The 230,686-nt window shown below is 67.4% G+C and carries 153 protein-coding genes, 4 tRNA genes and 5 pseudogenes (2 of these 162 only partly in view); 104 read left to right on the top strand and 58 right to left on the bottom strand.

Going from position 1 to position 230,686, the window contains the following annotated elements:
* From OG225_RS30965 to OG225_RS30945, 5 genes are all read right to left on the bottom strand, one after another.
* A protein-coding gene (locus OG225_RS30965) for a hypothetical protein (RefSeq protein ID WP_405178430.1) crosses the window boundary here: on the bottom strand, positions 1 to 598 show its 5' portion. The gene continues 101 nt to the left of window position 1, outside the view; 598 of the gene's 699 nt are visible here — the first part of the coding sequence; its start codon is at positions 596 to 598; its stop codon lies off the left edge, out of view.
* The gene (locus OG225_RS30960) at positions 595 to 1,620 is read right to left on the bottom strand and encodes a hypothetical protein (protein WP_405178429.1); all 1,026 of its coding nucleotides are present in this window, start codon (positions 1,618 to 1,620) and stop codon (positions 595 to 597) included. Before OG225_RS30960 ends, OG225_RS30965 begins: the two co-directional genes overlap by 4 nt.
* 183 nt (positions 1,621 to 1,803) lie before the next feature.
* Entirely contained in the window at positions 1,804 to 2,226 is a 423-nt protein-coding gene (locus OG225_RS30955) for a helix-turn-helix domain-containing protein (RefSeq protein ID WP_405178428.1), read from the bottom strand.
* Complete coding sequence (locus tag OG225_RS30950; RefSeq protein ID WP_405178427.1) at positions 2,223 to 2,711, bottom strand: hypothetical protein; 489 nt, start codon at positions 2,709 to 2,711, stop codon at positions 2,223 to 2,225. Before OG225_RS30950 ends, OG225_RS30955 begins: the two co-directional genes overlap by 4 nt.
* Complete coding sequence (locus tag OG225_RS30945) at positions 2,708 to 3,142, bottom strand: hypothetical protein (protein ID WP_405178426.1); 435 nt, start codon at positions 3,140 to 3,142, stop codon at positions 2,708 to 2,710. The genes OG225_RS30950 and OG225_RS30945 overlap by 4 nt, the downstream gene beginning before the upstream one ends.
* Before the next feature lie 378 nt (positions 3,143 to 3,520).
* Between OG225_RS30945 and OG225_RS30940 the strand changes: the two genes are divergently transcribed.
* The 7 genes from OG225_RS30940 to OG225_RS30910 all read left to right on the top strand — a co-directional run bounded on the left by OG225_RS30940 (position 3,521) and on the right by OG225_RS30910 (position 10,256).
* A complete protein-coding gene (locus tag OG225_RS30940) occupies positions 3,521 to 4,204 on the top strand; it encodes a sigma-70 family RNA polymerase sigma factor (protein ID WP_405178425.1) in 684 nt (227 codons plus the stop codon).
* A 3-nt stretch (positions 4,205 to 4,207) separates the two neighbouring features.
* Positions 4,208 to 5,032, top strand: a complete 825-nt coding sequence (locus OG225_RS30935; protein WP_405178424.1) for a hypothetical protein — start codon at positions 4,208 to 4,210, stop codon at positions 5,030 to 5,032.
* Between the two features lie 871 nt (positions 5,033 to 5,903).
* A complete protein-coding gene (locus OG225_RS30930; protein WP_405178423.1) occupies positions 5,904 to 6,770 on the top strand; it encodes a hypothetical protein in 867 nt (288 codons plus the stop codon).
* A 665-nt stretch (positions 6,771 to 7,435) separates the two neighbouring features.
* Positions 7,436 to 8,386: a hypothetical protein gene (locus OG225_RS30925; RefSeq protein ID WP_405178422.1), complete on the top strand. Its 951-nt coding sequence runs from the start codon at positions 7,436 to 7,438 to the stop codon at positions 8,384 to 8,386.
* Positions 8,387 to 8,570: 184 nt separating this feature from the next.
* Complete coding sequence (locus OG225_RS30920) at positions 8,571 to 9,122, top strand: hypothetical protein (RefSeq protein ID WP_405178421.1); 552 nt, start codon at positions 8,571 to 8,573, stop codon at positions 9,120 to 9,122.
* 435 nt (positions 9,123 to 9,557) lie between these two features.
* Positions 9,558 to 9,806 (top strand): hypothetical protein, encoded by a 249-nt coding sequence (locus tag OG225_RS30915; protein WP_405178420.1) that lies wholly within the window; start codon positions 9,558 to 9,560, stop codon positions 9,804 to 9,806.
* A gap of 129 nt (positions 9,807 to 9,935) precedes the next feature.
* Positions 9,936 to 10,256 carry a DUF5713 family protein gene (locus OG225_RS30910; RefSeq protein WP_405178419.1) on the top strand — a complete coding sequence of 107 codons (321 nt, stop codon included), beginning with the start codon at positions 9,936 to 9,938 and terminating at the stop codon, positions 10,254 to 10,256.
* Positions 10,257 to 10,305: 49 nt separating this feature from the next.
* Here the strand turns inward: OG225_RS30910 and OG225_RS30905 are convergent, their stop codons facing one another.
* The gene (locus OG225_RS30905) at positions 10,306 to 10,827 is read right to left on the bottom strand and encodes a hypothetical protein (RefSeq protein WP_216916926.1); all 522 of its coding nucleotides are present in this window, start codon (positions 10,825 to 10,827) and stop codon (positions 10,306 to 10,308) included.
* Between the two features lie 458 nt (positions 10,828 to 11,285).
* Between OG225_RS30905 and OG225_RS30900 the strand changes: the two are divergent.
* Together OG225_RS30900 and OG225_RS30895 are read left to right on the top strand one after the other, a co-directional pair.
* Positions 11,286 to 12,055, top strand: a pseudogene (locus OG225_RS30900) (SDR family NAD(P)-dependent oxidoreductase).
* Between the two features lie 320 nt (positions 12,056 to 12,375).
* The gene (locus OG225_RS30895) at positions 12,376 to 13,086 is read left to right on the top strand and encodes a hypothetical protein (protein ID WP_405178418.1); all 711 of its coding nucleotides are present in this window, start codon (positions 12,376 to 12,378) and stop codon (positions 13,084 to 13,086) included.
* A gap of 12 nt (positions 13,087 to 13,098) precedes the next feature.
* Here the strand turns inward: OG225_RS30895 and OG225_RS30890 are convergent, their stop codons facing one another.
* Both OG225_RS30890 and OG225_RS30885 read right to left on the bottom strand, forming a co-directional pair.
* Positions 13,099 to 13,299, bottom strand: a complete 201-nt coding sequence (locus OG225_RS30890; protein ID WP_405178417.1) for a hypothetical protein — start codon at positions 13,297 to 13,299, stop codon at positions 13,099 to 13,101.
* A 118-nt stretch (positions 13,300 to 13,417) separates the two neighbouring features.
* Positions 13,418 to 13,627: a BldC family transcriptional regulator gene (locus tag OG225_RS30885; protein WP_062983746.1), complete on the bottom strand. Its 210-nt coding sequence runs from the start codon at positions 13,625 to 13,627 to the stop codon at positions 13,418 to 13,420.
* A gap of 184 nt (positions 13,628 to 13,811) precedes the next feature.
* On the opposite strand from OG225_RS30885, the gene OG225_RS30880 reads away from it, so the two are divergent.
* The 5 genes from OG225_RS30880 (at position 13,812) to OG225_RS30860 (ending at position 16,602) form a co-directional block, all read left to right on the top strand.
* Positions 13,812 to 14,156, top strand: a complete 345-nt coding sequence (locus OG225_RS30880) for a DUF4229 domain-containing protein (RefSeq protein ID WP_405178416.1) — start codon at positions 13,812 to 13,814, stop codon at positions 14,154 to 14,156.
* Positions 14,153 to 15,238 carry a PLP-dependent cysteine synthase family protein gene (locus OG225_RS30875; protein ID WP_405178415.1) on the top strand — a complete coding sequence of 362 codons (1,086 nt, stop codon included), beginning with the start codon at positions 14,153 to 14,155 and terminating at the stop codon, positions 15,236 to 15,238. Before OG225_RS30880 ends, OG225_RS30875 begins: the two co-directional genes overlap by 4 nt.
* A gap of 91 nt (positions 15,239 to 15,329) precedes the next feature.
* On the top strand, positions 15,330 to 15,551 hold the full coding sequence (locus OG225_RS30870; RefSeq protein ID WP_109528859.1) for a helix-turn-helix domain-containing protein: 222 nt from the start codon (positions 15,330 to 15,332) through the stop codon (positions 15,549 to 15,551).
* A complete protein-coding gene (locus OG225_RS30865) occupies positions 15,551 to 16,147 on the top strand; it encodes a Clp protease N-terminal domain-containing protein (protein ID WP_405178414.1) in 597 nt (198 codons plus the stop codon). The genes OG225_RS30870 and OG225_RS30865 overlap by 1 nt, the downstream gene beginning before the upstream one ends.
* 71 nt (positions 16,148 to 16,218) lie before the next feature.
* The gene (locus OG225_RS30860; protein WP_405178413.1) at positions 16,219 to 16,602 is read left to right on the top strand and encodes a phage holin family protein; all 384 of its coding nucleotides are present in this window, start codon (positions 16,219 to 16,221) and stop codon (positions 16,600 to 16,602) included.
* A 23-nt stretch (positions 16,603 to 16,625) separates the two neighbouring features.
* Here the strand turns inward: OG225_RS30860 and OG225_RS30855 are convergent, their stop codons facing one another.
* Both OG225_RS30855 and OG225_RS30850 read right to left on the bottom strand, forming a co-directional pair.
* Positions 16,626 to 17,495: a 1,4-dihydroxy-2-naphthoate polyprenyltransferase gene (locus OG225_RS30855; protein ID WP_216917564.1), complete on the bottom strand. Its 870-nt coding sequence runs from the start codon at positions 17,493 to 17,495 to the stop codon at positions 16,626 to 16,628.
* A gap of 54 nt (positions 17,496 to 17,549) precedes the next feature.
* Positions 17,550 to 18,005: an SRPBCC family protein gene (locus OG225_RS30850; RefSeq protein WP_405178412.1), complete on the bottom strand. Its 456-nt coding sequence runs from the start codon at positions 18,003 to 18,005 to the stop codon at positions 17,550 to 17,552.
* Between the two features lie 88 nt (positions 18,006 to 18,093).
* On the opposite strand from OG225_RS30850, the gene OG225_RS30845 reads away from it, so the two are divergent.
* On the top strand, positions 18,094 to 21,651 hold the full coding sequence (locus tag OG225_RS30845) for an AfsR/SARP family transcriptional regulator (RefSeq protein WP_405178411.1): 3,558 nt from the start codon (positions 18,094 to 18,096) through the stop codon (positions 21,649 to 21,651).
* Positions 21,652 to 21,703: 52 nt separating this feature from the next.
* Here OG225_RS30845 and OG225_RS30840 read toward each other — a convergent pair whose 3' ends face one another.
* The 5 genes from OG225_RS30840 to OG225_RS30820 form a co-directional block, all read right to left on the bottom strand.
* Positions 21,704 to 22,531: an ABC transporter permease gene (locus OG225_RS30840; RefSeq protein ID WP_405178410.1), complete on the bottom strand. Its 828-nt coding sequence runs from the start codon at positions 22,529 to 22,531 to the stop codon at positions 21,704 to 21,706.
* The gene (locus tag OG225_RS30835; protein ID WP_405178409.1) at positions 22,528 to 23,517 is read right to left on the bottom strand and encodes an ATP-binding cassette domain-containing protein; all 990 of its coding nucleotides are present in this window, start codon (positions 23,515 to 23,517) and stop codon (positions 22,528 to 22,530) included. Before OG225_RS30835 ends, OG225_RS30840 begins: the two co-directional genes overlap by 4 nt.
* A 101-nt stretch (positions 23,518 to 23,618) precedes the next feature.
* Positions 23,619 to 24,773, bottom strand: a complete 1,155-nt coding sequence (gene menE, locus OG225_RS30830) for an o-succinylbenzoate--CoA ligase (RefSeq protein ID WP_405178408.1) — start codon at positions 24,771 to 24,773, stop codon at positions 23,619 to 23,621.
* 334 nt (positions 24,774 to 25,107) lie between these two features.
* Positions 25,108 to 25,500, bottom strand: a complete 393-nt coding sequence (locus OG225_RS30825; protein ID WP_405178407.1) for a VOC family protein — start codon at positions 25,498 to 25,500, stop codon at positions 25,108 to 25,110.
* A 25-nt stretch (positions 25,501 to 25,525) separates the two neighbouring features.
* Positions 25,526 to 26,419: a 1,4-dihydroxy-2-naphthoyl-CoA synthase gene (locus OG225_RS30820; protein WP_405178406.1), complete on the bottom strand. Its 894-nt coding sequence runs from the start codon at positions 26,417 to 26,419 to the stop codon at positions 25,526 to 25,528.
* Positions 26,420 to 26,618: 199 nt separating this feature from the next.
* Between OG225_RS30820 and OG225_RS30815 the strand changes: the two genes are divergently transcribed.
* The 3 genes from OG225_RS30815 to menD all read left to right on the top strand — a co-directional run bounded on the left by OG225_RS30815 (position 26,619) and on the right by menD (position 29,839).
* Complete coding sequence (locus tag OG225_RS30815) at positions 26,619 to 27,299, top strand: PaaI family thioesterase (RefSeq protein WP_405178405.1); 681 nt, start codon at positions 26,619 to 26,621, stop codon at positions 27,297 to 27,299.
* Between the two features lie 142 nt (positions 27,300 to 27,441).
* Positions 27,442 to 27,888 carry a DUF6918 family protein gene (locus OG225_RS30810; RefSeq protein WP_216917573.1) on the top strand — a complete coding sequence of 149 codons (447 nt, stop codon included), beginning with the start codon at positions 27,442 to 27,444 and terminating at the stop codon, positions 27,886 to 27,888.
* A gap of 289 nt (positions 27,889 to 28,177) precedes the next feature.
* Positions 28,178 to 29,839, top strand: a complete 1,662-nt coding sequence (menD, locus tag OG225_RS30805; protein WP_405178404.1) for a 2-succinyl-5-enolpyruvyl-6-hydroxy-3-cyclohexene-1-carboxylic-acid synthase — start codon at positions 28,178 to 28,180, stop codon at positions 29,837 to 29,839.
* A gap of 82 nt (positions 29,840 to 29,921) precedes the next feature.
* Here menD and OG225_RS30800 read toward each other — a convergent pair whose 3' ends face one another.
* The 3 genes from OG225_RS30800 to OG225_RS30790 all read right to left on the bottom strand — a co-directional run bounded on the left by OG225_RS30800 (position 29,922) and on the right by OG225_RS30790 (position 31,195).
* Positions 29,922 to 30,149 carry a hypothetical protein gene (locus OG225_RS30800; RefSeq protein ID WP_405178403.1) on the bottom strand — a complete coding sequence of 76 codons (228 nt, stop codon included), beginning with the start codon at positions 30,147 to 30,149 and terminating at the stop codon, positions 29,922 to 29,924.
* 141 nt (positions 30,150 to 30,290) lie between these two features.
* The gene (locus tag OG225_RS30795; protein WP_405178402.1) at positions 30,291 to 30,434 is read right to left on the bottom strand and encodes a hypothetical protein; all 144 of its coding nucleotides are present in this window, start codon (positions 30,432 to 30,434) and stop codon (positions 30,291 to 30,293) included.
* A 134-nt stretch (positions 30,435 to 30,568) separates the two neighbouring features.
* Positions 30,569 to 31,195: a TetR/AcrR family transcriptional regulator gene (locus tag OG225_RS30790; protein ID WP_405178401.1), complete on the bottom strand. Its 627-nt coding sequence runs from the start codon at positions 31,193 to 31,195 to the stop codon at positions 30,569 to 30,571.
* Positions 31,196 to 31,277: 82 nt separating this feature from the next.
* Here OG225_RS30790 and OG225_RS30785 point away from each other — a divergent pair, with 82 nt between their 5' ends.
* Complete coding sequence (locus OG225_RS30785; protein ID WP_405178400.1) at positions 31,278 to 32,312, top strand: aldo/keto reductase; 1,035 nt, start codon at positions 31,278 to 31,280, stop codon at positions 32,310 to 32,312.
* 34 nt (positions 32,313 to 32,346) lie between these two features.
* Here the strand turns inward: OG225_RS30785 and OG225_RS30780 are convergent, their stop codons facing one another.
* The 4 genes from OG225_RS30780 to OG225_RS30765 form a co-directional block, all read right to left on the bottom strand.
* The gene (locus OG225_RS30780) at positions 32,347 to 36,579 is read right to left on the bottom strand and encodes a molybdopterin-dependent oxidoreductase (RefSeq protein ID WP_405178399.1); all 4,233 of its coding nucleotides are present in this window, start codon (positions 36,577 to 36,579) and stop codon (positions 32,347 to 32,349) included.
* Positions 36,580 to 36,840: 261 nt separating this feature from the next.
* On the bottom strand, positions 36,841 to 37,551 hold the full coding sequence (locus OG225_RS30775) for a demethylmenaquinone methyltransferase (RefSeq protein ID WP_405178398.1): 711 nt from the start codon (positions 37,549 to 37,551) through the stop codon (positions 36,841 to 36,843).
* Between the two features lie 124 nt (positions 37,552 to 37,675).
* Positions 37,676 to 38,818: a glycosyltransferase family 4 protein gene (locus OG225_RS30770; protein ID WP_405178397.1), complete on the bottom strand. Its 1,143-nt coding sequence runs from the start codon at positions 38,816 to 38,818 to the stop codon at positions 37,676 to 37,678.
* Positions 38,819 to 38,930: 112 nt separating this feature from the next.
* Positions 38,931 to 39,395, bottom strand: a complete 465-nt coding sequence (locus OG225_RS30765) for a DUF3592 domain-containing protein (RefSeq protein WP_405178396.1) — start codon at positions 39,393 to 39,395, stop codon at positions 38,931 to 38,933.
* A 40-nt stretch (positions 39,396 to 39,435) separates the two neighbouring features.
* Between OG225_RS30765 and OG225_RS30760 the strand changes: the two genes are divergently transcribed.
* Entirely contained in the window at positions 39,436 to 39,942 is a 507-nt protein-coding gene (locus OG225_RS30760; RefSeq protein WP_405178395.1) for a DUF2505 domain-containing protein, read from the top strand.
* 82 nt (positions 39,943 to 40,024) lie between these two features.
* On the opposite strand, the gene OG225_RS30755 is transcribed toward OG225_RS30760, so the two are convergent.
* The 3 genes from OG225_RS30755 to OG225_RS30745 all read right to left on the bottom strand — a co-directional run bounded on the left by OG225_RS30755 (position 40,025) and on the right by OG225_RS30745 (position 42,244).
* Positions 40,025 to 40,465 (bottom strand): VOC family protein, encoded by a 441-nt coding sequence (locus tag OG225_RS30755; protein ID WP_216914909.1) that lies wholly within the window; start codon positions 40,463 to 40,465, stop codon positions 40,025 to 40,027.
* A gap of 62 nt (positions 40,466 to 40,527) precedes the next feature.
* The gene (locus OG225_RS30750; protein ID WP_216914911.1) at positions 40,528 to 40,953 is read right to left on the bottom strand and encodes a helix-turn-helix domain-containing protein; all 426 of its coding nucleotides are present in this window, start codon (positions 40,951 to 40,953) and stop codon (positions 40,528 to 40,530) included.
* A gap of 19 nt (positions 40,954 to 40,972) precedes the next feature.
* Complete coding sequence (locus OG225_RS30745) at positions 40,973 to 42,244, bottom strand: geranylgeranyl reductase family protein (RefSeq protein ID WP_405178394.1); 1,272 nt, start codon at positions 42,242 to 42,244, stop codon at positions 40,973 to 40,975.
* Positions 42,245 to 42,451: 207 nt separating this feature from the next.
* On the opposite strand from OG225_RS30745, the gene OG225_RS30740 reads away from it, so the two are divergent.
* Complete coding sequence (locus OG225_RS30740) at positions 42,452 to 43,474, top strand: polyprenyl synthetase family protein (RefSeq protein ID WP_405178393.1); 1,023 nt, start codon at positions 42,452 to 42,454, stop codon at positions 43,472 to 43,474.
* Between the two features lie 220 nt (positions 43,475 to 43,694).
* Positions 43,695 to 44,570, top strand: a complete 876-nt coding sequence (gene htpX, locus OG225_RS30735; RefSeq protein ID WP_405178392.1) for a zinc metalloprotease HtpX — start codon at positions 43,695 to 43,697, stop codon at positions 44,568 to 44,570.
* Positions 44,571 to 44,658: 88 nt separating this feature from the next.
* Here htpX and OG225_RS30730 read toward each other — a convergent pair.
* Positions 44,659 to 44,741, bottom strand: a tRNA-Tyr gene (locus OG225_RS30730).
* 184 nt (positions 44,742 to 44,925) lie between these two features.
* Here OG225_RS30730 and OG225_RS30725 point away from each other — a divergent pair.
* The 26 genes from OG225_RS30725 (at position 44,926) to OG225_RS30600 (ending at position 72,391) form a co-directional block, all read left to right on the top strand.
* Positions 44,926 to 45,417 (top strand): YajQ family cyclic di-GMP-binding protein, encoded by a 492-nt coding sequence (locus tag OG225_RS30725; RefSeq protein ID WP_109528836.1) that lies wholly within the window; start codon positions 44,926 to 44,928, stop codon positions 45,415 to 45,417.
* A gap of 145 nt (positions 45,418 to 45,562) precedes the next feature.
* A tRNA-Thr gene (locus OG225_RS30720) sits at positions 45,563 to 45,635 on the top strand.
* 91 nt (positions 45,636 to 45,726) lie between these two features.
* Positions 45,727 to 45,802, top strand: a tRNA-Met gene (locus tag OG225_RS30715).
* A 43-nt stretch (positions 45,803 to 45,845) separates the two neighbouring features.
* Positions 45,846 to 46,016 carry a 50S ribosomal protein L33 gene (gene rpmG / locus OG225_RS30710; RefSeq protein ID WP_011211653.1) on the top strand — a complete coding sequence of 57 codons (171 nt, stop codon included), beginning with the start codon at positions 45,846 to 45,848 and terminating at the stop codon, positions 46,014 to 46,016.
* A gap of 258 nt (positions 46,017 to 46,274) precedes the next feature.
* On the top strand, positions 46,275 to 47,345 hold the full coding sequence (locus tag OG225_RS30705; RefSeq protein ID WP_405183423.1) for a fused (3R)-hydroxyacyl-ACP dehydratase subunits HadA/HadB: 1,071 nt from the start codon (positions 46,275 to 46,277) through the stop codon (positions 47,343 to 47,345).
* A 277-nt stretch (positions 47,346 to 47,622) separates the two neighbouring features.
* Positions 47,623 to 47,695 (top strand) — tRNA-Trp (locus tag OG225_RS30700).
* A gap of 31 nt (positions 47,696 to 47,726) precedes the next feature.
* Positions 47,727 to 48,095, top strand: coding sequence for a preprotein translocase subunit SecE (secE, locus tag OG225_RS30695; protein WP_109528834.1), 369 nt, complete (start codon positions 47,727 to 47,729; stop codon positions 48,093 to 48,095).
* 113 nt (positions 48,096 to 48,208) lie between these two features.
* Positions 48,209 to 49,012 (top strand): transcription termination/antitermination protein NusG, encoded by an 804-nt coding sequence (gene nusG, locus OG225_RS30690; RefSeq protein ID WP_405183422.1) that lies wholly within the window; start codon positions 48,209 to 48,211, stop codon positions 49,010 to 49,012.
* A 191-nt stretch (positions 49,013 to 49,203) separates the two neighbouring features.
* A complete protein-coding gene (gene rplK / locus OG225_RS30685) occupies positions 49,204 to 49,638 on the top strand; it encodes a 50S ribosomal protein L11 (protein WP_109528833.1) in 435 nt (144 codons plus the stop codon).
* Positions 49,639 to 49,727: 89 nt separating this feature from the next.
* Positions 49,728 to 50,441 carry a 50S ribosomal protein L1 gene (rplA, locus tag OG225_RS30680; protein WP_216914921.1) on the top strand — a complete coding sequence of 238 codons (714 nt, stop codon included), beginning with the start codon at positions 49,728 to 49,730 and terminating at the stop codon, positions 50,439 to 50,441.
* 540 nt (positions 50,442 to 50,981) lie between these two features.
* The gene (rplJ, locus tag OG225_RS30675; protein ID WP_216914923.1) at positions 50,982 to 51,524 is read left to right on the top strand and encodes a 50S ribosomal protein L10; all 543 of its coding nucleotides are present in this window, start codon (positions 50,982 to 50,984) and stop codon (positions 51,522 to 51,524) included.
* Positions 51,525 to 51,590: 66 nt separating this feature from the next.
* Entirely contained in the window at positions 51,591 to 51,965 is a 375-nt protein-coding gene (gene rplL, locus OG225_RS30670; protein ID WP_109528830.1) for a 50S ribosomal protein L7/L12, read from the top strand.
* A 243-nt stretch (positions 51,966 to 52,208) separates the two neighbouring features.
* Positions 52,209 to 53,285 carry an ABC transporter ATP-binding protein gene (locus tag OG225_RS30665; protein ID WP_405178391.1) on the top strand — a complete coding sequence of 359 codons (1,077 nt, stop codon included), beginning with the start codon at positions 52,209 to 52,211 and terminating at the stop codon, positions 53,283 to 53,285.
* Between the two features lie 43 nt (positions 53,286 to 53,328).
* On the top strand, positions 53,329 to 54,090 hold the full coding sequence (locus OG225_RS30660; RefSeq protein ID WP_109528828.1) for an ABC transporter permease: 762 nt from the start codon (positions 53,329 to 53,331) through the stop codon (positions 54,088 to 54,090).
* A 3-nt stretch (positions 54,091 to 54,093) separates the two neighbouring features.
* A complete protein-coding gene (locus tag OG225_RS30655) occupies positions 54,094 to 54,960 on the top strand; it encodes an ABC transporter permease (protein ID WP_216914927.1) in 867 nt (288 codons plus the stop codon).
* Positions 54,957 to 56,306, top strand: a complete 1,350-nt coding sequence (locus OG225_RS30650; protein ID WP_405178390.1) for an MCE family protein — start codon at positions 54,957 to 54,959, stop codon at positions 56,304 to 56,306. The genes OG225_RS30655 and OG225_RS30650 overlap by 4 nt, the downstream gene beginning before the upstream one ends.
* Positions 56,307 to 56,314: 8 nt before the next feature.
* On the top strand, positions 56,315 to 57,379 hold the full coding sequence (locus tag OG225_RS30645; RefSeq protein WP_405183421.1) for an MCE family protein: 1,065 nt from the start codon (positions 56,315 to 56,317) through the stop codon (positions 57,377 to 57,379).
* A complete protein-coding gene (locus OG225_RS30640) occupies positions 57,379 to 58,389 on the top strand; it encodes an MCE family protein (protein WP_216914931.1) in 1,011 nt (336 codons plus the stop codon). The genes OG225_RS30645 and OG225_RS30640 overlap by 1 nt, the downstream gene beginning before the upstream one ends.
* Before the next feature lie 40 nt (positions 58,390 to 58,429).
* A complete protein-coding gene (locus OG225_RS30635; protein WP_405183420.1) occupies positions 58,430 to 59,653 on the top strand; it encodes an MCE family protein in 1,224 nt (407 codons plus the stop codon).
* Positions 59,650 to 60,894: an MCE family protein gene (locus OG225_RS30630; RefSeq protein ID WP_405178389.1), complete on the top strand. Its 1,245-nt coding sequence runs from the start codon at positions 59,650 to 59,652 to the stop codon at positions 60,892 to 60,894. The genes OG225_RS30635 and OG225_RS30630 overlap by 4 nt, the downstream gene beginning before the upstream one ends.
* On the top strand, positions 60,891 to 62,132 hold the full coding sequence (locus OG225_RS30625; protein WP_405178388.1) for an MCE family protein: 1,242 nt from the start codon (positions 60,891 to 60,893) through the stop codon (positions 62,130 to 62,132). Before OG225_RS30630 ends, OG225_RS30625 begins: the two co-directional genes overlap by 4 nt.
* 29 nt (positions 62,133 to 62,161) lie before the next feature.
* Positions 62,162 to 62,980, top strand: a complete 819-nt coding sequence (locus tag OG225_RS30620; RefSeq protein ID WP_405178387.1) for a hypothetical protein — start codon at positions 62,162 to 62,164, stop codon at positions 62,978 to 62,980.
* Positions 62,981 to 62,991: 11 nt separating this feature from the next.
* The gene (locus OG225_RS30615; RefSeq protein ID WP_405178386.1) at positions 62,992 to 63,693 is read left to right on the top strand and encodes a hypothetical protein; all 702 of its coding nucleotides are present in this window, start codon (positions 62,992 to 62,994) and stop codon (positions 63,691 to 63,693) included.
* Between the two features lie 447 nt (positions 63,694 to 64,140).
* On the top strand, positions 64,141 to 67,647 hold the full coding sequence (locus OG225_RS30610; protein WP_405178385.1) for a DNA-directed RNA polymerase subunit beta: 3,507 nt from the start codon (positions 64,141 to 64,143) through the stop codon (positions 67,645 to 67,647).
* 106 nt (positions 67,648 to 67,753) lie between these two features.
* Positions 67,754 to 71,707, top strand: a complete 3,954-nt coding sequence (locus OG225_RS30605; protein WP_405178384.1) for a DNA-directed RNA polymerase subunit beta' — start codon at positions 67,754 to 67,756, stop codon at positions 71,705 to 71,707.
* Positions 71,708 to 71,923: 216 nt separating this feature from the next.
* Positions 71,924 to 72,391 (top strand): PaaI family thioesterase, encoded by a 468-nt coding sequence (locus OG225_RS30600; RefSeq protein WP_405178383.1) that lies wholly within the window; start codon positions 71,924 to 71,926, stop codon positions 72,389 to 72,391.
* A gap of 63 nt (positions 72,392 to 72,454) precedes the next feature.
* Here the strand turns inward: OG225_RS30600 and OG225_RS30595 are convergent, their stop codons facing one another.
* Positions 72,455 to 73,468, bottom strand: a complete 1,014-nt coding sequence (locus OG225_RS30595; RefSeq protein ID WP_405178382.1) for an aldo/keto reductase — start codon at positions 73,466 to 73,468, stop codon at positions 72,455 to 72,457.
* Between the two features lie 100 nt (positions 73,469 to 73,568).
* Between OG225_RS30595 and OG225_RS30590 the strand changes: the two genes are divergently transcribed.
* Positions 73,569 to 74,420, top strand: coding sequence for a helix-turn-helix transcriptional regulator (locus tag OG225_RS30590; RefSeq protein WP_405178381.1), 852 nt, complete (start codon positions 73,569 to 73,571; stop codon positions 74,418 to 74,420).
* Positions 74,421 to 74,429: 9 nt separating this feature from the next.
* On the opposite strand, the gene OG225_RS30585 is transcribed toward OG225_RS30590, so the two are convergent.
* Positions 74,430 to 74,888 (bottom strand): MarR family winged helix-turn-helix transcriptional regulator, encoded by a 459-nt coding sequence (locus OG225_RS30585; RefSeq protein WP_216918095.1) that lies wholly within the window; start codon positions 74,886 to 74,888, stop codon positions 74,430 to 74,432.
* Between the two features lie 76 nt (positions 74,889 to 74,964).
* Between OG225_RS30585 and OG225_RS30580 the strand changes: the two genes are divergently transcribed.
* From OG225_RS30580 to OG225_RS30570, 3 genes are all read left to right on the top strand, one after another.
* Positions 74,965 to 75,336, top strand: coding sequence for a VOC family protein (locus OG225_RS30580; RefSeq protein WP_405178380.1), 372 nt, complete (start codon positions 74,965 to 74,967; stop codon positions 75,334 to 75,336).
* A 68-nt stretch (positions 75,337 to 75,404) separates the two neighbouring features.
* Positions 75,405 to 75,737 carry an ArsR/SmtB family transcription factor gene (locus OG225_RS30575; protein WP_405178379.1) on the top strand — a complete coding sequence of 111 codons (333 nt, stop codon included), beginning with the start codon at positions 75,405 to 75,407 and terminating at the stop codon, positions 75,735 to 75,737.
* Entirely contained in the window at positions 75,734 to 76,213 is a 480-nt protein-coding gene (locus OG225_RS30570) for an SRPBCC family protein (RefSeq protein ID WP_405178378.1), read from the top strand. The genes OG225_RS30575 and OG225_RS30570 overlap by 4 nt, the downstream gene beginning before the upstream one ends.
* Positions 76,214 to 76,264: 51 nt before the next feature.
* Here the strand turns inward: OG225_RS30570 and OG225_RS30565 are convergent, their stop codons facing one another.
* The 3 genes and pseudogenes from OG225_RS30565 to OG225_RS30555 all read right to left on the bottom strand — a co-directional run.
* The gene (locus tag OG225_RS30565; protein WP_405178377.1) at positions 76,265 to 77,254 is read right to left on the bottom strand and encodes a pirin family protein; all 990 of its coding nucleotides are present in this window, start codon (positions 77,252 to 77,254) and stop codon (positions 76,265 to 76,267) included.
* A 22-nt stretch (positions 77,255 to 77,276) separates the two neighbouring features.
* Positions 77,277 to 77,525, bottom strand: a pseudogene (locus tag OG225_RS30560) (GNAT family N-acetyltransferase); the annotation flags it as partial.
* Between the two features lie 78 nt (positions 77,526 to 77,603).
* Positions 77,604 to 78,059, bottom strand: a pseudogene (locus OG225_RS30555) (carboxymuconolactone decarboxylase family protein); the annotation flags it as partial.
* A gap of 117 nt (positions 78,060 to 78,176) precedes the next feature.
* Here OG225_RS30555 and OG225_RS30550 point away from each other — a divergent pair.
* Entirely contained in the window at positions 78,177 to 78,548 is a 372-nt protein-coding gene (locus OG225_RS30550; RefSeq protein ID WP_405178376.1) for a hypothetical protein, read from the top strand.
* Positions 78,549 to 78,679: 131 nt separating this feature from the next.
* On the opposite strand, the gene OG225_RS30545 is transcribed toward OG225_RS30550, so the two are convergent.
* The 3 genes from OG225_RS30545 to OG225_RS30535 all read right to left on the bottom strand — a co-directional run bounded on the left by OG225_RS30545 (position 78,680) and on the right by OG225_RS30535 (position 80,629).
* Positions 78,680 to 79,699 carry an aldo/keto reductase gene (locus tag OG225_RS30545; RefSeq protein ID WP_405178375.1) on the bottom strand — a complete coding sequence of 340 codons (1,020 nt, stop codon included), beginning with the start codon at positions 79,697 to 79,699 and terminating at the stop codon, positions 78,680 to 78,682.
* Entirely contained in the window at positions 79,696 to 80,142 is a 447-nt protein-coding gene (locus OG225_RS30540; RefSeq protein ID WP_405178374.1) for a MerR family transcriptional regulator, read from the bottom strand. Before OG225_RS30540 ends, OG225_RS30545 begins: the two co-directional genes overlap by 4 nt.
* 118 nt (positions 80,143 to 80,260) lie before the next feature.
* Positions 80,261 to 80,629, bottom strand: coding sequence for a VOC family protein (locus tag OG225_RS30535; protein WP_405178373.1), 369 nt, complete (start codon positions 80,627 to 80,629; stop codon positions 80,261 to 80,263).
* 99 nt (positions 80,630 to 80,728) lie between these two features.
* On the opposite strand from OG225_RS30535, the gene OG225_RS30530 reads away from it, so the two are divergent.
* Positions 80,729 to 80,932 carry a hypothetical protein gene (locus OG225_RS30530; protein ID WP_216918103.1) on the top strand — a complete coding sequence of 68 codons (204 nt, stop codon included), beginning with the start codon at positions 80,729 to 80,731 and terminating at the stop codon, positions 80,930 to 80,932.
* Between the two features lie 29 nt (positions 80,933 to 80,961).
* Here the strand turns inward: OG225_RS30530 and OG225_RS30525 are convergent, their stop codons facing one another.
* The gene (locus tag OG225_RS30525; RefSeq protein ID WP_405178372.1) at positions 80,962 to 81,453 is read right to left on the bottom strand and encodes a SixA phosphatase family protein; all 492 of its coding nucleotides are present in this window, start codon (positions 81,451 to 81,453) and stop codon (positions 80,962 to 80,964) included.
* Positions 81,454 to 81,670: 217 nt separating this feature from the next.
* Between OG225_RS30525 and OG225_RS30520 the strand changes: the two genes are divergently transcribed.
* Positions 81,671 to 83,341 carry an FAD-dependent oxidoreductase gene (locus OG225_RS30520; RefSeq protein WP_405178371.1) on the top strand — a complete coding sequence of 557 codons (1,671 nt, stop codon included), beginning with the start codon at positions 81,671 to 81,673 and terminating at the stop codon, positions 83,339 to 83,341.
* A 63-nt stretch (positions 83,342 to 83,404) separates the two neighbouring features.
* Here OG225_RS30520 and OG225_RS30515 read toward each other — a convergent pair whose 3' ends face one another.
* The gene (locus OG225_RS30515) at positions 83,405 to 84,175 is read right to left on the bottom strand and encodes an acyl-[acyl-carrier-protein] thioesterase (protein ID WP_405178370.1); all 771 of its coding nucleotides are present in this window, start codon (positions 84,173 to 84,175) and stop codon (positions 83,405 to 83,407) included.
* A gap of 226 nt (positions 84,176 to 84,401) precedes the next feature.
* Between OG225_RS30515 and OG225_RS30510 the strand changes: the two genes are divergently transcribed.
* From OG225_RS30510 to OG225_RS30500, 3 genes are all read left to right on the top strand, one after another.
* Positions 84,402 to 85,973 carry a serine/threonine-protein kinase gene (locus tag OG225_RS30510; protein WP_405178369.1) on the top strand — a complete coding sequence of 524 codons (1,572 nt, stop codon included), beginning with the start codon at positions 84,402 to 84,404 and terminating at the stop codon, positions 85,971 to 85,973.
* A gap of 101 nt (positions 85,974 to 86,074) precedes the next feature.
* Entirely contained in the window at positions 86,075 to 87,049 is a 975-nt protein-coding gene (locus tag OG225_RS30505; RefSeq protein WP_405178368.1) for an NADPH:quinone oxidoreductase family protein, read from the top strand.
* Between the two features lie 75 nt (positions 87,050 to 87,124).
* A complete protein-coding gene (locus OG225_RS30500) occupies positions 87,125 to 88,237 on the top strand; it encodes a winged helix DNA-binding domain-containing protein (protein ID WP_405178367.1) in 1,113 nt (370 codons plus the stop codon).
* Positions 88,238 to 88,311: 74 nt separating this feature from the next.
* Here the strand turns inward: OG225_RS30500 and OG225_RS30495 are convergent, their stop codons facing one another.
* The gene (locus OG225_RS30495) at positions 88,312 to 88,830 is read right to left on the bottom strand and encodes an Lrp/AsnC family transcriptional regulator (protein ID WP_405178366.1); all 519 of its coding nucleotides are present in this window, start codon (positions 88,828 to 88,830) and stop codon (positions 88,312 to 88,314) included.
* A gap of 166 nt (positions 88,831 to 88,996) precedes the next feature.
* Here OG225_RS30495 and hppD point away from each other — a divergent pair, with 166 nt between their 5' ends.
* From hppD to OG225_RS30440, 11 genes and pseudogenes are all read left to right on the top strand, one after another.
* A complete protein-coding gene (hppD, locus tag OG225_RS30490) occupies positions 88,997 to 90,175 on the top strand; it encodes a 4-hydroxyphenylpyruvate dioxygenase (RefSeq protein WP_405178365.1) in 1,179 nt (392 codons plus the stop codon).
* A gap of 66 nt (positions 90,176 to 90,241) precedes the next feature.
* Positions 90,242 to 91,033, top strand: a complete 792-nt coding sequence (locus OG225_RS30485; RefSeq protein WP_405178364.1) for an HAD family hydrolase — start codon at positions 90,242 to 90,244, stop codon at positions 91,031 to 91,033.
* 60 nt (positions 91,034 to 91,093) lie between these two features.
* Positions 91,094 to 91,618 (top strand): DUF3558 domain-containing protein, encoded by a 525-nt coding sequence (locus tag OG225_RS30480; protein ID WP_216908225.1) that lies wholly within the window; start codon positions 91,094 to 91,096, stop codon positions 91,616 to 91,618.
* A gap of 11 nt (positions 91,619 to 91,629) precedes the next feature.
* A complete protein-coding gene (locus tag OG225_RS30475) occupies positions 91,630 to 92,172 on the top strand; it encodes a DUF3558 domain-containing protein (protein ID WP_405178363.1) in 543 nt (180 codons plus the stop codon).
* Between the two features lie 329 nt (positions 92,173 to 92,501).
* Positions 92,502 to 92,876, top strand: a complete 375-nt coding sequence (gene rpsL, locus OG225_RS30470) for a 30S ribosomal protein S12 (RefSeq protein WP_109528798.1) — start codon at positions 92,502 to 92,504, stop codon at positions 92,874 to 92,876.
* A gap of 1 nt (position 92,877) precedes the next feature.
* The gene (gene rpsG / locus OG225_RS30465) at positions 92,878 to 93,348 is read left to right on the top strand and encodes a 30S ribosomal protein S7 (protein WP_040739280.1); all 471 of its coding nucleotides are present in this window, start codon (positions 92,878 to 92,880) and stop codon (positions 93,346 to 93,348) included.
* Between the two features lie 245 nt (positions 93,349 to 93,593).
* Positions 93,594 to 95,696, top strand: a complete 2,103-nt coding sequence (fusA, locus tag OG225_RS30460) for an elongation factor G (protein ID WP_109528797.1) — start codon at positions 93,594 to 93,596, stop codon at positions 95,694 to 95,696.
* A 143-nt stretch (positions 95,697 to 95,839) separates the two neighbouring features.
* On the top strand, positions 95,840 to 97,030 hold the full coding sequence (gene tuf, locus OG225_RS30455; protein WP_109528796.1) for an elongation factor Tu: 1,191 nt from the start codon (positions 95,840 to 95,842) through the stop codon (positions 97,028 to 97,030).
* 136 nt (positions 97,031 to 97,166) lie between these two features.
* Complete coding sequence (locus OG225_RS30450) at positions 97,167 to 97,484, top strand: antitoxin VbhA family protein (protein ID WP_405178362.1); 318 nt, start codon at positions 97,167 to 97,169, stop codon at positions 97,482 to 97,484.
* Positions 97,481 to 98,056, top strand: a complete 576-nt coding sequence (locus OG225_RS30445; protein ID WP_405178361.1) for a Fic/DOC family protein — start codon at positions 97,481 to 97,483, stop codon at positions 98,054 to 98,056. The genes OG225_RS30450 and OG225_RS30445 overlap by 4 nt, the downstream gene beginning before the upstream one ends.
* A gap of 18 nt (positions 98,057 to 98,074) precedes the next feature.
* Positions 98,075 to 98,329 (top strand): annotated as a pseudogene (locus OG225_RS30440) (elongation factor Tu); the annotation flags it as partial.
* Between the two features lie 95 nt (positions 98,330 to 98,424).
* Here OG225_RS30440 and OG225_RS30435 read toward each other — a convergent pair.
* Complete coding sequence (locus OG225_RS30435) at positions 98,425 to 98,724, bottom strand: hypothetical protein (RefSeq protein ID WP_405178360.1); 300 nt, start codon at positions 98,722 to 98,724, stop codon at positions 98,425 to 98,427.
* 276 nt (positions 98,725 to 99,000) lie between these two features.
* Here OG225_RS30435 and fusA (OG225_RS30430) point away from each other — a divergent pair, with 276 nt between their 5' ends.
* Both fusA (OG225_RS30430) and OG225_RS30425 read left to right on the top strand, forming a co-directional pair.
* Complete coding sequence (fusA, locus tag OG225_RS30430; RefSeq protein ID WP_405178359.1) at positions 99,001 to 101,100, top strand: elongation factor G; 2,100 nt, start codon at positions 99,001 to 99,003, stop codon at positions 101,098 to 101,100.
* A gap of 107 nt (positions 101,101 to 101,207) precedes the next feature.
* Positions 101,208 to 102,014 carry an alpha/beta fold hydrolase gene (locus OG225_RS30425; protein WP_405178358.1) on the top strand — a complete coding sequence of 269 codons (807 nt, stop codon included), beginning with the start codon at positions 101,208 to 101,210 and terminating at the stop codon, positions 102,012 to 102,014.
* 4 nt (positions 102,015 to 102,018) lie between these two features.
* Here OG225_RS30425 and OG225_RS30420 read toward each other — a convergent pair whose 3' ends face one another.
* The 3 genes from OG225_RS30420 to OG225_RS30410 all read right to left on the bottom strand — a co-directional run bounded on the left by OG225_RS30420 (position 102,019) and on the right by OG225_RS30410 (position 104,329).
* Positions 102,019 to 103,197, bottom strand: a complete 1,179-nt coding sequence (locus tag OG225_RS30420) for a lipase family protein (protein WP_405183419.1) — start codon at positions 103,195 to 103,197, stop codon at positions 102,019 to 102,021.
* 105 nt (positions 103,198 to 103,302) lie between these two features.
* Positions 103,303 to 103,935 (bottom strand): TetR/AcrR family transcriptional regulator, encoded by a 633-nt coding sequence (locus OG225_RS30415; RefSeq protein ID WP_405178357.1) that lies wholly within the window; start codon positions 103,933 to 103,935, stop codon positions 103,303 to 103,305.
* Between the two features lie 37 nt (positions 103,936 to 103,972).
* Positions 103,973 to 104,329: an SPW repeat protein gene (locus OG225_RS30410; protein WP_405178356.1), complete on the bottom strand. Its 357-nt coding sequence runs from the start codon at positions 104,327 to 104,329 to the stop codon at positions 103,973 to 103,975.
* 188 nt (positions 104,330 to 104,517) lie between these two features.
* On the opposite strand from OG225_RS30410, the gene OG225_RS30405 reads away from it, so the two are divergent.
* From OG225_RS30405 to OG225_RS30395, 3 genes are all read left to right on the top strand, one after another.
* Positions 104,518 to 105,717, top strand: coding sequence for an NAD(P)/FAD-dependent oxidoreductase (locus OG225_RS30405; protein ID WP_405178355.1), 1,200 nt, complete (start codon positions 104,518 to 104,520; stop codon positions 105,715 to 105,717).
* A gap of 96 nt (positions 105,718 to 105,813) precedes the next feature.
* Complete coding sequence (locus tag OG225_RS30400; RefSeq protein ID WP_405178354.1) at positions 105,814 to 106,575, top strand: glutamate racemase; 762 nt, start codon at positions 105,814 to 105,816, stop codon at positions 106,573 to 106,575.
* Between the two features lie 21 nt (positions 106,576 to 106,596).
* Positions 106,597 to 107,352 (top strand): DNA alkylation repair protein, encoded by a 756-nt coding sequence (locus tag OG225_RS30395; protein ID WP_405178353.1) that lies wholly within the window; start codon positions 106,597 to 106,599, stop codon positions 107,350 to 107,352.
* Positions 107,353 to 107,356: 4 nt separating this feature from the next.
* Here OG225_RS30395 and OG225_RS30390 read toward each other — a convergent pair whose 3' ends face one another.
* Positions 107,357 to 108,412 carry a 2Fe-2S iron-sulfur cluster-binding protein gene (locus OG225_RS30390; protein ID WP_405178352.1) on the bottom strand — a complete coding sequence of 352 codons (1,056 nt, stop codon included), beginning with the start codon at positions 108,410 to 108,412 and terminating at the stop codon, positions 107,357 to 107,359.
* A 99-nt stretch (positions 108,413 to 108,511) separates the two neighbouring features.
* Positions 108,512 to 109,135, bottom strand: a complete 624-nt coding sequence (gene mftR2 / locus OG225_RS30385) for a mycofactocin system transcriptional regulator MftR2 (RefSeq protein WP_216908244.1) — start codon at positions 109,133 to 109,135, stop codon at positions 108,512 to 108,514.
* 813 nt (positions 109,136 to 109,948) lie between these two features.
* Between mftR2 and mftF the strand changes: the two genes are divergently transcribed.
* The 5 genes from mftF to OG225_RS30360 all read left to right on the top strand — a co-directional run bounded on the left by mftF (position 109,949) and on the right by OG225_RS30360 (position 158,192).
* Positions 109,949 to 111,352, top strand: a complete 1,404-nt coding sequence (gene mftF, locus OG225_RS30380) for a mycofactocin biosynthesis glycosyltransferase MftF (RefSeq protein ID WP_216908246.1) — start codon at positions 109,949 to 109,951, stop codon at positions 111,350 to 111,352.
* Between the two features lie 72 nt (positions 111,353 to 111,424).
* On the top strand, positions 111,425 to 112,912 hold the full coding sequence (gene mftG / locus OG225_RS30375) for a mycofactocin system GMC family oxidoreductase MftG (protein WP_405178351.1): 1,488 nt from the start codon (positions 111,425 to 111,427) through the stop codon (positions 112,910 to 112,912).
* A 182-nt stretch (positions 112,913 to 113,094) separates the two neighbouring features.
* Entirely contained in the window at positions 113,095 to 114,420 is a 1,326-nt protein-coding gene (locus tag OG225_RS30370) for a transcriptional regulator (protein ID WP_405178350.1), read from the top strand.
* Between the two features lie 492 nt (positions 114,421 to 114,912).
* On the top strand, positions 114,913 to 132,864 hold the full coding sequence (locus OG225_RS30365; RefSeq protein ID WP_405178349.1) for a non-ribosomal peptide synthase/polyketide synthase: 17,952 nt from the start codon (positions 114,913 to 114,915) through the stop codon (positions 132,862 to 132,864).
* Positions 132,864 to 158,192 (top strand): non-ribosomal peptide synthase/polyketide synthase, encoded by a 25,329-nt coding sequence (locus OG225_RS30360; protein ID WP_405178348.1) that lies wholly within the window; start codon positions 132,864 to 132,866, stop codon positions 158,190 to 158,192. The genes OG225_RS30365 and OG225_RS30360 overlap by 1 nt, the downstream gene beginning before the upstream one ends.
* Positions 158,193 to 158,312: 120 nt before the next feature.
* On the opposite strand, the gene OG225_RS30355 is transcribed toward OG225_RS30360, so the two are convergent.
* Positions 158,313 to 159,695 carry a helix-turn-helix domain-containing protein gene (locus OG225_RS30355; RefSeq protein ID WP_405178347.1) on the bottom strand — a complete coding sequence of 461 codons (1,383 nt, stop codon included), beginning with the start codon at positions 159,693 to 159,695 and terminating at the stop codon, positions 158,313 to 158,315.
* A 451-nt stretch (positions 159,696 to 160,146) separates the two neighbouring features.
* On the opposite strand from OG225_RS30355, the gene OG225_RS30350 reads away from it, so the two are divergent.
* Positions 160,147 to 160,413, top strand: coding sequence for a hypothetical protein (locus OG225_RS30350; RefSeq protein ID WP_216908258.1), 267 nt, complete (start codon positions 160,147 to 160,149; stop codon positions 160,411 to 160,413).
* 155 nt (positions 160,414 to 160,568) lie between these two features.
* Here the strand turns inward: OG225_RS30350 and OG225_RS30345 are convergent, their stop codons facing one another.
* Entirely contained in the window at positions 160,569 to 161,024 is a 456-nt protein-coding gene (locus OG225_RS30345) for a hypothetical protein (RefSeq protein WP_405178346.1), read from the bottom strand.
* Between the two features lie 816 nt (positions 161,025 to 161,840).
* Complete coding sequence (locus OG225_RS30340) at positions 161,841 to 162,533, bottom strand: type 1 glutamine amidotransferase domain-containing protein (protein ID WP_405178345.1); 693 nt, start codon at positions 162,531 to 162,533, stop codon at positions 161,841 to 161,843.
* A 180-nt stretch (positions 162,534 to 162,713) separates the two neighbouring features.
* Between OG225_RS30340 and OG225_RS30335 the strand changes: the two genes are divergently transcribed.
* A complete protein-coding gene (locus OG225_RS30335) occupies positions 162,714 to 163,463 on the top strand; it encodes an SDR family oxidoreductase (RefSeq protein WP_405178344.1) in 750 nt (249 codons plus the stop codon).
* Positions 163,464 to 163,637: 174 nt separating this feature from the next.
* Positions 163,638 to 164,435: a hypothetical protein gene (locus tag OG225_RS30330; RefSeq protein WP_405178343.1), complete on the top strand. Its 798-nt coding sequence runs from the start codon at positions 163,638 to 163,640 to the stop codon at positions 164,433 to 164,435.
* A 66-nt stretch (positions 164,436 to 164,501) separates the two neighbouring features.
* On the opposite strand, the gene OG225_RS30325 is transcribed toward OG225_RS30330, so the two are convergent.
* Complete coding sequence (locus OG225_RS30325; protein ID WP_405178342.1) at positions 164,502 to 165,410, bottom strand: oxygenase MpaB family protein; 909 nt, start codon at positions 165,408 to 165,410, stop codon at positions 164,502 to 164,504.
* On the bottom strand, positions 165,407 to 165,676 hold the full coding sequence (locus tag OG225_RS30320; protein ID WP_405178341.1) for a hypothetical protein: 270 nt from the start codon (positions 165,674 to 165,676) through the stop codon (positions 165,407 to 165,409). The genes OG225_RS30325 and OG225_RS30320 overlap by 4 nt, the downstream gene beginning before the upstream one ends.
* A 582-nt stretch (positions 165,677 to 166,258) precedes the next feature.
* Here OG225_RS30320 and OG225_RS30315 point away from each other — a divergent pair.
* From OG225_RS30315 to OG225_RS30265, 11 genes are all read left to right on the top strand, one after another.
* Positions 166,259 to 166,483 carry a hypothetical protein gene (locus OG225_RS30315; protein ID WP_405178340.1) on the top strand — a complete coding sequence of 75 codons (225 nt, stop codon included), beginning with the start codon at positions 166,259 to 166,261 and terminating at the stop codon, positions 166,481 to 166,483.
* Positions 166,483 to 166,671, top strand: coding sequence for a hypothetical protein (locus tag OG225_RS30310; RefSeq protein WP_405178339.1), 189 nt, complete (start codon positions 166,483 to 166,485; stop codon positions 166,669 to 166,671). The genes OG225_RS30315 and OG225_RS30310 overlap by 1 nt, the downstream gene beginning before the upstream one ends.
* 292 nt (positions 166,672 to 166,963) lie before the next feature.
* On the top strand, positions 166,964 to 167,818 hold the full coding sequence (locus OG225_RS30305) for an MlaE family ABC transporter permease (protein WP_405178338.1): 855 nt from the start codon (positions 166,964 to 166,966) through the stop codon (positions 167,816 to 167,818).
* Between the two features lies 1 nt (position 167,819).
* Positions 167,820 to 168,683, top strand: a complete 864-nt coding sequence (locus OG225_RS30300) for an ABC transporter permease (protein ID WP_405178337.1) — start codon at positions 167,820 to 167,822, stop codon at positions 168,681 to 168,683.
* A 10-nt stretch (positions 168,684 to 168,693) separates the two neighbouring features.
* The gene (locus OG225_RS30295) at positions 168,694 to 170,124 is read left to right on the top strand and encodes an MCE family protein (RefSeq protein ID WP_405178336.1); all 1,431 of its coding nucleotides are present in this window, start codon (positions 168,694 to 168,696) and stop codon (positions 170,122 to 170,124) included.
* Positions 170,125 to 170,126: 2 nt separating this feature from the next.
* Positions 170,127 to 171,149: an MCE family protein gene (locus OG225_RS30290; protein WP_405178335.1), complete on the top strand. Its 1,023-nt coding sequence runs from the start codon at positions 170,127 to 170,129 to the stop codon at positions 171,147 to 171,149.
* The gene (locus OG225_RS30285) at positions 171,140 to 172,156 is read left to right on the top strand and encodes an MCE family protein (RefSeq protein ID WP_405178334.1); all 1,017 of its coding nucleotides are present in this window, start codon (positions 171,140 to 171,142) and stop codon (positions 172,154 to 172,156) included. Before OG225_RS30290 ends, OG225_RS30285 begins: the two co-directional genes overlap by 10 nt.
* On the top strand, positions 172,147 to 173,256 hold the full coding sequence (locus OG225_RS30280) for an MCE family protein (RefSeq protein ID WP_405178333.1): 1,110 nt from the start codon (positions 172,147 to 172,149) through the stop codon (positions 173,254 to 173,256). Before OG225_RS30285 ends, OG225_RS30280 begins: the two co-directional genes overlap by 10 nt.
* Positions 173,253 to 174,368 (top strand): MlaD family protein, encoded by a 1,116-nt coding sequence (locus OG225_RS30275; RefSeq protein WP_405178332.1) that lies wholly within the window; start codon positions 173,253 to 173,255, stop codon positions 174,366 to 174,368. The genes OG225_RS30280 and OG225_RS30275 overlap by 4 nt, the downstream gene beginning before the upstream one ends.
* On the top strand, positions 174,365 to 175,543 hold the full coding sequence (locus OG225_RS30270; protein ID WP_405178331.1) for an MCE family protein: 1,179 nt from the start codon (positions 174,365 to 174,367) through the stop codon (positions 175,541 to 175,543). Before OG225_RS30275 ends, OG225_RS30270 begins: the two co-directional genes overlap by 4 nt.
* Before the next feature lie 7 nt (positions 175,544 to 175,550).
* Complete coding sequence (locus OG225_RS30265; protein ID WP_405178330.1) at positions 175,551 to 176,375, top strand: hypothetical protein; 825 nt, start codon at positions 175,551 to 175,553, stop codon at positions 176,373 to 176,375.
* Between the two features lie 15 nt (positions 176,376 to 176,390).
* Here OG225_RS30265 and OG225_RS30260 read toward each other — a convergent pair whose 3' ends face one another.
* Both OG225_RS30260 and OG225_RS30255 read right to left on the bottom strand, forming a co-directional pair.
* Positions 176,391 to 177,644: a TetR/AcrR family transcriptional regulator gene (locus OG225_RS30260; protein ID WP_405178329.1), complete on the bottom strand. Its 1,254-nt coding sequence runs from the start codon at positions 177,642 to 177,644 to the stop codon at positions 176,391 to 176,393.
* Positions 177,645 to 177,810: 166 nt separating this feature from the next.
* Entirely contained in the window at positions 177,811 to 179,058 is a 1,248-nt protein-coding gene (locus tag OG225_RS30255) for a TetR/AcrR family transcriptional regulator (protein ID WP_405178328.1), read from the bottom strand.
* A gap of 267 nt (positions 179,059 to 179,325) precedes the next feature.
* Between OG225_RS30255 and OG225_RS30250 the strand changes: the two are divergent.
* The 3 genes and pseudogenes from OG225_RS30250 to OG225_RS30240 form a co-directional block, all read left to right on the top strand.
* Positions 179,326 to 179,508, top strand: a pseudogene (locus OG225_RS30250) (hypothetical protein); the annotation flags it as partial.
* A gap of 195 nt (positions 179,509 to 179,703) precedes the next feature.
* Positions 179,704 to 179,949, top strand: coding sequence for a type II toxin-antitoxin system prevent-host-death family antitoxin (locus OG225_RS30245; protein WP_405178327.1), 246 nt, complete (start codon positions 179,704 to 179,706; stop codon positions 179,947 to 179,949).
* Complete coding sequence (locus tag OG225_RS30240) at positions 179,946 to 180,377, top strand: type II toxin-antitoxin system VapC family toxin (protein ID WP_405178326.1); 432 nt, start codon at positions 179,946 to 179,948, stop codon at positions 180,375 to 180,377. The genes OG225_RS30245 and OG225_RS30240 overlap by 4 nt, the downstream gene beginning before the upstream one ends.
* Positions 180,378 to 180,440: 63 nt before the next feature.
* Here OG225_RS30240 and OG225_RS30235 read toward each other — a convergent pair whose 3' ends face one another.
* The 5 genes from OG225_RS30235 to OG225_RS30215 are packed head-to-tail and all read right to left on the bottom strand — an operon-like array spanning position 180,441 to position 186,571.
* On the bottom strand, positions 180,441 to 181,256 hold the full coding sequence (locus OG225_RS30235; RefSeq protein ID WP_405178325.1) for an HpcH/HpaI aldolase/citrate lyase family protein: 816 nt from the start codon (positions 181,254 to 181,256) through the stop codon (positions 180,441 to 180,443).
* The gene (locus OG225_RS30230) at positions 181,253 to 181,729 is read right to left on the bottom strand and encodes a MaoC family dehydratase (protein WP_109528762.1); all 477 of its coding nucleotides are present in this window, start codon (positions 181,727 to 181,729) and stop codon (positions 181,253 to 181,255) included. The genes OG225_RS30235 and OG225_RS30230 overlap by 4 nt, the downstream gene beginning before the upstream one ends.
* Entirely contained in the window at positions 181,726 to 182,886 is a 1,161-nt protein-coding gene (locus OG225_RS30225) for an acyl-CoA dehydrogenase family protein (RefSeq protein ID WP_405178324.1), read from the bottom strand. Before OG225_RS30225 ends, OG225_RS30230 begins: the two co-directional genes overlap by 4 nt.
* Positions 182,883 to 184,982 (bottom strand): acetyl/propionyl/methylcrotonyl-CoA carboxylase subunit alpha, encoded by a 2,100-nt coding sequence (locus OG225_RS30220; RefSeq protein WP_405178323.1) that lies wholly within the window; start codon positions 184,980 to 184,982, stop codon positions 182,883 to 182,885. The genes OG225_RS30225 and OG225_RS30220 overlap by 4 nt, the downstream gene beginning before the upstream one ends.
* 5 nt (positions 184,983 to 184,987) lie before the next feature.
* A complete protein-coding gene (locus OG225_RS30215; protein ID WP_405178322.1) occupies positions 184,988 to 186,571 on the bottom strand; it encodes a carboxyl transferase domain-containing protein in 1,584 nt (527 codons plus the stop codon).
* A gap of 93 nt (positions 186,572 to 186,664) precedes the next feature.
* Here OG225_RS30215 and OG225_RS30210 point away from each other — a divergent pair, with 93 nt between their 5' ends.
* From OG225_RS30210 to OG225_RS30180, 7 genes are all read left to right on the top strand, one after another.
* Positions 186,665 to 187,258, top strand: a complete 594-nt coding sequence (locus OG225_RS30210; RefSeq protein ID WP_405178321.1) for a TetR/AcrR family transcriptional regulator — start codon at positions 186,665 to 186,667, stop codon at positions 187,256 to 187,258.
* 133 nt (positions 187,259 to 187,391) lie between these two features.
* Entirely contained in the window at positions 187,392 to 187,817 is a 426-nt protein-coding gene (locus tag OG225_RS30205; protein ID WP_405178320.1) for a PPOX class F420-dependent oxidoreductase, read from the top strand.
* A gap of 82 nt (positions 187,818 to 187,899) precedes the next feature.
* On the top strand, positions 187,900 to 188,664 hold the full coding sequence (cobM, locus tag OG225_RS30200) for a precorrin-4 C(11)-methyltransferase (protein WP_405178319.1): 765 nt from the start codon (positions 187,900 to 187,902) through the stop codon (positions 188,662 to 188,664).
* A gap of 31 nt (positions 188,665 to 188,695) precedes the next feature.
* Positions 188,696 to 189,145 carry a hypothetical protein gene (locus OG225_RS30195; protein ID WP_405178318.1) on the top strand — a complete coding sequence of 150 codons (450 nt, stop codon included), beginning with the start codon at positions 188,696 to 188,698 and terminating at the stop codon, positions 189,143 to 189,145.
* A gap of 178 nt (positions 189,146 to 189,323) precedes the next feature.
* A complete protein-coding gene (locus OG225_RS30190) occupies positions 189,324 to 189,635 on the top strand; it encodes a type II toxin-antitoxin system RelE/ParE family toxin (RefSeq protein ID WP_405178317.1) in 312 nt (103 codons plus the stop codon).
* Positions 189,632 to 189,961: a helix-turn-helix domain-containing protein gene (locus OG225_RS30185; protein WP_405178316.1), complete on the top strand. Its 330-nt coding sequence runs from the start codon at positions 189,632 to 189,634 to the stop codon at positions 189,959 to 189,961. Before OG225_RS30190 ends, OG225_RS30185 begins: the two co-directional genes overlap by 4 nt.
* A 667-nt stretch (positions 189,962 to 190,628) precedes the next feature.
* Complete coding sequence (locus OG225_RS30180; protein ID WP_405178315.1) at positions 190,629 to 227,798, top strand: non-ribosomal peptide synthase/polyketide synthase; 37,170 nt, start codon at positions 190,629 to 190,631, stop codon at positions 227,796 to 227,798.
* A gap of 202 nt (positions 227,799 to 228,000) precedes the next feature.
* Here OG225_RS30180 and OG225_RS30175 read toward each other — a convergent pair whose 3' ends face one another.
* On the bottom strand, positions 228,001 to 228,321 hold the full coding sequence (locus OG225_RS30175) for a hypothetical protein (RefSeq protein ID WP_405178314.1): 321 nt from the start codon (positions 228,319 to 228,321) through the stop codon (positions 228,001 to 228,003).
* 20 nt (positions 228,322 to 228,341) lie between these two features.
* Here OG225_RS30175 and OG225_RS30170 point away from each other — a divergent pair, with 20 nt between their 5' ends.
* Positions 228,342 to 228,620 carry a hypothetical protein gene (locus OG225_RS30170; protein WP_216908316.1) on the top strand — a complete coding sequence of 93 codons (279 nt, stop codon included), beginning with the start codon at positions 228,342 to 228,344 and terminating at the stop codon, positions 228,618 to 228,620.
* A gap of 126 nt (positions 228,621 to 228,746) precedes the next feature.
* Here OG225_RS30170 and OG225_RS30165 read toward each other — a convergent pair whose 3' ends face one another.
* Positions 228,747 to 229,712 (bottom strand): Rpn family recombination-promoting nuclease/putative transposase, encoded by a 966-nt coding sequence (locus OG225_RS30165; RefSeq protein WP_405178313.1) that lies wholly within the window; start codon positions 229,710 to 229,712, stop codon positions 228,747 to 228,749.
* 218 nt (positions 229,713 to 229,930) lie between these two features.
* On the bottom strand, positions 229,931 to 230,686 hold the 3' portion of the coding sequence (locus tag OG225_RS30160; protein ID WP_405178312.1) for a 2OG-Fe(II) oxygenase. Its footprint extends 606 nt past the window's final position; the window shows 756 of its 1,362 coding nt (coding positions 607–1,362); the start codon falls outside the window, past its right edge; it ends in the stop codon at positions 229,931 to 229,933.

Raw genomic sequence — 230,686 nt, 5'->3', positions numbered from 1 at the left:
TGGTGGCGGGTGTGTGCAAGCCTGTGCACACGTAGAGAAGGCGTGTGCACCCGTCGAGTTCGGCGCGCTGCGCGGCGCGCGTCAGCGAGGTGAGGACGTCGGTCGGGCTGGCGTTGGCGTCGAGGGTGTCGATCTTGACCGCCCACCGTCCGCGCCCGCCGGTACGAACCAAACGGCCGTCGTAGGGGTATCGGCGGAGGGGACCGTGGCCGTCGTCGCCGCGGCGGTAGAGCACGCGCAGGTCGCGTTCGGAGTTCCAGTCGTCGAAATCGGTTGCACCGAGCGCGATGCGGATCTGGGTGGCGATGCGTCCGTGGGCGCACCCGGCCCGCGACGGTGTCCAGTCCGGCAACCGACGCCCGTAGATCTCGGCGACGCCTTTCGGGGTCGGTACCGTCCACTTCAGTCCGGAGGACACCGTTTTCGCGGGCAGAACCAGGTCGGCGCGACGCAGCCGGGTCAGGGTCGCCGACGCGTGAGTGCGGGTCGTACCGAGTAGTGCGGTGAGCAGGTCGGCTTGGATGGCACGCTGCTGCACGATCGCGGCCAGGGCACGCATATCGCGGGGAGTCAACGCGAGCGGTTCGGTGTGGGTCATGGCAGATCCTTCCGGGAAGTCGTGGGAGTGAGCGGCCCGCTGTCCGCGCTGCGACTGGTGCGGATGGCGTGGCGGTGGGTGGTGAAACTGGCCCAATCACGGTCGAAGTCACGCAGGACCAGCTGCATGTCCAGTTCGGCCAATTGCGGTGGGAGGCGGTCGACGGCCGCGAGGACGTTGTCGGCGACTTCGCTGGTGCTGAACAGGTAGAGCAGGCCGATCAGTCGGGCGTCGCGGGCGGTCCAGATCGCGCCCCGTAACGCTTTGTCCATGTTGGAAGGGCTTTTACTGGAAAGTTCGACCTCGACCGCCCACCACCCGTAGGTGCCGTCCACGACACCATGGAACCGGCCGTCGTGGATATGACCGATCGACCCTGTCCGGCGCCCGCGACGATCACGGGCCTCGATCTCGGCTTCATGGCGGAGACGGCGTTCGGAGATCCACGCGTCGAGGTCGGTACCGGCCAACATCACCCGGGCCTGCGCGACGGCGCGGTAGTGACCGGCGTCCTTCGGCGGTGGCGACCACGTCGTGGCCGGCACCCAGCCGAGATGAGTCGCCGCGGTCGAGCTGGTCGGCACCAGCCACTTCGGGCCGGGGGGCTGATCGAACAACGCCCGCACCACACCGGCCTTACGCAGCTGCTTGGCCAGTTCGTAGACATGGGGCAGATCCATGTTCAGGAACAAGGCCAGGACATCGAGCTGGAGCCCATACATATCCACTGCCAGCCCGGCCGCGAGATTCATCCGCGCGGTCGGACGAAGCTGCGCGGTCGAGGCGAACATGCGCTGAACCGTGCTGCGCGGCAACCCGATACGACGCGCGATCTCGCTTTGTGAATGACCATCCGAAGCCAGCGTCGCCGCTTCGCCGAGAACGCTGTCGATCTCGCGCGCGGTGAGCCCGAGCGTCGCGCGGATCTGCTGATAGGTCGCGCCGAGTTCGCGGAGTTCCCGGATGCGTTGGTCACGTTCGGCCGGACGATCTGCCCGGGAAATCCCCTTCTTGTGGTTCATCAGGAGTCGACCTCCTTTCTGCTGGAGGAGCGTGGAAAACGTTGCACTGCAATGAGACCGAGAACAGTGGGGACGGCATCAGTCCTGAGCGGTACTTGTCTGGACGTCTGCGGACATCTGAGATGTCCGCAGACGGGGCGGGGCGGTCGTGGCGGTAACGAAACCGGGCTACGGCCGCGCGGTTCATCGGGTGCGGTCGAGTCCGTCGCCACGGCCTCGGCGCTGATATACCGGCGGCGGGAGTGGCGCGGGTTCGCGTCCGCGGTCGACCTGCCGATCGGTGCCGCGGTTGGTGTGGATGTCGGCCTCTTTGAGCGGAGAGTGCGCGTCGACCCACGACATCAGTTCCCGCACGTGATCACTGGCCCGCCAGTCGTGTTTGCGGCGTTGGGCCACCGCGTCGGGCCACAGCTCCGACTCGCGAACACCGAGCGCTACAGCGGTTTTGAGCATGTTCGCCGGGTAGGGAGTGCGGCCGAGCTGGACCCAGCGTTCGACCGTCTTGGGGTCGACATCGAGCCGATCGGCCAACCGCTCGACGGTCAGTCCGGCCTCGACCATGGCATTGCGCAAACGGTGATTCGGTGTGCGCCGCTGCTGGTTCATCGGCCACGCTCCACACCACGACCGCGGCTGTAGGTCCGGTAGTGCTCGGGGTGGATATCGGCTTCTTTGAGTGGGGAGTTCGCGTCGACCCAGGACATCAAGGCCCGCATCCGCGCGGCCTTCGCTTCTGGTCCGCCGTCCTCGGCCGGGCGAGGTTTCGAGGGCGGCTTGGTCAGCGTGTTGATGCGGTTCGCACTGGGTTGCCGTCTGGCGGTGCGTCGTGGGCCGGTCGCGAAGAGTTCTTCGACCTTGACCGCGGGGAACATCGCTTCCAGCACCCGGCAATGTCCCGGGTAAGGAAGGTCTTTCAAGTCCCCGGACAGCCACCGGTAGAACTGGGCCTTCTTCGGTGCCCGCCCGACCATGTCGGGTTCGTGCTCGGCCGCGACCTTCTCGTACTCGCGGGTGAACACACTGTGGGTCTGCATATGCCGTGCCCGCAGCATCGCTTTCAACACGGTGCCGTCACCGAGATGCCGAGTCATCGCGACCGCTCCACACCACGACCACGGCTGTAGGAGCGTTTCCGGTCGGGTTCGTGGTGCGGGTGGATGTCGCGTTCCTTGATCGGGGAGTTCGCGTCGACCCAGGACATCAACTCGCGCATCCGTTCTTGCTGGGCGCGTCCCATCTCCGAGGCTTTCTGGCGTTCCTGCTCGCTCTCGCGATCTCGCCGTGCCTGGAGTTCGTCGAGATCCTGACTCGCCGCGAGGTGCAGCGCGTCGGCGTTACGGCGAGCCTCGACGCGTTCGTCGGGGTCGGGGTGGGCGGCGTTCCAGGCACGCGCGCTGGCATCGACCGCGTCCTGTGACCTGGAGCGGGCGGGTGCCGACCACCAAGCGGACTTCTCGAACGCGGTATTCGCTCCGAGCCCGTACCAGCGAGGAGCCTGGTCGGATCGTTCTACACTGGACATGCTTCAGCGACCTCTCATCCTGAAGTAAGAGACCGATTGGGTTGCACCCCACTTCGGTCTATGTAGCTCCCCGGTGACTGGTATCGCCGGGGAGTTCGCCGTTCTGGTTTACCTCCCCTAAACACGTTGACCAATGTTGGTGAGCGATGATTTAGAGGGGGTAAACAGACGGTACGCCGCTATCCCGAAGCGAGTCAATACCCCCTAAACTCTTCTTGTATGACTGACCGCGACGAGTTCGACGCCGTACGGAGCGACCCGGATCCGCTCCGCCGGGGTCGTCGCGCGGCCGAGCTCATGACGCTCTACCAGCAGCGCGGCGCGGAGCTCGCGCGACTGCGGCGAGCCGCCATCGATGAAGCCCACCACAAGCTGGGGATGAGCTACACCGACATCGCGGCGCAGCTGGGAATCACCAAGGGCCGCGTGACCCAGATCCGGTCAACTGCGCCGCCTCCCGAACGAGCCTTTTTCGGCATCGGGCCGGTATCAGTCGGGATTCCGCGTAGGTACGGCGTCGAAGAAGGGCGTGAACGACCGTTCTTCGACGCGGTCGACATGGCTTCCCAGACGGCCGTGGAAGAAATGCTGACCAAGCTCGCGATGGCATCGACTCGACTTGCCGTAGAGCCGAGCACAGAGAGCCCGCCGCCGAGCGACGCCGTAATCGTCTGCGGCCCGAAATCCGCACCGGTAGCGCGGACGCTCCTGGCCGCAGATCCCTTCCTGGACTTCGAACAGGATGGCCACGGTCGATGGTGGATCGCGGGCAAGACTTCCGCGACTCCCGTTCGGATCGACTCGCCGTTCCGCCGTAGTCAGCCGAGTCGATCGGATGTCGGATATTTCGCCAGGCACGTCACTGCCTCGCGAGTGATCGTTCACATCGCGGGAATCACAAGCGTCGGATCACTCGGAGTGATCGACTGGTTGAATGAGAATTTGTCAGCCCTCTATCTGGGCAACGAGGACAATTCGGTGAGCGGAGTGGTCCAATGCGACTTCGACAACGAGTTCGCCATCGAGGCGAGCCGTCTCGTAGCTGGACCATATTCATGGTGACCCATGGCCTCTGACTGGCGCATCCACACCGCGCAAGTCGCTGCACAGTCCGACGAGGATCATATTTTCGTCGCCGGGCACACCGTCGTCATCCTTGATGGTGCGACTTCGCACCGAAGCATTGCCGGGCCGACAGGTGGCGAATATGCCGCCACGCTCGGCGCCGTCCTCTCTGCGAAGATCGCCGGTGCGAGCGAAGGTTCACTAGTCGATATCCTCGAATCTTCCATAGCGCAAACGATCTCAAATCTTCAGCTGCCGTTGAGAGCGTTGGACGCGCCATCCTGCACCGTCGCCGTAGTGCGCGAAAATCGACGTCACCAGATCGAATCGTTGGTTCTCGGTGACACCACCGTCGTCGTCGGTCGCGGAGATCGCACGATTGCCGTACAGACCGACACACGACTCGAGGATCTCGGACTCTCGCAGTCCGAGTCGTACAAGTCGCGCTTGCGCAGTGGGAGCGGATACGACAACGCTCATCGGCAACTCCTGTCGGAGTTGCAGCTCGCGCAGAGAGACCGCCGGAACCGGCCCGGCGGGTACTGGATTGCGTCGACAGATCCGGCCGCGGCACACCATTCTCTGACTGCCACATATGAAGCCGATGAAGTCGGGTGGGTCATCATGGCGACGGATGGGGCTATCGACGGACTTGAGGCGCTCGGGATCTCGTGGGGTGAGAGCGCAGCTGCTGACTCAGTCGAACTGGAGAACCTGCTACGCCGCGCGAGTGCATGGGAAGCAACGACCGACCCCGCTGGCTCCATACGCCCGCGGGCAAAGCAACACGACGACAAGACGATCGCGGCCATTTGGTTGACATGACATACACGACGATAGGGCCTCTGATCGATGCCTGAGCTGCTCGTAGTCTGCTCGTACTCTGCCCGTAGTAGCGACCCCCCGTCTTGTGCCCAATTCTGTCCCGTTCCAAAGCGTTTGACCTGCGCCTTCGGCGCAGCGCCTCCCCCTGTCCCCGCCCCGATTCTCTAGCGCTTCGCTGTTTCTAGAGAATCGGGGCGGGGACAGGGGGAGGCGAGTGGTGGTTACGTGAGCAGGAAGGAAGGGAAGGGAGAGACCGGAAAGGAAGGGAGGACCATAAGAGGAAGGGGTGGGGGCGGGGGCGCGTCGGGTGTGAGAGTTGCGCGTAGGGAACGCGAGTCGGCGGATTGGTCAGTGCGTTAAGGCGTGTGCGGGCTGGGGGCGGAGCGGGAAGGGATGACCATAAGAGGAAGGTCGGGTAGGGACCACGGACGCAAGTTCACCTCTTAAGAGGGGAGACCCGGGTTCCCATCTCAAGAGGTGTAGTTGAGGCGTAGGCATCGAGTCGGCTCGTGTGGTTCCAGTCTGGAAGTTACCGCGTAAGAGGTAAGAACTCGCGTCTAGGCATCATCGCGATGCATCCAGTGGCCCAGACATCGAGGTGGGGTGTGAACCACAAGAAATGAGCAAGCCAGCCAGGAGACTACTTACCGCTTAAGAGGTAACCGATGGCCTCCCACTCCGAGCGTTGTCCGTCCCCCTATGATCGTCTGATGCCTACCGCGATTCGCATGTTGCCTCACTCCGAGACCTACGCCACGAATCGTTCGCTACTAAAACTAAGTTTGCGGTCACCGTTTCTAATTGACATCTAATTATGCAAATCATCGCGGTATTCTGTCGCGTTATGACTTTGACGGCGAAAGTGTGAGAGATGGAAAATCCGCTTCAGCTGATAGCGTTACTGGTTACAGTTCTCGGCATTTGCGCAACGTTCTATTACTTCCGGTACAATAACAGGCCGAAACGGCTGGCCTTCGGAGTTGTGGTTTCCAAGCTTATTCAGGACGACGATGTGTCGGCACCGCAGCATCAGATTGTCGTAGTTCATGATGAAAAGAGCGTCACTGACCCCCATCTTGTGGCGATACTGCTGACAAATATCGGCAACAAAGACATTGGTACCGATGATTTCGACGGCAAGAAGCCGCTCTGCGTAGATATCGGAGCAAATGTGGTGGCGATTTTGAAGCCGGGCAGTCAAACCGTGGATGCGAAAGTAGAAAATCAGAAGCTTCTAATTGAGCCGACCATGCTTCCGCGAAACAAAGAGTTTGCGGTCAAATTGCTGGTGGACGGCAGTCCGGAAGTGGCATTAGAAGAGCATCGGCTGCTTGATACCGATATTTGGGACCAACGCCAGCGAACAGAAAAGGCGAAAAATGTAAGGCAGCGTCTCAGGGGAGTTATGAGGGTTTGTGTGGTGGTAATGCTCACCGCCTTTGCAATTTTTATGTGGGGGGCTTCAGTGCAATCCGATCTGAGCACAAATGAGCGTAATATGCGCGAGTCGGCCATTCTTTCAGGCCTTGGCAACCCCTCGGCCGTGGAGACTGACGCTAGACTTCGTGATGCGGCAGAATGGGTCGCTCATCCCTATCAACCTGGATTTTTCAACCCCTGGTGGATGGGCATAACCGCCATAGTAACGCTTGGGGTAGCAATCATCGCTCTTGCGGCTACTCTTTACGATCTGGTCATGCTGAGAATAATTCGACGTACATCAAAGAGTGCGAAATAGAATTCCAATTCTCCGTAGCACCCTACATAAGCGAGATTGTCGTCCAAGTCTTTCGACGCAAAGGTCGGCCGCGGGATCGCGCTGACTGCCAGGGCGATTGACCTCCAGCACCGCAGCAGCGGAGGATTAACGAGTACGCAGGGCGTACGAAGCAGAGGCAACAGCTGCCATCTGTCCCAACCATGTCACGAACAAGAGACGCAGGTCGGTAGCTCGACCACGTACCTCCATCGACATTGACCTGCGATTTTCTCTCAGTTTCGGGGGACGCCGGTTTCGGTGCTCGGGCCGACGGTACGCAGTGAGTTGCGCAGTGCCGTCGTGTCGGCCGCTGAGTACGCTGCCGACAGGTGCTACCGCGTAAGAGGGAATTTGAGGCAGAGAGCTGAGTCAGTAGGTGATGCCTACGCCTCAACTTGATGCGTAGGCATCAAGTATGCTGGCACGTAGCAATCAATCTAATATTGATGCCTACGCATCAGATTGTGTCCTGTGCATCAATCAAATGCCGAGAAAACTGCTCCGTGTGGGATCGAGGTGCCGTCGGAGTTACCGCATAAGTGGGAGCTTCTCGGTCAGAGGCCTTTGCCCTTCATGTGGACGGCATATCGAAGCCTGAATGCCAAAATTACTGCACCTTGGCAAAGTGTGAGTATTATCGACTGGTGACGTTGATTCTTAGCGCTGTCACTCGGGGATTTGTATTCCATGCGAGTGATAGATTGTTTACGATCCAGCGGAAGAAGGGGCATGTTGAAGAATGGGATCCCAGGGCAAATAAGACGATCGTGGTAGTGGGCTCCGATTGCTGGCTCGTACTGGGTTATACCGGGCTAGCCTATCTGGACGGCAAGCCAACGGACCAATTCCTAGCCGAGGCTATATCGGGTGTCTCGGACCTCGATGGCGGAATGGTTATGGGCACCCGCAACCTAGGACTTCATTACGCGGAAATCATTCGAAGAATTGTCGAGGCCGTGTCCGCGCAGTACGATAAACTTTCGTGTGCGGTGCGGAAATATCCACTGATAGTCGCTGGAACGGGAATTCAAATGACTCGCCCGCGAAGGAGAGAGTTGATATTTCGACTTGGATTTTCCGAAGATGGATATGACGGTGGGGATGGGCATACAGAACGATATCCGTCTCTGTGGAGATACGGTTGCATTCCGGCGGGCGATGTCAATAACGAGGTCCATGAGCAGATGAGGAAAAGACTGCGGAGCGATGAGACGCATGACTCACCGGACTCATTTCGCAAAATTATGGTCGATGGCGTGCGGGCAACCGCCGCGCTCTCCGAATTTGTCGGCGAGGACGTAATATCCGTGATCCTGGATCCCGAGGAGCGAGAGATAAGTGTTCACTTCGATCCGATCGACCCGTCGCGGCCGATAACCCCGGGGAAGGGAGCGCCTCACGAGGGAGAACTGAAACACAAGCTGGAGGTGTACACCCCATACGCAATACTTCCGAACATAATCTACTGCCCCTCGGTTGCCAGTGTTGGCGGGTGGCGCGGCTTCGACGGGATTCGCTACAGGTTCATCGGACCGGAGCCCGTAGTCGGCGGCGGATTCTACGGCACGTACGCCAGAAAACCTCAGCCTCGGTGAGTCGAACGACCGTCCGCGACGAACCTGGACTTTGCACGGGCTATACCGCCGTCCTGCATGGCGACAGCGCGAACTGCAGATGATCTGGACAGCTGTCCGGCCGAAGCTGCGGCCAAAATGCCCACTCGCCGTAGAGGCTGGTCACCCGGAAAGGGCGGGGAGATAGTGGAATTCATGGGGGCGTATGGCGGTATCGTTGTTCGCCGTGCCGACTTATTTCCATGTTGACCGCTGTGGCTCCTTGCAGGCGGGGACGATTGAGCCTTCCCGCTATCCCGCGCCCGGCAAACTGTTCGATGGCGGTGTTTCTCGCCACGGCACGCGGTATCTTCATCACAACCAGCGCCTCACGGATGTAAGTACAGCCCTTGAGCTGGTATGGGAGCTTGTCCGAACCCGCTGCTACCCCGAGAAGCCGTCGCGCTACACCGCGTTCTATGCCTGCCGCACTCTGGATGACGCTATCGCCTTCCGGAGTGCGTACGGCCAACCATCGGACTCGATTTGGGAGATCGAGTCACAGCAGCCGGGGCACATCGGTGACATGTCACTGGTGCGTGCAGGCTCCATCCAGGCACCACCCGAAGAAAACGACCGGCTCGGCGACGCTCTAGGGTTCGTGCACGCGTACTGGGAGGGCCACGATCACGAGGGAAATCCGGCGTTCGGTCCCCAGCTGTGGGAGGTTCTGCTCACCCCGCCGATAACGGTGGTACGCAAGGTCGATGAACTCTGACCGACGGACTTGGCGTAGGTCCGGGATCGTACGCAGTGCGTACGCAGCTCTGCCAACCGGTGTCAATCGCCGTCAACGGTCGCAATGCAACTACCTGGTGTTTACTCATCCGGCCAAATCGACCATGGCCAGCAAGCAGCGGGATAGGTCTTCATCATCAACATCGTGATCAGCGGATTGCACAGCTACGCGGGATTGAACTGACGAATTCTCGCGTTCGATCGTGCTGAGATTCGGCTGCCGATGTCATTCGGCCCATCGGTACGCGGTGAGTATTCCGTCGCGTTGATCGTCGAGCTCGCCGCGACTCTTGGATTTCCGTCCGCTGTGTGTAATAGCTGTATTTGCGCGGGAGTGTCCGGCCGTGCAGAATCCCTTGAGCCAGTTTCGGTTTCGCTGCCGCGTCGTCGGCAGTTCGGGAGGATTTTCGTGGGTATGAAGAATTTTGTCGTGCGCGGGGTGTTCGGTGCGTCGATCGCGGTGGTCGCGCTCTCGCCTGCCGTGGGGGTTGCGGCGGCGGATGTTCCACAGCAGGCGAGTCCGGTGTATTGCCAGTGGGGTGGTGACGGCCTGTTCGCCGAGCGCGACTGTGACAAGAACGGACCGAATTCCGGGAGTGCGAGTGGTTCCGGTACCGCGGTCGGGCAATTCCTCGGGAAGTTGCTCTTCGGCGGCGGTCGGTAGTTCGCTGTCGCGGCGGACGGTGGCAGCGTGCGTCACCGTCCGTGGTTCCGGAATTTCGGATCGCGCGTGAAATGATCGGGCGGCCACATCGAAGACAGGCGGACCGTCATGGGGATCAGTAATCAGCAGGTGCTCGCGCACCGCTTTCTCCGCCTCCTCTACGAGGACGATTACTATCCCGATCAGGTGGTTCGTCGGGGTGAAGCGATCCTGGTGAGTCTCTGTGAACGCATCGAAGCCGAGCAGCCCGCCGATCTGTCCGCGCTGTACCTCCTCACTCACGCCGCCACCGAGGAATTCAATGCGCTGGAGGCCGAGTTCGACGCGGCGGGCAGTGAAATCGAGACCGTGGCGCGTGACGAAATCGGTCAGGATTTCTGGTTTCTGGCCAATGCCTACGGTTTTCACGACGCGGATATCGAAGAACTGATCGCTCCTCGGGAGTGGTGAACAGGCCGCTAGGTCTGAACGGCTGATGCCCTGTCCGCGGCCGACTGCCTCATCTCGATCGAGGGGTGGATTCGGCGAGCCCGGCCGATTCGAACAGCGCGATGAGCGCACTTCGAGCCCGCTCGAGGACATCGGGATCATGATCGGTGATCGCCCACAGTGAAGGCGTCGGTTGGTGAGCACCGGCGTTGGCGAGTTGCCCGACTCGCTGGAAGGTTGTTCCGACCAGTTGGGCAATCTCTCGCATCGGGACATTCTCGGCGGCCAGTTCGGTAGTCAACGCCAGGGTTTCGCGTTGTACATCGTCCTCGAGTTGCTCGATGAGCTTTCGCGCCGCTCGAATCCATACGGAGCGTTCCTGAACATCCTTGGCTTGCCCGATGTCATCGATGATCACCTCGACCTCGACGGTGGAAGGCGCTACATCCTCGGAGACCGCGATGTAGTCACGGGCTTCGCTTTCGACCTCCGAGAGGCGACGCGCCTGAGTTACGGCGTCCTCGCCGAGGGCAGGAATCTCCACCGCCCACCAGCGGCCTTCACGCCCGGTGACATGTGCCTCGAATTTCATTCCGCCTCCTTGCAATCACACTCCGCGATCGCCTTCTGCATCTTGCGGACGATCCCGGGACGGATCGAATCATGCCCGGCAGGCAAAGAGAAGTCGTGCTTGCCGGTGCGGCATTGCCACACTTCGTGACTACCCTTCGCGTCTCGTTTATAGGCTCAACCAGCGTTGCGGAGGGTCTTGATCACGATCCGAGTGGGTTGTTCACTGATCATAGTTTAAGTCTAACTACTAGACGTTTTCAAGTCCAATCGCTAGACAAATTCGCGCGGTCTCTCGCATGTGAGAGGCGAGGGCGTTCTGGCGAGGTCATGTGGGGCGGCCTCGAGGCCGAGGGGGCGGCCAGTTCGCGCACTTGTGGTGAGAAGCGCTCGACGCGATAATGTGATTCTGAATTGAGAGAATGGCATTCTGTATCGGCTCGGCGCATCCTCCCGCCGGTCCCGTGGAGAGGACGAGCTGTGGGTCTACCTGGGTCGAGCGGGAAGGTTGTCGTTGTCGCGGGCGGGGGGAGTGGGATCGGGGCGGCGACGGCGCTGCGGCTCGGGGCGCGAGGGTGGCGGGTGCTCGTGGGGGATCTGGCGGAGTCTGCGGCGGCGGGGACGGCGAAGTTGATCGCGGAGGGTGGGGGACCGCGGTGGGGGTGGGGTTCGATCTGGGGGAGCCGGATTCGGTGCGGGGGTTGTTCGATGCGGCGGTCGCGGAGTTCGGGGGTGTGGACGCGCTGTTCAATGTGGGGGCGGATATGGGGGCGGTGCGCAACGACAGCGATGTCGTCGATATCGATCTGGAGATCTGGGATCGGACGATGACGGTGAATCTTCGGGGGTATGTGCTGACGATGAAGTACGGGATTCCGCTGATGCTGGCTCGCGGGGGTGGCGTGATCGTCAATACCTCGTCGGCGGCGGCGTTTCAGGGAGAACCGGCGCGGCCCGCCTATGCCGCGGCCAAGGCGGGGATCGGCGCGTTGACGCGGCATGTGGCGTCGCGGTGGGGGCGGGAGGGGATTCGCTGCAATGCGGTCGCGCCCGGGTTCACGGCGACCGAGAATATTCGGTCCGCGCCGCATTGGCCGGATCTGCAATCGGGGGCACTGAAGCGGATGCGCAGTACTCGGGTCGGGGAGACCGGTGATACCGCGGCGATGGTGGCTTTCCTGATGTCGGAGGACGCCGAATGGGTCAACGGTCAGGTTCTCAATGTCGACGGCGGCACCATCATGCGTTGATCCCGGTAGGGGGCAATGGATTCGCTGTCGGTGATCGGACTACGTGGTCTCGTGGTCGAACCCTGTCGGCGGCTGGGGCCTGTGCCGAAGCGGTGGCTCGGTGTCACTCGTGTCGAAGCCATCGGTCGGGGCGGTTTGCTGGACGGCTTCCGACGATCGGGGGTTGCCGGTGCGATCGGGCCGTTCCGCCGCGTTCGCCCTGATGAATCCGCGTTGCCGACAGGCGATTTCCTCGTATTCGGCGTGGTTGCGAGAGGTGAGTTCGTTCCGGGGGCGATTCGCGGAATACCGCACCCCCTCGATATGGGACGATCTGCGGCGTGGCAGCACAGAGGGCCGGGTTCTCGGCGTGGCCGGAGCAGTGGCGGTGGGACGACGACCGGGTCCAGTCCTACCGCGCGCGGGGGATGAGCGGGGTCGTGGTCGAGGAGATCACGGTGGGGGGTGTGCGGGAATCGGGTGTGCTCCTGCCGATGCGGCAGCCGCCGAAGTGGCAGGGCGTCGTGTTCCTGCTGATGGGGCTGGTTTTCCTGTCGGTCGCCGTGCTGCTGTTGATCGAGGCGATCCTGATCGACGAGTGGCTGGTGCTCGTCGGTGTCCCGGTATCCGTCGCGATCGCGGGGGTGGCGCTTTTTGCCGCGTATCGCGGGTTGATCGTGCACCGGCTGGTGGTTCCCGGGTTGGTGATCACGCCGACGCGGGTCGTCCGGCGCGGCGGTAGCGGGGATCTCATGGTGGTCGCGTGGGCCGATATCGCCGGGGTTCGGCCCTATGTGCGAGAGACCGGCCCGGCGAAATGGCACAACATGTTCGGCGTGGACGTGCGTGATCCCGACGTGTTCTGGCAGGCGGCGGGGCGTCGACGCGGTGGCCGTGTGGCTCGCGCGCTGGCCGGGGCCGAGGTCGTCATGGTGTCGGACGCGGTCATGCTGATGAATCCGCTGGTGGCCTACCACCTGATCCTGCACTACCTCGAGAATCCCGATCTGCGGCCGCATGTGTGCCGGTCGGTGCGACGCGATCCGTCCTGACGGGGGCGCGCTTCAGCGGTCGGTGGTGCCGTCGCCGTCGCGATGTTGCTGTCTGGATATCTTCCACAGGAAATCGGGGTCGTCGTCGGGGCCTTTGATCGGGGCGCGCCGGGGTCGACCCGGGGGCGGCGGGGCCGAACTCTGGGGGCCGAACGCCTTCCAGCACAGCACCGCGACCGCCACGACCGCGATGAGCGCCAATAGGTAGATCACGTCGCTCACCTCCTGCTGACGAGGGTAGCCGCGTATCGGGCCCGCGCGCATCGGGGACTCCGAAACGGCGGGTACGCGGACCGGGCGCGGGCAGTGGGGACCGCCCGCGCGCACCGGGTCAGCGTGCTGTCGCCTCGGTGGTGAGGGACTTCAGCAGTTGGAGCACCTCGGATTCCCGGAACCGGCGGTGACCGCCCGGCGTACGCAGAGATCCGAGTCGACCGGCATGAGCCCAGCGGGTCACGGTCTTGGGATCGACGTGGAACATGGCAGCCACTTGCCCCGGGGTCAGTAAGGTGTCCTGGCCGCCGACGGTGATCGCAGTCATAGCAAACCTCTCCGTTCTCGACAGTTCCCTCATCAGATGGCGCAATCGTTGCACCCCGACCCCTAGGTACGCGAACCACCTACAGTTGGTAAAGGCGAAGTAATGGACAAAACGGATAGCTCTCGGACGTCGGCGGCGGGTGGGTGAACGAAGGGCCGACCGGGCTTCGCCTACTCTGGGGGACGTGAGCGACGCAACTCGACCGGACGGCGCATCCGCCCAGCAAACCTCCGACGCGGGCAAACGGCTGGCCAAGAACCTGGCGCTGTACACGGTGGCGCGGTTGGCTCTGGTCGTGGTTCTCACCGCGGCGATCATTCTGGTCGCGCGGTTGGTGCGGGTCGAGGTGCCGGTGATCGTCGCCGCGCTGTTCGCGCTGATCATCGCCATGCCGCTGTCGCTGACGCTGTTCAAGAAATTGCGCGTGAAGGTGAACGAGGACATCGCGGTGGTCGACGAGAAGCGTCGCAAGGACAAGGCCCGTCTGCGCGCCAGGCTGCGTGGCGAGGACGGCGGCGCGTCGGCGTGAGGCAGTGCGATCGCAGCACTCCGCGCGACTGGGTCGACAACGCGGTGCGGTTGATCGACGCCGATACCCAACGCAGCGCCGACACCCATCTGCTGCGTTATCCGCTGCCCGCCGAATGGGGCATCCATCTGTATCTGAAGGATGAATCCACCCATATCACCGGCAGTTTGAAACATCGGCTGGCGCGATCGCTGTTCCTGTACGCGATCTGCAACGGGTGGGTCACCGAGGGGACGACGGTGGTCGAGGCATCCTCGGGATCGACGGCGGTGAGCGAGGCGTACTTCGCGAAGATGCTCGGGCTGGATTTCGTCGCCGTCATGCCCGCGAGCACGTCGCCGCAGAAGATCGCGCTGATCGAAGCGCAAGGCGGCCGATGTCATTTCGTGGCGCGGCCGCCCGATATGTATACCGAGGCCGCGCGGTTGGCAGCCGAATGTGGCGGGCATTTCATGGATCAGTTCACCAATGCCGAACGCGCCACCGACTGGCGTGGGAACAACAACATCGCCGAATCCATCTTCGAGCAGATGGAACTGGAAGCGCATCCGGTGCCGACGTGGGTCGTGGTCGGCGCGGGTACCGGGGGGACGAGCGCGACCATCGGCCGGTATGTCCGATACCGCCGTCACGCCACGAAATTGGCCGTCGTCGATCCGGAGAATTCGGCGTTCTTCGGCGGGTACGAGACCGGTGACGCCGGCTATCTGACCGGCAGGTCGTCGCGGATCGAGGGGATCGGGCGTCCGAGGGTGGAACCGTCGTTCGTCGGCCAGGTGGTCGACCGGATGATCCTGGTTCCCGATGTGGCCTCCATCGCCGCGGCCAGGCGGGCGAGCCGGGTCATCGGAAGGCGGGTCGGCGGTTCGACGGGCACCAATCTGTGGGGGGCCTACGCGCTGATCGCCGAGATGCTGGCCGCCGGGCGGACCGGCAGTGTGGTGACGCTGCTCTGCGACGGCGGGGACCGTTACGCGGGAACGTATTTCGATGATGCCTGGGTGGCGGCGCAGGGGATGATCCTGGCCGAGTCGACGGTGGTCATCGATGAATTCCACGCCACCGGAAGATGGACCGGATAGCGGTCGCTCCCCGGAGTGAACGCGGTCCTCGCGCGCTCATTGTTGTCAATTTTTGTTGACATCGCCGGCATCGTCAATCAAAATTGACGACATGACGGAAGCAACCACCCTGGCGGCCGCCGCGGGTAGTCCCGACCCGACGGTCGGGCTGCGCGCCGTGCTCGCGCTGCGTCGGCTGCTCGAGCGACTCGAAGCGATCCAGGTCCAGAACGCGAGAGCGCAGGGCTGGTCGTGGCAGGCCATCGCGGACGCGCTCGGGGTCAGCAAGCAGGCGGTTCACCAGAAACACAGTTCGAGAGACAGGAAGCGCTGATGTTCGAACGATTCAGCAGGTCGGCCAGGACGGCTGTCGTGTTCGCCCAGGAGGACGCGCGGGAATTGCGGTCGTCGACCATCGAGATGGAACACGTCCTGCTCGGGCTGCTCGCGCAGGCCGAACCCGAACTGAAGGAACTGCTCGCCGAGGTGGGCGTCACCCACGACGGGGTCAAGCAGGCGCTGGCACAGCGCGGCGCGGGCGACCCGCTCGGCCCGGAGGACGCCGAAGCGTTGCGGTCCATCGGCATCGACCTCGACGCCGTGCGCGAGAGCCTGGAGGCGAATTTCGGGCAGGACGCGCTCGATCGGCCGGTTTCCGAGGACCGCGTTCTCGAGGATCGCGGCGGATTCTTCGGCCGTGGCCGTGGCGGGCGTTTCGGGCATATCCCGTTCACCAGGGACGCGAAGAAGGTGCTGGAACTGTCGCTGCGGGAAGCGTTGGCGCGCAAGGACAAGAGCATCGAATCCGGGCATCTGCTGCTCGGCATCCTGCGCAGCCCGAATCAGACCACGGTGTCCCTGTTCGGCGGTTCCGGGCCGATCCGTGATCTGCGTCCGAAGGTGCACGCACTGCTCGACGGTGCCGTCTGAGGGCGCGGGTCCGTCGTCGTGGCATCCGGCGAATCCCACGGGAATTCGCGAAAGCGACCTAGCATTGGCCCATGCAGCTAGTTATTCGGTTGATCATCAACGCGGTGGCCATTTGGCTGGCCGCCGCATGGGTCGACAAAATCAACATCATCAGCCCCGAGGACGAGACCGCGAGCAAGGTCATCGTCGTGTTGGCCGTCGCGGCGGTGTTCACCCTGGTGAACGCGCTGGTCAAACCGCTGGTGAAATTGTTGTCGCTGCCCCTGGTCGTGCTGACCCTCGGGCTGTTCCTGCTGGTGGTCAACGCGCTGATGCTGATGCTCACCGCGTGGCTCACCGACGCGTTCTCCGACTACGGGCTCGCGGTCGACGGCTTTTGGGCGGCGGTACTCGGCGGCATCATCATCTCGCTCGTCAACTGGGTGCTCGGGATCCTGGTTCCGGACAACGACTGAATCACCCGCTCGGCCTCGAAGTACTAGGCGAAGCCGAGCGCGAGCGCGGTGAGCGCGGACCACACCAGCAGGGCGAGCCCGGAGTCGCGCAGCGCCGGAATGAGTTCCATCCCGTTCTTGCCTGTGCGCACCGGCGCGTTGGCGCGGATCGCCAGTGGCACCGCCAGCACGCCGACCAGTGCGAACGGGGTCCTGGCCACCAGCGCGGCGGTGGCGACGAACGGGATCGCGAGCAGCACCAGGTGCAGTGTCCTGGTGCGGGGATCACCGAGTTTCACCGCGAGTGTGGTCTTTCCGGATTCGGTGTCGGTGGGGATATCGCGCAGATTGTTGGCGACCAGCACCGCGCTGGAGAACGCGCCGACCGCGACCGCGAGTACGGCGCCGACCCAGTCGATCCGCTCGGCCTGCACGAACTGGGTGCCGAGTACACCGATCAGGCCGAAGAAGACGAACACGGCGAGTTCGCCGAAACCGCTGTAGCCGTACGGGTTCTTGCCGCCGGTGTAGTACCAGGCGCCCGCGAGGCAACCCGCGCCGACGAGCAGCAGCCACCACGCCGTGCTGAAAACCAGCACCAGCCCGATAACCGCGCCGACGGTGAGACTGAGAATCGCGGCATTCTTGACCGCGGCGGGCGCGGCGACCCCGGAACCGACCAGGCGCAGCGGCCCGACCCGGTCGTCGTCGGTGCCGCGCACGCCGTCGGAATAGTCGTTGGCGTAGTTGACGCCGATGATGAGAGCGAGCGAAACCAGCAGCGCGAGTGCGGCCTTCCACCAGACGAGTCCGTCGATGGACGCGGCGGCCCCGGTGCCTGCCAGCACCGGAGCGATCGCGTTCGGCAGGGTTCGGGGGCGGGCCCCCTCGATCCATTGCGCTGCAGTAGCCATGCGCCGAGCCTATCGGGAGCCGAACTCGCGCGCCCCGGCCCGGCCCGGCGCGGTCTAGGCCTCGGCCACCGACTTCAGCCTGGCCAGACCCTTCTCGAAATCCTTGCCGACCATCTTGTCCATCGGCATGACCTTCGAGATCAGGCCCATCAGGCCGGCCTGGCGGCCGGTCATCTTCCAGACCACCTCGGTGCCGTCCCGCACCGGGGTGAGCGTGAAGGTGACCTGGTTGACGGCCTTCCACGGTTTCTCGAATTCCAGCCTGACACCGATTTCCCGGTCGGCGCTCGACACGATCTCCATCCGCCCCGCACCCGCCTTGCGGTTACCCGACCAGGAGTACTTGGCGCCGACACCGGACTCCGGACCGGCGTAGGAGCGTTGGAGTTGCGGATCGAGATCCTCCCACGGCGACCACTTGGTCCACTCGTGGAAATCGTTGATGTACGCGTGAACGCGCGACGGCGCAGCCGAGACAACGGCCTGCCGGACCACTTCGAACTCAGCCATGGGCCCAGCGTAGGTGACCCGATGCCCGAGACAGCGGGAGAAAACCATGACGCACCGAGCGCGGTCCCTCGCATACGATTATCTCGGTATGTTTCCTGACGAGGGCGGTCCGCACCGCCGCAGTCGAGTCGCGACGCCGCCCGCAGCGCAATCGGTCGTGGTCGCCCTGTTGGGCGAGGTCGCGTTGCGCCGCGAGGGCGCGCTCACCGCCGTGCCCGGAACCCGGTCACGGCTGCTGCTCGCCTCGTTGGCGCTGCGTCGGGGTCGCAGTCGCAGCGCGCAGGCACTCATCGATGACGTGTGGGCCGATCAACCGCCGCGCGCCCCCATGAACGCGCTGCACACCCAGGTGTCGCGGCTGCGCTCCGCGCTCCCCGACGGCGCGCTGGAGATCGGTCCCGCCGGGTATCGGCTGACGCTCTCCGTCGAACAGGTCGATCTGGCGCTGGCGGGGGATCTACTGCTGCCCGCGCGGCGGGACCGCGAACGCGGCGACGGCGCGGGCTGCCTGGACGCGGTCGCGCGGGCCAGAGCGCTGTGGCGCGGGGAGCCGGGCGCGGATCTGCCCTCGGGCGAGGTCGCCGACGCGCTGCGGGACCGCGCCGCGGAGATCCTCACCCACCTCGACCTGCTGGAATTGGCCGCCAGGCAGGATATGGGCGATATCGACGGCGCGCTGGGGCTGGCACGGCGGCGGGCGGCGAGCGATCCGCTGGACGAACCCGCCGAAGCGACGCTCATGCGACTGCTCGCCACGGCGGGCCGGGCGAACGAGGCATTGGAATCCTTCGCCGCGTTCCGCACCCGCTTGGCCGATCAGCTGGGCGCTGATCCTGGGCGGGCACTGGTCGAGTTGAATACCGCGATCCTGCGCGGGGAGCCGATCGACCGTGCGGAATCCGGTGTCGCCGGCACCCGGCCGACCGGTTCGATCTCGCCGGTACTCACGGTCGTGACGGGTGTGGCCGATTCCCTCGGAGACGAGGCGAAGGCCGCGTCGCGGGCCGTGCGTCCGGCCGACGGCACCGCGACCGCTGACGGCCGGGGGGAGTCGAACAATGCGGCGGCCGCGCGAACGGCATTCGACGGATCCGCGTCGGCGAGGTCGTCCGGCGCGGGTTTCGATATCTCGGCTCGGCACCCGGGTTCGGAGTACGCGGTTCCCGCGGCGATCGGATTGCGTGCCGCGCCGAACGCGCTGCTCGGACGCGACGGCGACCTCGACGCCATCGTGGGGTTGCTCGACACCTCGAGGGTCACCACGGTGCTCGGCCCGGGCGGTACCGGCAAGACGCGGGTCGCGAACGAGGTCGGCGCGCGGGTCGCCCGTTCGCGTCAGGTGCTGATGGTCGAGTTGGCCTCGGTACGCGCCGATGCCGCCGACGCGCGGGTGGAGGTGGAGGCGGCGATCAGCGCGGCGCTCGGCCTGAGCGAGATCGCGTTCGATTCGGCGAGTTTGCGGACCGGGTACACCGCCGATCCGAGGCGGCGGCTGCGCGATGCCCTCGCGGCCCGATCCATGCTGCTGATCCTGGACAACTGCGAACATCTCATCGACGCGGTGGCGATGGTCGTCGCCGATCTGATCGGTCTGGCCCCCTGGCTGACGGTACTCACCACCAGTCGCGCGCCCCTGATGATCACCGCCGAGACCGTCTACCCACTGCCCGCGCTGACGATCGACGCGGCCGGTTCGCCCGCTACCGAACTGTTCGAGGCCAGGGCCCGCGCCGTGCGGCCGACGGTGCGGCTCGACGCCGAGGTCGTCGCCCAGTTGTGCCGCACGCTGGACGGGCTGCCGCTCGCCATCGAACTGGCAGCGGCGCGGGTTCGGGTGATGAGCGTCGAGGAGATCAATTCCCGGCTCGCGGATCGTTTCGCGCTGCTGCGCAACGGTGATCGCAGTTCGCCGGAACGCCACCGCACCCTGCACGCGGTCATCGACTGGAGCTGGAATCTGCTGGACGAACCGCAGCGGGTGACCTTGCGCAGGCTGTGCCGGTTCCCCGGGGGTTTCGGGCCCGAGGCCGCCGAGACGGTCGCGGGCGGACCAGAAGTCGGTGACGTGATGACCGCGCTGGACGGGCTGGTCAACCAGTCGCTGCTCACCGTATCCGACGAGGACGTGCTCGGCACCCGCTACCGAATGCTGGAGACGGTCAGGGAATACGGGCAGGAAAGGCTCGCCGCGTCGCCGGGGGAGTCGGAGTCGGTCATCGAACGGATGACCCGCTGGTCGTGCGATTTCGCGGAAGCCGCGGCAAACAGATATCTCGACGGCGACCAGCTGGAACTCGCGCTCGCGGTGACCACCGAGCTGGACAATCTGCTCGCCGCGCTGCGCTATGCCATCGAACGGCGTGACGCGAGGGCCGCGTACACGATATTCCCGGTGGTCGGCACGCTGTGGGTGATCCGCGGTTCGCATATGGAGGTGGTGGCCTGGGCGGCCAGGGTGGTCGAACTGGACGAATCCTTCACCGAAGGCGCGGCTCCACGTTCGGATCTGGTGCTGACCACCTTCGAAATGACTTTCCTGCACCTGTTCTACACCACGAAGGACATACGCCACCTGGCTCGGTTGCGGCTTCGCGTGCGTCGATTGCTACGCACCCGAACCGATCTCGACGAGACCTCCCGTTTCATCGGCGAGATCATGCTCAGCCGGTCGGACGGTTTCGGCGCGGCAAGGCGGATCGCCGAGGCGGTCGTGCACGGCGACTCCCAGACCAAAGCCACCGCACTGCTGTTGCGCGCCAACGTCAAGGAAAACCAGGGCGATGTGCGCGGTTCCACCCGCGACGCGGTCCGCGCGCTGGAGGAGTTCGGCCATAATCAGGTCTGGAGCGTGGCCATGGTGTGCAACCACCTGGGGCAGGTGTTCGGCCAGACCGCCGAATATCGGGAATCGGTGGACTATTACCGGCGCAGCCTCGACATGCTGTTGCATCTCGGCGTCCACGAGGACACCGTCGAGACCCGGAGCATGCTCGCGGCCTCGTTGATCGGCGCGGGCGAGTTGGCGCAGGCGCGGTGTGAACTCGAGGTCGCCATGGGGACGGCCGATTTCGGGGTCACCGATATTCCGCCGGGAATGAGATTGCACGGGCTGGCCTTACTCGTGCAGGGCACTGCGGAATTGGCCATCGCCGAAGGTGATATCGCAGAAGGGTTGCGACGCTACGACCGGGCGCTGCGGCTGATCGGCTGGCCGCGCTCCGAGATCGGGCCGGGTCCCGGCGGTGAGCTCATGGTCGCGGCCGCGGTGCTCGACGCCAGGGTGCTGTACGGCGCGCCCGAATCCTCCGAGAATCTGGTGCGGCAACTACTCGATCAGGGTTGGGCGATGCTGTCGGAATACCCGGATCTGCCCCAGATCGGCGGTCTCGCGTGTGCGGTCGGCTCGTATCTGATCGCGACCGGCCTCGATTCCGAGCGCGGACTGCTGTTGCTCGCGCTCGCGCTCGCGGTCAACGCGCGCCAGGATTTCTCGTCGATGCGATTGGATCTGCACCGCTCGGCCGCCGCCGCGAAACTCGGCGCGCGACGAGTGACCGAAGTGACCGAACGACACCGTGGGACCAGCCGCAAGGTCGCCTCGAACGAGATCATCCGCGTCATCGGCGAATTGCGCGCCGCGCGCTGACGACGAACGACCGCCGTCCCGGTGGTGCGGGGACGGCGGTCGGTCATCGGTTTCACGCCTTGCGCATGTACGCCCGCACGGTGATCGGGGCGAGAACCGTGACGAGCACGGCGGCGCCGACCAGCGTCCAGACGAAATGACTGCCGATATGGCCGTCGTTCATCAGATCCCGGCACGCGTAGATCAGGTGGGACACCGGGTTGACGTTGACGAAGCCCTGCATCCAGCCGGGCATGGTCTCCGGTTGCACGAAGGCGGGGGAGCAGAAGGTCAGCGGGAACATGATCAGCATCGAATAGCCCTGCACCGCGGAGGCCTTGTTCGCGATCACGCCGAAGAACGCCCAGATCCAGCTGGTGGCGAAGGAAGCGACGATCACCAGCAGCGCCGCGCCGACGACGCCGACCACGCCGCCGTGCGGGCGGTAGCCCATGATCAGACCCATCACGACGGTCAGTGTCGTGGCGATGAAGTAGCGCACCATATCCGCGGTGAGCGCCCCCGAGAGCGCCGAGATGCGGGCGATGGGAAGGGATTTGAAGCGGTCGAAGACGCCCTTCTCCATGTCCTCGCGCAACTGCACACCGGTGGTGACCGAGGTGAGGACGACGGTCTGCACCATGATGCCGGGGATGATCAGCGGCAGATAACTTTTCACGTCGCCGGAGATCGCGCCGCCGAAGATGTAGGTGAACATCAACGTGAAGATGATCGGCTGGATGACGACGTCGAAGAGCTGTTCGGGATTGTGCTTGATCTTGAGCAGGCCGCGATAGGCCATCGTCATCGTGTTGGCGAAGGTCTGACGCAGGTCGATCGGGGGCGCCGGGATCGGCAGCGGCCGTGGCTTTGTGGCCGGTTCGGTGATGGTGGCGGTCATGCCGCGCTCCGTTCGGTGTCGTCCGCGCTTTCGGTGGCGGGGTGGCCGGTGATGGTGAGGAAGACCTCGTCGAGGCTCGGCTTGGAGACATTGATCTCCTCCACCGCGATCTCCCACTCGCGCAACCGGATCAGCAGATCGGTGGTCATGTCGGCGCTGCGCAGCGGCGCGGTGAGCCTGCCCGCCTCGGGGGTGATCTGGGCCTCGGTGCCGAGGAAATCGCTGACGATGCGCTTGGCCTCGTCCAGTTGCGACCTGTCGGCCAGGGTCAGGTGCAGCGACGAGCCGCCGATGGAACTCTTGAGCTCGTCGGCGGTGCCGTCGGCGATCACCCGTCCCCGGTCGATGACGGCGATCCGGTCGGCGAGCTGATCGGCCTCGTCGAGGTACTGCGTGGTCAGGACCACCGTCGCGCCCTCGCGGACCAGACGGCGGATGGTCTCCCACATCTGGGCGCGGGTGCGCGGGTCGAGACCGGTGGTCGGTTCGTCGAGGAACAGCAGCGGCGGTGCCGAGATCAGGCTCGCGGCCAGATCCAGCCTGCGCCGCATACCGCCGGAGAAATTCTTCAACGGTTTGTTCGACGCTTCGACCAGATCGAATTCCTCCAGGAGTTCGACGGTCCTGCGACGTGAATCGGTCCGGCTCAGGCCGAGCAGGCGGGAGAAGATCATCAGGTTCTCGGTCGCGGTGAGATCCTCGTCGACCGAGGCGTACTGCCCGGTGACGCCGATCAGCGAGCGCACGGCCGCGGGTTCGGAGGCGACGTCGTGGCCGAAGATGCGGGCACTACCGCCGTCGGGCCGCAGCAGGGTCGCCAGCATGCGGATGGTCGTGGTCTTGCCCGCGCCGTTGGGTCCGAGTACGCCGTACACCGCGCCCTGCGGCACCGCCAGGCTGACGCCGTCGACGGCCCGCTGCTCCCCGAACACCTTGACCAGGTCGCTCGCCTCGACGGCGAGCGCTGAAGTGGGTGTGTAAGTCATGGGGACAACTGTGCGGGCGTCGTCTTGCACGGCCCTTGCACGACGATGGCGGGACCGCTTGCGCGGTCGCGGCCACCGCCGCTGTCAGGATGTCGCCGCTGTCAGTACGTCGCACTGGAGAGCAGTTCGCGCAGCTTCGCGCGATTGGGTTTGCCTGGGCCGTGCAGCGGCAGTTCATCGAGCAGTGCCAGTTCGCGCGGTGCGGCGATGGCGTCGAGTTCGCGTTCGACGTACTCGCGTAACTCCTCCAGCGTCGGGCTCGCGCCCTCGGTGGGAACCACCGCGACCGCCACCCGCTGCCCGAGACGTTCGTCGGGCAGGCCGAGGACGACGCATTCGCTGATCGCCGGATGCGAGACCAGCACGGCCTCGACGACCTGCGGGATCACCACGAGCCCGCCGGTGAGGATGGCCTCGTCCAGGCGACCGCTGATCCGCAGGACGCCGTTGTCGAATGTGCCCGCGTCCTCGGTGCGGAACCAGCCCGGTTCGGCGAAAGCGGGATGGTCGGGGTGGCCCCGGTAGCCGGTGGCGATCATCGTGCCGCCGAGCAGCACCCGGCCGTCCTCGATCCGCACCTTCGCGCCGTCCAGCGGCACGCCGTCGTAGACGCAGCCGCCGCAGGTCTCGCTCATGCCGTAGGTGCGAACGACATTGATGCCCTCCGCCTTCGCGCGTTCGTACACCGGTTTCGGGGTGGCCGCGCCGCCGACGAGCACCGCGTCCAGATCGGCGAGCGCCGCCCTGGCCGCGGGATCGTTCAACGCCTTGATCAACTGCGTCGGCACCAGCGAGGTGTAGCGGCGTGGCCCGCGCATCCCGGAGATGGCCCCGGCCAGGGCCTCGGGCAGGAATCCGCCCGACACGTCGAGCACGGCCGGTTCGGTGCCCGCCTCGATACTGCGCAAGAGCACCTGGATACCCGCGATGTGGTGGGTGGGCAGGGCGAGCAGCCACGTGCCCGGCCCGCCGAGGCGATCGTGGGTGGCGGCGCAACTGGCCCGCAACGCGGCCGCGCTGAGCATGGCGCCCTTGGGCGCGCCCGTGGTGCCGGAGGTGGTCACCACCAGTGCCACCTCGTCGTCGATCGGCTCGCCGGGGGCGAGCGCGCCGCTGAGCCGATGGGCTTCGCGGCGGTCGCTGCTCGGGATCGGCAGCCACGCCGGGCCGCTGCCCTCCAGTGCCGCGCGTAGGTGAGGGATCACATCACCCAGCGCGGAGCCGCTGGGCATGGGCAGCGTCCGCAGTGTGCTCACGACGCGGCCCCGTTCGACTGTCTTCCCACACCCACGGGCGGAGTACCGTCGGTTCGCTCGCTGGGCTCCCTCACGTCAGGGATCGTGTCATGTCCGCGCCGCCGCGCACGGACAGGGTCGGTGTGCTGGGGCGACGCAGACGAACTGCGGCCATTCCCCGGTAACAGGGTTCAACTACGCCAGGCATCGGAGACTGCGATTCACTCGTCGGAAACTCGGAATCGGCGGCCGCCCGGACATCGGCGGCAGGGCGTCCACCCGAGCGTTATGGTCCTCGTCGTAACCCGCCTTGGCAACTCGACCTGCGGCGTGACGGACCGGCTCGGGCTTCATCCTAGTCGCCTGACCAGCGTGAATCGCGCCGGATCGGATGCTCGGGGGGAATCTCGACCAGGACGATCGGCACTCCGTCCGGGTCGCGGATCCACATCTCGATCAGGCCCCACGGCTCCCGTTCCGGCGCGCGATCGATCCGTATCCCGGCCAGTGCCAACTCCGCCGCCGCGTCGGAGAGATCGCGCACCTGCAACCAGATCGCGCCCGCGAACGTCGTCGAGTCGCCCGATCCGCCGTGGGCCGCGATCTCCACCAGCGACTGCCCGGCGAAGAAGACGGTGCCGCCCGGATATTCGCGCGCGATCGCCAGACCGAGGCCGTCGCGGTAGAAAGCGAGTGTCTCCCGATAGTTCGCGGGCCGCAGGATGACGCGGCTGCTCAAGATCTCCACAGTGCCGATCCGTCCCTCGGGTGTGTCAGAAGTACCAGGGGTACGGGGTCCAGTCGGGTTCGCGCTTCTCCAGGAACGAGTCGCGCCCCTCGACCGCTTCGTCGGTCATGTACGCCATGCGCGTCGCCTCGCCCGCGAACAGCTGCTGACCGACCAGACCGTCGTCGAGCAGGTTGAACGCGTATTTGAGCATGCGCTGGGCCTGGGGGGATTTGCCGTTGATATCGGCGGTCCATTCCAGCGCCACATTCTCGAGTTCCGCGTGATCGACGACCTTGTTCACCGCGCCCATGTGATGCATTTCCTCCGCGGTGTACGCGCGACCGAGGAAGAACACCTCGCGGGCGAATTTCTGCCCGACCATTTTCGCCAGATAGGCGCTGCCGTAACCGCCGTCGAAGCTGCCGACATCGGCGTCGGTCTGCTTGAAACGGCCGTGTTCGCGACTGGCGAGGGTCAGGTCGCACACCACGTGCAGGCTGTGCCCGCCGCCCGCGGCCCAGCCGTTGACGAGCGCGATGACGACTTTCGGCATGAACCTGATGAGGCGCTGCACCTCGAGGATGTGTAATCGGCCCGCGCGCGCCTGGTCGACGGTGTCCGCGGTGTCACCGCTGGCGTACTGGTAGCCGTTGCGCCCGCGGATGCGCTGGTCGCCGCCCGAGCAGAAGGCCCAGCCGCCGTCCTTGGGGCTCGGGCCGTTGCCGGTGATCAGCACGGCGCCGACATCCGAGGTCATCCTGGCGTGGTCGAGCGCGCGGTAGAGCTCGTCGACGGTGTGCGGGCGGAACGCGTTGCGGACTTCTGGTCGATCGAACGCCACTCGCACCGTGCCCTGCTCGATATGTCGGTGGTAGGTGATGTCGGTCAGGTTCTCGAATCCCGGAACGGGGCGCCACAGCTTCGGCTCGAAAGTCACACCGGTGATTATCACGTGCGGCCGATTGTGTCGTGGAAGTGACGCCCGTGTGATTCCCCCGTTGATAGTTCCATTCGGTGGGGCCTGCCGATTCGACGGCGTATAAGGGCGCGATACGGTGCAGGTGAGGAGCGGGCGGACCGGTGCGACCCGGAATCGCGCCGCGGTGCCGGAGGCGAGTGTGAACGAGGCGGAGAATATGAGTGAGCAAGGCAGACCCGTGGGTGTCGAGGCGGCGCCTCGGATCGACCGCAGCGCGGTGGACGCGGCGGACCGGTACGAGCGCCACGGCGGCTTTCCCAAATACTCGCAGGCGCAACCGGGCCCGGAGTACGGCGAGTTCATCGAGACGATGCGCACCCTCCAGGACCTCACCGTCTGCGTCGACGCGCCGGACGAGGTTTTCGCCGACGCGCTGGGCAAGGCCCGCGAACTGGCCGAACTCCTCGAGCCGTATCGCGCCGTGGAAGGCGAGGGCCCCGCGGGCCGGGTCATGCACCTGCCGGGTCGTGGCAGTCTGCTGATGCTGCCGTGGACGGTGCGCGAGGCCGGGCCGGACGGCATCACCATGTCCGGCGTCTTCCGCCGGTATCACCTCGGCGGCAACGGCGCCGCGCACGGCGGCGTGCTCCCGCTGCTCTTCGACGACCTGTTCGGAATGATCGTGCATTACGCGGGCAGGCCGATCAGCCGCACCGCCTATCTCCACGTGAACTACCGCAAGGTGACACTGCTCGATACGCCGCTGACGGTGCGTGGCCGCGTCGACCGGATCGAGGGCCGCAAAACCTTCGTTACCGCCGAATTGCTCGATGAGCAGGGCGAATTGCTCGCCGACTGCGAGGGATTGATGGTGCAATTGCTGCCGTGGCAGCCCTGAGCGCGCTGTCCGGATGCGCCGAGAGCGTCGTCGTGCGAAGGTGAAGCGGGCCCGTTGCCGGGTGAGTGACGTGTGACGCTCGGCACCGGTGCGTATAGTGGCGTGCGCTCGTTCATCGACACCGATCCGGAGGAACCTGAAAGTGGTTGCAGCACTGTCTGAATCCCTGCTCATCGACGCCAAGCGCGCGGCTTTTCTCGCCGACGCCAAAGCTGTTCTGGACGCCGAGGTGTCGGACAAGGGTGGTGCGTCCGGCCTGGCCGTGAAGGGTGGATACGCGGCGGTCAAGAAGATCAGCCCGTCCATCGTTCCCGACGCGCTGGAGTCGTTGGCGCCCAAGCTCGTCGCGCAGCTCGACCCGTTCTGGCAGGAATACACCGCGTCGGGTGAGGGTCGTTTCGCCGACCTGCTCGTCGCCAAGTCCGACGTGGTCGCCGAGGCGTTGCTCTCGGTCACCGACGCCCGCGCCGAGTCCTCGACCCGCCCCGCGCTGCAGAAGGTGTACTCCTCCATGCGCTCCTCGGCGAAGAAGAATGTCATCGAGGCGCTGCCGCGTCTGGGTGATCTCGTGCAGAAGCACGCCGTGTAATTGCGGCCGTCGCCACGTCGCGCGTCGAACGGCCCCGCTGGATGAGGGCAGTTCGACGTGCGACGGGCACTGCTCGACCGACTCCGTGCGGCACGGGCGGTCGCACCGGCGCTGAGGTGCGGCGCCTCGATCGTCATGATCTCTGCCGCATGTCATCTCGGCCACACCGATCTCGCTCCCGTCGCCCGGTCGCGGCGGCTCCGCCCTTCGCGCGGTTCGGGCACGATGGATCCGGCACTGTGAGCAGGCTGACGAAGACGTCGGGTGACCTGTCTGGGAGGCTGGTGTCGTGAACCCGTCAACAGCGCAGGCGCAGGTGGTCGTCGACGAATTCGTGCGCGGCGGGGTGCGGGACGTCGTGCTGTGTCCCGGTTCACGCAACGCGCCGTTGGCCTTCGCGCTCCAGGCCGCCGATGTGGCCGGCAGATTGCGGTTGCACATGCGCATCGATGAGCGCACGGCGGGTTTTCTCGCCATCGGCCTCGCCGCCGCGGCGCAACGTCCGGTGCCGGTGGTGATGACGTCGGGGACCGCCGTCGCCAATCTCGGCCCCGCTGTGCTCGAGGCGAATTACGCCAGGATGCCGCTGATCGTCGTCAGCGCGAATCGGCCCTACGACATGCTCGGCACCGGCGCCAACCAGACCGTCGAACAACTCGGCCTCTTCGGCAGCCAGGTCCGCGCCACCATCAGCCTCGGCCTCGCGGAATTCGACGCCGCGGGCGCGACGGCGGGCACCGAACAGGGCGGCACCGTTTACGCCCAGCAGAACAGCGTCTGGCGTTCGGCCGTGTGCCGGGTGCTCGCCGCCGCGCGCGGTACCCGTTCGGGCAACGCGGGCCCGGTACATTTCGACATCCCGTTGCGCGAACCGCTCGTCCCCGATCTCGCGCCGGGCGAGACCGCCCCCGCGGGCCGCGACGGCGACCGCGCGTGGACCTCGACCGAATACGCGACACTCGACGTTCCCCTCGCCATCGACCTGACGCCCGATACCGTCGTCATCTCCGGCCATGGCGCCGGGCTCCGTCCCGAGTTGGCCGATCTGCCGACCGTCGCCGAACCGACCGCGCCCATGCACGGTCCGGCACTGCACCCGCTGACGTTGCCGCTGCTGCGACCGAAACAGGCGATCATCACCGGCAGGCCGACCCTGCACCGCCAGGTGTCCAAGGTGCTGGCCGATCCGTCGGTCACGGTGTTCGCGCTGACGACCGGCCCGCGCTGGCCCGATGTCTCCGGCAATGTCGTCGGCACCGGCACGCGCGCGGTCACCTCCGGCGCGCCGCGCGCGGAATGGCTGGCGCGCTGCCGCGAACTCGACGCGACGGCGAATCAGGTGGTGCGCGAGGAATTGGCCGCGCACCCGAAGCCGACGGGGCTGCACGTCGCGGCCGTGGTGATGGACGCGTTGCGCGTCGGTGACCAGTTGCTGCTCGGCGCGTCCAATCCGGTACGCGACGCGGCGCTCGTCTCGTCGCCGCGTCCCGGTGTGCGGGTGCTGTCCAATCGCGGTGTCGCCGGAATCGACGGCACCGTCTCGGCGGCGGTCGGCGCCGCCCTCGCGCACGACGGTCGCACCGTCGCGCTGATGGGCGATCTCACCTTCCTGCACGACGCGTCCGGACTGCTGATCGGTCGTGGCGAACCGCGGCCGGAGGATCTCACCATCGTGGTCGCCAACGATGACGGCGGCGGCATCTTCGAACTGCTCGAACAGGGCGATCCGCAGTACGCGGGTGTTTTCGAACGCGTCTTCGGCACACCGCACGGTATGGACCTGGCCGCCCTGTGCGCGGCCTACCGCATCCCGCATCGGCAGGTCGATCCCGAACAGCTCGGCATCGAATTGGCCGCGCCCGCGCACGGTGTACGGGTGCTGGAAGTGGCCACCGAGCGCTCGAGCCTGCGGGAACTGCACGCCGCCGTGCGGGCGAAGATCGCTTCCTGAGCCCTGAGCCCTGAGCCCTGAGCCCTGAGCCCTGAGCCTTCGCGTAACCGGGCCGCCGAACGGTCGGCGGCCGGGCGGTGATCTATTCGCTGAGCTCGAAGGACTCGTCGTCGGGTGGCACTTCGATCGCCTGCTCGACGATATCGGCGACATCCGCGTGCCAGGTATCCCCGTCGACGGCCTCGGCGAGTACCTGTTCGTCCTGTTCGGAATCGTCCGGTGACACCGGCGTGGATTGTTCGGCCAGATCGGCGTCGGATACCTCGCCGATGCCTGGCACCGCGTTCGAAGATGTGCTGCGATCGGTCATCGTGTGCTCCTGTCCTCGTCGCTCTCGTCCGGGTACCCGGTCCCGCGAGGTGAAACAGTCCAGCAGCATCGAGGATGCGCCTCTCGGGCCGATCCGGCAGCCGAACGGGCGGATCGACCGTGTGTCGCGGCGTCGCGCCGCTCACTCCCCGTCGTGCGCCCCGCTCCCGTTCGCCGGATGTTCCACCAGTGCCACCAGCCGATTGGCCATGAATCTCGCGGTGCGCACCGGGGTACCGGTACGGGCCACCTCGCTGACCTCGACCACGCCGCGCGCTATCCGCACATCGACTCGTCTGCCCGCTCGCGTCGCCGCTATCTCGTAATTGCTCGACCTGTCGCCGATATCGACTGCCGAGATCTGCTGCCGATCTCCACTCGATCACCCTTCATCTCCCAATTATCCTGCGTCTTTCGCTGTCACGACTTGGCGGCGGTCCGCACCAGGGTGCCCGCGCGGACCGCGTCGAACGCCGCGCGCGCCGCGGTGTCGGCCACGGTCTCGTCGATCGGGTCGCCGCTGGCGAGCAGGCGGTAGTACAGCGGCGCGGAGACGGCCGAGAGGACGTCGCGCGGATCGGTGCCGTCGGGCGCTTCGCCCCTGGCGACGGCGGCGCTCACACACGGCGACCATTCGGTGAGCCGCGCGTCGTAGAAGCGGTGCAGGGCGGCGGCGGCCGCCTCGTCGCAGGTGGCCGCGGCGATGACGGCTCGGAACAGTCGTCCCTGGCGCGGATCGGCGAGCGTGCGCGCGACCAGTCGCGCGTTGGCGGTGAGATCGCCGAGCAGCGAGCCGGTGTCGGCGTGTGCGACGGACTGTTCGGCCATGTCGACCAGCAGATCGGCCACCAGGCCGGTCGCGCTGCCCCAGCGTCGGTAGACGGTGGTCTTGCCGACATCGGCGCGGGCCGCGACCTCGGCCAGATCCATTTCCGCGAAACCCCTTTCGGCCAGCAGATCGCCCGCGGCCCGCAGTACCGCTTCGCGGACCCGGGCGGTGCGCCCACCCGGTCGGACCGATCCGGGAGCGGTCTCTTCGGAAGTCATAACGGTGCTCCAGTTTCATTTATGTGCCGACGGGTGTAGCGTTCGAGTTGTTAACGGAACTGTAGGCCCTTTAGGAGTTCCCATGGAATACCGACGGCTCGGCGCGTCCGGTCTGCTCGTGCCCGCCCTGAGTTTCGGCGCGGGCACCTTCGGCGGACGCGGAGCGCTGTTCAGCGCCTGGGGCGACACCGACGCCGCGCAGGCGCGCAGACTCGTCGACATCAGCGTGGAGGCGGGTGTCACGATGTTCGATACCGCCGACGTCTATTCCGACGGCGCGTCCGAGGAAGTCCTCGGTGCGGCCATCGCGGGCAGACGCGATCAGGTATTGATCTCGACGAAGGCGGGCCTGCCGACCGGGCCGGGGGCGCACGAAGCCGGTTCCGGACGGGCGCGGCTGATCGGCGCGGTCGAGAATTCGCTGCGCCGACTGGGCATCGAGCACATCGATCTGTTCCAGTTGCACGCCTTCGACGCACGCACCCCGATCGAGGAGACACTGGCCGCGCTCGACGATCTGGTTCGCGCGGGCAAGATCCGCTACCTCGGCGCCTCCAACTTCGCGGGCTGGGAGCTGATGAAATCACTTGCCGCCGCGGACCGTAACGGGCTCACCAGGTATGTCGCGCATCAGGTCTTCTACTCGCTGGTCGGGCGCGATTACGAATGGGAGCTGATGTCGCTCGGACAGGATCAGGGCGTCGGCGCGGTCGTGTGGAGCCCGCTGGGCTGGGGAAGACTCACCGGCAAGATCCGGCGCGGGCAACCGCTTCCCGCCGGCAGCCGCCTGCACCAGACCGCGGAAGCGGGGCCACCGGTGGACGACGAACTGCTCTACGACGTCGTCGACGTGCTCGATGACATCGCCGCCGAAACCGGAAGAACGGTCCCGCAGATCGCCCTCAACTGGCTGTTGAGTCGCCCGACCGTCGCCACGGTCATCGTCGGGGCCCGCGACGAGAACCAACTGCGTCAGAACCTCGGCGCTGTCGGCTGGCAGCTCGATCCGGAACATCTGGCCCGCCTCGACAAGGCGAGCGCGACGACCCCGCCCTACCCCTACTACCCCTATCGCCGCCTGCCCGACTTCGCCAGGCTCAACCCGTCCCTCGTCTGACACCGTTGACGGACAGGGCCGGGAATCGGTCGGATCAGTAGACGTCGCGCACGTAGCGTTTGTCGGCGATCAGCTGTTTCTTGAACGCGAGCGCGGCGGGTTCGTCGAGTTTGCCGTGGATCTGGGCGATGCGGAGCAGGGTGTCGTCCACATCCTTCGCCATGCGCGCGGCATCGCCGCAGACGTAGAAATGGGCACCGTCACGCAGCCACGACCACAGTTCCGCACCGTGTTCGATCATCCGGTTCTGCACGTAGATCCGTTCGCGCTGATCCCGGGAGAAGGCCAGATCCAGGCGGGTGAGGAAACCCGAGCGGAACATGTCCTCGAGTTCGGCGCGGTAGTAGAAGTTCTGCGCCGCGTGCTGTTCGCCGAAGAACAGCCAGTTTCTTCCGGTCGCGCCGAGTGCCCTGCGCTCCTGGAGGAAACCGCGGAACGGGGCGATTCCGGTGCCGGGGCCGACCATGATCATCGGCGCGTTCGGGTCGAGTGGTGGTCGGAAATGCGGTGCGCGCTGGAGGAAGATGGGGACTTCGGCGTGCACGCCGTCGACGCGGTCGGCGAGATAGGTCGAGCACACGCCGCCGCGCCTGGCCGCCGATCCGGCCATGGCAGGATCGCCGTAGCGCACCACGCCGACCGTCAACTGCACCTCGTCGGGGCTGACCAGCGGACTCGACGAAATCGAATACTGGCGCGGCTGCAACTTCTTCATCGTCGTGAGCCAATCGACCAGATCGGCGCGCACCGGGAAATCCCGCAGCACGTCGACGGCCTGGCGATCCCACAGGTAGTTGTCGAGTTCGTTGCGGTTGTCGCGGCGCAGCAGTTTGGCGAGTTGCTGACTCGGATTGTGGTCGGCCACGAAGGTCAGCAGGTCGTGACTGATCTTGGTGATGTCGTAGTGGGTGCGCAGCGCCTGCGACAGCGGCACTTCCCCGCCGTCGACCTCGATACCGCGTCGCCCGTCCAGGCCGGTGGCGTCGAGCCATTCGGTCACCAGGGATTCGCAGTTGGCGGGCCATACGCCCAGCGAATCGCCGACCTCGTAGGCGGCGTTCAGCCCGCGCAGGTCGAATCCGAACTGGCGCACCTCTTTCGGGGACCCCGGTCGCGACAGTTGTTCGTTGCGCACCAGTGACGTCGTCAGCGGCGTGCGCCGGGTGAACGGCGCGGAATTGTCGCGCCGGGTACGTGCGGGCGCGGGCGCCGAACGGGTCAGCGTCATGGTCGCGCCGCCCGTGGCGATCTGCGCCGCCGCTCTCGGCGCGGATCCGCCGACCGACACCGTCCCCGGTACCGGGTCGGCGGGACCGGGTTCGGCTCCGCCTCCGGAACCGCCGAGCGCGGCCAGCACGTCATCGAGCCACCGCTCGGCGGATTCGCGGTAGTCCGGTTCGCTGTCGGTGCGCGCCAGCAGCCGGGTGGCTCCGCGTTCGGCCAGTTTCGTGTCCAGTTTGCGGCCGTGCCCGCAGAAGTCGTCGTAGGACGAATCACCGAGGGCGAAAACCGCGTAGCGCATACCGGTGAACCGGAGCACGCTGTCGTCGAGCCGATCCCAGAAATCCGCGCCGTTGTCCGGCGGGCCGCCGTCGCCGAAGGTACTGCTGATCAACAGCACATCGCCGGTCAGCACCCCGAGTTCGCACGAATCCATGTCGAACAGTCTCGGCGCGTAACCGGATTCGGCGAGTCGCTCGGCCACCTCGGCGGCGAATTCCTCCGCGTTGCCGGTCTGGGACGCCCACAGCACCGTGACGGGCGACGCCGGGGTTTCCTCGCTCGCGAAGTCGGCGCTGTCGATGCCCGCGCCGCGCGAGTACATACCGGCGAGCATGCCGTCGATCCACATCCGGCTGCGCGCGGACAGCGGCGCGGATTCGGGTAGCACCGGCTGGCCGACAACGGGAAGCGATTGCAGCGCCGCCAGATATCCGCCCAGGTAGATCTGCTCGACATCGCTCAGTGTCGGAGCGATACCGCTGTCGAGGCCGAGCATGACGGCCAGCGGATGCGCCTGCGCCGCACCGTTTCCGGCCTCGGTGCCGACCGCCGCCGGGGTGTCGCGTTCGGGTTCCGGCACCGGCGCGACCCGCCGCAGTGATACCGCGCACGCCTTGAACTCCGGCTGCAACGACGCGGCGTCCACCGCGTCGTTGGTGACGGCGTTGATGGTCAGGTACTCGCCCTGTTCGTCGTTCCAGTGGAAGGGCGCGAAACAATCACCGGGCCGCACGCGGTCGCTGATCTGGACCGGAAGTACCGCACGGCCACGCCGCGAGGCGATTTCGAGCTGGTCGCCCGGCCGCAGATCGAGCCGTTCGGCGTCCTCGGGATGCACCTCGATGAACGGCTTGCCGTTGAGTTTGTTGAGTTTGGTGATCTTGCCGGTTTTGGTCATCGTGTGCCATTGGTGCTGCAACCTGCCGGTATTCAGCACGAACGGGTAGTCGTCGTCGGGCATCTCGTCCTGCGCCATATGCGGGCGCGGCCAGAAGACGGCCCTGCGGCTCGGCGTGGCGAAAGCCAGACGCGGCCGGTGTCCGGATTCATCCACGAACAGGGTCTGGCTGACACCGTCGTTGAGGTAGCGCACCGGATTGCGGCGCGCGCCCGGTTCGGCGCACGGCCACTGCATCGACGATTCGCGCAGCGCGTCGTAACTCATGCCGCGCAGGTCGTAGCCGGTCGCCGGATTGGCGAAACGCTGGATCTCGGCGAAGACCTCGGCGCTGGAGTCGAATTCGAAACCGGGGAAACCCATCGCGGTGGCGATCTGGGCGATCAGCAGCCAATCGGGACGTGCCTGTCCCGCCGGTTCCACCGACTGCTGCAACAGTGTGACATTGCGTTCCGAGTTCACCATCACCGCGTCGGCCTCGGCCCACAGCGTGGCGGGCAGCAGCAGATCGGCATAGGAATTGGTGGCGGTCTCGGTATAGGTGTCCTGCGCGATGACCAGATCGGCGGCCTCCAGACCGGCGATCACGGTTTTGCGATTGGCGACCGAGGCGACCGGATTGGAGCAGATGATCCAGGCGGCCTTGATCGAACCGTCCGCCATCGCGCGGAACATCTCGATGGTGCCTGGCCCGGCTTCGGTGCGCAGGGTGCCCGGCGCGAGATCCCAGGCGGTCTCGACGAAGGCGCGGTCGGCGGCTGCCAGCAGACTGCGCTGGCCCGGCAGACCGGGGCCCATGTAGCCCATCTCGCGTCCGCCCATCGCGTTGGGCTGACCGGTGAGTGAGAACGGCCCGCTGCCGGGACGGCTGATGGCGCCGGTGGCCAGGTGCAGATTGCACAGGGCGTTGGTGTTCCAGGTGCCGTGGGTGGACTGGTTCAGGCCCATCGTCCACAGCGACATCCATTCGCCCGCCTCGGCGATCATCGCGGCGGCGGTCCTGATGTCGGCCTCGGCGAGTCCGGTGATCCCGGCGACCACGTCCGGGGTGTACTCGGCGAGGAATTCGGGCATCGCGGCCCAGCCCTCGGTGTGCTCGGCGATGAATTCCTCGTCGATATCGCCGTTGGTCACCAGCAGATGCAGGATGCCGTTGAGTAGTGCCAGATCGGTGCCGGGTTTCAACTGGAGGAACAGGTCGGCGCGCGCGGTGGTGTCGGTGCGTCGCGGATCGACGACGATGAGTTTCGCGCCCGCTTTGAGGCGGTCGACCATGCGCAGGTAGAGGATGGGGTGGCAGTCGGCAATATTCGCGCCGATCACGAAGAACAGGTCGGCGTGCTCGAAATCGTCGTAGGAGCCGGGCGGCCCGTCGGAGCCGAGCGACTGCTTGTAGCCGGTGCCCGCACTCGCCATGCACAGGCGCGAGTTCGCCTCGATGTGGACGGTGCGCAGGTAGCCCTTGGCCAGTTTGGTCGCCAGGTACTGCGCCTCCATCGACATCTGACCGGAGACATACAGCGCGATCGCGTCGGGCCCGTGTTCTTCGAGGATGGCGCGCAACCGGTCGGCGGCTTCGGTGACCGCGGCGTCGACCGAGACCGGCACCGGGGCCTGGCCGCGCTCGGGCCGCCGGTAGGCGGTCTCCATCCGGCCCGGCGTCTTCATCAGTTCGAGGTGGGTCGCGCCCTTGGTGCAGAGCCTTCCCGCGTTGGACGGATGGGATTTGTCGCCGCTGACCTTGGTGATCATCGGTTTACCGGTGGCGTCGGGGGCGGTCTGCACGGTGATTCCGCAGCCGACGCCACAGTAGGAGCACGCCGTGTTGGCGGTGCCTCCCGTGCGAGCCGTTACTGCATCCGACATGCCTCCGATAATGGCCATCGGCCGTTGCGTCGCATTTACCCAGCGTTATCGTCAGATGACAATTAACCTCACGGCGTGAATCCACGGCGGTGAGATCGCCGGAGGAGCTGGTGTCCGTCGGCCCGAACAGCCCTGCTGACCTGCGTCGATGATGACCGGTTCGCGCGGTCGTCGGTGGCGCGAACCGAAACCTGTGTCATGTTGTCGCCGTCGACCCGGCTGACGTGAGTGTCGTCACTGTGATTGCCTGAAGGCGATCGGCTAGAACTTGTAGGCCCGGTGCAGCGCGACGATGCCGCCGGTCAGATTACGCCATTTCACCGAGGACCAGCCCGCGTCGGCGATCCGCATCGCGAGCTGTCGCTGGTTGGGCCAGGCCCTGATGGATTCGGCCAGATAGACGTAGGCGTCGGGGTTACTGCTGACCGCGCGCGCTACTCGGGGCAGCGCCTTCATCAGGTATTCCATGTAGACGGTAGTGAACACCGGGACCACGGGTGTGGAGAATTCACACACCACCAGCCTGCCGCCGGGTTTGGTGACGCGCAGCATCTCGCGCAGCGCGCGCGGGGAGTCCGAGATATTGCGTAGGCCGTAGGAGATGGTCACCGCGTCGAAGGAGTCGTCGGCGAAAGGCAGCGCGGTGGCGTCGGCCGCGACCATCGGCACATCGCGGAACTGACCGGCGGCGAGCATGCCCTTGGAGAAATCGGCGGCCAGGCACCACGCGCCCGACCTGGCGAGATCGAGCGTGGAGATGCCGGTGCCCGCCGCGAGGTCGAGGACGCGCTCACCGGGGCGCGGTGCCACCGCTTTGCGGACCGCCCACCGCCAGTACCTGTCCTGGCCCGCCGAGATGACGGTATTGGTGATGTCGTACCGCTTCGCGACCCCGTCGAACATCGACGCGACCTCGTGCGGCTGCTTTTCGAGCGAGGCCCGAAACGATTCCCGCTGCTCTGTTTTCGCCACGGGTTCGACCCTAGTGCGCGGGCCGCCCGCGCGACCACGTCGGCGGCCCGAGCGCGCTGGCACGTCGCGTCGTCGTGGCAGGTCGGACGGGGTGCGCGGTGATCGGCCGCACAGCCGCCGCGGCTCAGGCCGTGTGCGGCAGCCTGACCCGCATACCGGTCACCTCGCCGTAGTGGCCCATCAGTTCGGCGCAAATAGCGGGCCAGGTGCGGTGCAGGACCGATTTGCGGGCCGAATTCGCGAATCTGGCCCGGATCTCGGGGTCGCGCAGCGCGCCGACCGCGCTCGGCAGCAGTTCCTCGAACCGGTCGACCGGAAGCAGATAGCCGTTGCGGCAGTGCGCGATAAGGTCGCGGGGGCCGCCCGCGTCCGGGCCGATCACCGGTACGCCCGCGGCCAGCGCTTCCTGCACGCCCTGGCAGAACGTCTCGTGCTCGCCCGCGTGCACCATGACGTCCAGGCTCGCGTACGCCTGTGCCAACTCGGCACCGCCGAGTTCGCCGGTGAACACCGCGTTCGGCATGAGCCTGCTCAGCGCCGCCCGGTCGGGTCCGTCACCGACGATCACCAGTTGGATATCCGGATCCTGGGCGAGAACCGCGAGTCGCTCGACATGTTTCTCCGGGGCGAGTCGTCCGACGAACCCGACCAGCAGCCGCTGCGAACCCGCGAGCCAACCCGTCCGCGTCCGCGCGGATCGCGCCGACGGTGCGAACCGGGCGATATCCACACCTCGGCCCCAGCGGTGCACGCGGGGGATACCGTGCCTGCGCAGATCCTCGGCCGCCGCGCGCGAGGGTGCGAGGGTTCTGGTCGCGCCCTCGTGGATGCGCCGCGTCCAATGCCAGGCGGCCTTGGCGGTCAGTCCGAGGCCGTAGCTCTTGGCGAATCCGGCGACATCGGTCTGGTAGACGGCCACCGTCGGCAGATCGAGGCGAACTGCCGCGCCGAGCCCGCCTGCCCCGAGCAGGAACGGCGAGGCCAGATGCACCACGTCCGCGCCGAACTCCCCGATCGCTGCCGTGATACCGGGTTGCGGCAGCCCCACCGGCAGCGAACTGATCTTGGGGACCATCACCGCGGGCACCCGGTGCACCCGGAAACGGCCGTGGTGACGCGGGGCCGGGGGCATTCCGCGCGGGGTGTCCGGCGCGATGACGAGCGCCTCGTGACCATGCCGATCCAAGTGGTCGATGATGTGGAGGACAGAGTTGACGACGCCGTTCATATTCGGCAGGAACGACTCCGAAACGATGGCTACGCGCACCACTTCAGCGTGACCGCCGGAACGCGCCGACCCGCCACGCCGACGTGACGATCGAGAAAACGTCCGGCGAACTATTGGAGCGCCGGATCCGAGCGCGTCGAAGAGTCGCTGGTCAGAGGGCTCGCACCGTCGTCGACGGGCGTCGACGGCCCATTCGGGTGAGAATCCACAGGGTCGGGAGCGCGAGCAGCCAGCCGACGACGATCACCGACAGCGCGGGCAGCAGCGCCACGCGCACATCGCGGCCCGCGACCCGGACCAGATCGGGATCGGCCCGGTTGTATTCCACATTGATGCGCTCACCCGCGGTGAGATTGGTCGGATACAGCACGCCGACCTTGGGATTGTGGGTTTCCCCGTCCGGGGTCACGTAGATGACCGCCGACCGCAGCCGTCCCGCCGAGAGCACCTCCGCAGTGGTCACCCCCTTGTCGGAACTGATCAGGTAGTCGTTGCGCCACGCGGCGAGTACGAGCAGACCCATCAGGACGCTGACCACCGCCGCCGCGATGCAGACACCGAACTTCGCCCGCCTCAGACGAACGGCCCGCCTTTCGGACTGGCTGGTTTCCGACACAGCGACAGGCTACCGACCGATTCGACTAGCGTGAGCGCCCATGTCCCGAAAATTCAGCTTCACCGTGCCCTACGCTGTCCCGGTCGAAGATCTCCACCGGGCATTGACCGGCGACGGTGTCTGGCACGCCAGATTCGCCGAGGCCGAAACCGCGACTTTCGACCTCTCCCATCCCGAGGGTGCGGGCACCATTCGCATCCACATGACCGAAACCGCGCGCAGGGACAAGGTTCCCGCCATCGTGCGCACGGTGCTCAAGAGTGATCTCGTCCTCTCGCGCACCGATTACTGGCAGGCGCTCGACGGCGAACTCGCCAAGGGCGTCTTCGAAGCCACGACCACCGGCGTCGCGGGCGAGATGACCGGCGCCTACACGCTGCGCCCCACCGCCGAGGGTTCCGAGATCGAGGTGGTCGGCACCGTGAAGGTGAAGGTTCCGCTGGTCGGCGGGGCCATCGAGCCACTGGCCGAACAGCTCTACCGCAAGGTGATCAACAGCGAGCGCACGTTCGTCGAGCAGTGGGTGACCAGCCAGGCCAGCGCCTGACGACGCCGCGAATTCGGGCCCGTGACCGGTGACGGTGACGGGCCCGAATCGTGTCGGTATCCGCTGGCATCACCCGCTGTCACTATCCCCCGAAGGCCGCCGGATCGAATTCCTTCGGCTCGACCAGCACCAGCCAGTTCCCGGAATTGTCACGGATGATCGCCTCGACGCCGTAGGGCCGTTCCGCCGGCGGCGCGACGAATTCGACGCCCTTGGCCGTCAGATCCTCGAACGCCTTCTGACAGTTCTCGGTTCTCAGCCCGAGCGCGCCGTGTGTGCCGTTGGCCAGCGAGCGCCGGATCGCGTCGGCGAGATTGTCGTCCAGCGGCGGCCCGGGAATCATCAGGGTCACCTCGAGTTCGGGATGATCCGGATGGACGATGGTGACCCAGCGGAAGCCGTTGTCGCCCATCGCGATATCGGTGGCTTCCACGAATCCGAGATTGTCGATGTACCACCGTTTGGCCGCGTCCTGATCGGTCACATACACCGTGACCAGCGAGATATTGGAAATCGTCGTCATGGGAACAGGCTATTTCGGTTCCGGTTCGGCGGGCTTCTCCGAAATTGCGGTGTCGCGTCGATTCACTCGCGGGTGCGGTCGGACAGGCCGTGCATGAAGACGTAGCAGCCGGGAATGCGCGGCGCGCCGTCGGCGAATTTCGCCTGGTATTCCGAGGGTGCGACGCCGACGAGCTGCCGGAATTTGGTGCTGAAGGAACCGAGACTGGTGTAACCGACGAGCATGCAGACCTCGGTCACCGTGAGATTCGTGGCGCGCAGCAGATCCTGGGCGCGCTCGATCCGGCGTTCGGCCAGGTAGAGCGCCGGTGTGCGGCCGTAGACGGCGGTGAACGCGCGCAGGAAATGGTATTTGGACACCCCGGCCGCCGCGGCCAGCTCATCGAGATTCAGGGGGTCGGCGTACCGGCGATCGGCCAGATCCCGTGCCTTGCGCAGATGCGGCAGCAGGTCGAATGCGGGCAGCCCCCGTGCCTGCGGTTCGGTCATGGCCCTCACCCTCGGGATGTCAGGAGAACGGCTGTAATTCGTCCATGCGCATCGAGCCACGGCCCGCCAGCCGCCAGGCCCGCGCGGTGAGGTCGAGATCCTCGTCGGTGACGAGATTGCCCATCACCCGAACGGCGGTGCGCTGCAAGTATTTCGAGCGCATCACCGGGGGACCGCCGAGTGGGACCATGCGCGGGTGGGTGGCCAGGCCCGCGATGCGGCGCGCCACCGAGAACGTGCGGCCGTAGCACGCGCGCAGCAACTCGGGCCAGACCCGGGTGAGATCCGGTTCGTCGAGCAGGCCCGCGAGCATATGTCCGCCTTCGAGGCCGTAATCGATGCCCTCGCCGTTGAGCGGGTTCACGCAGCCCGCCGCGTCGCCGATCAGCACCCAGTTGCGGCCCGCCACATTCGACACCGCACCGCCCATCGGCAGCAGCGCCGACGCGATCGCCCGCAGTTCGCCTTCGAACTGCCATTCCTCGTAGCGCTGCGAAGTGTAGTGCCGCAGGAGGGGTTTCAGCGCGATGTGGGAAGGTCGGGCCTCGGTCGCCAGTGAACCGACGCCGATGTTGACCTCGCCGTTGCCGAGCGGGAACACCCAGCCGTAGCCGGGGACGAGTTCGCCGTCGGCATCGCGCAACTCCAGGTGAGAGGTGATCCACTGGTCGTCGCTGCGCCCGGATCTTATGTACGCGCGCGCGGCGGTGCCGTAGGCGTAGCGGCGGTGCCAGGTCCGGCCGAGTAGTTTGCCCACGGGGGAGCGGACCCCGTCGGCGACCACGAGACGCTCGCAGGCGATGGTGCGCGAGCCCTCCGCGGTCTCGACCGTCACGCCGGTGACACGATCACCGTCGCGAGTGACTTCCACCACCTTTGTGCCGTCCAGCATCCGCGCGCCGGACTTCACCGCGGTCTCGCGCAACTTGTCGTCGAGTTCGGTTCGGGGAACGGCGCTTCCGTAGGTCGGGAAGGATCCGGCGGGCCAGCTCAACAACGCCTCACGGCCGAAACCGGTCATCCGGAGGCCGTGATTGACGGTGTGGGCGCGCACCCATTCGCCGAGTCCGAGATGTTCGAGTTCCTTTGTCGCGCGCGGAGTCAGCCCATCGCCGCAGGTCTTGTCCCGTGGGAAGACCGCGGAATCGATCAGCAGCACATCGCGGCCCGCGCGCGCGGCCCACGCGGCCGAGGCCGACCCGGCCGGGCCCGCGCCGACGACCAGCACCTCGGCCCGGCTCGGCAGCACGTCGCCATCGCCGCTCGCGGGAGTGACATCCGGTGAGCCCATGCGCTCATACTTGCAGGGCGCTCGCGCCGATGTCGACGGCGGACCCGTCCTCGGTGGCGGATCACTCACACCACGGCTGGTGATTCCGCCGAGGCGAATATGTGGAAAAGTGGGCGGTACGCCGTGGAGTGACGGTGTTCATGGGCCGCGCGGCGCGGACACGCTAGGTTCTTCACCGTGGGGTCGGACGCATCGCTGGGAGAAGAGATGAGCACATCGGCTGTGACAGAGCAGAGCACGGTGGTGGCCGGGGTCGATCTCGGTGACACCGAGCTGGCGTCGACCGTGCGCAATGCCCTGGAACAGGTCGAGAAGCTGCTCATCGACGAACTGTCCGACGGCGAGGATTTTCTCCAGGAAGCGGCTCTGCACCTGGCGCGCGCGGGGGGCAAGCGTTTCCGTCCGCTGTTCACCGTCCTCACCGGTCAGCTCGGCCCCAATCCCACCGATCCGGCGCTGATCACCGCGGGCACCGTCGTCGAACTGGTGCATCTGGCCACCCTGTACCACGACGACGTGATGGACGAAGCCCAGATGCGGCGCGGCGCACCGAGCGTGAACTCGCGCTGGGGCAACAACATCGCCATCCTGGCGGGCGATTACCTGTTCGCCCACGCCTCGCGGCTGACCTCGACCCTCGGCCCCGACGCGGTGCGCATCATCGCCGAGACGTTCGCCGAGCTGGTCACCGGTCAGATGCGCGAAACCATGGGCGCGCGCGAGTCCCAGGATCCGGTCGAGCACTACCTGCGTGTGGTCTGGGAGAAGACCGGCTCGCTGATCGCCGCCTCGGGCCGTTTCGGCGGCACCTTCTCCGGCGCCGACACCGCGCACGTCGAACGGCTCGCCAGGCTCGGCGACGCGGTCGGCACGGCCTTCCAGATCTCCGACGACATCATCGACATCTCCTCGGCCTCGGAGCAGTCGGGCAAAACTCCCGGCACCGACCTGCGCGAGGGTGTGCACACCCTGCCGGTGCTGTACGCGTTGCGCGACGAGGGCCGCGAGGGTGATCGGCTGCGCGTCCTGCTCGCCCGTCCGCTGGAATCGGACGAGGAGGTCGCCGAAGCGCTCGAACTCCTCGCCCGCTCCCGGGGGATGGCGCTGGCCAAGGAGAAATTGCAGGGGTACGCCGATGTCGCGCACGCCGAACTGTCCGCGCTCCCGCCCGGTCCCGCCAACGACGCGCTCGAGCGTCTGGTGCGTTACACCATCGAGCGGGTGGGCTGACCCTCCCGACCCTCCCCCCTGCTGCCGCGCCACTGTTACCGATCAGGAACCTTTCCCCGACTCGCGTCGTTGACCTGGTGTGATGCAATCGGCGGTGGGTGATATCGGACGTCGGTGACATCGACGTGCGGCCCATCGCGACAACCGATGTCGTGAGCTCGCGGGTGACTCGTGCCCGGGCGGCGACGAGTCACAGCCGGAGAGGCGGAACAGGGCGGATATGCACGGGTATGCGAATGGGCTGAAGACGTTCGGTCTGATGGTCGGTCTCTCGGCGCTGATCGTCTTCGCCGGAGCCATGTTCCGTAGTCCCACGATCCTTGTCTTCGCGATCCTGCTCGCGGTCGGGGTGAACGCGTACGCGTACTTCAACAGCGACAAACTCGCGCTGAAGGCGATGCGCGCGCAACCGGTCAGCGAACTGGAGGCGCCGGTCATGTACCGGATCGTGCGCGAACTCGCGACGACGGCGCGCCAGCCGATGCCGCGGCTCTACGTCAGCCCGACCAACGCCCCCAACGCCTTCGCCACGGGGCGGAGTCCGCGCCACGCCGCGGTCTGCTGCACCAGCGGAATACTCCAGATTCTCGACGAACGGGAATTGCGGGCGGTGCTCGGTCACGAGTTGTCCCACGTCTACAACCGCGACATCCTCATCTCCTCGGTCGCGGGCGCGCTCGCCGCCGTCATCTCGGGTCTGGCCAATCTGGCCTTCTTCGCGTCGATATTCGGCGGCCGTGGCAACGGTGAGGGCCCGAATATCATCGGGGTCTTCCTCGTGTCGCTGCTCGGCCCGATCGCCGCGACCCTGGTCAAACTGGCCGTCTCCCGTTCGCGGGAATACCAGGCGGATCAGTCCGGCGCCGAATTGACCGGCGATCCGCTCGCTCTGGCCTCGGCACTGCGCAAACTGGAACGCGGTGTGCAGGCCGCCCCGCTGCCGCCGGAACCGCGTTTGACGGCCCAATCGCATCTGATGATCGCCAACCCGTTCCGCGCGGGCGAGCGCGCCACCCGCTGGTTCTCCACCCACCCGCCGATGGCCGATCGCATCGCTCGTCTGGAGGAGATGGGGGGCGGTCCGCACCGGCCCTGATCCACCGGCGCCGATCAGGGCGGTAGAAAGCGAAAGAGCGAGCTGTTAGCGCGTTTTCGCGTAATCAGCTCGCTCATTCGTATTCGGGTGGCAGGTGTAGGATTCGAACCTACGTAGGCTTTCACCGACAGATTTACAGTCTGCTCCCATTGGCCGCTCGGGCAACCTGCCGTCGCGCTTCTCGGCGCGCAAGTGAGCTTACAACGTACCCCTCCCGAAATTGCAAACCGGCTGGACAGTGCCCTGCCGAAGTGCCCGTGCGATGCGACGGGGACGGTCGTCGGCGGGTAGAACTGACAGTGGCCGTATTCCGGTCGAGGTGAGCCCGTAGGACTGTCAGGAACAGGAGCGCAGTGTGGCCGATTCGTCTTTCGATGTCGTCAGCAAGGTCGACCGGCAGGAGGTCGACAACGCCCTGCACCAGGCGGAGAAGGAGTTGAACACCCGCTACGACTTCCGCGGCACCGGCGCGACGATCGAGTGGTCCGGCGAGGAGAAGATCGTGCTCACCGCGGAGGCGGAGGAGCGGGTCAAGGCCGCGCTCGAGGTGTTCAAGGAGAAATTGATCCGCCGCGATATCTCGCTCAAGGCGTTCGACGCGGGCGAGCCGCAGCCGTCGGGAAAGACCTACAAGATCACCGGCACGCTGGTCCAGGGGATCGACGCCGAACACGCCAAGAAGATCTCCAAGAAGATCCGCGACGAGGGCCCCAAGGGCGTGAAGGCGCAGATCCAGGGTGAGGAGCTGCGCGTCAGCAGCAAGAAGCGCGACGATCTGCAGGCGATCATCTCGCTGCTGAAGGGCGAGGATTTCGGAATCGCCCTCCAGTTCGTGAACTACCGCTAGCCGGTGGCGGGCGGCCACCGGATCGGTGGCCGCGAAAACCGCTCTGACCACCCGGTTTGGAACTGCGACCGGTAGGTGTGTAACCTCGTTCAAGACTTCGCCGCGCCGAAGTCGAGCAACTGGTTTTCGGTGCGGAGCTAGTCATGCCCCCTTAGCTCAGTCGGCAGAGCGTTTCCATGGTAAGGAAAAGGTCAACGGTTCGATTCCGTTAGGGGGCTCGCCGGATTGCCGGTGGTGACCGACTCGGCATCGCTAAACGTTCCCACGTAAGAGGGAGCCGGGCGCGTCATCCAGGCAATGCGTCCACGTGGCGGTGTAGCTCAGTCGGTAGAGCAAACGACTCATAATCGTTGTGTCGCCGGTTCAAGTCCGGCCATCGCTACCATAGAACCGATCAGACCATCTGGTTGACCGAAAGAAGGAATATCGTGGCCGCGAAGTCCACCGATGTCCGGCCAAAGATCACCTTGGCCTGCGAGCAGTGCAAGCATCGCAACTACATCACCAAGAAGAACCGCCGCAATGATCCGGATCGGCTGGAACTGAAGAAGTTCTGCCCGAACTGCGGAACCCACCGGGCGCACCGCGAATCCCGCTAGTCCATTCGACGCGTGCCGCTGCCGCGTGATTGGGCACCGGGTTCGAATCCCGGTTATCTCGGACGTGAAGCTGCGAAGGGCCGGACAGATATGTCCGGCCCTGAGTGCGTTTACGGATTCGACGGTGGTGGTTGACCGCGAGCGACAGTTACTCACAGCCCGCGAAACGCGGACAGGTAGCCGAGCGTCTGCGAGGCCGTGTCCGCTCCGCCGAGACCTCGCGTTGCGGGGTCAGATAGGTACAGTCCTTCCGTGACAATGAACACCGGTACAGCAGAAGCGGTCCAGGCGAGCGAGGCAGATTTCGACCCCGCCGCTCACGCGGCGGCGATGGTCGGTCACCACTACCGCGTCGACGACTACTACGAGGTCGGCCGTGAGAAGGTTCGCGAATACGCCCGCGCCGTGCAGGACTACCACCCGGTGCACTGGGACGAGGACGCCGCGCGCGAATACGGCTACGACGGGCTGCTCGCACCGCTGACCTTCATCTCCCTGGTCGGCATTCTGGCCCAGCGCAAGCTGTTCGAGACGATCGTCACCGGTTACGACCTCAGCCAGATCATGCAGACCGACCAGATTCTGGAATTCCATCGCCCCATCCGGGTCGGTGACCAGCTGACCTGCGATGTCTACCTGCATTCGTTCCGGCAGGCGTTCGGCGGCGACATCATCGTCACCAAGAACACCGTCACCGCGCAGAACGACGAGCTGGTGCTCACCACCTACACCACGCTCATCGGACGCAGCGGCGGTGATATCGACCCCGATCTGACCGGCGCGGTGCGCAATGTGCTGATGCACGGCATCGACGAGGAAGCGCCCGCGCATCGCCCGCGCACCGTGGTGCCCGGCGCCGCCGCACCGGCCCCGGTCGCCGCCGTCCCCGATATCGCGCCGAGTAAGAGCGCGCTCGCGTTCGAGGATGTCGCCGTCGGCACCGAACTGCCGCCGCGCACCGTCCGCCTGACCCGCGGCGATCTGGTGAACTATGCGGGCGTCTCGGGCGACGCGAACCCGATCCACTGGAGTGACGAGGTCGTCGGACTCGTCGGCCTCGACAACGTGGTGGCGCACGGCATGCTCTCGATGGGTCTCGGCGGCGGTTTCGTGACGTCGTGGCTGCGCGATCCCGGCGCGGTCAAGGAGTACAACGTCCGCTTCACCAGCCCGGTCTACGTCGGTTCGGAAGAGGCCGCCGAGGTGGAGTTCACCGGCAAGGTCAAATCGGTGGATCCGCAGACCCGGACCGCGGTGATCGCCATCGTGGCGAAGTCGGCGGGCAAGAAGATCTTCGGGCGAGCGACCGCGACGGTCGCGCTGGCCTGATCGGGGCCGCGTACCCCGCCTGACCTGGTCGCCCGACCCGGATTGGCTATCTGCGCGGGCGGTAACGTAGACTCAGGTTTCTGGGGTCACCAGCCGCTGCGCGCTGCTCTATGGGGCTGGTTCCAGACGGTCCGGATGATATCCTTGGAGGATTTCTTCGGGGTCGTCACGGGGCCTGCAACCGCCGGAGTGGCGCGTGTGTTGTGTGACACCGGGTACAACTGAATACGGAAGAGTGGTTGGACGAGTTCGGGACTTGTTCCAGATGTCCGACCGAAGGGGCGTAGCTCAATTGGCAGAGCAGCGGTCTCCAAAACCGCAGGTTGCAGGTTCAAGTCCTGTCGCCCCTGCCCTGAATGCCGGCGACGAGAGAGGATCGACGTGAGCGACGAGCGGGACACCCGCGGCGCGCATGATGACGACGACGCCGTAGCACGGCCGAGCGGTAAGCGTTCCGCTCGGCGCAACCGCGCCGGATCCGCTCCCGTCGACACCGGTTCGGTGGCCACGATCGAGCGTCCGTCGAAGGCGGGCAAAACGGCCGCCAAGACCAAGCGCAGCAACCCGATCTCCAAGTTGATCAAGTTCTTGCGCGAGGTCGTCGCGGAACTGCGCAAGGTGATCTGGCCGAACCGTAAGCAGATGATCACCTATACGAGCGTTGTTCTGGTGTTCGTGGTCTTCATGGTCGCGTTCATCAGCGGGTTGGATCTGGCGTTCATCAAAGGTGTCAACTGGCTGTTCGGCTGAGCACCCGCGAACGCCGACACCGGTAGCCGATCCCGGGGCGGGCGGAGCATGACGCCGCGTCCGGCCCCGGCACGCAGAGGATGTACGTGACGACACAGGAAGCGAGTGCCCCAGTGAGCACCCCGGAGAACGACACCAACGACGAGTTCCCGGTCGACGACGCGGCGGATGCCGTGGAGACCGTCGAGGAATCTGCTGTGGTCGACGAATCCGAGTCCGCTGCGTCCGAGTCCGACGAATCGGAGTCCATCGAATCCGAGCCCGTGGTCGATGCCGCTCCGATCGACGCCGAACCCGCCGACCCCGTCGCCGAGATGAAGGCAGCGCTCAAGCGCGCCCCCGGTGACTGGTACGTCATCCACTCGTACGCCGGTTACGAGAACAAGGTGAAGACCAACCTCGAGACCCGCGTGCAGAACCTGGATCTGGAGGAGTACATCTTCCAGGTCGAGGTGCCGACCGAAGAGGTCACCGAGATCAAGAACGGCCAGCGCAAGAACGTCAATCGCAAGGTGCTGCCCGGCTACATCCTGGTCCGGATGGAACTCAACGACGAGTCGTGGGGCGCGGTGCGCAACACCCCCGGTGTCACCGGATTCGTCGGCGCGACCTCGCGCCCCTCGCCGCTGTCGATCGATGACGTGGTGAAATTCCTCGTCCCGGCCGCGCAGCAGCAGAAGAAGCCCGCCGCGGCGGGCGCCGAGGGCTCCGGCTCCACCGATGTGGCTCCTAAGCCCGTCATCGAGGTCGATTTCGAGGTCGGCGAGTCGGTGACCGTGATGGACGGACCGTTCGCGACGCTGCCCGCCAGCATCTCCGAGGTCAACGCCGAACAGCAGAAGCTCAAGGTGCTCGTGTCGATCTTCGGTCGCGAGACTCCGGTCGAGCTGGCGTTCACGCAGGTCGCGAAGATCTGATCGGCGGGGGGCCGCACTACGGCCCCACGCGAAGGACCAGGGCACGGCCCCGGTAGGGTGTGTTGGTTCGTGCACGGATCCGATGCGCGTCATCGGATCCGTGCGCTGATGCCGGGCCCGCGCGTCCGGATGCGGGCCGCGCCCGCAACAGGCTTACGGCAACCGTAAGGAACCGAAACCAAGGAAGAAAGATGCCCCCCAAGAAGAAGAAGCTCGCCGGGATCATCAAGCTGCAGATCCAGGCCGGCCAGGCGAACCCGGCTCCTCCGGTCGGCCCCGCGCTCGGTCAGCACGGCGTCAACATCATGGAGTTCTGCAAGGCGTACAACGCCGCGACCGAGTCGCAGCGTGGCAACGTCATCCCGGTCGAGATCTCGGTGTACGAGGACCGGACGTTCGACTTCAAGCTGAAGACCCCGCCCGCCGCCAGGCTGCTGCTCAAGGCCGCCGGTGTACAGAAGGGGTCGGCCGAGCCGCATCGCCTCAAGGTCGCGAAGGTCACCATGGACCAGGTCCGTGAGATCGCCAAGACCAAGCAGGAAGATCTGAACGCCAACGATATCGATCAGGCGGCCAAGATCATCGCGGGTACCGCGCGTTCGATGGGTATCACCGTCGAGGGCTGAGTACCGCCTTCCGAGCGACTCCGCTCCCGAGTGGGAGGGCCGGCCAGGCCCGACAACCACTTCTGAACCTATAACGAGGACAGAGAATCATGGCAAAACGAAGCAAGGCGTATCTCGCCGCGGCCGAGAAGGTCGACAAGTCCGCGCTGTACTCGCCGCTGGCCGCGACGCGGCTCGCGAAGGAGACCGCCACCACCAAGACCGACGCGACCGTTGAGGTCGCCGTTCGCCTCGGTGTGGATCCCCGTAAGGCCGACCAGATGGTGCGCGGCACCGTCAACCTGCCGCACGGCACCGGTAAGACCGCTCGCGTCATCGTGTTCGCCGCGGGCGAGAAGGCCGCCGAGGCCGAAGCCGCCGGTGCGGACGCCGTCGGCGCCGAGGATCTGATCGAGCGGATCCAGGGCGGCTGGCTCGACTTCGACGCCGCCATCGCCACCCCCGACCAGATGGCCAAGGTCGGCCGGATCGCGCGCGTCCTGGGCCCGCGCGGCCTGATGCCGAACCCGAAGACGGGCACGGTCACCAACGATGTGACCAAGGCCGTCAACGACATCAAGGGCGGCAAGATCAACTTCCGCGTCGACAAGCAGGCCAACCTGCACTTCGTCATCGGCAAGGCGTCCTTCGACGACGCCAAGCTGGTGGAGAACTACGGTGCCGCGCTGGACGAGATCCTGCGCGTCAAGCCGTCGACCGCCAAGGGCCGCTACGTCAAGAAGATCACGGTCTCGACGAACACCGGACCGGGCATCCCGGTGGACCCGAACCGCACCCGCAACCTCCTGGAGGAGGACGCGTAAGTAGCGCCCGAGGTCTCGTATCTCACCGACCACCGCCGAGGGCGGGAACGCGACCCGCGTTCCCGCCCTCGGCCGTTTCCGGCGCCGTTGCGATTCCGATCATGCACGGACGCAACAACTTTGACGAGGGCGCCGAGATCGGTGTCGTAGGGCGCGATGATTGCGTCGGCCGAAGACGATGGGCGCGGGACGTGTCGGCAAGGCATGGTTCGCACCAGCGGCCCGACCCTGTTTTGGCAGATGGTGGGCCTACCGGGTACATTGAACGTCAGTCATCGACCAGTTCGATAACTACCCAATCCGTTCTACCGAAGACCGTTGGTCGTCGATCCCGCACCGGGGTCGGTCGAAGGTCCGGCGACATTGCCGGCGGCCCACGCAGGGAGAGCCGAGGTCGGGAACTCGATTCGCTCGCCGAGTCGGTTGTCCTGTGCGCCCCGGAACGCTCTGCGTCCGGGGCGTTAGTTTTGTCTGTGATATCGCCGGGCCCTGGTTTTCGACAGTTCGTAGACGAACCGACATCCAGAGAGGAGGCGAAGTATGGCAAAACCCGAGAAGGTTACCGCGGTCGCGGAGATCACCGAGCAGTTCAAGAGCTCCACCGCCACCGTGGTCACGGAATACCGTGGCCTGTCGGTCGGCAAGCTCACCGAGCTGCGTCGGGCGCTGGGCACGGAGGCCACCTACTCCGTCGCCAAGAACACCCTGGTCAAGCGTGCCGCCGCCGAGGCGGGCGTGGAAGGCCTCGACGACCTGTTCGTCGGACCGACCGCGATCACCTTCATCAGCGGTGAGCCTGTCAACGCGGCCAAGGCCCTCAAGGCCTTCGCCAAGGACAACAAGGCGCTCGTCATCAAGGGCGGGTACATGGACGGCGCGCCGCTGTCCGTGTCCGAGGTCGAGCGGATCGCCGACCTGGAGACCCGTGAGGTGCTGCTGGCGAAGCTGGCCGGTGCCATGAAGGGCAACCTGGCCAAGGCCGCTGGTCTGTTCAACGCTCCCGCTTCGCAGGTGGCCCGCCTGGCCGCCGCGCTGCAGGAGAAGAAGCAGGCCGAAGAAGGCGGAGCCCCCGCCGCCGAGTGACCTCCGGTCCCTCACGGGTGACGGCGTCACCCGACCCACATACTCATTTCCCCGAAAGGAACAACAATGGCCAACGTTGACGAACTGCTCGAGACCTTCGGCAACATGACCCTGCTCGAGCTGTCGGACTTCGTCAAGAAGTTCGAAGAGAAGTTCGAGGTCACCGCGGCTGCCCCCGTCGCCGTCGCCGCCGTCGGCCCCGCCGCGGTCGAGGCCGTCGAGGAGCAGGACGAGTTCGACGTCGTGCTCGAGAGCGCGGGCGACAAGAAGATCCAGGTCATCAAGGTGGTCCGTGAGATCGTCTCCGGCCTGGGCCTGAAGGAAGCCAAGGATCTCGTCGAGAGCGCCCCGAAGGCCATCCTGGAGAAGGTCGCCAAGGATGCCGCCGAGGCCGCCAAGGCGAAGCTGGAAGAGGCCGGCGCCAAGGTCGCGGTCAAGTAATTCGAACGAATTACGTCGAACGGGCGGTTCCCTGCGGGGGACCGCCCGTTCCGCGTTTCGGGTGTGCGAGCACCCGGATATTGCGAATATTGAGAAGGTTTCTGGGTTACTCTTCGGTCAGGTTGGGGTGTGCCGTGTCTTGCTCGTGGGTTAGAGTGACCGAACCCACTATCACACGCACGCCGCGATGACCGAGCGCGCGGTTCGCGGTGGGGTGCTCGCTGAGAAAAAGTGGAGGTTGGCGTGGGCGTCGAGGTCAGGACCGAGGGTGTTACCAAATCCTTCGGTTCCCAGCGAATTTGGCAGGATGTCTCTATCACTCTGCCGTCGGGCGAGGTCAGCGCACTGCTCGGTCCGTCGGGTACCGGTAAGTCGGTGTTCCTCAAGTCGCTGATCGGGCTGTTGCGCCCGGAGCGCGGGTCGATCTTCATCGACGGCACCGATATCACGACGTGCTCCAACAAGGAGCTCTACGAGATCCGCAAACTCTTCGGTGTGCTGTTCCAGGACGGCGCGCTGTTCGGCTCGATGAATCTGTATGACAACATCGCGTTCCCGCTGCGTGAGCATACGAAGAAGAACGAGTCCGAGATCAAGAAGATCGTGATGGAGAAGCTCGAGCTGACGGGTCTGCTCGGCGCCGAGGGCAAACTCCCCGGTGAGATCTCCGGCGGTATGCGCAAGCGCGCCGGACTGGCGCGAGCGCTGGTCCTGGATCCGCAGATCATCCTCGTCGACGAGCCGGACTCCGGTCTGGATCCGGTGCGTACATCGTATCTGTCGCAGCTGTTGATCGATATCAACGCCCAGATCGATGCCACGATCCTGATCGTCACGCACAACATCAACCTGGCCCGTACCGTCCCGGACAATATCGGGATGCTGTTCCGCAGACAGCTGGTGATGTTCGGTCCGCGCGAGGTGCTGCTGACGTCCGAGGAGCCCGTGGTCAAACAGTTCCTCAACGGCCGCATGATCGGCCCGATCGGCATGTCCGAGGAGAAGGACGAGACCCAGATGGCCCGCGAGCAGGCCATGGTCGACGCCGGTCACCACCACGGTGGCGCCGAAGAGGTCGAGGGCATCATCCCGCAGATGAAGGCCCAGCCGGGTATGCCGGTACGCCAGGCGGTGCACCGCCGTAAGCAGCGGGTGCAGGAAATCCTCCACACGCTGCCACACGCCGCGCAGGTCGCCATCCGCGAATCGCTCGCGGAGAACGACGACACACAGGTCATGGCATACAACACCGCTGATCTGGACAAGTACCAGGGCGGCGCGTTCGACTCAACAGTTCGACACAACACAACCAGCGGGTAACATACGGTCCGTGAATCGGACCCTCGCGCGTGTGTTGACTCCCATGGAGTCGGCGTTTGCGCAGGCGGGCAACATTTTTGCGCTGTTCATCGATGTCGTCCGCAAGACTTTCAAGAAGCCGTTCCAGTGGCGGGAGTTCATCGAGCAATCGTGGTTCATCGCGAGTGTCTCGATCCTGCCGAGCGCTTTGGTGGCAATTCCGTTCGGCGCCGTGGTGGCGTTGCAGACGGGTTCGCTCATCAAGCAGTTGGGCGCCGAATCCTTCACCGGCGCAACCAGCGTGCTGGCCACGGTGCAGCAGGCCGCACCGGTCGTGACCGCGTTGATCATCGCGGGCGCGGCCGGTTCCGCCGTTGCGGCCGACCTCGGCGCGCGGACCATCCGCGAAGAGATCGACGCGATGGAAGTGCTCGGCATCGACCCGATCCAGCGCCTGGTGGTACCGCGCGTGCTCGGCATGATGCTGGTGGCCCTGCTGCTCAACGGCCTGGTCTCGGTCGTCGGCATTGCCGGCGGCTATTTCTTCAATGTGCTGCTCCAAGGCGGCACTCCCGGCGCGTATCTCGCGTCCTTCTCGGCACTGGCTCAGCTCCCGGATCTGTGGATCGGGGAGATCAAGGCGCTGGTGTTCGGTCTTCTCGCCGGTGTCATCGCCGCGTACAAGGGGCTGCATCCCAAAGGTGGTCCGAAAGGAGTCGGTGACGCGGTGAACCAGTCCGTGGTGATCACATTCCTGGTGCTCTTCTTCGTCAATCTGGTCCTGACGTTGGTGTACCTGCAGGTCGTTCCCGCCAAGGGCGCATGATCCATGGCCACCCCCTATCGGAACCCGGTCATTGCCAAGACGACGCGCCGGGTCGGTGAGATCGCGCGCGCACCACTGAATGTCATCGATCGCGCGGGCGACCAGATGGCGTTCTACGCCCGGGCCATCGCGTGGATTCCGCGCACCGCGGTGCACTACCGCAAGGAGGTCATGCGGCTGTTGGCCGAGGTGACCTTCGGATCCGGCGCACTCGCCGTCATCGGCGGCACCATCGGCGTCATCGTCTTCATGTCCGGTTCGGTCGGCGTCGTCGTCGGTCTCCAGGGTTTCAAGGCGCTGGACTCGCTCGGCAGTTCGGTGCTGACCGGCTTCCTGACCGCCTATATCAACACCCGTGAAATCGCGCCGCTGGTGGCGGCTTTGGCACTGTCCGCCACGGTCGGCTGCGGTTTCACCGCGCAATTGGGCGCCATGCGGATCTCCGAGGAGATCGACGCGCTCGAGGTGATGGCGGTGCCCGGTGTGCCGTTCCTGGTCACCACCCGCGTGATCGCCGGCTTCGTCGCGGTCATCCCGCTCTACGTCGTCGGCCTACTCGGCACCTTCATCGCCTCGCGACTGATCAGCGTCTGGTTCAACGGGCAGTCCAGCGGTTCCTACGACCACTATTTCAGTCTGTTCCTGCCACCGGAGGACGTGCTCTATTCGTTCCTCAAGGTGCTGGTATTCGCGTTCGTGATCATCCTCGTGCACTGCTACTACGGCTTCAACGCCACCGGCGGTCCCGCCGGTGTCGGTGTCGCCGTCGGGCGTGCGGTGCGTGCGGCGATCGTCCTGGTCAATGTGCTCGATTTCTTCCTGAGCCTGGCGATCTGGGGAACGACGACCACCGTGCGGGTCGCCGGATGAACCGCGTGCAGACCTGGCGTAAGACGGAGAAACTCCGCGTCCGACTCCTGGGTGTCACGTTCTTCGCGCTGGTCGCGCTGTTCCTGTGGTCGACCGTCGCGATCTACAACAAGCAGTTCGTGAAGACGGTCGACGTCGACCTCATCACCGACGGTGTCGGCAACGCGTTGACCCGCAACGCGGATGTGAAGGTCCGCGGCGTCAATGTCGGCGAGGTCCGTTCGAGTAGTTCCGAGGGCGGCAAGGTGACCCTGGACCTGGCGATCGATCCCGCCAAGGCCGAGCAGATCCCGGCCAACGCCACCGCCCGGCTGCTGCCGAAGACGCTGTTCGGTGAGCGGTACGTGGATCTGATCATTCCCGAGGAGCGCAGTCCGCAGCATCTGACCGACGGTCTCACGCTGTATCAGGACCAGAGCGGCAACGCGATCGAGATCAGCAAACTGCTCGACGATCTGATGCCACTGCTCCAGGCCATTCCGCCGCAGGATCTTGCCGCGACGCTCGGCGCGCTGTCGCAGGCGCTGGCCGGTCAGGGCACCGCGCTCGGTGTCACCATCGACCGGCTCGACGGCATCTTCCGCGAGGTCAACGCGGTCATGCCGGAATTGCAGGACGATCTGCGCAGTTTCGCGACGGTGGCGGCCACCTATTCCGACGCCGCGCCGCAGTTGATCGACGCCCTGAACAATCTGCGGACCACGAACGCGACGATCGTGCAGCGTCGTTCGGATATCGACACGCTCTACGCGGTCCTGACCCCGACGTCGGCGAGTGCGGCCGACTTCCTGGTCGCCAATCGCGACAATATCGTCGATATCGCCGCCGATTCGCGTCCGGCGCTGGAGATGCTGGCCAAATACTCGCCGACCTACGCGTGCACGATGGCGAATTTCGCGAAGATGAAACCGCGTATCGACGACATCATGGGTATGGGTAAGGACAATCCCGGGTCCCGGGTGACGATCGAACTGGTCAACACGCGCGGCAGGTATCTGCCGAACCAGGACGAGCCGCGCTGGTTCGATACCAGGCCGCCGTGGTGTGTGGCCGAGTATCCGCTCGGCGTCGACGTCGGCCAGTACATCAGCGGCCCGCCCAACGACGGCTCCTACGCGGTGCCGAGTCGTAATCCCGGTGATCAGACCACCGGCTATCTGCCGGAACCGCAGCTCGGGGTCTTCCCGGCCGGACAGGTTCCGACGGTTGCGGGGTCGCCGGGCGAACAGCAGTCGCTCGGCGCGATCTACGGTGCGGCGCACGGTGTCTCGCCGGAGGAAGTGCCCGGTTGGGTGACCCGGGCCGGTGCGCCCGCGTTCCGCGGTAGCGAGGTGAGTGTGCGATGAGGGCGAAAATGCGCGGGCTCGGCGGTCCGCTGACCAAATTGATCATTTTCGTCATAGTGACGTTGTTCGCCACACTCATGCTCGGCCTGTCCATCGCCAATTACACGGGTGGCGGCACCGAGTTCAAGGCCAGGTTCACCGACGTGACCTCGCTCAACAAGGGCGACGAAGTGCGTATCGCCGGTGTGCGGGTCGGCAAGGTGACCGCGGTCAAGATCGTCGACCGGCGACAGGCCGAGGTCGTCTTCGAGGTGCAGGACCGCAGTTGGCTGCCCGCGTCGACGACGGCGACCATCCGCTACCGGAACCTGGTCGGCCAGCGGTATATCGCTCTCGAACAGGGGGTGGGCGAACAGGGCAGGAAGCTGAACGAGGGCGCGACCATCGGTTTGGACAAGACCCGCCCCGCGCTCAACCTGACCACACTGTTCAACGGCTTCCGCCCGTTGTTCCGCACGCTCACGGCCGACGATGTGAACAAGCTGTCCTTCGAGATCATCCAGGTCTTCCAGGGCGAGCAGGGCACGATCCACGATCTGGTCGCCTCGACCGCGGATCTGACCAACAAGATCGCCGACAAGGACGCGGTGATCGGTGAGCTGGTCAAGAACCTGACGCAGATCCTGGAAACGGTCAATCAGCGCGCCGACCAGTTCGACCAACTCATCGTGAATACCGAGGCACTGGTCAGCGGCCTGTCCGCCGAGCGCGACGTGATCGGGCGTTCGGTGTCGTCGCTGGGCAACCTGGCCTCGGCCACCTCCGATCTGCTCGTTCCGGTGCGCCCGACTCTGCAAGGGGCGATCGCGGGGCTCGGTCAGCTCACCGGCACCCTCGACGAGCGTTCCGACGAGGTGAACCAGACGCTGGCGACCCTGCCGATCAAGATGGAAAAGCTCGGCCGTGTCGGTAGTTACGGCTCCTGGTTCCAGTTCTATCTGTGCGGTATCGACGTCGTGGTCGGGCCGGGCGCGGTCGACGCGCCGCAGCTCAACCTGCCCGCGGGGGTGCCCACGATCAACCAGCCGCTGTACACGAATGCCGCGCCGCGCTGCTCGGGGAAGGCCCGCTGATGGACGACCGCATTCTGCTCGGTAAACGCAGCCCGGCATTTCTCGGCGCGCTCGGACTGTCGATGGTGCTGCTGGTGACGGTGTCGGCGTTCTTCCTGGACCGGCTGCCCATCATCGGCGCCGGGATCACCTACACCGCCGAATTCTCCGAGGCGGCGGGTCTGAAGAAGGGCAACGAGGTCCGCATCGCCGGGGTGAAGGTCGGCCAGGTCGCGGGCGTGAGCCTCGACGGGGACCGGGTCCTGGTCGAATTCCGGACCAAGGACGCCTGGATCGGCAACGAGACCACCGCTTCCATCCAGATCAAAACGGTGCTGGGCCAGAAGTACCTGGCGCTGGATCCGCACGGAACCGATCCGGCCGATCCGAGCAAGCGGATTCCGTTGTCGCGCACCGTCGCACCGTACGACGTCATCGACGCGTTCACCGACGCGGCGAACAGCCTGGAGAACATCGACACCGGTCAGCTGGCGACCAGTATGCAGGTGCTCGCCGACGCCTTCGAGACCACACCGCCGCAGATCCGGGGTTCGATCGACGGCATCGCCCGGCTCTCGGAAACGCTGGCAAAACGCGACGAGGAATTGAAGCGCCTGTTCCGCGCGACGAATCAGACCACGAGGGTGCTGGCCGATCGCAATGCCGAATTCGAGCGTCTGCTCGCCTCGGGCGGACAGTTGCTCGCGGAGTTGAATATCCGCCAGCAGGCCATTCACCAGCTGCTCACCGGCGCTAAGACGGTGTCGGCCGAATTGAGCGCGCTGGTGCACGACAACGAGGAACAGATCGGTCCCGCGCTGACGAATCTGCACGCGTCGATCGAATTGTTGAACGACAACCAGCAGAACATCTCCAAGACCTTGGAACTCGCGGCGCCGTTCTACGGCCTGTACGCGAATGTGCTCGGCTCGGGTCGTTGGTTCGACGCGGTGATCACCAATGTGATTCCGCCCGCCCTGCCCGAGATTCCGGGCGACCGCGCGCCGGTGCGCACCCTGGGAGGTAACTGACGTGGCCGCGAGTAACGAGCCACTGACCGCGCTACGCGGGATGAGCCGCGGCGCCAAGGTGACGATGGTGATCGGACTCGTCGTGATCGTGGCGGCCGCCGGATTCCTGTGGCGGTTCTTCGATCGGATGAACACCACCAGGATCACCGCGTATTTCGATCGCTCGGTCGGTATCTACGAGGGTTCGGATGTGCGAATCCTCGGTGTGGCGGTCGGATCGGTCGATTCGGTGGAACCGATGGGTGACCAGGTGAAAGTCGTGATGAGCGTCGACCGGGACTACGATATTCCGGCCGAGGCGCAGGCGGCGCAGATCACCCCGTCGGTGGTCTCCGACCGGTTCATCCAGCTCACCCCCGTCTATCGGGGCGGTCCGAAAATGGAACGCGACGCGACCATTCCGCGCGACCGTACCGTGACGCCGGTCGAGGTCGATCAGCTGTACAAGAGCATCGCGGAACTTTCCGAGGCACTCGGCCCCAACGGCGCCAACAAAGAGGGCGCGGTCAACGAACTGGTGCGCAGTTCCTCGGCGAATCTGGCGGGTAACGGCGAAGCGCTCGCCAACAGCATTTCCCAGCTCAGCAAGGCGGCGCGCTATCTGTCCGACGCGCGCGGCGATATCTTCGAGACGGTCAAGAATCTACAGAGTTTCGTCAGCATGCTGGCCGTCAACGACGCGCAGGTGCGCGAATTCAACACGCAATTGGCCGATCTGGCGGGTTTCCTCGCCGGTGAGCGTCAGAATCTCGGCGAGGCACTGGAATTGCTCTCGGTCGCGCTCGGTGATGTCGCGCGGTTCATCGACGACAACCGGGAACTGGTCGCCGACAATGCCGCCGCGTTGACCACGTTGACGAGAACTTTGGCCGACCAGCGCGACGACCTGGCCGCGGTGCTTCCGGTCCTGCCGGTGGCGTTGAGCAATCTGATCAATATCCACAACGGCGAATCCGGCACCCTCGACATGCGGGCGAACTTTCCGGAATTGCAGGATCCGTTCGGCGTGGTGTGCAAGATGCTCGATCTGTCCAAGCTGATGCCGGGTGATCCGCAATTCGAGGCGTTGGGCAGGCAGTTGCGTCCGATCATCGAACACTGCAAGGAGATCACCGACCAGATCACCGCCGGGGTGCAGACCCCGACGCTGATCCTGCCGTTCGGCATTCTCAGCGGCGAGAACCAGCAGCGCGATCCGGTGCCGGGCACCGTGCCCGGTACTCCGTCCAACCGGTTGCCGCCGTCCGAAGAAGGTGGGCGATGAACAAGATCCGTAGTGCCGCACGTGGTTTCGGCGGCGCGGTGGCGCTCGCGGTCACCGCGGCGCTGGTCACGTCCTGCTCCTCCGACGGTATCTACAGCATTCCGCTGCCCGGTGGCGCCGATGTCGGCGACCATCCGATGACCATCGAGATCCAGTTCGACGATGTCCTCGATCTGGTGCCGCAGTCCTCGGTGAAGGTCGAAGGCGTGCCGGTGGGGCGCGTCGAGGAGATCAGCATCGGCAAGGACAAGTGGACGGCCAGTGTGCGTACGCTGGTCAATTCGTCGGTCGATCTGCCCGCCAACGCGCGGGCCGAGGTGCGGCAGTCGAATCTGCTCGGTGAGAAATTCATCGAATTGTCCAAGCCCGCGGCCGATCCCGATCCGAACCGGCTCACGAACGGTTCGGTCATCCCGGTCGATCACACCAGGCACGCCACCGAGATCGAACAGGTGCTCGGCGCGCTGTCGCTGCTGCTCAACGGTGGCGGTGTCGCGCAATTGCAGCCGATCGTCACCGAATTGAACAAGGCGCTCGGCGGACGCGAGGGCCGGGTGCGTTCCCTGCTCGAACAGACCGAGACGTTGATCACCGGACTGGATAAGCAGGTGGATGACATCACCCGCGCCATCGACGGACTCGGCACGCTCAGTGCCAGAGTGAGTACGCAGACCTTCCAGATCGGCAAGATCCTCGACGAGTTGCCTGCCGGTATCAAGATTCTCAATGAGCAACGGCCGCAATTGATCTCGTTGCTGACACAGCTGGATCGGGTGGGCGAGGCCGGTTTCGACGTGCTGAACGCGTCGAAGGACGACCTCATCGCCGACCTGATCTCGTTGCGTCCCACCTTGCAGGAACTCGGCCGTGCCGCACCGGATCTGGTGACCGCGCTGCCGTTGATCCCGACCTATCCGTTCCCGGATTCGACGCTGGAGGGCACCTTCGGCGGTTCGGTCAACACCTGGCTCTCGGTGGACGCGCAGATCGGCGTCGCCTTGAACAATCTCGGTGTGGGCAAAGGTGATCCGGTCTACATCCCGCCGGTAGGCCGCCCGGTTCCGGTGAATCCGAGCAATCCGTACTACAACGGCAACGGTCCGAGTCCAGGCTGGCCGACCGTCTCGCTGGTGCCGCTGCCGCAGAGCTTGGCCCAGGTTCCCGGGATTCCCGGGGTGCCGAATCCGCTGGGTCCGTTGCTCGAACAGTTCGGCGTCGATCAGCAGGAGGCTCCGCGATGACACGCCTGGTGCGTTATCAGCTGATCGCGTTCGCGCTGATCGCCGTGCTCGGCGTCGTCTACGTCGGCGCCCGCTACGTCCGGCTGGACGAGATGTTCGGATTCGGCCTCTACCGGGTGAAGGTGGAGGCGACCCAGACCGGCGGCGTCTACAAGGGCGCCGAGGTCACCTACCGGGGCGTGCCGGTGGGGCGGGTCGGCGACCTGCAACTCAGTTCCGACGGTGTGGTCCTCACCCTCGATCTGGAGACGAGCGGGCCCAGGATTCCGGTGTCGGCGAAGGCCGTGGTGGCCAACCGGTCCGCGATCGGCGAGCAGTACGTGGATCTACAGCCCGACAGCGACAGCGGCCCGTACCTGAAGAACGATTCGGTGATCGTCGGGGCGAGCACGCCCATCTCGGTCGAGGAACTGATCGGCAGCGTGGATCATTTCACCAGTTCGGTCGATCTCGCCGCGTTGCACACGACCGTCACCGAACTCGGGAAGGCGCTCAACGGCAAAGGCGACGATCTCAAGGTCCTGCTCGAATCGCTGAACACCTTCACCGAGACATTCGACGAGGCGCTGCCGCAGACCATCCAATTGATCCGTGACGGCAGGATCGCGCTCGGTACCCAGGCCGAGCAGTCGGCGGCCATCCGGCAGTTCAGCGACGGCCTCGACCAGGTCACCGCCCAATTGCGCTCCAGCGATCCGGCCGTGCGTCGATTGATCGGCACCGGTACCGACGCGGGCCGCCAGATCGGCGCGCTGCTGCGCGAGAGCGGCGCGGCGCTCACCGAGAACCTGACCAATCTGCGGGTGCTGTTGCAGGCCATCTCGCCGAAGTTCTACGCGCTGCAACCGCTGCTGATCATGCTGCCCGGACTCTCGGTCGGCGCGTCGGCCACCGCGCCCGGTGACGGCACCAGCCATTTCGGTTTGGTGCTCGAGGTGAACAACCCGCCCGCGTGTACGGTCGGCTACGAGGGGACGTACCAGATTCTCGAGCAGATGAAGGCGCAGAACCCCGACTTCGACGACTCCCGTGACGAGTTCCCGTTCAACACGAACGCGAAGTGCACCGTGCCGCAGGGTAATCCGACCGCGGTACGTGGCGGAGCGCGGGCCGACACGGCCGATCCGGCCGTCGCGCAGCCGTGGGACGACGTTCCCAAGACCGATCCGGACAAGCTGAATCTGAATCCGATCGCCGTACAGATGGCCACCCTGCTCGGGGTCACGCCGAAGCGGTGACCAGGACCGACAACGTTAGGGTGCCTGTCGTGAACATCGACCTCTCCAAGGAAATGCCGGGGGCGAGCGAACCGGGGACCGAGGAATCCGATGCCACGGCGGCCGAGTCGTCGGCGTCGGCCGCGGCCGCCGGATCGTCGTCCGACACCGCCGGGGCGGACAAGGCCGCCGTTGTCGTGGGAAGTGGCTCCACGGTGCCTCCCGACGCGAACCGCGCGGCGGGGACCGCACGCCGCGCACCGGTCGCCTCGAGCACCGCCGCGGTCGGCGCGTTGGTCGTCGCCCTGATCGCCGCGGCGTGGTTCGGCGCGGGCTGGGCCAGGTCCGCCTGGTTCACCGACGGCCCGCGTGCCGCCGCCCGCGACAGCGCCCTCGATTCGGCGCGCCAGGCCGCCATCAATATGACCTCGATGGAACTCGACGACGTCCCGGGTTCGCTCGCGATGGCCCGTTCGTCGATGACCGGCGCGATCCTGGAATCGGCGCAGAAGAATCAGCAGCGGTCCGAGCAGCTCGCCGCGCAGGCGGGTGTCGAGATGAAATCGAAGGTGCTCGGCGCCTCGCTGACCGCGCTCAACAGCGAGCGCGACAAGGCCACCGCGCTGGTGGTACTCCAGGTGACCGAGTCCAAGCCGGACAAGTCGGTCTCGGACTACCGCTACACCTGGAGCCTGGAGATGGCCAGGAACGGCGATGTCTGGAAGGCCGAGCAGGTCGCGTCGCTGACCCAACCGGTGCTGCTCGACGGCCCGGGACCGAGCGGAATGGGACAGCCTGCTCAGCGGCCCGCCGCCGACGGGGCCCAGGCGCCCGCCGACGCGCCTACCGCGCCCAAGCCCGGATCGTAGGAGGACACCCGATGAATTCTCGTAAACCGGTCAACCGGGTCACCTCCAGGCGGCGTCCGGCCACCGGGTCCGCCGCCCGTCCGAGTGCTCGCGCCGTCGCGGGGACCCGTCCGGCGCGCGCCGCGGTACCGCCGCGGTCCGGGAACCCGAGCGCCTCGCGCGCGAGCAAGAAGTGGGCGCGCGGTGGCGGCGCCGAACCGCGTGCGCGTCGTTTCGCGGGCCGAGGATCGTCCTGGACGGTCGTCGTCGGGTCCGCGGTCGCCGCGGTCGCGCTGGCCGGATTCGCGGTCACCGCCGCGTTGCGGCCGGGCGTGAACGATTCGAATCTGGCCTTCGTCGACAGCGCGGGAACCGAGGAGGTGCGCGCGGCCGCCGACCACGCGCTGCGCACCATCTACGGCTACGACATCGAACACATCGACGGCTACGAGGCGGCGGTGCGCTCGGTGGTCACCGGCGCGATGCTGACCGATCTCGACAAATTCTCCTCGACCACGATCGACGCGATCAAACAGGCGCAGACCAGCGCCGATGCCAAGGCCGACCCCATCGGGGTGACCATGCTCACCGATGACCGGGCGGAGTTGCTGGTGAATCTGGTCGTGAGCGCGACCAAGGGGGGCGTGGCCCAGCAGAGCGTCGCGGGACCGGTCGTGTTGCGCATGCAGAAGGTGGATGGTCACTGGTTGGCCGGCGAGATCGTCGATCAGTGAGTCGGCGGGTGATCTTGAACGTGACGGCCGATCGCGTCGACATCCAGGTCGGGCCGCCACTTGACGAGCTTCGCCCGAGCCGTCACGCTATTCACAACAGCGGCAGCTGTCACAGTGGCTTCACCCGCCCCGCCGCCCTCGACGCAGCCAGCGTTTCGGGCCGGGGCACCGCTCCGTGACGGGGCGGTGCCTACCCCTTCCGGGGCTCGGCGCGGCAGCCACGTGAACGTTCGCACGGGTGGTACTTTGACACCTCCGTGCCGATAGGTGTAGGTTTGGACGTTGCGCTGGCTGCCTCCTGTCCATTCCTCGATCCGCACTCCTAAGTGTCACCCCTCCGGTGTTGCTTTCGTTGTTGCCTGTTCGGGTTCGTTCGGGTCGTGACCAGCGAGAATCTCAACGTAGCAGGCAAGCGACGGTCGCGGACCACCACGCGACGCGCGTGAGGTGCTGGAAGGACGCATCTTGGCAGTCTCCACCCAGACCAAGGCAGTTGCCGGAATCCCCGGAGCCCCATTGCGGGTGTCTTTCGCGAAGATCCGTGAACCCTTGGAGGTGCCCGGACTTCTCGATCTACAAACGGACTCTTTTGCATGGTTGATCGGCTCGCCGTCATGGCGAGAAAAGGCCGCCGCGCGCGGCGACGTCGGGCTCTCGGGCGGACTCGAGGAGGTGCTCGAGGAGCTCTCGCCGATCGAAGACTTCTCCGGCTCCATGTCCCTGTCTTTCTCCGACCCTCGTTTCGAAGAGGTCAAGGCCTCGATCGACGAGTGCAAAGACAAGGACATGACGTACGCGGCGCCACTATTCGTGACGGCCGAGTTCATCAACAACAACACCGGTGAGATCAAGAGCCAGACGGTCTTCATGGGTGATTTCCCGATGATGACCGACAAGGGCACGTTCATCATCAACGGCACCGAGCGCGTCGTCGTCTCGCAGTTGGTGCGTTCTCCCGGCGTCTACTTCGACTCCAACGTCGACAAGGCCACGGAGAAGGACCTGCACAGCGTGCGCGTCATCCCGTCGCGCGGCGCGTGGCTGGAATTCGACATCGACAAGCGCGACACCGTCGGTGTCCGTATCGACCGCAAGCGTCGTCAGCCGGTCACCGTGCTGCTGAAGGCGCTGGGTTGGACGAACGAGGAGATCGTCGAGCGTTTCGGCTTCTCCGAGATCATGATGTCCACCCTGGAGAAGGACAACACGGCGGGCCAGGACGAGGCGCTGCTCGATATCTACCGCAAGCTGCGTCCGGGCGAACCGCCGACCAAGGAGTCGGCGCAGACCCTGCTGGAGAACCTGTTCTTCAAGGAGAAGCGCTACGACCTGGCGCGCGTCGGTCGCTACAAGATCAACAAGAAGCTGGGCATCCACCTGGGTGAGCAGATCACCGCGTCGGTGCTGACGAAGGAAGACATCGTCACCACCATCGAGTACCTGGTGCGCCTGCACGCCGGTGACCGGAACATGACCGCCCCCGGCGGCGAAGAGGTTCCCGTCGAGGTCGACGACATCGACCACTTCGGCAACCGTCGCCTGCGCACCGTCGGCGAGCTGATCCAGAACCAGATCCGGGTCGGCCTGTCCCGTATGGAGCGTGTGGTCCGCGAGCGGATGACCACCCAGGACGTCGAGGCGATCACGCCGCAGACCCTGATCAACATCCGCCCGGTCGTCGCCGCGATCAAGGAGTTCTTCGGAACCTCCCAGCTGTCGCAGTTCATGGACCAGAACAACCCGCTGTCGGGTCTGACCCACAAGCGCCGCCTGTCGGCGCTTGGCCCGGGTGGTCTGTCCCGTGAGCGCGCCGGCCTGGAAGTCCGTGACGTCCACCCGTCGCACTACGGCCGCATGTGCCCGATCGAGACCCCGGAAGGCCCGAACATCGGCCTGATCGGTTCGCTATCGGTGTACGCGCGGGTCAACCCGTTCGGTTTCATCGAGACGCCCTACCGCAAGGTCGTCGACGGCAAGGTCACCGACGAGGTCAAGTACCTCACCGCCGACGAGGAGGACCGCCACGTTCGTGCGCAGGCCAACTCGCCGGTGGACGCCGAGGGCAACTTCCTCGAGGAGCGTGTGCTCTGCCGTCGTGGCAACGAGGAGAACGAACTCGTCGCCGCGGCCCTGGTCGACTACATGGACGTCTCGCCGCGCCAGATGGTGTCGGTCGCGACCGCGATGATCCCGTTCCTCGAGCACGACGACGCCAACCGCGCCCTGATGGGTGCGAACATGCAGCGTCAGGCGGTTCCGCTGATCCGTTCCGAGGCCCCCATCGTGGGCACCGGCATGGAACTGCGCGCCGCTGTCGACGCGGGCGATGTCGTGGTGAACGAGAAGTCCGGTGTGGTCGAGGAAGTCTCCGCCGACTACGTCACCGTGATGGCCGACGACGGCAGCCGCAAGTCCTATCGGATGCGCAAGTTCAACCGCTCGAACCAGGGCACCTGCTCCAACCAGCGTCCGATCGTGGACGAGGGCCAGCGGGTGGAGACCGGCCAGGTGCTGGCCGACGGTCCGTGCACCGAGAACGGTGAGATGGCCCTCGGCAAGAACCTGCTCGTGGCGATCATGCCGTGGGAAGGCCACAACTACGAGGACGCGATCATCCTGTCGCAGCGCCTCGTGGAAGAGGACGTCCTGACCTCGATCCACATCGAGGAGCACGAGATCGACGCCCGCGACACCAAGCTGGGCGCCGAGGAGATCACCCGGGACATCCCGAACGTCTCCGACGAGGTGCTGGCCGATCTCGACGAGCGCGGCATCGTGCGCATCGGCGCCGAGGTCCGTGACGGCGACATCCTGGTCGGCAAGGTCACCCCCAAGGGCGAGACCGAGCTGACCCCGGAAGAGCGGCTGCTGCGCGCGATCTTCGGTGAGAAGGCGCGCGAAGTGCGCGACACCTCGCTGAAGGTGCCGCACGGCGAGTCCGGCAAGGTCATCGGCATCCGCGTGTTCTCGCGCGAGGACGACGACGACCTGCCTCCCGGTGTCAACGAGCTGGTGCGCGTGTACGTGGCGCAGAAGCGCAAGATCCAGGACGGCGACAAGCTCGCCGGTCGGCACGGCAACAAGGGCGTCATCGGCAAGATCCTCGCCACCGAGGACATGCCGTTCCTGCCCGACGGCACCCCGGTCGACATCATCCTGAACACCCACGGCGTGCCGCGTCGTATGAATATCGGCCAGATCCTGGAGACCCACCTCGGGTGGATCGGCAAGACAGGCTGGCAGGTCGACGTCGCCACCGACGGCACCAGGCCCGATTGGGCCGCGGCGCTGCCGGAGGAGATGATCGGCGCACCGGCCGACTCCAATATCGCGACCCCCGTCTTCGACGGTGCCCGCGAGGAGGAGCTCACCGGTCTGCTCGCTTCGACCCTGCCGAACCGTGACGGTGAGCGCATGGTCGACGACGACGGCAAGGCGACCCTGTTCGACGGCCGCTCCGGCGAGCCGTTCCCGTACCCGGTCGCGGTCGGTTACATGTACATCCTGAAACTGCACCACCTGGTCGACGACAAGATCCACGCCCGTTCGACCGGTCCGTACTCGATGATCACCCAGCAGCCGCTCGGCGGTAAGGCCCAGTTCGGTGGCCAGCGCTTCGGTGAGATGGAGTGCTGGGCCATGCAGGCCTACGGCGCGGCCTACACGCTGCAGGAACTGCTGACGATCAAATCCGACGACGTCGTCGGCCGCGTGAAGGTCTACGAGGCCATCGTCAAGGGCGAGAACATTCCGGAGCCGGGCATTCCGGAGTCGTTCAAGGTGTTGTTGAAAGAGCTCCAGTCACTGTGCCTCAACGTCGAGGTGCTGTCTTCGGACGGCGCGGCGATCGAGATGCGCGACGGTGACGACGAGGATCTGGAGCGCGCCGCGGCCAACCTGGGCATCAATCTGTCCAGGAACGAAGCGGCGACCGTCGACGATCTGGCGAACTAGGCGGCCGGGCCGGATGTCGTCGATTCGACGAACATCCGGCCACCGCGCAGCACCGACTAGTGAACTTTTTGCACGAATTCGACCCGAATAGGGGAAAGGAAGTTACGTGCTAGACGTCAACTTCTTCGATGAACTCCGGATCGGTCTGGCCAGCGCCGAGGACATCCGCCAGTGGTCCTTCGGCGAGGTTAAGAAGCCGGAGACCATCAACTACCGCACGCTCAAGCCGGAGAAGGATGGCTTGTTCTGCGAGAAGATCTTCGGTCCCACCCGGGACTGGGAGTGCTACTGCGGCAAGTACAAGCGCGTTCGCTTCAAGGGCATCATCTGTGAGCGCTGCGGCGTCGAGGTGACCCGCGCCAAGGTGCGCCGTGAGCGGATGGGCCATATCGAACTGGCCGCGCCCGTAACTCATATCTGGTACTTCAAGGGCGTGCCCTCGCGCCTCGGGTACCTGCTCGACCTGGCTCCGAAGGATCTGGAAAAGATCATCTACTTCGCGGCCTACGTCATCGTCGGCGTCGACGACGAGCTGCGTCACAGCGAACTCTCCACGCTCGAAGCCGAGATGGAGGTCGAGAAGAAGGCCGTCGCCGATCAGCGTGACGCCGACCTGGAGGCCCGCGCCCAGAAGCTCGAGGCGGATATCGCCGAGCTCGAGGCCGAGGGCGCCAAGTCCGACGTGCGCCGCAAGGTCAAGGACGGCGGCGAGCGCGAGATGCGCCAGCTCCGTGATCGGGCCCAGCGTGAGCTGGACCGGCTCGATGAGATCTGGAGCACCTTCACCAAGCTCTCGGTCAAGCAGCTCATCGTGGACGAGGTCCTCTACCGCGAGCTGGTCGACCGCTACGGCGAGTACTTCACCGGCGCGATGGGCGCGGAGTCCATCCAGAAGCTCATGGAGAGCTTCGATATCCACGCCGAGGCCGAGAACCTGCGCGAGACCATTCGCTCGGGCAAGGGCCAGAAGAAGCTGCGCGCGCTCAAGCGTCTGAAGGTCGTCGCGGCCTTCCAGATGAACGGCAACTCGCCCATGGGCATGGTGCTCGACGCCGTTCCGGTGATCCCGCCGGAGTTGCGTCCGATGGTTCAGCTCGACGGTGGCCGTTTCGCCACCTCCGACCTGAACGATCTGTACCGCCGCGTGATCAACCGCAACAACCGCCTCAAGCGACTGATCGACCTCGGCGCGCCCGAGATCATCGTCAACAACGAGAAGCGGATGTTGCAGGAGTCCGTCGACGCGCTGTTCGACAACGGTCGTCGTGGCCGTCCGGTCACCGGACCGGGTAACCGCCCGCTGAAGTCCCTGAGCGATCTGCTCAAGGGCAAGCAGGGTCGTTTCCGTCAGAACCTGCTCGGCAAGCGCGTGGACTACTCGGGCCGTTCGGTCATCGTGGTCGGTCCGCAGCTCAAGCTGCATCAGTGCGGTCTGCCCAAGTTGATGGCGCTCGAGCTGTTCAAGCCGTTCGTGATGAAGCGTCTGGTCGACCTGAACCACGCGCAGAACATCAAGTCCGCCAAGCGCATGGTGGAGCGTCAGCGTCCCCAGGTGTGGGATGTCCTCGAAGAGGTCATCGCCGAGCACCCGGTGCTGCTGAACCGCGCGCCCACCCTGCACCGTCTGGGTATCCAGGCCTTCGAGCCGCAGCTGGTCGAAGGTAAGGCCATCCAGCTGCACCCGCTGGTCTGTGAGGCGTTCAACGCCGACTTCGACGGCGACCAGATGGCCGTGCACCTTCCGCTGTCCGCGGAGGCGCAGGCCGAGGCCCGCATCCTGATGCTGTCCTCGAACAACATCCTGTCGCCCGCGTCGGGCCGACCGCTCGCCATGCCGCGTCTGGATATGGTGACCGGCCTGTACTACCTGACCCGTCTCGTCGACGACGACAAGGGCGAGTACCGGGCGGCTACCAAGGACGGGCCGGAGCGGGGCGTGTACTCGTCCCCCGCCGAGGCGCAGATGGCGGTCGACCGTGGCGAGCTGACCGTGCGGTCGCTCATCAAGGTGCGGCTGATCGATCAGCGTCCGCCCAGGGACGTCGAGGCCGAGCTGTTCCCCGACGGCTGGAGCCGTGGCGACGCGTGGACCACCAAGACCACGCTCGGTCGTGTGCTGTTCAACGAGTTGCTGCCCGCGGACTACGCGTACATCAACGAGCAGATGCCGAAGAAGCGTCAGGCGACGATCATCAACGATCTCGCCGAGCGCTACCCGATGATCGTGGTCGCGCAGACCGTCGACAAGCTGAAGGACGCGGGCTTCTTCTGGGCCACCCGTTCCGGTGTGACGGTCTCCATGTCGGACGTTCTGGTTCCGCCGGAGAAGGCCGAGATCATGGAGCGCTACGAGGCGCAGTCCGATCAGATCGAGAAGAAGTACCAGCGTGGTGCGCTCGATCACCAGGAGCGCAACAACGCCCTGGTCAAGATCTGGCAGGAAGCGACCGAAGAAGTCGGTAGGGCGCTGCGCGCGCACTACCCGCCGGACAACCCGATCATCACGATCGTCGAGTCGGGCGCGACCGGTAACTTCACCCAGACCCGTACCCTCGCCGGTATGAAGGGCCTGGTCACCAACCCCAAGGGTGAGTTCATCCCGCGGCCGATCAAGTCCTCCTTCCGTGAGGGCCTCACGGTTCTGGAGTACTTCATCAATACCCACGGTGCCCGTAAGGGTCTGGCCGACACCGCGCTGCGTACCGCCGACTCGGGCTACCTGACCCGTCGTCTGGTGGACGTCTCGCAGGACGTCATCGTGCGCGAGCACGACTGTGGCACCGAGCGCGGCATCGTCGTTCCGATCGCCGAGAAGCTGGTCGACGGCACGATCATCCGTGACGCGCACGTGGAAACCTCCACCTACGCACGGACGCTCGCGTCGGACGCGCTGGACGCCAAGGGCAACGTCGTCGTGGGCAAGGGCGCCGATCTCGGCGATCCCGCGCTCGAGGCGCTGCTCGAGGCCGGTATCACCGAGGTGAAGGTCCGCTCCGTGCTGACCTGCACCACCGGCACCGGCGTGTGCGCGACCTGCTACGGCCGCTCCATGGCGACCGGCAAGCTGGTCGACATCGGTGAGGCCGTCGGCATCGTCGCCGCGCAGTCCATCGGTGAGCCCGGTACCCAGCTGACCATGCGTACCTTCCACCAGGGTGGTGTCGCGGGTGATGACATCACCGGCGGTCTGCCGCGTGTCCAGGAGCTCTTCGAGGCTCGCGTGCCGAAGGGCAAGGCGCCTATCGCCGAGGTCTCCGGCCGTATCCGCCTCGAGGACGACGACCGCTTCTACAAGATCACCATCATCCCGGATGACGGTGGCGAGGAAGTCGTCTACGACAAGCTCTCGAAGCGTCAACGTCTGCGTGTCTTCAAGCACGACGACGGCTCCGAGCGTCTGCTCTCCGACGGTGACCACGTCGAGGTCGGCCAGCAGTTGCTGGAAGGCGCGGCGGATCCGCACGAGGTGCTGCGCGTGATGGGCCCCCGTCAGGTGCAGGTCCACCTGGTCCACGAGGTCCAGGAGGTCTACCGCTCGCAGGGTGTGTCGATCCACGACAAGCACATCGAGGTCATCGTTCGTCAGATGCTGCGTCGCGTGACGATCATCGACTCCGGTGCGACGGAATTCCTGCCCGGCTCGCTCACCGAGCGCGCCGAGTTCGAGAGCTCCAACCGTCGCGTGGTCGCCGAGGGCCGTGAGCCCGCGGCGGGTCGCCCGGTGCTGATGGGTATCACCAAGGCGTCGCTGGCCACCGATTCGTGGCTGTCGGCGGCCTCCTTCCAGGAGACCACCCGGGTGCTGACGGACGCGGCCATCAACTGCCGCTCCGACAAGCTCATCGGCCTGAAGGAGAACGTGATCATCGGCAAGCTGATCCCGGCGGGTACCGGTATCAACCGTTACCGCAACATCCAGGTTCAGCCGACCGAAGAAGCTCGTGCCGCCGCGTACGCGGTGCCGTCCTACGACGACACCTACTACAGCCCGGACAGCTTCGGCGCCACCACCGGTGCCGCCGTCCCGCTGGACGATTACGGTTTCAGCGACTACCGGTAATCGGTAGGTAGAACAACGATCGCCCCGCTCCGTTTTTCGGAGCGGGGCGATCGTCGTCTCAGGGGGTATCAGCGTGCGGTTTCCATATCGGCACCGATCGGTCGTGTGCTCGTCATCTTCGGCACTCCATCAGGTTGGTTCCGCGTTGTGTGGGCGGCGTCGACTGTGGGGGTTCCGGAGGGCAGCGAGGGCGAATTCCGGTGAGTGGGAGAGGTTATGGACGCGATTATCGGTGATCTGGTGATGGCCGAATTCCAGAAGCTGGGGTTCATTCGGTACGCGGGGATCGTGGCGGTCGAATTCGCGACCGGTCGCCATGTGGTCTCGATCGATCCGGGACCCGAACATCTCAATCAGAACGGTGATCTGCACGGCCCGTTGCTGTTCGGACTCGCCGAGACCGCCGCGATCGGTGCCGCGATCTCGACCATCGTCGGCCTGGTCGGCGATGCTTTCGTCGTGGCCAAGGGTGGCAGGATCGAATACAGCGCGCGCGCCAAGAGCGATGCCGGGCCGTTCATCGCGACGTCGGAGGTGGACGGCGAGTTGCTCGATCGGGTGCGCACGGACACGGTCGCTCGCCGACCGGTCGAATTCGAAGTGCCGGTACGCGTCGTCGACAACACCGAAAAGCTGGTCGCCGAAGCCTTTTTCACCGCCGTGATCCGGCCGCCGCGCACCTGATCGCGAGGCAACCCGGTGGCTGGGTCGTGGGGCTCGCCCGGGGCGCCCGCGCGGCCGGAGACTTCAGCGCTCGCTGTCGAGCATCGCCATCTGCGCCTCGGCGTAGCGGGTGCCCGCCACCCGCTCGGCGGGCACCGCCGCCTCGATCGCGGCGAGATCGCCCTCGGTGAGCCCGATATCCAGCGCCCCGACCGTTTCCGCCCACCGATCGCGTCGCCGAGCACCGATGATCGGCACGATATCCGTGCCACGGCTCAGCACCCAGGCGATGGCCGACTGTGCCACCGAGATATCGTGCTGGGCCGCGACTTTCGCGAGCGCCTCGACCAACTCCAGATTCCTGACCAGGTTCTCGCCTTGGAATCGCGGGGTGTGCGCGCGGTAGTCGTTGCCGCCGAGGGGCGTTCCCGCGCGGACCGATTCGCTGAGCAGCCCGCGTGAGAGCACGCCGTAGGCGGTGATCCCGATGCCGAGTTCGCGGGTGACGGGCAGGATCTCGGCTTCGATGCCGCGCGAGATCAGGGAGTATTCGATCTGTAGGTCTGCGATCGGGGCGACGGCCGCCGCCCGGCGAATGGTGTCGGCGCCGACTTCGGAGAGTCCGATGTGACGGACGTAGCCCGCCTCGACCAGGTCGGCGATGGCGCCGACGGTGTCCTCGATCGGAACCGACGGATCCAGTCGCGCGGGCCGATAGATGTCGACGTAGTCCACCCCGAGTCGTTGCAGGGAGTAGATGAGGAAGTTGCGCAGTGCGGCGGGGCGGTTGTCGACGCCGCCCCACGTTCCGCCCGGCCCGCGCAGCGCGCCGAATTTGACGCTGAGCGCCACGTCCTCACGCGGACGGTCGGCGATGGCCTTACCGACCAACTGTTCGTTGTGTCCGGCGCCGTAGAAATCGCCGGTGTCGATGAGATTCGCGCCGGAATCGAGCGCGTCGTGGATGGTGGCGATCGATTCGGCGTCGTCGGAGGCGCCGTATATGTCGCCGGACATGCCCATGGTGCCGAGGCCGACGCGGCCGACGGTCGGGCCGGTGTTGCCAAGTCGCACGGTGGTGATATTCGATGTGGTCATGTTCTCAGCGTGAGCGCGATGGCACGGCGGTGGCAGAGACCGTTCATCGGGGGAGCGGCGATCCCTGGCTGAGGCGGGGTGGGGCGGGGACAGTGGAGGTATGGACCGACCCGGATTGGCAGATTTCCTGCGCCGTCGACGCGAGCAGTTGACGCCCGCCGATGTCGGGCTGCCGCCCGGCGTGCGCCGTCGGACCCCGGGGCTGCGGCGCGACGAGGTGGCGTTGCTGGCGGGTATGTCGACGGATTACTACACGCGGCTCGAGCAGTCGCGCGGTCCGCGGCCCTCCACCCAGGTGCTGGCGTCGCTGGCCCGCGCGCTGCGGTTCAGCAGCGACGAACGCGACCATCTCTATCACCTGTGCGGTCACGGCGCGCCCGGTCGCGGGCTCGGTGACAAACACGTCGGTCCGGGGATTCTGCACATGCTCGCCAAATTGGACGACACTCCGGCCACGGTGATCACCGATCTCGGTGAGGTGCTGGTGCAGAACCGGATGCACAGCCTGCTGGTGGGCGATCACGGCGAGCGCCGCGGCCTCGATCGCTTCTACGCCTGGCGCTGGTTCACCGATCCGGCGGGGCGCGCCCTGTTCCCCGAGGAGGACTGGGATCGGCTCGGCCGCAGTCATGTCGCGGATCTGCGCGCCACCGCCGCCCGCCGGGCCGCCGACGCCGATGTCATCGAATTCATCGGCGCACTGCGGGCGGGGAGTGCGGAATTCGAGTTGCTGTGGAACGAACACGAAGTGGCGGTGCGGCTTTCGGATACCAAACGTATCCGGCATCCCGCCGTCGGTCTCGTCGAGACGGTGTGCGAAACCCTGCTCACGCCGAACGCCGCGCAGCGACTGCTGGTCTACCTGCCGCGTCCCGGCACCGACGCCGCCGACAGGTTGGCGCTGCTGCGCGTTATCGGCACGCAGACCCTGACGCCCGCCCAGGACGGATAGAAACCGGCGTCACGGCCGCATGTCGTCGCTCAGGCGTCGCAGGTAACCGGCGAATCGCCGACGGTCGCGAAGGCTCCAGTCCGCGGTCAGTTCGGTGAAGGTCCGGCGCTGCCAGTCGCGGGCCTCGCCGAGCAGTTCTTCGCCTCGAACGGTCAGATGCAGCACGGTTCGGCGACGGTCGAGACTCGATTCGCTTCTGCGCAGGTATCCGGCCGCGGTGGCGTCGCGGACCATCCGGCTCGCCCCGGAGTGATCGAGGCCGAGTTGGTGCGCGACGGCGCTCACGGTCGCCTCCGTGGATTCCCCCGAAGCCGCGGCGACGGCCTCCACGACCTGCACGGACAGGGCGTGCCGGAGTTCGTCGGGCAGGTCGGCCGACGTGCGGTTGATCCAGCGCCGCGACCAGAAACGGATAACGCGAAACAGTGCGGGCCCTCCGTCGGCGGGATCGTCCGGTTGTGCGGTCATGGGAGAATAATATCGCGATTCGGGTGTGATCCGCATGTATATTTGTATGCGTATCGCATACGAATCGGAGGTGCGCATGACGATCGTCCTGAATCACACGATTGTTCCGGCTGTCGACCGGGTGGCGGCGGCCACCTTCTTCGCGGAGTTGCTCGGCGTTCCCGTCGGCGAACCGGCGGGTCCGTTCGTTCCGGTTCGCGTCAATGCCGACCTCACCTTCGATTTCGATGATCGCGGTGCTGTCGAACCCGGTCATTTCGGTTTCCTCGTCGATGACGGCACCTTCGACGCGGTGTTGCGTCGGCTGGAATGCCTGCCCGATGTGCCGTACGGCTCGGGGCCGACCGGGGGGTGGGATCGGGCCGTCGATCGGCTCGATGGTGGTCGCGGCGTCTATGTGCGGTCGCCGGAGGGGCACAGCTACGAGTTCTTCACGGTGGTTCCGTAGCGGCGGGTCGGGTCCGTCGCGCGGAGTGTCCGTTGACATCGCGGTGTCGGGCCGCAATACTGAACCTGATGGTTCAGTATGACTTCCTGGACGCCTCGTTCGGCGCACTCGCGGATCCCACCCGGCGTGGGATCCTCGAACACCTCGGCCGCGGCCCGGCGACCGTCAGCGCACTGGCTGAACGTTTCGAGATGACCCTGACCGGCGTCAAGAAACATCTTCGGCTGCTGGAGGAAGCGGGCATGGTCGTGACGGAGAAGCGTGGCCGGACTCGATATTGCAGGCTCGGCGCGAATTTCCTCGACCGCGAAACGGCGTGGTTGCAGGGATATCGGCGCATGGTGGAAGCCCGAATGGACCGTCTCGGTGAATTCCTCGAGCGAACGGAGCCACACGAATGAGCACACAGACGACAACCGATGCCACGATCACCACTCCCGTGGAGCGCGAAATCCATGTCGAGCGGGTTTTCGACGCACCCCGCGAACGGGTGTGGGCCGCCTACGCCCGCATCGAACAACTCGTCCAATGGTGGGGGCGCGGCAACCGGGTCGACGTGGAGCGGTGGGAATTCCGCAAGGGCGGCCACTATCGCTTCGTCGAGCACTCCGAGGGCGAGACCCACGGCTTCGAGGGGCGCTTCCGTGAGATCACACCGCAGGAGCGCATCGTGCAGACCTTCGAATGGGACGGTATGCCCGGCCACGTCGCCATCGATGACGTCAGTTTCATCGACCTCGGCGACGGCCGGACCAAGGTGGTGACCGTCAGCCAGTACCACACCCCGCAGGAGCGCGACGGAATGTTGCAGTCGGGCATGGAATCCGGACTCAACGAGAGCTACCGCGCGCTGGACGCCCTGCTCGCGAAGGGCTGAGACACGACGGGAACCGGCCCCGCGCACACTCGTGCGCCGGGGCCGGAACCGTCAGTCGTGAGCGGTGCCGACCCGGCGTCTGCGTGGTTTCAGATGTAATCCCGGCAGCGGCGGGGCGGGAATGCGCTGCTCTGGCGTATGGCCCGCGACATCCGGGAAATGGTCGAGATCGTGGTTCTCCCAATCGTTTCGGGCCGAAACGATCTCCTCGTGGCTGCGCGCGACGAAATTCCACCACATCACCAGTTCCTCCCGGAACGGCTCGCCACCGATCAGCAGGAAATGCGCGCCCGAGGTGGATTCGAATCGCAATTCGGCGCGTTCGTTACCCAGATACAGCAGCGGCCCCGGCGCGAGATCGATTCCAGCGGCCCGGACATCACCCCCGACCAGCATGAGCGCGTATTCGAACGCGGGTTCCAACGGCAGGGTCACCTCGGCCCCGGGTTCGAGCACGACGTCGGCGCCGACGATCGGAGTGTAGGAACGCGCGGGCGAGGTCTGTCCAGCCAGCGTGCCGATCAGTACCGTGGCGCGGAGGCCGGGAGCTTCGTGGACCGGCAGATCGCGATGCTGTTCGAAATGCGCGTCGATCCCGGTGCTGTCACCGGGCAGGGCGATCCACAGTTGCAGACCGTGCCCGGCGGGCGCGTCGGCCGAGTAGTACTCCGAATGCGCGACGCCGCGACCGGAGGTCATCAGATTCAGCTGGCCGGGATGGATCTCGACATCGGAGCCCACCGAATCGCGATGCCGGATCTGCCCGACGAACGGCCAGGTCACCGTTTGCAGGCCGATATGCGGATGCGGGTCGATATCGGGCGGCGCGTCGGTCTTGGTGACCGTCGGCGAGCCGAAATGGTCGAAGAAACACCACGCGCCGACCGTCGGCAGATCCCGCTGCGGCAGCACCCGCTCGACGAAGACACCGCGTACCCCGCCCAACGGCACCTCGCGCGCCGGATACAACTCGGTGACCGGACCCGGACCGGGCGCGGGTTCGCACACGGCCTCGTCCGGGCACGGTTCCAGGTCGCTCATCCGCGCGCCCCGGCGACGGTCGTCACCGCTGGATGCCCTTGCCGAGCACGTGCGCGTCGAATTCCGGGTGCTTGTCCAGGTAGGCGCGGATGAACGGGCAGTGCGCCTCGATGACCCGGCCGCGAGCGACGACCTCCCCCAGCGCCTGCTGGGCGAGAACCTTGCCGAGGCCCTTGCCGCCGAAGGCGTCGTCGATCTCGGTGTGGATGAAATCGGTGACGTCGTCGCGTTCGACGTATTCGGCGAACCCGGCCAACGCGCCGCCGTGGAACACCTCGTAGCGGTGCTTCCCGGGATTGTCGGCGACCTTGTTCTCGGCGGTGGGCTCGGTCATCGTCTTCTTCTCCTTCCGAGCGGGCAGCGGGTGCCCGCTCATGATCGATACACGGTTGAAAGCGCCGATGACCGTGGCCGCCCAGACGACGACGGACACCTGATCGTCGGTCAGGTGTTCGCGAGCGCGGGCGTATTCGCGGTCCATCGTCGCTTCGTCGGGCAGGGTCGCGGTGAGTTCCGCGAGCGCCAGCACGGCACGGTCGAACGAGCTGAACGGACCACCGCGCCGCCAGGCGGGCAGCACGGCCAGTTCCTGTTCGGTGGCCCCCGCGGCGAGCGCGGCCCGGTGATGCACTCCCAGGCAGTAGACGCAGCCGTTGAGCTGGGAGACCCGCACATTGACCAGTTCGATCACGCGCCGGTCCAGCCCCGCCGCCGCACCCGCCGCGTGCACCTCGATCGCGACGGCGATCAGTGCTTTCTGGGCCGAGGGCGTCTGCTTGTCGATCCAGACCCGTTCACCATTCACTCTCGCGATGGTAGTTGCCGCACACCCGTCGCGATCGACCAAGCGGACCGTGGTCCGACGCGGCGGCTCCGGACCGACGCTCGCACGGTCGCTCCGCGAAAGGGTAGATTTCCGGTGGTGAGCACCGCGCAACCACGCCTGTCGCCCGCCATCGACGGCCGAGACTCCGCCGGTCGTCCGATCCTCGAGCGGTCTCCGCTGCCTCCCGATATCGCCGCCGACGTGCTCGCCTACCTCGAACACGCCCCGGTCGTCCTCAGCGCCCGCAGTTTCGACGTCGACGAGTTCGCACCCGCCGACCGCGCTGTCCCGATGAACTTCCACACCGACGGCACGTTCGTCTGGCCCGGCGCGGTGCCCTACAACCTGCGCAAGTACGGGATCTCGCCCGAACCGGCACTGGTCGATCACGTCGTCGCGCTGGGATGCCGAATTCCCGAAGTCGACGACGCGACACGGCAACTCGCGGTGTCGGTCGTCGTCGGCTGACGGCCGAATCGGAAGCGGTGCTTTCGACGAGACCTTCCTTCGACGGCGGACGGCCTCGACCGTCGCCTGAAAGCCGGTGACCGACTCGCGATCTACCGCGGACCGTGTGCGAGAACCACTCCGGTGAAACGCTATTCGCGACCGGCGGAGGTGGACGTCATATCCGCGTAGCGAGGTCCAGCGACCCGGTCGGCGATCGGTTCGAGGGAGGCCAGTTCGTCGGCGGTCAGCGCGAGGGCGGCCGCGGCGGTGTTCTCGGCCAACCTGATTCGGCTGCGGGTGCCGGGAATCGGGACGACGGGCACGCCGTGCGCGTCCGCGCGGGAATGCGCCCAGGCCAGCGCCACCTGGGCCAGCGAGACGCCGCGGGCGTCGGCGATGGCGCGCAGCGGGGCGAGCAGTTCGGCGTTGGCGGTGGCGTTCGAGCCCGAGAACCGTGGCATTGCCCGACGGAAATCGTTCTTGTCGGCCAATTCGTCCGCGGCGGTGAACGATCCGGTGAGGAAACCGCGGCCGAGCGGTGAGTAGGGCACGAAGGTGACGCCGAGTTCGGCGGCCGCGGGGACCGCGGTGCGCTCGACGTCGCGGGAGAACAGCGACCATTCCGACTGGAGCGCGGCGATGGGATGCACGGCGTGCGCCGCCCGCAGTTCCGGACCCGTCACCTCGGACAGGCCCAAGGCGCGGACTTTGCCCTGCGCGACGAGTTCGGCCATGGCGCCCACTGATTCCTCGAGCGGAACCCGGGGATCGCGCCGGTGCATGTAGTAGAGATCGATGGTGTCGATGCCCAAGCGGCGCAGGCTGGCGTCGACGGCGGCCCGAATGTAGTCCGGTGAGTTCTCGATACCGCGAAAGGCCGGATCGTCGGCTTTGCGGACGATCGCGAATTTGGTGGCGAGGACCACGCGGTCCCGGTTGGCTCGCACGAAACCACTGAGGAATTCCTCGTTGTGACCGGAGCCGTAGACGTCTGCGGTATCGAACAGGGTGACACCCGACTCCAGCGCCAGTTCCAGCGTGGCCCGTGATTCGGTGAGGTCGGAGGGGCCGTAGAACTCGCTCATCCCCATGCAACCCAGGCCCTGGATACCGACGTCGATACCGCTCGCACCCAATGGTGCCGTCGGAAGACTTCCCGTCGTTGTCATACATTGATCCCTTCGCTGATGTGCGTGGCGGGCGTGCCGGAACCGCCTTGGTAGATCTCGATCTTGTAATCCAGCACGTCCACGGTCCGACGAAGTTCTTCGATCTTGGCGAGGACCTCGGCGCGGGTGCGGCGGAACATCTCCAGCCGCTCGGGGAGGGTGGAATCCCCGGCGCGCACCAGTTCCGCGTAGCGGACCATGTCGGCGACCGACATACCGGTGGTGCGCAAGCGCCCGATCAGCGCCAGCCATTCCAGGTCCCGGTCGCTGAAGCGCCGTCGGCCGGTGTGATCGCGGCCGATGTAATCCATCAGCCCGATCCGCTCATACCACCGCAGGGTGTCGCGGCTCAGTCCCGATCGCTCGGAGACCTCACCGATCGAATAGCGCGGTCGCACTCGATCCTCGACCTCGGTTCGGTCCACCGCTGCGGTTTCGCCCACTGCCTCGCCCTTCCCGTCGAACACGACCAACGGTAGCCACCTGGAGCGCACTCCAAGCAAGGGCGACGACGGTGGATGTTCCCGCGACATGCCCGGCCACGCGGCAGGGCACGCGGGCTCAGCTGTATTTCGGCAATTCCTGGACCGACCACTTGTTGCCGTCGGGATCGCTGAAATAGGTGAACAGGCCCCAGCCCTCGTCCTTCACCGGTGTCGCCGCCACCCCGGCCGCGAGCAGCTGCTGGTAGGCATGTTCGGCACTGGCGACAACGATCTGCATGCCCTCCACGCTGCCCGGCGCGGCCTGCGTGATGCCGCGGCCGATGCAGATCGAGCACCCCGAACCCGGCGGTGTCAGCTGGACGAAACGGATGTCATCGGTGGGGCTGTGGTCGTGATCGGCGTTGAAACCGATGCTGGTGTAGAAATCCTTGGCCCGGTCGACGTCGGTGACCGGGATGGCGACGAGCTCGATTTTCCAGTCCATCGCCACAGCATCCCACCGGGTACCGACATCGAAGCGGCGGCCACGGCACGAACCGCGTATGCCCGGCCCATCCGGCGATTTCGGGCCTACCCTGGTGGCATGGCAGGTAAGGACATCGACCGGATCAGGGCCCGTTCGGCCTGGGCGACGGTCAAGGAAAGCCCGGTGATCGCCGCGATCGCGGTGGCGCCGTTCGTCATCGCGCTCGGACTGGTGTGGTGGCTCGTCGGTGGGTTCGCCGCGTTCGTGTTGCTGATCGTCCTCGGGGCGGTCGTGGTGGTCGGCGGCAAACTCACGCGCTGAGACGCGCGAGGGCGGAGGTGGCGACGTGCTCAGCGGGGAATGTGGAACCGCACCAGATCGCCCGCACCGGGGTCGAGCTGCGCCCACGGCCGGTCGAATTCGAGGACCGCCAGCGCCGAGGTGGGAAATTTCCGGCTCAGTTCGATCGCCGGGATGGAGTCGCGGTTACCCGCCAGCTCCCACGCCGTCCACGGCATGCCGGGGGCGTGCCCGATCACCAGCAGCGTCGACACGTCGTCATCGCTGAGCCGGATCAACTCGATGAGCGATCGAGGGGAGGCCTCGTAGATACCCGGTTCGAAGACGACGGGGGCGGTGACTCCGGTCGCGGCCAGGGTTTCGCGGGTGCGGCTGGCGGTGGAGCAGCGGACCGCGTCGATCGGCGGCTGGGTCTCACGCAGCCAGTGCCCCGCCAGCCCGGCTTCTCGCTGTCCGCGCGGCGCCAGCGGGCGTTCGTGATCACCGACGCCGTCCGGGTAGGCGGACTTGCCGTGCCTCATGAGGATCAAGGTCCGAACCATGCCGAATACAGTAAGACGTACCACCGGTGAGGTGTGGATCGACGCGGGTCGGGCCTGCTGTGATAGCCAGGTAGGCACTCCGCCGCGAGGCGTACGCCACTCTCGAGGCACACTGAAAGCGGCGTCACATACGCTTATCCGCTATACCGTGACACCGCCGTCCACCTCAACCCCAGGGTGGCACACTGCCCACGCACATTTTCGAGGATCTGCAAATATGGCCTACGTAATCACGCAGCGTTGTTGCAACGACGCCAGCTGCGTCTCCGAGTGCCCGGTCGATTGCATTCGCCCGACACCGGACCAGCCTGATTTCGCGACGACCGAGATGCTCTACATCGACCCCGACACCTGCATCGATTGCGGTGCCTGTGTGGACGCGTGCCCGGTGGAAGCCATCTTCTCCGAGGATGACCTGCCGGCGTCGCTGGCTCGGTTCCGCGATATCAACGCCTCCTATTTCGAGCGGCATCCGCTCGAGTCCAACTTCGACCCGATCAAGACGCCTGCGCGCCCGCCCAAGGATCTGGGCACGCTACGCGTGGCGATCGTCGGCGCGGGCCCAGCGGCCTGCTACGCCGCCGACGAGCTGCTTCGCCGTTGCGATGTGGAGGTCGAGATGATCGACCGGCTACCGACGCCGTGGGGCCTGGTGCGAGCGGGCGTCGCGCCCGACCACCCGGGCACCAAGACGGTGTCGAAACTCTTCGAGTCGGCGTTCCGGCGCGAGACGTTGCAGTACTACCTCAACGTCGAGGTCGGCACCCACATCTCGCACGAGGAACTGCTCGAGCACCACCACGCGGTGATCTACGCGGTCGGCGCTTCCTCGGACCGCAAGATGGGTGTGCCGGGGGAGGATCTGCCCGGCAGCCATTCGGCGACCGAATTCGTCGCCTGGTACAACGGCCACCCCGACTACGCCGATCGGACCTTCGACCTGTCGGGTGAGCGGGCGGTGATCGTCGGAAACGGCAACGTCGCCCTCGACGTGGCGCGGGTACTGACCGTCGACCCGGACGACCTGGCCAAGACCGATATCGCCGACCACGCCCTGGACGCGCTGCGCGGCAGCAATATCCGCGAGGTCGTCGTGCTCGGCCGTCGTGGTCCGTTGCAGGCGGCCTACACCTCGCCGGAGTTCCTGGCGCTCGTGCACCTGAAGGGCGTCGACGTGATCGTCGACGAGGCCGATCTGGCACTGGATCACGCCAGCCAGGAACTGCTGGACGACCCGATGGTGGAGCCCTCGCTCAAGCTCAAGTACACCCTCGCCGAGGAGTACGCGGGCGGGCGGCGCGATCCGGCGAACAAGCGGATCGTGTTCCGGTACCTGGCCTCGCCGACCGCCGTGCACGGCGCCGACAAGGTCGAGTCGCTGGAATTCGTGCACAACGAATTGTTCAGCGAAGAGGGCCAGTTGGTGGCGCGGGCGACCGACCGCACCGAAACCCTGGAAACGGGCCTGGTGCTGCGTTCCATCGGCTACAAGGGCGAGGCCGTCGCGGACCTGCCGTTCGACGAGCGACGCGGCGTCGTGCCCAACGAGCACGGCCGGGTCATCGCCGCCGACGGTGCGCCGGTGAACGGGGTGTACGTCAGCGGGTGGATCAAGCGTGGCCCCCGCGGTGTCATCGGCTCGAACCGGATCGACTCCGAGGAGACGGTCGAGCAGTTGATCGGGGACTTCACCTCGGGCAAGCTGGTCGCCCCGCAGAAGGACCGCGCTGCGCTCAAGGCGCTGATCGGTGAGCGTCAGCAGGATCTCGTCGACCGTGACGGCTGGAAGGCCATCGACGCCGCCGAGAAGACCGCGGGCAAGGCGGCGGGACGCCCCCGCGTCAAGCTCACCACCCGCGAGGATCTGCTCAAGGCCGCACGCGGCTGAACGAATCCGGACGCCGGTCGGATCCCGTGGTCCGGCCGGCGTTCGCGCGTGGTGACCACGGGCCTACGGCAGCGGCATGATCCGCACGACCGTCGTCGTCGTCCCGCCGACGACGAACCACAGGCGAAGAACCGGTCGTCCCGACCGGTCGCCGGGTTCGTAGCGGGCGCGCACCGAGACGTGCTGACGCGCCAGCACCGGCGCGACGTATTCGATCACCGCGCGGTGCGGCGCGGCGACCAGTTTCGGGTATTCCACCAGGAACTGTTCCACCGCCTGCCAGTAGCAGGCGTTGTTGACGTGGTTGTACTGGTCGATATCGGTGGCACGCACCGGGAACGGCATGTCGATATCGGATTCCGGCGGGGTGGAGTCGGTGAGGTAGGGCCGCCACCGCAGCCGGTGCTCCTGGGTGGTCTGCGCCAGGTAGGCCAGGCCCTCGTCGCTGATCCTGGCGGGCATGTTGCTCGACTCGCTGATATTGATCCAGAACCCCTCGGTCTCGATCAATCCGCCGTTCTCGCTGGTGATCCGCACTCGCATATTGGTCCACCGCGTCGACATGCTCGAGCACCACCGCAGCATCCGTACCTCGTCGGGCCACTGGATGGGCCGGATGACGTCGATGACGGTGCGACGTACGATCCACACCGGATCGGTGCGGTGCAGCGAGGTCCGATGCAGCTGCTCCCAGGCGATATCCTGCAAATAGCGGGCGACGCTGTCGAACCGGAGTCGGTCGTACGGATCCACATCACCAGCCCGGATGGGCCACGCCGAAGCAAAGCCCATGCCCTCCTGGGGAAGCGGGGCGAGTGGCTGATCGAGTGACACTTGTGCTCCTCGCGCTGCACGGTGTGCCGCGTTTTCTTGCGGTGCTGTTGTGAGACGACTTTACGGGGCTCACGTCACACCCTCGCGTCGAGCCGTCTCTACCGACAGGTATTCCCGTCGCCGGGTGTTCGCCGGAAGCGCGTGTCGCGCCCTCGGAGGACGAAGCTCGCGACCGGTGATTTCCACGGGACCGACACGGCCGGGGCCGGAGCGGTAGCCTGAGTGAATGGCCACGGGGTCTAGGGTGGGTTCTCGATTCGGGCGCTACGAACTGCGCCGTCTACTCGGTGTCGGCGGGATGGGCGAGGTCTACGAGGCCTTCGACACCACCAAGAAACGCACCGTCGCACTCAAACTGCTCGATGTCGGACTCGCCAGGGATCCGGAATTCGTCGAGCGGTTCCGCAGGGAGTCGCGTTCGGCCGCCAGACTGCAAGAGCCGCACGTCATTCCGGTGCACGACTGGGGTGAGATCGACGGCGTCCTCTACATCGATATGCGACTGGTGTCCGGTCACGACCTCAAGGATCACATCCGTTCGCACGGCAGACTGGCTCCCGCCGAAGCCGTCTCGGTCATCGAGCAGATCGCCTCCGCGCTGGACGCCGCGCACGAGGCCGGACTCGTGCACCGCGACATCAAACCCGCCAATATCCTGATCACGCGCAACTCCTTCGCCTATCTGGTGGATTTCGGCATCGCGTATTCCCATTCCGACGCCCAATTGACGGGCACCGGCAGCGCGATCGGCTCCTTCGCGTACATGGCCCCGGAGCGTTTCGTCGAGGAGAAGAACACCCCCGATCCCGCGATCGATATCTACTCGCTGGCCTGTGTGCTGTACGAATGCCTGACCGGCGCCGTGCCCTTTCCCGCCAACAGCTTCCCGGTCGCCATCCACTCGCATCAGATGTTGCCGCCACCGCGCCCGAGTGCGAGCGAGCCGGGACTCGCCGCCTTCGACGCGGTCGTGGCACGCGGCATGGCGAAAGAGCCCCGCGCGCGCTACCGCACGGCGGGTGAACTGGCGGTCGCCGCCCGCGCGGCCTTCGACCGTGTCGATCACGGGGTCGCGGCGGCGAATGTCGCGTGGGAAGCGCCGACGTACACGCGGCTCGCGCCTCCCGTCGACGTCTCGCGGCCGCATCCGACGCGCCAGAGCGCCCCGCGTACGCACCCGTCGGCTCCACTGCCCATTCCACCGGCGTATCCGCCCGCGCGCCACGGCGACGGCCGGGCCATGCCGATTCTGGTCGGCGCGCTCGGCACGTCGGTGCTGGTCCTGGTCGCGGTCATCGTGATGTGGTGGCTGTGGTCGCCCGACCCCGATCCGACGCCGGTGGCGACCCCGGTCTCCACGCCGACCGCCGTCGCGTCGTCGCACACCGCGACCGCGTCGGCCGCGCCGGTGCGTACGACCACCGCGTCGCCCACCCCGACCACGACGAAGGAGAGCGCACCGCCGCTGACGGGTTCGGTCGGCGGCACCGACGGACAGGGCTTCGTCGGCGGCCCCCGGTGCAACGCGGCCAACCCCGCGTACGCGATCGGCCGCACCACGGGATCGCGGATCGTCGTCTGTCGGACCGGCGCGGGCAGGTACTACTACAAGGGCGTGCGCGACAGCGACAACCTGGGGATCGAACTGGACGACCCGGTACCGACCGGCGACGGCGGCTTCACCGTGACGAATCCGCAGGACGGCACCCGGTACGTGATCTCGCCGTCGAGCCTGACGGTGGTGCAGAACGGCAGAACGGTCGCGAGTGAGACGATGATAGAGTTTGCCTCTCGTTGATGGACTCGTGACCGTGCGCGCGGCTCGTTGAGTGCGGTGCGCCGCCGCGGATAGGTTGGATCGCGACGTCGCGGTGGCGTCGTGGACAGAGAGGTCGTCGTATGCGTGCAGCCCGAGTCGCCGAACTGAAGGGTCCGGAAGCGATCGAGATCGTCGAGATCCCGGAGCCCGCCGGATACGAAGGGGCAGTCGTCATCGATGTGCACGCGGCGGGGGTGGCCTTTCCCGACGTGCTGATGACCCGGGGGCAGTACCAGATGGATCCCGGCCTCCCGTTCGTCGTCGGCGGCGAGGTCGCGGGTGTCGTGCGCGAGGCTCCCGAGGGTTCGCACGTGGCGCCGGGCGACCGGGTGGTGGCGCTGACCATGCTCGGCAACGCGGTCGCCGAGGTCGCGGTGACACCGGCGGAGATGGTGTTCAAGCTCCCGGACAACATCTCCCTCGAGGCCGGGGCGGGCATTCTCTTCAACGATCTGACGGTGCATTTCTGCCTACGCACCCGAGGCAGACTGGCACCGGGCGAAACCGTGCTCGTGCACGGCGCCGCGGGCGGGATCGGCACCTCGACGACGCGGATGGCCGTCGCGCTCGGCGCGGGCCGGGTGATCGCCGTGGTGAGTACCGAGGAGAAGGCCGAGGTCGCGCGGGCCAACGGCGCCACCGACGTGGTGCTGACCGACGGCTGGCTGGCCGCGGTGAAGGAACTGACCGACGGACGCGGCGTCGATATCGTGCTCGATCCGGTCGGCGGTGACCGTTTCACCGACAGCGTCAGGTCGCTGGCACCCGCGGGCAGGCTGCTCGTGGTCGGATTCACCGCGGGCGAGATCCCCACCGTCAAGGTGAATCGCCTGCTGTTCAAGAACGTCGAGGTGACCGGCGCGGCGTGGGGCGAATGGGTGCTGACGCATCCGGGCTACCTGCGCGAACAGTGGGCCGAGGTGGAGCCGCTGCTCGCGTCGGGCAAGATCGCGGCGCCGCTGCCGGTGGTCCACCCGCTCGAAGACGCCGCGGCCGCCGTCGCCTCGCTCGACAACCGCACGGCGAAGGGCAAGGTCGTCGTCGCGGTGCGCTGATCGCGGTGGGTGATCGGTCCGGCGCGGCCGATCACCCTCGTCGCGGAATCGGCCCGCGGGTACGGTGATCCCATCATGAAGCTGTCGAATCGGGTGCTGAATCGGACCCTGCTCGCCCGCCAGCATCTGCTGGAACGCTCGGCGCTGACCGTCGCCGAGATGTGTGACCACCTGATCGGCCTCCAGGCCCAGGACGTCCCGCCGCCGTTCACCGGATTGTGGAGCCGCATAGCCGATTTCGACCCGGAGACGATATCGGCCGGACTCGATGGGCGTTCCCTGGTCCGGATCACGCTGATGCGCGGCACCATTCACCTGGTGACCCCGCCCGACGCCCTGCGCATCGCGCCGCATATCCAGCCCGAACTCGAAAAGGCGCCGTTCCGTAAGGGTTTCAACTTCGGCGCGATGGTCGGACTCGACCCCGACGAGGTACGCGCGCACGGTGAGGCGGTCCTGGGCGACGAGCCGATGTCGGCTGCGGATATGCGGGCCGAGGCCGCGCGGCTCTACCCGGACCGCGACGCGGGAGCCGTGCTCCAGACGTGGCTGTACCAACTGCCGGTATTGCAGACCCCGCCGCGCGGGAAGTGGAAGAACAACAGCAGGCCGATCTGGTCGCGGGTGCAACCGTGGCTGGGTGCGCCGCTGGACGCGGGCTATCCGTTGGCGGAGTTGCTCGTTCGCTATCTGCGCGCGTTCGGTCCCGCGTCGACCGCGGATATGCAGACCTGGTCCAAACTCACCGGAATCAAACCCGCGCTCGACACCCTCGGCGATCGGCTGCGCACCTACACCGACGATGGCGGCCGCACCCTCTACGATCTCGCCGACGCCGAACTCGCCGATCCGGATCTGCCCGCGCCGGTGCGCCTGCTCGGGTGGTACGACAACGCCGTGCTCGCACACCAGGACCGGACCAGGATCGTCCCGCAGGGCCAGGGCACGCCGTTGCGCGCGTTCGCGACCGCCGTCGCACCGGTACTGCTCGACGGTTACGTCGCCGGGCTGTACAAGGTCTTCCCGAAGGGGCCCGCCGCGCGATTGCGGATCACGCCGAACCGGGAGTGGTCGGCGGCCGAACGCCGCGATGTCGAGGCCGAGGCACACGCGCTGCTCGCGTTCACCGAGGGCGACAAGGAACCGAGCGTGGAGATACTCGAACCGGGGGAGGATCTGCGGGTCTGACGAGCACGGCGGACATTCCCCCCGATTCGGTCGGGTTCCCGTCGTCGCGGGCGCGGAATGTCCGCGTGGGCCGGTCACTCGGACGACCGATACGCGGGCGCCTTGCTGCTGTGTGTCAGCGCGAGGGTCCGCAGCAGCGGCAACGACCGCCGGGGCACCACCGTCGACAGCACGATGACACTGTGCGATCGCACCACCGAACTGGTGCGATCGATACTGAGTAGCACCGTTTGCAATCCGGCGTGCGAATCCGCGCCGATCCGGCACAGGACATCGCCGGAGCCGGTGGTCGCGTACGCCTCCAGCACCCCGGGGATGGCGTCCAATTCGGCCGCGACCAGGTCGAGCGCGCCCTGCGCTATCTCCAGCGTGACGAATGCCTGGACATCGAAACCCGCTGCGGTGACGTCGATCTGCGGATCATAGGAGGCGATGACGCCGGACTCCTCCATCCGGCCGATCCTGGACTGGACGGTGGCGCGGGCGACCTTGGTCCGGCGCGACAATTCCAGGATTCCCGCCTTCTGGTACTCGTGCATCGCGGCGAGTATCGCCAGATCGAGTTCGTCCAGTTTCGCCGGTGTTCGAGACATGACGGCCTCCTGTGGGGCGAGGGCGAGGGCGCGGTTGCAGGCCATCCGGCCTGTGCTAGTCGAATTGTCCAGCATAATCAGTGTTCCGCTAGTCGAATTCGCCACACTGCCCACCGGTACCGAGGTCGGTTGCCCAGCGGTGGTCGGCCGGGATTTCCTTGGTCGCATGACCATCGAACAGCTGCCTTCCGCCGGTTCACCGCGTGGACTCGTCGGTCTGGTCGACCACGACGTCCACGTCGACCCGTTTCCCGTCATCGGCTGGGACGCCCTGGTCTGGGTGGTCGGCAATGCCACCCAGACCGCGCATTTCCTGCAATCGGCCTTCGGCATGACGCTGGAGGCCTATTCCGGCCCCGAGACGGGAAACCGCGACCACAAGGCGTTCGTCCTGCGCAGCGGCGCGGCCCGCTTCGTGGTGCGCGGCGCGGTCGATCCGGGCAGCGAACTGGTCGCCCACCACGATCGCCACGGCGACGGCGTCGTGGATATCGCGCTGGAGGTGGCGGAGTTGGACCGCTGCGTGGAGTGGGCGCGCGCGCACGGCGCGACGATCCTGGTCGAACCGCACGACGAGAGCGACGAATTCGGCACCGTGCGCCTCGCCGCCCTGGCGACCTACGGCGAGACCAGGCATACGCTGGTCGATCGGTCGCGCTACAACGGACCGTATCTGCCCGGGTACGTGGCGCGCGGTTCCGGCTACGAGCCGCGCGCGGGCCGTCCGGCCCGGCTGTTCCAGGCCATCGACCACGTGGTGGGCAATGTCGAACTCGGCATGATGGATCGCTGGGTGGAGTTCTACCACCGCGTCATGGGCTTCACGAATATGGCCGAATTCGTCGGCGACGATATCGCCACCGAGTATTCGGCGCTGATGAGCAAGGTCGTGGCGAACGGCAATCATCGGGTGAAGTTCCCGCTCAACGAACCCGCCGTCGGCAAGAAGCGTTCGCAGATCGACGAGTATCTCGACTTCTATCGCGGTCCTGGAGTCCAGCACATCGCCTTGGCCACCGGCGACATCCTGAACAGTGTCGATGCCCTGCGACGCGAAGGTGTCGAATTCCTCGACACCCCCGACGCCTACTATTCCGATACGGAATTGCGGGCCCGCATCGGCCACGTGCGAGTTCCCGTGGAGGAATTGCGGCGACGCGGCATTCTGGTCGACCGCGACGAGGACGGTTACCTGCTCCAGATATTCACCAAACCCGTCGGGGACCGTCCGACCGTCTTCTTCGAACTGATCGAGCGGCACGGATCGCTGGGTTTCGGCAAGGGCAATTTCAAAGCGCTGTTCCAGGCGATCGAACGCGAACAGGCCGCCAGGGGCAATCTCTAGCCGGATGTCGGCACGGCACTCCCGATTCCGGTTTCCGCGCCGCGCGCTCGTAGGGTTCACGCCATCATGCCCACATCCGATGATCCACGCGCCCATGACATTCGAGCGGTCGTCTTCGACTGGCGCGGCACCCTGGTCTGCGAACTCACGCCGTCGGGTTGGGTCCGCGAGGCCCTGCGCCGCGTCGGACGCGACCACGACGACCTCGCCGTCGCCTCGGTGCTGCGGTCCGTTCACACGCCCGAATTGCTGACGCGACTACGATCCCCGCTCGGCAATACCAGTGCCCAGCGCCACCGCGACACCTACTACGGCGTTTTCGCCGCGGCCGGTCTCGATGACGAACTCGCCGACGAACTCTGGGCCGTCGAATCGGATCCCACCTACAACCCGTTCGCCGTCGACGCCGCGCGGACTTTGTCGACCCTCGCCGAACACGGGTGCGCGATCGGCGTGCTCAGCAATATCCATTTCGACATCAGGCCGGTCTTCGACCGCGCCGGACTGCTCGATCACATCGACAGTTTCGTCCTGTCCTGCGAACGCGGTGTCCAGAAACCGGATCCGGCCATATTCCGGCTGGCGCTCGATGAACTCGGCACCGGGGCCGAGCACACGCTGATGGTCGGGGACCGGCCCTCCCGCGACGGCGTCGCCGTCGACGTCGGCATGCCGACCCTGCTCGTCCCACCGCTGACCGATTCCGCGCGCAGCAGCCTGCACCTGGTCACCATGACCGTCGGCGCGCACCGGCAGCACCCGCCCACGCGCCACGGCGACGGCAGGCGCGGGCGCGGGCGTGCGCACGGTGATCATCGGGGGCACGGTGAGCATCGCGAGCATGTCGCACTGGTGTAGCGACGATCCGGCGGCAGCGGCGCCGGAGGCGGTCGCGCCGAACACAGTAGAGTTCACGGCATGCGGATCTCGTCGGCGCTCCTCACCGGTATGGCTCTGACGCTGGTGCTGTCGGCCTGCGGCTCGGACGGTGATTCGGGCGATTCCGCCCCGCTACGCCCGCCGCCGAAGGTCGCCTCGCTCGGCCCGTTCGTCGGGGAGTGCGGTCACGTCACCGACGACGAAGTGCGCGATATCGCGGGGCTCGGGCAGGTCTCGCGCGTCTTCAAGAATTCGACGGGCTGCAACTGGCAGTCGGCCGGGTCGTCCTCGCCCAGCGTGACCTTCGCCTCCTACCGCGGCAGCCCGATCGATCGGGAGAAGGCCTGGGTGACCAGTGTCGGCCGCGCGCCGGACACCATCGAGGTCGGCGGACATCCCGGCTGGCGCGCGCTCGACCCCAGCGGAACGGTCTGCGATCTGGCGATCCAGCTCGATGACGATTTCTTCGAATGGTCTATGTCCTACGGGATCTTCCAGGCCACGGGCAATCCGTGCGACAAGACCTACAAGCTGGCCGAACTGACCGTGCAGCGGTTGAAATGAGAGGCGTGGCGATGATCGGCAGACGAGCGGGAATCGCGGTCACCGCGCTGGCGCTGGCCGCCACCGCGGCGGGATGCGGTCAGACGATCTCGGGAACCGCCTACCCCGCGGGCGGAAGTCAGTCGGTGAACACCAATTTCGACAAGCTGCTGCGCGAATGCGAAGTGGTCGAACCGGAGAAGATCGGCGAGGCGGTCGGCGACGCCACCTACGTCAGCGGTTCGTTCAACGGCGCGGTGTGCATGTGGGATGTCGAGGACGCGCCGGGCGGCAACGCCATGGTCACCCTGAACTGGTACGAGATCGGGTCGCTGAACAACGAGAAGGCCACCAACGACAAACTGGGCTACACGACCGGGAATATCACCGTGCAGGGCCGACGTTCACTGGAGACGCGCAGGCCCAACGATCCCGACTCCTGCGGTGTCACCGCCAGCGCCGCCGATACCGGTGTGGTGGGCTGGTGGATCAACTATCGGGCGGGTTCGGCCCACCCCGATCCGTGCGCGGCGGCCAAGAAACTGGTCGAGCTGACCTTGAACCTGGCCCGCTAGGCGTGTCGCTCGTGGACCCCCTTTGACCCTGTAGCGCAACCGCGAGTATCGTGGATCGCTGTGCCCGGAACCTTGCGGGCAAATTCGTGCTCTGACGTAAGCCAGCGAAAGCGGCCGACCTCTCCGGCGTGCCTGGATTCCGGGATACGCATGGCGCACGACACGCCCGACCTCGGGACGCGAGAAACGTGGTCGGACGTGCGAGTGAAGGCTCGATGAAAGCGGGATGAACGTCGGTCCGACGGGCGCGAGCCCAGGACCCGGGAATGCCGCCAACTGAACAGACATGAAGTTCCAGACACCGCGTTACTAATAAGGAAAGCCGGTCTATGCCAACCATCAACCAGCTGGTCCGCAAGGGTCGCCAGGACAAGGTCTCCAAGACCAAGACCGCGGCCCTGAAGGGGAGCCCGCAGCGTCGAGGCGTGTGCACCCGCGTGTACACCACGACCCCGAAGAAGCCGAACTCCGCGCTGCGCAAGGTCGCGCGTGTTCGCCTGACCAGCGCGGTCGAGGTCACGGCGTACATCCCGGGTGAAGGCCACAACCTGCAGGAGCACTCGATGGTGCTCGTGCGCGGCGGTCGTGTGAAGGACCTCCCCGGCGTTCGTTACAAGATCATCCGCGGCTCGCTCGACACCCAGGGCGTGAAGAACCGCAAGCAGGCCCGCAGCCGTTACGGCGCCAAGAAGGAGAAGAGCTGATATGCCACGCAAGGGCCCCGCACCCAAGCGTCCGCTGATCAACGACCCGGTCTACGGGTCGCCGCTGGTCACTCAGCTGGTCAACAAGATCCTGCTGGACGGCAAGAAGTCCACCGCCGAGCGCATCGTCTACGGCGCGCTGGAGCAGGCTCGCGAGAAGACCGGCACCGATCCGGTCGTCACCCTCAAGCGCGCGCTCGACAACGTCAAGCCCGCACTCGAGGTCAAGCCGCGCCGCGTCGGTGGCGCCACCTACCAGGTGCCGGTCGAGGTTCGTCCTGGCCGCTCCAACACCCTCGCGCTGCGCTGGCTGGTCAACTACTCGCGGGCTCGTCGTGAGAAGACCATGGTCGAGCGTCTCGCCAACGAACTGCTCGACGCCAGCAACGGCCTCGGCGCTTCGGTCAAGCGTCGCGAGGACACCCACAAGATGGCCGAGTCGAACCGGGCCTTCGCGCACTACCGCTGGTGATGCCATCCCGGCCCGTCGCTGGTGTCGGCGCCGGAAGGCACACGGCAGGAACGGTCGGGGTCCGGTGGCGGCAGCCAGTCGCCACCACGTAGGACCCGACGGAACCTGCCTGGTCGATACAGTCGGGCGGGGCACCCAGGTGTCGCTTCCGGCGTTGACATAGCGATGACCCGACAAGGGTCTCGTACCACAAGAACACAATCCCAACTAGCTGATCTACGACAAGCAGAGCGGGGAAGATTTCCGTGGCACAGGACGTGCTCACCGACCTGAACAAGGTCCGCAACATCGGCATCATGGCCCACATCGATGCCGGTAAGACCACCACTACCGAACGCATCCTCTTCTACACCGGCATCACCTACAAGATCGGTGAGGTCCATGACGGCGCGGCCACCATGGACTGGATGGAGCAGGAGCAGGAGCGTGGCATCACCATCACCTCCGCTGCCACCACCTGCTACTGGAACGACAACCAGATCAACATCATCGACACCCCCGGGCACGTCGACTTCACCGTAGAGGTGGAGCGGTCGCTGCGCGTGCTCGATGGCGCCGTCGCGGTCTTCGACGGTAAAGAAGGCGTCGAGCCCCAGTCCGAGCAGGTGTGGCGTCAGGCCGACAAGTACAACGTGCCGCGTATCTGCTTCGTCAACAAGATGGACAAGCTCGGTGCCGATTTCTACTTCACCGTGCAGACCATCAAGGACCGCCTCGGCGCGCGTCCGCTGGTTCTCCAGCTGCCGATCGGCGCCGAGGACACCTTCGAGGGCATCGTCGACCTGGTCGAGATGAACGCGAAGGTCTGGAAGGGCGAGACCAAGCTCGGCGAGAAGTACGAGGTCGAGGAAATCCCGGCCGATCTCAAAGAGCGTGCCGAGCAGTACCGTCAGGAACTGCTCGAGACCGTGGCCGAGTCCGACGAGGCGCTGCTCGACAAGTTCGCCAACGAGGAAGAGCTCACGATCGAGGAGATCAAGGGCGCCATCCGCAAGATGACGGTCAACTCCGAGCTCTACCCGATCCTGTGTGGTTCGGCGTTCAAGAACAAGGGCGTTCAGCCCATGCTCGACGCCGTGATCGACTACCTGCCCACGCCGCTGGACGACGGTGGCACCGACGGTCACGTCCCGGGTAAGGAAGAGGAGATCATCCACCGCGAGGCGAGCGTCACCGCGCCGTTCTCGGCGTTGGCGTTCAAGATCGCCGTGCACCCCTTCTTCGGCAAGCTGACCTACGTCCGGGTGTACTCGGGCAAGGTCGACTCCGGCGCCCAGGTCATCAACTCGACCAAGGGCAAGAAGGAGCGTCTGGGCAAGCTCTTCCAGATGCACTCCAACAAGGAGAACCCGGTGGGCGAGGCCCAGGCGGGCCACATCTACGCGGTCATCGGTCTGAAGGACACCACGACCGGCGACACCCTGTGCGATCCGCAGAACCAGATCGTGCTGGAGTCCATGACCTTCCCGGATCCGGTCATCGAGGTCTCGATCGAGCCGAAGACCAAGTCCGACCAGGAGAAGCTGGGCACCGCGATCCAGCGTCTCGCCGAAGAGGATCCGACCTTCTCGGTGAAGCTGGACGACCAGACCGGTCAGACCATCATCGGCGGCATGGGCGAACTCCACCTGGACATCCTGGTGGACCGCATGCGTCGCGAGTTCAAGGTCGAGGCCAACGTCGGCAAGCCACAGGTGGCCTACCGCGAGACCATCACCAAGAAGGTCGAGAAGCTCGAATTCACCCACAAGAAGCAAACGGGTGGCTCGGGTCAGTTCGCGAAGGTGATCATCGCCCTCGAGCCGTTCGTCGGCGAGGACGGTGCGCACTACGAATTCGAGAACAAGGTCTCCGGTGGTCGCGTCCCGCGCGAGTACATCCCTTCGGTGGACGCCGGTGCGCAGGATGCCATGCAGTACGGTGTGCTCGCCGGATACCCGCTGGTCAACCTCAAGGTGATCCTGCTCGACGGTGCTTACCACGACGTCGACTCCTCGGAGATGGCGTTCAAGATCGCCGGCTCGCAGGCCCTCAAGGAAGCGGCCCGCAAGGCCGGTCCGGTGATCCTCGAACCGCTCATGGCGGTCGAGGTCATCACGCCCGAGGATTACATGGGCGAAGTGATCGGCGACCTGAACTCCCGCCGTGGCCAGATCCAGGCCATGGAGGAACGCAGTGGTGCCCGTGTCGTCAAGGCGCTGGTTCCGCTCTCGGAGATGTTCGGCTACATCGGTGACCTGCGGTCGAAGACCCAGGGCCGGGCGAACTACTCCATGGTGTTCAACTCGTACGCGGAGGTTCCGGCCAACGTGTCGAAGGAGATCATCGCCAAGGCGACCGGCGAGTAGTACCTGTTCGGGGCCGAGTTGCGCGCTAGTGGCAAACTTGGCCCCGGCAACCGGGCGCATGTTCCACCCGATCCCCGCGCCCGCGGGGATGATCCACGCACTGCTGCAACTGCACGCACCAACAAGTCCAGGAGGACACCAAAGTGGCGAAGGCGAAGTTCGAGCGGACGAAGCCGCACGTCAACATCGGCACCATCGGTCACGTCGACCACGGCAAGACCACGCTGACTGCAGCGATCACCAAGGTGCTGGCTGACAAGTACCCGGATCTGAACGAGGCCTCGGCCTTCGATCAGATCGACAAGGCGCCGGAGGAGAAGGCTCGTGGTATCACGATCAACATCTCCCACGTCGAGTACCAGACCGAGAAGCGCCACTACGCGCACGTCGACGCCCCGGGTCACGCCGACTACATCAAGAACATGATCACCGGTGCGGCGCAGATGGACGGCGCCATCCTCGTGGTCGCGGCGACCGACGGCCCGATGCCGCAGACCCGCGAGCACGTGCTGCTCGCCCGTCAGGTCGGCGTGCCCTACATCCTGGTCGCACTGAACAAGTCCGACATGGTCGACGACGAGGAAATCCTCGAGCTCGTCGAGATGGAGGTCCGCGAGCTGCTGGCTTCGCAGGAGTTCGACGAGGATGCCCCCGTCGTGCGCGTGTCCGGTCTGAAGGCGCTCGAGGGCGACCCGAAGTGGACCGAGTCGGTGCTGGAACTGATGGCTGCCGTCGACGAGTCCATCCCGGACCCGGTTCGTGACACCGAGAAGCCGTTCCTGATGCCGGTCGAGGACGTGTTCACCATCACCGGTCGTGGCACCGTCGTCACCGGTCGTGTCGAGCGCGGCATCATCAACGTGAACGAAGAAGTCGAGATCGTCGGCATCAAGCTCGAGAAGACCAAGACCACGGTCACCGGTATCGAGATGTTCCGCAAGCTGCTCGACCAGGGCCAGGCGGGCGATAACGTCGGTCTGCTGGTTCGTGGCATCAAGCGCGAAGATGTCGAGCGCGGCCAGGTCGTCGTCAAGCCGGGTACCACCACCCCGCACACCGAGTTCGAGGGCCAGGCGTACATCCTGTCCAAGGACGAGGGCGGCCGCCACACCCCGTTCTTCAACAACTACCGTCCGCAGTTCTACTTCCGTACCACGGACGTGACCGGCGTCGTTACCCTCCCCGAGGGCACCGAGATGGTCATGCCGGGCGACAACACCGAGATGCTGGTCAAGCTGATCCAGCCGGTCGCCATGGACGAGGGCCTGCGCTTCGCCATCCGCGAAGGTGGCCGCACCGTCGGTGCCGGTCGCGTCACCAAGATCATCAAGTGATTTCCTGAATCGCTGATCTCTCCGAACGGCGTCGCTCCCACGGGAGCGGCGCCGTTCCGCGTTTCGAGTTATCCGGTCAGAACGCTATTGCGGTCGCGCTGATCCCAATGTGTACACACTCGGGTACGCTATAGTCATGCTGATCGAAACTCTGTCGGTGCGCGAGGCGCGCGAACAACTCTCCGGAGTGCTGGAGCGGTTTCGCCGCGGTGACCGCACGCCAGTGGGTGTCGGCTCCCACCGCAGAACTGAGGCGGTGGTAGTGCCGGTCGAAGTATTCGAAGAATTGACTGCGGAACGTGCTCAATCGGTACGGCAAGCGTCGGCTTCGATTCGGGCCGAAGGGCTTTCACCCAGCTCGGATGCCGACGCGATTCTGCGACAGTGGGAACAGGGCCAGATCAGTACTGTCCAGATGCGTGAGCAGGTGCGGCGCTTGCACGGTCTGCAGTGACTGCAGATCCCTACGTCGACCCCGAGTCGGGTGTGCTGCGCAACCGCCTCGGCATTGTCGACGCTGATTTGCTCCGCCGGGTCGAATCGGATCTGAGTTTTGCCGCGCTGGCGGACTTGGGAACCAGGATTCTGCCGGGAAGCTACGATCTCGATCATCTTCGCGCATTCCACCGGGAGATTTTTGGTGACCTGTTCTTCTGGGCAGGTGAGATTCGTGTTGTCGGAATTGCGAAATCGGACCCATTTTGTTTACCGCAGCATATCGAACCTTACTCAGCGGATGTGTTCGACGGGCTTGCGAAGGAGCGGTATCTGCAGGGGTGCACGCGCACCGAGTTCATCGAACGCCTGACACACTATTTTTCTGAAGTAAATGCAATTCATCCTTTTCGTGAGGGCAATGGGCGCACGCAACGAGCTTTCTTCCGGCAGCTCGGTCGCGAGGCAGGTTGGGATATCGACTGGGCTTCGCTTGATCGTGACGATAATATTCGCGCCTCGATCGCGTCGGTGCGCGGCAATAATGCTCCACTCGGTGACCTTCTCGCCTCGTTGATCAGACAGGTTTGAGCGAGACCGGCCTTCATCATCCTGTCCAAGGACGAGGGCGGCCGCCACACCCCGTTCTTCAACAACTACCGTCCGCAGTTCTACTTCCGTACCACGGACGTGACCGGCGTCGTTACCCTCCCCGAGGGCACCGAGATGGTCATGCCGGGCGACAACACCGAGATGCTGGTCAAGCTGATCCAGCCGGTCGCCATGGACGAGGGCCTGCGCTTCGCCATCCGCGAAGGTGGCCGCACCGTCGGTGCCGGTCGCGTCACCAAGATCATCAAGTGATTTCCTGAATCGCTGATCTCTCCGAACGGCGTCGCTCCCACGGGAGCGGCGCCGTTCCGCGTTTCCGCAGTTCGGCGCTGGCGTGTCGGAAGTTCCTAGGGACTTTCCTGCCCACCGCGGATCTCGACCAGTTCCTCGCCGAGCTGGTCGCGGTGGCCCAGGGGGCGGCAGCGCTGGAAAATCTCGCGCCCCTCGCCATCCTGTTGACGCAATGGCGGCAAGCCCGGGCCGCTCCGCCCGCGATCTTTGCCTGTCCGATTATGCGTTTCGTAGGCGAATACCCTACGAAACGCGTACTTCTCGCCGTCGACACGGATCGTGGGATGCTCTCCGCCCGAGTTGTGCGATCCGGTCCACGGTCGGTCGATATGTGCCGCGGATTCATGCAGATCCATCCACAGGGAGCTGTGGTGACTTGTGGACAAATACGGAACAGCGGTGACGGCGCCGTTGCGCCGACGCTGTCCCCCGCGATATTCGGTCGACAGTGGACACCGCAGAGGGGTACAAACGAGCCATGGTTACAGCAGGTCCGCGCGCGCGGTAGTCGAAGGCAGTGTCGTGGTGGCGCTGTTCGCGCCGCGCTGACACGCTCGTGCCGTCACCGGAACGCGTCAACTCGGCGAGCGTCTTTCTCTGGACGAAACCAGTTGATGGAGTGGGGGATTCCCATGACGCATGCTATTTCCACCGATCCGGTCCGGGTCCGCAATATCGGGATCACGGCGCATATCGATGCCGGGAAGACGACGACGACCGAACGCATCCTGTTCTACGCGGGTGTCACCTACAAGATCGGTGAGGTGCACGACGGGAACGCGGTGATGGATCGGATGGCGCAGGAGCGCGAGCACGGAATCACCATCGCCGCCGCGGCGACGACCTGTTTCTGGAACGACTGCCAGATCAATCTCATCGATACGCCGGGCCACGTCGATTTCACCGTCGAGGTGGAACGGTCGTTGCGGGTACTCGACGGCGCGGTCGCGGTTTTCGACGCCAAGGAAGGGGTCGAGCCGCAGACGGAGCAGGTGTGGCGTCAGGCCGACAGGTACGGCGTGCCGCGGATCTGTTTCGTGAACAAGATGGACAAGGTCGGCGCGGACTTCCTGTTCACCGTTCGGAGCATCGAGGAACGGCTCGGGGCGACCCCGCTGGTGATCCAGCTGCCGATCGGCGCCGAGGGCGATTTCGAGGGCATCATCGACCTGGTCGAGATGACCGCGAAGGTGTGGCGCGGCGATACCGGGCTGGGCCGACGGTTCGAGGTCGTCGAGATACCGGTCGAACTGCGCGAGCGGGCGGCGCGTTACCGCGCGCTGCTGTTGGAAGCGGTCGCGGAGGCGGATGACGTGATGCTCGAGCATTTCGTGGCGGGCACGCAACCGTCCGTCGCGGAACTGAAGGCCGCGATCCGGGGGCTGACGGTGCGTTCGTCGGCGTATCCGGTGCTGTGCGGGTCGGCGTTCAAGAACAAGGGCGTGCAGCCGATGCTCGACGCGGTCGTCGACTACCTGCCCTCGCCGTTGGACGCGGGCGGCGCGGACGGATATCGCCACGATGACGAACTCGCGGTCGTGCACCGGGACGCGACGGTCGACGAACCGTTCACGGCACTGGTGTTCAAGGTCGCGGCGCATCCGCACTTCGGCAGGCTCACCTACCTGCGGGTGTACGCGGGTAGTGTCGAAAGCGGTGCCGCCGTTGTCAATTCGACGAAGGGACGAAAGGAGCGGATGGGCAGACTGTTCCAGATGCATTCCGATCGGGAGATCCCGATCGAGCGGGCGCGGGCCGGGCAGATCTGCGCCGTCGTCGGTCTGAAGAACACCACGACCGGTGACACCCTGTGCGATCCGGACGATCCGATCGTGCTGGAGCCGATGACCTTCCCGGAGCCGGTGCTCGAGGTGTCCGTCGCGCCGAGGACCGCCTCCGATCAGGAGCGGCTCGCGACCGCGATCCAATGGTTCACCGAGGAGGATCCGACGCTGTCGGTCACGGTCGACGCCGAGACCGGTCAGACCGTCCTCGGCGGCATGGGCGAACTGCATCTGGAGATCGTCCTCGACCGGATCCGGCGGGAATTCCGGGTCGAGGCCGATACCGGTAAGCCGCGGGTGGCCTACCGCGAGACCGTCACGACCGCCGTGGACCGGCACGAGCACCTCCATCGCAAGCAGGTGGGCGGGCACGGCCAGTTCGCGAAGGTGGTGATCGCGGTGGTGCCGTTCGTCGGCGCGGACGGCGCGGTCTACGAATTCGAGAGCCGGGTGACCGGCGGCCGGGTGCCCAAGGAGTACATCCCAGCGATCGACGCGGGTGCGCAGGACGCGCTGCGCTGCGGTGTGCTCATCGGCGCCCCGGTGGTGAATGTGCGGGTGGTGTTGCTCGACGGCGCGGCACACGCACAGGATTCCTCGGAGCTCGCGTTCCGGATCGCGGGCGCGCAGGCGGTGCGTGACGCGCTCGCGTCGGCACGTCCGGCGTTGCTGGAGCCGGTGATGGCGGTGGAGGTGGTCACTCCACCGGAGTACCTCGGCGAGGTCATCGGTGATCTGAACGCGCGGCGCGGCCGGATCACGGCGATGGCGGAGCGTGGCGGGGTCCGTGTCGTGACGGCACTGGTGCCGCTGCGGGAGATGTTCGGCTACATCGGCGACCTGCGGTCGCGGACCCAGGGCCGGGCGAACTACGCCATGGTCTTCGATTCGTACGCGCGGGTGCCCGACGAGGTGGCCGCACGGCTGATCGCGAAGAATCCGGGCTGACCGGTCGAACGGCGTCGTCCCTCGGGGCGGCGCCGTTCGGGCGCGACAGGTGGACCCGTGACGATCTTGTCCGACGCGATCGCGCGGTCTCGGTGACCATGGAGTGCATGAGCAAGCTCGATGTCGAATTCGCGGTCGCCACCGGCGCGCTCGCCGACGATCTGCCCTATTTCGCGTTCGGTGCGGGCAGGCCGCTGGTCTTCCTGCGCTGGTTCAGTCCCGACCACGCGAATCCGACCGGATGGACACGGAATTCCGAGATCAGGACGCTGGCCGGGCTGGCGCGGCGGTTCCGGGTCTACGCGGTGAGTCGCGCGCCCGGGATGGCGGCGGGGACGACGATGGCCGATATCGCGGATCAGCACGCGCGGGCGCTGCGATCGGAATTCGGCGGCCCGGTGGATGTGCTCGGTATCTCCTCGGGCGGTTCGGTGGGTCTGCAACTGGCCGCCGATCATCCGGATTCGGTGCGCCGCCTGGTGGTGGCGGCGGCCGGATACCGGTTGGAGGAGCGGGCGCGCGCCGATCAGCTCGGATACGCCGAGGCCGCCGCGGCCGGGCATCGCGCGCTGCACCATATGGCCCCGCATTCGTCGCGGGTGCGGGACCGGCTGCTCACCGCGGCCATGTGGCTGGCCGATCCCTTCCTGCGGCCGGTCGATCCGGCCGACACCCTGGCGTTCGTGCGCGCCGAGGACGCCTTCGACCTGTCGGGTCGACTCGGCGAGATCGAGGCGCCCACCCTGGTGATCGGCGGTGAGCGCGACGAGTACTACCCGACCGCGAATTTCCGCCGGACCGCCGACGGCATTCCGCGGTCGCACCTGATCATCTACCCGGCTGTCGGGCATATCGGCGCGATCACGCACCGCCGGTTCGCCCGTGACATCGCCGAATTCCTCGACGCGGAATGAGCTTTCAGCAGTTCGACGGCGCCGGTTCGCCACGGAAGCGGGCATCGAGCCAGCCGAGGACGAAGGGCACGCCGAGCACGGCCGTCGACATGTGTTCGGGAGATATCGTCGTATCCGCTTGCAGCCGTACGCCCGCGTCGCAGTACCGCCGGTTCGTGGCGACGATCGAATCCACCGGGATCAACGGGTCGGACGCGGAATGCCATTCGTAGACGGGGATTCTCGGCACCCCGTCGAAGAATTCGAGACTGTTCTCCTCCAACACCGCCCTGGCGTCTCGGTTCGTCATCAGCGACATATTGCTCGCGAAATCCATCACGCTCTTTCCCGCGCCGACGGCGAGAATTTCGTTGGTACATCCGTTCGCGAGGACATCCCGGGCCCACAGCCCCCGGGGATTCAGCGATTCACCGATCGGCAAACGGTCCGGATATTCGCGTTCGAGACCGATCGCGGCGGCCATGATCAAACCGAAGGCCGGGTGTGGATTGGTGTTCACCGCTTCGATCATCCGCACCAGATTCGTCGGCACCCCGCCCGCCGCCGCGCCGACGATATCGAGTTCGGGCGCGTAGGTCGGCGCGAGCGCGGCCGCCCACGCGGTCGCCATGCCGCCGCCGGAATAGCCCGCCATGGCGACGGGGCTGCGGTGCAGGTTCAGCCCTGGCACCGCACGCGCGGCGCGGATTCCGTCCAGTGTGATCTGCCCGCCGAGCCTGGCGGCGCCGTAGGCGAAGGTGGGGCCGAGGTGGTCGGGCAGGGCGACGCTCCACCCGCGCGCGAGCACCGCGTTCAGCGCGACGGCCTCGCGGACCTGCAAATTCGGATCGGGACTGTAGAGGACTCGCGAGACAGCGCATCGTGGGCCGAGCGCGTTGATGATGTGCTGGTAGGACAGCAGCGGTCCGTCGGGGACGCGCCACTGCGGGGTGAGCAGGGTCGAGGTCGCCGCGATGGGAAGACCCTGTGAATTCGTCGAGCGGAATTTCACCAGGGTCACCGCGGTGCCGGGAAACATCGCCAGCGGCGGCATCGGGCGGGTTTCGAGTACTTCACCCGGCGATTTCTCGGCGATATCGGCGGGGGCCGCGTAGATGGGGTCGGGATCGGGTGTCGGATAGAGCGGAACGGCCCCGGCACTGCCGGGGCCGAACAGGGATATCACGGTAGCGCCCGAGAGCAGCGCGGCGCCTATGGCGCGAAATACATGATTTCGATCTTTGGTCGGAATCTGCACGCGCGATGAATATCACGCGCGCGCGGACGAAATCGTGGACACGCGCGCGGTTCAGCCAAGTTGTGTCATCCCCGCCGCGACCACCCTGGCGACCTCGGCGATGTCGTCGGCCGACGGTGACGCCATTCCGTCGAGCGTGTGCAACCGATCCGTGCCCGCCATGGCGAACATCGCCGAGACCCACGTGGCGGCCGCGGCGCTCACGGTGCCTGGCCGCACCGCGACCGGGGTGCTGGCCCGCAGCACCCGCGCGGTGACGTCGAGCAGTTGGTCACGCAGGTGGCGCAGCTGACGCCGCACGTCCGGGTGTGTGTCGGCCTCGCGCCACATGATGACCCGCAGCACCGAGGAATCGTGATCGCGCAGATTCAGCGCGTTGTCGAGATTGACCAGACTCCGCGCCGGATCGCCCGGTGCGACCACGGTGTCGATATCGCCGACGGGGTGGGCGGGCACCCGTTCGGTCATCAAGGTGGACAGGATCGAATCCTTGGTGGGGAAGTAGTAGAAGACCAGACCCTTGGGCACGCCGGCGGTGGAGGCGATGGCCGCGGTCGCCGTCGCGTCGAACCCCTGGGCCGCGAAGAGTTCCTCGGCGGCGTCCAGGATGAGGCCGCGGGCGTCGCCGTCGATCTTGGCGCTCCGACGACGCCCGCCCGCCCGCCGCGGTTTCGGCATCTGCATCGGTGGCGCGCCCCACCTTCCGCTGTCCGGCCCCGCGTCAGTGGTGCGCCGCGGTGCGGTGCATACGTGCCGACATCGCTGGCAGCGCCGCAACGGCGACCACGACGGTCACCACTCCCACGACCCACGCGGTCCAGGATGCGCCCCGATAGGCGGTGAAGTCCATCGCCCACGGCGCGAGGAACAGCAGCACGCCGAACAGGCCCATGGCGTAGTCCAGCGCGCCCATGGCGGGCCGATAGATCTGCGCGGCGCCGGTGAGTGCGATCAGGACGCCCAGCACCACCAGTGACCACACGGCGCGGTCGTTGGTGTCGACCCACAGCGGCGTCAGCGCCGCGATGGCGCCGAGCACGACGGCGAGGCCGTCCTGGGCGCGGTTCTCGGTGAACATGGTATGCCTCCTCGGGCTCGAAAATATGTCCTGACCTCGGTATAGTCCTGATTGACCGAGCGGTCGATATCGGAGCGGACACGATTGGGCCGCGACATCGCTGGCACCGTGGCGGGGAGGTAGCGACCCACCTCGGTCGGAGCGAGAGTTATGGTGCTGGGTAACAGTTGGGTGAAGGGATGGCCGCAATGACAGCGCCGATCGTGATCATCGGGGCAGGCCTCGCCGGCCTGCGCACCGCCGAGGAACTTCGTCGTGCGGGTTACGAGGGCGAACTCGTCCTCGTCGGGGAGGAACCGCGGTTGCCCTACGACCGGCCGCCGCTGTCGAAGCAGTTCGTGCGCGGCGAAACCGACGACACCACCCTGCGGCCCGCCGAATTCTTCGACGAGAAGGCCATCGAGGTGCGCCTGGGCGCGGGAGCCACCGGTGTCGACACCGCGGCCCGCACGGTGGCGCTGGCCGACGGCAGCACCGTCGAATACGACAAACTCATCATCGCGACGGGCCTGCGCCCGCGCCGGATACCCGGCCTTCCGGAGCTGAAGGGCGTGCACGTGCTGCGCGACCACTCCGACGCCGCCGCGCTGCGCGACGAACTGAAGAGCGCGAGGACCGCCCTCGTGGTCGGCGCGGGATTCATCGGCTGCGAACTGGCGTCGAGTTTCCGTGACAGCGGCGTCGAGGTGGTGTTGATCGAACCGCAGCCGACCCCGCTGGCGTCGGTGCTCGGCGAGAAGATCGGCGCGCTGGTCGCCCGGCTGCACACCGCCAAGGGCGTCGATCTGCGTTGCGGTACCGGCCTGGACACCCTGCTCGGTGACGACGAGGGTCGGGTGCGCGGCGCGCGGCTGGCCGACGGCACCGAGGTCGCCGCGGATCTGGTCGTCATCGGCGTCGGTTCGCGACCGGCCACCGAATGGCTCACCGATTCCGGTATCGAACTGGCTGAACCCACCGCGGGCGGCGGTGTGCTCGCCGACGAGGTGGGCCGGACCTCCACCGAGGATGTCTGGGCGCTGGGCGACGTCGCGGCGTGGCTGCACGAGACCGGACAGCGCAAGCGGGTCGAGCACTGGACCAATGCCGGTGAGCAGGCAAAACTGCTCGCCTGCGCGATGCTCGGGGTCGATGTGCCCTCGATCGCGCGGGTACCGTATTTCTGGAGCGACCAGTACGACCTCAAGATCCAGGCGCTCGGTACGCCCGGCGCGGGCGACGACGTCGACATCGTCACCGACGACGGCCGTAAGTTCCTCGCGTACTACTCCCAGGGCGGCAACCTCACCGGTGTGGTCGGCGCGGGTGTGACGGCCCAGGTCATGAAGGCTCGCGCCAAGATCGCCGCAGGCGCGCCCGTCGCCGATCTGCTGACTCCGACGACCTGACGCGCCGATGCCGCCGTCGGACCCGGCCGGTGCGTCACCACGGTGGCGACTCCGGCCGTGTCCGGGCGCGCTGCGGCCTGTAATACGGTGGTCGGTGTGATCGTCGCGCTCATCGATTCCGGATTGGGATTACTGCCAACGGCGGCATGGTTGCGCAAACTGCGTCCGGATGTCGATCTGCTCCTGCAACTGGATCCCGATGGCGCGCCGTGGGGACCGAAGCCGGAGCCGTGGGTGATCGACCGCGTGGTCGACGCCGCGCGCACCTCCCTGCGTCACGGCGCGGAAGTGATCGTGCTGCCCTGCAATACCGCCAGTGTGACCGCGCTCGAACAGGTGCGCGCCGAGGTCGGCCCCGGCGTGCCGGTCATCGGGACCGTGCCCGCGATCAAACCGGCGGCCGCGGTCTGCGCTTCGGTGGCCGTCTGGGCGACCGCCGCCACCACCGCGAGCCGGTACCAAGCGGATCTGATCGCGAGATTCGGGGGCGGGGCGAAGGTGATCGGCGTCGCCTGTCACGGCCTCGCCGACGCCATCGACGGCGGAGATCTGTTGGCGGCCAAGGAATCCATCGCCGCCGCTGCCGCCGAGACACCCGACGACGTCGAGGGTGTCGTGCTCGGCTGCACCCACTACCCGCTCGTCGTCGACGACATCCTCGCGGCGCTGCCCGTTGGCGTGCGCCTGTTCGACAGCGCGCAAGCCGTCGCCGCCCAGACCATCCGGCGGATGGACGCGCTCGGGCGGCCGAGGACGGGCAGCGGTGCGGTGCACGTGCTCAACAGCGGCCGTCCTGGCGAATTACCCTGGGGCGCGGCGGCTTTCGAGTCCGGGCGGGTGCTCGGCGCCGAACTCTGATCGGACGAGGAGGAATTCGCGATGACCGATCCCGGCCCGACCGATCTCGAGCCGACCGCGACCGACGTGACCCTCGCGCTGGCCGACGTGGCCGATCCCGACGACGCGAGCGGACTCGGACGCTTCTTCAAGACCGGTCCGGGCGAATACGGCGAGGGCGATGTGTTCATCGGTGTCCGGGTGCCCGCCACCCGCGCCGTCGCGAAACGGTTCGCGGCGTTGCCGCTCGCCGAGATCGACGCGCTGCTCGACAGCGCGGTGCACGAGCACCGGTTGGCGGCGCTGGTCATCCTCAACACGCGTTTCGCGAAGGCGGCCAAGCCGCGCACGCTGGATATCGACGCGCAGGCCGAGATGGTCCGGCTCTATCTCGACGCCGTGTATCGGGGGCGGGTGAACAACTGGGACCTCGTAGACGCCTCCGCTGAGAACATCCTCGGCCCGTGGCTGCTGGACCGGCCACGGGATCTGCTCTTCGAACTGGCCCGCTCCGAATCCCTCTGGGAGCGGCGGGTCGCGCTGCTCACCACCTTCGCCTTCATCAAGGCGGGCGACGCGTCGACGACATTCGCTCTCGCCGAGCGACTGCTGACCGATCGGCGCGATCTGATCCAGAAGGCACTCGGCTGGATGTTGCGCGAAGTCGGCAAGCGGATCGACCGTGCCCTGCTGACCGGCTTCCTCGACGGCCACGCCGCCGCGATGGGCCGGACCGCGCTCGGCTACGCCACCGAACATCTGGATCCGGCCGACCGGGCGGCCTACCGCGCGCTGTAGCGGCTCAGAACTGGATCTCGAGGTGGTCGGTGACCGGTCGCGCCTGGCAGCCGAGGATGTAGCCGTTCTCGATGTCCTCGGGGTCGAGGATTTCGGAATTGGCCATCTCCACCTTGCCCCGCAGCACCGTGCACGCGCAGGAGCCGCATTCGCCCTCCTGGCACGAATACGGCACGTCCAGGCCGGCGGCCAGCATGATGTCGACCAGCGTCCGGTTGCGCGGCCAGCTCAATTCGTGCACCTGCCCGTCGAGTTCCACCTCGACGGTGGCGGCGTCGGCGGCCTCCGCGTCGCTGACCCGCACCGGGGCCTGATCGGCGAACGGGTCGCCGGCCAGCGAGTTGAATACCTCGGCGTGGGTGCGTGATCTCGGCACGTCGAGCCTGCCGAGTGCGTCGTGCACCCGGTCCATGAAGGGTTTCGGCCCGCACATGAAGGCGTGGTAGGCGCTGTAGGGGGCGACGAGGGTCGCCAGGCCGTCCGCGGTCGGCAGCCCCTGGAGATTCTCCAGCCAGTGGATGACCACGAGCCGCTGCGGATGTTTGGCGGCGAGTTCGCCGAGTTCGCCCGCGAAGATCACTCCGTCGGGATCGCGGTTGGCGTAGACGAGCACGATCCGCCCGCCGCCGCGCGCGAGCGCCGATTTGAGAATCGACATCACCGGGGTGATGCCGCTGCCCGCGCCGAAGAGCAGCAGATCCTGGTCGAGATCCTTGGGGGTGAACACGCCCGACGGCGGCAGCACCTCGATGCTGTCACCGGCTTTGACGTTGTCGCATACCCAGTTCGAGCCGTAGCCGCCCGCCGTGCGTTTCACGGTGACCTTGGGCTTGTCGTCGGTGTGCGGTGAACTGGCCAGCGAATAGCAGCGTGCCACCGAGCCGGTGAGATCGCTGGGGATCCGCAGCGTCAGGAACTGTCCGGGCTTGTACTCGAACTTGTCCCGCGATTCCTCCGGCACGTCGAAGACGATCGAGCAGGCGTCGGCGGTCTCGGTGATGACGGCGGCGACCCGCAGCACGACCGAACGCGATCCGTGCGATACCTCGACGGTGGTCATGACCGGACCTCGTGGCGGCTCGCTTCGGCGGCCCGCTGGCTGCGCTCGTTCACTCTCGTCCTTTCGAACGTGGCGGCAAAACTAGAACGTGTTTCAGTTTCATCGTACGTCGGCGTCCGGCCGATGGACAAGCTGGGCCTCGAGCCCGGCGACGAGCACCTCCATCCCGAAGTTGTAGGAGTACTTGCCGCGCAGGTCCGGCAGGTACTTCGCGGCCCGCGCCACCACCTCGGGCAGGGCCACATCCGACAGCGCGGCGCTGTCGCGCGGATTGACCCGGCTGCGCCCGAACAGATACGTGTGGATCGTGGCATACGCGGCGAGCACGTCGCGGTCGGTGAATCCCGCGTCGAACAGGATCTCCATGATCGCGGTGATCAGGTCGAGCTGTTTGCCGAGCATCTGCTCGATCAGCACATCGCCGAGGCCGGGGTGTTTGCGCAACTTCTCGTCGATCTGGTCGATGAGATCGCGCAGCCGCCGCTGCCACGGCGCGGAATCCGGCGGTGACGTGCGCACTCCGGTCAGCGCGGCGGTGGCGACCAGATCGAGCAGCTCCCGCTTGTCGGCGACGTAGTAGTACGGGGCCATCGGGGAGACGCCGAGTTCGCGGGAGAGTCGCCGCATGGATAGCTTCTCCACGCCGTCCTCACGCACCACACGCAACGCGGCCTCGACGATCTCGGACTCCGACAGTGTGCTGCCGCCCCCGCTCGTCTGCATTCGTCCGACTCCCATGCCACCTCTACCACCGCGGGACGCTGCGATTCCTCGACGCCCGGCACGAACCTGTCCAGCTGCTTACCCCCGGAATTCTAGAGTGCGCGGACCCGGTCCGGTCCCGCCGCCGCAGACCGGCCCCACCGCGTGTGCGCCCCGGCCCCCGGTCCGGTCCCGCGCGCGCCGTCGAGACGGCTGTCACGCGTTCCCGTTCACAGCGGCGCGGGCCGGATCTTCGCGCCACGCCGTGGATCCGAGCGTTCACGGGATCCGGCGGGGGTGAGATGATCGTCGGCGCGTCCGAGCACGACGGGGCGCTCGCGGGTTTTCTGCGCCCGCGGCGGCGCAGGCCGTCCGGCCCGACGCGGGGGTGGTCCCGCGGTCGGACGGTGCTGTGCCAGTCGTGCGGATCGTCGCGGCTCGGCTGTGCCCTCGTTTCCGGAATCGGCGGGGTGCGCCGTCGCTTCGGTTCCGCGTCGTGTTCGGTGGGTTTCGGTGGGTTTCGGTACCGAGGAGGGGCGTTGCGGAATTCGGTTCTTGGCACGACTCGCCGTGGCGGCGTGCGTGTCGCGGGTTCGGTTGTCGCCGACCCCGATTGCCGGGGATGCGCTGGCACTGTGAGACGGCACCGGGGTTCGGGCGCTGTCCGTCGATTGCCGTCGCGTTGCGGTGGGCGAGAGATCGAGTTCTGGCAACCATTTCGCAAACCTATTTTCGCGAGCGGGGGAGAGCTCGACGGACAGGATCACGCGGAATTCCGTCCTTTTTTCCGTACCGATGATGCCTGCGCGCGAAAGTCCGCCTAGCATGCCAGGAATGCGCCATGATCGCCTGCCCGACGGATTCGGGGTGCGGATCGATCCTCGGGTACGCGCATACTCCGGGGGACGCATCCTCATCGGCGGCTCGCCTGCCCGGTTGCTGCGTCTTGCCCCTGAGGCCGCCGAGATGATCGGTGACGGCTACCTCGAGGTCACCGGCCCGAAGTCCGCCGTTGTTGCCAGACGGCTGCTCGACTCCGGGGTCGGCAATCCGCGGCCCCGTCTGCTGCCGTCCCCGGACGACGTCACGGTGATCGTGCCGCTGCACAACAACGCCGACGGTCTGACCAGGTTGCTGGCAGTGCTGCGCGGGCACAATGTGATCGTCGTCGACGACGGGTCGGACCAGCCGGTGCAGGTTCCGAACAATCGGGGCACCCGCTGCAAGGTCACGGTGCTGCGTCACGACGACAAGCAGGGACCGGCCGCCGCGCGCAACGCGGGCCTGCGGGCCGCGACAACCGAATTCGTCGCCTTCCTCGATTCCGACGTGGTGCCGCGCAGCGGCTGGCTCGAGGTGATGCTCGGGCATTTCAGCGATCCGGAGGTCGCGCTGGTCGCGCCCCGTATCGTCGCCCTCGATCCGGAGTCGAACGCGCTGGCCAGGTACGAGCACACCCGCTCCTCGCTGGATCTGGGCAGGCGCGAGTCGGCGGTGCATTCGCGCGGCGTGATCTCCTACGTGCCGAGTGCGGCGCTGCTCGTACGACGGCGCGCGCTGCTCGCCGAGGGCGGTTTCGATGAATCCATGCAGGTGGCCGAGGATGTCGACCTGTGCTGGCGGCTGGAGCAGGCGGGCTGGCGGCTGCGCTACGAACCCGCCGCCCACGTGGCCCACGACCACCGCATCTCCTTTCGTGCCTGGTTCGGTCGAAAGCTGTTCTACGGCACCGGCGCCGCGCCGCTGGGCGAGCGGCACGATCCGAGTATGGTCTCGCCGCTGTCGGTGCCCTCCTGGACGGTCCTGGCGACGTTCCTGTTCGCCACGCTGTCGAAATGGGGGCTGATCGGCGGACTGATCACCCTCGCGACCGCACTGGTGCGTCTGCGGCGGGTTTTCGCCGAATTGGACAATCCGACCAGAATCGCCGCGATCTATCTCTCGCGCGGGTTCTTCGCCGGACTGTGGCGGCTGGCTTCGGCGATGTGCAGGCACTACTGGCCGGTGACCCTGGTGGCGATGCTGGCCTCGCGCCGGATCCGGCGCATCGCGGTCACCATGGCGGTGGCCGACGGATTGGCCGACTGGTTCACCCATCGTGACGCGGGCGGACTCGATCCGTTCCGGTATCTGGCCTACAAGCGCGTCGATGACATCGCCTACGGCACCGGTCTGTGGCTCGGCGCGTTCCGCGCGCGCAGCCTGGAGGCCCTCAAACCGACCGCACCGCGACGCTGAGACCGCGACGCGGCCTCGGGTGGGTCGTGGCCCACCGCGAGGGCGAAAGGCGGCGGGCCGGATGATGGTGTCGTGGTCGATACGCTGATCGTCGGTGCGGGCACCGCGGGCTGCCTGCTCGCGGCGCGGCTGAGCGCGGATCCCGATCACGTCGTGCGCCTGGTCGAGGCGGGGCAGGTGTGGGGGAGCGCGGATTCGATCCCGCGGGAGGTGCTGCGCGCCGATCTGATGCCCATCGGTCCGGAATCGCCGTGGGTCTGGCGTTATCGGGCGTTGCTGGCGGCGGGCGGCGCCGCGCCCGACACCGTCACCGAACTGGTGCGCGGTCGTTTGCTCGGAGGTTCCGGCGCGATCAACGGCGGCTATTTCGTCCGGGCCCCGGCGGGCGACTTCGCGTCCTGGACCGAGGAATTACGCGGTGACCCATTGCGCGGTGACTCGGATTGGTCGTTCGATTCCGTGCTCCCCGCCTACCGGGATATCGAGCGCGATCATGATTTCGGTTCGGCTCCCGGTCACGGCGCGACGGGTCCGATCCCGGTTCGTCGCGTCACCGATCCGGCCCCCGTCGGTGTCGAATTCACCTCGGCCGCGGCGGCGGCGGGTTTCGCGGAGATAGCGGATCTGAACGCCGTTCACGGCGCGTCGACCGGGTTCGGTCCGGTCCCGTGCAATGTCGAGGCGGGATCGCGGATCGGAACCGCGACGGCCTGCCTGCTGCCCGCGCTGTCGCGGCCCAATCTGAGCGTCTCCGGCGGAATCCTGGTGACGCGCATCCGATTCCACGGTACGAGGGCCGTCGGTATCGATTATAGGGCCGGTGAGTTCAGCGGCACGATCGAGGCCGATCGCGTGGTGGTGTGCGCGGGGGCGGTGGAATCGGCGGCATTGCTGCTGCGTTCCGGGATCGGTATGCCCGCGCAGCTGCGCGAGCTGGGCATTCCGGTGATCTCCGAAGCGCCGACAGGTGCCTGGTTCAGCGACCATCCCGAGATCGGTGTCGAATACGGACTCGATATCGGGCCTGCCCGCCCCGGTGTCCCGCTGGAGTACGTGCTGACGCTCGACGACATCGAGATCCGCCCGTACTCGATCCCGTTCACCCCGGAGCTGGGAATCCATCGGCTCGGGGTCGCGCTGATGCGCCCGCATTCCTCCGGTGTGCTGCGGCTGCGCGGCGCGGATCCGCGATATCCGCCGGTGCTGGAGCATCGGTATCTGTCCGCGGAATACGACAGGACCGCGCTGGCGGCCGCGGTCGATCTCGCCGGTGACGTGCTGGCGCGGATACCGGGGGCGCGGATCGACTCGATTCCGCGCGGCGGTGCGGATTCGGCGTGGCTGCGCGCGAATCTCGGTACCTCGCAACATCTGTCCGGTACGTGCAGAATGGGCGTCGACGCGGACGAGCGCGCGGTGGTCGATCCGAGGTGCCGGGTGCGCGGAGTGTCCGGGTTGTCCGTCGTCGATCTGTCCGTGGTGCCGGTGCCGCTGAGCCGGGGACCGCAGGCCACCGTGATGATGATCGCCGAACGCGCTGCGGGATACCTCACATCCTAATGTGAAAGACGAATAGGTCACATTTGCCGACGGTATCCGCGCGATGTGACCTGGCGGACAAAGAACTCCAACCGCCCCTGCCTGGGAATACTCGCCGGTACAGTCTGGGGCGGAAAGAAAGGCAAATGGTCAGCAATTCAGCAGGTGGGCGGCACCCACGGCGAAGCGGCAGCAGAGAATCGGTGGAACCGGGCACGCAGCTCGGCGCACTCGAAGCCTATGCCGCACAAGCACATGGATATCTCGGCGCGGGTGGTGAAGAACTGTCGCAGCTGGCCGGTCTGTTGCGTCCCCTGGTTCTCGAATCCTGGTTGCGCAGTGTCCGGGGCGGCGTCGACCCGATGGACGTGCTGAACGAACGCGGCCTCCGCGGTACCGACCTCCAGCGCTATCGCGACGCGCATCCGGTCGCCGCGCTGATGCCGCTGATCGATAAATTACTCGTGCAGGACACGGCCAGAACAGGTTTGATCGTCGTCGTCTCCGATCAGTTCGGCCGTGTGCTCTCCATTCACGGCGGCACCGAGCAGGTGAGCGCCGCCGCCGAGACCGGCCTGCGCGCGGGCGACGATCTGAGCGAACGCCGGGTCGGCACGAATGCCGTCGGTCTCGTCGTGCGCACCGGGCGGGCGGCGTGGATCCACGGACCGGAACATTTCCTGCATCGCATGCACCAGATCACCGGGGCCGCCGCCCCGGTCCACGATCCGGACGGCAGGTTGGTCTGCGTGCTGATGATCGCGGGCGGGGTCCGCGTGGCGAAGCCGGAAATCCTCGCCCTGGTCAAGGCCGCGGCCACCGCCGCCGAGATGGATCTGCTGCTTTCGGCCATGCGCGCCGGTCGACCGGGGTCGGGACGCAACGGTGAGCGCGGCTCCGCGGTGGGCGACGCGGGCAGGCTCGGGCTCGACGTCTTGGGTCTGGGCCAGCCGCAGTTGACCATCGCGGGTGACCGGGTTCCGTTGTCGCAGCGCCACGCCGAGATCCTGTTGCTGCTGGCCGAACATCCCGAGGGTCTCGGCGCCGACCATCTGGCGCTGCTGCTCGACGACACCGATCTGGACAACGGCACGATCCGCGCCGCCATGTCGCGTTTGCGCGCGGTCATCGGGTCGACCGTCGTCGGTTCGCGCCCATACCGCCTGCGGGTTCCGGTCGCAACCGATGTCGACGAACTGCGCGTTGCTCTGGATTCCGGTGATGTCGATTACGCATTACGGCTCTACGCCGGTCCGGTGCTGCCCCGATCGACCGCTCCGGGCATTGTGGATCTCCGCGACGAGCTCCGGGTGCGGTTGCGCACCGCCGTGCTCAGTTCGGGTGATTCCGGGGTCCTGCGCCGGTGGACCGAGGCCCCCGAGGGACGTGACGACGCGACGGCCTGGGCCGCCTACCGGGCGACCGTCGAGCGCGACTCCCCGCTATATGCCCAGATAGAGGCCAAGATTCGGGTCCTCGATCGACGCATGGGCGCGGATGCAACGCAGATGCAACGTTTCGGCTCATAGTCTGCACTTCAAAGAGTGTGACAACTCACATCGTCGCCGGTACGGCGGCCTCTGGTCAGGCCCTGCCTCGGGTTTCGAGCCGTCGTGCTCATCTGAACAAGCGTCCAGAAGTTTTTGCCGGATTTGGTTCCTTTTTATTAACTTTGGGCCTAGTGTTCGCAATGCACGGCTCATTTCCGTGTGATGTAGGGAACACGGCCGAGGCGCGGGACCGGCGTCGTGGCAGCGGAGTTGGAGGAACGATCACGGGCTTGGCACAACCCGTCGGCGGCAGGAGTTCGCCACGGACGTGACCGCGGAGGTCACGAACTCGTTTTCACGTAATCAATCGGATCCCCGCGTCGGTGACGTACCCGCGTCCCGCGCATTCGCCGAATACCCACCGGTGGCACACACGCCCGGCATTCCGGATCGCCCGATCCGGCGCGGGCTCTCTCGATGCTGCCCGAAAACATTCGGCCGGAAGTTGTTTCACCAAACGAGGAGGCTCTGGTGCACGGTACGGAGTTGGGTGGGTTCAACGCGCGGCCGAAGGCGGACGCCGATACCTCGACAACCGAGCCGATTCCGTTTCCGCTCGCGCCCGCGCAACTGGGACTCTGGTACGCGCAACTCCTCGATCCCGGCGTGCCGATCAATATCGCGCAGTACGTCGACATCAGGGGCGATCTGGATACCGCGGTGCTCGAAGAGGTTTCGCGCGAAGCGGCACTGGACTACGAGTCGACGCTGGTCCGCCTCGGCGCGGGCGACGGCACTCCGCACCAGATCGTCGATCCCGCCTTGACGATCGACATCCCCCTCATCGACTTCCGGGACCACATCGACCCGGTGGCGGCCGCCGACGAATGGATGCGCGCCGACGCGGGCGCACCGGTCGACCTGCTGCGCGACCGTCTCTTCGCGGGCGCGGTGCTGCGGGTCGCCGACCAGCGGTATTTCTGGTACCTGCGCGCCCATCACATCGTGCTCGACGGATTCGGCGCGCTGACCAACACCATGCGCGTGGCCGAGCGCTACACCGCGAGAATGCACGGCACCGAACTCGAATCCGTGCGACCAGGCACCGTGCGGGCGCTGGTCGAGGGCGAACTCTCCTACCGCGACAGCGCCAGATTCGACTCCGATCGCGCGCACTGGGCCCAGCGGGTGGCCGGGCTCGACGCGCCGACCAGTCTGGACGGTCGAACCGCGCCGCGGGCGGCCAACAACCTGATCGTCGGGCGCGCGCTGCCGCAGCGACTCGTCGACCAGCTCGACGGCCGTGCCGCGAGCCAGGATTCGACCATCGCCGTGGTACTGCTCGCCGCCTTCGCCGGTTATCTCGGCCGGATCACCGATCGCGACGACGTGGTGCTCAGCCTGCCGGTGACCGCGCGCACCACCGCGGTCATGCGACGTTCGGCGGGCATGCTGTCCAATATCGTGCCCCTGCGCGTCGCCGTCGGTGCCGGTGTGAGCTGGGGTGAACTGTTGCGCGCCACCAGGGTCGAAGTGGCGGGCGCGCTGCGTCATCAGCGCTACCGGCACGAGGACATCCGCCGCGACGCCGAACACGACGGCAGACCCGCGCGCCGCGCGCTGTTCGGTCCGATCGCCAACATCATGCTGTTCCGCAGCGATCTCGCGCTCGGCGACACCGTCGGCCGCTACCACGTGCTGTCCACCGGTCCGGTGGAAGATCTGAGTCTCAACGTCTACTACGGCGAACGCGACAGTGTGCACGTGGATTTCGAGGCGAATCCGCATCTCTACGCCGACGACGACCTCGCCCGTCATCACGCGCGCTTCCTGAGCTACCTGCGACGGCTCGCCGATGCCGATCTCGACGACGCGGTCGTCGACATCGCGGTCGCGACCGAACTGGAAGTCGAGGTGAGCACCAGGATCTGGAACGCCACCGCCTTCGACGTGGCCGCCGCGGTCGACGAAGGCACCGGCGCACCCGTGACGTTGGTGTCGATGTTCGACGCGCAGGCCGTGCGCACCCCGGGCGCGCTCGCGCTGCGCGCCGCCTCCGAGCCCGGCCTGACCTATCGCGAACTCGCGGGACGCATCCACAAGCTGGCGCGCCATCTGATCGCCTCCGGTGTCGGTCCGGAGACGGTGGTAGCGCTGCACCTGCGGCGTTCGACCGATCTGGTCGTCGCGATGTACGCGGTACTGGCGGCAGGTGGCGCGTACCTGCCGCTCGATCCGGACCACCCCGTCGAACGCACCGCGCACATTCTCGCCACCGCCCGCCCGGTCTGTGTGCTCGCCACCGAAACCTCGGACATATCAGAACTTTCCGGAACTCCGCTGGTTCACGTCGAACGGCTCGACCTGTCGGGATTCTCCGACGCGCCGATCCGCGACGGCGAGCGTCTCGCGGCGCTGCGACCGGCCCATCCCGCCTACGTCCTGTTCACCTCCGGCTCGACCGGACTGCCCAAGGGCGTCACGATCACCCACGAGGCCGTCGTGAACCGGCTGGTGTGGATGCAGCGGACCTACCGGGTGTCCGCCGACGACGTGGTGCTCCAGAAGACCCCGGCCACCTTCGACGTGTCGGTCTGGGAATTCTTCTGGCCCTTGCAGATCGGCGCGGTCCTCGTACTCGCCGCACCCGACGGGCACCGCGACCCGGCCTACCTGCGTGCGGTCATCGCCGAATACGGCGTGACCATCGCGCATTTCGTACCGTCGATGCTGGAGGCGTTCCTCGCGCACCGGGATATCGAATGTGCCACTTCACTGCGTGCGGTATTCGCCTCCGGCGAGGCGTTGCCCGCGCAGTTGGCGCAACGTCTGCGCGTGCTGACGGGTGCGACGCTGCACAACCTCTATGGACCCACCGAGGCCGCGGTCGACGTCACCTTCCACGAAGTGACCGACGCCGACACCGTCTCGGTGCCGATCGGCGCACCGGTATTCAATACCGGGCTCTACGTGCTCGATTCGCGGCTGCGGCCCGCGCCGATCGGAGCTCCGGGTGAGCTGTATCTGTCGGGGGTACAGCTCGCTCGGGGTTATCTCGCGCGACCCGGACTGACCGCCGGACGCTTCCTCCCCGACCCCTTCGCCGGACCGGACGGCCCGTCCGCGATCGGCGCGCGGATGTACCGCACCGGTGATCTGGTGCGCTGGAACGCCAACGGTGAACTGGAATACTTGGGCCGCACGGACTTCCAGGTGAAGCTGCGCGGTCTGCGGATCGAACTCGGCGAGATCGAAGCGGTGCTCGGCGCCGTGGATTCGGTGGTGCGCGCGGTGGTCGTCGTCCGCGACGACGCAGGCGCGGGTGAACAACTGGTCGCCTACGCGGTGGAATCAGAACCGGGCACGGTGTCGGCCGCCCACCTGCGCGCCGCCGCGACACGCGCGCTGCCCGGTTACATGGTGCCCTCGGCCTACGTCGTCCTCGACGCGCTGCCGGTCAACGCCTCCGGCAAACTCGACCGCGCCGCGCTGCCCGCGCCGGAACGGGCCGCGATCGAGTACCGCGCACCGGTCACGGCGGTGCAGCGGGCCGTCGCGTCGGCCTTCGCCGATGTGCTCGGCCGCGAAGGGGTCGGCCTCGACGACGACTTCTTCGCACTCGGTGGCAACAGTCTGGTGGCGACCAGGGTGGCCGCGCGATTGAGCGCCGAACTGGGCTGCCTGCTCGGGGTGCGCGAATTGTTCACCGCGACCACGGTGTCCGAACTCGCCGAACTGATCGAGGCCGCGGGCGGCAGCGGTGGTATCGCCACGACCGCGCGGCTGCGGGCGCGCCCGAGGCCGCCGCTGGTTCCGCTCTCACCCGCGCAGCAGCGCATCTGGTTCCTGAACCGCTTCGAACGGGCCGGGGCCGGATACAACATGCCCTTCGTCGTGCGGATGCGCGGGGAGGTCGACCTGTCCGCGCTGCGTTCGGCCATCGGTGACGTGGTCGAACGCCACGAGATTCTGCGCACGCTGTTCCCCGCGCTGCCGATCGGCCATCCCGACGGTGTCGCCGCGCAGCAGATCGTGCCCGAAGTGGTGGTGACCGACGAACCGGAGCCCATCGCCGCCGCGGCACTGGACCGAACACTGTCCGCCTTCGCCGCGACCGGTTTCGACCTGGAACGCGAGATCCCCTTCCGCGTAAGAATTCTCACCGTGGACGACGGCGGTGTCGCGCTCGCGCTGGTTCTGCACCACATCGCCGCGGACGGCCTCTCGCTGCGTGTGCTCGCCCGTGACGTGATGCGCGCCTACGGCTCTCGCTGCCGCGGCGTCGAACCGCAGTGGTCGCCGTTGTCGGTGCAGTACGCGGACTACAGCCTGTGGCATCGCGAGGTACTCGGCGCACCCGACGACGCGGACGCGCCGCTGTCCCGGCAGCTGGCGTACTGGACCGAAACCCTCGTGGGCGCACCGGAACAACTCGACCTGCCCGTCGATCGCGCGCGTGCCGCCACCGCGTCCGGGCGCGGTGCGGTGCACCGGTTCGAGATGCCGGGCGCGTTGGTCGCCGGAATCGCCGATATCGCCCGGGCACACGGCGTCTCGGCCTTCATGGTGTTGCACGGCGCGTTGACCGCGCTGCTGTCCCGGGTCACCGGCGGCACCGACATCGTGATCGGCACCCCCGTCGCCGGCCGCGGTGAGCGGGCCCTGGACGAACTCATCGGTATGTTCGTCAACACCCTCGTCCTGCGGACCGCCGTCGACCCGGCCGAACCGTTCTCCGCGCTGCTCGCACGGGTACGTGACACCGATCTGGCGGCCTACGGCCACGCCGACCTGCCGTTCGAGCAGTTGGTCGAAGCGATCAACCCCATGCGCTCGCAGGCCAGACACCCGCTGTTCCAAGTGATGCTCGCCTTCGACAACGCCGCCGCGATCGAATTCGCGCTGCCGGGTCTGACGGTGTCCACCGAGGTCATCGACACCGGCGTGACCAAATTCGATCTCCAGCTCACCGTCACCGGCGGATTCACCGGCGCGGACCCCGTGCCCGCGGAATTCGCCTACGCCACCGATCTTTTCGACGCACAGACGATCGTGGAGCTGTCAGGGTGGTTGCTGCGGCTGCTCGGAGGGCTCGTCGCCGACGTGGACGCGGTAGTCGGTGACCTGCCGCTGCTCGACGAGGTCGAGTGTGCTCGCCTGATCGCTCTCGGTAAGTCCGCCCCGGACGCCGTCGTCGGTGATGTGTCGCTGCTCGATGAGGTCGAGCATGGTGTGCGTGGCGGTTCGGCAGCCTCCCCTGGCAACAGCATCCGCGACGTGGATGCCGTGGTCGGAAACCTGCCCCTGCTCGACCGCATGACCGAGCGCGCGGAGAACACCGTCCTGGACGCGTTCACCGACCAGGTGAACCGCACTCCCGACGCCGTCGCCCTCGCCGATGGTGATCGCGTCTACACCTACGCCGAGTTCGCCGCCGAGGTGAACCGCTTGGCGCGCATGCTGATCGGCGCCGGTGTCGGTCCGGAGACCAGGGTCGTGCTCGGGATGCGGCGCTCGGCGGAATTCGTCACCGCCGTCTACGCGGTGCTCACGGCGGGCGGCGCGTATGTGCCGGTCGACCCCGACCAGCCGGGCGCGCGCCTGGCGCGGGTCCTGGCGCAGGCGGGACCGGTCTGTGTGCTGACGCGTGCGGCCGACGGCTGGGATATCGATGACCCCGAGGTTCCGGTGCTGGTGGCCGACCGGATCGACCGGAACGGCGACGCCGGGCCGGTGCGCGACTCCGAGCGGCTCGGTCCGCTGCGGTCGGCCAACGCGGCCTACCTCCTGTTCACCTCCGGGTCGACCGGACTTCCCAAGGGTGTCGCGGTCCAGCACGGGTCGGTGGCGAACCAGGTGCGCTGGATCGCCGACGAATACGCGATCGGTCCCGCCGACAGCGTGCTGTTCAAGACCCCGGCGACCTTCGACGTCTCGGTGTGGGAACTGTTCGCCCCGCTCACCAGGGGCGCGCGACTGGTCGTCGCCGAACACGACGGGCACCGCGACGCCGCCTACCTCGCTTCGACCATCGCGGCCGATCGGGTCACGATGACCTCCTTCGTGCCGTCCATGCTGACGGTGTTCGCCGCTGTCGCCGCGCCCGCCGCGCTCACCTCGCTGCGGACGGTCTTCGTCGCGGGCGAGGCGATGACCGGCGAAGCCGCGGCGGCCTTCGCGGCGGTGTGCCGCGCCGAACTGCACAATCTGTACGGCCCGACGGAATTCACCGTGCACGCCACCCACGCCCCCGTCGACGTGCGGGCCAGCGGCCCGGTGCCGATCGGTCGGCCCGTCGCCGAGAGCCGGGTCCTGGTGCTGGACGCGCGGTTGCGCCCGGTGCCCGATTCGGTGGTGGGCGAGCTGTATCTGTCCGGCGTGCAGGTGGCGCGCGGATACCACGGCAGGTCCGGCCAGTCCGCGCAACGTTTCGTCGCCGACCCGTACGGTCCGGCGGGCGCGCGGATGTACCGGACCGGTGATCTGGTGCGCCGCAACCGTCGCGGTGCGCTGGAATATCTCGGACGCGGTGACTCCCAGGTGAAACTGCGCGGCCAGCGCATCGAACTCGGCGAGATCGAGGCCGCGCTGCTCACCGACGCCGCCGTCACGGCGGCCGCGGTGCGGGTGCACACCGGCCCGGCGGGTGAACTGCTGGTCGCGTACGTGGTGACCGATCTCGACGACGCCCGGGTCGGCGCGATGCTGGGGGAGCGGCTGCGCGAGGTGCTGCCCTCGTACATGGTGCCCGGCGCGTTCGTCCCGCTCGCGGCGATGCCGTTGACGAGTTCGGGCAAACTCGATCGCGCGGCGCTGCCGGAACCGGTACTGACCGCCGCGACCTACCGTGCTCCCGAGACCGAATACGAACGGCTGGTCGCGTCCGAATTCGCCGGGGTGCTCGGCCTGGACCGGGTCGGGCTCGATGACGATTTCTTCGCACTCGGCGGGAATTCGCTGGTGGCGACCCAGATCGCGGCCCGGCTGGCGGCGGCGATCGGCGCGGACGTCCCGGTCCGCATGCTGTTCGAACGTCCCACGGTCGGCGCGCTGGCCGGGCAGCTGCCCGAACCCGGCGCCACGCCGATCCGTCCCGCGCTGGTCGCCGGGGCCAGACCGGAGATCGTGCCGCTGTCGTATGCCCAGCAGCGGATGTGGTTCCTGAACCAGCTCGACGGTGATTCCGTCGCGAACAACCTCGTCGCCGCGATGCGGCTGCGCGGTGTGCTCGACCATCCGGCACTGACCGCGGCCGTCGCCGATCTGGTCGCCAGGCACGAGACGCTGCGCACGAGATACCCCGCCGTCGACGGGATCGCGCGCCAGGAAGTGTTCGCCGCCTACGCGGTGACCTTCGACCTCACCCCCGAACCCGTCGCGGCGGCGCGACTGAGCGAACGCGTCGCGGCGACGGCCGCCGTGCCGTTCGCGGTGGACATCGAGCCACCGATCCGGCTGGCGCTGCTGCGGATCGATCCCGCCGAACACGTGCTCGTCGTCTCCATGCATCACATCGCCGCCGACGGCTGGTCCATCGCACCGCTGACCCGAGACCTGATGCGCGCCTACGCCGCTCGGCACGGAGGAGCAGCGCCCGACTGGTCGCCGCTGCCCGCGCAGTACGCGGATTTCACCCTGTGGCAGCGGGATACGCTCGGCTCCGAGGACGATCCGGACTCGCCGATCGCCTCCCAGATCCGTTTCTGGTCGGCCGAACTCGCCGAGCTGCCCGAGGTGCTCACGCTGCCGACCGATCGCCCGCGCCCACCCGTCGCCTCCGGCCGTGGCGCGCGGCACGGTTTCACCGTCGACGCGCGGACCCATCGTCGGCTGGAAGCCATCGCGGCCGAGGCCAACGCGTCGCTGTTCATGGTGTGCCACACCGCCTTCGCGGTACTGCTGGCGACGCTGTCCGGACAGCGCGACATCCCGATCGGCACACCGGTGGCCGGTCGCGGTGACCGGGCCATCGACGATCTGGTCGGCATGTTCGTCAACACCCTGGTCCTGCGTACCGGGGTGCGCCCCGACGGTGCCTTCGCCGACCTGCTCGCGGCGGTGCGCGACGCCGACCTGCGCGCCTTCGAACACGCCGACGTCCCGTTCGAGCGCCTGGTCGAGGCACTCGATCCGCGGCGGTCCACGGCGCGCCACCCGCTGTTCCAGGTGATGCTCGATTTCCAGAACACCGCGCGGACCAGCCTGGATCTGGCCGGACTCGCCGTCTCGGAACTGGAGATCGACAGCGGCACAGCTAAATTCGACCTGCAACTGACACTGCGCGAAGACCTCGGCGCCGGTGGCATCGACGCCGTCTTCGAGTATTCGACCGACCTGTTCGACCCGGAGACCATCGCCTCCTTCGCCACCCGGCTGCTGCGGGTGTTCGACGTGGTCGCCGCCGACCCGGGAACGCCGATCGAACGGATCGACACCCTCTCGTACACCGAGCGCACCCGACTGCTCGATACCTGGAACGCCACCTCCCGCCCGATCGACCCCGCCGCCACCCTGGTCTCTTTGTTCGAGGCGCAGCGCCTGCGTACCCCGGACGCGGTCGCGCTCATCTGCGACGAGATATCGCTGACCTACGCCGAATTCGCGAGCCGGGTCAATCGCCTGGCCCGGCTGCTGATCTCGATCGGCGCGGGCCCCGATCGCACCGTGGCCGTGGCCATGCACCGCTCGGCCGATCTCGTCGTCGCCCTGTACGCCGTGCTGGCGGCGGGCGCGGCCTACGTCCCGCTCGACCCCGAATATCCGGCCGAGCGCATCGGGGACGTGCTGTCGGGCGCACGGCCGGTCTGCGCGCTGAGCCGCGCCGAGGACCACGTCGACTGGCCGGTCGGCGGCGGGCAGTGGGCCGTACTGGACGTGAACGGGTTCGACACCGCCGACTACCCGGACACCCCGCTGTCCGACAGTGACCTGGCCGCCCCGATTCGCCCCGACCACGCCGCCTACGTGCTGTTCACCTCCGGATCGACCGGCCGCCCCAAGGGCGTCGTCGTCTCGCACGCGGCGATCGTCAACCGGTTGGTGTGGATGCAGGACGCCTACCCGCTCACCCCTGACGACGCCGTACTCCAGAAGACCCCTGCCACTTTCGACGTGTCGGTCTGGGAGTTCTTCTGGCCCCTGCAACACGGCGCGCGCCTGGTGGTTGCCGCGCCCGACGGCCACCGCGATCCCGGCTACCTGGCCGAGGTCATCCGGCGCGAACGGGTCACCGTGGCGCATTTCGTGCCGTCGATGCTGTCGGTGTTCGTCGCCGAACCCGCCGTCGCGGACTGCGCCGACCTGCGTCTGGTGTTCTCCTCGGGGGAGGCCCTCGCCCCCGAACCCGCCCACCGCTTGCGGCGCGCGACCGGCGCGCGGGTCCTGAATCTCTACGGACCGACCGAAGCGGCGGTCGATGTCACCCACCACCAGGTGACCGAGGCCGATGTCGACACCGTGCCGATCGGCGTGCCGGTCGCCAATACGCGGGTGTACGTCCTCGACGGCCGGTTGCGTCCGGTCCCGGCCGGTGTGGCGGGCGAGCTGTATCTCGCGGGCGCCCAGCTGGCGCGCGGATACGTCGGACGGGCGGATCTGACGGCCGACCGTTTCGTGGCGAACCCCTTCGGCACACCGGGTGCGCGCATGTACCGGACCGGTGATCTGGCCGCGTGGCGGCGCGACGGTGAGCTGGAATATTTGGGCCGCACCGATTTCCAGGTGAAATTGCGCGGTCTGCGGATCGAACTCGGCGAGATCGAGGCGGCGCTCACCGCGGTCGACGGCGTCGCGCAGGCCGCCGTCGTCGTGCACGAGGGCAGTCGGCTCGTCGGCTACCTCGCCGCGCGCGAGCCCGGCCTGGATCCGGTCGCGGTGCGCGCCGCGCTGACGCGTCGACTACCGGACTACATGATCCCCGCCGCGCTGCTGGTGCTGGCGGAATTCCCGGTCAACGCCTCCGGCAAGCTGGACCGCAGGGCTCTGCCCGCACCGGATCTCGAACCGGTGGTCTTCCGCGCCCCGGCGACCGCGACCCAGCGGACCGTCGCGCGGGTCTTCGCCGAAATCCTCGATTCGGAATCGGACGCGGGCCGGATCGGCCTCGACGACGACTTCTTCGCGCTCGGCGGTAATTCGCTGTCCGCGGCCAGGGTCGCCGCGCGGCTCGGCGCGGCCGTGGACGCGCGGGTGCCGGTGCGCGCGCTGTTCGACGCGTCGACGGTGGCGGCGCTGGCCGACTACGCCGACCTGCTGCGCGGTGACGGCGCGCGGGTCGCCCTCACCGCCCGACCGCGCCCCGAACGGATTCCGCTCGCGCCCGCGCAACAGCGGCTCTGGTTCCTCAACCGTTTCCTCGCCGACGCGGCCGACGGCCCCGGTGACGCGGTCGACAACATCCCCGTCGCCCTGCGGCTGACCGGGCGACTCGACACCGAGGCGCTCGGCGCGGCGCTGGCCGATGTGATCGGCCGCCACGAATCGCTGCGCACCCGCTATCCGGCGGGCGCGGACGGCGCGGAGCAGGTGATCGTCCCCGCCGGACAGGCAGCTGTGCCGCTGTGCCACGAGGCGATCACCGAAGCCGAACTGGCCGGACGGCTCGATGCCTGCGCCGCAGGGACTTTCGACCTCACCGCGGAACTGCCGCTGCGCGCGAATCTGTTCGAGCTGTCCCCGGCCGAGCATGTTCTCGTGCTGGTGCTGCACCACATCAGCGCGGACGGCTTCTCGCTGGCGTCGCTGGCGACGGATCTGCTGTCGGCCTACGCGGCCAGGAGCGCGGGCGTCGCGCCCGAATGGACCACGCTGCCGGTGCAATACGCCGACTACACCCTGTGGCAGCTCGACATGCTCGGCGACGCCGACGATCCCGGCTCCACCGCGCACCGCCAGCGGGAGTTCTGGCGGCGCGCGCTCGCCGGCATTCCCGAACAGCTCGACCTGCCCACCGATCGTCCGCGTCCGGTCGCCACCGGTTTCCGTGGTTGCGCCCACCGGTTCCGCATCGATTCCGACCTGCACAGCGAATTGCGCGAACTGGCGCGCAAACGCGAGACGACCCTGTTCAGCACGGTGCACGCCGCGCTCGCGGTACTGCTCGCCAGGCTGTCGGGCGGGAGCGATATCGCCATCGGAACCCCGGTCGCCGGTCGCGGCGAGGCCGAACTCGACCGGTTGGTCGGCATGTTCGTCAACACCCTGGTGTTGCGCACCGACATCGACCCGAGGGCCCGCTTCGAAACCATTCTCGACACGGTGCGCGGCGCGGATCTCGATGCGCTCTCGCACGCGGATCTGCCGTTCGAGCAGATCGTCGAGCTGATCGCGCCCGCGCGGGCGCAGAACCGGCACCCGCTGTTCCAGGTGGCGCTGAGCTGGCAGAATTTCGCGCTGCCCGCTCTCGAGACGACTGGACTCGTCGTCGCCCCGGTCGAATTCGACACCGTCGCCGCGAAATTCGACCTCCAGCTCACCGTCGTCGAATCCGACGACGCGGGCAGCCGCGCCGACGGCATGGATATCGAGATCGTCTACGCGACCGACCTGTTCGACGCGGGCACCATCGCGGTACTCGCGCGCCGCTTCACCCAGGTACTCGCCGCCATCGCCGCCGACGCCACGGTCGTCGTCGGCGATATCCAATTGCTCAGCGCCGAAGAACAGCACCGTGCCCTCTACGACTGGTCGCGCGCCGGTGTGGCGGCGCTGGCTCCGGCCGGAACCGTCGCCGATCGTTTCGCCTCGGCCGCCGCCATCGATCCGTCGGCACTCGCGGTGCGCTCCGGCTCGGGCACGCTGACCTACGCCGAACTCGACGCCTGGTCCAACCGTCTCGCCCGTCGACTGGTCGCGGCGGGCGTCGGCCCGGAAACGCTGGTCGCGGTGGCGCTCCCGCGTACGACCGAAATGATCGTCGCCCTGCTCGCGGTGCTCAAGGCGGGCGGCGGGTACCTGCCCGTCGACCCGAACTATCCGGCGGACCGGATCGAGTACATGCTCGGCGACGCGCTGCCGATCTGCGCCATCGGCAGTGCCGCGACCGGCCTGCCGCGCGACTGGTTCGGCGGCCCGATACTCGATGTCGCCGCGCCGAACCTCGCCGACATCGACGCGTCCCCCCTGACCGACGCCGATCGCCGCGCGCCGTTGCTGCCCGCGCACACCGCCTACGTCATCTACACCTCGGGTTCCACCGGCAAACCCAAGGGCGTGGTCGTCCCGCACCGCAATCTGCTTCGCCTGCTCGACAACACGGCCGACCGGTTCGACTTCGGACCCTCCGATGTGTGGACGATGTTCCATTCCTACGCCTTCGACTTCTCGGTCTGGGAGGTGTGGGGCGCATTGCTCAACGGCGGCCTGCTCGTCGTGGTCGACTACTTCACCTCGCGCTCGCCCGAGCAGTTCCGCGAACTGCTGATCCGCGAGCGGGTGACGGTGCTGAACCAGACGCCCTCGGCGTTCTACCAGCTGATCGCCGCCGACGCCGCGCGCGAACCCGCCGAATTCGCCTTGCGCTCGGTCGTTTTCGGCGGCGAGGCACTGGAACCGGCGCGCTTGGACGGCTGGTTCGCCCGGTATCCGGACGTGCCGCGCCTGGTGAACATGTACGGCATCACCGAGACCACGGTGCACGTCTCCTACCGGCCGATCGAACCCGGTCACGGCGCGGCGAGCGTCATCGGAGGCCCGATTCCCGGGCTGGTCGTGCGGGTACTCGACGCCAGGCTGCGCCCGTCGCCGGTCGGCGTGCCCGGTGAGATCTACGTCTCCGGTGGCCAGCTCGCGCGCGGCTATCTGGGACGTCCCGGCCTGACCGCGGGCCGGTTCGTCGCCGACCCCTACGCGAGCGACGGTTCACCGGCCTACCGTTCGGGCGATCTCGCCCGCTGGACCGCGGACGGCGAACTGGAATACCTCGGTCGCGCCGACCAGCAGGTCAACCTGCGCGGTTTCCGTATCGAACCCGGTGAGATCGAGGCCGCGCTGCTCGACGCGGGCGCACCCGATATCGGTGAGGCCGTGGTGGTCGTGCGCACCGACCTCGCCGACGAACCCCGGCTGATCGGCTACGTGGTGCGGACACCGTCGCGTCCCGTGGATGTCGCGGCCCTGCGTCAGCGGGTCGCGGGACGACTGCCCGAACACATGGTGCCCGCGGCGATCGTGGTCGTCGACCGGATTCCGTTGACCGTCAACGGGAAACTCGATCGCGCCGCACTGCCCGCACCGCTGTTCGAGAGCACCGCCTACCGCGCGCCGTCGACCCTCGCCGAGGAGATCGTCGCCGGTGTCTTCGCCGAGGTACTCGGTATTCCGGTGGGGGACCGGCAGATCGGCGCCGACGACGACTTCTTCGAACTCGGCGGCAGCTCGCTGCTCGCGGCCAAGGCCGTCGCCCGCGTCGGCGCGGCCCTCGATCGCTCGGTCGGGGTCCGGATGCTGTTCGAGACACCGCGGGTCGCCGACCTCGCGGTCGCGGTGACCGCGGCCGATACGTCCGGACGCACCAGGCCCGCACCGTCGGCGGGCGCGCGCCCGAACCCGATCCCGCTCTCGCCCGCCCAGCAGCGCATGTGGTTCCTCAACCGGTTCGACGGCGCGTCGACCGCCTACAACATCCCATTCGCGCTGCGGCTTTCGGGCACGGTGCGGGTGGCCGCGTTGCAGGCCGCGCTCGGTGACGTGATCGCCAGGCACGAATCGCTGCGCACCAAGTATCCGGAGGTCGACGGGATCGCGACACAGCTGATCGTGCCTGCCGGGCAGGCGGTTCCGGCGCTGTACCCGATCGAGGTGACCGAGGCGGAATTGCCGGGCCGGATCGCCGAACTCGCCGCCACCACCTTCGACGTCGCGGCCGAAGTGCCGATCCGCCTGCGGCTGTGGCGGATCGGCGGCCGGGAGAGCGCGGAATACGTGCTGGCGGCCGTCCTGCACCACATCGCCGCGGACGGCTCGTCGCTCACCCCCTTCGTCCGGGATCTCGTCACGGCCTACGGTGACCGGCTCGACGCCCGCGCCCCGGCCTGGTCGCCGCAGCCGATGCAGTACGCGGATTACGCACTGTGGCAACGGGAACTGCTCGGCGCGGAGACCGATCCGGCCTCACTGGCGTCCGAGCAGATCGGGTACTGGTCCGAGACGCTGGCCGGACTGCCCGATCAACTGACCCTGCCGACCGATCACCCGCGTCCACCGCACCAGAGTCTGCGCGGCGCGAAGGTCGAGTGGACGGTCGACGCCGAGTTGCACGCCGCGCTGGTCTCGGTCGGACGAGCCCGAGGCGCGACACTGTTCATGGTCGTCCAGGCGGCGTTCGCGGCCCTGCTCGCGCGCCTGTCCGGTTCCGCCGATATCGCACTCGGCACCCCGATCGCGGGCCGTGGCGAGGCCGAATTCGACGACGTCATCGGCATGTTCGTCAATACCCTGGTCCTTCGCGCCCGGGTCGACGGCGCGGAATCCTTCGATGATCTGCTCGGGCGGGTGCGCGCCGCCGACGTCGCGGCCTTCTCCCACGCCGACGTCCCGTTCGAGCGTCTGGTCGAAGTGCTGAATCCGGAACGCTCGACCGCGCGGCATCCGCTGTTCCAGGTCGGCTACTCGTTCCAGAACCACGAGCGCCCGGTGCTGCGGCTACCGGGACTCGAGCTCACCCCGATCGAATTCGACAGCGGGATAGCCCAATTCGATCTGCACCTGTTCGCGGTCGATCACTACGACGCCGAAGGCGCGCCCGCCGGAATCGAACTCACCCTCGGTTACGCCACCGACTTGTTCGAACCCGCCACCGCGCACCGCATCGCCGATCAGCTGCGCCGGGTCCTCGTCACGGCGGCCGCGCGGCCGACCACGGCGGCGGGCGATATCGATCTACTGGGGGAGACCGGCCGGGAACGACTGCTGCGCGGCTGGAACCGGACCGCGCATCCGGTGCGGGCCACCACGCTCGCCGACCTGTCCGCCGCCGGGGCGGCCAGGGCGCCGGGGGCGATCGCGCTGGTCGACGCGGCCACCGAACGAACGCTCGGCTATCTGGAATTCGACGCCGCGGTCAACCGGCTGGCCCGCAGGCTCATCGCCGACGGGGTCGGTCCCGAGGCCACGGTCGTGCTGGCCGTGCGCCGTTCGATCGAACTGGTCGTCGCCATGTACGCGGTGGTGCGGGCGGGCGGCGCCTACGTGCCCATCGATCCGGACCACCCCGCCGACCGCATCGCCCACATCGTCGAGACGGCCGACCCGGTCTGCGTCCTCACCACCAGCGCGGACGCCGGTGCGGTGCGCACCGCCGCACCGGTACTCGAGATCGACCGCCTCGATCTCGCGAACCACACCGCCGATCCGATCGATGACGCGGACCGGATCCGCCCGTTGCGGCCCGAACATCCGGCCTATGTCATCTTCACCTCCGGTTCGACCGGTCTGCCCAAGGGCGTGACCATCTCGCACGCGGCGATCGTCAACCAGCTCGCGTGGTTGCGCGACACTTTCCTCCTCGGGTCGCACGACACGGTCCTGTTGAAGACCCCCGCGACCTTCGATCTGTCGGTGTGGGAGTTCTGGTCGCCGCTGACCACCGGCGGGCGGCTGATCGTGACCGAGCCGGGCACCGAACGCGAGCCCGACCGGCTGCGCGCGCTCATGGACCGGTACGGGGTGAGCGTGCTGCACGCGGTGCCCTCGCTGATCGGGCTGCTGCCCGCCGTCGATCCGACGCGACCGCTGCCCGCCACGCTGCGGCACGTGCTCGCGATCGGTGAGGCGCTGCCACCCGCGACGGCGACCGAGTTCCGGCGCGCGGCGGGCGAAGGCACCCGCTTGTGGAATCTCTACGGCCCCACCGAGGCCGCCGTCTCCATCACCGCGTTCGAGGTGGATCACGATCCCGGATACTCGGTACCCATCGGCGCACCCGCCTGGAACAGCCGGGTGTACGTCCTCGATGCCGCGCTGCGGCCGGTGCCCGTCGGGGTCTCGGGCGAGCTGTACCTGGCCGGCAGCCAGCTGGCGCGCGGCTATCGGAACCGGCCCGTGCTGACCGCCGAGCGTTTCGTCGCGAATCCCTTCGTCGCGAACGCCCACGACTCCGAATCCCGCATGTACCGGACCGGGGATATCGTCCGGTGGCGTCCGGACGGCACGCTCGAATACCTCGAGCGCGCCGATTTCCAGGTCCAGATCGGCGGCTTCCGCATCGAACTCGGCGAGGTCGAGACAGCTCTGCGGCGACAGCCGTCGGTGTGCGCCGCCGTCGCGGTGGCGCACCGGGACGCGCGGGCGGGCACACGTCTTGTCGCCTACGCGGCGGTCGGCGAGCACGCCGTCGACGGTCCGGACCTGCGCGCGGCCATCGCGGCCGAACTGCCCGCCTATATGGTTCCCGCCACCGTCGTCACGCTGGCCGAACTCCCGCTCAACGCCAACGGCAAGGTCGACCGGGCCCGGCTGCCCGAACCGGTTTTCCTCGAAGCGGCCTTCCGCGCCCCCGTCACGGCATCCGAGCGCGTGGTCGCCGCCGTATTCGCCGAGGTCATCGGCATCGATGCACTTCGACAAGATCAAAAGGAGCGAGGCGCGGTCGGCATCGACGACGATTTCTTCGCACTCGGCGGCAATTCACTGCTCGCGACCACGGTGGTGGCCCGTCTGGGCGCCGCGCTCGGCGTGCGGGTGCCGGTGGCCGCGGTCTTCGACGCGCCGACGGTGGGTGCGCTGGCCGAGGCGGTCGCGCACCTGGACCCGGACGAGGCCGGACCCCCGCTGGTCCGGCGCGCGAGCACCGGCCCGGTGCCACCCGCACCCGCCCAGCAGCGGATGTGGGTACTCAACCGGCTCGCACCGGATTCGGCCGCCTACAACATCCCGGTGGCCATCCGTCTCACCGGCGAACTGGACACGGCCGTGCTCACCGCGGCGATCACCGACGTGGTCGACCGGCACGAAATCCTGCGCACCCGGTACCCGGACACCGACAACGGCCCGGTGCAGGAGGTGCTGCCCGCCTCGGCGGTGCGGGTCGATCCGACCCCGGTGCCCGTGCCGCCCGGTGACCTCACCGCGCGCATCCGGGAATTCGTCGCCATCGGATTCGATGTCACGGCCGCGCCGCCGGTGCGGGCGATCCTGTTCGCGACCGCCGCCGACGAGTTCGTTCTCGTGGTCGTGCTGCACCACATCGCCGCCGACGGCTACTCCGTCGCCCCGATGACGCGCGATCTGGTGCGCGCCTATCTCGACCGCGCCCGGGGTGAATCCCCCGCATTCGCCCCACTCGATGTGCAGTACTCCGATTACAGTGAGTGGCAACGCAGGCTGCTGGGCGGACCGTCCGATCCCCGCAGTCTGTTGGTGCGTCAACTGGGCTATTGGACAAAAGAATTGGCGAGTCTGCCAGAAGTACTGCCGCTGCCGACCGATCGGTCGCGGCGCGCGCGGCGTGCCGCGCGCGGCGGATTCGTCGATTTCCGGGCGGACGCCGACCTGACGGCGCGCTTGGCGGCCGTCGCCGCGGAATACGGCACCACGCTGTTCACCGTGATCCACGGCGCGCTCGCGGTGCTGCTGGCCAAGCTCAGCGGCACCACCGATATCGCGATCGGCGCTCCCGTCGCCGGACGCGGCGCGCGTGAACTCGACGATCTGATCGGCATGTTCGTCAATACCGTCGTCCTGCGCACCGAGGTCGATCCGAAGGCGAGTTTCGCGGATCTGCTCCGGCAGGTCAGGGACCGGGATCTGGCCGCGCTCTCGCACGCGGACGTGCCGTTCGATCAGGTGGTCGAGGCCATGGGCCGGATCAGGTCCAGTTCCTACACGCCGCTGTTCCAGGTGATGTTCACCTTCCAGAACATGCGCACCGGACCCGTCGCGCTGCCGGGACTCGAGGTCGAGGTGCTCGATCCCGATCTGGGCGAGGCGAAATTCGACCTCCAGCTCACCGGAATCGAACGGTTCGCCCAGGACGGCTCGCGCACCGATATCGACCTCAGGTTCGGTTACGCCGCCGACCTGTTCGACGCCGCGACCGTGCGGCGCTACGCCGAGCGCCTGCTCACGATCCTCGTCGCGGTCGCAGACCGGCCGACGGTCACCGTGCGTGCCATCGATATACGCACCGAATCCGAACAGACCCGCCCCGGACGTGCCCCCGATCTCCCCGCGGGCGGTACCGACGACCTGCCCGAACTCATCGCCGCCGCGGCCCGCGTCGCCCCGGAGGCCATCGCGTTCACCCACGGCGCGAAGGCCGTCTCCTATCGGGAACTGGCGGGCAAAGTGGCGGCGGTGGCCAAGGCCATGGGCGCGGCGGCCAAGCCGGAAGCCCTGATCAACGTCTCCCTGGCCGGGCTGGTGCCCGGTGTTCTCGCCGCACTCGGCGGTGGTGGTCTCGCCGAGGCATTGCGCACTCTGCTCGATGACGCGCGGTCGGTCGCCGCGCTCGGCCACCCGGAAATCGACTCGGAAGGAATTTGCTGATGTCCCCAGCGGAATCGGTCACATCCAGCGGGCTCGGCAATCGCACCACGCCGTACAACCATCCGGCGCTGCGACGCGCGTACGGCATCGACGACCTGCCCGGACTGATCGGCACCGTCGCCGAACTCGCGCCGGACCGGGTCGCGCTGCGCCACGACGGCATCGGCGTCAGCTACGGCGCGCTCGCCTCGGAGATCACCCTGCTGTCCGAGGCCATGGGCGGCGGACTCGGACCCGACGCGCTGGTTCCGGTCGTCATCTCCGGGCAGCTGCCGTCGCTGCTCGACGCCGGGGACGGCGCGCTCGGCGCGGTACTCGAGCAGTTGCTCGACGACGCGCTCGGCGTGGCGGCCCCGGTGCTCCGCACCGAATTCGCGCCGGTGGAGACACTCGTCACCGAATTCGAGGCGCAGGTGCGCCGGACCCCGGACGCGGTGGCACTCGAATTCGACGGTGAGACGCTCAGCTACGCCGAATTCCACGCGCGGGTCACGACGCTGGCCCGGCACCTGTCCTCTCGCGGCGTCGGTCCCGACGACCTCGTCGCCCTGTCGATGCGCCGTTCGTTCGAACTGCTGGTCGGCATGTACGCGATCTTGCACGCGGGTGCCGGGTACGTGCCGATCGATCCCGACCATCCGGCCGAACGCATCGCCTACGTGCTCGACACCGCGTCGCCCGCGCTGGTGCTGACCACGACCGGCGACGAAACCGATCTCGGCGGCGCACGGGTTCCGGTGCTGCGCGTGGACGAATTCGAGGCGAACCCCACGGATACCGGCGCTCCGATGCGCGCCGCGTCGGCCGACAACGCCGCCTACGTGATCTTCACCTCCGGGTCGACGGGCAGGCCGAAGGGCGTCGCGGTCTCCCATCGCGCGATCATGGCCAATCTGCGCTGGCGTCAGCGCCTCTACCGGCTGCGCGACGACGACGTGGTGCTCCAGAAGACGCCGTTCACCTTCGACGTGTCGGTGTGGGAGTTCTTCTGGCCCTTGCAGGTCGGCGCCCGCCTGGTGATCGCCGCGCCGGAAGGCCATCGCGATCCGGCCTACCTGGCGCGCACGATCCGGCGCGAGAACATCACGGTCGCCCATTTCGTGCCGTCCATGCTGTCGGTGTTCGTCGGCCAGGACGAGATCGAGGACGCGGTGCCGTCGCTGCGACTGGTCTTCGCCTCGGGCGAAGCACTGCCCGCCGCGACCGCCGCGGCGTTCCGCGACGTCAGCGGGGCCACCCTGCACAATCTGTACGGTCCCACCGAGGCGGCGGTCGACGTGACCGCGCACGAGGTGACCGGCGCCGACGTGGTCACCGTGCCGATCGGCACCGCGGCCGACGACACCGATCTGCTCGTCCTCGACGACAATCTGCGTCCCGTGCCCGACGGTGTGGTCGGTGAGCTCTATCTCGCCGGTGTGCAGTTGGCTCGCGGCTACGTCGCGCGGTCCGGGCTCACCGCCGACCGGTTCGTGGCCAATCCCGAAGGCGCGCCGGGTGACCGGATGTACCGCACCGGCGATCTGGTCCGCTGGGTGTCGGAGGGAGACGGCGGTCCGGCCGAACTCGAATATCTCGGCCGCATCGATTTCCAGGTCAAACTGCGCGGGCTGCGGGTGGAACTCGGCGAGGTCGAATCCGCGCTGCTGCGCGACGAGCAGGTGCTGCGCGCGGCGGTGGTACTGCACCGGCACGCGGGCGCCGATCACCTGGTCGGCTATGTCGTCGGCGTGCCGGGACGGGCGATCGATACCGCGCGCGTGCTGGACCGGGCACGCGGGCTGCTGCCCGAGTACATGGTGCCGACCATGCTGTGCGTCCTCGACGAGATGCCGTTGAACGCCAACGGCAAACTCGACCGCCGCGCCCTGCCCGAGCCGGAATTCGGTTCCGGCACCGTCGAATTCCGCGCCCCGGCGACCGATGCGGAGCGGACCGTCGCCGAGATCTTCGGTGAGTTGCTCGGCCTGGACCGGGTCGGAGCCGACGACGGCTTCTTCGAACTCGGCGGCAATTCCCTCATCGCGACCAGGGCGATCGCCAGGATCGGCGAAGCGCTCGGCATCGCGGTGGACGTGCGCGACTTCTTCGACGATCCGACGGTCGCCGCCGTGGCAGCCCTCGCGCTGTCGGCGACACCGCGACCACCGCTGCGCGCCCGCGAACGGCCCGACACCATCCCGCTCTCCCCGGCGCAGCGCCGCATGTGGTTCCTCAACCGCTTCGGCTCCGCGAGCGGCGCGGGCGGTATCGACACCACGGCGGTGGACAACATCCCGGTGGCGTTGCGGCTGCGCGGCCCGCTCGACCCGGCCGCGCTCTCGGCCGCCGTCACCGATCTCGTCGCCCGCCACGAGATCCTGCGCACGGTCTATCCGCAGACCCCGACCGGCCCGGTGCAGGTCATCCGCTCCGTGCACGCGGCCTTCGACCTCGCGCCCACCCAGGTCGCGCCGGAACGGCTCGCCGACGCGGTGATCGCCGCCGCGGCGAAGGGTTTCGACGTCGCCGAGGAAATCCCGGTGCGGGTGCTGCTGCTGCGCTGCGGCGCGCAGGACCACACCCTGGTGCTGGTGGTGCATCACATCGCCGCCGACGGTGTCTCGCTCGCGCCACTGCTGCGCGATCTGGTCACCGCCTACGACGCGCGTCGCGACGGACGCGCGCCCGACTGGTCGCCACTCGCGGTGCAGTACGCCGATTACGCGCTCTGGCAGCGGGAACTGCTCGGGGAGGCCGACGATCCCGAGTCCGCCTCGGCCCGTCAGCTCGCTTTCTGGAAATCCGAATTGGCCGAGCTTTCAGCGCAATTGGAGCTGCCCTCGGACCGGCCGCGTCCGGCCGCGTCGACCTACCGGGGCGCGACGCACGCCTTCGCCGTCGACGCCGGATTGCGCGACGCCGTCGAGGTGATCGCCGTGGAAACCGGTGCGACGCCCTTCATGGTGCTGCACGCCGCGCTCGCCGCGCTGCTCGCGCGGCTCTCGGGTACCGCCGACATAGCGATCGGCACCCCCGTCGCAGGACGCGGGGACCGCGCCCTCGACGACCTGGTCGGCATGTTCGTCAACACCCTGGTGCTGCGTACCGAGGTGCGGGCGTCGGATTCCTTCGCCGAACTGATCGCCGAGGCCAAACAGCGCGATCTGCGCGCCTTCGCCCACGCCGACGTCCCGTTCGAGCAATTGGTCGAGGTCATCGATCCGGCCCGTTCCCAGGCGCGGCATCCGCTGTTCCAGGTCGCGCTGTTCATGCAGAACATGGCGAGCCCCGCCCTGGAACTGCCGGATCTGGCCGTGGAACTCGTCGACTTCGATCCGGGCTTCGCGAAATTCGACCTCCAACTCACCCTGTCCGAACCCGGTATCCCCGACACCGGCTATCTCGCCGAACTCACCTACGCGACCGACCTCTTCGATGCCGCGACGGTGACCGAATTCGCGGCAAAATTCCTCCGGTTGCTGGAGACGGCCGTCGCCGACCCGCACCGGCCCGTCGGCGATATCGCCCTGCTCGACGCGGGCGAACTCGACTACGTCACCGAGAGCTGGAATGCCAGCGGCGCCCGGGTTGCCGACCGCTACCTGCACGAGGGTTTCGACAACCAGGTCCGCCGCACGCCCAACGCCATCGCGCTCATCGCCGACGGCCCGGCCGAGACGGTCCTGACCTACACCGAACTCTCGGACCGGGCCAACAGCCTCGCCCGCCTGCTCATCCGCTCCGGCGTCGGGCCGGAATCACTGGTGGTCCTCGCCGTTCCGCGCTCGGTCGAACTGGTCATCGCCATGTACGCGGTGCTGCGGGCAGGCGGCGCCTACGTCCCGATCGACCCCTCGCATCCGAAGGGGCGCATCGACCACATCCTCGATACCGCCCGTCCGCATTCCATCCTCACCACCCGCGCCACCGGTTTCGACACCGTGTATCCGGCCCCGGTGCGCTACCTCGACGAAGTCGATCTGTCGCGGTTCTCCTCGGCCCAGATCACCGATCGTGAACGGCACGGCGCACTGCTGCCCGACCATCCCGCCTACGTCATCTTCACCTCGGGGTCGACCGGAAAACCCAAGGGCGTCACGGTCGCCCACCGCGCGATCGCCAACCAGACGGCGTGGATGCACGAGGAATACCGGCCGCGCACCGGCGATGTGTATCTCCAGAAGACCGCGACCACGTTCGACGTGTCGCTGTGGGGCTATTTCCTGCCGTTGCGCGCGGGCGCGACCCTGGTCCTCGCCACCCCAGACGGGCACCGCGACCCCCGCTACATCGCGGAGACGATCGCGAACCGCGGCGTCACGATGACCGATTTCGTGCCGTCGATGCTGTCGGTGTTCGCCGCCAATGCCGAAGCGGGAGAACTGGATTCGCTGCGCGATATCTTCGTGATCGGCGAGGCGCTGCCGCCGGAGACCGTCGCGGCGGTCAAGGCCGTCTGCGCCGCCGGTGTGCACAACCTGTACGGCCCCACCGAGGCCGCCGTCTCGATCACCTACCGCGAGGTCACCGCCGAGGACACCCCCACGGTGCCGATCGGCGAGCCGCAGTGGAATTCCCGTGTCTACGTGCTGGATTCGCGGCTGCATCCGGTGCCCATCGGTGTGCCCGGCGAGTTGTACCTGGCGGGCGACCAGCTCGCGCGCGGCTATCACGGCCGCGTCGACCTGAGCGCCGACCGCTTCGTCGCCAACCCCTTCGATCTCTCGGGCGAACGCATGTACCGCACCGGCGACCTGGTGCGCTGGAGCCGCGACGGCGAACTCGTCTATCTCGGCCGGACCGATTTCCAGGTGAAGTTCCGCGGTCAGCGCATCGAACTCGCCGAGATCGAGGCCGCGCTGCTCGCCGCGCCCGAGGTGAGCCAGGCCGCGGTTCGCCTGGTCAACGGCGCGGCGGGTGACTACCTCGCGGGCTACGTGGTCCGCACCGGTGCGCAGGAATGGAACCCCGACACACTGCGCCGTGAACTCACGCGGCGACTGCCCGCGTACATGGTGCCGACCGCGCTGGTCGACCTGGCCGAATTCCCGCTCAACACCAGCGGCAAATTGGATCGCAACGCGCTGCCGGTCCCCGCGCCGCGATCCGCCGAATACCGCGCCCCGGCCGAGGCCACCGAGCGCACGGTGGCGACGGTCTTCGCGGAGGTGCTCGGTGTGCCGAGGGTCGGTCTCGACGACGATTTCTTCGCTCTCGGCGGCAGTTCGCTCGACGCCACCCGGGTGACCGCGCGGACCGGTGAACAGGTCGGCGCGCGCATTCCGGTGCGGGTGCTGTTCGAATCCACCACGGTGGAATCGTTCGCCGCGGCCGTCGACGCGCTCGGCCGGACGGCGACGCCGCGACTGCTACCGGTGCGGGAGCGTCCGTCACGGGTGCCGCTGTCCCCGGCGCAGCAGCGCCTGTGGTTCCTCAACCGTGTCGAGGCCCAGGACGCGGCCGCCGCCGACACCGTCGTGCAGGCCGCCGAGAGTGTCTACAACCTCCCCGTCGTGCTGCGGCTGCGCGGCAGGCTGGACGTGGCCGCGCTCAAACGCGCCGTCATGGACGTGCTGGCCCGCCACGAATCGCTGCGCACCCTGTATCCACAGGACGAGACAGGTCCCTACCAGGAGATTCTCGGCACCGACGATATCGGCCTCAACCTCGCGCCGGTCCCCGTCGCGCCCACGCAACTGATCGACACCGTGACCGCCATCGCGCGCGCGGGTTTCGATGTCACCGCCGAGATCCCGGCGCGGATGGCACTACTGAAAGTCGAACAGGTCGGCCCGGGACGCGGGCTGCCCGTCGACGAACACGTGCTGGTGATCGTCGTGCACCACATCGCGGGTGACGCCATGTCCATGGCCCCGCTCGTCGGCGATCTGGTCCGCGCCTATCGCGCGCGCCTGATCAGCAGGCGACCCGACTGGACCGAACTGCCGGTGCAGTACGCCGATTACAGCCTGTGGCAGCACCGCCTGCTCGGTTCCGAGGACAATCCCGGCGACCTCGCCGCCGAGCAATCGCGCTACTGGCGCGAGACCCTGGACGGACTGCCGGGCGATCTCGTCGTCCGTACCGACCGTCCGCGCCCGGCCCAGCCGACCCGCCGCGGGTCCGCCGTCGATTTCTCCGTCGACGCCACCGTGGCCGCGCGCCTGCGCACCCTGGCCGAACGTCACGGCGCGACCCTGTTCATGGTGTTGCACGCGGCCTTCGCCGCGACCCTGGCCCGGATCGGCGGCACCGGCGATATCGTCATCGGTTCCCCGATCGGCGGACGCGGCGAACGCGAACTCGACGCGCTGGTCGGCATGTTCGTCAACACGCTCGTGCTGCGTACCCGGGTACCGGCCGACGCGCCGTTCACCGAATTCCTCGCCCGGGTCAAACAGACCGATATCGAAGCCTTCGCGCACGCCGAACTGCCCTTCGAACGGCTCGTCGACGTGCTCGCGGTCGATCGCGGCACCGGGTCGCACCCGCTGTTCCAGGTGATGCTGAGCTACGGCGAGGCGCGCCCCGACGTCATGCCCGAAGTGCCGTGGCTGACCCTGGAACCGATCGAGATCCCCGACACCGGAGCGAAATTCGATCTGCACCTGGTGCTGAACGGCATCGATGGTTCCGACGCGCTGACCGGTAGTCTGCGCTACGCCACCGATCTGTTCGACGCCGCGACGATCACCTCGTTCGTCACCAGACTGCGCAGGGTGTTCGCCACCGTCTCCGCCGACCCCCGGGTCCGCGTCGGCGATATCGACCTGCTCGACGCACCCGAACGGACCCGGCTGCTGCGTGAATGGAACAGCACCGACCACCGCATCGACCGCATCACCCTGCCCTCGCTGTTCGCGGCGCAGGTGCGGCGCACCCCGGACAGTCCCGCCGTGAGCTACGAGGGGACGACTCTGTCCTACGCCCAACTGGCGAGCCGGGTGAACCGGCTGGCGCGCTGGCTGATCGAGCGCGGCGTCGGACCGGATTCGCTGGTGGCGCTGGATATGCGGCGTTCGATCGACCTGGTCGTCGGCATGTACGCGGTCGGCGTGGCGGGTGGCGGTTATGTGCCGCTCGACCCCGATCATCCGGCCGAGCGCACCGCGCACATCCTCGGAACCGCCACTCCGATCACGGTGCTGACCTCGGGCTCGGACCCCGATCTCCCGGTCGAGCAGACGCGTATCGACCGCCTCGATCTGAGCGGATTCTCCGACGCGCCGGTGACCGACACCGAACGGCGCACACCGCTGCGCATGTCGAATACCGCCTACGTGATCTTCACCTCCGGGTCCACCGGACGACCCAAGGGCGTCGCGGTGAGTCACGGCGCGATCGTGAACCGGCTGCGTTGGTTGCAGGCGACCCACATCATCCTCGACGCATCCGACGCGGTCCTCCAGAAGACACCGGTGACCTTCGACGTCTCCGTTCCCGAGTTCTTCTGGCCGCTCCAGGTCGGCGCGCGACTGGTACTCGCCAGGCCGGGCGGTCACCGCGATCCCGACTATCTGGCGAAACTCGTTCGCCGCGAACGGATCACGGTCATCCATTTCGTGCCGTCGATGCTGCCGGTATTCGCCGCCGACGACCTCGACGTGCCCTCGCTGCGCCATATCCTGTGTTCGGGTGAGGAATTGCCCGCCGCGTCCGCGCGCCGGGTGCGCGAACTCACCGGGGCGACGGTGCACAATCTCTACGGTCCGACCGAGACGGCGGTGGAAGTCACCCACCACGAGGTCACCGACACCGATAACGACGACGTGCCGATGGGCACGCCGGTCTGGAACACCCAGGTCTACGTGCTCGACGCGCGGCTGCACCCGGTGCCCGCCGGGGTGGCGGGCGAACTGTATCTCGCAGGCGCGCAACTGGCCAGGGGCTACCTCGGACGGGCCGACCTGAGCGCGGACCGGTTCGTGGCCAACCCCTTCGGCGTGCGCGGCGCGCGGATGTACCGCACCGGCGACTTGGTCGCCTGGCGCACCGACGGTTCGGGCGAGCTGGAATTCCTCGGCCGCACCGATTTCCAGGTCAAGGTGCGCGGGCTGCGGATCGAACTCGGCGAGATCGAGGCGGCGCTGCTCGCCGCGCCCTCGGTGGCCCAGGCCGTGGTGCTGGTACGCGACGATCACGGCACCGGCGATCAGCTCGTCGCCTACCTCGTCGCCGACGTTGATCTCGAGATCGCCACCCTGCGTAGTGATCTCGCACGTCGACTACCGGCCTACATGGTGCCCACCGTGTTCGTGGTGCTGCGCGAATTCCCGATCAACGCCTCCGGCAAACTCGACCGTGGCGCGCTGCCCGCACCCGCCGTCGCGACGGGTGTGTTCCGTAGGCCCGAGGGCACGGCCGAAACCCTTGTCGCTGAGACTTTCCTGGCGCTGCTCGGGGCGGAACGGGTCGGTGCCGACGACGATTTCTTCGCCCTCGGCGGCAATTCGCTCATCGCCACCCAGCTCGCGGCCCGGCTCGGCCGGGCGACCGGCGCCGAGGTGCCGGTCCGCACGATCTTCGACGCGCCGACGGTGCGCGAACTGGCCCGCCGACTCGCGGTCGGCCCGACAGGGTCCGATATCGAGCCGGTCGCGCTGCCTCCGCTGACGGCGCACGAGCGCGATTCGCCGATTCCGCTGTCCATCGCCCAGCAGCGCATGTGGTTCCTCAACCGCTTCGACAGCGCGAGCGGCGGTTACAACATCCCGTTCGCGCTGCGCCTGACCGGAACGCTGAACGCGAGCGCGCTGGAATCGGCGATCGCCGATGTGATCGCCAGGCACGAGACCCTGCGGACCATCTACCCCGAACGTGACGGCGACGCCACCCAGGTGGTGTTGCCCGCGGGCACCAAACTGGTCGAACTGGTGGCGCGAACCGTGCGCGAGGACGAGGTGCCCGAACTGCTCGCCGCCGCCTCGCGCACCGGATTCGACGTCACGAGCGAGGTTCCGCTGCGCGTGCGCCTGCTGCGCCTCGAGGACGCCGAACCCATGAAACAGCAGACCCACATCCTGCTGTTCGTCGTCCATCACATCGCCGCCGACGGCTGGTCCTTCGCCCCGCTGACCCGCGACCTCGCCGCCGCCTATGTCGCGCGCTGCGCGAATCTCGCGCCGAACTGGGGCGAGCTGCCGGTGCAGTACGCCGATTTCGCGCTGTGGCAGCGCGGCGCGCTCGGCCGGGCCGACGACGAGAATTCCGTTCTGGCACGGCAATTGGGCTACTGGACGGCACGCCTGGACAGTGTGCCCGAGGTGACGACCCTGCCCGCGGACCGCCAGCGACCCGCCGTCGCGAGTAATCGGGGCGGCGCGCGCACCGGTCATCTGGACGCCGCGCTGCATCGCGATATCCACCAGTTGGCGGCGGCGCACCGCGCCACCCCGTTCATGGTGCTGCACACCGCCCTCGCGGTACTGCTGAGCCGCCTCGGCGCGACCGCCGATGTCGTGCTCGGCACCCCGGTGGCCGGACGCGGTGACGAAGCGCTCGACGACCTGGTCGGCATGTTCGTCAACACCCTCGTGCTGCGCACCGAGGTGGGGCCTGGCGCGACCCTGGCCGATCTGCTCGGTGCGGTCCGAGCCACCGACCTGGCGGCCTTCGACCACGCCGTCGTGCCGTTCGAGCAGCTGGTCGAGGTTGTCAATCCGGTGCGCTCGCAAGCGCATTCGCCGCTGTACCAGGTGGCGCTGACCTTGCAGAACCAGACCAAACCGGATTTCCGGTTGCAACGACTCTCCTTCTCCGCGCTCGACGTCGGCCCCGCGCCCATCCAGCTCGACCTGGACTGGACGCTGACCGACCGCTACGACGCCGAGGGCGAACCCGACGGCATCGACCTGTATCTGCACTACGCCGTCGACCTGTTCGACGCGCAGACGGTGGACGGATTCCTGGCGGGTTTCGAGCGGGTGCTGCGGGCCATGGTCCGCGATCTCGGCACCGAGGTGGGCGCGGTCCAGCTGATGTCGGTCGCCGAACGCGGCATGCTGCTGTCGGACCGCAATGCCACCGCCCATCCGCTGCCCGCCGAAACCCTGGACGACCTGCTCACCGCGCGCGCGGCCGCCGACCCCACCGGTGTCGCCGCCCGTTTCGAGGGTGAGGAAATCACCTACGCGACGTTCGCCGCACGGGTGAACCGGCTCGCCCGCTGGCTCGTCACGCGCGGCGTCGGACCGGAGACCATCGTCGGTCTCGGGGCCCTGCGCAGCCTGGACATGCTGGTGGCGATGTACGCGATCGTGCGCGCGGGCGGCGCGTACCTGCCGATCGATCCGGCCCATCCCGCCGATCGCGTCGCGCGGCTGATCGAATCGGCCGCGCCCGCGCTGGTGCTGACGGCCGGCGGCGCGGAACTGCCCGAGCCGATCGCGGTACCCGTGGTCGACCTCGCGTCGCTGGATACGAGCGGATTCGACGACGCGCCGCTGACCGACGCGGACCGCACCGGCGTGCTGCGTCCGGCCAATACGGCCTACGTGCTGTTCACCTCCGGCTCGACCGGCCGCCCCAAGGGCGTCGCGGTCAGCCACCGCGCCATCATGAACCAGTTGCGCTGGCTCGAATTCCGCTACGGCGTGACCGGCGAGGACCGGATCCTGCAACGCGCGCCGCTGACCTTCGACGTCTCGGTCTGGGAGTGCTTCCTGCCCGTCGCGGTCGGCGCGCCCCTGGTGATCGCGCGTCCCGGCGGTCACCTCGATCTCGCCTACTTCGCCGATCTGCTGCGCGAGCACCACATCACCATCGCCGAATACGTGCCGTCGGTCCTCGCGGCGCTCATCGCCGAAGGCATGGGCGACGCCCTCGTCTCCCTGCGCCACCTGCACTGCGGTGGCGAGGCGCTGACCCCGGATCTGCTCGCCGCCCTGCGCGGCAGTTTCGACGGGATCGTGCACAACGCCTACGGCCCCACCGAGGCCGCGATCTCGGCGGTCTACCACGAATTCACCGACGCCGACACCGCCGACGCCGGTCAGGATGTCGCGATCGGCAGGCCCTGCTGGAACACCCGCGCCTACGTGCTCGACGCGCGGTTGCGGCCGGTTCCCATGGGGGTGACGGGTGAGCTCTATCTCGCGGGCGACCAGCTGGCGCGCGGTTATCACGGGCGCGGCGGACTGACCGCCGAACGTTTCGTCGCCGACCCCTTCGGCGTGCCGGGCCGGGTCATGTACCGGACCGGCGACCTGGCCAAGTGGAACCGGGTCGGTGACCTGGTTTATCTGGGCCGCAACGATTTCCAGGTGAAACTGCGCGGGCAGCGGATCGAACTCGGCGAGATCGAATCCGCGCTCGCCTCGGTCGCGGGCGTGAGCAACGCCGCCGTGGTCGTCGCCGAGGACATCTCGGGTCACGAATGCCTGGTCGGCTACGTCAGCGGCGCGGCCCTGAGCGCGGACGCCGTGGTGGCCGATGTGCGAGACCGGCTACCCGCCTACATGGTCCCCGCGCACCTGGTCGTGCTCGACGACATGCCGCTCACCACGGTCGGCAAACTGGACAGATCCGCCCTGCCTACGGTCGAATTCGCCGGAACGGCAGTGGAATTCCGCGCGCCGCGCGAAGGTATCGAATCCGTGCTCGCGACCCTGATCACCGATCTCGTCGGCGCGAAGACGCCGTTCGGGGCCGTCGACGATTTCTTCGCGCGCGGCGGTAACTCGCTGCTGGCCATGCGCCTGGTGGCGCGTGTCAACACCACGTTCGGCTCGGCGCTGACCGTGCGCGAGATCTTCGAAGCGCCGACCGTCGCCGAACTCGCGGACCGGGTCAAACAGTCCGCCCGATCCGGCGTGGGAAGTGAAACCCTTCCGCTGGTGGCGCGTCCGCGTCCGGAGCGCATACCCCTCTCGATGGCGCAGACCAGGATGTGGCTGCTCAACCGGCTCGAACCGGAGTCGGTGGTCTACAACATCCCGATCACCCTCCGATTGACCGGCGCGCTGGACGAACAGGCGTTGCGCGCCGCGCTCGACGACGTGATCGCCAGGCACGAATCCCTGCGCACCGTCTTCCCGTCCGACGACGCGGGTCCGTACCAGGTCGTGCTACCCGTCGCCCAGGTGCCCGCGGTCGAGTCGGAGCCGGTCGAGATCGCCGAGGGCGCGCTGATGGACGCCGTTCTCGACGTCGTCGCGATCGGCTTCGACCTGCGCGCGGGTATTCCCGTGCGCGCCCGGCTGTTCCGGGTGGGCGCCACCGATCATGTCCTGGTCGTCGTGGTGCACCACATCGCCGCCGACGGCGTCTCGACCGCGCCGCTGGCCCGCGATCTGATGCTCGCCTACCGGGCGCGCAATACCGGCGCGCTGCCGCGATTCACCCCGCTGCTGGTCCAGTACCCCGATTTCGCGCTGTGGCAGCGCGAGCGGCTCGGCACCGCCGACGACCCGGAATCGGTGCTGTCGCACCAGATCACGCACTGGCGTGACGAACTCGCGGGCCTGGCCCCGGTCCTCGAACTGCCCACCGATCGACCGCGTCCCGCCGTCGCCTCCGGTCGCGGCGCGGCCCACGAGTTCACCGTCTCGGCCGAACTCACCGCCGCCGCGGCGAATGTGGCACGGGTGCACGGTGTCTCGCTGTTCATGGTGGTGCACGCGGTCTACGCGACCCTGCTCGCGCGCCTGGCGCGCACCGAGGACGTCGCGATCGGCACCCCCGTCGCAGGCCGTTCGGACGCCGCGCTGGACGACCTGGTCGGCATGTTCGTCAACACCCTGGTGCTGCGCACCGGCGTCCCCGCGAACGCGTCGTTCGCCGCGCTGCTCGCCTCGGTACGCAAAACCGATGTGAGGGCCTTCGCCAGCGCCGATCTGCCGTTCGAGCGACTGGTGGAAGAGCTGAATCCGGTCCGCTCCCGGGCGCATTCCCCGATCGTGCAGACACTGCTCACCTTCGAACACCGTGACGACGCCGAACTGCGGCTGCCCGGTCTCGAGGTGCGCGCCTACCCGATCGACAACGGCATCGCGCAATTCGATCTCGCGCTCGAACTGGCCGAATACGGCAACGAGGCGGGCGCGACCGCGATACGCGCGGTGCTGCGCTACGCGACCGATCTGTTCGACGACGCCAGCGCGCAATCGCTGGCGACCCGGTTCCTGCGGATCCTCAAGGCCGCCACCGCCGACACCACGGTCCGGGTCGGCGATATCGAACTGCTCGACGCGGCCGAGCGCACCCTGGTCCTGCGCCGCTGGAACGACACCTCCCGGCTGCTGCCCTCCGGGCACACGCTGGTCTCGCTGTTCGAGCAGCAGGCCGCGACCACGCCGGACGCGGTGGCCGTCGACTTCGAGGGGACGAGTCTGTCCTACGCCGAATTCGCCGGCCGCACCCATCAACTCGCGCGCTGGCTGGTCCAGCAGGGCGTCGGACCGGATTCCTATGTGGCGCTGGGTATGCGGCGTTCGCTGGATCTGGTCGTCGGTATGTACGCCGTCGTCATGGCGGGCGGCGCGTATCTGCCGCTCGACCCCGACCACCCGACCGATCGGGTCGACTACATGCTGCGGACGGTGCAACCGGTCTGCGTGCTCACCTCCGGATTCGAACTGGAGAGCACCGCGACCCGTCAGGTGCGCCTCGACCTGCTCGATCTCACCGGATACCCGCCCGGCCCGTTGAGCTCGATGGATCGCAACGGTGTGCTGACACCGGGACATCCGGCGTACGTGCTGTTCACCTCCGGCTCCACCGGCAAACCCAAGGGCGTCGTCGTCTCGCACGCGGCGATCGTCAACCGGTTGCAGTGGATGCAGGACCGCTACCGGCTGCGCCGGACCGACGTGGTGCTCCAGAAGACACCGGCGACCTTCGACGTCTCGGTCTGGGAGCTGTTCTGGCCGTTGCAGACCGGAGCCAAACTCGTCCTCGCCCGGCACGACGGGCATCGTGACCCGGCCTACCTCGCCGAGGTGATCACCGCCGAATCCGTCACCACCGTGCATTTCGTGCCCGCGATGCTCGCCGTCTTCCTGAGCGAGCCGCGAGCCGCCGAATGCCGCACACTGCGACGTATCTTCGCCTCCGGGGAAGCACTGCCCGCCGCGGCGGCACAGCGCGCGCGCCGACTCACCGGCGCGCTGGTGCACAACCTGTACGGCCCGACCGAGGCCGCGGTCGACGTCACCTTCCACGAGGTCACCGACGCGGACACCGTCACCGTCCCGATCGGCAGGCCGGTGTTCAACACCCGCCTGCTCGTCCTCGACGCGCGGCTGCGCCCGGTTCCGGTCGGCGTGCCCGGCGAGTTGTACCTGGCGGGAGCGCAATTGGCGCTCGGCTACGCGCGCAGGCCCGACCTCACCGCCGACCGTTTCGTCGCCGACCCGTACGGCGAGCCGGGCGCGCGGATATACCGCACCGGCGACCTGGTCGTCTGGACCGCGCACGGCGAACTGGAATATCTGGGCCGCACCGATTTCCAGGTGAAAATGCGCGGCCTGCGCATCGAACTCGGCGAGATCGAGGCCGCGCTGACCGGCGTCGACACCGTGGATCAGGCGGTGGTGGTCGTCCACACCGGCGACAGGCTCGGCGACCGCCTGGTCGCCTACCTGATCGGCGACCCGCTCGACCTGGACGACGTCCGGGCCGCACTGGCCGCCGCGTTGCCGACTTACATGGTGCCCTCGGCCTTCGTGGTGCTGGCGGAATTCCCGGTCAACGCCTCGGGCAAGGTGGACCGGCGGGCGCTGCCCGCCCCCGCGCCCGAGACCGCCGTCTACCGCGCCCCCGAATCGGAGGACGAACAGAGCGTCGCGCGGATCATGGGCGAACTGCTCGGCATCGATGATCTCGGCGCGGCCGACGATTTCTTCGCACTCGGCGGCAACTCGCTGATCGCCACCCGCCTCGCGGCCCGCCTCGGCGCTGAATTCGACACCGAGATCCCGGTGCGGATGCTCTTCGAGACGCCGACCGTCGCCGGACTCGCCGCCCAGCTCGCGAGCCTCGGCGACACCGGACCGCAGCCGACGCCGACCCCGATGCCGCGTCCCGAGCGGATCCCGCTCTCACCGGCCCAGCGGCGCATGTGGTTCCTGAACCGGTTCGACCCGCAGGAGACCGTCAACAACATTCCCGTCGTCATCCGGCTCACCGGTGCGCTCGACGTCGCGGCGCTCACCGCCGCGGTCGCGGATGTGATCACCCGCCACGAATCCCTGCGCACCGTATACCCGGAACTCGACGGCACCGGCTACCAGCGGATCCTGGAGCCGCGAGCGCCGCGGCACCTGACCCCGCTCGATCCGGCCTCGCTCGAGCAAGCCCTGATCGATTTCGTCGCCACCCCCTTCGACGTGACCGCCGAGGTGCCGCTGCGCGTCGGGCTGGCCCGCGTTGCCGAGAACGAACACCTGCTCGCGCTGGTGGTGCACCACATCGCCGCCGACGGCTATTCGATGGGCCCGCTGGCCCGCGATATCGCCACCGCCTACGCGGCACGGGCCACCGGCGCGGCGCCCGACTGGTCGGAACTCACCGTCCAGTACGCCGACTACACACTGTGGCAACGCGAGACACTCGGCGCGCAGGACGATCCGGAATCCGTCGCCGCACGTCAGGTGAGTTTCTGGGAGCGCACACTGCGCGGGCTGCCCGCGCAACTCGACCTGCCCGCCGACCGCCCGCGACCGGCTGTCGCCACCCACGCCGCGGCCGCGACCACGCTGCCGCTGGACCCCGAGCTACGCCGTGCCGTCGACGCGGTGGCCGCCCGATACGAGGCGACCCCGTTCATGGTCGTGCACGCCGCGTTCGCGGTACTGCTGGCCCGGCTCACCGGCACCACCGATATCGCGGTCGGCGCGCCGGTGGCCGGTCGCGGCGCGGCCGCGCTCGACGACCTGGTCGGCATGTTCGTCAACACCCTGGTGCTGCGCACCCGGGTGCCGGGTTCGGACCGGTTCGACGCGGTACTCGGCCGGGTCCGCGACGCCGATCTCGACGCCTTCGCCCACGCCGACCTCCCGTTCGAGCGTCTGGTCGAGGTACTCGACCCGCCGCGCTCGCAGGCGCGTCATCCGCTGTTCCAGGTGGCGCTGTACTTCCAGAACCTGGCGCCAACCGGCATGGAGATCGCCGGGGTCACCATCGCCGAATACGACGTCGCGCACGAGACCAGCCAATTCGACCTGCAACTCACCGTCTCCGACGACGCGCTGCGTTTCACCTACGCCACCGATCTGTTCGACGAATCGACCGTCGCGGGTTTCGGCGACCGGTTCACCCGGCTGCTCGCCGCGATCACCGCCGACCCGACCAGGGTCATCGGCGATATCGACCTGTTCGGCGCGGGGGAACTGCACCGGGTGGTCACCGAATGGAACGATTCGGCCCATACCGCGTTCGTCGCCGAACTACTGATCGACGAATTCGAGGCCCAGGCCGCCGCGACCCCCGACGATCCGGCGCTGATCCATGTCCCCGACGACGACACCGCGGCCACCGTGCTGACCTACGGTGAACTCGATCGTCGCACCAACCGACTCGCCCGCCATCTCATCGACACCGGTGTCGGCGCGGAATCGCTGGTGGCCCTGGCGATCCGCCGCTCGATAGACCTCGTCGTCGCGATGTACGCCGTGCTCAAGGCGGGCGGCGCGTACGTCCCGATCGACCCCGACCACCCGGCCAGGCGCATCACCCATATTCTGGAGACCGCGCGTCCCGCCGCCCTGCTCACGGCGGGCGCCGGTGACGAATTCGGTTTCGCCGGACCCGTCGTCCGCCTGGATTCGGTGGCCTACGACGACTACGCCGACGATCCGATCGCGGCGCACGAGCGCCCGGGACCGGTGCACCCCGATCATCCGGCGTACGTGATCTTCACGTCCGGCTCGACCGGAAAACCCAAGGGCGTCAGCATCTCCCACGCCGCGATCGTCAACCAGATGACGTGGATGCAGGCGCAGTACCGGTTGCGGGCCGAGGACGTGTACCTCCAGAAGACCGCGACCACCTTCGACGTCTCGCTGTGGGGCTACTTCCTGCCGCTGCGCGTCGGCGCGACGCTGGTGCTCGCGGCCAAGGACGGTCATCGCGACCCCGGCTACCTGACCGAGGTGATCGGCGAATACGGCGTCACCGTCACAGATTTCGTGCCATCGATGCTGACGGTCTTCGCCGGGCACGTCGAATCGACCGGCGCGCGTGCCGCACTGGCCGCACTGCACACGGTGTACGTCATCGGCGAGGCGCTGCCCGCCCGGACCGTGCGCGCGTTCGGCGCGGTGAGCGACGCTCGGGTGCACAATCTCTACGGACCCACCGAGGCCGCGGTCAGCATCACCTTCCGCGATGTCACCGGCGAGGCCGAGCGGACCGTCATGCCGATCGGCAATCCCGAATGGAACAGCCGCGTCTACGTGCTGGATTCGCGCCTGCGCCCGACCCTGCCCGGGGTGGCGGGAGAGCTGTATCTCGCGGGCACCCAGCTCGCGCGCGGCTATCAGGCCCGTCCCGACCTGACCGCGGACCGGTTCGTCGCCAACCCCTTCGGGCAGCCGGGCGAGCGTATGTACCGCACCGGTGACCTGGTCCGCTGGGAGACCGGCGGGTCCGTCGCCGAGCTGGTCTACCTGGGCCGCACCGACTTCCAGGTCAAATTCCGCGGTCAGCGCATCGAACTCGGCGAAGTCGAGTCGGCGCTCGCTGCCGTGTCCGGCGTCGCGCAGGCCGCCGCGCGGGTGGTCCACACGGCCACCGGCGACCACCTGGTCGGCTACCTGACCCCGACACCGGGCGCGCGGGTGTCCGATGCCGAGGTGCTGCGCACGGCCGCGGCGGCACTGCCGTCCTACATGCTGCCGTCGGCACTGGTCACGCTGGATACGTTCCCGCTCAACAGTTCCGGCAAGCTCGACCGCGCCGCACTGCCCGATCCGGTCTTCGACCGCGTCGCCTACCTGCCCCCGGTCACCCCGGCCGAGCGGCTGGTCGCCGAGGCCTACGAAGCGGTACTGGAGGCGGGCCGGATCGGCGCGGACGACAATTTCTTCGACCTCGGCGGCAACTCGCTCAACGCCACCCGTGTGCTCGCCCGACTCGGTGAGCGGCTCGGACGCCGCGTCCCGGTCCGGATGCTGTTCGAGACACCGACCGTGCGCGCGCTCGCCGCCGCGATCACCGCGGACGCCGAGGCGGGCGAACGGCTACTTCCCCTGATCGCGGGCCCCCGGCCCGATATCGTGCCGCTGGCACCGGTGCAACGCGGTATGTGGCTGCTCAACCGGCTCGACCCGGCCTCGCCCGCGCACAACATCCCGGTCGCGCTGCGGCTCACGGGCGAACTGGACGAGGTGGCGCTGGCCGCGGCCTTCGCCGACGTGGTCGCCAGGCACGAGACCTTGCGCACCGTCTACCCGACCGGAGCCGACGGCTCGGGACACCAGGTGATCCTGCCCGCCGACCCGGCCCCGGTCCGGCTCACGGTGGAAGCGCTCGACGCCACCACGCTCGACGAGCGGATCGCCGAATTCCTGCGCGCCGGTTTCGATGTCACCTCCGAGGTGCCGTTGCGCGCGGTCCTGCTGCGCGAGGCCCCCGACAGTCACGTCCTCGTCGCGGTCGTGCACCACATCGCCGCCGACGGCTACTCGATGACCCCGCTGCTGCGCGACCTGCTCTCGGGCTACCTGACCCGCGCGGTCGGCACCGCGCCGGTCTGGCCGGAACTGGCCGCCCAGTACGCCGATTACGCGCTGTGGCAGGCCGAGACGGTCGAATCCGCGGCTGTCGCGCAACTCGCGTACTGGCGCGAGGCGCTGCGTGATCTGCCCGAGGAACTCGCGCTGCCCACCGATCGTCGCCGTCCCGTCGTCGCGACCAAACGCGGCGGCAATGTGCGCGCGCGGATCGGCGGCGAGATCGCGGCCAGGGTGCGTTCGCTCGCCGCCGCCGCCGGCGCGACCCCGTTCATGGTCGTGCACGCCGCGTTGTCGGTACTGCTGGCACGGTTGTCCGGCACGACCGATATCGCCGTCGGCACCCCGGTGGCCGGTCGCGGCGCGGCGGCGCTCGACGATCTCGTCGGCATGTTCGTCAACACGCTGGTCCTGCGCACCCACCCGGAACCGGGCCGCACCTTCGCCGAACTGCTCGCGCAGACGCGAACGGTCGACCTGGCCGCGTTCGGGAACGCCACCGTCCCCTTCGAACGGGTGGCGGAGGAACTCGGCGTCGAGTCGAATCAGTCCCGCCACCCCCTGTTCACCGTGGCACTGAGCTACCTGGACGCGGGTGCGCGCACCTTCGCGCTGCCGGGGCTGGATCTGTCGCCCGTCGAATTCGACGAGCCGGTGGCACGTTTCGACCTGCAATTCACCGTCGCCGCCGAACCCGACGAGCACGGGCACCTCGGCGTCGAGCTGACCTACGCGACCGATCTGTTCGACGCGTCGACCGCCGCCGGTCTGCTGCGCCGTTTCGGCCGGGTGCTCGGCACGCTCACCGCCGATCCGCACCGCCCGGTGGGCGCGGTGGATCTGCTCGCCCCCGCCGAACGTGCCGCACTGCTGGCCCGCACCGGTCCCGCTCTCGTGCCACAGCGCACGCTGGCGGAGTTGATCGCCGAGGCCGTCGCGCTGAATCCGGACGGTCCGGCCGTGGTCCACGGCACGGTGTCGCACACGTACCTGGCGATGGACGAACAGTCGTCGCGGCTGGCCAGAATGCTGATCGGACACGATATCGGCCCCGACGACATGGTCGCGGTCGCGATCCCGCGTTCGGTGGAATCGGTGCTCGCGGTGTGGGCCGTCGCCAAGACCGGCGCGGCCTTCGTCCCCGTCGACCCCGACTATCCGGCCGATCGCATCGCGCACATGCTCACCGATTCCGGCGCGACGGTCGGGCTGACGATCACCTCCGAGCGCGCGGCGCTGCCCGACGATACCGAGTGGCTGGTACTCGATTCGACAGCCACCGCGGCACGGATGCGCCACACCAGCGCGGCCACGATCGGCGTCGGGGAACTCCTCTGTCCGGTGCGCGGCGACCACGCGGCCTGGATGATCTACACCTCCGGCTCCACCGGGACACCGAAGGGCGTCGTCGCCACCCACGCCGGACTCGCGGGAATCGCTCGCGCCCAACGTGATCGGTACGTCGTCGGCGCGGATTCCAGGGTGCTGCACGTCGCCTCGCCGAGTTTCGACGCCTCGATGCTCGAATTCCTGCTCGCCGTCGGCGCGGGAGCCGCGCTCGTGGTCGCGCCGTCGGATGTCTACGGCGGTCATGCGTTGACGGCACTCATCAGGGATCAGCACGTCAGCCATGCCTTCCTCACCCCGGCGGTGCTGCGCACGCTCGACCCGAACGAACTGCCCGAACTCGGGCACCTGACCGTCGGCGGTGAAGCCTACGGCCAGGATCTGGTGCGGCAGTGGGTTTCGGGGGTATCGGGGCTCTCGCCGCGTTCCTTCCACAACACCTACGGCCCGACCGAGACCACCGTCATCGCCACGATCAGCGCCCCGCTGGACCCCGACGGCGGTTTCGACATCGGCACGCCGATCCACGGCATGGCGGCCGTCGTGCTCGACGGGCGATTGCAGCCGGTCCCGGTCGGTGTGACCGGTGAGTTGTATCTGCGCGGCCCGGGACTGGCCAGGGGATACCACGCCAGGCCGGGACTTTCGGCGGACCGGTTCGTCGCCGACCCGCACGGCGGCGCGGGCGGACGGCTCTACCGCACCGGAGATCTGGTGCGCTGGAACGATTCCGGCGCGATCGAGTACGTCGGCCGCGCCGATCACCAGGTGAAGGTGCGCGGCCTGCGGATCGAACTCGGCGAGATCGACGCGGTACTCACCGCCCACGAATCCGTCGAATTCGCCGTCACCGTCGGACATTCCGACGCCGACGACACCGTCTGCCTCGTGTCCTATGTGGTCGCCGCGACCGGCCGCACCATCGACACCCGCGAACTCGCGGCCTTCGCCGGTCGCTCGCTCGCGGTCTACATGGTGCCCGCCGCCATCACGGTGCTCGACCACATCCCGCTGACCCCGACCGGCAAACTCGATCGAAAGGCGCTGCCCGCACCGGAATTCCGCACCGCCGCCTTCGAAGCGCCCGCGACCGAACTCGAACAGCGGGTAGCGCAGATCGTCGCCGAGGTACTCGGCCGAGCCGACCGGATCGGCCGCGCCGACGATTTCTTCGCGCTCGGCGGGAATTCCCTGACCGCGATCCAGGTGGGAGCCCGCTTGGGCGCCGCACTCGGTGTCACGGTCGGTGTGCGCACGGTCTTCGAGAATTCGACGGTGGCCGCGTTGGCCGCCGCACTCGACATCCACGACACGGCCCCCGCCCGTCCCGCGCTGGTCAGGCATGCCGACGACGGTCCGGTGCCGCTGTCACTGGCCCAGCAGCGCATGTGGTTCCTGAACCAGCTCGATCGCCAGTCCACCGCCTACAACATCCCGTTGGCGGTACGCCTGACGGGCACACTCGATATCGCGGCGCTCGCCGCCGCCGTCACCGATGTGGTGCACCGGCACGAGGTGCTGCGGACCGTCTATCCGCAGCGCGAATCCGGTCCGGTGCAGGTGGTGCTGAGCCCCGACGCCGCGGGCACGCCGGTGCTCGCGCCCGTCGCGGTGCCGGTCGACGATCTCGCCGTCGCCGTCGCCGATTTCGTCGGCGCGGGTTTCGACGTCACCGAGACGGTGCCGCTGCGTGCCCGCCTGTTCGCTCCCGCCGCCGCGCGGTCGGCGGATCAGGAGCACGTCCTGGTCGTGGTGGCGCATCACATCGCCGCCGACGGCACCTCGCTGGTGCCGCTGGCCCGCGACGTCATGGCCGCCTACGCCGCCCGCAGCCGCGGCGACGCGCCGAGTTGGCTCCCACTGCCCGTGCAGTACACCGACTACAGCCTGTGGCAGCGCGAACTGCTCGGCGCGCTGGAGGATCCGGATTCGCTGATCTCGCGGCAGTCCGATTTCTGGAGTCGCACCCTGGCGGGCCTGCCCGACCAGCTGAATCTGCCCACCGACCGCGTCCGGCCCGCCATCGCCTCCACCCGTGGCGGACATGTCGATTTCACCGTCGACGCCGCCCTGCACGCCAGGCTGGCCGAAACGGGACGTTCAGCGGGTGCGACGCTGTTCATGGTCGTGCACGCCGCCTTCGCGCTACTGCTGGCCAGACTGTCCGCCGGAACCGACATCGCCGTCGGCACACCGGTCGCCGGACGCGGTGACGCGCTGCTCGATGACGTGGTCGGCATGTTCGTCAACACCCTCGTGCTGCGCACCGAGGTCGTCGCCGACGACACCTTCGGCGAACTGCTCGACCGTGTGCGCGACGCCGACCTCGCGGCGTTCTCGCACGCCGACGTGCCCTTCGAAGGTCTGGTGGAGGTGCTGAACCCGCCGCGCTCGACCGCGCGTCATCCGCTGTTCCAGGTCGGCTTCTCCTTCCACAACCAGGCCGAGGCCCGATTCGACCTGGACGGACTGACCGTCACCGCCGTCGATTTCGAATCCGAGGTCTCCCAGTTCGACCTGCACCTGGTGGTCACCGACCGCTACGACGCCGACGGCGAACCCCTCGGCATCGCCGCGTCGATCACCTACGCGACAGCGCTGTTCGACCGATCCACCGTCGCGGGTTTCGCGGACCGATTGCGGCGCCTGCTCGCCGCCGTGTGCGCCACCCCGCGGGTCCCGGTCGGCGATCTCGCACTGCTCGACCCGACCGAATCCCGCCGCATCCTCGAGGGCTGGAACCGGGCCGATCGGATCTTCGCCCACACCACGCTCGACAGCGGTTTCCGGGCGCAGCTGGCCCGCACCCCGGACGCGGTGGCGATCGTCGACGAGGAACGCGCGCTGTCCTACGCCGAATTCGGCGCCGCCGTCCATCGGTTGGCGCGCGTGCTGACCGGTCGCGGTATCGGCCCGGAATCCCTGGTCGCGCTGGCGATTCCGCGCAGTGTCGATCTACTCGTCGCCATGTACGCGGTGGCGGCGGCGGGCGGGGCGTATGTGCCGCTGGACCCGAGTCATCCGCTCGAACGCACCACCGGCGTCCTCGCCGCGGCCGATCCGGCGCTGGTATTGATCTCGGCGCGCGCCCCGATGCTGCCGCCGACGCGTTCGGATCACGAGTTGCTGCTCGACATCTCGACGATCGACCCGACCGTCGACAGCGCCCCGATCCGTGACGACGAGCGCCGCGCGCCGCTACGACCGGGCAATACCGCCTACGTCATCTTCACCTCGGGATCCACCGGCGCCCCCAAGGGCGTCGCCGTGTCGCACGCGGCCGTCACCCACCAATTGGAATGGATGCAATCCGAATACCGGCTCGACGGCGACGACGCCACTCTGCTGATGACCTCGGCCGCGTTCGACCTCTCGGTCTGGGAATTCTGGTGGGCGCTACGCACCGGAGCAAGGGTGGTGCTCGCACCGCGCGACGCCCAGCACGATCCCGCGGGCGTTCTCGACCTGATCCGGCGGGCCTCGGTCACCACGATCACGCTGGTGCCCTCGCTGCTGGCAATGCTGGCCGAGGTCAGCGCCGGTCGGCTGCCCCGTTCGCTGCGCAGGTGCCTCGTCATCGGCGAACCACTGCCCACGTCGACGGTCGCGCGCATCCGTTCGGGCGACACCGTGCGGGTCGACAATCTGTACGGGCCGACCGAGGCCGCCGTCTCGGTGACGAGTTTCCCTGTCGGCGAAGCAGATTCGCTCAGTACGCGCTCGGCGGTGCCGATCGGCCGGGTGCAGGCGGGCAACCGGGTCTACGTCCTCGACGACCGTCTGCATCCGGTACCCGCCGGTGTCACCGGTGAGCTGTATCTCGGCGGCGCGCAACTCGCGCGCGGCTATCACGGCCGAACCGATCTCAGCGCCGAACGTTTCGTCGCCGACCCGTTCGGACCGGCGGGCAGCAGGCTCTACCGCACCGGAGATATGGTGCGCTGGAGTGCCGACGGCACCCTCGACTACGTCGGCCGCCGCGATTTCCAGGTGAAGCTGCGCGGCTATCGCATCGAACTCGCCGAGATCGAACACGCCCTGCGCTCGGCACCCTCGGTGACCGACGGCGTCGTCGTCGCCTACCGTGCCGACGGCGAGAACGCCATGCTCGTCGGCTATTTCACCACCGACGCGACACCGGACACCGAGGCCGTGCGCACGGCGCTGACCCAGGTGCTGCCGAGCTACATGATGCCCGCGGCCCTGGTCGCGATGGACGCGCTACCGCTCAACGCCAACGGCAAGGTGGATCGCGCGGCACTGCCGCGTCCCGAACCGCGCGCGCGGGAATTCGTGGCACCGGCGACCGGGCTCGAACGCACCGTCTGCGCGGTCTTCGCCGAGATACTCGGCGTCGAACGGGTCGGCATGGACGACAGCTTCTTCGAGCACGGTGGCAACTCGATGCTCGCGACCAGGCTCGCCACCCGCCTGAGTGCCGAACTAGCCGAGCGGATTCCGGTGGTGTGGCTGTTCTCCGCCCCGACACCGGCGGGTCTGGTCGAACGGCTGGCGATGTCGCGTTCGGGCCACGGCCACGTCGACTCCGAGGCGGCCTTCGACGTCCTGCTGCCGCTGCGCACCGGCGGCGGCGCCGATCCGCTGTTCTGCGTGCATCCGGCGGGCGGCGTCGCCTGGTCCTTCGCGGGTCTGGCCCCGCACATCGACTCCGGCCGCGCCATCTACGGACTCCAGTCACCGGTCCTGAATTCCGCCGCGCCGCTGCCGGATTCGATCGAGGACTGGGCTCTGCGCTACGTCGCGGAGATCCGCGCGGTGCAGCCGGAGGGGCCGTACCACCTGCTCGGCTGGTCACTGGGCGGCGTACTCGCGCACGCCGTCGCCGTGCACCTCCAGGAACAGGGCGAGCACGTGGCGGTACTCGCGATGATGGACAGCCCGCGCACCGTCGACCCCGGCGAATCGGCCACCGTCCCGATCGCCGATCTGCTCGGCGGCCTGCTCGGTGACCAAGCCGACGATATCGACGTCGAACTCGACGTCGAGCATCTGGCCGACCGGATCGGGGAACTGCCCGAACCCTTCGCCTCCTTCGGCGTCGACCGGGTGACCCGCCTGCTCGCGGCGGGCACGCGTTCGCTCGACCTCATGCGTCGCTACCGGCCGCGCCCCTACAAGGGGGACCTGGTGTATTTCACCGCCGCGCTCGACGACGTCTCCGGCGCGACGGGAGCCGCGAGCTGGTCGGAGGCCGTCGACGGAACAGTGCACAACCACGCAGTGCAGGCCACCCACTGGCGGATGACCTCCGACTCCGCCCTGGCCCGCATCGGCCGCGTCCTCACCACGGTCTGGGACCGCGCGTGAGGGGCCCGGGAGGGCTCATCGTCGCGACGAGCCCATGAGCCCACCAGCCACCTGAATGCGCGGGACGCACCGGTGAAAACCCCCTTGCCGGCCGGTGCGTCCCGCCCCGGCGTGCCGGGCTCAGGCCCGGGCGTGCGCCGATTCGATGACCGGATGGGCCTGCTGACGCCAGTCCGAGACCGCGCGCCCCTGCCACCGGGACAGGGTGGAATCGAACTGTTTCGCGCGTTTTGTCACCGTCAGCCCCACGTAAGTGTGGCCGTCGGTGATGGCCGCGGTCGCGACCGCGCACGCCTGCTCCACCTCGCCCGAGCCGAGCAGCGCCGCGGCGTGCTCGAACCGGACCAGCGCGGGTTCCATCGTCTCGCGCGGATCGTAGAGTGAGATCGCGTGCGCGGCGGCGGCCGCCGTCTCGTCCGGACGTCCGAGCCTGGCATAGCCGATAGCCCGATAGAAGGCGAGTTTCTCGGGTCGGAACGAGAAGATGCCGACCGGCAGGTCCGCGCTCGACAGACCGTCGAGCGCCGCGCTCGATCGATCGATGCAGTACGCGAATTGGTCACCGTCACCGAGATCGGCGTGCGCGCGCGCCGCCATACCCCACAACCAGGCCGCCGCCGCACCCGTACGCGGGTTCTCGGACAGTCGCGGCGTGAGCAGATCCAGCACTTCCCGCGGCTTGTCGCTGTAGGTGGGCAGATAGGCCAGGCCCGCGAGGGCGATATCCTCGGAATAGCGATCGCCGATATCCTGCGCCGCGTGGATCGCGGTCGTGTACCAGTTCCGCGCCCGGCCGAAATGACCTTCGTTGAAGAGTATTTCGCCGACGACATTCGCCAGCCGTCCCGCGGTGCGGACCAGCCGAATCTGATGGAATGTGGCCTGCCTTTCGGCGAGACATCCGCGAACGGTGCGGAATTGTTCCAGCGTGGTGTGCAGCAATTCGTGCGGCGGCACCTGGACCACCTGGCTGCCGAGGGTGTCGGCGGCCTCTTCCAGCAACCCGAGCCTGCGCTCGCTGATGGAACCCGCGTCCAGGGTGGCCAGCATTTTCTCGGGTTCGTTCGCCACGAGGTCTGCCGCTTGGCCGGCCAGGCCCGCGCCGATGCAGGCCAGCAACTCTCGACGTCTCACGTCGTCTTCCTCGACTTCCTTGTCGAGCCCGATCGGCGCCGCACGGATCGCCGTGTGTTCCAGCGCGTTATCCCTACCGAGCTTGGTGTTCGGCACGAGCACCGAGCTCGCGTCTCCGGTTTCACTGGCCGCGTCGTGGCCCGCCGAGATCGCCCGTTCGAATCGGGCGACGACAACTGAATCGGATTCGGACAGCACCCGGTCGAGTAGCCGCCGGCTTGCGGCATGCATCCGGGTTGTCCGGCCCTTCTCCCACAAGACCACGGTGCGCGGGGTAACGCCCACCAAGCGTGCGAACTCGTAGCGACTTCGCCTCATCGCCGCGCGAAGGGCCATCACGTCCTCGCCCGTCCAGTCGATCTCGAGCATAGGTCCTGCTTCCTTACACCAGGCTGGTTCAATCGGAAATTACTCGCATTTACCGTCTTCGGGTCTGTTATGCACCGAATCGCAACGCGCACTCTGGAAGTGCATCCGGCACCGGGTTGTGCCCAGACCTTTCGAAGGCGTCCGCTCTCCGGAAAATTACCGGCGCACGGTCCCGAAGCGGTCCGATCCAGCCGCTTCGAGCGCGGTATCCGGGGACGCTTTCCGGTGCCGGATGCACACGAACCCCGGAGGTGAACGATGGACGTACCGAACTCGGATATCAGGGAACTGTGGCTGATTCAGAGCCGTGACTGCACACAGGAACCATTATCCCTCGACTACGACCGTGCCCGATTCATCCTCTCGGTGCACGCGGGCCACGGCGCCGTCTGCCACCAGTACCTAACAGCGTCGGCCTTCTGTTCCCGGCAAGCCGCCGGCCACTGAACCCATGGGATCGCTCTGGTCGATCCTGCTCGGATGCGGCCTGCTCGTCGCCGTGGCGGGTGTGGTCGGCAGTTGGCTCGACCGCACCCAAGGCTCCCGCGAACACGACTCACCGGCAGCGCCTTTCAGCATCGAACAAGCACATACCGTGATGCAATCACATTGCGGATGCCGCGCCGACGACTGCTCCCGCAAAGCCGCCGCGTTCCGCGCCCTCGTCGAAGCGGGACGCATCGTGCCCGACGCCCGCGCCGACCGCTACTCCCTATGAGCCGATCGCCCGGGTTCGCGGGGTGGAAGAGGCTATTTCCGGTCCACGACGGTCCACATCGCCAGCTCGGCGCCACGCGACGGAGTCCCGTTCCACGGGTGGACGTCGAAGTTCTCATCGCTCAGGAGAGCCCGATACTTCGGCTTCGTGAAACCCTAGTTGGTAACCATGACGACGGCCGTACGCTCCGCGAGTTCAGTGCGTTTCAGCATATGCGCGATGTCGGTGGCCACCGACCTGAGATCTTCCGGACCGTTCGACGCCGGAACCGTGAGATCGATGCGAATCGAGATCTTCCCCGGTCGGTCCGGCAGATCGACCGTGCCGACCCCGAAGAAACAGGTGCCATCCGGCAGCGCGAGCTTCGACATGTCTGCGGTAACTCGCTTGTCCACCGCACTGCGGTACTCCGCAACGGGCAGTTCGACGCATCTTCCCGCCACTGGACCGGTCGTCGAACTCGAATGCACCGGATTCAGTGCGGGTTCGTCCGTGTTCTCCGACGTGCAACTCATCATGATCGAAGTCGCGGCGACGAGCGCGAAGATCTTGACGCGGCCGAATTCGAGAGCGTGAGTTGTCGAATAACCCGGCACGGAAGTTTGCGCCATCGATTTTCCATTCATCATCTTTGTGGCCCGAAGTCATCTTCTCGTCATGGGAAATGACATCGAACCCCCGCTCGAATCAGCCAGGCCGTCGCCCCGCGACCACCCCGTATCAGCGACCACCATCGCTGTCGTCGGAGATTTTGTCAACTGGCAGACATCGCGACCGATCTGCGAAAGTTATTGCAGGATGGCCCACTTCGATGGCCGATCGCATCGGGCCGTGGGGCATCCGCGTGCGCGGACCCACAGTCGCGCGGGACCGGATACGACACCCGTGCGCGACGATGGGGACATGAATCCCCCCGTGCCCGGACCGGTTTTCGATGTGTACGCCGTCCTGAACGGCGTCGTGGACCTGAGGTCCTATCCGCGCCGGAACCTGGTCCTGAGCTCGCCCCAGACCCCCTGACCGGCGGCTTCATCTTCGGCGCGGCCGACTACCAGCGCGCGATCTTCGAGCCGGTCGTCCACCTGGTCAACGGCATCGAGATGCTCGAATCCCAGGGATGGGAGCTGGTCAGCGTGGTCGAACGCAATATCGAGAGCGTCTACTACACAATGGCGTTCATGCGCCGCTCCTGATCTTGTCGCTGAGCGAACATGGTGGACGAGATGCGGCGGCGGAACTCGGGAGACCTCGGGGACAGGGCTGTCGGCGGGACCATCGTCGGTGCCGGAGCAACCGTGGTAGCCGTCGTCTTCGCCGTGCCGGTCGGTAAGAAGAAGCGGCGCACGTCGCCCAGGGGGCGAACCGCGAGGACGGAACGCCGCCCGCCGCGGGTTCGGTAATCGTGCGGGCGCAGGCAGGCGGACGGGCTACCCGAGGACTTCGAGAATTCTTTGGGCGAGCGGCCCGGCCGAGGCGGGGTTCTGGCCGGTGAACAGGTTGCGGTCGACGACGGTGTAGGGCTTCCAGGTCTCCCCGCGGGTGAAGTCGACGCCGAGTTCGACCAGTCCGTCCTCGACGGTCCAGAATGCCTTCTCACGCAGCCCGACGGCGTCTTCCTCGTCGTTGGTGTAGGCCGTCATGCGGTAGCCGGTGAAGGGTGACACTCCGTTGCGTCTGGTCGCCAGGATGGCCACCGGCGCGTGACACACGATTGCGAGTGGTTTGCCCGAGGCGAGGGCGGCGGTCAGTAGCCTCCCGGAATCGGCGTCCTTCCACAGGTCTTCCATGGGGCCGTGGCCGCCGGGGTAGTACACGGCGTCGTAGTCCGCGAGCCGAGCGGCGGCCAATTCGATCGGTCGGCGCAACTCCTCCGCGGTGCGTAGGACTTCCTCCAGATCGAGAGCGATCCGCTCACCGCCTGCCATCGACGGCCGCAGGCTCATCGAGTCGACGTGCGGTATCACTCCGCCGGGGGTGGCGACGACGATATCGTGGTCGGCCCCGGTGAGGGCGCTGTAGGGCGCGGCGAATTCCTCGGCCCAGTAGCCGGTCGGGTGTCGGGTGCCGTCTTTCAACGTCCAATACGCCGCGCCGGTCATCACGAAGAGAGCTGTGGCCATGACTGCGTACTCCCTTGCCGGTGGTGAGGCCGTAGGCGAGCAATACCGATCTCCGGGCGACCCGGGTCGCCGTCCACTGTAAAGCGGTGTCGATACATACGGCAATGCGTGAATTTCCCGATGCGAATTCAATTTGCCAAAAGTAAGCTGTGGGCCGCACTCGACACCCACGGAGATGCCATGAGCGATATGACCACCGCGGCAGCGGGCCGGCCGGGATCGGAACTGGTCGGCCGCACGGTCGTCCTGATCGGCGGTAGTGCGGGCATCGGGTTGGAGACAGCCAGGCGGGCGCGTGCCGAAGGCGCGGAAGTGGTGCTCACCGGCCGCGATCCCGACCGGTTGACGCGCGCCGCCGCCGACGTCGGAGCTCAACGCGCCGCCGCGTTCGATGTCACCGACGACGACGCGCTGGCGGGCTTCTTCGGTGAGCTGCCCGCGAAGATCGACCACGTCATGGTCACCGCGGGTGGGCCCCGCTACGCGCCGCTGCTGGAAATGGATTCGGCCCAGGTGCGCGAGGTTCTCAGCGGTCATGTGGCCACCTATCTCGCGGTGGCGCGCCACGCGGCGAACAAGCTGAACGACCGGGTTTCGTTGGTTTTCATGGGTGGCACCGGTGGACGGCGCATATCCAAGAGTGCCGGAATCGTCTCGGCGGCCACCTCCGCGCTGCCTCCGTTCACGGCGGCTCTCGCCCTGGAGCTCGCGCCCGTGCGGGTGAACCTCATCGCCGCCGGATTCGTGGACACACCCCTGTCGCAGCGCACGCCGATCGACGGACTGTTCCTCGCGGGGGATTGGACCCGCACCGGCCTGCCGTCGACCATGGAAGCCGCCGCGGAGAGCGCGGTGCTCGCCGTCGACGCGGTTCGCGAGTTCCTCGGCGCGCGCGTCGGCGTGGCCGAGGGTGACAATCAAGTCGGCTGAACAATTCTGAAAGACCTGGTGGCCGCATATTTTCGCGGTTGTCTTCGCGTGTCCGGCAATCCGTGGTCCCCGCGGGTCCGAATGCGAAACGACAAGTTCTTTCAGGATGAAAGGCGTTAGATGGGCACCGGCAAGCACAGGGCGACCAGCCCGCGTCGACAGAAAATAGGGTCCATGGTCGTGGCGGGCGCGGTCCCCGTTGTCCTGACCCTGGTGGGCACCGGTACCGCGAATGCCGAGCCCGAGCAGTTCGTCCCCGTGAGCCGGAGCGACGCGGCGATCGCCGACGCGGTGGCGGACGAGGCGCCGCAGTGGCCTGCCGCCGACGTGCCCAACGTGCGCCCGTACCAGGGCACTCGGATTCCCGAAGACACGTTGACGTCGTTGCAGTGGGCGCGCCCGATCCCGAAGGGCGAGTACCTGGCCCCGCTGGAAGCCCTGCACGCACCCGTCACGGTCGCGCCGGTGCCGCCGATCGCGCCGCCGCCGGGCATGCTGCGCTTCGGTGATGTCCAGGTCGAATCGCCGGAATGGCTGCCGAGGGAACAGGCCATCCAGATCAACGACGGGTCGGCACAGGCCGAGGCGAATCTCGCCACGTTCCTCGACTCGGTCGGTATGGAACGCACGCGCTCCGATCGGGTCGCGAGCCAGACCATCGGCTCCGCCGCGATCGGCGCCACGGCGGGCGCCGCGTTCGCGAGTCCGTTCGCCCTCATCGGCGCGGGCGTCGGCGGCGGCATCGGGCTGGCCATCGGTCTGCCGTTCGCCCCGATCGGTCTCGCCGCCGCTCCGCTCGGCGCTGCCTACGGCTTCGGCCTGATGGCGGCCCCGCTCGCGGCGATCGGCGCGGGCATCGGCGCGGGTGTCGGCATGACCGCCGCTCTCGCCGCCCCGCCGCGCGCACTCGAAGCCGCTCCGGCTACCGCGGCTCCCGCCGATCAGGTGATGGACGAGACGGTCGAAGGCTGACCCGACCGAACAGCGCACCGGCCCGCCCGAGGGTTTTCGAACCTTCGGGCGGGCCGAGCCGTTTCCTCAGACCAACTGCTTCTGCCTGCGCAGACGAATCCGTAGATCGGCCATCAGCGCGTGGCTGCCGCCGTGGCGCAGCGGACGCGGAATGAAGCGGTTGACGAATCCGACGAAAACGAACAGGTGCTCGAAACGGCGCTGATCGGCCGCGGACCATTTCAGCTGCATCTGCTCGCGGAAATGCGGCGCGAGGAAGCCGATCGTGAGGAATTGCAACAGTTTCCGGAACGGCAGCCGTAGATACCAGTGGATCATTCGCAGATTGAGCAGATCATCGACGTAGGAACGCACGTAGTCGTCCAGGACCGCCTGCTCGCAGGCCTTGTTCCAGTACTCGTCGAAATCCTTGCGGGTGGCGGGCCACATCTCCTCGGTGACCTGGAGGGTCGTGCCGAGGGTGGACGACGACGCGTAGAAGGCCTCGGCCTGCTCCTCGCTCATCCGTCCCTGGAGCAGTTGGTAGGTGTCCTCGAAGCCGATGTAGAGGCATGCGGCGACCCACATCTGGAGATCGCGGTCGAACGCGTTGTACTTCACCGGAGCGCCCGGCTGCGAGCGCACGTGCCGGTGCACCGCGTTCACGGCCTCGCGATAGGCCGTACGCTCCTCGTCCGTCCCGAGGATGGCCACGGCCAGGTACTGCGTGGTGGTGCGGGCCCGCTTCCACGGATGTTTCATCAGGGATCCGGATTCGACCTTGCTCTCGGCCACCCCGTAGCCGACGCCTGGCCGCGCCATCTGCATCGCCACATTGGCCGCCGCGCCCGCGAAGGACCAGAAGTCCAACGCGTCGGACAGTTTCAGCGGCCGCTTGGTGAGCGGGCGATGCGCGGTGCTGATGTGAATGCGGGTCCGGCCCGCGTTCGGGGCGGTGGTGTCCCGGTGATCTCTCGGCTGAGCGGCGGCGGTCATGCCATTCCTTTCGTGATGCTGCGGACGGCACGAACGCACAGCGTCGTGACGGTCCGTGCGGTGGCGACGAGAACCGCGGTGAGGAACAGACAGCCGAGGAATTCGAACACTGTCATTTCCGTACCGAGAATTCCGTTGAGCACCTTCATTTTTCGTTCATCGACAAGCCGGTGAGCATCGGTTCCGCTGCCCGCCTCCGAACCCGGACTCCGGAGGATCCGGCGCACCCCGATATCCGCGGTGTGCGGCACCGTGTGAAACGTCATCGAACCTCCGGCGGACGGGTGGCGCGGGGTCGGCCCCATCAGCAATATGTTACTGCATATTCTCATCAGTTCGCGAGCTTGTTCCGGATTCGATCCGGGGGTTCGGTGAGGTCGTGGCCGCCCGATAAATGCGCCGTAAACGGGGATTATGAGACACCGAATGCCTCGAGTATCTCGAGGTGTCCGCGCGGGACGGATTCGCGCGTAGTTATCGGCAGATCGGCCGGTTCGTGATCGAATAGGTGGCAACTCCGCGGGGCTTCCTCGCGTGCGACGGGGGCGCGGATGTCGTCCGGTCCCTGACGGATTCCCGCTGTCCGCCCCCGCTCAGCTGTCGGAACTGATGGCAACATAGAGACCCCGCGAGATGGGCTGACGCGGTCTTTTCGCGTGAAGATCCGGGTAGTGCGAGGTGGATTCACTCGTAGGGCTTCCGCTTACTCGAGAATCGTGCGTAACATATGGGCGCATACCGGACGGGTGGTCACGCGGTGGGGCTCGCTCCAGCGTCGCGACGATCCCCTCGGGGTCGAGGCAGGGGCGCCTCGGTACTCGTTCCGGCACGGGAAAGGACGCACGTACATGCTCGAGAAGCTGGATCGAATATTCAGCTACGAGATGAAGGTCTCCGAGTTCGTCGGGACCCTGATCATCCTCGGAATCCCTTATGGGCTGATCGGTCTCATCTGGACGTTGACGCACACCGCGCATCTGAAAGATATTCACGGACTCGACGTCGTCATGTCCTTCCTCGGTTCCATCGTGTGCTGGCCGGTGCTCACCTTCTCGAATGTGTGCATGACCTGATGATGGCGCTGGTGTGGCTCATCGACATCCTGGTGATCGGTCTCGAGATCCTCGGTGGGCGGACGAAGGTGAATCCGGTCCTGCGCTACGGACTGTGGCTCGCGGTGCTGAGCACCCTCGTGGCGGGCGTCGGTGTCCTCGGCTACCTCCTGGTGCTGCTGGAACAACGGCTCAGCGAGCAGGCCTAGTCCGGGACAACGCAATTACCTGAAGTATCAGACGGAAACTTAAGAGGCATATTCCGTCACCGATTCGATGAGTGCTGCCCCGAATTATGCGGCAGTACTGGCGAATTACGCTTACATGGCTCGACAAGGTCGCGTACCGGCGGACATTCATACGGAGAATTTATATTCACATCTGTGTTGTGTCTCACGTCGAATCCATGCGACACTGCACACGCTCCGCGCCTCGCCTGGGGAGACCTGAACATCGGTCGGCGAGTGAGCGACGGACAGCCGGGAAAGGACTCGGGCACCAGTGACCACCACCGAAAGACCTCCGAGACAGAGCGATCTGGAATCGGCGGTACAGGACCTGAGAGGGCTGTGGCAGCGGCATCCACAGCGCTCGCTCGAAACCCTCGGCCGTCAAGTGATGCTCGGCCGCGACGCGGTGATCGAGCTGTTCCGTGCCCTCTTCGCGCGCCAGTTCCCCTACCACGAGTTCATCAAGCAGTGCGCGTTCATGGCGAGCGTCTCGGCCGCGCCGACGGTGTTCGTCGCCATCCCCATCGCGGTCGTGGTGTCGATCCAGGTGGGCGCCTTGGTGAATCAGGTCGGCGCGACCACCTTCATCGGCGCGGTCGCCGGCCTCGGGATCATCCGCCAAGGGGCACCGCTGGTCACCTCGTTGATGATCGCGGGCGCGGTCGGCTCGGCGATCTGCGCCGACCTCGGCTCACGCACCATTCGCGAGGAGATCGACGCGATGATGGTCATGGGCGTCGACCCGGTGCGGCGGCTCGTCGCACCGAGACTGCTGGCGGCGGTGCTGGTCAGCATGCTGCTGTGCGGTTTCGTCGTCTTCGTCGGATTCGCGACCGCCTACATGTTCAACGTCTACGCCCAGTCCGGGACGCCCGGCTCGTTCATCAGCTCGTTCTCCTCCTTCGCGGTGGCCAACGATCTCAGCATCGCCCTGGTGAAGGCGGCGGTATTCGGCGCGCTGACCGCGATCATCGCTTGCGACATCGGATTACACGCCAAGGGTGGACCCGGCGGTGTCGCGAACGCGGTCAACTCGGCCGTGGTCACCTCGGCGCTGATGCTGTTCGCGACCAACATCATCCTGACGCAGCTGTACAACACGCTGTTCCCGACGAAGGTCATCTGAGGTGGGCTCGCGATACACCCCACCCGCGCTGAAACCGTTCCGCGCGGTCGGCACGGCGGTCGCGGTGCCGTATCAGGTGAATCAGCGCATCGGGCATCAGGTCATCACGTTCTTCCAAGCGGTGGCCGCGATTCCGCTGGCGATGCGGCACTATCGCAAAGAGGTGCTGCGGCTCACCGCCGACGTCGGCTGGGGTAACGGATCGCTGGTGGTCGGCGGCGGCACGGTCGGTGTCGTCATCATCCTGTGCGCCTTCGGCGGCATCACGGTCGGCATGGAGTCGTACTCGGCGCTGAACCTGCTCACGATGGGCCCGCTGACCGGCGCCATCTCCGGTTTCGCCACCACGAGGGAATTGGCGCCCATCCTGGCCACTCTCGCCTTCGCCATCCAGGCGGGCTGCCGTTTCACCGCGCAACTCGGCTCGATGCGGATCTCCGAGGAGATCGACGCACTCGAATCCATCGCCATCCGCCCGCTGCCGTACCTGGTCACCACCAGGATGATCGCGTCGACACTGACCATCATCCCGCTGTACACGGTCGGCCTGGCCACCGCCTACCTTGCCACGAAACTGTCGGTGCTGTTCCTCGGCGGCACCTCGGCGGGCACCTACGACCACTACTTCTTCCAATTCCTCATCGGCCCCGACGTCTTCTATTCCCTGCTCAAGGTCGCGGTCTTCACACTGCTCGCGACCTTCATCCAGTGCTACTACGGCTACATCGCGACCGGCGGCCCCGAAGGGGTCGGGGTGGCGGCGGGCCGCGCGATCAAGATGGTCATCGTCGTCATGGTTTTCACCAATCTGTTCATGACCCTCGCTATCTGGGGCATCGACCCCGGATTCCGGATCTCGGGATAGGGGGGCGCGAATGTTGCTCGATCCAAGCGGACGCGGCCCGACGGCCCGTCAGCTCACCATGGCCGGCATCGCCATGATCGTCGCCGTCGCCGTCGCGGCGGGACTGCTCGTGCTGCGCTACAACGGATATTTCGAGAAGAAGGTGCCGGTGACGGTCGAACTCACCAGCACCGGTGACGGCCTACCCTCCCACGCCGACGTGAAATTCCGCGGCATGGTCGTCGGTTCCGTCGAACAGGTGGAGGTGGTCGGGAAGGGGTTGCGCCAGCGCGCCGACGTCGGCTTGAAACCCGATGTGGCCCACACGATTCCGGCCGGAGTGAAGGCGCGGGTGGTACCCAACAACCTGTTCGGCGTCACCGCGATCGAACTGGTCGACAGCGGATCGGGCGGCGCGAAGCTGTCGGCGGGCGCGGTCATTCCCGAGGACACCGGCGCGGGCGCCATGCAGTTGCAGACCACCCTCACCGTGCTGCGCGACGTTCTCGACAATATCCAGCCGGAGAAACTCGGCCGGGTGCTGGCGACGCTGGCGGCGGCGCTCGAGCCCGGTGCGCGCGCCCCCGGTTCCACCGTCGAACGTCTCGACCTCTGGCTGACCCAGATCCACGGGACACCCGGCATCGGGAATCTGCTCGGCGACCTGGGTCGCGCCACCACCGAATTGAGCAAGTCCGCGCCCGAATTGGTGGGCGTGCTGACCGAATCGGTGACGGTGGCGCGCACGCTCACCGAACGCCGCGACAATCTGATCGCCCTGCTGGCGAACGCGAGCAGCACCATCGACTCGGTGAACGCGCTCTTCGCGGCCAATCCGAATGCCGCGAAGGAACTCGTGCCCGGCCTCGATCAGGTCTTCGGCGACCTCGCCCCCGACCCGGACGCGATCCCGTTCACCGTGAGCAACCTCAACGCGACGCTGGGCAAACTCGGCTCGGTCTTCACCTTCGGTCCGAAACGCCAGATGGTGTGGGCGATGGATGTGAGCCTCACGCCGTTCCAGCAGTACACCGCCGCGGACTGCCCGCGCTACGGCGATATGTACGGGCCGCGCTGCGGCGGTCCCACGATCCCCGAAGTCGCTCCGGCGCAGGTGTATCCGCCCCAGATGCTGCCGCGCCGGCTCGACGCCGCCGGTCCCGCGCCGATCTCGATCGTGCCGGGCCCGCAGGGGGCGCTCGGCACCGGGACCGCCGGAACTCCCGCGATCCCCGGTCTTCCCGGCATCCCCGGTATTCCGGCGATTCCCGGAATCACCGCGCCCGCCTCGAACAACACCGGCGCGACGCCGGACGCCCGGCCGATCGCCTCCGGACGCGGATACGCAGGCGTCGCCGCCGTGGTCGGCGGTCCGCCGACGGCCGCGCAGTTACTGCTGATCACGCCGCTGATCGCGGGCGGAACCGTCACCGTGTACGACACCGAGGAAGGGGGTAACTGACGGTGAAATCCGGTAAATCGCTCGCGGGCTTCAGCTTCTTCGCGGTGCTGGCGATCCTACTGACCTACACCATCTGGTCGACACTGCAACGCTCGGTGCCCGGCGATACCGCGACCTACTCCGCGACCTTCTCCGATGTGATGGGGGTGCGGGTCGGCGACGACGTCCGCATGGCGGGGGTGCGGGTCGGTCGCGTCGACGGCATCGACTTCGACGACGACTACATGGCCGAGATCGAATTCCGCCTCCAGGACCGGCAGCGGTTGACCACCACGACGAAAGCGCTCGTCCGCTACCAGAACCTGATCGGTCAGCGCTATATCGCGTTGATTCCCGGCGAGGGAGACGGCGAGGTGCTGCGCCCCGGCGCTCACATCCCGATCGAGCGCACCGAGCCCTCCTTCGATGTCTCCTCGCTGCTGTCCGGATTCGAACCGCTGTTCGGGGTTCTGCAACCGGATCAGGTGAATTCGCTGTCGGAGACCCTGATCCAGGCCTTGCAGGGTGACGGCGTCTCGCTGAGCATGCTGATCACCCAGGCCGCCGAACTGGCGGGCACCTTCGGCCAGCGCGACAGGATCCTCGGCGATGTCATCACCAACCTCAGCAGTGCGCTAGGCGGTCTGGCCAATCGCAGCCACGAACTCGAAACCCTGATCACCCAGGCCCGCTCGCTGGTCGAAGCGCTCTACGCGGAGGGCGAATCGCTCAAGAGCTCGGTCGATCAGGTGGCGACCGCGACCGACTCGCTCGTCGGCCTCGTCACCCAGGTGCGACCCGATCTGGCCAGGGCGCAGAACGACGCGACCACCGGTATCGCGCTGCTGCTGGTCAGCGGCGCGGCACTGGACCGGGCCGCGGTCCAGTTCCCCACGGTGCTCAACGGCCTGGCGCGTTTCACCAGCTACGGCGGGTACGCCAACGCCTACATCTGCAGGCTCGACGTCTCGCTGTGGGGCGTGCTCCTGCCACCCGGCCTGTTCTCCCAGGTCGGCGGCAACTCGCAATCGGAGGTATGCCGATGACGACATCGCGTCTGTCCTGGTATGCGAAGAACCGATATCTCTGGCTCGGTGTGATGGCCGCGGTCGCGGTCGCGCTGCTGCTGGTCGTGTCGAGCGCGGTCTCGGAGATGCGACTGGCGGACAAGACGATCCACGCCGAATTCGCGCAGGCCGCCGGGTTGCGGCCCGGCGCGACCGTCGACGTCTCCGGTATCGAGGTCGGCGCGGTCCGTTCGGTCCGCCTGGTGGGGGACAAGGTCGTCATCGACCTGCGCGTGCGTGGTGACCTGCGGCTCGGCAGCAATGCTGGGGCGGCGATCAAGATGTCGACCATCCTCGGCAGATTGCATGTGGAGTTGACACCGGGTCGGGGCGACGCCCTGCCCGACGACACCATCCGGCTGGAGAACACCGCGGTGCCCTACAACCTGGCCAAGGTGATCCAAGATCCGAAATACACCTCCTCGTTCGAGCGGATCGAGCGGATCGACCCCGACAAATTGCGGCAATCGCTCGACCTGCTCGACCGCCAGATGGGGGATTCCCCGCAGCTGACGGTCGCGGCGCTGGACAGCATCGGTTCGCTGGCGAAGGTCATCAACGAGCGTCGCGACGAGGTCGACACGTTGCTGAAGAGCATGGACCAGGTGTCGGAGCTGATCGCGGACAACCAGAACAGCGTGCTGTTGCTGTTGACAAGGGGCGAGGCGATCGGCAACGCCGTGGCCCTGCGGCAGACGATGCTGCGCAGCCTGCTCGACAATGTCGCCGCGCTCTCGGGGCTGCTCCAGCAGATGGGCATCGAGAACAACGGCCAGCTCGGTCCGCTCATCGAGAACCTCAACACCATGACCGAGGGGCTGGAGAAGAACCGGGAGAACCTGGATCGGCTCTACGAGATCATGCCGGTGGCTTTCCGGCAGTTCAACAACGCGCTCGGCAACGGTCCGTACGGCGACGTCTGGGCGCCGTGGATCCTGCCGGACAACTGGCTCTGTTTCGCACAGGCGGTACCGGGATGCAACTGAAGAAGATTCGTACGGTGATGAAACTCGTGGTGATGTGCACCGCCGTGGCGTTCGCCTCGGGGTGTTCGGTGCTGCCGGACAGCATCGCCTCGCTGCCGGGGGAATACCTCGACGAACATCTGCGCATCAGCGCGGATTTCGAGAATGTGGCCGGTCTCTACGCGGGTAACGAGGTCGCCGTGCTCGGCGTCCCGGTCGGCCGGGTGGACACGGTGACCGCGCGGGGCAGCTATGTCGAAGTCGTCATGTCGATCGACAAGGATGTCAAGATCCCCGCCGACGCGATGGCGGCGCTGATCTCCCCGCAGCTGATCACCAATCGGCACGTCGAACTGGCCCCCGCCTACACCGGCGACGGTCCGGCCCTGGCCGACGGCGACCATATCCCCTTGGCGCGCACCAGAACTCCGGTCGAGCTCGACCGGATCCTGGAGAATTTCGACCAGCTCGGCGCGGCGCTCGCGGGCGACAACGAGAGCGGTCCGATGGCGAGCCGGGTGTTGTTCCCGCTGCTCGACGGCAACGGCGACCGGCTCAGTCAGACGCTGGACTCGCTGTCGGCGGCCTTCGAGGTGACCCTGGCCAACAAGGACCAGATCGCCAACACCATCGTCAAACTCAACGACATCACCCAGGTGATCGCGTCCAACGATCAGACGGTGCGAGATTTCAGCGGCAGACTGACCGAATTGGTGCAGCTGATGGGCGAGCAGGCTCCCGGACTGCACGCGGTCCTCTCCCAGCTCAACGACTTCGTCGCCAATACCTCGATGGTGGTCGGGGAGAACAGGGATCAGCTGGCAGGCGCGCTGACCCGATTCGTCACCATCACCGAACAGATGCGCGCCAACGCGCGTGGCCTGACCGAAATCATCGATGTGACACCACTTTTCCTCCAGAACTTCTCCAACTCGGTGAGCCGCGAGCACCGTGCGCTGCGGCTGCACGGCCTGCTGGACAAGGCGGTACTCGACGGCGAGGCGCTGTCGCTGTTCTGCGAACGCGTCCAAATTCGGCTCGACGGCTGTCGCACCGGAAAGATTCAGGACATGGGCCCCGACTTCGGTCTCACCGCCGCACTCCTCGGGATCACCGAATGAGCGCGCGCACAGGATATTACGCGGCCCGCGTGCTGGCGGCGCTCGTCGTCGCCGGTGCGATGAGCGGCTGCGCGATCACGGTGGAGAACGTGCCGATGCCCAAACCGGGAATCGGCGGTGACGGCTACGTCATCCGCGCCGCCTTCCGCGACGCCCTCAACCTGCCCGAACGCGCGCACGTGAAAATCGGCGGCACCGATATCGGCGTGGTGACCGAGATCGAATCCACCAATTTCATCGCCGATGTCGAAATGCTGATCCGCACCGACATCCAACTACCGCGCGGCACCACGGCCGAATTACGTCAGGCCACCCCGCTCGGCGACATCTTCATCGCCATGACGCTGCCCGCGGCCGCACCCGACGCGCAGCTGCTTGGTCCGGGTGACACCATCGGTGTCGAGAACACCGCGGCGGGCGCGTCCGTCGAGCAGTTGATGGTCTCGATCTCCATGCTGCTCAACGGCGGCGGCCTGAACCAGGCGGCCAAGATCACCTCCGAGATGGATTCCATGTTCGCCGGGCGCGCACCGCAATCGGCGCACGTGCTCAACGAATTATCGAGCGCGATCGCGGCACTCAACCAGCGCACCGCCGATATCGACGGCACGTTGCACGGCATCTCGGTATTGACCGGCGAACTCGCCCGGCGCAAAGCCGAACTCGGCGTCGCCGCCGATACCTTCCCCGGGCTGCTGGGACTGGTGGCGGAGAACAACAGCGATATCGCGGGACTCATCCAGAAGGTCTCGGTGACCATGGCGGCCCTCGGTGATTTCACCGACACCACCTCGCCGGAATTCGTCAGCCTTTTCGACAGCGTCCAGAAACTCATGTTCGGCTTCTCCCAATCCCAGGAGCTCGGGCAGGCCCTGGAACGCTTCGACCAGGTGTATCCGAACGTCATGGCGTCCTTCGAGGGACCGACGCTGGCCGTCGCCGCGACCATCTCCTTCCTGAGCATCGGCGCGCTGACCGATCCGAATGGCAGCAGGCCGCCCGAACTCGGCGATGTGCCCGCCTTCATCGGCAGCCTCACACAGGTGATCGAGAAGGTCGGCGGCCGATTGAACAGCACGCCGTCGACACCGCGGCCGGGAGGCGGACGATGAATATCCCGTTGTGGAACTACCTGGTGGAGCGCCGGATCGCCGTCGCGAATATCGGCCTGATCGTCGTGCTGGTACTCGGCTCGGCCTATCTCGGCGCCGCGGTCCTTCGGCTCGATCTGCTGCCGAGCACCTACCGGGTCACCGTGGAACTCACCACCTCCGGTGGGCTCCTGTCGAACAACGACGTGACCTTCCGTGGTAGCCGGGTCGGCAAGGTGGCCCAAGTGCGAGTGGACGAGATCGGCATCACCGCGGTCGCCGAGATCGACTCGGACGCCAAGATTCCGGTCGGTGGCACGGTCGTCGTCGGCAGGCTGTCGGCGGCGGGTGAGCAATACCTGGACTTCCGGCCCGATTCCGACACCGGTCCGTACCTGGTCGACGGCTCGGTGGTCGAGCGCGCGCGGACCGAGGCTCCGGTGCCGATCGAATCCCTGCTCACCAATGTCAGCGGACTCATCGCGGGCCTGAATCCGCAACGGCTCACCGTGATCATCGACGAACTGGACAAGGCGCTGGCGGGCGGTCCCGATCGCCTGCGCAACATGATCTCCGGAATCAGCAGGGCGATGGCCGGTCTGGAAGGGCTGCTCCCGCAGACCCGTCAGCTCATCGAGAACCTCGGCGTGATCTCCGAGACCACCTCGCACGCGCAGCCGGACCTGACCACCCTCACCACCGGAGCGGGCGTGCTGTTCGAACAGTTGACCGCCGCCGACCAGGAGGTGCGTCGATTCCTCGACCTCGCACCGGGACAACTGGCCACCCTCGGTGGATTCGCCCAGGAGACAACGGATCCCATCACCAACCTGGTGACGAATTTCGTCGCCATCACCAGGGCCGCGAAACTGCGCGCCCCCGCGATCGCCGCACTGTTCCCCGCACTGCGCGAGGGCGTCGAGGCAATCGGCATCCCCGCCCACGACGGCGCCTTCTACACCCTCGTCGACCCCTGGCCCCGGCCCACCTGCGATTACGACACCATCCCCGTGGTCCCGACGCTGGAAACCACCGACACCAGGGTCCGGCTCTACAACTACTGCGTCACCAGCGATCCGGCGCTCCAGGTGCGCGGCTCGGCGAACGCGCCACGGCCCAACGTCCCGGACAACGGTTCCGGCCCGCCGCCCGGCGTCACCGGCGACGAACTCTCCCGACCAGCACCAGGCAGATAGGAACGATATGAGCGACAAGGACAGCGATACGGCACGGGACACGGTCGTCGGCAAGGGGCAAGCCGCGCAGGCCGCCGCGTCGGGAGTTACAGATGCCGCGCCGCCGACGAGCGTGGACGGTGGAGTAAAGCCCGTACCGGTATCGATTACCGCAGGCGGGGGCGCTGCTGGCGGGGCGACCGCTGAGACGCCGACCGCTGGGATGACGAGCGCCACCGGTGCGGCGGTGCTCACGTCCGCGGACTCGGACACCGGCGTTTCGGCCGATACCGAATCCGTCGAGACCGGTTCGGGTTCGGGCGGACTGCTCGGCCGCCTCCGACCTGGCAGGAAGGGCACCGTGGTGGTGCGCGCGGCGGCGGCAGTGCTGCTGGGCGCCTCGCTTGCCTCGTCGGTCTACTTCTTCCTCCAGGACCGCGAGGGAGACGCACTGCTGGCCGCCCAGGAGCAGGCGCGCGCCGCGGCGTGCGAATACGCCCCTGTCCTCGCGGACTACGACGCCAAGAACCTCGACGGCTATTTCACCGCCGTGCTCGCTGGTGCGACCGGCGACTGGAAGAAGCAGTTCGACGACACCAGTCGTGAGCTGAAAGAGGTCCTCTCCCAAGGGGAGGTGGTCTCGAAGGCCAACGATGTGCAGTGCGCGATCAAATCCGGCGACGAGACCTCCGCCGAGGCGATCGTGGTCATCGGACAGACCATCACCAGCCTCGGCACGCAGGGCAAACCGGCTCCCGGTCAGCTGTCGATGGTGATGCGGATGGAGAAGAAGGACGGCAAGTGGTTGGTCAACAAGGTGAATTCACCGCTGGATCCCACACCCCAGCAGTGACCGCCGGGCCCGCGCTCACACCGCGGCGGGCCTGCCGATCAGGATGACCTGCATCAGCCAGATGACGCGCGCGGGTGTGCAGATCGGATTGTCCGCGCCGTGCCAGCGGCCGAGGTCGACCACCAGTGCCAGCGCGGCGTGCACCAGCACCCTGGCCTCGGCGGCGGAGAGTTCGGGGCGGATCCCGCCGACCAGCTTGGCCCATTCCTCGACGTTGAGCCGCTGGATATTGCGCAGGACCGTGCGATCCTCCGGCGGTACATTGCTGATCTCGGCGTAGTAGACGAAGGTGAGCGCGCGCTCGGCGAAGGAGCCTCGCACATACAGTTCGATGAGGGTGGTCAGCGCCTGCTCGGGGCCGTCGGAGGCGGCTATCGCCGGCCCGATCGCGGCCGAGACCCGTTCCGCCGCACGGCGGAACGCGGCGGCCAGGATATCGCCCTTGCTGCGGTAGAACCGGTACACCGCCGAGGAGGCGGGCAATCCGGCCGCGTGCGCGATATCCTCCACGCTCACTTGGGGATAGCCGTGCTCATGGAAGAGTTCGATGGCCCGTTTGAGCAGTAGTTCGTGTTTGAAGGTGAGCGGAATCTCGGTGGCGCCGGGAGTCTCGGCCTCGGCGTCGAGGCCGGGGAGATCCGTACCGATGACCGCGTGGCCCGCCGACCGCAGCAGCGTCGTGAGCGCCCGCGCGGGCACCGACACGTGATGGTCGGACACACTGCCGACGACGCTCAGTGCCGCGGCGGCCAGCACCGCCCGCTCGTCGCCCCGCAGTTCCGGGCGCAACTCGACCAGTAGATCCCGGACCACGGTGTGGACCCGGATCAATTGGCCGCTGAGCACGCGGTTGTCCTCGGGTTCCAGGTAGCGGCTCTGCCAGCGCAGCAGCGCGGCACTGCGGCGATTGGCGAGGCATTGCGCGATCATGGTGTCGATGACGTAGTCGAGGCGTCGCTCGGGGGGCGTGCCTGCCAGTTCGTCGGGGATGCGCACGGTTTCGACGCCGAGTGTGCCCAGACGCAGCGTCTCTTCTCGGAACAGCGCGTATTTGCTGGGGTAGTGGCGGTAGAGCGCGGTGGAGCTGATGTCGAGACGGGAGGCGATGTCCTCCATGCTGACGCCGTGGTAGCCCGAAAGGCCGAACGCCTCGGCCGAGGCCGCCGCGATCTGCGCCCGGCGATCACGCGGGCGACGGCGGACCACACGCTGGGCGGTGCCGTCCTCCGTTTTCGTCTGCCGCGGGGCGCGACGTTTCGGGGCATCCATCCAGCGATGGTAACCCGACTCCTCGTCCGGAAACCCGAGTTCAGCGCCCCGGAAGACTATTTGAACGAAAGATCACAAATATGCGGTAACACGGCGATCAACGTGGGTGATCTAACCATTACGGTGGAGAATATCTACTAACATAATGCCTCTCGATCCGCGTGGCTCACACGGCGGCGGGTCGCCCGAAGAGCGCCACCTGCATCAGCAGTCGCACCCGTGCCTGCGCGGCGAAGGGGGCCGAGTCGAAGGTCCGCCCGAGATCGACCACGAGCGCGAACGCCGCGTGCACGAGGAACCTGGCCTCGGCGGGGGAGAGTTCCGGGCGCACCTCGCGCAGCAGGCGCGCCCATTCCTCGACGCTGAGCCGTTGGATATTGCGCAGCACCGTCCGCTCCTCGACCGGAACGTGCTGGAACTCGGTGTAATACACGAAGGTCAGCGCGCGTTCGGCGAAGGAGCCGTAGACATAGTGGCTGATCAGGTCGGTCAGCGCCGCCTCGGGGTTCGGCGCGGCGGCGACCGCGGGCCCGATCGCGCCCGACACCCGTTCGGCGGCCCGGCGGAACGCGGCGGCGAGCAGATCACTCTTGCCCCGATAGAAGCGGTACACGGCGGACGCGGCGGAAAGTCCTGCGGCGGTGGCGATTTCCTCCACGCTCACATTGGGATACCCGCGATCGTGGAAGAGTTCGACGGCTTTGCGGAGCAGCAGTTCGTGTTTGAACGAATCGGGAATCTCGACCACCACCGGCACCTCGACCGTCTTCTCCGCGGGCGGCAGCGGCGCGTCTGCGATGGCGAGACATGCCGAACCGAGCAGTCGGACAAGCGCTTTCGTCGGCAGCGTGGCGTGGTGATCGGCGATGCTGGTGATCACGCTGAGCATCGTGGCGCGCAGTACCCTGCGATCGTTCTCGGTCAGTTCCGGTCGCAGTTCGCCTATCCGGTCGCCGAGCGCGTCGAGCACCCTCAGTTGCTGTTCGTCGAGGGTCTGCCGATCCGCCTCGTCGAGATAGCGGCCTTCCCAGCGGACCAGGGTGATGCTCGGGCGGTTCTCGATGGTCGCGCCGACGAGGGCGTCGACGACATGTCGCAACCGTTCGCGCGGCGCCGACGGCTCGCCTTCGGCGCCGACCTCGACCGATTCGGTCATCGCCTGGCCGACCCGCAGCAGTTCCTCTCGGAACAGCGCGTATTTGCTGGGGTAGTGGCGGTAGAGGGCGGCCGAACTGATCCCGAGTCCGGAGGCGATGTCCTCCATGCTGACGCCGTGGTAGCCCAGCGACCCGAAGGCGGCCGCCGACGCGGCGGCGATCTGGGCACGACGGTTCTTCGGCCGCCGACGGATCTCCCGGGGTGCCGAGTCGCCGGTGACCGCCTTACGCGCCGTTCGGCGATTGTCGACACTCATATCCGACATGGTAACCAGCGGTGAGCGCCGCGCGGATTCGTCCGTCACCGATGGTGTGACGGGGCCGGACGCACCGGCGTGACGACGAGGCGGGTTTGTCTCGCGCCGGTGCGCCCGAATGTCGGCGTACGGGTACGGAAGATGTGGGAGGGCACCGGGAACATCATCCGTGGTTCCGCCGAGCAGGGAGTAACTTACATCAGTAATGACGCACCGAAAAGGCATCATCGCTCATAGAATCGATGATTACTTAATGCTCGTGCTCCGATGCTGATCTTTCCCCCTTCGGTTCCGCTTCACGGAGGGGGTCCACAGGTGGGCATCGGTCAGATCGCGATCGTCCTGTATCCGGGTATGACGGCACTCGACGCCGTCGGCCTGTACGAGGTGCTGCGGTTCGTGCCTGGAGCGCGAATCCGATTCGCCGGCCACGAGCCGGGTCCGGTGCTCGTCAGGCTCGTCGGTGAGATCGTCGGCGCCGAGCGCGCGCGGGCCGTGCAATGCGCCGCGCGCCCGTGGCACCGGCAGGGGTGTTTCCCTGGCGGCTCTCGTGTCCTGGCCCGGCTGAGCGCGCATTCTCCTGGCGTTGCCATCGCTCCGACGTCAAGAGGTATAGTAGGTACGTACCTACATTGAGGGGATGTCATGTCGACCATGAGCGCTCGTGAGCTGAACCGTGACGTCAGTGCGGCGAAACGTGCCGCGCTGCGGGGGCCGGTGGTGATCACCGACCGAGGTGAGGAGGCATTCGTGCTGTTGTCGATCGAGGAATACCGACGGCTACGCGCCGACAGTCAAGATCTCGTCGCCCGTTTGAGTATGGACGACGGTGACGATTTCGATTTCGAACCGGCTCGGCTCGCCGTCGATCTGAAGGTTCCGGAGCTGTGAGCTATCTCCTCGATACGAATGTCTTGAGCGAACTGCGGAAATCGTCGCGGTCAGCGAATCCTTCGGTGCGCGCGTGGATCGCGGCGCGGCGACCGTCGGAGCTGTATCTCAGCGTTGTCACGGTCATGGAGATCGATATCGGCATCGGTCGGGTCGAACGTCGTGATTCGGTCCAGGGCAAACGACTCCGAGCGTGGTTGGAGGACACCGTGCTCGATGCGTTCAACGGACGGATTCTCCCGATCGATCTCGCCGTCGCACGACGTGCAGCACGCTGGCATGTGCCCGACCCTCGCCCCGAGCGCGATGCCATGATCGCCGCCACGGCGGGAGAGCACGGTATGACTGTGGTGACCAGGAATGTGAACGACTTCGAGCCGACGGGTGTGACGGTCATCGATCCGTGGGATGCGGCGTACCCGGAATAGCCCTTCCGGCAGGACGCAGGCACCGTGACAGCGGTCGGATCCGCTGTCACGGTGCGGCGGGAACTACGCGGTGACGGCGGCCCTGCGCACGATCTGTTCGGCTTGGCGCAGGATGGGGCCGTCGACCATGCGACCCTCGAACTGGAAGACGCCGCGGTGGTTGGGCACTTCGGCCAGTACCCGGCGCGCCCAGGAGACTTCCTCCTCGGATGGCGCGTAACCCTCGCGGATCACGGCGACCTGGCTGGGGTGGATGGCGACCTTCGCGTCGAAGCCGACGGCGACGGCATCGGCCGTCTCGACCCGTAGCCCGTCGAGCTCGCGGATGTTCAGATACACCGCGTCGAGGGCGAATTTGCCGTAGGCCTTGGCCGCGAGCAGGGTCGCGGACTGGAGATGGCGGGCGACCTCGTGGTAACTGCCGTCCGCGCGCTTGCTCGACTTGCCGCCGAGACCCGCGACCAGATCCTCGGCGCCCCACATGGCGCCGATCACATTGCTCGCCTGCACGATACGTTCCACCGCGACCGCGCCGAGCGGGGATTCGATCAGCGCGATGATCTCGTAGTCGGCGAGCGCGGTCGCCTGCTCGGCGGATTCGGCCTTCGACAGCATGATCCGGCGGTAGCCGGTCTGCGCGAGCGCGGCCAGGTCGAGCGCGTGATCGTCGGTGGTCGCGGCGTTGACCCGGATGACGGTGGTCTCGGGATCCAGGCGCGTCTCGATGATCGCGGCGCGAGCGGCGGGTTTGTCACCCGCGGCGACCCCGTCCTCCAGGTCGAGGATGACGACATCCGCGGCAGCGGCGGCCTTCTCGAAACGCTCGGGACGGTCGGCGGGGCAGAAGAGCCAGCCCGGACCGGTGATCTCCCAACTCATGATTCCTCCGGTGTCTTGCGGATCAGCGCGTTGCGTGTCGCGGTCGCGACGATATCGCCGTGTTGGTTGCGGGCCGTGTGGGCCAGTGTCACCACGCCCTCGCCGGGGCGGGATTTGGATTCGCGCTTCTCGGTGACCACCGTCTCGACGTACATGGTGTCACCGTGGAACAGCGGTTTCGGGAAGGTGATCTCGCTGAAACCGAGCTGGGCGACCAGCGTGCCCTGGGTCAGCTGTCCCACCGAGAGCCCGATCAGCGTGGACAGGGTGAACATCGAATTCACCAGGCGCTGGTTGAAGGGCGGCTGCTGATCGGAGAACGCGGCGTCGAGGTGCAGGGCCTGCGGATTCATCGTCAGCGTGGTGAACAGGACGTTGTCGGCCTCGGTGATGGTGCGTCCCGGCCGGTGCTCGTACACGACATCGGTCTCGAACTCCTCGAACCAGAGTCCGCGCTGGACCACGCGTTTCACAGTCCCAACTCCCGACCGATGAGCATCAGCTGTACCTCCGTAGTGCCCTCGCCGATTTCGAGGATCTTGCTGTCACGGTAATGCCTCGCCACCGCGTACTCGTTCATGAACCCGTTGCCGCCGAAGATCTGGGTGGCGTCGCGGGAGTTGTCCATCGCGGCCTCGCTGGCCACGAGCTTGGCGATGGAGGCTTCCTTCTTGAACGGTTTGCCCGAGAGCATGAGGGCGGCGGCGTCGTAGTAGGCGGTGCGCGCGGCGTGGGCGCGCGCCTCCATCCTGGCGATCTTGAACGCGATGGCCTGATTGCGGCCGATGGGCTGACCGAAGGCCAGCCGCTCCTTGGCGTAGCGGACGCTCTCGTCCACGCAGCCCTGGGCCGCGCCGACCGACAGCGCCGCGATGGCGATGCGGCCCTCGTCGAGGATCCACAGGAAGTTGGCGTAGCCGCGCCCACGTTCGCCGAGCAGGTTCTCCTCGGGCACCCTGACGTCGGTGAACGTCAGCGGATGGGTGTCGGAGGCATTCCAGCCGACCTTGTTGTAGGCGGGTTCGGCGACGAAACCGGGGGTTTCGGTGGGCACGAGGATCGTGGATATCTCCTTCTTGGTGCCCGTCTGCCCCGTCACCGCGGTCACCGTCACCAGTGTGGTGATATCGGTGCCGGAGTTGGTGATGAACTGCTTGCGCCCGTTGACGACCCATTCACCACTGTCGACGGTCGCGGTGGTCCGCGTGCCGCCCGCGTCGCTGCCCGCGTCCGGTTCGGTGAGGCCGAAGGCGGCGAGCGAGCGACCGCTGGTCAGCCGCGGCAGCCACTCCTCCTGCTGCTTGCGACTGCCGAAACGGTAGATCGGCATGGCGCCGAGCGAGACACCCGCCTCCAGCGTGATGGCCACGCTCTGGTCCACCTTGCCGAGTTCCTCCAGCGCGAGACACAGCGCGAAGTAGTCGCCGCCCATACCGCCGAATTCCTCGGGGAAGGGCAGACCGAACAGGCCCATCTCGGCCATGCCCGCGACGACCTTGTACGGGAAGGTGTGGTTCGCGTCGTGTTCGGCGGCCACCGGGGCGACGACCGTCTGCGCGAAATCGCGCACTGTCAGCGCGAGATCTCGATAATCCTCGGGCAGGGTGCCGGTGGACAGATAGTCGGTCATGCGGGAGTTCCTTCTTCCTCGCTGGATTTCGGTGCTGGTTCGGTGATTTCGGTGGCCGCGACGATGCGGGCCAGCGGCTGATCCAGCCGGACCTGCGCACCCGCCTCGACCAGGATCTCGACCGTGCCCGCCACCGGGGCGGTGAGCGTGTGCTCCATCTTCATGGCCTCGACCACCACCACGGCCGCGCCCGCGGCGACCACGGCGCCCGAGGTGACGGGGACCGCGATCACCGAACCCGGCATGGGACTGCGGATCTCGGCGTCGCCCACGTGATCCGCGCCGCCGCGCACACTCACCTCGGCGACTTCGCGCAGTACCGAGACGCCGGACGGCCCGGCGACCCAGAGCTGTCCGTCGAATTCCGCCACGCGATAGGTCCGCCGCACGCCGTCACGGGCGACGACGAGCGTCCCGGTGTCGTCGATGGACGCCGTCAGGGTGGATTCCGTTGCCGCGGCGGACTTCTCGTCGTCGCCGAGTCGAACGACCGCGGCTCCCGGCGAACCGGTCAGATAGACGTGCTGGATCTTCTCGCCGCCCGCCAGCCGGATGGCCGTCGGCGCGGGCACGCCGAGCCGCCAACCGGTCGGGATATCCCACGGATCGCCCGACGGCGCGGGCCAGCGCTGGAGCCAGTGATACGCGGCGGCGGCGACGAATTCGTCGTCACCCACCGGCGCGGGAACGAAATCGGCGACCCGGCGGTCCAGCAGCGCGGTGTCGAGACGTCCCGCCGCGACATCGGTGTCGGCCAGCAGGAAACGCAGGAATTCGATATTGCTGGTGACGCCGAGCAACACCGTATCGGCCAGTGCCCGATCGAGTTTCGCGATGGCGGCGGTGCGGTCGGCGGCATGGGTGATGACCTTGGACAGCATCGGGTCGTAATCGCTGCCGACGACGGTGCCCACGCGCAGTCCCGAATCCACCCGGACGCCGGAGCCGTCGGGCTCGCTCAGCGCGAGCACGGTGCCGCCGGTCGGCAGGAAGCCGCGACCGGGATCCTCCGCGTACACCCTGGCCTCGATAGCGTGACCGACCATGCGGATATCGTCCTGGGCCACACCGATCTTCTGCCCGGCCGCCACCCGCACCTGGCATTCCACCAGGTCGATCCCGGTGACCATCTCGGTGACCGGATGTTCCACCTGTAGGCGGGTGTTCATCTCCATGAAGAAGAACTCGTCCGGGCGATCGGCGGAGACGATGAATTCCACCGTGCCCGCGCCGACATAGTTCACGCTGCGCGCGGTATTGCAGGCGGCCGCGCCGATCCGCGCCCGCGTCGCCGCGTCGAGCAGCGGCGAGGGAGCTTCCTCGATCACCTTCTGGTGTCGGCGTTGCAGACTGCACTCGCGTTCGCCCAGGTGCACCACATTGCCGAACCGGTCGGCCAGGATCTGCACCTCGATATGGCGCGGCCTGGTGACGAAACGTTCCAGGAACAGGGTGTCGTCACCGAACGCGGCCGACGCCTCGCGCCGAGCGCTGACCAGCGCGTCGGGCAGCAGCGCCGGATCCTCGACCCGGCGCATACCCTTGCCGCCACCGCCCGCGGACGGCTTGACCAACACCGGGTAGCCGATGTCGACGGCCGCGGCGATCAGTTCCTCGTCGGACAGTCCCGGCTTCGCGATACCCGGTACCACCGGCACGTCGAAGGCCGAGACGGTGTTCTTCGCGGTGATCTTGTCGCCCATCACCTCGATCGCGCGGGCGGGCGGGCCGAGGAAGACGATTCCGGCCTCGGCCAGCGCGGTCGCGAAGGCGGCATTCTCGGACAGGAAGCCGTATCCCGGGTGCACCGCCTGCGCGCCGGTGCGCACCGCGGCGTCGACCACCTTCGCGATGTCGAGGTAACTCTCGCGCGCGGGCGCTGGGCCCAGGCGCACCGCGCTCTCGGCTTCCAGGACGTGGCGGGCCTGGGCGTCGGCGTCGCTGTAGACGGCGACGGACCGAATACCCATGGCACGCAACGTACGAATGACGCGCACCGCGATCTCGCCGCGATTGGCGACGAGCACGGTGTCGAATTCGACGGGCTGGGATTTGTTGCCCGCGAGGGCAACCTGTGGGGTGGGTGAGCTCAGCATCACGATCACATCCGGAAGACGCCGTAGGAAACGGGTTCGAGCGGCGCTTGCGCGCAGACCGAAAGGGACAGGCCGAGAATGGTTCTAGTGTCGGCGGGGTCGATCACGCCGTCGTCCCACAGGCGCGCCGTGGAGTAGTATGGATTGCCCTGGTGCTCGTACTGGTCGCGGATCGGCGCCTTGAACGCCTCCTCGTCCTCGGCGGACCAGGGGTTGCCGCTGCTGTCGAGCTGGTCGCCGCGCACGGTCGACAGCACCGAGGCCGCCTGCTCACCGCCCATCACCGAGATCCTGGCATTGGGCCACATCCACAGGAAGCGCGGCGAATACGCGCGCCCGCACATGGAGTAGTTGCCCGCGCCGTAGGAGCCGCCGATCACGACGGTGAGTTTCGGCACCCGCGCGCACGCGACCGCCGTCACCATCTTCGCGCCGTGTTTGGCGATACCGCCCGCTTCGTAATCGCGCCCGACCATGAATCCGGTGATGTTCTGCAAGAACAGCAGCGGTGTCTTGCGCTTGTCGCACAGTTCGATGAAATGCGCGCCCTTCATGGCGGATTCGCCGAACAGGACACCGTTGTTGGCGATGATGCCGACGGGGTGACCGTGGATGCGGGCGAATCCGGTCACCAGGGTCTTGCCGTACTCGGCCTTGAATTCGTGGAAACCCTCGCCGCCGTCCACGATGCGGGCGATGACCTCGCGCACGTCGTAGGGGGTGCGCAGATCGACGGGAACCACGTCGTAGAGATCGGAATCCGGCACGGCGGGCGGCGTGCTCGGCCGGACCTCCCACGGAACCGCCGCGCGCGGGCCGAACGTGGCAACGATGCGCCGCACGATGCGCAGCGCGTCCCGGTCGTCGTCGGCCAGATGGTCGGTGACACCGGAGGTGCGCGAATGCAGCGCGCCGCCACCGAGATCCTCCGCGCTGACGACCTCGCCGGTCGCCGCCTTCACCAGCGGCGGTCCGCCGAGGAAGATCGTGCCCTGATCGCGCACGATCACGGCCTCGTCGCTCATGGCGGGCACATACGCGCCACCCGCGGTGCACGAGCCCATGACCGCCGCGATCTGCGGAATTCCCTTGGCGCTCATGGTCGCCTGGTTGAAGAAGATGCGCCCGAAATGCTCCCGGTCCGGGAACACGTCGTCCTGGCGCGGCAGGAACGCGCCGCCGGAGTCGACCAGGTAGATGCACGGCAGCTCGTTCTCTAACGCCACTTCCTGGGCGCGCAGATGCTTCTTCACCGTCATCGGGTAGTAGGTGCCGCCCTTGACCGTCGCGTCGTTGGCGACGATCACGCATTCGCGACCCGAGACCCGGCCGATCCCGGTGATCACCCCCGCGCCGGGACATTCGTCGTCGTACATTCCGGTCGCCGCCAGCGGGGACAGCTCCAGGAACGGGCTGCCCGGATCGAGAAGTTGATCCACCCGCTCCCTGGGAAGCAGTTTGCCGCGCGCCACATGCCGCTCACGCGCCTTGGCGGGCCCGCCGAGCGCCGCCGTTGCCAGTCGATCCCGCAGGTCGCCGACCAGCACCCGGTGGGCACTGCGATTGTCGACTTCTTGGGTAACCGTCATCACGCCGTCCTGCCATCCAGTTAGTCGCCGATAACTGAGATTCAGGTTAATCTTGATTAACCGAGTTGTCCAGAGTCGGGAAAGGGGGCACAGGTGGCGGACACAGAACCCGGCACTCTCACCCGTCGTGAGCAGCTCAAAGCAGATCGTCGCAGGCAACTGCTCGACGCCGGAGCCCGGCTGATCGCCGATCGCGGCTTCCTCGGTGTGCGCCTCGACGACCTCGGCGCGGCCGTCGGCATCAGCGGCCCCGCCGTCTACCGGCACTTCTCGAGCAAGGAAGCGCTGCTCACCGAACTCCTCCTCGGCATCAGCCAGCGCCTGCTCGACGGTGGCAAACGCGTCGTCGCCGACACCGCCGCACCCGAGGCCGCGCTCGCGGGCCTGGTCGATTTCCATCTCGACTTCGCGCTCGGCGAACCCGAACTCATCCGCATCCAGGACCGCGACCTCGACAACGTCCCCGCCTCCGCCCGTCGGGATCTGCGCCGGATGCAGCGGCAATACGTCGAGATCTGGGTATCGGTCCTGCGTGAACTGCATCCGGGACTCGCGGAGGAAACCGCGCGCGTTCAAGCGCACGCGGCATTCGGTCTGATCAACTCGACACCGCACAGCGCGACCTCGGCGACAGCGGCCCGTACGCGGCCGATTCTGCGGCGGATGGCGCTGACCGCGCTGGGCTGAGGGTCGGGATCTCGGCAGGCGGACGTGAACCGCACAGAGACTGCCGGAGAAAGCTGTGCACGAGTCGATCACCGGATGTGGACACGCGGCACGGCTGCCGCGAGCGGGCGTGGACGGACCCTAGTGTGGGAATATGGCATCCCTGTCCGATCCCCAGGTGCGCGAATTCCTCTCCCATGGAACACGAACGGGCAAGGTCGCCATCGTCGCGGCCGACGGTCGACCGCTGGTCACCCCGATCTGGTTCCTCGTCGAGGACGACACGATCGTCTTCAACACCGGCAAGTACACCGGCAAGGGCAAGGCCTTCGCCAGGGATCCTCGCGTCGCCCTCGTCGTCGACCAGGAAGAACCGCCCTACGGTTCCGTGCAGATTCAGGGCACGGTCGCGCTGTCCGAGGATTCCGACGAACTGTTGCGTACCGCGACCGCGCTCGGTGGGCGGTACATGGGCGCGGACCGCGCGGAGGAATTCGGCAAACGCAACGCCGTACCGGGGGAGTTGGTCGTGCGCGTGCACCCCACGAAGATCATCGCGCATTTCGACGCCACCGCGTGAGGCGTTCGGGTTCTGCCCGTCGCGGGGCAACGGCGCACGGGTGTCGGCGATCGTCGCCGACCCGCCGCCTAGACTCCCTCGCATGACCGTGCACTTCATCGGGGCCGGGCCGGGTGCGGCGGACCTGCTGACCGTACGAGCGGTCGACCTTCTGCGGACCTCCCCGGTCTGCCTCTACGCCGGCACCTACCTGGACCCGGAAGTCCTGGCGCACTGCTCGCCGGACGCCGAGCTGATCGACACCCAGCACCTGGACATCGACCAGATCATCGCTCATCTGGTGCGGGCCCACGAATCCGGCAGCGATGTCGCCCGGCTGTGCTCGGGTGACCCGTCGATCTATTCGGCCCTCACCGAGCAGACCCGCCGTCTGGACGCGCACGGCGTCCCGTGGGACATCACCCCCGGCGTGCCCGCCTACGCCGCGGCCGCCGCCCTCCTCGGCGCCGAACTGACCGTTCCCGAGGTGGTCCAATCGGTGGTCCTCACCCGCACCCGGGCGCGCTCCACGGCTATGCCCGAATCCGAGGAGCTGGCGAATTTCGCCCGCACCGGAGCCACCCTCGTCCTCCACTTGGCGATCACCCGCGTCCGACCGTTGGCCGACGAACTCGCCGCCGACTACGGCTCCGACTGTCCCGTCGCCGTCGTCTACCGGGCCAGCCAGCCCGACCAACTGATCCTGCGCGGCACCCTCGCCGATATCGCCGATCAGGTCGAGGCCGCCGCCCTACGTCAGGCCGCCGTCATTCTCGTCGGCCGCGCCCTCACCCCCGCGATCACCTGCACCACCTCGCACCTCTACGACCCGGCCCGCGACCGCGGAACCTCCACCGTCCCACGCTGATTCGTCCACCCTCGGTGCACCTGGAGAGCACATGGACCTCAGACCGGAACTACTCCCGCCCTCCGTCGCTCCCGAATACCTCGCGGCCCTCGCCCGGGAAATAGAGCGCATCGCCCAACTGATCGTCACCGGCGACCCCGACGACGCCATCGCCGCGTTCGACCAGCACACCGGCCAGGACTACGACTTCACGGATTTCGCCGGATACAGCTCCCACCGCGACCTTCTCGACTTCGCCCAGGAAGCCGCCCGTCCGGCCCACCCACGCGTCCCCGACGTCACCCGCGACGAACTCGTCGAAATCGTCCGCAGAATCCGCGCCGCAGGCCCGGACGCCGACTACTACCTGCTCCTCTTCCGGACCAACGTGTCCCACCCCGCCCCGACAAACCTGATCTATCACCCGCCCGCCGACCTGCTCGACGCCTCTGCCGACCAGATCGTCGACGCGGCCTTGGCCTACCGGCCGATAGCCCTCTGATCCGTACGCGGCGAGCGCCCTCGACGCGATTCAGCCGCAGTGGCCCACTGGCGAACAGGCAGTTCGGCCGACTCTGCTTCGAGTAACTTCTGCCCGATGCACTCCATGTCATCGGCGACCATCAATCGGTGACGCCGCGTAGCTAGAGCCGGTAGACGACTGGTTCATGAAGCTTTGCGTGTCCGACCCCGCGACCGCTATCCAGATCGAGCAGGCTCTCGACCGGCTATCCATGGTCGGCCCAGCGCTCGGTCGCCCGCTCGTCGATACCCTCGACCACAGTCGACTGCGCAACCTGAAGGAACTTCGGCCGGGTTCTTGCGGCACCTCGGAGATCCGCCTGCTGTTCGTGTTCGATCCCGACCGCGAGGCGATCGTCCTGGTCGCTGGCGACAAGGCCGGGCGATGGTCACGCTGGTATGACAGCGCGATTCCGTTGGCGGAGAAACGATACGCCGACTACCGCGCCGAGAAGAAGGAGGAGACATGAGCCCTGCGCGCAATTGGCGTGAGGTCAAGGCAGAGGCCCACAGCCTGCAGCCGGAAATGGACAATCCCGAGGTTCGGGCTGCGGCCTCCGCGCGACTCGATTCCTTCATCGCGGGGCATCACCTCAAGGAATTGCGCAAGTCGGTGGGAAAGTCCCAAGCCGAAGTCGCCGCCGCGCTCGGCGTCTCACAGTCACGGGTCTCGCAGATCGAGAGCGGCGACCTGTCCGCGATGGAACTTGACACCCTCCGCGGCTATGCGCGAGCGCTCGGCGGGCACCTCGATATCACCGTGAGCGTGGGACCGCACAGCATCAAAGTCGCGTAATCAGTTCAACTGCCCCGACCTCGATGTCTGCCGGCGGGCAGTGAGACTCGACCTCTAGGCCCTCTGAATCGTCTCGAATACGCCGATTCCGCAGCGGTGGTAGACCATGTGAGCGCCTGCGAACGGTCGAGTAGATCTCCTGCGAATGGTCGAGTAGAACGCTCGCAGACTCTCCGGCGACGCCTTCGCGCCGACGCTCGACACCACTGTGTGCGGCCGACGGGGCAGCTGCCCGAACGCGGATCTGCCGTCGATCGCAGGTCGGCACTCATGCTCGGTGATCGGCTCGTTCTACACCCCCGAGGAACGCACCGCCCGGGATTCACCCTGTGACAACTCCGACAGGATCCCAGCAAACGGACCTCGAGTCCGCTGCCTGGCATAATGTGGGACAGCTATGGATCTTGGTTGGTCGGGCATGGGGGGCGACGGTAGATTGTTCCGGTGATCAGCACTGAAGATCCCGGCTCGGCCGGTCGGCGGGTTAGTGGCACGGCCGGGCCCATGTAACAAGATCGGTCTTGGACAGATAGTGCCAATGAACATTTTTGCCTGATTTGTACGAGAACTGAACCTGGATGAGCAGGCGCCACCCTTTTATCGGTGAGCGTCCTGTCCGGGTGTCGTCGGGGAGCGCTTGCGTGGTGTTCCGGAAGCGAGGTTTGGGTTGGACCGGCTGGATTTCGGCGGGAACGGCGAAGCTGGTGGCGAATACTTCCCACTGTCGCCCGCGCAGCTGGGCATCTGGTATGCCCAGCACGTCGATCCGCAGGTGCCGATCAATATCGCACAGTATGTCGACATCGACGGTGATCTCGACGTAGGCGCGCTGGAACAGGCGAGCCGCGATGCCGCGACCGACATCGGTTCGGGCTTCCTGAAGATCGTCGAACGTGACGGCGAACCGGTGCAGACGATCGATCCGTCGCTGGATTCGACCCTGGAATACGTCGACCTGCGTGCCGCCGACGATCCCGAGGCCGCCGCGGCCGAGTGGATGCGGGCCGAGTACAGCCGACCCCTCGACATCTCCCGTGATCGCCTGATCCGCGCGGCGGCGCTGCACCTGGCCGATTCGCGCTGGTACTGGTACTCGCGGGCGCATCACATCGTGCTCGACGGTTTCGGCGCCATGACCTTCATGAACCGGATCGCGGAGCTGTACACGGCGGCGGTGAACGGCGAGGAGCCCAAGCCCGCCAAGGCCACCGATCTGCGCACGCTCTACGAGCAGGAGATCGCCTACCGCGACAGTTCGCGGTTCGTGACCGACCGACAGCACTGGGCCGAGCGGGTGGAAGGGCTGGAAGAGGGTTCCAGTCTCGCGGGACGTTCCGCGCCGCCGTCGCCGGTCAACGGGATCGCCAGCGCCGCGCTGTCGACCGAGCAGAACGATCTGCTCGGCGCCGCGGTCGAACGCCACGACAATTCGCCCGCCGGTCTGCTGATCGCCGGTTTCGCGGCGTATCTGGCCCAGATCACCGGCGCCCAGGACGTGATCCTGAGCCTGCCGGTGACCGCGCGCACGACCGCGGCGATGCGGCGTTCCGGTGGCGTGGTGTCCAATATCGTGCCGCTGCGTTTGACGGTCGCGCACGACACGACTGTCGCCGACCTGCTGAAATCGGTGACGGTCGAGGTGTCGGGGGCGCTGCGCCATCAGCGGTACCGGCACGAGGACATCCGCCGCGACGCCGCGGGCGACGGTGTGGTGACCACCGAGTTCTTCGGCCCCTGGGTCAACATCATGCTGTTCCACAGCGAGATGACGCTCGGCCCGATGGTCGGCCGGTTGAACGTGCTGTCGACCGGCAGCATCGAGGATCTCGGCGTCAACTTCTACCAGTCGGGCACGGGCTCGCATATCGATTTCGAGACCAACCCGAACCTCTACACCGACGACGAGGCGCGCACCCATCACGCGCGGTTCATGGAATTCTTCGCGCGGTTCCTGGCGGCCGACGCCGGGATCGCGGTGTGGGATCTGCCGGTCACCACCGAGGCCGAGCGCGAGCTGACGCTGCTGGAGTGGAACGACGCCGAGCAGGCTGTTCCGACCACGACCTTGCCCGCGCTGCTGGACGCGCAGATCGAGGCGACCCCGGACAATATCGCGCTCGATTTCGAGGGCGCGACGCTGACGTACGCGGAGTTCGGTGCGCGGGTCAACCGGCTGGCGCGGTTCCTGATCGCCGACGGTGTCGGCCCGGAGTCGCTGGTCGCGCTGGGGATGCGGCGTTCGCTGGAATTGGTCGTCGGCATGCACGCGGTGCTGCGGGCCGGTGGCGCGTACGTGCCGATCGATCCGGATCATCCGGCCGATCGCACCGCCTACATCCTCGAATCCGCGGACCCGGTCTGTGTTCTGACGCTCTCGCACGACGATCTGGAACTGCCGGAGTCGGTGCGGCGGGTGGAGATCGACACCCTCGACGTGTCGGAGTTCTCGGACGCGCCGATCACCGACGCGCAGCGCGGTGCGCCGCTGCGCGAGGACAACACCGCCTACGTGATCTACACCTCGGGCTCGACCGGACGCCCGAAGGGTGTCGCGGTCACCCATCACGCGATCGTCAATCAAGAGCTGTGGATGCTCGACGAGTACCGGTTGCGCGCGGACGACGTCTACCTACAGAAGACCGCCACCACCTTCGACGTGTCGCTGTGGGGGTATTTCCTGCCGTTGATGGTGGGCGCGAAACTCGTCGTCGCGGCCCCGGACGGGCATCGCGATCCGCTGTACGTGGCGGACATGATCGAGCGGCACGGCGTGACCGTGACCGATTTCGTGCCGTCCATGCTGACGGTTTTCGTCACCCACGCCACCGAAGCGCAGTGCGCGACGTTGCGCGCGGTCTTCGTGATCGGCGAGGCGTTGCCGCCGGAGACCGCCGCGGGGTTCCGCGCGATCTCCACCGCCGGTCTGCACAACCTGTACGGGCCGACCGAGGCCGCGGTCTCGGTGACCTACTGGGAGGCCACCGCCGCCGACACGGCCACCGTCCCGATCGGTATTCCGGAATGGAATGTCGAGGTCTACGTGCTGGACGCGCGGTTGCGTCCGGCCGCGATCGGCGCTCCCGGTGAGCTGTATCTCGGTGGCCGTCAGCTGGCGCGCGGATATCGCGGACGCCAGGATCTGACCTCGGACCGGTTCGTCGCGAATCCGTTCGGCACCGCCGGGCAGCGCATGTACCGCACGGGCGACCTGGTGCGCTGGAATGCGGCGGGTGTCCTCGAGTACATCGGTCGTACCGATTTCCAGGTGAAATTCCGTGGTCAGCGCATCGAGTTGGGCGAGATCGAGACCGTCACCCTGGCGCATCCGTCGGTGAGCCAGTCCGCGGTGCTCGTGGTCGACACCGCGACCGGTCAGCAATTGGTGGCCTATGTCGTTTCCGCGCCGGGGCAGTCCGTCGATCCGGTCGAGTTGACGCGTTTCGCCGCCGAGCAGTTGCCCGGCTACATGGTGCCCGCCTCGGTGATGGTGCTGGACGGTTTCCCGCTCAACACCAGCGGCAAGCTGGACCGGAAGGCCCTGCCGGAGCCGGTGTTCAGCGTGGACGCGGCCGGTTTCCGCGCGCCGCGCACCCAGGCCGAGCAGATCGTGGCGGGGATCTTCGCCGATGTGCTGTCCCAGGATCGGGTCGGCATCGATGACAACTTCTTCGATCTCGGCGGTAACTCGCTGGTCGCCACCCAGGTCGTGTCGCGCATCGGCGCGGCGTTCGGCACCCAGATCGGTGTGCGCGCGCTGTTCGAGACGCCGACCGTCGCGGGCCTGGCGACCCGTGCCGAGCAGGCGACTCCCGCCGACAGTTCCCGTCCGCCGCTGGTCGCCCAGCAGTTGCCCGCCCGGGTGCCGCTGTCGCTGGCGCAACAGCGGATGTGGTTCATCAACCAGTTCGATCCGACCGCGCCCACCTACAACCTGCCGTTCGTGGTGCGGTTGCGCGGACATGTCGACATCCCGGCGCTGAAGACCGCGCTCGACGATGTGATGGCGCGCCAGGAATCGCTGCGTACCGTCTTCCCCGAATCCGGGGACGGCGGCTACCAGCAGGTGGTGCCCGACGACGAGATCAACCTGGCCATCGCGGTCGCCTCGATCGACGAATCCGAACTCCAGGCCACCCTGACCGAATTCGCCTCCACCGGATTCGACGTCTCGCGCGAACTGCCGATCCGCGTGCGGATCTACCAGGTCACGGGCGGTTCGACCAACGGCACCCCCGATCACGCGGTGGCGTTCGTCGTCCATCACATCGCCGCCGACGGTTTCTCGTTCGGACCGCTCTCGCGCGATGTCGCCTCGGCCTACCTCGCGCGCGCAGCGGGGGAGGCGCCCGCGTGGTCGCCGCTGCCGGTGCAGTACCAGGACTACAGCGTCTGGCAGCGCGAGTTGCTCGGTTCCGAATCCGATCCCGGCTCGATGGCCGCGCGCGAGATCGCCTACTGGCGTAGGCAATTGGCTGGCCTGCCGGATCAGCTCGACCTGCCGACCGATCGTCAGCGTCCGCCGATGCAGAGTTTCGCGGGCAGTCGGGTGACCTTCGAGGTCGATGTCGATCTGCACATCCGGCTCGCAGCCCTTGCGCGCGCGCAGGGTGTCAGCCTGTTCATGGTGATGCACGCGTCACTCGCGCTGCTGCTGGCGCGACTGTCCGGCACCGACGACATCGCCATCGGCACGCCGGTGGCGGGCCGTGGCGAACAGGCGCTCGACGATCTCATCGGCATGTTCGTCAACACCCTGGTCCTGCGTTCGGAAATCGAGGGCGGCCAGCCGTTCACCGAACTGCTCGCCCGCACCCGCGACACCGACCTCGCCGCGTTCGCCTACGCGGACGTGCCGTTCGAACGACTCGTCGAGGTCATCAACCCGACCCGTTCCCAGGCGCGGCACCCGCTGTTCCAGGTCATGTTGTCGTTCCAGGAGATGTCGCACGCCGGACTGGAATTGCCGGGTCTTTCGGTCACCGCCGACGAACTCGACGTCGACATCGCCAAATTCGATCTCCAGTGGACGGTCACCGAGGAACGCGGCGGGCAGGGTGAACCCGCGGGCATGTCCGCGGTGGTCTCCTTCGCCACCGATCTGTTCGACGCGGACACCGTCGCGGAATTCGCCCGCCGTTTCCTGCGCGTACTCGAAACCGTCGCCACCGCACCGGAATCCATGGTGCACGATATCGACATCCTCGACGAGGTCGAGCGCTCCCAGGTGCTGACCGGGTGGAACCGGACCGCCGCCGAGGTGCCCGAGGCGACCCTGGCCTCGATGTTCGGTGCCCGTGTCGAGCGGACGCCCGAGGCGTCCGCGCTCACCTTCGACGCGACGACTCTGTCCTACGCCGAGTTCGCGGCGCGGGTGAATCGTCTTGCCAGGCATCTGATCTCGCTCGGCGTCGGCCCGGAGTCGATGGTCGCGCTCGGCATGAGCCGTTCGCTGGAGTTGGTGATCGGCATGTACGCGGTGACCGTGGCCGGTGGCGCGTACGTGCCGCTTGACCCCGATCATCCCGCCGATCGCACCCGCTACGTGCTCGAGACCGCGGCACCGGTCTGTGTGCTGACCACCGCGCGCGAAGGCTTCGACGCGGGCGAGGTCGAGACGGTCGACATCGACACTCTCGACCTCGACGGATATTCCGACGCCGCCGTCTCGGACGCGGATCGTCGTGCGCCGCTGCGTCCGTCGAACACCGCCTACGTCATCTTCACCTCCGGTTCGACCGGCCGCCCCAAGGGTGTCGCCGTCTCGCATGCCGCGATCGTGAATCGCCTGGTGTGGATGCAGAGCGAATACGGTCTGGTCGCCGGGGACGTGGTGTTGCAGAAGACCCCCGCCACCTTCGATGTGTCGGTGTGGGAGTTCTTCTGGCCCTTGCAGATCGGCGCGCGCCTGGTGGTCGCGAAGCCGGACGGGCATCGTGATCCCGGCTATCTGATCGACGTCATCACCGACGAACAGGTCACCGTGGCGCATTTCGTGCCGTCGATGATGTCGGTGTTCGTGGCCGAGGGCGGCGCTGACGAATGTGTCACCCTGCGGCATGTGTTCGCCTCCGGTGAGGCGCTGCCCGCCGCGACGGCGCAGAAGTTGCGCGAGCTGACCGGCGCGCGTCTGCACAATCTCTATGGTCCGACCGAAGCGGCGGTCGACGTCACCTATCACGAGGTGATGGCCGCCGACACGATGTCGGTGCCGATCGGCGCTCCCGTCTTCAATACCCGTGTCTACGTGTTGGATTCGCGGTTGCATCCGGTGCCGGTGGGTGTCGCGGGTGAGCTGTATCTGGCGGGCGCGCAGTTGGCGCGCGGGTACGTGGCCAGGCCGGATCTGACCGCCGATCGTTTCGTCGCGGATCCGTTCGATCCGGCCGGTGCGCGGATGTACCGCACGGGTGACCTGGTGACCTGGACGGCTGCCGGTGAGCTGGAATACCTGGGCCGCACCGATTTCCAGGTGAAGTTGCGCGGTCTGCGTATCGAACTCGGCGAGATCGAGGCAGCGCTGACCGGGCTGGATTGGGTGGCGCAGGCCGTCGTGCTGGTGCGTTCCGACGATCGTCTCGGTGATCAGTTGGTCGCCTACGTGGTCGCGAGCGCGGGACACGGGATCGACGTCGACGTCACCCGTGCCGCGCTGGGCAGTGAACTGCCCGCGTACATGATCCCGACGGCCTTCGTGACGTTGGACGCCTTCCCGCTCAACGCTTCCGGCAAGCTCGATCGCCGGGCGCTGCCCGCGCCTGTGTTCGAGGTCAAGGTCTTCCGCGCGCCCTCCACGCCGATCGAGGAGATCGTCGCCCAGATCTTCGGCGAGGTGCTCGGGATCGGCCGGATCGGCGTCGACGACGATTTCTTCGATCTCGGCGGCAACTCGCTGATCGCCACCCAGGTGGCGTCGCGGCTCGGTATCGCGCTCGACACCAGGGTGCCGGTGCGCATGCTCTTCGACGCCTCCACCGTCGCGGCGCTGGCCGCGCGCGTGGAATCGCGGGCCGGTGACGGCGCGCGCAAGGCGCTGGTCGCGCGCGCACGTCCCGAGGACGTCCCGCTGTCGCTGGCGCAGCAGCGCATGTGGTTCCTCAACCGGTTCGACACCGAATCGGCGGTGAACAACATCCCCGTCGCCATCCGGCTCTCCGGCGAACTGGATGTGGCCGCGTTGCAGGTCGCCGTGATCGACGTGATCGACCGGCACGAATCGCTGCGCACCGTCTTCCCCGAGACGGCGGCGGGACCGGTGCAGGTGGTGCTGGACGCGGCGCAGATCGTGCCCGACCTGACGCCGTACCGGGTCACCGAGAACACCCTCTTCGATCACCTGATCGACCTGGCCTCTATGGCCTTCGACGTCACCAGCGAAGTGCCGCTGCACGCGCGACTGTTCGAGATCAGCGAGACCGAGTACGTGCTCGGCATGGTGATGCACCACATCTCCGCCGACGGCTGGTCCATGGGCCCGCTGGCCCGCGACGTGATGGTGGCCTATGCCGCGCGCACGCTGTGGGAGCCGCCCGCCTGGACCGCGCTGCCGGTGCAGTACGCGGACTACTCGCTGTGGCAGCGCGAGGTACTCGGTTCCGAGACGGATCCGCGGTCGCTGATCTCCAACCAGATCGCCTACTGGACAAGCGAACTCGCCGATCTTCCCGACGAACTGGTCCTGCCGTCGGATCGCCCGCGGCCCGCGGTGGCGACCTACCGCGGCGGCACCTACCCGTTCGTCATCTCGGGGCAGACCCAGCACGCCCTGGTCGAGTTGGGGCGTCGCTACAACGCCTCGCCGTTCATGGTGATGCACAGCGCGCTCGCGATCCTGCTGTCCCGGCTGTCCGGCAGCGACGACATCGCCATCGGCACGCCCGTCGCCGGTCGCGGTGAGGCCGCGCTCGACGACCTGATCGGCATGTTCGTCAACACCCTCGTGCTGCGCACCGATATCGACGGCACCGCCAGTTTCGCGGATCTGCTCGCCACCGCGCGCGAGAAGGATCTGCACGCGTTCGCCAACGCGGACGTACCGTTCGAGCGCCTGGTCGAGGTGCTGAACCCGGCGCGTTCGCAGGCCCGCCACCCGCTGTTCCAGGTCATGCTGGCCTTCCAGAACACCAAGCAGGCCAACCTGGAACTGCCCGGCCTGTCCATCAACGGCATCGATTACGACGCGGGCCTGGCCAAATTCGACCTGCAATTGACGTTGCAGGAGATCCAGGACGAGAACGGCGAGCCGTCCGGCATGTCCGCCGAATTCTCCTACGCTCTCGACCTTTTCGACGAGCACACCGTCGCGGATCTCGCGCGCAGGCTCGACCGCGTTCTCACCGCCATCATCGCCGACCCGGATGTGCCGGTCGGCGATATCGACCTGCTCGACCGCGACGAGACCGATCTCGCGTTGCGCGGCTGGAATTCCACCGTGCGGGAGTTGGATTCGGCGAGCACGCTGGTGGCGGAGTTCGCCCGTCAGGAGTCGCTGACTCCGGACGCGGTGGCGATCGTTGATCCGGCCGGTGGTGTGGCGTTGACGTACGCGGAGTTCGGTGCGCGTGTGCATCGTCTGGCTCGGCGTCTGATCGCGGCGGGTGTGGGTCCGGAGTCGTTGGTGGGCTTGGGGATCCGCCGTTCGGTGGATCTCGTCGTCGCCGTGTACGCGGTGCAGGAGGCCGGTGGCGGTTACGTGCCGCTGGATCCGGATCAGCCCGCCGAGCGAGTGGGGCACGTGCTCCAATCCTCGGCCCCCGTGTGTGTGTTGACCACGGCACGTGATGGTTTCGCCGCCGAGGGTATCGAGACACTGGTGATCGATGAGCTGGATCTGTCCGGCTATTCGGACTCGCCGGTGACCGACGCCGAGCGGATCGTGCCGTTGCGTCCCGAGCATCCCGCCTACGTGATCTTCACCTCGGGTTCGACCGGACGACCGAAGGGTGTGTCCATTCCGCACGTCGCCGCGGTGAACCAGATTCGGTGGATCACCGGCGAGTACGGCATCGGTGCCGATGATGTCATCTTCTTCAAGACGCCCGCGACCTTCGACGTGTCGGTGTGGGAGTTGTTCGCTCCGCTCTCGGTCGGTGGCCGTATAGTCGTCGCCGTTCCCGATGGTCATCGTGATCCGCAGTATCTTGCGCAGGTGATCGCCGCCGAGCGGGTGACGATGACTTCGTTCGTGCCGTCGATGCTGAGTGTATTCGCCGGTGGCGTCGAGGCGATCGGCATCGGCGGCGAGGCGCTGTCCACCCTGCGGGGGCTGATCGTCGCGGGTGAGCCGTTGACCGGGGACGCCGTGCGGGCGATCCGGCGGGTGAGTTCGGTGGCGGTGTACAACCTTTACGGCCCGACCGAAACCACGGTGCACGTCACCTACCTCCCCGGCCCGGTTCCCGACGGCGTCGAGGGCACGGTGTCGATCGGTGTCCCGCTGTGGAACGCGCAGGTATTCGTCCTGGATTCGCGATTGCATCCGGTTCCGGTAGGGGTCGCGGGCGAGCTCTACATCGCGGGCAACCAGTCCGCGCGGGGCTATCACGGCCGGGTGGACCTCACCGCGGATCGTTTCGTGGCGAACCCGTTCGGTGCGCCGGGAGAGCGAATGTATCGCTCGGGTGACCTGGTCGCCCGAGCGGCCGACGGTTCGATCACATATCTGGGGCGTACCGACTTCCAGGTCAAACTACGCGGTCTACGTATCGAACTGGGTGAGATCGAGACGGCTTTGACCGGGTACGAGCCGATCGCCCGATCGGTGGCGTTGGTGCGCACGGACGCGCGTACCGGCGGTCAACTCGTCGCCTACGTGATCCCCGCGACCGACTCGACGATCGACCTCGATGAATTGCGGACCTACCTGGGCGGAGTACTTCCCTCCTACATGATTCCCGCGGCGATCGTGGTCATCGACGCGATGCCGCTGACCCCCAACGGCAAACTGGATCGCCGGGCGCTGCCCGAGCCGGTCTTCGAGGCGCGCGAGTTCCGTGCGCCGTCGACGCCGATCGAGGAGATCGTCGCCGACACCTTCGCCGACGTGCTCGGTCTGGCGGGGGAACGACCGGTCGGCCTCGACGACGATTTCTTCGATCTCGGCGGCAACTCGCTGATCGCCACCCAGGTGGTCGCACGGCTCAGCGCCGCGCTCGATACCAGGGTGCCGGTGCGGCTGCTGTTCGAAGCGCCGACCGTGGTCGCGCTCGCCGCGCGCATGGAGGTCCACGCGGGCACCGGTGGCCGCGCGGCACTGACCGCGCGCACCAGGCCCGAACATCCGCCGTTGTCGCTGGCACAGCAGCGCATGTGGTTCCTCAACCGGTTCGACACCGATTCGGCGGCGAGCAATATCCCGGTCGCGGTCCGGCTGCACGGCCACCTCGATCTGGACGCGCTGCGCGGTGCGGTGGCCGACGTGCTGGCCAGGCACGAATCGCTGCGCACCGTCTACCCGTCGCACGAGGGCATCGCCTACCAGCAGGTGCTTCCGATGGCGCGGGCGATTCCGCCCTTCGACGTGGTCTCGCTGACCGAGGACGAGATCCCCGGCGCGCTCTACGAATTCGTGCTCCCCGGCTTCGATGTCACCGGCGAGTCGCCGCTGCGGCTGCGCGTGTTCCGCGTCGAGGGCAACAACGGCAAGCGCTGGCGCGACACCACCCAGGACTACGTGCTCGCGGTCGTCGTGCACCACATCGCGGCCGACGGCTTCTCCATGCGACCGCTGGTACGCGATCTCATGTCGGCCTATATCGCGCGCCGCTCGGAGTCGGCGCCGACTTGGTCGCCGCTCGCCGTGCAGTACATCGACTACGCGTTGTGGCAGCGCGAGACGCTCGGCAGCGAGGACGATCCGGCGTCGCTGATCTCGGCGCAACTGAACTACTGGCGCGACGCGCTGGCCGGACTGCCGGAGGAACTGCGGCTGTCGCAGCGTCCGCGCCGCGCCGTCGCCACCTACCGGGCGGGCACCCACCGGTTCCGGGTTCCGGGTGAACTCGTCGACGAATTGAACCGTCTGGCCCACGCCAACGGGACCACGCTGTTCATGGTGGTGCACGGCGCCTTCGCCACGCTGCTGGCCCGGCTGTCCGGCACCGACGACATCGCGATCGGCATCCCGGCCGCGGGCCGTGGCGAACAGGGTCTCGACGACCTCGTCGGCATGTTCGTCAACACCCTGGTGCTGCGGGCGCACGTCGATCCCGCGACCTCGTTCCGCGATCTGCTCGCGCAGGTGCGCGAACGGGACCTCCAGGCCTTCGCGCACACCGATGTGCCGTTCGAGCGCCTTGTCGAGGTGCTGAACCCGGCGCGTTCGCAGGCCCGTCATCCGCTGTTCCAGGTGATGCTGTCGTTCCAGAACCTTGGCCGGACCAGCCTGGAACTGCCCGGTCTTCGGGTGTCGGAACTCGAGATCGACCAGCCGACAGCCAAATTCGACCTGCAACTGACCCTCGGCGAGACGCCGGGCGGTCAGCCCCGCGAATTCGGCGCGGCCCCCATGGACGCCGAACTCGTCTACGCCGCGGATCTTTTCGACGGCGCGTTCGCCGATTCCTTCGCCGAGCGGTTCCTGCGGGTGCTGCGCGGCATCACCGCCGACCCGGCCGCGATCGTCGGCGATATCGACCTGCTCGACGACGCCGAGCGGGCCATGGTGCTCGAGGAGTGGAACGCCACCGAATTCGTGGTCGACGCCGCGCTGACCTCCCCGGTCGGCGACGCCGCCGCGACCCTGGTGGCGATGTTCGAGGCGCAGGCCGCGCGCACACCCGACGCGATCGCGCTCACGTTCGAGGGGACGAGTCTGTCCTACGCCGAGTTCGCGAGCCGGGTGCACCGGTTGGCGCGCTGGCTCAAGCAGGCCGGTGTCGGCCCGGAATCCTATGTCGGCCTGGGCATGCGGCGTTCGCTCGATCTGCTCGTCGGCATCTACGCGGTCAACGCCGCGGGCGGCGCGTACGTGCCGCTGGACCCGGATCATCCGGCCGAGCGCATCGAGCACATCCTGCGTATCGCGGGTCCGGTCTGCGTCCTGACCTCGGGCGACGATATCGCGACGACCCGCACCCGCCAGGTGCGCATCGATCGGCTCGACCTGTCCGGATTCTCCGACGCTCCGCTGACCGACGCCGACCGGCATCGTCCGCTGCGTCCAGGCAACACCGCCTACGTCATCTTCACCTCCGGCTCCACCGGACGCCCGAAGGGTGTCGCGGTGTCGCACGAGGCGATCGTGAACCGCCTGGTGTGGATGCACGCGCAGTACGGGTTGTCCGCCGAGGACGTGGTGCTCCAGAAGACGCCTGCCACCTTCGACGTATCGGTGTGGGAGTTCTTCTGGCCCTTGCAGGTCGGCGCCCGTCTGGTGATCGCCAAGCCGGAGGGTCATCGTGATCCGGCCTACCTGGTCAGGACCATCGTCGATCAGCAGGTCACGACCGCGCACTTCGTGCCGTCGATGCTGTCGGTGTTCGTCGCCGAAAGCGGGGCCGACGAATGCGTGGGCCTGCGCAACGTGTTCGCCTCCGGTGAGGCGCTGCCCGCCGCGACGGCGCAGAAATTGCGCGAACTGACCGGCGCGCGCCTGCACAATCTCTACGGCCCCACCGAAGCCGCCGTCGACGTCACCTTCCACGAGGTGACCGACGCCGACGTCCTGTCGGTGCCGATCGGCGCCCCGGTGTTCAACACCGGTGTGCTCGTGTTGGATTCGCGGTTGCGGCCGGTTCCTGTCGGTGTCGCGGGCGAGCTGTATCTGACGGGTGCGCAGTTGGCGCACGGGTACGTCGGCCGCCCCGATCTGACCTGTGATCGATTCATCGCCGATCCGTTCGCGCGCGACGGTGAACGTGCCTACCGCACCGGCGATCTGGTGGTCTGGACGCCGGACGGAGAACTCGAGTATCTCGGCCGCGCCGATTTCCAGGTGAAGGTGCGCGGTCTGCGGATCGAACTCGGAGAGATCGAAACCGCGCTCACCGCACAGGATTCCGTGGCCCAGGCGGTCGTGCTGGTGCGCCGGGACGAGCGCACCGGCGATCAGCTGGTCGCCTACCTGATCGGTGACCCCGATCGGGCCATCGCGATCGATTCGGTGAAAACCGTGCTCGGCAGGCAGTTGCCGCCCTACATGGTGCCCGCCGCCTACGTCGTGCTCGACGCGTTCCCGCTGAATCCGTCCGGCAAACTCGACCGCAAGGCGCTGCCGGACCCGGTGTTCGAGGCACGGGAATACCGCGCGCCCGCCACACCGGTGCAGCAGATCGTCGCGAGCACCTTCGCCGAGGTACTGACCGTCGAGCGGATCGGTCTCGACGACGATTTCTTCGAGCTCGGCGGCAACTCGCTGATCGCCACCCAGGTGGTGGCCCGGCTCGGCCAGGCGCTCGACACCGAAGTGCCCGTGCGACTGCTGTTCGAGGCGTCGACGGTCGACGCGCTCGCCACGCGGGTGGAATCGGCGGCGGGCCAGGGCGGTCGCGTCCCGCTGGCCCCGCGCCCGCGGCCCGCCGCGATCACGCTGGCGAACGGGGAGACCGCTGCGCTGGTGCCGCTGTCGTCGGCCCAGCAGCGCATGTGGTTCCTCAACCGCTTCGACAACCGCAGCGCGGTCAACAACATCCCGGTCGCGGTCCGGCTCACCGGCGAGCTCGATGTCGTCGCGCTGAACGCGGCCATCGGTGACGTGCTGACCCGCCACGAGGCGCTGCGCACCGTCTACCCCGACGTCGACGGCACCGGCTATCAGCGGGTGCTGCACGCCGACGAGGTGCGTTTCGCGCTGAGCGCCGAAACGGTGAGTTCGACCGCGCTGTCGGCCCGCATCATCGAGCTTGCCGGTACGCATTTCGACGTGACCAGCGAGATCCCGTTCCGCGCCGGTCTGCTCAGCCTCGACGAGCGCAGTCACATCGTGGTGCTCGTCATGCACCACATCAGCGGTGACGGATTCTCGTTGCGGCCGCTGCTGCGCGATGTCGTGCTCGCCTACACCGAACGCGCGCGCGGCGAGATTCCCGCGTGGTCGCCGCTCGAGGTGCAGTACGCCGACTACACGCTGTGGCAGAACGAGGTACTCGGTTCCGAGGACGATCCGGAATCGGTGGCCGCCGCCCAGCTCACCTACTGGGCCGAGCAGTTGCGCGACCTGCCCGATCAGATCGAACTGCCCGCCGACCGACCGCGCCCGGAGATCGCCTCCAACAGCGGTGGGCTGCACCACTTCTCGGTCGACGCCGAACTGCATCGCGCGCTCACCGAGGTGGCGCGCGCGCACGGCGCGACCCTGTTCATGGTGGTGCACGCGGCGCTCGCGACCTGGGCGGCCAGGCTGTCCAACAGCACCGATATCGCGATCGGCACCCCGATCGCGGGCCGTGGCGAACGCGCGCTCGACGATCTGGTCGGCATGTTCGTCAACACCCTGGTGCTGCGTACCGACGTCGCGGGTGACCCGACCTTCTCGGAGTTGCTCGCGCAGGTCCGCCGCACCGATCTGGCCGCGTTCGCGCACGCCGACGTGCCTTTCGAACGTCTCGTCGACGTGCTGAGCCCGGCCCGTTCGCAGGCGCACCACCCGCTGTTCCAGGTGGCGCTGACCTTCGAGGCCGCCTCGGCCGCCGACGCCGGTACCGTCGCGCTGCCGAGCCTGAATCTCGACATCGTCGAATTCGACGCGGGCACAGCCAAATTCGATGTGCAGCTGACGGTGGGCGAAACCGCCGACGGCGCGTTGTCGATGTCGTGGAACTACGCCACGGAACTGTTCGATCCCGAGACGGTGGCGTCCTTCGCCGATCGTCTGGTGCGCATCCTGCATGCGGTCGCCGAGGATCCCACGGTCGTCGTCGGCGATATCGACCTGCTCGGCGAGGCCGAACGCCTCGATCTGTCGCAGCGCTGGGTCTCCTCCGGACCCGATACCGTCACCGGACGTTTCGCCGATGCGGGACTCACCCTCGCCTCGTTGTTCGACGAGGTGGTGACCGCGCATCCGCATCGCACGGCCGCGAGGTTCGGCGCGGATTCGCTGACCTACGACGAACTGGACCGGCGCGCGAATGTGCTGGCGCGCAGACTCATCGACGACGGCGCCGGACCCGGATCGCTGGTCGCGGTCATCCTGCCGCGGTCGCTCGACCTGGTCGTCGCGTTGCTCGCCGTGGTCAAGACCGGTGCGGGTTATGTCCCGGTCGATCCCGCCTACCCGGCCGACCGCATCGCCTACGTCCTGTCGGATTCGCGTCCGACCAGCGTGATCCTGGATTCCTCCGTCGAGATCTCCGCCGCGTCCGACCTGCCGACCGTGGTGCTGGACGGATGGGCCGTGGAGACCGGCGATATCGTCGACGCCGACGACGGGCCCGTCACCGACGACGAGCGCAACGCGCCGCTGCGTCCGGACGACATCGCCTACGTCATCTACACCTCCGGTTCCACCGGACGCCCCAAGGGCGTCGCGGTCGCGCACCGGAATGTGGTGCGGCTGTTCGCGAACACCGATCGCGACTTCGGTTTCGGGCCGGAGGACGTGTGGACGCTTTTCCACTCCTACGCCTTCGACTTCTCGGTGTGGGAACTGTGGGGCCCGCTGCTGTTCGGCGGCGCGGTCGTGGTCGTGGACTACTACACCTCGCGTTCGCCCGAACAGTTCCTGGAACTGCTGCGCGCGGAACGCGTCACGGTGCTCAACCAGACGCCGTCGGCCTTCTACCAACTGGCCGAAGCCGATCGCAACGCCGGCTCCGACGCGTCCCCGCTGGCGCTGCGGTACGTGGTGTTCGGCGGCGAGGCGCTGGAACTGCGCAGGCTGTCCACCTGGATCGCCAGGCACGGTGACGGCGTCACCGGCGCGTCGGCCGGTTCCGGACCGCTGCTGGTGAACATGTACGGCATCACCGAGACCACGGTGCACGTGTCCTACCGCGCGTTGGACGCCGCCACCGTCGCCTCGGCCTCCGGCAGTATCGTCGGCCGCGCCATCGCGGGGCTGCGCGTGTACGTGCTCGACAGCCGTCTGCGCCCAGTGCCGGTCGGCGTCGCGGGTGAGATGTACGTGGCCGGACCGCAATTGGCGCGCGGTTACCTCGGCAGGCCCGATCTCACCACCGCCAGGTTCGTGGCGAATCCGCTCGCGGACGCGGGCGAGGCCGGGTCTCGGTTGTACCGCTCGGGTGACCTCGCGCGCTGGAACCGCTTCGGCGAACTCGAATATCTCGGCCGCGCCGACGATCAGGTCAAGGTCCGCGGTTTCCGTATCGAACTCGGCGAGATCGAATCCGCGGTGCTCGCGCAGCCGGGGATCGCGCAGGCGGCGGTCGTCGTGCGCGAGGACCAGCCGGGCGATCAGCGCATCGTGGCCTACGTGGTGTCCGAACCCGAGGTCGTCCCCGATCTCGACGTGGTGCGCCAGGGCGCGGCCGAGCAGCTACCGTCCTACATGGTGCCCTCGGCCCTGGTTCGCCTCGAATGGATTCCGCTGACCGTCAACGGAAAGCTGGATCGCAAGGCGCTGCCCGCGCCCGCCGCGCAGGCTCGGGCCTTCCGCGCCCCGGTCACGCCGGTGCAGGAGACGGTCGCCGCCGTCTTCGCAGAGGTACTCGACCTGCCAAGGGTCGGCGTGGACGACGATTTCTTCGATCTCGGCGGTAACTCGCTCATCGCCACCAGGGTGGTGTCGCGGATCGGCGCGGCGCTCGGGACGTCGATCCCGGTGCGCGCCCTGTTCGAGGCGACCACCGTGGCCGCGCTGGCCGCACGGGTGGAATCGCACACCGACGGTGACGCCCGTGCCCGCCTGATCGCCCGGCCGCGCTCCGCGGACTCGGTGGTGCCGCTGTCCTACGCGCAGCAGCGCATGTGGTTCCTGAACAAGTACGACACCTCCTCGGCCGCCTACAACTTGCCGCTGGCCATCCGGCTCTCCGGCGCGCTCGACGTCGAGGCGTTGCGCCTCGCGGTCGCCGACGTGGTGCGCAGGCACGAATCGCTGCGCACCAGGTATCCCGAGCACGGTGGCACCCCGGTCCAGGTCATCGTCCCGGCCGAGGACATCGCACTGGACCTGCGTCCGGTCGCGGTGGACCCCGCGGACACGACAGCCGCGGTCGTCGCCTTCGCCGCCACCGGATTCGATGTGGCCGAACAGGTTCCGCTGCGGGCCCGGCTCTACGAGGTCGGTCCGGACGAACACGTTCTGGTGGTGGTCGTGCACCACATCGCCGGTGACGGTTTCTCCATGGGCCCGCTCTCGCGCGATGTGATGACCGCCTACACCGCCCGCAGCCAGGGCAGCGATCCCGGCTGGGCGCCGCTGACGGTGCAGTACGCCGATTTCGCGATCTGGCAGCGCGATGTGCTCGGCGCCGAGGACGATCCGGCCTCGCTGCTCGCCCGCCAGGTCGAGTACTGGCAGCGCGCGCTCGACGGCGTCCCCGACGAGCTGACCCTGCCCGCCGACCGTCCGCGTCCGCCGGTGGCCTCGCTGCGCGGCGCGACCGTGCACGCGGAACTGCCCGCCGACCTCGTCGCGGCGCTGGAAACCCTCGCTCGGGCGCGGGGCGCGTCGCTGTTCATGGTGATGCACAGCGCCCTTGCGGTTCTGCTCGCGCGACTGTCGGGCACCGACGACATCGCGGTCGGCACGCCGATCGCGGGCCGTGGCGAACAGGCGCTCGACGATCTGGTCGGCATGTTCGTCAACACCCTGGTGCTGCGCACCGGTGTCGGTCCGGCCGAACCGTTCGGCGAACTGGTCGAGCGGGTACGCAAGACCGACCTCGACGCCTACGGCAACGCCGACGTGCCCTTCGAGCGCCTGGTCGAACTGCTCGCGCCCGAACGGTCGCAGTCGCGCAACCCGCTGTTCCAGGTGGCGTTGGCCTTCCAGAACCTCGACAGCACCGCGCTGGAATTGCCGGGTCTTCGGGTGTCGGCGCTGCCGCTCGAGGAGACCGTCGCCCGCTTCGACCTCCAGTTCACGCTGTCTGATCGGACCGGCGCCGACGGGAGCCCGGCGGGTATGACCCTCGCGCTCACCTACGCGACCGATCTGTTCGACGAATCGACCGCGGCCGGTTTCGTGACGCGCTGGCGGCGAGTGCTCGACGCCGTCGCCGCCGATCCCTCGGTGCGGGTCGGCGCGATCGAACTGCTCGACGCCGACGAGCGCGCCGATCTGGTGGCCCGCACCGGTCCGCCCGCGATCACCCCACGCACGCTGCCGGACCTGCTCGCCACCGCCGTGGCACGCGATCCGCGGGCACCGGCCGTGATCTTCCGCGGTGTCACGACGACCTACGGTGAGCTCGACGATCGCTCGAATCGTCTGGCCCGCCTCCTGATCGCCGAGGGCATCGGCCCCGAGGACCTGGTGGCCGTAGGCGTGCCGCGTTCGTCGGACTCGGTATTCGTCGCGCTGTCGGTGTCCAAGACCGGCGCCGCGTTCGTTCCGGTCGACCCGACCTACCCGGCCGATCGCATCGCCCACATGGTGACCGATTCCGGTTCGCCGCTGGGTATCACGGTCGCCGAAACCCGTGCCGGACTGCCCGATTCGGTGCGCTGGCTGGTACTCGACGAGCTGGATCTGGACACCTTCGACGGTTCGCCGATCACCGACGCGGACCGGGTGCGCCCGCTGCGTCCGGAGAATCCGGCCTACGTCATCTACACCTCCGGTTCCACCGGTGTGCCCAAGGGCGTCGTGGTGTCGCATACCGTGCTCGCCAACTTCGCCACCGCGCAGATCGAGCACTACGGACTCGACTCCGACACGCGCGCCATGCATTTCGCGTCGCCGAGTTTCGACGCCTCGATCCTGGAACTGCTGCTCGCGCTCGGACCCGGCGGCGCGCTCGTCGTGGTGCCGACCGGCGTCTACGGCGGTGAGGAACTCGCGGAGTTGATGCGCACCGAGCGCGTCAGCGCGTCGTTCATCACCCCCGCCGCGCTGGCGACCTTCGAGACGAGCGGCCTGGATTCCTTCCGGGTGCTCGCCGTCGGCGGTGAGGCGTTGCGCCCGGAACTGGTCGTGAAATGGGCGGTCCCGCTGGCCGACGGCACGGTGCGGCGCGTCCACAATGTGTACGGCCCGACCGAGACCGCCATGGTGGTCAATATCAGCGACCCGGTGCTCCCCGGCGACCCGCTGCCGATCGGCGGCCCGATCCGCGGTATGCAATCGCTGATCCTGGACGACCGGCTGCGTCCGGTACCGGTCGGCGTCGCGGGTGAGCTCTACATCTCGGGTATCCAGCTGGCTCGCGGCTACCACGCGCGGCCCGCGCTCAGTGCCGATCGTTTCGTCGCCAACCCGTTCGTCGCCGGACAGCGCATGTACCGCACCGGTGACGTGGTCCGCTGGACCCGTGACGGCGCGGTGGAATACGTCGGCCGATCCGATTTCCAGGTGAAGGTGCGCGGTTTCCGCATCGAACTCGGCGAGATCGACAGCGCTCTCGCGGCGCACCCGAACGTCGATTTCGCCACGACGGTCGGTCACACGAGCGCCGTCGGCGCGGTGTCGCTGGTGTCGTATGTCATGGCGGCGCCGGGACGTTCGATCGATATCGCCGAGCTGACCGCGCGGCTGGAGGAGCGGCTGCCCGCCTACATGGTGCCGTCCTCGATCATGGTGCTCGACCACCTGCCGCTCACCCCGGTGGGCAAACTGGATCGAAAGGCGTTGCCGGAACCGGTCTTCGCGACCGAGGTCGTCTTCCGCGCCGCGCGCACACCGGTCGAGCAGACCATCGCCGAGGTCTTCGCCGAAGTGCTCGGGGTCGAACGCGTCGGCGTCGACGATTCGTTCTTCGCGCTCGGCGGCGACAGCATCGTCTCCATCCAGCTGGTCTCGCGCGCCAAGGCGCGCGGTGTGGTGTTCACCCCGCGCAACGTCTTCGAGCAGCGGACCGTCGCCGGTCTCGCCGCGGTCGCCGAGACCGCCGAAGCCGCCGACACCGCGGTGGCGGTGCTGGAGGAACTGCCCGGTGGCGGCGTCGGCGTGATGCCGCTGACGCCGGTGGTGCGGTTCATGGCGCAGCGGCCGGGCTCGTTCGGCCGCTTCAACCAGACCCTCGCGCTGGAACTGCCGGTCGGCATCGACCGCGCGGGCATCGCGGCGACCGTCGGCGCGGTCATCGACCGTCACGACATGTTGCGCGCCCGGCTGTACGACGACGGCACGGATCTGGTGGTGGAAACCGCCGCGCCCGGCACCGTCGACGTGGACTCGCTCATCGAGCGGGTCGAGTTCCCGGCCTCGGCCGCCGACGACGAACTCGTCGAGATCGCCACCGCCGCACTGAATTCCGCACTCGACCGGCTCGACCCCGAGTCGGGAACGGTGATCCGCTTCGTCTGGCTCGATCCGTCCGATTCCGGCCGGATGGGCCGGTTGATCGTGCTGGCGCACCACCTCGTGGTCGACGGCGTCTCGTGGCGCATCCTGGTCCCGGACCTGGTGACCGCGTGGGGCCGGTTCACCGCGGGCCAGCAGCCCGAACTCGTCGCGCCGACCACCTCCATGCGGGCCTGGGCGCACGCGCTGCGCGCGGAGGCCGAGAGCCAGTCGCGCGTGGCCGAACTCGACTTCTGGCGCACGGTCGCGAACACCCCCGATCCGCTGCTCACCGAACGGGCGATGGATCCGGCCGTCGACACCTCCGGCGTCATCGAGAAACTCCAGGTCGAGGTGTCCGCCGAGGTCACCAAAGCCCTGCTGACCACCGTGCCCGCGCTGTTCCACGGCGGCGTCAACGACGGTCTGCTCACCGCGCTGGTCCTGGCGACCGCCAAGTGGCGGTCCCGGCGTACCGCCGCCCGCGCCGACGAGGCGACGCTGATCCGGCTCGAGGGCCACGGCCGCGAAGAGGACATCGTGCCCGGCGCGGACCTGTCGCGCACCGTCGGGTGGTTCACCGCGATCTTCCCGGTCCGGTTCGACCTGGCGGGCATCGACGTCGATGCCGCGCTCACCGGTGGACCCGCGCTGGGCAAGGCCGTCAAGGCGATCAAGGAACAGTTGCTCGCGGTGCCGGACAAGGGCATCGGCTACGGACTGCTGCGCTACCTGAACCCCGCGACGGCGGCACAGCTGCCCGAAAACCTGCCCGGCCAGGTCAGTTTCAACTACCTCGGTCGCGTCTCCGACAGCGATGTGCCCGAGGCGCTGCGCGGCTTCGGCTGGGTTCCGGCCCGCGAACTCGGCGCGCTCGCGGGCTCCTACGACGCGGATATGCCCGCGATGGCACCGCTGGATGTCAACGCGATCGTGGTCGGCGACAAGCTGACCGCCAATATCGGCTACCCGTCGACCCTGCTCGACGCCGCCGCGGTGCGCGAATTCGGCGAACTGTGGACCTCGGCGCTGGAAGCGGTCGCGCGGCACGCGAATTCGGCCGACGCGGGCGGGCACACCCCCGCCGACTTCGCGCTGGTCACCACGACCCAGCGTGATATCGACACCTGGGAGAAGCGTTTCCCGACGCTCACCGATGTGTGGCCGCTGTCCGCGCTGCAAGCCGGTCTGCTGTTCCACGCCCGCCTGGCGGCGAGTTCGGTGGACGTCTACACCGCCCAGGCCGTACTTACCCTCACCGGTCGCGTCGACGCCACCCGTCTGCGCGCGGCCGCGCAGGCTCTGGTCGATCGCTACGAGAACCTGCGAACGGCCTTCCTCACCGACCGGCACGGCAATCCGGTGCAGGTCGTGCTCGACAGCGTCCGGGTCGCCTGGGCCGAACACGATCGCGTCGAATCGGGCGAGAGCGCCGACCTGATCAAGGCCGACCGCATGCGCCGTTTCGATCTGACCGCGCCGCCGCTGATCCGGTTCACCCTGATCCGGGTCGCCGCCGACCGCTGGCAGTTCGCGGTGGCCAACCACCACATCCTGCTCGACGGCTGGTCGATGCCGCTGCTCATGCGGGATCTGCTCGCGCTCTACGCGCTGCACGCCGACACCACGGCACTGCCCTCGGTGCGCTCCTACCGGCACTTCCTCGAATGGACCGCGCAGCAGGACCACACCGCCTCGGTGGCGGCGTGGGCGCACGCGCTGCGCGGGGTCAGCGAACCGACGCTGCTGTCGCGTCCGGACGCGGGCCGCGAGATCACCACGCTGTCGGGCGAGTACTTCTTCGAACTCGACGAGGTGGCGACCACCCGACTCACCGAACTGGCGAGTTCGCTGGGTGTCACCCCCAACACGGTGCTCCAGGTCGCCTGGGGCATCCTGGTCGGCCGCATGAGTGGACGCGAGGACGTGCTGTTCGGCACTACCGTCTCCGGTCGCCCGGCCCAGCTGGCCGGGGTGGAGGCCATGGTCGGCCTGTTCATCAACACCGTGCCGGTGCGGGTGCGTTTCGATCCCGCCGAATCCGCGCGCCAACTGCTGACCCGTACCCAGGGCGAGCAGGCCGATCTGCTCGACCACCACTACGTCGGCCTGGCCGACATCCAGTCCGCCGCGGGCATGGCGGGACTTTTCGACACCCTCGTGGTCTTCGAGTCCTACCCGGTGGACGCCGACGGCATTCGCGCGCAGGCCGCCGATATCGACGGGATGGCCGTCGTCGGCCTCGACGCCGCCGACGCCACGCACTACCCGCTGACGCTGATCGCCCAGCTCGATTCGCGCCTGCGCATCCGCGCGGGCTACCTGCGCGATCTGTTCGACGAGGCGACGGTGCGCCGTATCGCCGACCGCCTGGTGCGGGTGCTGATCGCGATCACCACCGAACCTGACGTCGATGTCGGCGATATCGAACTCGTCGACGCCGCCGAACGCGAACTGGTCACCACCGGCTGGAACGACACCGCCTTCGATGTGGCGGCCGTACTTGCGCAACGTGCGGCGGCTGTGCCGCCGGGACGGTCCGCATGGGCGTCGTCCGCGCCGTCGGTGGACACCGAACCGGTCGCGACCCTGGTCTCGCTGTTCGAGATGCAGCTGGCCAAGACACCGGAGGCGACCGCGCTCACGTTCGAGGGGACGAATCTGTCCTACGACGAGTTCGCGGCACGGGTCTATCGCCTGGCCCGCTGGCTCATCGACCGCGGCGTCGGCCCGGAATCGTTCGTGGCGCTGGGGATGCGGCGTTCGGTCGATCTGGTGGTCGGCATGTACGCCGTGACGATCGCGGGCGGCGCGTACGTGCCGCTGGACCCGGATCACCCGGCCGAGCGCACCGAATACATTCTCGCCACGGCCGATCCGGTCTGTGTGCTCACCTCGGGCAGCGATCTCGACATCGATACCGCGCAGGTCCGCATCGACCTGCTCGACCTGTCGGGACTGTCCGAACATCCGGTGACGGCGGTGGAGCGGCGCGCGCCGCTGCGTCCGTCGAACACCGCCTACGTCATCTTCACCTCCGGTTCGACCGGACGGCCCAAGGGTGTGGCGGTCTCGCATGCCGCGATCGTGAACCGCCTGGTGTGGATGCAGGCCGAATACGGTCTCACCGAAGCCGACGCCGTCCTTCAGAAGACGCCCGCGACCTTCGACGTGTCGGTGTGGGAGTTCTTCTGGCCCTTGCAGATCGGCGCGCGCCTGGTGATCGCGAAGCCGGACGGTCACCGTGATCCGGCCTACCTGGCCGAGGTCATCGCGACCGAACGGGTCACCGTGACACATTTCGTGCCGTCCATGCTCGCGGTCTTCGTGGCCGACGCCGCCGCGTCGCGCTGCGGGTCGCTGCGGATGGTGTTCGCCTCGGGTGAGGCGCTCTCACCCAAACCCGCGCACCGCCTGCGCGAACTGACCGGCGCGGCCATGCACAACCTCTACGGTCCGACCGAAGCGGCCGTCGACGTCACCTATCACCGGGTGGTCGCCGCCGACACCGAACTGGTCCCGATCGGCGCACCGGTGTTCAACACCCAGGTCTACGTGCTGGATTCGCGGCTGCGGCCCGCTCCGGTCGGCGTCGCGGGTGAGCTCTATCTCGCGGGCGAGCAACTCGCGCGCTGCTACGTCGCCAGGCCCGACCTGACCAGCGACCGTTTCGTCGCCAACCCGTTCGACGCGGCCGGATCGCGGATGTACCGCACCGGCGACCTCGTCGCCTGGAATTCCGTCGGCGAACTGGAATACCTGGGCCGCACCGATTTCCAGGTGAAATTGCGCGGTCTGCGTATCGAACTCGGCGAGATCGAATCCGCGCTCACCGGACTCGACGAGATCGCCCAGTCGGTGGTCGTCGTTCGCACCGACGCGCACGCGGGTGATCAACTGATCGCCTACGTGGTCGGGGTGGCGAACCTGCGCGTCGACACCGAACTGGTGCGCGAGGATCTCGGCAGGCAGCTGCCCGCGTACATGGTGCCCGCCGCGGTCATCGTGCTCGACGAATTCCCGCTCAACGCCTCGGGCAAGCTGGATCGCAAGGCGCTGCCCGCGCCGGTCTTCGAGGTCGCCGTCTTCCGCGCGCCGACGACACCGGTCGAGGAGATCGTCGCCGACATCTTCGCCGATGTGCTCGGCGCCGCCCGCGTCGGACTCGACGACGATTTCTTCGCACTCGGCGGAAACTCGCTGAGCGCGACCCAGGTCGCGGCCAGGCTGTCCGCCGCGCTCGACACCGAACTCGGTGTCAGGGAACTGTTCGACGCCTCCACCGTGGTCGCGCTCGCGGCCCGGGTGGAATCGCGGGCCGGGGCGGGCGCACGCGCGGCGCTGGCGCCGCAGCAGCGTCCCGACCGGGTGCCGCTGTCGCTGGCTCAGCAGCGCATGTGGTTCCTCAACCGCTTCGACCCGGAGTCGACGGTCGACAACATCCCGGCCGCGGTGCGGCTCTCCGGTCTGCTCGACCGCCAGGCCTTGCAGATCGCGGTCGCCGACGTGCTGGCCAGGCACGAATCACTGCGCACCTTCTACCCCGAGGTGGACGGCGCGGCCCAGCAGCAGATCGTGCCGACCGGGCAGGTCATCCCCGATCTCGCCCCGGTCGACGTCAGCGAGGACGCATTGCCCGCGCGGCTCGCGGATTTCGTGCAGACGGCCTTCGACGTCACCGCCGAGGTGCCGTTCCGGGCCAGGCTCTTCGAGGTCAGCCCCACCGAACATATTCTCGCGCTGGTCGTGCACCACATATCGTCCGACGGCTTCTCCATGGGCCCGCTGACCCGCGACATCATGATCGCCTACGGCGCGCGTGTCGAAGGCGGCGAACCGTCCTGGCGTCCGCTCGAGGTGCAGTACGCGGACTTCGCGCTGTGGCAGCGCGCGGTGCTCGGCGCCGAGGACGACCCGGAATCGGTCATCTCCGAACAGATCTCGTTCTGGAGCGACGAGCTGCGCGCACTGCCCGAACAGCTCGACCTGCCCGCCGACCGGCCGCGTCCCGCGGTCGCCAGCGGCCGGGGGGCCACCCACGCCTTCGATATCGACGCCGAAACCCACGCCGGGCTGGTCGAATTGGCCCGCACCCGTGGCGCGACGCTGTTCATGGTCGCGCACACCGCGCTCGCGGTGCTGCTGGCGCGACTGTCCGGCGAGGACGATATCGCCGTCGGCACCCCGGTGGCCGGTCGTGGCGAGCGCGCGCTCGACGATCTGATCGGCATGTTCGTCAACACGCTGGTGTTGCGGACCCCGGTCGAGCGCGGCGCGACGTTCACCGACCTGCTCGCCACGGTGCGCGCCACCGATATCGCCGCGTTCGGCCATTCCGACCTGCCGTTCGAGCGACTGGTGGAAATCCTCAACCCGGCCCGTTCGCAGGCCCGTCATCCGCTGTTCCAGGTCATGCTGTCGTTCCAGAACACCGGACAGACCAGCCTGGAATTGCCCGGCCTGACGGTCAGCGGCGTTGACCTGCCGATCGACGTGGCGAAATTCGACCTGCAACTGGTGATGTCGGAGAAACCCGCAGCCGAGGGCATCGTCGCCGAACTCATCTACGCGACCGATCTGTTCGACCCGGCCACGATGGAGAATTTCGGCAGGCGGTTCAAGCGGCTGCTCGGCGCGGTTGTCGCCGAACCCGATCGGGCGATCGGCGATATCCCGCTGCTGGACGAGCGGGAGAGCTACCGGGCCCTGCGCGGCTGGAATTCCACCGTGCGGGAGTTGGATTCGGCGAGCACACTGGTGGCGGAGTTCGCCCGTCAGGAGTCGGTGACTCCGGACGCGGTGGCGATCGTGGATCCGGCGAGCGGTGTCGCGCTGACCTATGCCGAATTCGGTGCGCGTGTGCATCGTCTGGCTCGGCGTCTGATCGCGGCGGGTGTGGGTCCGGAGTCGTTGGTGGCCCTGGGTATCCGCCGTTCCGTCGATCTGGTCGTCGCCGCCTACGCGGTGCAGGAGGCCGGTGGCGGTTACGTGCCGCTGGATCTGGATCAGCCCGCCGAGCGGGTGGGCCATGTGCTCGAATCCGCGTCGCCCACGTGCGTATTGACCACGGCGCGTGACGGTTTCGACGCCACCGGTATCGAGACCCTCGTGGTCGACGAACTCGACCTGTCCGGATACTCCGATGCGCCGGTCACCGATGCCGAGCGGATCGCGCCGTTGCTCGCGCAGCATCCGGCCTACGTGATCTTCACGTCCGGTTCGACGGGTCGTCCGAAGGGTGTGGCGCTGCCGCATTCGGCGGTGGTGAATCAGATCCGCTGGATCACCGGTCAGTACGGCATCGGCGCGGACGACGTGGTGCTGTTCAAGACGCCCGCGACCTTCGACGTGTCGGTGTGGGAGTTGTTCGGTCCGCTCTCGACCGGTGGCCGGATGGTCGTGGCCACGCCGGACGGTCATCGGGATCCGCAGTATCTGGCGGAGGTGATCGCGACCGAGCGGGTGACGATGACCTCGTTCGTGCCGTCGATGCTGACCGTCTTCGCGGGCAGCGCCGACAGCGCTGTTCTGGGCTCCCTGCGTGCTCTGCTCGTCGCGGGTGAGGCCTTCACCTCCGACGCCGTCGCCGCCATCCGCCGGGTCAGCTCGGCCGAGCTGTACAACCTCTACGGCCCCACGGAATTCGCCGTCCACGCGACGCACGCGCCGGTGGCCGACGACGTCTCCGGCGCGGTGCCCATCGGTCTCCCGGTGTGGAACGCGCAGGCGTTCGTGCTGGATTCACGATTGCATCCGGTCCCTGCCGGTGTCGCGGGTGAGCTCTATCTCGCGGGTGATCAGCTGGCGCGCGGCTACTACGGCCGTACGGATCTGACGTCGGATCGTTTCGTGGCGAATCCGTTCGGTGCGCCCGGTGCGCGCATGTACCGGACCGGTGACCTCGTCACCCGTACGGCGGACGGTTCGATCGTGTACTTGGGTCGTACCGATTTCCAGGTCAAACTGCGTGGTTTGCGCATCGAACTCGGTGAGATCGAAACCGCGCTGACCGGTCACGACACCGTCGCGCAGGCGGTGGCGCTGGTCCGTTCGGACGCGCTGACCGGCGACCGCCTCGTCGCCTACGTCGTGCCCGCCCCCGGCGCGACCGTCGACATCGAGACCCTGCGTGCCCACGTGGCCGCGCGACTGCCGTCCTACATGGTCCCGGCCGCGACCGTGGTTCTCGACGAGATGCCGCTCAACGCCAACGGCAAACTGGATCGCCGCGCGCTGCCCGAACCGGTGTTCGAGGCGCGCGAGTTCCGTGCGCCGTCGACGCCGATCGAGCAGACCGTCGCCGACACCTTCGCCGATGTCCTCGGTCTGGCCGGGGACCGCCCGGTCGGCCTCGACGACGATTTCTTCGATCTCGGCGGCAACTCGCTGATCGCCACCCAGGTGGCGGCTCGACTCGGCGCGGCCCTGGACACCAGGATGCCGGTCCGCATGCTGTTCGAAGCGCCGACCGTCGCGGGTCTGGCGACCAGGGTCGAAGCGCACGCGGGCAGTGGACGGCGTCGCGAGCTGGCCGCGGGACCGCGTCCGGCCACCATTCCGCTCTCGCTGGCCCAGCAGCGCATGTGGTTCCTGAACCGGTTCGACAACCGGACCGCCGTGAACAACATCCCGCTCGCCGTCCGGCTGACCGGAACGCTCGACGCCGACGCGTTGCGCCAGGCGGTCGCCGACGTGGTCGACCGGCACGAAGTGCTGCGGACGGTGTACCCGGAGACCGCCGAGGGCACCGGCGTCCAGGTGGTGCTGCCCACCGGTCACGACGGTCTGGATCTGACGCCGATTCCGGTGTCGGAGGACGAGATCGCCGAACGGGTAAGCGATCTGGTGCTCACCGGATTCGACGTGACCACCGAAGTTCCGGTGCGCGCCAGGCTGTTCCGCATCGCGGCGTCGATGGACGGCTCCAGCCCGGAGACGCACGTGCTGGTCTTCGTCGTGCACCACATCTCCGGCGACGGCTGGTCGGTCCGGCCGCTGGCCAGGGATGTGATGATCGCCTACGCCGCCCGTTCGCGCGGTGAGGCTCCCGGTTGGGCGCCGCTGCCGGTGCAGTACGCCGATTTCGCGCTGTGGCAGCGCGAAACCCTCGGCTCGGAGGAGGATCCGGCGTCGCTGATCGGCGAGCAGATCGCGTTCTGGTCCCGGCATCTGGCCGGACTGTCCGATCAGCTGGATCTGCCCTCGGACCGCTCCCGTCCCGCCGTCGCCTCCAACCGCGGCGACGTGTTCGAATTCGATCTCGACGCGACTCTGGTCCGCGCGCTCGACGGTCTGGCCCGCAGCCACGGCGCGAGCCTGTTCATGGTCGTGCACGCCGCGCTCGCGGCGCTGCTGGCCCGGCTGTCCGGCTCCGACGACATCGCGGTCGGCACCGCCGTCGCCGGACGCGGCGAGGCCGTGCTCGACGACGCGATCGGCATGTTCGTCAACACGCTGGTGCTGCGCAGCACGGTCGATCCGGCCCTGACCGTCGCCGAACTGCTCGCCCACACCAGGGAAACCGATCTCGCGGCGTTCGGCCACGCCGACCTGCCCTTCGAGCGTCTGGTCGAAATCCTGAACCCGGCGCGGTCGCAGGCCAGGCATCCGCTGTTCCAGGTGATGCTGTCGTTCCAGAACACCGGGGAAGCCTCGTTCGAGCTGCCGGGTCTCGAGGTCGCCGGTGTCCCGCTCGACGTCGTCACCGCCAAATTCGACCTGCACCTCAACGTCTCCGACCGCCTCGCCGCGGACGGCACGTCCGACGGTATGCGCGCCGAATTCGCCTACGCGACCGATATGTTCGACGCCGAGACGGTGGCGGGCTTCGCCCGGCGACTGGTCGGACTGCTGAGGGCGATGGTCGAGCGCGACGACGCGGTGCTCGGCGATATCGATCTGCTCGACACCGCCGAACGTCGTCAGCTCGTCGCGGGCTGGAACGACACCGCCGTCGAGATCGACGGCGAGGCCACCCTCGCCTCGATGTATCGCGCGCAGGCCCCGCACGCGCCCGGCGCGACCGCGCTCACCTTCGAGGGGACGGATCTGTCCTACGGCGAGTTCGACGCCAGGGTGAACCGCCTCGCCAGGCACCTGATCTCGCTCGGCGTCGGTCCGGACACCTTGGTGGCGCTGGGGATGCGGCGCTCGCTGGAGTTGGTGATCGGCATGTACGCGGTGACCGTGGCCGGTGGCGCGTACGTGCCGCTTGACCCCGATCATCCCGCCGATCGCACCCACTACGTGCTCGAGACCGCGGCACCGGTCTGCGTGCTCACCACCGCGCGCGACGAATTCGACGCCGGTGACGCGCACGCGGTCGACATCGCCGACCTGGATCTGTCGGCGTACTCGTCGGATCCGGTGACCGACGCGGATCGCCGTGCGCCGCTGCGCCCGTCGAACACCGCCTACGTCATCTTCACCTCCGGTTCGACCGGCCGCCCCAAGGGTGTCGCCGTCTCGCATGCCGCGATCGTGAATCGCCTGGTGTGGATGCAGAGCGAATACGGTCTGGTCGCCGGGGACGTGGTGTTGCAGAAGACCCCCGCCACCTTCGATGTGTCGGTGTGGGAGTTCTTCTGGCCCTTGCAGATCGGCGCGCGCCTGGTGATCGCCAAGCCGGACGGACATCGCGATCCGGCCTACCTGGTCGACATCATCACCGGCACGAATATCACCGTCGCGCATTTCGTGCCGTCGATGATGTCGGTGTTCGTGGCCGAAACGGGCGCCGCCCGATGCACCGGCCTGCGGTATGTCTTCGCCTCCGGCGAGGCGCTGCCCGCCGTGACCGCGCAGAAGTTGCGCGAACTCACCGGAACGGCGGTGCACAACCTGTACGGCCCGACCGAGGCCGCGGTGGACGTCACCTTCCACGAGGTGACCGATGCCGACACGGTGTCGGTGCCGATCGGCGCTCCCGTCTCGAACACGCGTGTCTACGTGTTGGATTCGCGGTTGCATCCGGTGCCGGTGGGTGTCGCGGGTGAGCTGTATCTGGCGGGCGCGCAGTTGGCGCGCGGGTACGTGGCCAGGCCGGATCTGACCGCCGATCGTTTCGTCGCGGATCCCTTCGATCCCGCCGGTGCGCGGATGTACCGCACCGGTGACCTGGTGACCTGGACGGCTGCCGGTGAGCTGGAATACCTGGGCCGCACCGATTTCCAGGTGAAGTTGCGCGGTCTGCGTATCGAACTCGGCGAGATCGAATCCGCGCTCACCGCTGTGGATTCGGTAGCCCAGGCCGTCGTGCTGGTGCGTTCCGACGACCGTCTCGGCGATCAGCTGGTCGCCTACCTGGTCCCGGCCGCCGATCGGGCGATCGACGCCGAGGCCATCCGCGCCGAACTCGCGGTCGAACTGCCCGCGTACATGGTGCCGACCGCCTTCGTGACGTTGGACGCCTTCCCGCTCAACGCCTCCGGCAAGCTGGATCGCAAAGCGCTGCCCGCGCCGGTGTTCGAGGTCAAGGTCTTCCGCGCGCCGACCACCCCGGTCGAGGAGATCGTGGCGGGCATCTACGCCGACGTCCTCGGTGTCAGCCGGGTCGGTCTCGACGACGACTTCTTCGAACTCGGCGGCAACTCTCTGCTGGCCACCCAGGTCACCGCGCGGCTCGGCGCGGCACTGGACACCCAGCTGGCGGTCCGCGATCTGTTCGAGGCGTCGTCGGTGCTCGCGCTGGCCACCAGCGTCGAGCGGCTCGCGGGCTCCGGACGCACCCGGCCCGCGCTGAAGGCGATGCAACGGCCCGATCTGGTGCCGCTCTCACCCGCCCAGCAGCGCTACTGGTTCCTCAACCAGTTCGATACGAACGCCTCGGCGGTGGACAACATCCCGCTGGCCGTGCGACTGTCCGGCACCCTGGACGCGGGCGCGCTCGCCCTGGCCATCGGTGACGTCTTCGCCCGCCACGAGGTGCTGCGCACCACCTACCCGAGCGCCGAGGAGGGGCCGCGTCAGGTCATCCTCCCGGTGGCGGCGACCGCGCCGGAACTGATCGCGGCCGAGGTCGCCGAAGAGGATCTGATCCCGACGGTGATCCGGTTCGCGCTCACCACCTTCGACGTCACCGCCGAGGTGCCGCTGAAGGTCGCGCTGTACCGTGTCACCGGATCGACCTCGGAAACCGCCGAGCACGTGGTCGCCTTCGTGGTGCATCACGTCGCCGCGGACGGCGCGTCGATGGGCCCGCTGGCCCGCGATCTCATGGCCGCCTACGCGGCCCGGGTGAACCGCGAAGTGCCGCAGTGGGTTCCGCTGCCCGTGCAGTACGCGGACTACGCGCTGTGGCAGCGCGCGGTACTCGGCTCCGAGGACGATCCGGAATCGCTCGCCGCCCATCAGGTCGCCTATTGGCAGTCCGCGCTGGCCGGGCTGCCCGATCAGCTGGAACTACCCGCCGACCGTCCGCGTCCGCCGACGCAGTCGTTCCACGGCAAGGCGATCCGGTTCGAGATCTCCCCGCAGCGGCACGCCAGGCTGCACGAAGTCGCGCGCGCCAACCACGCCTCGCTGTTCATGGTCGTGCACGCCGCCCTCGCGGTACTGCTGGCACGACTTTCCGGCACCGAGGACATCGCGGTCGGCACCCCGATCGCGGGCCGTGGCGAACGTGAACTCGACGACCTGATCGGCATGTTCGTCAACACCCTGGTCTTCCGGACCAGCGTTCGCCCCGGCGACCGGTTCGCCGACCTGCTCGGCGACGTGCGCGAACGCGATCTGGAGGCCTTCGCCAACGCCGACGTCCCGTTCGAGCGCCTGGTCGAGGTACTGAATCCGGAACGCTCCACCGCGCGCAATCCGCTGTTCCAGATCGGCCTGTCGTTCCAGAACCTGGCCGAGACGGCGCTGACCCTGCCCGGTCTCACCGTGAGCGCGGTCAACTTCAACTCCCAGTTGGCCAAGACCGACCTCCAGGTCACCGTTTACGACCGCTACAACGATGACGGCACCCCGTCCGAGATCATGACCGAATTCGGTTACGCCACCGACCTCTTCGACGAAGCCACGGTGCAGGGTTTCGCGAACCGGTTCGTGCGCGTACTCGACGCGGTGATCGCCGACGTCACCGTGCCGGTGGGCGAGATCGACCTGCTCGCGCCCGAGGAGAGCGAACGCATCCTCACCGCGTGGAACGACACCACCCGGCCGGTGGACACCACCGCGACACTGGTGTCGCTGTTCGACGCGGCCGTCGCGGCCGCCGCGCCCGGCACGGTCGCGCTGGTCGCCGACCTGCCCTCCGGCGAACGCGAGAACCTGACCTACGCCGAACTGGACGCGCGGGTCAACCGGCTCGCGCGCTACCTGATCGGACGCGGTGTCCGCACCGAGGATCGGGTCGCGCTGGCGATCCGGCGTTCGACCGATCTGGTCGTCGCCATGTACGCGGTCGCCAAATCCGGCGCCGCCTACGTGCCGGTCGACCCCGATCAGCCCGCGGACCGGGTCGACTACATCCTGGCCACGGCCGCGCCGGTCTGCGTGCTGACCACCGACCGGGAATCGTTCACGACGGCGACGGCCGAATCGGTCGTCATCGACGAACTGGACCTGTCGGGCTTCTCGGCGAACCCGGTGACCCCGTCCGAGCGTCGCGGCGCACTGACCTCGGCGAACACGGCCTACGTCATCTTCACCTCCGGCTCCACCGGCCAGCCCAAGGGCGTCGCGCTGCCACACGGCGCGATCGCGAACCAATTGCTGTGGAAGAAGGCGGAATTCGGCCTCGGCAGCGAGGACGCGGTCCTGCTCAAGACCGCGGCCACCTTCGACCTGTCGGTGTGGGAATTCTGGTCGGCGGCGGTGAGCGGCGCCAGACTCGTCATCGCCACCGCCGACGGACATCGCGATCCGACGTACCTGAACGAGCTGATGCGCGCCACGGGTGTGACCACCCTGCACGCGGTGCCGTCCATGCTCGACGCGCTGCTCACCGAATCCGAGGATCGGCTGCCCGGTTCGCTGCGCCGCGTACTCGCCATCGGCGAGGCGCTGCCCGCCGCGACCGCGCAGCGCTTCCGCGCGGGCAACGGCGCACAGCTGTTCAACCTCTACGGCCCCACCGAGGCCGCGGTCTCGATCACCAGCCACCTGGTCACCGCGGCCGACCGGACCTCGGTATCGATCGGCGCGCCGGAATGGAACAGCCGCGTCTACGTGCTGGACGCGCGGCTGCGGCCGGTCCCGGTCGGTGTCTCGGGCGAGTTGTACCTCGCCGGTGCGCAATTGGCGCGCGGCTACTTCGCCCGCCCCGATCTCACCACCGAACGGTTCGTCGCCGACCCGTTCGGCACGGCGGGCGAGCGCATGTACCGCACCGGCGACCTGGTGGCCTGGAACGCCGACGGCGAACTGGACTACCGAGGCCGCACCGACTTCCAGGTGAAGATCCGCGGTTTCCGTATCGAACTCGGCGAGATCGAGGCCGCGCTGCTGCGTCAGCCCGCGATCGCCGCCGCGGCCGTGCTCGCGCACACCGACCCCGGCCTCGGCGACCGACTCGTCGCCTACGTGGTGCCCTTCGTCGCCGGAATCGACCCGGACACGGGCGAACTGGACCGGCGCGCACTGCATTCCGCGCTCGCCGCCGAACTGCCCTCCTACATGGTGCCGAGCGCCTTCGTCGCGCTGGACGCCCTGCCGCTGAACGCGAACGGCAAACTCGACCGCAACGCGTTGCCGGAGCCGACCTTCGAGAAGGCGGAGTTCCGCGCGCCGGTGACACCGGTCGAGCAGTTGGTGGCGGGAGTGTTCAGCGATGTGCTCGCCGTCGAGCACATCGGCGCCGACGACGATTTCTTCGCACTCGGCGGTAACAGCATCCTGTCGATCCAGCTGGTGTCGCGGGCCAAGGCGCTCGGCGTGGTGTTCAGCGTGCGCGACGTCTTCGATCAGCGCAGCGTCGCCGCGCTGGCCTCGGTGGCCGACACGGCTCCCGATCCGGCGCTGGACCGGATCCGCGAACTGCCCGGCGGTGGAATCGGCGAGATCCCGCTGACCCCCGCCATGCGCGCGATGCTCCCCGAGGGCGTCGGCTCGCCGAAAGGCGCGGGCTATCCGCGCTTCGCCCGCGCTGCCCTGCTGCCGCTGCCCACCGCACTCGACTGGGACACCCTGCTCGAGGCGATCACCGCGATCATCGACCGGCACGACGCCCTGCGCACCCGGCTGCGCAAGGTCGGCGGCGGCTGGGAATTCGAGGCGCTCGAATCCGGTGTCCTCGATATCGAGGACATGGTGTGCGAGGCCAGGGTGGCGAAGAACGCCGACCTGGCGCAGCTCGCCGAGGCGGAATTCCGGGAGGCGGCCACCCGTCTCGATCCGGCCGAAGGCATCGTGGCGCAATTCGTGCTCTTCACCTTCGCCGATCATCGCGACGACGAATTGCTGGTCGTCACACACGGTTTCGTGGCAGACAGCCTGTCCTGGCAGATCCTGCTCGACGAACTGACCACGGCCGCCGATCGCCTCGGCATCGACGCGCCGCTCGCCCTGCCGTCCACCGGAACCACACTGCGGCGCTGGGCGCACAGTGTCGCCGAGGCGCCCGCGGGTACCGACGAGACCTTCTGGCAGGAGATCTCGGCGACGCCGGATCCGCTGCTCGGTGACCGCGCCTTCGATCCGGCGGTCGACACCGCGCGCACGGTGGAACACCTGCGTGTCGTGGTCCCCGCCGACATCACCGCGGCCGTGGTCGACACCGTTCCCGCGCTCTACCGCACGACCGTCACCGACGGGCTGCTCTCGGCCCTGGCGGTCGCGGTGCTGCGGTGGCGCGGCACCCGCGAGTCGACGATGCTCGTCCGGCTCGACGGTGACGGCCGCGCGGTCGACGCCGTCGCGGGCGCCGACCTCTCGCACACCCTCGGCGGATTCACCCTCGCCCACCCGGCGCGGATCGATCTGACCGGAACCGATCTCGACGACGCCTTCGCGGGCGGCACCGCCATGGGCGCGGTCGTGAAATCGGTGAAGGAACAACTGCGTTCGGTGCCGAACCACGGTCTCGGCCACGGGCTGGGCGACCTCGGCCAGATCGGTTTCCACTACCGGGGTGTCCTGCCCGCCGAGATCACCACCCTGCTCGATCCCGGCATGTCCGCCGCCGCGACCGTCGATATCGACGCGACGGTGGTCGACGGCGCGAACGGCCGGCAGCTGATCGCGTCGTTCGCGTACCCCTCCGGACTGCTCACCGCGGACCGGGTGGCCGAACTGTCCGAGCACTGGGTGGCCGCGCTCGGCGCGCTCGCCGCGCACGCGGGCAGGCCGGACGCCGGTGGCCGCACGCCGTCGGATATGCCGCTGGTCCGGGTCGGCCAGTCCGATATCGAACTGTGGGAGCGCACCTACCCCGGCCTGAACGAGGTGTGGCCGCTGACCCCGCTGCAATCGGGCCTGCTGTTCCACGCGCTGATGACGACGGCGACCGTCGACGTCTACACCATCCAGGCGGTCATCGACCTCGACGGTGTCATCGACGCCGACCGCCTGCGCACCTCGGCGCAGGGCCTGATCGACCGCTACCCCAACCTGCGCACCGCGTTCGTCACCGATTCGTCGGGTCAGGCCGTGCAGGTGGTCATGGACGGCGTCGACGTGCCGTGGCACGACGTGGATCTCACCTCCGACGGCGGCGACCAGGACGCGCGGCTGCGCGAACACCTGGCCGCCGACCTCGCCGACCGGTTCGATATGGCGGCGGCGCCGCTGGTGCGATTCACCCTGTTCCGCACCGGCGTCGAGAAATGGCATCTGGCCATCACCACCCACCACGTCCTGCTCGACGGCTGGTCGATGCCGCTGCTGATGCAGGATCTGCTCGTGCTCTACGCGCTGCGCGGCGACGGGTCGGCGCTGCCGGAGATCGCCTCCTACCGGACCTTCCTGGAATGGTTGACCGGACGTGATCTCCAGGATTCGCTGCGGGTCTGGGCGAACGCCTTCGACGGTGTCAGCGAACCCACCGAACTCGCGCCGCAACCGCGTTCGGCCGAGCAGTACGAGACCGCCCACATCGTCACCGAACTCGACGTCGACCGCACGCGCACGCTGACCAAACATTGCGCCGAACTCGGCATCACGGTGAACACCCTGGTCCAGGCCGCCTGGGGCATCCTGCTCGGCAGGCTCACCGGCCGCTCCGACGTGGTGTTCGGCGCGACGGTCTCGGGTCGCCCGGCCGAACTGTCCGGGGTGGAATCGATGGTCGGCCTGTTCATCAACACCCTCCCGGTGCGGGTGCGCATCGACGACGGCGCGACCATCGGCACGCAACTGCAACGCCTGCAACGTGATCAGGCCGAACTGCTCGACCACCACTACGTCGGTCTCGCCGATATCCAGCGGGCCGCGGGTGCGGGATCGCAGTTCGACACGCTGTTCGTCTTCGAGTCGTACCCGATCGACCGCGAGGCGATCGAAGCCGCCAGTTCGATCGACGGCATGTCGGTGACCGGCGTGAACGTCAGCAACTCGACGCACTATCCGCTGACGCTCAAGGTGGCCGCGGAATCCACCCTCGGCATCGATGTCGAATACCTGCTCAACCGGTTCACCGCAGACGAGGTCACCACCCTGTCGACCCGTCTGGTCCGGGTACTGGAAGCGCTGCTCGGTGACCCCGCCGGGCTGGTCCGCGATATCGACATCCTCGACGACGCCGAACGCGCCAAACTGCTCGCAGAATCCGGAATCGCGGCCGCCGCAACGGTTCCCGAGCAGGGTTTCGTCGGCGCGCGCACCGTGGCGAAGGTGCTCGCCGAAGTGGTCGAGGCCGATCCGCAGGCCCCCGCGCTGCTCGGCGACGGCGACGAACTCGCCTACCACGTGCTCGATCGACGGTCCTCGCAGCTGGCGCGGGTGCTCATCGCGCACGGTGCGGGCCCGGGCGACGTCGTCGCGCTGGCACTGCCCCGTTCGGTGGACCTGGTGGTCGCGGCATGGGCCGTGCAGAAGGCGGGCGGCGCCTGCCTGTTCGCGCACGGACTGTCCGAGGACGACATCATCTCCGCCGGAGCCGGTTTCGGCATCGCCGCACAGGCGAGCGCCGGAGAGGTGCGGTGGCTGGTCCCGAGCGATCCGGCGATCCAGACCGAATTGTCGGCCGCCGCAGCACATCCGGTCTCCTACGCCGACCGGGTGCGCCCGCTCGGCGAGGGCCACGCCGCCTTCGTGCAGTTGGTCGACGGCGCGACAGCGACTCTCACCCAGACCGAAGCGCTCGACCTGGCGATCCGGGTTCGCGACGAGAACGCGATCGACTACGAATCGACCACGTTCACCACCGCCTCGGCCGGCCGCCCGGCCCTGCTGGAATTCCTCGCCACCGCCACCGCGGGCGCTCTCTCGGTGATCCCCTCCGCCGACGAGATCGCCGACGACCTCGCCGACGGCGAAGTCACCCACTGGTTCGTCGCCCTCGGCGACCCGGTCGACGCCGCCGACCCGGAGGTCCGCGTCATCACCGCGGAGTAGTCGCGCTCACCGCCGGTCCGGGCTAGATTTTCCCGGACCGGCGGGTGACCACACCGGGTCGGACCGGACTCGGCCGAGGTCCCGCCGTCGGATCCCGTCGACGCGGGCACCGAGACCGCGAAGGCCGATCCGAAGTCGCGCGCGATATCGATAACAGGTGACGACCGGGTGCGATCGGCAATTTTCCGATAGCCGTGGTCGCTCAGACGAAGATCTCGTCGAGGGTGGTGGCGGTGAGGACTCGGTCGGTCCAGGCGCGGAGTTGGGGAATTCCCCCGATCTGGATGGTGTGGATCGTTGCCGGGGAAAGTGTCCCGAACTTGGCGGTGAGCAGTTCGATCAGCGCTTCGGCATAGCCTCTGACATAGCCTCTGACATAGCCCTCGCAATACCATCTGACATAGGTTCCGCCATAGCCTTGGGCGCGGAGTTGTTCGACAGCGAGTTCGAGGGCCTCCTTCTCGCATGGACCGAGTTGATCGGTAAGTTCGGTCCTTGTTCCAGCGGCTTCCACAGCAAACATCTGGTAACCCCCATTTCATCGTGCCGGTGGAAGCCTCGAATGGTCTTCAATTCCGGCTTTCGCGTATGCAGGTTGAACGGCTGGATGTCCGAACCGTCCTCGCGTGTTCGTCGGACAGACCCTCCAGACGTAACGTGGTCAATCCGGTGTCGTCGAGGGCCGAGGTGCCGCCGTCGCGGAGTGTGGCGATCACGACGACGGGCTCGGTGTCCGCGTGGACCGAGCCGGTCGATCAACAGATCGAACTCGCCTGGAGCGGCGTCACCGACCAACAGCACGCAAGCCAACGCGGCCTCTAGTTCTGCGGGTGTCGGTGATCGCGCAGGCAATGTCGGCGAAAACGGACTGGAAGCATCGACAATTTTTACAGGCGCCTCCCGTCTTGTGTTCGAGGGGGCTACCGGCGGAGTCCGGTGTCGGCTGGATCAGGCGAAGATCTCATCGAGGGTGGTCGCGGTCAGGACGCGGGTGGTCCAGGTGCGGAGTTGGGTGAGTTGGCCGGTCTGGATGGTGTGGACCGTTGCCGATGGAAGTACCCCGAACTTGAGGGTGAGCTGCTCGCTCAACGTCTTGGCCCGGCCGCGTGCTTCGCCTTCGGCGCGGAGTCGTTCAGCAGTCGTCATCAGGGCCTCCTTGGCGCGTGGACCGAGCCGGTCGATCAGCAGATCGAAATCGGCCTCGGTGAAATCACCGACCAGCAAAATATAGGTCATCACGACCTGTAGTTCCGCGACACCGTTCGGACCCGAGGCGAGGATACGCAAGTCATCGATCAGCTTCAGGATATCGGATCTCGGGTCGGTATTCCGTGGCGCGATCTTGTGCAAGGCCAGCATGACGCGGGTTGCGGAGGTCAGGTCGCGGGCCAGGAGCGTGGGCAGATCGAGGGCGGCCACGTCGTCGAGGAGAAACCGCAGGCGCGGCAAGTACGGGTCGAGGGCCGCCCGAGCGGCCGGGTCGAGGTCGATCAGCTCCGATAGTTCGGTCGGGGCGTTCCAGCGGCGGCCGGTGCCGTTGCTGTGCACGACCAGCGGCAGCACCGCGGGCAGGGTGTCCTGGTCCGGATACCGGTGACGGTGCTGGTTCCAGATGTTGACCAGATATTCCATGATCCGCAACGCCATGAACCGGTCGCTGTGGCTCTGATGTTCGACGAGGAGATAGATGTAGGCGGGGTGGCCGTCGAGGCGGGTGCGGTACAGGATGTCGCTGAAGCGGGAGTCGAGTTGGTCCGAGACGAAGCTGACCGGTTGTAGTTCCATGTTGTCCCAGTCGATCCGGTCGATCAGGGTTTTCGGGATCGTGTCGCGGATTTCGCAGGCGGCGTTGGCGGGGACGGACAAGACGCGCCGGAAGTACGCGTCGTGCGGACTCGATGGGTTGGCGGGCACGAGCGCGAAAGCTACATCGGACGTCGGTCGCCGCTCCCAGGATTGCGCCGAAAGGGTCGACCGAGCCGGGGTGTCTCCCTGTGAGGGGCCGTGTGTCGTCGGTGAGCGACCGTCGATCGGCGGAGTCGGCCTGGACGGTCGGCGGGACATGGTCCGGCAGCGGCGGATTCGTCAGTGCGTGTCGCACTCCGCCACTCGCTCTCCCGGGCGGCGGCGGATCATGTTCGAGGCTGCACGACTATCGCCGCACGCCGGTACCAGCGATCGATCGTGTCGCCTTCGTTGCCCATATACCCCGCGGATTCCGTGGCGAACATCTGGTGAGCGGATTCCGCTGTACCGGCACATATCTCGCCGTCCGACACCGAGATCTCGACCGGTGCGCCAGTATTTCCCGACTGATCGATCCACCAGGTCAGTTCGGCGTTCGAACCGAAATCATCGCCCAGTCGCGCGGTTTCGATCCGCTCGGGGTGGTCGACGGGCAGGACTCCCTCGCGCACCTCGTAATCGAAGTCCTCGTCCTCGTCCTCGATCGGTTCCCACGTCTCGTCGACTATTTCCCACGTGCCGTCGACGAGTTCCCAGCGCCGCCGCCGACCGTACATCCAGTCCTCGTCCTCGAACAGGTCGCAGGCGTGGGCCCGGTGGATCTCCGCCAAGGCCAGTGCCACATCGCATTCGGCATGCTCGGACGCCGCGACGAGAGCTCCGGCACGAGCGGCATCGGAGCCCTTGAGCTGATCCCACCCGAACCCGCGCTGGGAATACCGGTGATCGAGGAGGTAGACCAGCCGGTTCGGTGGACGCGACGCGGGTCCGCCGTCGCGGAGCCAGGTCGGCACCGGTATCGGTGTCGAGAAGTGCTCACGCAGGTGCCCAGCCAGTGCGGCGATCTTCGCGGGCGCGGTGACCAGATCATCGTTGGCGGCGGTGCGGCCGCTCGCGATCAGGTTGTAGGTCAGTGAGATTCG

Origin of the sequence: Nocardia sp. NBC_01377, from assembly GCF_045040005.1 — a bacterium.
Taxonomy (GTDB): Bacteria; Actinomycetota; Actinomycetes; order Mycobacteriales; family Mycobacteriaceae; genus Nocardia; species Nocardia noduli.
The sequence above is the reverse complement of the archived record's forward strand: the minus strand, read 5'-3'. Positions and strand labels throughout refer to the sequence as shown.

What these genes read in the sequence shown, in the direction of transcription:
- OG225_RS30485 (WP_405178364.1), top strand. Translation starts at nt 90,242, where the DNA reads ATGCCCACATCCGATGATCCACGCGCCCATGACATTCGAGCGGTCGTC.
- OG225_RS30425 (WP_405178358.1), top strand. Translation starts at nt 101,208, where the DNA reads ATGAGCAAGCTCGATGTCGAATTCGCGGTCGCCACCGGCGCGCTCGCC.
- OG225_RS30615 (WP_405178386.1), top strand. Translation starts at nt 62,992, where the DNA reads ATGAATTCTCGTAAACCGGTCAACCGGGTCACCTCCAGGCGGCGTCCG.
- OG225_RS30530 (WP_216918103.1), top strand. Translation starts at nt 80,729, where the DNA reads ATGGCAGGTAAGGACATCGACCGGATCAGGGCCCGTTCGGCCTGGGCG.
- rpsG (WP_040739280.1), top strand. Translation starts at nt 92,878, where the DNA reads ATGCCACGCAAGGGCCCCGCACCCAAGCGTCCGCTGATCAACGACCCG.
- OG225_RS30220 (WP_405178323.1), bottom strand. Translation starts at nt 184,982, where the DNA reads ATGCTGAGCTCACCCACCCCACAGGTTGCCCTCGCGGGCAACAAATCC.
- rplK (WP_109528833.1), top strand. Translation starts at nt 49,204, where the DNA reads ATGCCCCCCAAGAAGAAGAAGCTCGCCGGGATCATCAAGCTGCAGATC.
- OG225_RS30285 (WP_405178334.1), top strand. Translation starts at nt 171,140, where the DNA reads ATGCCGATGACGACATCGCGTCTGTCCTGGTATGCGAAGAACCGATAT.
- rpsL (WP_109528798.1), top strand. Translation starts at nt 92,502, where the DNA reads ATGCCAACCATCAACCAGCTGGTCCGCAAGGGTCGCCAGGACAAGGTC.
- OG225_RS30655 (WP_216914927.1), top strand. Translation starts at nt 54,094, where the DNA reads ATGGCCACCCCCTATCGGAACCCGGTCATTGCCAAGACGACGCGCCGG.
- OG225_RS30960 (WP_405178429.1), bottom strand. Translation starts at nt 1,620, where the DNA reads ATGAACCACAAGAAGGGGATTTCCCGGGCAGATCGTCCGGCCGAACGT.
- OG225_RS30760 (WP_405178395.1), top strand. Translation starts at nt 39,436, where the DNA reads ATGTCCCGAAAATTCAGCTTCACCGTGCCCTACGCTGTCCCGGTCGAA.
- hppD (WP_405178365.1), top strand. Translation starts at nt 88,997, where the DNA reads ATGACCATCGAACAGCTGCCTTCCGCCGGTTCACCGCGTGGACTCGTC.
- fusA (WP_405178359.1), top strand. Translation starts at nt 99,001, where the DNA reads ATGACGCATGCTATTTCCACCGATCCGGTCCGGGTCCGCAATATCGGG.
- OG225_RS30600 (WP_405178383.1), top strand. Translation starts at nt 71,924, where the DNA reads ATGGACGCGATTATCGGTGATCTGGTGATGGCCGAATTCCAGAAGCTG.
- OG225_RS30510 (WP_405178369.1), top strand. Translation starts at nt 84,402, where the DNA reads ATGGCCACGGGGTCTAGGGTGGGTTCTCGATTCGGGCGCTACGAACTG.
- OG225_RS30845 (WP_405178411.1), top strand. Translation starts at nt 18,094, where the DNA reads ATGTTTCCTGACGAGGGCGGTCCGCACCGCCGCAGTCGAGTCGCGACG.
- OG225_RS30750 (WP_216914911.1), bottom strand. Translation starts at nt 40,953, where the DNA reads ATGACCGAACCGCAGGCACGGGGGCTGCCCGCATTCGACCTGCTGCCG.
- OG225_RS30835 (WP_405178409.1), bottom strand. Translation starts at nt 23,517, where the DNA reads ATGACTTACACACCCACTTCAGCGCTCGCCGTCGAGGCGAGCGACCTG.
- OG225_RS30255 (WP_405178328.1), bottom strand. Translation starts at nt 179,058, where the DNA reads ATGAGTGTCGACAATCGCCGAACGGCGCGTAAGGCGGTCACCGGCGAC.
- OG225_RS30275 (WP_405178332.1), top strand. Translation starts at nt 173,253, where the DNA reads ATGAGCGCGCGCACAGGATATTACGCGGCCCGCGTGCTGGCGGCGCTC.
- mftF (WP_216908246.1), top strand. Translation starts at nt 109,949, where the DNA reads ATGCGCCATGATCGCCTGCCCGACGGATTCGGGGTGCGGATCGATCCT.
- OG225_RS30645 (WP_405183421.1), top strand. Translation starts at nt 56,315, where the DNA reads ATGCGCGGGCTCGGCGGTCCGCTGACCAAATTGATCATTTTCGTCATA.
- OG225_RS30920 (WP_405178421.1), top strand. Translation starts at nt 8,571, where the DNA reads ATGGCGGTATCGTTGTTCGCCGTGCCGACTTATTTCCATGTTGACCGC.
- OG225_RS30280 (WP_405178333.1), top strand. Translation starts at nt 172,147, where the DNA reads ATGCAACTGAAGAAGATTCGTACGGTGATGAAACTCGTGGTGATGTGC.
- OG225_RS30525 (WP_405178372.1), bottom strand. Translation starts at nt 81,453, where the DNA reads ATGGTTCGGACCTTGATCCTCATGAGGCACGGCAAGTCCGCCTACCCG.
- OG225_RS30330 (WP_405178343.1), top strand. Translation starts at nt 163,638, where the DNA reads ATGGTCGTGGCGGGCGCGGTCCCCGTTGTCCTGACCCTGGTGGGCACC.
- OG225_RS30780 (WP_405178399.1), bottom strand. Translation starts at nt 36,579, where the DNA reads ATGTCGGATGCAGTAACGGCTCGCACGGGAGGCACCGCCAACACGGCG.
- rplJ (WP_216914923.1), top strand. Translation starts at nt 50,982, where the DNA reads ATGGCAAAACCCGAGAAGGTTACCGCGGTCGCGGAGATCACCGAGCAG.
- cobM (WP_405178319.1), top strand. Translation starts at nt 187,900, where the DNA reads ATGACCGTGCACTTCATCGGGGCCGGGCCGGGTGCGGCGGACCTGCTG.
- OG225_RS30245 (WP_405178327.1), top strand. Translation starts at nt 179,704, where the DNA reads ATGTCGACCATGAGCGCTCGTGAGCTGAACCGTGACGTCAGTGCGGCG.
- OG225_RS30535 (WP_405178373.1), bottom strand. Translation starts at nt 80,629, where the DNA reads ATGGACTGGAAAATCGAGCTCGTCGCCATCCCGGTCACCGACGTCGAC.
- OG225_RS30405 (WP_405178355.1), top strand. Translation starts at nt 104,518, where the DNA reads ATGACAGCGCCGATCGTGATCATCGGGGCAGGCCTCGCCGGCCTGCGC.
- OG225_RS30590 (WP_405178381.1), top strand. Translation starts at nt 73,569, where the DNA reads ATGGACCGACCCGGATTGGCAGATTTCCTGCGCCGTCGACGCGAGCAG.
- OG225_RS30800 (WP_405178403.1), bottom strand. Translation starts at nt 30,149, where the DNA reads ATGACCGATCGCAGCACATCTTCGAACGCGGTGCCAGGCATCGGCGAG.
- OG225_RS30935 (WP_405178424.1), top strand. Translation starts at nt 4,208, where the DNA reads ATGGCCTCTGACTGGCGCATCCACACCGCGCAAGTCGCTGCACAGTCC.
- OG225_RS30870 (WP_109528859.1), top strand. Translation starts at nt 15,330, where the DNA reads ATGACGGAAGCAACCACCCTGGCGGCCGCCGCGGGTAGTCCCGACCCG.
- OG225_RS30595 (WP_405178382.1), bottom strand. Translation starts at nt 73,468, where the DNA reads ATGACCACATCGAATATCACCACCGTGCGACTTGGCAACACCGGCCCG.
- OG225_RS30650 (WP_405178390.1), top strand. Translation starts at nt 54,957, where the DNA reads ATGAACCGCGTGCAGACCTGGCGTAAGACGGAGAAACTCCGCGTCCGA.
- OG225_RS30260 (WP_405178329.1), bottom strand. Translation starts at nt 177,644, where the DNA reads ATGGATGCCCCGAAACGTCGCGCCCCGCGGCAGACGAAAACGGAGGAC.
- OG225_RS30205 (WP_405178320.1), top strand. Translation starts at nt 187,392, where the DNA reads ATGGCATCCCTGTCCGATCCCCAGGTGCGCGAATTCCTCTCCCATGGA.
- OG225_RS30940 (WP_405178425.1), top strand. Translation starts at nt 3,521, where the DNA reads ATGAGCTACACCGACATCGCGGCGCAGCTGGGAATCACCAAGGGCCGC.
- OG225_RS30195 (WP_405178318.1), top strand. Translation starts at nt 188,696, where the DNA reads ATGGACCTCAGACCGGAACTACTCCCGCCCTCCGTCGCTCCCGAATAC.
- OG225_RS30855 (WP_216917564.1), bottom strand. Translation starts at nt 17,495, where the DNA reads ATGGCTACTGCAGCGCAATGGATCGAGGGGGCCCGCCCCCGAACCCTG.
- OG225_RS30355 (WP_405178347.1), bottom strand. Translation starts at nt 159,695, where the DNA reads ATGCTCGAGATCGACTGGACGGGCGAGGACGTGATGGCCCTTCGCGCG.
- OG225_RS30915 (WP_405178420.1), top strand. Translation starts at nt 9,558, where the DNA reads ATGAAGAATTTTGTCGTGCGCGGGGTGTTCGGTGCGTCGATCGCGGTG.
- OG225_RS30945 (WP_405178426.1), bottom strand. Translation starts at nt 3,142, where the DNA reads ATGTCCAGTGTAGAACGATCCGACCAGGCTCCTCGCTGGTACGGGCTC.
- OG225_RS30585 (WP_216918095.1), bottom strand. Translation starts at nt 74,888, where the DNA reads ATGACCGCACAACCGGACGATCCCGCCGACGGAGGGCCCGCACTGTTT.
- rplL (WP_109528830.1), top strand. Translation starts at nt 51,591, where the DNA reads ATGGCCAACGTTGACGAACTGCTCGAGACCTTCGGCAACATGACCCTG.
- OG225_RS30295 (WP_405178336.1), top strand. Translation starts at nt 168,694, where the DNA reads ATGTTGCTCGATCCAAGCGGACGCGGCCCGACGGCCCGTCAGCTCACC.
- mftR2 (WP_216908244.1), bottom strand. Translation starts at nt 109,135, where the DNA reads ATGCAGACGAGCGGGGGCGGCAGCACACTGTCGGAGTCCGAGATCGTC.
- OG225_RS30785 (WP_405178400.1), top strand. Translation starts at nt 31,278, where the DNA reads ATGGAATACCGACGGCTCGGCGCGTCCGGTCTGCTCGTGCCCGCCCTG.
- OG225_RS30415 (WP_405178357.1), bottom strand. Translation starts at nt 103,935, where the DNA reads ATGCAGATGCCGAAACCGCGGCGGGCGGGCGGGCGTCGTCGGAGCGCC.
- OG225_RS30175 (WP_405178314.1), bottom strand. Translation starts at nt 228,321, where the DNA reads ATGTTTGCTGTGGAAGCCGCTGGAACAAGGACCGAACTTACCGATCAA.
- OG225_RS30850 (WP_405178412.1), bottom strand. Translation starts at nt 18,005, where the DNA reads ATGGCTGAGTTCGAAGTGGTCCGGCAGGCCGTTGTCTCGGCTGCGCCG.
- OG225_RS30315 (WP_405178340.1), top strand. Translation starts at nt 166,259, where the DNA reads ATGCTCGAGAAGCTGGATCGAATATTCAGCTACGAGATGAAGGTCTCC.
- OG225_RS30660 (WP_109528828.1), top strand. Translation starts at nt 53,329, where the DNA reads ATGGAGTCGGCGTTTGCGCAGGCGGGCAACATTTTTGCGCTGTTCATC.
- OG225_RS30545 (WP_405178375.1), bottom strand. Translation starts at nt 79,699, where the DNA reads ATGACAACGACGGGAAGTCTTCCGACGGCACCATTGGGTGCGAGCGGT.
- OG225_RS30905 (WP_216916926.1), bottom strand. Translation starts at nt 10,827, where the DNA reads ATGAAATTCGAGGCACATGTCACCGGGCGTGAAGGCCGCTGGTGGGCG.
- OG225_RS30755 (WP_216914909.1), bottom strand. Translation starts at nt 40,465, where the DNA reads ATGACGACGATTTCCAATATCTCGCTGGTCACGGTGTATGTGACCGAT.
- OG225_RS30745 (WP_405178394.1), bottom strand. Translation starts at nt 42,244, where the DNA reads ATGGGCTCACCGGATGTCACTCCCGCGAGCGGCGATGGCGACGTGCTG.
- OG225_RS30950 (WP_405178427.1), bottom strand. Translation starts at nt 2,711, where the DNA reads ATGACTCGGCATCTCGGTGACGGCACCGTGTTGAAAGCGATGCTGCGG.
- OG225_RS30235 (WP_405178325.1), bottom strand. Translation starts at nt 181,256, where the DNA reads ATGAGTTGGGAGATCACCGGTCCGGGCTGGCTCTTCTGCCCCGCCGAC.
- OG225_RS30185 (WP_405178316.1), top strand. Translation starts at nt 189,632, where the DNA reads ATGAGCCCTGCGCGCAATTGGCGTGAGGTCAAGGCAGAGGCCCACAGC.
- OG225_RS30575 (WP_405178379.1), top strand. Translation starts at nt 75,405, where the DNA reads ATGGTTCAGTATGACTTCCTGGACGCCTCGTTCGGCGCACTCGCGGAT.
- OG225_RS30310 (WP_405178339.1), top strand. Translation starts at nt 166,483, where the DNA reads ATGATGGCGCTGGTGTGGCTCATCGACATCCTGGTGATCGGTCTCGAG.
- rplA (WP_216914921.1), top strand. Translation starts at nt 49,728, where the DNA reads ATGGCAAAACGAAGCAAGGCGTATCTCGCCGCGGCCGAGAAGGTCGAC.
- OG225_RS30265 (WP_405178330.1), top strand. Translation starts at nt 175,551, where the DNA reads ATGAGCGACAAGGACAGCGATACGGCACGGGACACGGTCGTCGGCAAG.
- OG225_RS30520 (WP_405178371.1), top strand. Translation starts at nt 81,671, where the DNA reads ATGGCCTACGTAATCACGCAGCGTTGTTGCAACGACGCCAGCTGCGTC.
- OG225_RS30325 (WP_405178342.1), bottom strand. Translation starts at nt 165,410, where the DNA reads ATGACCGCCGCCGCTCAGCCGAGAGATCACCGGGACACCACCGCCCCG.
- OG225_RS30350 (WP_216908258.1), top strand. Translation starts at nt 160,147, where the DNA reads ATGGGATCGCTCTGGTCGATCCTGCTCGGATGCGGCCTGCTCGTCGCC.
- OG225_RS30505 (WP_405178368.1), top strand. Translation starts at nt 86,075, where the DNA reads ATGCGTGCAGCCCGAGTCGCCGAACTGAAGGGTCCGGAAGCGATCGAG.
- OG225_RS30320 (WP_405178341.1), bottom strand. Translation starts at nt 165,676, where the DNA reads ATGACGTTTCACACGGTGCCGCACACCGCGGATATCGGGGTGCGCCGG.
- OG225_RS30225 (WP_405178324.1), bottom strand. Translation starts at nt 182,886, where the DNA reads ATGACCGACTATCTGTCCACCGGCACCCTGCCCGAGGATTATCGAGAT.
- OG225_RS30435 (WP_405178360.1), bottom strand. Translation starts at nt 98,724, where the DNA reads ATGGATCTGCATGAATCCGCGGCACATATCGACCGACCGTGGACCGGA.
- OG225_RS30410 (WP_405178356.1), bottom strand. Translation starts at nt 104,329, where the DNA reads ATGTTCACCGAGAACCGCGCCCAGGACGGCCTCGCCGTCGTGCTCGGC.
- OG225_RS30570 (WP_405178378.1), top strand. Translation starts at nt 75,734, where the DNA reads ATGAGCACACAGACGACAACCGATGCCACGATCACCACTCCCGTGGAG.
- htpX (WP_405178392.1), top strand. Translation starts at nt 43,695, where the DNA reads ATGCACGGGTATGCGAATGGGCTGAAGACGTTCGGTCTGATGGTCGGT.
- OG225_RS30340 (WP_405178345.1), bottom strand. Translation starts at nt 162,533, where the DNA reads ATGGCCACAGCTCTCTTCGTGATGACCGGCGCGGCGTATTGGACGTTG.
- OG225_RS30360 (WP_405178348.1), top strand. Translation starts at nt 132,864, where the DNA reads ATGTCCCCAGCGGAATCGGTCACATCCAGCGGGCTCGGCAATCGCACC.
- OG225_RS30565 (WP_405178377.1), bottom strand. Translation starts at nt 77,254, where the DNA reads ATGAGCGACCTGGAACCGTGCCCGGACGAGGCCGTGTGCGAACCCGCG.
- OG225_RS30345 (WP_405178346.1), bottom strand. Translation starts at nt 161,024, where the DNA reads ATGGCGCAAACTTCCGTGCCGGGTTATTCGACAACTCACGCTCTCGAA.
- OG225_RS30840 (WP_405178410.1), bottom strand. Translation starts at nt 22,531, where the DNA reads ATGACCGCCACCATCACCGAACCGGCCACAAAGCCACGGCCGCTGCCG.
- OG225_RS30885 (WP_062983746.1), bottom strand. Translation starts at nt 13,627, where the DNA reads ATGACTGCGATCACCGTCGGCGGCCAGGACACCTTACTGACCCCGGGG.
- OG225_RS30630 (WP_405178389.1), top strand. Translation starts at nt 59,650, where the DNA reads ATGAACAAGATCCGTAGTGCCGCACGTGGTTTCGGCGGCGCGGTGGCG.
- OG225_RS30580 (WP_405178380.1), top strand. Translation starts at nt 74,965, where the DNA reads ATGACGATCGTCCTGAATCACACGATTGTTCCGGCTGTCGACCGGGTG.
- OG225_RS30640 (WP_216914931.1), top strand. Translation starts at nt 57,379, where the DNA reads ATGGACGACCGCATTCTGCTCGGTAAACGCAGCCCGGCATTTCTCGGC.
- OG225_RS30635 (WP_405183420.1), top strand. Translation starts at nt 58,430, where the DNA reads ATGAGCCGCGGCGCCAAGGTGACGATGGTGATCGGACTCGTCGTGATC.
- OG225_RS30475 (WP_405178363.1), top strand. Translation starts at nt 91,630, where the DNA reads ATGATCGGCAGACGAGCGGGAATCGCGGTCACCGCGCTGGCGCTGGCC.
- OG225_RS30955 (WP_405178428.1), bottom strand. Translation starts at nt 2,226, where the DNA reads ATGAACCAGCAGCGGCGCACACCGAATCACCGTTTGCGCAATGCCATG.
- OG225_RS30740 (WP_405178393.1), top strand. Translation starts at nt 42,452, where the DNA reads ATGAGCACATCGGCTGTGACAGAGCAGAGCACGGTGGTGGCCGGGGTC.
- OG225_RS30705 (WP_405183423.1), top strand. Translation starts at nt 46,275, where the DNA reads ATGAACACCGGTACAGCAGAAGCGGTCCAGGCGAGCGAGGCAGATTTC.
- OG225_RS30790 (WP_405178401.1), bottom strand. Translation starts at nt 31,195, where the DNA reads ATGACTTCCGAAGAGACCGCTCCCGGATCGGTCCGACCGGGTGGGCGC.
- OG225_RS30390 (WP_405178352.1), bottom strand. Translation starts at nt 108,412, where the DNA reads ATGACCACCGTCGAGGTATCGCACGGATCGCGTTCGGTCGTGCTGCGG.
- OG225_RS30270 (WP_405178331.1), top strand. Translation starts at nt 174,365, where the DNA reads ATGAATATCCCGTTGTGGAACTACCTGGTGGAGCGCCGGATCGCCGTC.
- OG225_RS30625 (WP_405178388.1), top strand. Translation starts at nt 60,891, where the DNA reads ATGACACGCCTGGTGCGTTATCAGCTGATCGCGTTCGCGCTGATCGCC.
- OG225_RS30395 (WP_405178353.1), top strand. Translation starts at nt 106,597, where the DNA reads ATGACCGATCCCGGCCCGACCGATCTCGAGCCGACCGCGACCGACGTG.
- OG225_RS30815 (WP_405178405.1), top strand. Translation starts at nt 26,619, where the DNA reads ATGAGTGAGCAAGGCAGACCCGTGGGTGTCGAGGCGGCGCCTCGGATC.
- OG225_RS30450 (WP_405178362.1), top strand. Translation starts at nt 97,167, where the DNA reads ATGCTGATCGAAACTCTGTCGGTGCGCGAGGCGCGCGAACAACTCTCC.
- OG225_RS30860 (WP_405178413.1), top strand. Translation starts at nt 16,219, where the DNA reads ATGCAGCTAGTTATTCGGTTGATCATCAACGCGGTGGCCATTTGGCTG.
- OG225_RS30930 (WP_405178423.1), top strand. Translation starts at nt 5,904, where the DNA reads ATGGAAAATCCGCTTCAGCTGATAGCGTTACTGGTTACAGTTCTCGGC.
- OG225_RS30215 (WP_405178322.1), bottom strand. Translation starts at nt 186,571, where the DNA reads ATGACGGTTACCCAAGAAGTCGACAATCGCAGTGCCCACCGGGTGCTG.
- OG225_RS30500 (WP_405178367.1), top strand. Translation starts at nt 87,125, where the DNA reads ATGAAGCTGTCGAATCGGGTGCTGAATCGGACCCTGCTCGCCCGCCAG.
- OG225_RS30495 (WP_405178366.1), bottom strand. Translation starts at nt 88,830, where the DNA reads ATGTCTCGAACACCGGCGAAACTGGACGAACTCGATCTGGCGATACTC.
- OG225_RS30335 (WP_405178344.1), top strand. Translation starts at nt 162,714, where the DNA reads ATGAGCGATATGACCACCGCGGCAGCGGGCCGGCCGGGATCGGAACTG.
- OG225_RS30865 (WP_405178414.1), top strand. Translation starts at nt 15,551, where the DNA reads ATGTTCGAACGATTCAGCAGGTCGGCCAGGACGGCTGTCGTGTTCGCC.
- OG225_RS30480 (WP_216908225.1), top strand. Translation starts at nt 91,094, where the DNA reads ATGCGGATCTCGTCGGCGCTCCTCACCGGTATGGCTCTGACGCTGGTG.